Raw genomic sequence first — 230,686 nt, 5'->3', positions numbered from 1 at the left:
GTATTGTTTTGTTAAATCGTGTGTCTTCAGCATGGGCTCAAGCGGGGCTACTTACTTAGTACCGCAGGAAACCGAAAAAGGTTTTCGGTAATTAACCGCGCCGATTTTGGCAGACTGCCAGCACCGAAGATAGTGGAGCAGCTGGGCCCCCTTCCTCTGAGCGGGAAGAGGGTGGGCCTCGCCCGTTAACGATTGAACAGAAACGCTGGGCTATTGATCAAAGCCCAAGCCAGATCTTGCAGCCCAGAAAGTCGTCGATTTTCGTCGAGCGACTTGGCCTGAATTAGCTTGGTTTCGAGGTCCTTGAGTAAAGCATCGTCAGAGAGATACATGGAGACCAGCTTCTGAGTTTCTTCCTCGCTCCGCTGGTCGACCGGCTTGGCAAGAATCTGGCGGATGTCGGCCGGCAGGTTGTTTTCTAGTCGTACAGGCCGCTCGCTGGCTGTGGCCGATAGGCGAAAACGCCCTAAGAGATGGGTGCTGTCCTGGTACTGCTGGTTCATCGTCACGACCAATTGAGAACCTTCTGGGATCGTTACCTCTGCGTCGACTTCAAACAACGCCGTATGCTTTTCACCGGAACGTGGACTGACCGCCCAGCCGCTTCCCAAGTTGCCGTCGACTGCCCCACGAACGTCCCACCCGGTCTGCGAAAAAGTTGCTTCGGCGCGATGGAACGCGACTACAGGACCTTCGCTCCCATCGGCAAGCCGCAGTTGAGCTTTTAGTTCATTTAAGACGAAATTACCATTCTGAGATCGTCCCGGTCCCTTAGACGGCAGGGAATCGTCTGGTAGCGTTTCTAGACGCAATCCGGTCAGTGGGCCGGCAGCGATCTGGTAGACCACTTCGTACTCATCCTTGGCGAGTGGACCGGTTGCCAAGATCGACAGGTCTGCCTGCTTCTCGAAGTTTACGCCGGCCTTAGAGGTGCTTTCGATCACCGTCAGGGGTGTCCATTGGGCAATGCGTCCGAGCGAGGCTTCCCACTGAGGCATTTTGGCCATCAATTGCTGGCGATGTTGGTCCAAGGCCTTCTGGGCAACTTTCAGGTCTGGCGTAGGCTCGTTCATCAACTGCACGCCTAGCTGGACTTCTTTGTCGCTGGCATATCGACCGAGAAACCGCAAGAATATCTCATCGATTAATGCGCGATCATCGGTGACTTCTGTCGAAAGCGTTGCCAACGCGTTATTCTTGTCGGCGATAGCGTTGCTGATTACCGGGCCGTTGACCAGTTTCATCACTGGCCCTAGCATCACGCCGGTGGCTCGTTCGCATTCGCACGAACTCTCGCGAGCCGGCTTGCCGAAGTCATCTAGAAAAGGAATGTTGGCGTCGGTGCCCGGTAATTGAGCCGCTCGAAATCCACTGGGAAGTTGCGGTAAGTTGTAGTTGCTGCCGGTCGCTTGATGGATTGAATCGAATAGTACTTCCGCCGGCAAGCGACGCGGCATGGCGTGCGAGAAGTTAATCGTATCGTCCTCGTTCCACTTGTTGGTGGCAATCGCTTGCTGATAGGTTCGAGACTTGCAGATTTCGCGGACGATATGTCGCGTGTCGAAGCCGCTATCGATGAAACTGCGGGTCAACGCGTCGAGCAGCATGGGGTTGGTGGGTGGGTTACCGGCTCGAATGTCGTCGATTGGCTCGATGATTCCACGTCCCAGCAAGTAGCCCCACATGCGATTGACGTAGCTAGAAGCGAAGTATTGATTCGAAGGGTCGGTTAGCCACTCTGCCAATTCTTCGCGACGTGTTCCGTCATCTTCGACAAGTTCGCCCTGGTAAGGGAATTCCGGCGGAGTCACCTTGCCGGTCAATTGATGCTTCACTTCGCCGCTTCCGGTATCGTAGATCACCTCGACCAGAGGTGTTGCGCCTTCGACGGCAGAACCGCCAATCCGCTGACCGGCGAAACGCTTGTCTTCTTTACGCCCGATCTGTGCGAAAAACGCAGAAAGATTGTAATACTGGTTTTGCGTCCAACGCTCGAACGGGTGATCGTGGCACTTGTTGCAATTGAAACGCACTGCCAGGAACAACTGGGTGGTATTCTCCATTGTGTCTTCAGGAGTCCGAAGGATCTTATAGTACGCGCTGGCCGGGTGATCGATCGTCGAACCCGAAGCGGTCAAGATCTCATACACCATCTGGTTGTAAGGCTTGTTAGATGCGACCGAGTCTTTGATCCAGTTTCTCAGAGCATGCACGCCAGGATCGCCGAGGAACTTCTGGTTGACTTGAAGCAGGTCGCACCATTTGTTGGTCCAATATTCGACGTACGGCCCACTGCCGATAAGTTGATCGATTAGGTCATTTCGTTTGTCCTGCGAAGAGCGTTTGTCTTCCAGGAATGCCCGCACTTGATCGGCCGTGGGTGGTAGCCCTGTGAGGTCGAGATAAATTCGGCGAACAAACTGGTCGTCGGTGCACAAGCCAGAAGATTGCACATTCACACGTTGCAGCTTTTCATCGACCAGTTTATCGATGTAATTGTGCTGCGGTTGGTCGACCCATTCAAAGCCTGAGCGATCGCCCATCACGGTTACCGTGGTGGCATCGTACGCACCATCGTAGCGAGCCAGCACCGGTGCTTCACCGCGGCGTAGAAGTTTCAACACGCCATGTTGGTCGGCCGCAGCGATTTCGATATCTCCACTTTCAATAAATGCGTCCGCCGTAACATCCATCACCTGGCCGTTGGTCAGCGTGGCATAGATAGCAAATTGCTGCGACATGCCTGGCAGCGGCACGGTGGGGTTACTGGGGTAAATGGCAATCTTCTCGACCTTGGGAGAGTCAAGATTCAGCTTGACTCCTCCGGCAATCCAGTTCTTGAGGATCTCGTATCGTCGGTCGCCAGGCTTGGTCAATTGGCCACCTACATGAGGAACGACGCCTGAGGTCTTTAGCAGCATTAGGCTTTGGTCGGGAACGGCACGGTTGAAACGGCGGCCGGCGATGTCATCGACTAACGCTCGATGGTCGTAGGTGGGGTCGTAGCCACGTAGCGACAGTTTGAAGCCGTTCTTGCCATCTTTTGCGCCGTGACAAGTTCCCTGATTGCAACCCATCTTGCTCATCGCTGGCGTGACGTCGCGGATGAAATCGGCCTCGTAAGTCGCATGCGACCCTTGCACCTTAACAGGCACCGTCAGTTCTTGCCCTGCGACCAGAAAGACCATTTCTCCGACAGCGTCTTGGTTCGGCGTGACAAGACCACGAGACGTGATACTTACGGCGTCCCACTGGTCCGTTCGCTTGGCACTGCGCGTCAGGTCGATCTGCTCGCCCGATTCGAGTTCCGCAGTAATCAGGATCTGCGCGTAGGCAAATGGCCCTTCGAGCGAGACCTGCTCTGGGAAAACGGTAATTCGTTGGATGGTCTTGCCTGAGGGGATCTTGTTGTTCGCATCTTCCGCCAGACTCGCGGCCGAAATGCTGAACAAAATGAGAAAGGCAAGGAAAGGTTTAAGATTCATCGAACGAAATCCTATCGAAATAAATCGCGAAAGCGACGATTAGTTCGTGGCAGCTAGAGGGGTGATGGGAACCGCCGGGAATTGCTTCAACTTCTTACCTGTTTCCAGATCGTGCATAAGCACTTCTCCATCAAATCCAACCGAAGCAATTCGTTTGTTATCGGGAGAGATGCTGATCGAATAAACGGCATGCAACAGGCCTTCCAGTTCTAGCACCTTCTTGCCGTCGGCAACGGTAAACACGTGAACGTGCCCCGTCCCGTCAAGACTGCTGCAAGCGACCGCTTTGGTTGCGTCGGAAGTGAATGCCACGTCGTAGATCCGACCGGGCATTTCGGGGAAATCTTTGATCTTATTGAAGTCATCACCGATCTTGCGGGCTTTTTCTCGGAATAGCCGATAGATTTTGGGAACCCCGTCCGCTCCGCCGATGAGAACCTGGTCTTCACCAGGATGACGGACTACCGCGTTGATCCCCCCCTTCAAAGCACCAGGTGTGATACTGGTGACATTGTCGACAAAACGTTGCGTCTTAACTTCGTAGAGTTTCACGGCCATGTCGCGACTGACCGAAACGAGATGGCTTCCATCTTTCGAGAAGACCGTGTCCAAAGCCCAGTCTTCATGGGCGCCGTTAAAGAAGACTTGTTGGCCGCTACTTGCGTCGAAACCTCGGACGGAATTGTCTCCGCATCCGATCGCAATTAAATTACCGTCCGGTGACCAACTCACGCCGTAGACGTTGTCATACGAAACGGGGACCGAGTAATCCAGCTTATGATCGGCCACGTTCCACACTTGCAGTTCGCCCAAGCGACCGGGCGAGCCGCCGGCTACGGCCAGTCGTGTTCCATCTGGCGAAAATGCAAGCGACTCGATTCGTTCCGACATGCCAACCAACCGACCGGCGATACCACTACCGTCGGCCTTCTGCAGCAGCACTTCGTGATAGCCGGAAACCGCTAGAAGCTGGCCATCCGGCGAGAAGGCCACCCCGGTCAGGACCGGCGGGCGAACGTAGCTGGGCGGATGTTGGGCATCGTACTTCTCTTTAGCCGAGTCAGGCGTGTCGTCCTGGGCTCCTTGAATGATCCAGTCGAGGATGATTTTTTGGTCTGCTTCGGCAAGGGGCGGCTTTCCTTTGGGCATCTCGGCTTTGCCATCGACGGGCTTAATCAATTCAATCAGGTAACTCGCCGCTGGGTCGCCGGGGACGATAGCCTCCGAGCCTGATTCCCCACCGGTTAATAGCGACGCGTGATCGGTCATCAAGTAGTCCCCTCCCCGTTTCGCCGGTTGGTGACATCCTTGGCAGTTGCCTTGCAGGATGGGGCGCACGTCGCGGTAGTAACTAACCTGTTTGGCAGCACTAGGAGGAGCTTCTTCCGCCATGACAATCGTTGGAGATGCGATCAGAATGGCCAGCCAAATACGAAAAGCAGGCATGTGGCACCTGGAAGGTTGCTAGGTGAGGGGCTATTGGGAAAGGAAGGGTCGGCGACAAAGGACTTGTCGGGAAGGGAAAAGGCCAAAACACACAATTTAGTGACCTTATTGCTAAGTGTAACGAAACGTTTGCCCGATTTGCAAGTTTATTTGCTTAGCGGTAACGCCTGGTCATCGCTTTGCACCAACGGACCAGGGCGCTAGACTGAAGCACAGTATTTTGTGTCGTGACGTAGGCTCGAGGAAGTTGAAAATGGCGAAAGTTGTGGCAGTCGTTTCCGGTGGAATGGATTCGGCAACGCTCCTTTATCACATGTTGGACGCTGGGCATCAGTGCTGGGCCATTTCAGTCGACTACGGTCAGCGACACGTCAAAGAACTCGTCTATGCCCGGCAATTGTGTGATGGGGTGAACGTCCCACACCAGGTCGCGGATCTATCGGCTATCAACCCGATATTCGGAAACAATAGCCTTTCAGGGCGGCAGATAGACGTGCCAGAAGGACATTATGCAGAGGAAAGTATGAAGCAGACGGTCGTTCCGAATCGGAACATGATTCTGCTTTCGGTCGCAATTGCCTGGGCGGCAAGCAATCAGTGTGCGGCTGTGGCCTACGGGGCCCATAGCGGTGACCATGCCATCTACCCCGATTGTCGCCCTGAATTCGCAGACGCTATGGATACCGCCGCTCGTCTTTGTGACTGGAATCCGATCGAGTTATGGCGTCCTTTTGTCCAAATGGACAAGGGAGAGATCGCAAAACGCGGCGTGAAGCTAGGTGTTCCGTATGAAAAAACGTGGACCTGTTACAAAGGCCTCGAGAAGCACTGTGGTAAATGTGGTGCATGCGTCGAGCGAAAAGAGGCCTTCGCACTAAATGATCTGATCGATCCAACCGATTACTCTGATTAGAGATCCATTCAGATTCGGAAGTTCTTAAAAATCTCGTCAACGGTTGCTTGCTAGCGGCGATAATTCTTGCGATCCCTCGAATCGACAACCCCCCTCTGCGGGGCCGCTTGTGCCAAAATGGGGGATTGGCGCAAGACTTGCGTTTGACGAGTATTTAAACCAGTTTGCCTATTTGTCCCTGCCGGTGAAAGTTTCCAGCGGTACATTTTAGGTGAATTCCCACCACGAAAATGATCGCCATGTCGTTTCATTGGATCGATGCTGCGAAGGTTTTGGGGTTCTGATGATTAGTCCCTCTTGGCTGGAATCAATGGCCAAGTGACCCCAAATTGGTCGAAATCGTCCTATAGCGAACATTAGACCGGTCATTGCATCCCCCTTACGGGCCCACCACGAATGATTCAACTTTCCACAAAGCCGTTTCCACTGCCGCGTCCGATGCGACAACTGGAGATCGCTCAATCGGAACTGCACCTGTGGCGGGTTTCGCTTGAGGAAGGCCTGTCGGGCGTCGATCAATTGCACAAGCAGCTTTCCGAAGCCGAGCAGGTGCGTGCTTCCAAGTTCTTTCGTGAAAATCAGGCCCAACAGTACGTAGTATTTCACGCAGCCCTGCGTGATATCCTGGCCAGATACTTGGATGTCGAGCCGGCCCAAATTGCCTACGAGACAAGCGAATTTGGCAAACCGAATGTAATTCGCGGTCAGGCCGGTCAGCTACGTTTTAACCTCACGCACTCCGGCGAACTGGCCGTGGTGGCAGTTTCGCTAGGCAAGGACGTGGGAGTCGATATCGAGCGCATTCGTAAAGTCCGTAGTTTCGCTAGCATGCTCGAACGATGTCTTTCGGATGCCGAGCGTAAGGACATATGTGCCCATCAGGAAGCGGATCGCTTTCACCAGTTTCTCCGGTTTTGGACTCATAAAGAGGCCTATTTGAAGACGATCGGTGTTGGTCTTCGGGCACCTCTGGATCGCGTAACTCTCGATCTTCAGGCTCCTGAGTCACGCAAGGTCGTGAATCATTTCAACGTCTTCCCGCAATCGCCGGTCGTTCGCTTAATGGAACTTGCCCCCTGTGAAGGGTTTGTAGGAGCTGTCGGTTCGACTCATGGAGACTCTCCCGAGATCAAAACGTTCGGTTGGGTGAGTGGTCGATAGAACGGATAAGGGGTAAACTGATGTGTTACCCTAAGCCACGAGGTGCTCAATGACAGCCGAGCCATCCGGAACTTCTGGCGACGCGCCTAAGTCCGCGGAAGAAATCCAAGACTGGATTATCGATTATCTTGCCAAAGAGTTGGACGCCAATCCCAACTCCATTGACCCTAGCGCTACCTTCGATTCGTTTGCCCTCGATTCAGCTACGGCTATCGGGATGACCGGCGATATGGAAAACTGGCTCGGAAAACGGATTGATCCGACGATCGTTTACGATTACCCCACGATCGAAGAGTTCTCTAGCTATCTGGCGGGCGAGAAGTAATCCCCATCTCGCGTAGTGTGCCTGCTTTCATTCACCTGCGACGGAAGCCTTTTCGATGCAGCCAAAACATGAACCGATTGCCGTTATCGGAATCGGTTGTCGTTTGCCCGGGGCCGATAACCCGGAAGCTTTCTGGAATTTGCTGATTAATGGGCGGGACGCCATTGGCGAAGTTCCACCAGACCGCTGGGACGTCGACCGTCTCTACGATCCCGAGCCTGCAACGCCTGGCAAGATGTATACCCGTCGAGGTGGCTTTTTAAGCAATGTGGCCGACTTTGATCCAACCCTCTTTGGGATCAGTGGGCGCGAAGCGGAAAAGATGGACCCGCAGCAGCGATTGCTGCTGGAAGTGACCTGGGAAGCTTTCGAGAATGCGGGCATCCCCGTAAAAACGCTTGGTAACAGTGCGACCGGCATATATGTCGGCATCAGTAACAGTGACTACGCGCGGTTGATGTTCCGCGGGCTCGATTCGCTCAATGCGTATAGTGCCACCGGGACCAGCTTGTCGATCGCCGCGAATCGGCTGAGCTATCTCTTTAACTTCCGCGGGCCAAGCATTGCAGTCGATACGGCCTGTTCGTCTTCGCTTGTTTCGGCCCACCTGGCCTGCCAAGGTCTTCAGTCAGGCGAGACCGATTTAGCGGTTGCCGCTGGGGTGAACATGATCCTGACTCCGGAGGGAACAATCACCTTCTGTCAGGCTCGTATGATGGCCCCTGATGGACGCTGCAAAACCTTCGATGCCAGCGCCGATGGCTACGTCCGCGGCGAAGGCTGTGGTGCCGTCATCTTGAAACGATTGCGTGATGCCGAACGCGACGGCGATCGTATTTTAGCCGTCATCCACGGTACGGCCGTCAATCAAGATGGGCTCACCAATGGTCTGACTGCTCCTAACGGACCGTCGCAGCAGGAAGTGCTTACGGCGGCGCTTGAAAATGCTCAGCTCGCGCCGCAAGCGATTGAACTGATTGAGGCCCACGGGACCGGTACTTCCCTAGGAGACCCGATCGAAGTCCGTAGCTTAAAGAACGTCCTTGGTACGGGGCGAGACGCCCAGCATCCGCTTCGACTGGGGAGTGTCAAAACCAACATTGGCCATCTGGAATCGGCCGCCGGGATCGCAGGCCTTTTGAAGCTAGTGCTTTCGCTTAGCAAAGGTCAAATTCCGCCCCATTTGAACTTCGAAACGCTTAATCCGTACATCGATCTGAGCGGTGCCGAAGTCGAGATCGTCACCGAAGCCAAGTCTTGGAATAGCGATGCCGGCAATCGCCTGGCCGGTGTTAGCGCGTTTGGGTTTGGTGGAACGAATTGTCACGTCATCGTTGGCGATTACATTTCGAAAGAAACCGAAACTAAGACGCTTTCCAAGCAAGATCGCCCGCAGCATATCATCCCACTTTCGACGCAGAGTTTCGACGGCTTGCCTCTGTTGGCGGAGCGTTACTTGGAAGAGTTGCAAGACGAATCCATTTCACTGGCAGATTTTGCTCATAGCGTCGCCGTAGGTCGCTCGACGCTCGATGCCCGAGCTTTCGTCAATGCTGCGGACAAGCAAGAGGCGATCGCTTCGCTGCACAAACTGGTCGAGAAGGGATCGAAAGATCCTGCCAATGGCCAACCGCTGCGTCGCCGCAATAAGGTGGTATTCCTGTTCACCGGCCAAGGGTCGCAGTATCCAGGGATGGGACAAGACCTCTACGAGACTCACCCTGTTTACCGCGAGGCAATCGACCAGTGCGCCGCCGAATTGAAAAAACACGGTGTGCCGCTATTGGACGTGCTATTTGCCGAAACTGGCAGCGACACGATCCATCAAACGGCCATGTCACAGCCGACCTTGTTTGCCACCGAGTATGCCCTGTACCAATTGTGGAAGTCTTGGGGCGTCACGCCAAGTATGGCCATCGGGCATAGTGTCGGTGAATATGTTGCAGCGTGCGTCGCGGGTGTCTTCACGCTGGAAGATGCGTTGAAGCTGATCGCTCTGCGCGGCAAGCTGATGCAAAGCTTGCCTGCCGGTGGAGCCATGTTGGCCGTTTCGGCCGGAGCAGATCGTATCGAAACGCTTCTCAACGGACACGCCGGTCAAGTTGGCATCGCTGCGGTGAATAGTCCGCAGCAGACGGTCCTTAGTGGTGCTACGGAAGCAATCGATCAGGTCGCTGAGTTGTGCCAGTCGGAAGGGATTCGTGCGATTCGCCTGACGGTCTCGCATGCGTTTCATTCGAAGTTGATGGAGCCTATTCTCGACGAATTTGAACAAGCTGTTTCTGCGATCGAGATGAAGCCGGCCGCATTTCCCATCGCTGCGAACTTGACCGGCGAGTTAAGCAAAGATGCGTTCACCAAGCCACAGTATTGGCGCCAACATCTGCGCGAAGCCGTCCGCTTTGCCGATGGCATCCAGGCAATCGCGGCGAAAGGGGGCAACGTCTTCGTTGAGATCGGACCGCAGCCAGTTCTTTCCGGGCTGGGGCGTGTGAGCCTACCGGGCAAAGAAAACGCTTGGTTGCCGAGCCTGCGGAATGGTCGAAACGCTTGGCAGATGATGCTCAACTCACTGGGCGAACTGTACGAAATCGGCATTGCGATCGACTGGAAAGCGTTTGACGCGCCATACGCTCGAAAGCGGATTGAATTGCCGACATATCCCTTTATGCGTAGTCGATTCTGGGCACCGGATTCGATGCCGGTTGCTAGTGAGCAAGGCGTCGGTTCGGGTACCGGGCTCATGCCTGCCCGCACGTCGCATCCGTTACTGGGCGTGACGATTCCTACGGCAACGGACGAGGTGCTTTTTCAAACGAACCTGGCCCCTGGTTTTCCGGCATATCTGAACGATCATCAGTTGTTCGGTACCCCTGTCTTTCCTGCGACAGGTTACATCGAATTGGCCATCGGTGCCGTCAATGCACACTTCGAGGAGGGGCTGTACACCGTCGAGCAGTTGCAAGTTCAGCAGCCGCTCGTCTTCGAAGAACAACGCTCAAAGACGATTCAGGTCGTCTTGGCGCCCGAAGAGTTCGGCTACGCTTCCTTCCGGATTCTCAGCGCCGAGACTTCCGAAAGCGACGATACGATTTGGAAACTACATGCAGCCGGAAAGATTGTCCCTGCTGCAGCCCGTCCTGAGAAGGCCGACCTGCAGGAAGCTTTCTTTCGCATGGAGAAGCAGGTCGAAGTCGGCGATTTTTACGCTGCAGCAAAACAAAGCGGCTTGCAGTATGGCCACGCTTTCCAAGGGATCAAGCAGCTAGGAACCGGCGAGGACGAAGCCTTGGCCGAAGTCGCTTTACCCACCGAACTTCAGGGCGACGCGCGGAATTATCACCTTCATCCGGCGTTGCTTGATGCCTGCTTCCAGACGGTGGGTAGTTTGCTGGCCGACGAGCTGACACCGGGTACAACCTTCATTCCGATTGGTGTCGGCAGCGTGACTTGCTTCGAGGGGCACTCGCCGCAGCGAGTCGCTTGTTGGTCGAAGATTGTCGGCCGCAAGCCTGGGCGCATGCCGCAAGTCGAGGCCGATTTTTTATTGGCCAATGAAGAAGGCGAAGTTCTAGCCGAGGTGCGCGGCTTGAAACTGGCCCGGCTCGCCAAGATCGATCTGCAGAAGCGTTTGGTCGCCGATGTCGATCGCTGGTACCACGAAGTGAAGTGGCTTGAGACACCACGAATTGGCAATCCATTGACGGTGGATGAAAAAGAAGAGTCGGTTTGGCTCATCTTCGGCGATGGCCGCCCGATGACAGAGTATCTCGTCGAGCAGTTAGAGCAACGCAAGCAACAAGTGATGCAAGTCTTCCCTGGCACGGAACTAGAGTTTGGCGAAGTCGATGCCACGCTCGATCCAGTCGAGCCAACGGAATTCGTGGAGCTACTCGACTCGCTCGAGCTTTCTGAGACGCGGAAGCTTCGCGGAGTGATCTATCTTTGGGCACAGCAAGACCTCTCCGGCAAAGCCAACGAGTCGATGGTCGATCATGCGCTGGGTTGCCAAGGGCTATTGCATGTCGCTCAGGCGTTGGGACAGCTGGAAGATCAATCCCCCCGACTCTATGTGGTCACCCTGGGCGGTCAACGGATCTACTCAGGCGACAAGATCGGCCACCCATTGGAAGCCGCGACATGGGGACTGGCCGGCGTGATTGCCAACGAACTACCTAAACTCAACTGCACCCGCGTGGATGTCGATGCTGCCGATCGCGATACGGCCGGCCGACTGTTTGGCGAAGTTTGGGTACCTGACTCGGAAACAGAAATCGCGCTGCGTGGCGAAAAGCGTTTCTCGTCGCGGCTGATGCCCATGCGTTTGGCTGCTGACGGCGAGTTGACTATTCCTGAACAGCCGTATCAGTTGGGGCTGAAGAAGTTCGGCATGCTGACCAATCTGGAATTGGTTCCCAAGCTTCGCACCGAGCCGGCAGAGTCTGAAGTCGAGATCGCAGTCAAAGCATCGGGGCTCAACTTCCGCGATGTGCTGCGGGCCCTAGGCATGCTGCAGGAATATGAAAAAGAAATCGGTATCCTTACCGAAGCGGATGTGACCTTCGGTTTCGAGTGTAGCGGCGTTGTTACGGCGGTTGGCAAAAAGGTGAAGAGCCTGAGCGTCGGCGACGAGGTCATCGCGCTTTCCACGGCTAGTATGACGAGCCACTTGCTGGTCGATCAAAACTACGTTGCGAAGAAGCCGAGCAACCAGACATTTGACGAAGCAGCGACCATTCCGCTGGCGTTCTTGACCGCGCACTATGGACTGGTGCGGCTTGCCAAACTACGCAAAGGAGAGCGTGTACTGATTCATGCCGCTGCCGGTGGCGTGGGACAAGCTGCCGTCGCGATCGCCCAGGCCGTTGGTGCCGAGATCTACGCGACTGCCAGTAAGGGGAAGTGGGACTTCCTGCATTCGCTGGGGATCAAGCATGTATACGATTCTCGGACAACACTCTTCAGCGATCAGATTCTGAAAGATACCGGCGGCGAAGGAGTCGACGTCGTTCTCAACAGTTTGAATCAGGAATTCATTACCAAAAGCGTCGAGTGTCTAGCCAAGGGAGGGCGTTTCGTCGAGATCGGCAAGATCGGTATCTGGACGCTTGAGCAGTTTGCTAAGTCCCGACCCGACGCCGCTTACTTCCCCTTTGATCTGGGGGATGAAGAACGCAAGTCGCCAGGCCTCATCGCGGCGATGTTGAAAGAGCTGCTACCGCAGTTTGAATCGCATCAGCTGACTCCCCTGCCCTTGCAGGCCTACCGCATGGAGGACGCGGTCGACGCGTTTCGCTTTATGCAGCAGGCCAAACATTTGGGTAAGGTCATTTTGCAAATGACGCCACCCACCAGCGAGAGGCCGTTGATTCGAGGCGACGCGACCTACCTAATCACCGGCGGCACCGGTGCGATCGGGTTGGAGGTCGCCCAGTGGTTGGTCCAGCAAGGCGCCAAGAACGTCGTTCTCACCAGTCGCAGTGGTAAAGCAAACGAAGCCACGTCCGAGCGGATCGCGGACTGGGAAAGCGAAGGCGCTAAGGTGACCGTCGCGACTATGGATGCCGCAAAGGCCGATCAGGTCGCCGCGGTGCTGGGCTTCATTCAGACAGAACTTTCACCACTGGCAGGCGTGTTTCATGCCGCCGGTGTGTTGGACGATGCGACGATTGGGCAACAGTCGTGGGATCGCTTCGCCAAGGTATTGCCGGCCAAAGTAGATGGCTCTTGGTATTTGCACCAACAGACACGCGAACTTCCGCTCGACTACTTTGTTTGCTTCTCATCGATCGCCGCGTTGATCGGTTCGCCGGGGCAAGCCAACTACGCCGCTGCCAACGCGTTCATGGATGCTTTGTGTGCCGGTCGCCGTGCTGAAGGCCTAACCGGTTTGAGCATCAACTGGGGACCATGGAGTGGCGGAGGCATGGCCAAGTCGGCCGACGCCAGACGGCTCGCCGGGATTGGCTTGGGCATGATCGCTCCGCAGCAAGGACTGCTCGCCCTGGAAGAGCTTCTGCCTACGCGTTACGCCGACGTAGGCGTGTTTCCGGTCGACTGGTCGAAGTTCCTTAAACAGTTCGGTCGAAACAAGCATCCGCGACTTCTAGACGAACTCGCGAAGCTGCATCGCCAGGAACGCGTCGTCGGTGCATCGTCAGGTGGGGCGCTTCGGGATCGTCTAGGCTCTGCGGACGAGGACAAACGAGCCTCCATGATTGGCGATTACGTTGCCGATCAGGCCGCTAAAACGCTGGGTATCAGTGCTTCGCAACTAGATCACGCGAAGCCGTTGGCGGAAATGGGGCTCGATTCGCTAATGGGAATCGAGCTAAAGAACTCGATCGAAGCGGAGCTAGAGGTCGACATTCCGGTCGAAGAGTTCTCGCAGGATACCACCATAACTAGTCTCGCGACGGCCGTTGCAAACCTAGTGGGTGTGGAAGGGGACTTCACGTCGAGCGGTAGTGAGGCTTCGGCACCCGCAGCCAAAGAGAAGCCGGCCCGTGCTCTGGAAGACATTCCTGCGTCCGACTTCCAGACGGATCAATTCCCTGAAGTGATTGAGCTTCAGGAGCGGCTCGCGCGATTTGCCCGGATGGGAATGGAGAGTCCTTACTTCGATGTCCACGAAGGGACGACGCGTGACACGGCCATCATCGAAGGTCGCGAGTTCATCTGCTTTAGCAGTTACAACTATGTCGGTAGCAGTGGCGATCCGGAAGTAACCGCTGCCGCCCAGGCCGCCGTCGAAAAATTTGGCACCAGCGTTTCGGCCAGTCGCGTTGTCTCTGGCGAAAAGACCATCCATGGCGAGTTAGAACGCAAGATCGCCCAGTTCGTGGGTACCGAGTCTTCCGTTTGTTTTGTGGGTGGGCATTCGACCAACGAGACAACGATCGGCCACCTGATGAACCCTGGCGACCTAATCCTGCACGACGAGCTAGCCCACAATAGCTTGGTGCAAGGGTGTATTCTCTCTGGAGCCCAGCGTCGAGCGTTTCCGCACAACGATACGGCGGCGTGCGAACGAATGCTGTCGGAAATGCGCGGCAAGTATCGTCGAGCCGTGATTGTCGTCGAAGGCGTCTACAGTATGGACGGCGACTACTGCGACTTGCCTAAGCTGGTCGAGATCAAGGAAAAGTACAAAGCGATGCTCTTCGTCGACGAGGCACACTCGATCGGCACCATGGGCAAGACGGGCCGAGGGATCTGCGAACATTACGGCATCCCCGGTTCGCGAATCGATTTTCTGATGGCGACTCTTAGTAAGTCATTCGGTAGCTGCGGTGGCTACATTGCCGGCAAAAAGACGATGATCGAATACCTGAAGTACACCGCACCCGGCTTTGTGTTCAGCGTGGGAATGCCTCCGTCGAACGCCGCCGCCGCATTGGCATCGATCGAACGGATAGAAAAGCACCCGGAAGTCGTTGCCAAGTGCATGAGCAATTCACGATTGTTCCTCAAGCTGGCTAAGGAAAAAGGGCTTGATACGGGGCTGAGCGACAACACGCCGGTGGTTCCCGTGATCGCCGGAAATTCTCTGCTGGCTCTGCGGCTTTCGCGAGCCCTGTACGCTCGGGGGTACAACGTTCAGCCGATTATGTACCCAGCCGTGGAAGAGAAAGCAGCTCGGCTGCGGTTCTTTATTACCAGTTGTCACAGCGAAGAACAAATCCGCCAAACGGTTGACGCGACCGCCGAAGAATTGGAAAAATTGAAGGCCGAATCCAGCGACGCGGCGAAATAGTTGCCCCGCGCGACTCGCTTGCCACACAAGAGGGGAACGATCACGTGTCGGAAACTGTCTGTACTCAAGCATTAGCGCTGCTCGCCAAGCGAGTCTTCACCCTCGAAGAGATTCAAAAGCAGTTGGAAGCCGGCAAGTTGCCTTGCTCGCTTGTAGAGGCTGACGATCAAGGCGGTAGTCGCAAGCTTCAGGGGAAATTGCCTCACGGCGGACCGGACATCATTATCGAGACGGTCGAATCTCCTTGGCCTGCTAAGATCGAGCCTGAGCAAGACTTGGGCCCCTTTAGTTACAGTGGAGCACTGGAGCGTGCTTGTAAGTTTAATGTGAATTGGGCTCAAGCCACCGAAGAGGCCGCCCAGCATCAAGCCATTGTCCTTGTGCGGATGCTGCAAGAGACCAATGAGCCTTCGTCGGCAGCGGATGTGCTTGCTCGCTTGATGGCCTTGGCCAAGGTGAGCTTGTCCATTGGTTCGCTTCCAGACGTGGCTGGCTATTTCTGCCCAGGCGGAGAGATCTTCTTGCCGATCGAAGTGCTCGACGAAATCCTCCAGGCCAGCAAAGTCGCCGGATTTCCTCCGCTCGATCTATTTGCCAACCTGCGGCTATCTTGGCTGGACGATCGCTGGATTATCTTTGAAACGATCGGGAACGCGCAGCTTGGTTTGCCTGACTTCGAGGTTTATGCGGACAGCAAGCAGCACGACTTGAATGAGGTCGCCGCTTGGCTGAGACGTTGGAGTTGGCAGCATTTTCAAAAGGAAAACGCGCTTAAAGACAGGAACGTTACCGTTGGACCGAAAGAAGCTCGGTTCGACGTGGTCTATGCCGATGATGCCCTCTTGGCACCCAAGCGTGCGGTAGTTCGTCTAATCGCCCAGGACGAAGCCAAGATGCCGGATGGTTTGCCGGCTCGATTACGAATCGATCGAACGTAATCAATTCAGGTTAATTAGTGGTTCTTACGCCGCGATTGCTTTTCCCAGTAGCGCAAGACTTCTCTGCCAATGCTCAGAATGGTGAGCAGCAGCATTGGCGCGGCCAGGGTAACAAATAGAAAGCTGAAACGATTGGAAAGGACCCCTTGCTGGGAATCGTTCAGCATGTAGTGCCCCATCACGAAGAGTACGCTTAGCAGGAAGGTTGCCAGCATGATTGAACCGATGCCAAAGCGTGGTCGCCACGGCCGCTTGGGTTGGGGCTGGTGGACTTCTGGGATGTCGTCGTCAAAAAGGGGATCGTTGCCCATTTTTAGGACATAGCTGCCAAGATAGGATCGTGAAGAGAATGGATTCGGTTCAGAAGGTCTTCCTGAGTCAGGTCATCGGACATGGGGATCATAAGGTACTTGCCCAGTCGGCTGCAACAGTCGAGCACAATCTGGCGTGAATTCGGAGATGCAAATCCATACTGACAAGGTTCATGTCCGGTGATGAAAAGCTCGACTCCGAGCTGCTCTGCCAAGCGGTCGACATTCTCTTGACGGAAATCACGTCCCCAGACCAAGCGATGCAGCGAACCGCCGCAAGCGCGATCGTGTGAGGTCAGTTCCCGATCGAAGATACTGGCGTCAAACGGTTCGTCGTCGCACTGCTTGGGCAGGCTATGCGAGACCATAATCTGATCCCCAATTCGGATCGCGATGGGGAGGCTCGACAAAAATTCCAACTGGGCGGCACGCACAACCGGGACGGCATCGCCGTACATCTGCCCCATTCCGCAGCGGAACATCAGGTTGAGCATCTTGCCCGCTTTCATGATCGGAAAGTCAGTCAGTTCGGCCAGCTCGTGGTTAGAAATCAAGAAGTGAACCTGATCCGGGAAGCGAATAACCAACTTAGCGATGTCTTCCAGCATCAAGTGAGACATGCACCCGCCGGCTTTGGGGTAGGTCGGGCCTCCGTGGCACACTTCCTGAAATACCAAGTGCCGATGTGGATTGCTCTCTAAAGCGGCAAGGTTGAGGATTTGCCGAAAGTTGGTGCGATTGCCGTGCAGGTCAGCTGTCACCATCACATCATCGGTATTCGATGCATCCAGGTGAACGACATTGCCTCGCCGTAGCGAAGACTCTCGCAAGATTCGCCCAGCTTTCTGGTAGGACTCAACCGTATTTTGGGCCACGCTGGCGGCAACACTCATAGGCTTCGATGCAAGCGATAGATAGGAACGCGATAACACTAGCGATGCTTTATTGTTGTCAGTCGGGACCTGCGAGGCAAACCTTATTCGGCAGGTAGTCGGTTGTACGGGTAATCCCTAAGTTACGGGCAAGTCGAACGCTTGGTTAGGAATTTTCTCTTACTATTTCCTAAGTTCGTTGCCAGGTTGTAGGGGAATTGGGACCTATACTTCGAGTAAACTTTTCGCCTTTTCTCATTCGTTCTGAAATCCGATGAACTCTGATCGTCGAAATTCGATGCGATTTTCCGTCGTTCCTTCACGGGTAAAAGCCCAGTTGAGGGTTGGTAAAGATACCTACAAGGCGGAATTGTTGGATGAATCGATGGCAGGTTTTGCCGTGGCCATCGAGATTCCGCGACGCAGACTGGGTGAGCAAGGCTTTGTTTGCGAGTCGGATTGCCCCTTATTCGGAGAAATCGCCCGCTTGAACCTGATGGGACACAGTGCCTATGAAGTCCAAATCATCAGTATTGTCCCTCGCGAGGACGAATCTGCCTCGGCGACTAAATCACGCATTTGCTTGCGTTTGGGGACACGGGTTGTCCGCGAGATTTACGGAGAAGACCGAAACTCGGTTGGACGTAATCTTCGCTTGATGGCCGCCATGGTTCTGGCTGTGCTCTTTTCGATGTATTGCACCGCTCAATCGTTTTCCGGCCAATTGGCAGCGATGGTGCCGACGGTCGAACTGGCCTGGGACGATATGCTCCAGCAGTGGCAGACACTTCGCTCGGGCGAACGCAATTGGCGGAAGGAGATCGCCCATGCCACCAGTCACGGCTACGTCGCGCCCAACACGGATGAGATGACCAAGCTTATCGACTTCTCAAGGTCATTGCCGACCCTGCATCGGGTGGAAAAAGTAATGCTCTTCCAACGGGACAGTAAGTTCCTGCAGCAGCTCAATCTAACGGCGGATCAGATGTTATCCGTTCGAAAAATCTCTATGGAGGCCGAGGCAGCCATGGAGCAGTTATGGCTGCAACTGAAACACGAGAAGCAAGTGTTTGAAGAGCAGCTGGCGATACTTCTGGTGGAATTAGAAACCCGCATTCTAGCTAACTTGAGTCCTAGCCAAGCTAAGATGTGGATGCATGCCCAGTTCGGCTAGGCATCGCTAGCACACGAGCATTTCTGCCTGCCATCGCTCGAAATCTCTGGCCACTGATAGGGATTGACACGAATTGTTCAATTTTCCCGGATCTTAGGCCGATCAATCCTACTGGACTTGCCTTGTAGAGACACTTGGCGAGTGCCAAGTTTCAGCACGAGGCCCCTGCACCTTGCCGCTGAAATAAATGACCCCCAAAACGACCCAACGCCGTGCCCGCAAACGCGCGAGGAAATTCTCTATGAATCGCTTGTTCTTCATTCTGGCAGCCGTTTGCCTTCTGGCGGGCAGTGGCTGTTGCCATCGTATCGGGGCAAGTCCCTGTAACAATCCGTCGAGCGTGAGCGCTCCGCCACCGGCCGTCCAAGGCGGATCCGGTTCGGCTCAAGTGACTTACCCGTACTATACAACTCGCGGGCCGCGAGACTTTCTGGATCCGGCTCCGTTTGATATCGGATATTAATTGCTAATTGCAATTGCGTACACGAAGACGCGAGTGCCGCTCATCAGATTTCTGGGGGCGGCACTTTTTTTATACGAATATGGCTCGAATACGCTATAAAACCAGTAGTCTGCGTATTCCCTCAGATTCCCCTGAATTGTGACGAAGGGACACCACAACGAGGTGTAGAAAAAAGATTCGTGCAAAACGTCCGTTAAATATGGGGTCGCATCCCTCCGCTAATCCTTGACAACCGTCACCGCTGCCCCTATGTTGCCGTGCTGGTATCATCGATACTAGGTATCGCTTTAGTCAACCAGCATCTGCGCTTACGTCAAATCTATGGCGCGCAAGTTTGCGAAAGCTCCTCAGGCATCCACATGGATACGACGATCGTCACGGACCTTCAAATTGTCGCCCGTGAAGTTGGTATTCCTCTCGAAAAAGTTCAGCGAACCGTCGAACTGCTTGATGATGGAAACACCGTTCCGTTTATTACGCGCTATCGCAAAGACGAGACGGGCGGCTTAGACGAAGAGCAAATCCGCGCCATTCAAAGCAGCAACACCAAGCTGCGTCAATTGAATGAACGCAAGCGGACGATTCTCAAGTCGATCCAGTCGCAAGACAAGCTAACCGAAGAACTCGCCGAGCAGATCAAGAGAGCTCAAACTCAGAAGCTTCTGGAAGATCTCTATCTACCCTTCAAGCCCAAGAAGCAAACCCTGGCAACCCAGGCACGTGAACGCGGTTTAGAACCGTTGGCCTTGGAAGTTCTTAGCGATGCCGAAGAAGCCAAAGACTTAAAAGCCCGCTCCGAAGCATTCGTCGATGCAGAAAAGTCCTTGGCCGATACCGATGCGGTCATACAAGGGGTTGGCTGTATCGTCGCTGAAGTCTTCTCCGAGAACGCATTATTGCGAGGACGACTTCGCAAGTTGTTCTGGAAGACTGGACAGTTGACCAGCTCGCGGATCGAAAACTCAGATCAACCAGATGAGCCTGATTCAGACGAAGATAATAGTGACACGGCGGACGAGGTGTCGGCCAGCCAGACTGAAGAAGGCTCGACGGCAAGCAGCGAATCTACTAATTCGGACGCGAATGATTCTGGTGAAGCGAAGCCGGGAGCAAAGCCCGAAGGGGAAAAAGAGAGCGGGAAGAAACCCACGATTCAAGAGATTCGTCGCGAGAAACGCAAGCGTCAGAAAGAGAAAGAACGCGCCAAGAAGGACAAGGCATTCCGCGACTACTACGACTACCACGAGCCGGTCTCGAAGATCCCACCACACCGAGTTCTGGCCATCAATCGCGGCGATCGTACCCGATTCCTGAAAGTACGTATCGAGGTCGATTTCGATAAGATCACCAAGACAGCCGAAGAAGTCGTTGTCCCCGAAGGGCATTCGCACGCGGATTATCTGAAGCAGTGCTTGCGTGATAGTCTCAATCGTTTGATCATCCCAAGTATCGAACGTGAAATCCGACGCGAACTGACCGAAAAAGCGGAAATGCATGCGATCGAGGTTTTTGCCTGCAACCTCCGCAAACTGCTGCTTCAGCCTCCTGTGCGCGGAAAACGCGTTCTCGCCGTCGACCCAGGATTCCGCAGTGGGTGCAAGCTGGTAACGATCGATCCTTTCGGCAACGTGCTGGGGACTGGGGTGATTCACCTCATCGGCCCTCAGGATCGCGTCGAAAAGAGCCGCAGCCGAATTGTCGAAATGATTAAGCAGTTCGACGCGCAAATTGTCGCGATCGGAAACGGCACGGCTTGTCGTGAAACAGAGCAGATCGTTGCCAGTGCAATTGCCGACGAACTGAAAGACCGTGACATCTGCTACCTGATCGTCAACGAAGCTGGGGCAAGCGTTTACTCGACCAGCGAATTGGGACGCGAAGAATTCCCTAAGTTCGATGCGACCATCCGCGGCACAATCAGTATCGGTCGTCGGCTCTTGGACCCGCTCTCGGAACTGGTAAAGATCAACCCATCGAATATTGGCGTGGGGCTCTATCAGCACGACGTCAAAGCTAAGCACCTGCGGGACTCGCTGGACGATGTAGTTGAATCGTGCGTCAACTATGTGGGCGTAGACGTGAACACGGCCAGCCCGGCCTTGTTGAGCTATGTGTCGGGCCTCAATCAATTAACGGCCCGTCGAATCTACGAACACCGCCAAATGAAAGGACCATTCCGTTCCCGCGAAGAGATTCGCGAGGTTGCCGGTATTGGCGAGGCGACGTTCGTTCAAGCGGCTGGTTTTTTGAAGGTGGTTCCCGCTGAGAATCCTCTGGACGCTACCTGGATTCACCCGGAAAGTTACGAGGTCACCACGAAGCTTCTAGAAAAGCTTGGCTGCTCATTGACCGAAGTTCTGTCGACCGTGCCTTCGCCACCTCCGATTGTGGAGAAGCCAAAGTCGTTCCAGTTGGAAGAAGAGAAAACGGTTTCCGAGCCGGCGGCCGAAACGCAGCCAGCAGAAACGCAGCCAGCAGAAACGCAGCCAGCAGAAGCCGAAGCTGTTGAAGCTGTTGAAGCTGTTGAAGCTGTTGAAGCTGTTGAAGCTGTTGAAGCTGTTGCGTCGGCAACGACCACGACCGAAGCAGGAAGCGAGACTGGCGTCGAGGCACCTTCAGCGGAAGCGGTCGTGGTTTCGGAAGAGGTGCCAACCGCCCCAGTTGAGCCTGGAAGCGAAGCTGCGAAAGAAGCAGACACCCCGACGGAAGAGGCCGAAGTGCCCGCCCCGCAGCCGGCACCGGCAGAAATAGGAGCGTCGGATGAAAACCACAAGCAGCTTCTGGCGAAGATTGCGTCCGCTGAAATCGACAAGCTGGCCGAAGAATTGAACATCGGTGTCCACCTGGCTCGCGATATTACTGGGGCACTATCACGTCCTGGTCGTGACCCGCGTGCCGACTTCCCCCCTCCCCTCTTCCGCCGCGGCGTGCTCAAGCTGGAAGACCTGGAGCCGGGCATGGAAATGATGGGCACGGTTTTAAACGTGGTCGACTTTGGTGCATTCGTCGACATTGGTCTGCATGACAGCGGGATGGTTCACATCAGCCGTTTAGCCGATCGTTACGTGGCAGACCCGCACGAAGTGGTCAGTGTTGGCGACGTAATCCGTGTGTGGGTGATCGAAATCGATCGCGAACGCCGTCGTGTCTCGTTGACTGCAATCGACCCTTCTATTCAGACCGAGAAGAAGGAAAAGCCGCAGGGTCGTGCCAATCGGCCACCCCGCGCCGAACGTCCTCAGCGGGGCAAGGGAAAAGCCGGTCATAAACCTCAGGCCGGTGGTGGACATGGCAAAGCCAAGCAGGGGGGCAGGCCGCGAAACGCGGATCGCCGAGCCAAGCCGAAGCCTTCCAAACCTATTTCCGATGCGATGAAGGAAGGCAAAGAACCACTTCGTTCCTTTGGTGACCTTCAGCAGTTTTTCGAAAATCAGCGAGACGATAAGAAAAAGCCGAAGAAGTAGCCTACAGGATGACCTATTTCGTCCAGCAAGAAGCGGTGTGCGTTCTGGCTTTCCCTCGCTGAAAACTAAAAACGTCCTACGGAAACCCCCAACACATAGCGGTGGTTTTTCCTATCACGGTCAGGCGTAATAATGGAACGTACGCAATTCTAAGTTCTGCCTAGGGGAAAGACTGTCGTATGTCCGACTTTGAAGATCGATTGAAACGCGCTATCGAGCGCGGTGAGAAACGGAGCGAATCAAAGCAGCGTGCTGCCCACGAGGCGGCTATGTCCGATGAGGAGTGCCGCGAACTACACAGTCGATTACGTCTCAAGATCTCGGATTACATCGAAAAGTGTCTCAAAAAGCTGCCCAATCACTTTCCTGGTTTCCAGTATGAAACGCTCTTTGGCGATCAAGGCTGGGGCGGAGCCTGTGTTCGCGATGATTTAGATCTGACCGGCGGAAAACGACGCAATCTCTACAGCCGGATTGAATTGGCGGTCAAGCCTTTTTCATCGGTGCGAGTGCTTGAACTCGCCGGCAAAGGAATGATCCGTAACAAAGAGCTATTCCATCGAAACCACTTCGAAAAGCTAAGCGAGGTCGAAGAAGCCGACTTTCGTGACCTAATCGATTTGTGGGTCGTCGAATATGCCGAGCAGTACTCGGCATCCTAAGAGAAGGTACTTCGTCGCACCCGTTTTGCGGTCTGGTCACCGTTGGGTTAATCTTAAGAAGGCGTTCTGCCGGTTTCTTAGGGAGTTAGTCGATGTATTGGCTTGTAATATTTACGGTGGTCTTGGGGGCTGAAACCAGTGACAACGAGACGGCGAAGCCTGATCCTGTCAGCGCCTATCATCAGAAAAATATCCGCGGGTGGGATGTCTTTGTGCATAAGACCTTACTACGCGAGGAGAGGGAAACGGGGGAAGCCGCTTTAGAGCTGATCGACTATCAGCTCTACGAGATTCAGCGACGCGTTCCAGAGCAAGCGATTACCGCGATCCAGAAAATTCCAATTTGGCTGGAAAGTGACAATACGCATGCTAATCCGTGTGCGTGTTACCATGTGTCGGCCGATTGGCTGAGCGATAATGGTTTCCTTCGTGAAAAAGCCAAGGCTGTTGAAATCTCTAACGCAAAGACGTTTCTGAAGTGGACAAAAGAGCAGCCGTTCATGCTGCTGCACGAACTCTCGCACGGCTATCACGACCGAGTTCTCGGTTATGATGAGCCGCGAATTATCGAGGCATTTCAGCGAGCAAGAAAGTCAGGTGGGTACGACAAGGTCCGGCACATCAATGGCGATGAGAAAAAGCACTACGCCATTGAGAACGAAAGAGAATACTTTGCCGAATCGTCGGAGGCTTATTTCGGGACCAACGACTTTTATCCGTTTGTGAAGCCAGAACTGTTGCAACACGATCCCGAAGGCTTTCGGATAATCGAGATGCTGTGGAATAAGAAGCCGATGGCGGATGACGATCAAGAATCGGACGCCGATGACAGTTCCAAAACTTAGTCCTCTAAGCTCAGTCAGACGTCTCTGATTTTCGACGGTTTAGGTACCAGCGGACCATGCGTTGGCCAGCTTGAAGCAATGGCGTTCTAAATACAACAAGAACGCAGCCTAGCACGCCCCCGGTTAGTAACAGCCCTAGTTGCCGGTGAAAGAATACCAGCATCAACGTCCACACGGCCAGCGCAATAGACCACCACCAGGGATAGTTTTTGACGTATAACGCCGCAAGAAACGTGGAAGCACCGAGCATGCAGCCAACGATCACCGGGAAGAGAAGCGAGCCCAGCGCGGACGCTTGATCGATGGCCACCCCAAGAATCGGTATGACCAACATAAGCACCAACAAGGTCAGCCAGCCCCACGCGGCCCAAGAGACCTTCTTATCGGCCATTCGCTCTCCCCGCGCATAAAATGAGAGTGTTCGATCTCCCCTGGTAGCGTCAGCAAGGAAGGTCCATTCCGAGGCGGCACGGGCTTGTTCGTGTTTAGCCGAACTTCATCGTACGTGCTTCGCGGACGGCACGAGCGGCGTTGTCAGCGAAGTTGTCGATCTGGTTCAAACCGCGTAAGAGCATCGCATGTCCATCGATGACGACTTCATCGATATCCGCGTCATCCAGTGTTCGCGCCAGCTGCGAAATACGCCCTGCTTGCTCACGCAGACGTTCCACGACATTGCTCATGCGGTCACTGTCGTATGGCTCTTTTCGCGGAACTCGTACGTTAGCGTCGGCAACTGGCGGTTTCGCCTTCTTTTTAGCCATGGCTCTTCTTTATGAATGCGTCAAAGGGTGAACATGCGGAGAGTATCAGAGATTTAGCAAGTTGTGAAGTATTTAGTACCAATTAATCAAAGCAAAGTCAACTTTCTGGGGTGAAATTGCCTGATATCGCGGAATTTCAAACATGAAAAAATCCGCCTGAATCGCGAACTCAGCCTGGGGGGTACTTGAGTTGAGCAAGTGCTTCGATAGGAATAATCGTTTTCTTTGGTCGCCCAGGCTGCCCCCACCGGAAGGGAAACAGCGAGAAATCTTCATCCTTTGCTGCTCACAGAGGACCGTATGCTAGATTTAGTCGCACCCCAAAACCGTGTGGGGTGCCTTGCCGAATCGACAGGGAAAAAGCGAAATGGCTATCGGAAACCTCAGCAAGACTTCGATCCGCGTGCCCATGGCCGGGATCGTCGCCTCTTCAGCACCAAATGTGCTGGAGACTTTGCTAGGTAGTTGCGTCGGTATCGCATTCTGGTGTCAGGAAACACGTCAGGGTGCCCTAGCTCATACGATGCTGAGTGACAGCCAAGGTTGCAATAAACAGCCTGGTCGTTTCGTGGATACGGCCATCCCCGAGATGTTGGACCAGTTGGCTAAGAGTGGAGCTCGACGTCGAGCCATCGTTGCCAAGCTGAGTGGCGGCTCAAATATGTTTAAGTCATCGAGTACCGCACATGAGGTGGGCCGCAAGAACCTCGACAAGGCCCGAGAGCTTCTTAGGCTCAATAAGATTCCCATTTTGTCGCAGCACGTCGGCGGCACGAGTGGCCGAGTCATCTATTTCAATCTCGAGAGTGGCGAAATTCGGGTCAAAATCGGCCTTGAATTTGTCGCCCAGATCTAGCCATATAGCCCCCCATATCGGGTGTGCATAGCCAGTTCGTCCTTGCTTGATATCTAGGACAGAACGTTTTGATTAGCCAAAGTTTATTGTTTGGTGATTGACAATGCTGGGGCTTCGCGACTATGTTTTGAGTAATCAAAATTTATGATGCTGTTACTGGAAACTATGGCTTTGGTACCTGGTGGTTGCTGGGCGGAGATTTGCGGAAATGAATCATTTACGTCGTGGATTTACTCTGGTGGAGTTATTGGTGGTAATTGCCATCATTGGTGTGTTAATTGCTCTGCTGTTGCCAGCGGTGCAGCAAGCCAGAGAAGCGGCTCGGCGTATGCAGTGCACCAACAATCTGAAGCAAATCGGTCTCGCAATTCACAATTACGCGTCGACCCATCAGGTGTTTCCATCGGGATATGTCAGCTACGCGACACGCGATGGCAATGGGCCTGCTTGGGCTTCGATCGACTCGGATACTTGGGACGCCGCACCTGGCTGGGGGTGGGGGGCGTTGCTCCTGCCGTTTATGGAGCAACGCAACATTACCGATTCGTTAAATATGAGGCAGCCCATCTGGGATTCTGCGAATCGGCCTTTTATCAGCACGAAGCTGGAAGCCTATCTTTGCCCGTCGTCCAGCGGAGAACACGATCCCTTTACCGTCCGTGATAGTTCTGGGAACGCTCTCACACGATATGGCAGTTCCATAGACGTAGGTCGTTCACACTACATCGCCAGTCACGGGCAAGAGTCGTGCTGGGGAGAATGCGGATCGTCGGCCAGTGGCCCTGTGTTCACCAACATCTATACCGGGACCACCACCACAGTTCAGATTCATGGCGATGCCTCGAAGGTTGCCGATGGACCTTTCTACCGTAACTCGAAGGTCAGCTTCCGTGACGTGACCGACGGCACGACCAATACGCTATTCATCAGCGAGCACTCCTCGAAACTCAGCGACAAGACATGGGTCGGTGCCATCCCCGGAGCGTTTACTCATCCAAGGTTTTCCACGCCTGAGAACGGGCCGGACGCGGCGGCAACGCTCGTCATGATGCATGTCGGTCCATCCGGAGGCGAGCTCGATATCACCGGCGATCCGATCATTCATCCAATGAACTATCCGACACTACACGTGGGGCAGATGTACTCCGAACACCCAGGCGGCGGGAACGTCCTGTTCGGCGATGGTTCGGTCAGTCTCCAGCCGGAAACGATCGACCTGATTCTAGCCGCCGAGATGGCCAGTATGAACGAAGGTGAAGTCATTCAGTCGAGGGGATTCTAACTATGGAGTTGTCCAAAGGAACTTTGATCGTCGCCTTGCTCGGCATTGTCCTTGTTGCCGCTGCAATCGCTTATTGGCTCACGCGTCCGACTTTTGGCGAGATCAGCCGCAAAGGGTACGACTATGCGATGGCCTTGGGCTCGGCCTGTAATGGAAAGAATGAGGCTAAGATCGCCAAGATCACGCAAATGATCGACCAGTCTACGCAAGACGGTGAGTTAGAACCCGAGGAAGCGGCCTGGCTTCAAGGGATAGCTCAGAAGGCCAGCGACGGGAAATGGGAGTCCGCGTATGCTTCGGTACGGACGTTGATGCAGGCGCAGACCCAGCAAGCAAGTCCGTTGCCGTCGCTCGACTAGCCGCCAGGCTTGAGAGCGCGAGTTGCCATGAAGGTGTCGACGTAACGCGAGATCAAATCGCTTTCGTCGAATCGATCTTCAAACAGCTCTACCAGCACAAACCCTGCTTTCAGCTGACCACCAAGCTGGTCTTCGAGCGTGTGCCCAAATGCGAGAGGTTGCGACCGCATCACTTTTTCGAGTTCTTCCGGCGTCAGATGGGATATGTCCGAGTACGGAATCTTGTGCCGCACAACCAGCTCTCCGCGTTCATCCTGAGCAGCCTCATCAAAGATAAATCGCACCGGGTTGGATATACCAGCGAGAAGTGTCCCGCCTGGCTTTAGTACGCGAAAGGCCTCTCGCCAGACCGGCAGAATGTTCTTGGCAAAGCAGTTCGAGCATGGATGAAAGATCAGGTCGAACGCCTCATCGGCAAAGGCTCCCAACTCGGCCATGTCGCCTTGCACTGTTTGCAGCGAAAGCCCATCACGCTCGGCCACAAAGCGGTCTTGGCTTAACTGCTTGGGCGAATTGTCATACACCGTCACATCGGCCCCAGTCGCCGCGAGGATGGGCCCTTGCTGACCGCCGCCGGAAGCCAGACACAAGATATTCGTTCCGGATAAATCCGCCGGAAACCAATGCCGCGGAACGGGCTTGGTAGGCGTAAGGATTAACGACCACTCCCCTGCTCTGGCCTGAGTGATTGCTTCCGAGCTGACGGGCACGGTCCAGCGGTCATTGGCTTCGACCAGACGATTCCAGGCTTCTTGATTGTGGTGTAGTACGTCCATTGAATTATCTCCGGGAATCGTTAACAGTTAATTCTCTTTACAGCGTTTAGAAATGCGGAGACATCGGAAAACCGACGAGCAGGATCAGGATCAAGGCACCGAAGTATGAGGGCCTCTAATTCCGGAGAGATAGACAGTTCCGGTTTCGCGACGGAAGGTCTTAATGGTGGCTGTTTGTTTTCTAGCTGGTTCAAGATCTCGGATGGGGAACCCACCCGTGGAGGCTGCCCAGTGAGCAAAGCGTATAGCAGCCCGCCCAGGCCATAGATATCTAGGGTGTTATCAATTGCCGAGTCTTGAAGTTGTTCCGGGGCAAGATACGCTACGGTGCCACCGCGTGGCAAGCGTTTCGAGGGTGGATCAGACCGCAGGGCCGCGAATCCAAAATCGGTCACATGAACGGCTCCGCATCGCGAAACGAGAACGTTGCCTGGTTTTAAATCGCCGTGAACAATATTTGCCTCGTGAACGGCTTCAATGCCAACAGCCACTTGCCGGATAACTCGCAATGCCTCGGCAACGTTCAAGGGCTGCCTATCGATTAACTTTTGCAAATCTTCACCCTCGACCCAGTCGAGCACTAGAAAGTAGCCTCCGCCTGGGTATTGTCCTAGGCCGTGCACACCGACGACACAAGGGTGGTGGATTTTGGCTAATAGGGTCGATTCCTGGATGAAGTACTCGACCGCGAACGGATCTTTCTGGTGACGTTTATGGAGTGCCTTGATAGCCACGGTGCGGTTTCGACGCTTTTCGATGGCACGATACACCTTCCCGAACCCGCCACTACCGACGTGCTGTTTCAGCAGATAGTCTTCCCATGAGAGCGTTGCCCGGGCTTCTGCTTTGGGAAGATGCCGCATGTCCACCTGATGTTCAAACGCGTCCCGTACGGCTTGCAGCCAGCGGCGGACGGTACGCGGAGATTTGCTCATCTCGCGGGCAATTTCCTCGGGAGTATCGCCTGACAATGTGAGCCGAAGCACCGTTTGTTCGTCAGCCGATAATTCTCGAAAGATCCCTTCGGCGATCTCCAATGCGGCGATGGCATCCTCGTGGGATGGGATAGCTTCGTTGCTTGCAGGCAGCGTAGGTTCTTCACGTTTGATCGAGCGTTTAGCAGCCGAGTGCCAAGCAACTCTTCGGCGAAGCTTGTTGAGAGAGATCGCGGCGAGCAATCTCCACAGGTCACCGGAACGCTCCAGCACAAATTGATCGTTCGATGCACGGTGAAAGAAGCTGCCCATCGCCGATTGGGTGATGTCCTCGGCATCGATCCGCCCTTGTAACTTCAGTGAAATCTGTTTCCTGATTAGTGGCAAAAGACGTGCAGCGTAACGCGTAAAGATCCGATCGGCGGCTTCCGGTCGACCGGCGATCAACTCCGCGAGCAATTCCCGGGAGTTCCGATCTGCCTGCGTCTTTGTTTCCTGCATTGAAAAGCTTTCCGGAAAAGAACTTCGTCGCGTGACCAAACCCGAAAGGAAAACGCATGTAACTATTAGACGAGGAAGACTTCCTCCTAAGACTCATGACACCAAAGCGTAAGGAAAGTTCTCATGGCTTTTGTTGTTACATCGCCGTGCGACGGCTGTAAGTATACCGATTGCGTTACGGTTTGCCCGTGCGACTGTTTTCGTGAAGGGGATACGATGCTTTATATCGATCCTGAGTTATGCATTGATTGCGGTGCCTGCGAGCCGGAATGCCCGGTCGACGCCATCTATTATGAAGACTCTGTGCCTAAAGAGTGGCACGAATACATCCAGATCAACGAAGAGATGGCCGCGAAATTGCCCGTGATTGTCGAAAGAAAGTCACCACTTGCCGAATAGATTTCGGTTGAAAACCAGGGGCTTTTCATTCGCCCCTGGATTTTTTCGGCTGACATTACGTGGTTGAAGCTGACGTCTAGGCGACCCTAAGCCTTACGTCGTTTGCTGCAGTCGTACTTGCTTGAAGCGATCCTGCAGCGATTCGACTTCCATCTCTTCTACCCGCAAGGCTTCCATTGCCTTGGTCGCGGCTTCGGCGGCTTGGATGGTGGTGATGCAAGGGATGCCGTGCTGCACGGCGGCCGCGCGGATGCGCCCTTCGTCGGTTCGGGCACCCTTGCCGTTGGGCGTGTTCATCACCAAAGAAACGGCTCCGTCGATCATCAGGTCCAGCAGGTTCGGGTGACCCTCAGCCAGCTTCTTGATTCGCTGAGCAGGGACGCCTGCTTCTTCCAGTCGGCGGGCTGTACCGTCGGTGGCTAGAAGCTCGTAACCCATATCTCTCAGACGGGCAGAGATGTCAGCGATCTGGTCTTTATGGCGCTCGGAGACACTCACAAAGATCTTGCCATCTTCCGGTTGAGGGAGCACCACGCCCGCGGCCAATTGGCACTTGGCAAATGCCAGGCTGAAGCGTTCGCTGATCCCCATCACTTCACCGGTCGATCGCATTTCCGGGCCGAGCACGATGTCGACACCAGCGAACTTGCGGAACGGGAAGACCGACTCTTTGATCGAAACGTGCGCCGGAATAGGTTCGCCGGTGATGCCCAGTTCTGGGAGCGTGCACCCGGTCATCACCTTGGCAGCGATCTTGGCGACCGGCATTCCAGTCGCCTTGGCGACAAACGGCACCGTGCGGCTGGCACGCGGATTCACTTCCAGAACGTAAACATTGTTGACGCCCTCTTCCTGCTTCACAGCAAACTGGACGTTCATCAGGCCGACGACCTTCAAGTATTTCGCCATGGCGATGGTCGCCTCGCGAATCTCTTGCACGATAGGGCCCGGCAAGCTGTACGGAGGAATCACGCAGGCCGAGTCACCACTGTGCACACCTGCTTCTTCAATGTGTTCCATTACGCCAGCGACGATGACGTTTTCGCCATCGCTGATGCAGTCGACATCGACCTCTGTGGCATCTTCCAGGAAACGGTCGATCAGCACTGGTTGTCCTTGCGCAACTAGAAACGCTTCGGCTACGAATCGCTCGAACTGCTTGTCGTCGTAGCAGATCTCCATCGCGCGACCACCGAGCACAAAGCTGGGGCGAACCAACGCCGGATAGCCAACCTTGACGGCTTCGGCTCGGGCCTGACTCATGTTGCGAGCGATCGCGTTGGCGGGCTGCTTCAGGTTCAAACGATTGAGCAGTTGCTGGAACTGTTCGCGATCCTCTGCGGCATCGATCGTGTCGACGCTTGTACCGATGATCGGAACACCGGCGTTGGACAGGCCACGGGCCAGGTTCAGTGGCGTCTGACCACCAAACTGAACAATGACACCGTCCGGTTGAATCACGTCGCAAATGTTCAATACGTCTTCGGTTGTCAGCGGCTCGAAGAATAGCAGGTCGGATGTATCGTAATCGGTACTGACCGTTTCTGGGTTGCTGTTGACCATTACCGATTCGATGCCCAGTTCCTTCAGCGCGAACGAGGCATGGCAGCAACAATAGTCGAACTCGATCCCCTGGCCGATTCGGTTGGGACCACCACCCAGAATCATGATCCGCTTCTTTTCCGGATTCTTAGCAGGGACCTCATTTTCGATTTCGTAGGTCGAATAATAGTATGGCGTGTAGGCTTCAAATTCCGCGGCACACGTATCGACCGATTTGTAGACTGCGGCAATGCCACGTTTCTTGCGCTCGCCGCGGACTTCCATCTCGCTGCTTTTCAGCAGGGTTGCCAGTTGGCGGTCTGAGAAGCCCCAGCGTTTGGCTTGCAGGAGCTTCTCGTCGGTGATTTCGCTAATGGAACCGATCTCGAGCAGTTCGTCTTCGTGTTCGACAAGTTGCTTGAGCTGATCGCCGAACCAAGGATCGATGCCGGTAACTTCGTATAACTGGGCGACCGTCATGCCAGACTTCAACGCATAGCGGATATACCAGGGACGATCGGCGTTGGGCTTAGAGAGCTTCGCACGAATTTCGTCCTCGGCCGGTTGTTCGTCGGTGCCCCAGAGGTCCTTGCCGTCGCAGCCGAAACCAAAGCGACCCACTTCCAGGCCACGCAGCGCCTTTTGGAACGATTCCTTGAACGTCCGGCCGATGGCCATCGTTTCGCCGACACTCTTCATCTGCGTGGTCAGCGTGCTGTCGGCCTCAGGGAATTTCTCGAATGCGAAGCGGGGAATCTTGGTAACGACGTAATCGATCGACGGCTCGAAGCAGGCCAACGTCTCGCGGGTAATGTCGTTGGGCAGTTCGTGCAGGCGATAGCCCACAGCCAGCTTGGCGGCGATCTTGGCGATGGGGAAGCCGGTAGCTTTCGAGGCCAATGCCGAGCTACGGCTCACGCGAGGGTTCATCTCGATGACGATCATGCGGTCCGATACCGGGTCGCACGCGAATTGAATGTTCGATCCGCCGGTCTCTACGCCAATCTCGCGAATAACGGCCAGTGAAGCGTCACGCATTCGCTGGTATTCTTTGTCGGTTAGCGTTTGGGCAGGGGCGACGGTGATACTGTCGCCGGTATGAACGCCCATCGGATCGAAGTTTTCGATGGAGCAGATGATCACGACGTTGTCGTCGCGGTCGCGCATCACCTCCATCTCATATTCTTTCCAGCCGATAATCGATTCTTCGATCAACACTTCCGTCACGGGTGATTGGTCGAGCCCGTTGCGAACTAGCTGGTCAAATTCTTCGCGGTTGTAAGCGATGCTGGAACCGGAGCCACCCATCGTGAAGCTAGGCCGTACGACCGCCGGCAGGCCAACGTCTTCAAGCACAGCCCGAGCATCGGCCACCGTGCGAACCGTTGCGCCTCGGCAAACCTCCAGGCCGATTTTGCCCATCGCCTGTTTGAATTGTTCGCGTTCTTCGGCCTTGGCAATGACGTCCGCCCTGGCACCGATCATTTCTACGCCGTACTTTTCCAGGATTCCCTGCTTGTCGAGATCCATGGCCAAGTTCAGTCCCGTTTGTCCACCCAAGGTGGGCAGCAACGCACAGGGCTTTTCTTTGGCGATGATCTTTTCCAAGATGCCGACGGTCAGCGGTTCGATGTAAGTCGAGTCGGCCGTGTCCGGGTCGGTCATGATGGTGGCTGGGTTGGAGTTAACCAACACCACCTCATATCCTTCTTCTCGAAGCGCTTTGCAGGCCTGGGTGCCGGAATAGTCGAACTCGCAGGCCTGGCCGATCACGATAGGACCGGAACCAATAATCAAGATCTTTTTGATATCGTCGCGTCGCGGCACTGGGGGCTCTCGTACTGGGCTGAAGTGAGGGCGGTGACAGGCACACGGTGGCCCCTGTCTTCATGAACTTGAAGTGCAAAATCCCACCAATTTAACCGCACGATCGACGCGATAACAAGGGGCGCGGGCAGGGCTTCAAGAAATGATCGCTCGATCGATTCGCTTACGCTTTGGCAAAGCGAACAAGATGGGCGGCTATTTCCCCGAAACAACTGATGTCGTGCTGAGGGGTTAGGCCGGTTCCGCTATTCGGCGAACCGCCCCTTATCACATCGTGGCAGAGAGTGCGTTAAGCGTGGGCATCCGCGTGGCCTGGTAGTTTGCGGGAAATAGCAGGATGTCCTAGAAACATCCAAATCTACTAAGATTGCGGGCGACTTTCCGGCTATATCGGTCCAAGAGGGCTATTTTGCCTCTTTCGTTGCTTAATAACTGCGCAGCTCCTAGTCTGGCGCGTTGACAGTGGTTACCGATCCACTTAGCATTTAAGTGGTTTACGATTCTTAATACACGCCAATCCTTGCATAATTCTGAGGCAACCTTGTCCCGGAACAGCCCCTCTCAAAGCGGAGTGTTTCACTCCGGAGTCGACGCTCGGGTCGAAAAATTCACCGAAAGCATCAGCTTCGACCACCGTCTGTACGCCCAAGACATCCGTGGTTCGATCGCCCATGCCGAAATGCTGGCTGACGTCGGTGTACTGACTGCCGACGAGGCAGCGCAAATCACTACGGCGCTTGCACTTATCAAAGGCGAGATCGAAAACGGAACCTTTCAGTTTGACGAGAAGCTAGAAGATGTTCACATGAACATCGAAAGCTCACTTGTCGATCGCCTGGGGGATGTTGGGCGAAAATTACACACCGGGCGGAGCCGAAATGACCAGGTTTCGACCGACGCACGGCTTTGGATCCGGGACTCGATCGATGAGACCGATCGACTGCTGAAGCAGTTGCAAAGCGCGTTTGTCGGTCGCTGCGATGCAGACATGGACGTGATTTTGCCAGCCTACACCCACATGCAGCGGGCTCAGCCGGTACTTGCTCCGCATTACTGGTTGGCTTACAGCGAAAAGTTTCAACGCGATCGCGAGCGTCTGGCCGACTGTCGTCGTCGCGTCAATGTCTGTAGCTTGGGGACCGCCGCTCTGGCGGGAACGACGATTCCGATCGATCGTGAAAACGTTGCGAAGCGTTTGGGATTCGAGGGAGTGGCGGCCAACAGCATTGATGTTTCCAGCGATCGTGACTTCCTGGTGGAATACGCGTTCTGCCTAACCATGATCGCCGAGCATCTTAGTGTTTGGGCAGACGAATGGGTTTTATGGTCGAGCGTGGAATTCAAATTCATTCAGGTTCCCCAGCAGTTCTGTACCGGCAGTTCGATCATGCCGCAGAAGATCAACCCGGATGTCTGCGAACTGATCCGCGGTAAAACGGCTCGAGTTATCGGCAATCTGCAATCGCTGCTGGTCCTCATTAAGGGCTTGCCTCTGGCCTATAACCGAGATCTGCAAGAGGACAAAGAGCGACTGTTCGATTCGGTCGACACGGTGCACCGCTCGCTCGACCTTACGGCTTCGATTGTCGAAGGAGCGACATTGAATACAGAGTCGATCAACTCGCGACTGGAAGATGGCTTCCTCGATGCGACTACGCTTATGGAGTACCTGATAGGCAAAGGAACTCCCCAGCGAACGGCCCATCATCAAATTGGCAGCTTAGTCGGCAAGGCGATGGAGAAGAGGTGTCGCTTGTCAGAATTGCCGCTTGAGGATTTTACGGCAGTTAACGATTTGTTGGATAAGTCTGTTTATGAGGTCTTGGGAGTAGAGCGAGCCGTTGCTGCATTCCAAAGTTATGGCTCAACCTCGCCTGAGATGGTGAAAAAGCAAGTCGTTCGCTGGAAGGAGCAATTAGAATTGAGCTGATCGCTCCGGAGCGTGTCCTTACCAAGGAATGGGCATTTTTGTCCAAAATGCCACCCCACTAACCTTGCGAAAATCAGATGCAACGATTCCTGGAAATTGCTTTTACCGCCTATGTCCTTGTTGGTTTGATCATCGTACAAGATGCTTCAGCCCAGCAACGGGAGCAGCTCGCGCCCGAAACGCCTGTCGATACGGCGGCCATTCAAACCATCAAGGAATCCAACCCAACAACGCCTGAGCAGTTGATTGATGCGGCGTTACTCTCGGCTGATCTTGGTCGGAGCGATTTGTCCAAAGTCTATCTGCAAAAGTTAATCGAGAACGACCCGAACGAAGACGAAGTGCTGGCCGCTCAGCAAAAGCTCGGTACCGGCCGCATCTTCCGTCTGCAATCGATAGAGTCTTTGCAGCCGGAAGGAGCCACGGCCGCCACCATGCTGCTGACGAAGCTCGATCGTTACTTCAAGGATATTAAGCGGCTCAACAAGCTTGTCGACCAACTAATCGATAAGGACGAGTTCACTCGCAATCAAGCCGTTAAGCAATTGAAGAATGCGGGAACGGACGCCGCCAACCCGCTTTTTAACGCACTCGCTGACCCAGGCCGCGAAGCCGTCCGTCCTGCCGCGAAAAGAATGCTCGTTAGCCTGGGGCGGACCATCTACGAACCGCTTCTCGCGGCTCTCGACAGTTCCGACCCATTGTTCGTGGCCGAATTGGTGGACGTTGCCAAAGAACTCGACTTAGATCAGGCCACCCAATTTCTGGTGGGGCCCTATGTCTTAACCGATGACGATCAACTTCGCTCGCAGATCGGTCAGTACCTGGACGCAACCGTGCGGACACGACCGACCGAAGAAGATGTGAAAGTCTACTTGGCAAAACGGGTAAAGAGATATCTTGGCGATGGTCCCATGTTCCCGGTCAACGAAGATGGCTTGGTCGAACTATGGACGTGGGATGCTGAAAAGAAGCAAGTCGTGATGACGCCTGTTCCGCCGGCGGATGCCGAGGTGGCAACGGCGGGTCAGTTGCTACGTGATCTCTACGCGTTAGACGAGACAAATGCGGAAGTTCAAGTTCAAGCGGCGTTGGCTGCAATGCAGCGAATGGGCGTCTTAGATGAGTCCGATACAGAGCTGAAGAAACTGGTCGACCAGCATGGTGTCGAGCTTTTGCAATTGGCGCTGGTTCAAGCCTTGGAAGACCGCAAGTTCGCCCAGGCAGCCGTGGTTGCCTGCGAGCAGATCGGCGAGACCAAAAACGCGGATCTATTGATCGCGATCGAAGGGAAACTTAGCCCGTTGGCTTTGGCGCTCCAGTCGCCCGTTTATCGTATCCGCCGAGCAGCGGCCAAAGCGATTTTGACCATCGATCCGAAATCCCCTTATGCCGGTTCTGCCGAGCTGTTAGACACGTTGGGGTTCATGGCCTCAGCGCAAGGTAAGCGAAATATCTTGCTAGGGGAATTGCATCAACAAAGAGCCCAGAACATGGCAGGCCTGCTGGCTGAACTTCAGCTCGAGCCATTGGTCACGCCTGGGGGCCGAGAGCTATTCAAGCAGGCTTATTCCTCTCCTGATATCGAAGCGATCTTCATTAGTAAGCCACTCGCGTTACCGGCCATGATGGAGTCGGTTCAGATTCTGCGGAAAGATCGCCGTACGGCCGACTTGCCGATCGGCATTATCGCTCCGATTGGGGAAGTCGTTCATTATCAACTGCGAACCAAGGACGATCCTCTCACGCATGTCATGATTCGTCCTAACGATGTTGAAGGTTTCGTCTTCCAATTGAAGCAGCTTTACCTTTCTCAGGGGCGTTTGCTGGTTCCTGCCGATCAGCGCGAAGCCGATGCTGAATTCGCCATCAAGGAAATGAGCCGAATGCTCGACGTTTCTGACGAGTATGACTTTTACAATTTTCTGAAAATCGAAGAGATTGCCGTTCGCCGATTGGTTGATGAGAACGTCACCGGCGATATTGCGAACCTGCTTGGCAAGCTGGCTACGCCTGCCGCTCAGACGGCATTAGTGGACTACGCGAGCGACCCTTTCAACCCGCTTGCCCAGCGTCAGGCTTGTGCCGACGCCATGCAGGCAGCCATTGAGCGTCGCGGTATTCTCCTTACCAAAGATCAGATTATCGCCCAGTTCGACCGCTATAACGCCTCGGAGGAATTGGACCCCGAGACTCAGGCCGTGCTGGGTAAAATTCTGGACATCCTCGAGGCGCCGACCCAAAGCGTTCGTTTCGACCAACCGGCCAAGATTGGCCCGTAGGTTTGCAATGGGACTGTACTCCGAAACGACTTCCAACTACACGCAAGATTACGCACCCTTAGGGTACGAACCGCCCATCCCCGGCCTGATCGGATCGAGTAAGGCGATGGGGGACGTCTACCGTCTCACGCGTAAAGTTGCCCAGACCAATGCTTCAGTACTTTTGTTGGGCGAAACAGGTACCGGTAAGGAGATGATCGCTTCGGCGGTTCACCGACTCAGTCAGCGTGTTTCGGGACCATTTGTGAAGGTGAACTGTGGTGCGCTAAGCGAGAGCCTGCTGGAAAGTGAACTGTTCGGACACGTTCGCGGGGCGTTTACCGGGGCGATCGGCAACCGCACCGGTCGATTCGAAGCAGCCCACGGCGGCAGTATCTTCCTCGACGAAATTAACTCCACCACGCTTCATCTGCAGGTGAAGCTACTTCGCGTGCTACAAGAGCGAGAGTTTGAGCGGGTGGGTGATACGGCCACGATTCGCGTCGATACGCGTGTGATAGCCGCGAGTAACCGTCACCTGCTCGAAGAAGTCGGTGAAGGCAAGTTCCGCGAAGACTTGTACTGGCGACTTAATGTCGTTCCGATTCGTATTCCCCCGCTGCGTGAACGTCGCGAGGACATACCTGAGCTGGTCGCTCACTTCCTGAACGTTTACAGCGAAGTCAACGATCGGCATGTGGTTCACATTCAACGCGAAGCAATGGAAGCTTTGCAAGACCATACCTGGCCCGGAAACGTTCGTGAGCTGCAAAACTACGTCGAACGAGCCGTCGTTTTAGCGGAAGGGGACGAGTTGGCCTTGGAACTTCTCCCGCCCGAGATTCGCAGCGGTGACAATCGCTCGGCGATGAGTCTCGGCCGCGGGGTAGCTGATTTCGATACCCTGGCATTTGAAGTCGTTCAGCAAGGCCTGCAAGATGCCGACCCCGAAGCGGAAGATCTGCATTTGCGAGTAGTCAATCGCGTCGAGAAAGAACTGATCGTACAGGTCATGTCTTCCTGTGCGAATGTCCAAACCAAAGCGGCTACGCGTCTCGGTATTAATCGCAATACCCTGCATAAGAAGCTGAAAGAGTACGAGATCGAGTCGTGATCGCCGGTAAGTCAGTCACAACGCTGACCGGCATTGGCAGCGGCGAGCAACCGGAAGTAGATTAGATCCACGCATGCCGCTCGTGCGGCCAGCTTTCATCGAGATTATAAGTAATAGGCGGTGCAGCCAAGGTGTTCTTTTCCTGGTAGCTTTCCGGCTTGTCTTTCCAGTGATTGCCGATGTAACTTGCGCTGGGACTTTCAGGCGATCGATAACATCCTCTTTCCGTTGCTGCAACTGAATATCCGCTTGCTCGTCTGATTGCCCACTGTCAACGGCCTTTCGTTTGGCGAAGTGGGTGGTTTGGATTCTTTTCTAAAGCGACTCCGCCTGTCACAGCCAAGTTGCCACTAAGCAGGGCCTGTAGGAATAAGCGACGTGGGACCTCTCTGCGAAGGAAATCGGTTGCGGCTAGATAAGTTCAAATGGAACGCTCCGCCACCTATGTCGCGAGATTCTCGTCTCGATTCTTTCCTGTTCGTAACAAGCAAGAGATCGTTTGAACACATCCAATGGTGCTCCTGCTCAATGCGAGTTAATTTCGAAAAACTTCTTACAGGAAACATGTCTCAGCGAGCCTTCTATACGGGTGCCCGCCTTCCCTGTGTATGCACCGCTTCTGCTCTCCCCTGACTGTCAGACCGGAGATAGAATACGACGCTTCAATTTCCGGTTCTCACCCCTTCGGTAGTCGTCAGATGGAATGGCTTTCGGAATTATCGCCCTGGGTTTTGGCGCTGTTGATCTTCCTGGTCCGTATGGTGGACGTCTCAATCGGGACGCTGCGCACCATCTGCGTCGTTCAAGGACGAATGGGCTTGTCGGTCGTGTTAGGCTTCTTTGAAGTTCTGATTTGGATCGCGGCCCTGTCGCAGGTCATCATGGGGGTTTCAGATAGTCCGATGTTGATGGTTGCTTACGCAGGCGGTTTCGCGCTGGGCAACGCCGTAGGCATCGGGCTTGAGCGAAAATTGGCTCTAGGCTCGGTGGTCGTGCGAATCATTGCCCAAGAGGACGATTCAGAGATCGTGCGGACATTGCGGACAAGTGGCTTTCGTGCCACCACCTTCGAGGGAGAAGGTGTGGAGGGGCCAGTCGACCTGATTTATGTGCGTTGCTCGAGACGTGAAGTTACCAAGCTTTTGAAAATCGTCAAGTTTCTTAAACCGAACGTGTTCTATACGGTCGAGCCGGTACAAGAGCAAAGCGAGCGATTTGCCGAAGCCTTACCGCATGCGACTGGTTGGCGTGCGGTCTTCAAGATGAAGTGAATTCCTGGGTGTTACGGGCGTAAACTGGCTTACCGCTGCTTGACCCCTGGGCAGCCGTACTAAAGAATCGGGAGATTGAATTTGCCCCCCAAGATGCGCCCTTAATGGGCTCGCAGTGAAATAGGAGTTCGTTGAATGCCTGCCCGAACGTTATGGTTAGTCCTGCTGTTGGCCTGTTTTGTTCCTGCGACTGTCCTGGCTCAAGCTCCTGACGAGGCTGCCGTTGAGCCCGAAGCGGCTGCATCTGCCGGTGCAAATGATGATTTCGACAAAATGATGGGCGAGTGGAAGGTGATCATTACCGAGCTTCGCCGGATTCAGCAGGCCTATCGGTTGGCGCCCGAGAAAGACTTACCCAAGCTACGCAAGGAATATAATGAAGTCTTGAAGAGCGGGATGGATTTATTACCTAAGATCGAGGACGCGGCGGTTAACCGCCTGGCAGCCTCGCCGGACGACCAGGACGCCAAGCTTTTTCTGGCCAAAGTCTTGTCCGACTCCCTGGAGAAGGATGATTATCCGCGGGCATATCGCTTGGTTCACATGCTGCTGGATAACGGATTCGACGAAAACGAACTGCTGGCCGATCAGGTCGTCGCCGCGTTTGGGGCAGACCACTTTGAAGAAGCTGAAACGGCCTTCAAGAAGCTACGAGAAAAGATGCTGCCGATCGATGAACGCGTCGGTCAGAATGGAATGATGGCGACAGAGCTCAAGGAAAAGTGGGCTCGCGAAGCAGAGCTGCGGGCAAAGGAAGCCGAAGCAAACGATCTTCCCCGGGTTAAGCTGTCGACCACCCAGGGAGACTTGGTGATCGAGCTTTACGAAAACGAAGCCCCGGATACCGTGGGAAACTTCGTCAATTTGGTCGAGAAGAAGTTTTACGATGGTCTCCCGTTTCACCGGGTATTGCCTCATTTCATGGCTCAGGGTGGTGATCCCAAGGGAGATGGTAGTGGCGGACCTGGATACAACATCTTTTGCGAATGCTACGAGGATGATGCCCGACATCACTTTGCCGGCACGCTTAGCATGGCACATGCTGGCAAGAATACGGGCGGCTCTCAGTTCTTCCTGACGTTCCAGGCAACGCCCCATCTCGATGGAAAGCACACTGTTTTCGGGCGTGTTGTCGAAGGAAAGGAGAACCTTTCCAAGCTCACGCGTCGCGAGCCTGGAGGTCTTTCAACACCCACGGCTGATCGCATCTTGAAGGCCGAAGTGATTCGCAAACGCGATCATGCCTATGAGCCGAACAAAGCGCCGTAGAAACACAATCTGCGCGAAGTTATATGTGCTTTGTTGTGACGCAATTTGCTGTAATTGCTGACGGGTTTTCCTGACAAAAAGGGAGTGTCCGTCTTAGCTCAACAGCAGCGATGGGTTCCTAAGTTCAGTCTCGGTAATGCTAGGCACGTCGTAAGGCGTGCCTCTTTGATGCGCCCGTAATTGCTAGCACTTTTCAAAGCGGCAAACCTTAACGGAAAATAACGCACAGCTATTTCCCGGAGAGGGCGTTTAATGGAATGCATGTCGAGAGGCTAATTTGTGACCACATCACAACTTAGGTAATTTACGACTTTTCTCGCTCGGCAAACTTAGGGAAATTAAACCTCAACATGCTTGACGATGGGGGCTGGGGTCAATAACCTTACATTTCGGATTTTAATCTTGGATTTCACCAGTATGTAAATTCCGCATAGTTCCCCCTTCACTTTCCAAGGACGTTCATGCACGTAAAGTCCCTCAAGGTGTTTTGCGATGTCGTCGGTCAGCGGAGCTTCTCAAGAGCCGCGGACGAGAACGGCATTTCGCAATCTGGCGCTAGCCAGGTTGTACACCAGCTAGAGGAACGTCTTGGTGTGAAGCTTATCGATCGCTCAAAACGGCCCTTGGTTCCCACTGCTGAAGGTGAGTTGTATTACCAAGGCTGCCGCCAACTCGTCCAGCGATATTATGCCTTGGAAGAGGACGTCCGCACGTTTCATAAGGAACTCGCAGGGCAGGTAACCATTGCTTCGATCTACTCGGTAGGTCTCAGCCATATGAATGCCTGCGTTCAGGAATTCTTAGCCAAGCACCCGAAAGCGAATGTTCGGCTCCAATATCATCATCCCGACACGGTGGTGCAGTTGGTCGAAACCGATCAAGTCGACTTTGGGCTGGTTAGCTACCCGAAGGCGTCCAAAAGTATCAAAGTCGATATGTGGCGAGAGGAACCGATGTTCCTCGTCTGCGCACCTGGCTGCGAACTCGCCGATCGAGAAACGGTCTGGCTCGACGAACTCGATAGTCGCCGCATGGTCGGTTTCGACACTCGATTGCAGATTCGTCGCGAAATCGATTTTGTGCTTTCCTCTGCCGGGGCCGACGTTCAAGTTGTCATGGAATTTGACAACATCGAGACTATCAAGCGGGCCATCGAGATCGAGGCCGGTTTTGGCCTGTTACCCATTGATACGGTAACACGCGAATTGGAAACCGGATCCCTCGTGGCAGTGCCTATCGAAGGAGCTCCCCTGTCCCGTCCGTTGGGTATCGTGACCCGGCAAGGGAAAGAGTTGGGGAAGACGGCTCGCCGTTTCATTCAACTGCTGCACGAAAAAGCAGAAAACTCGGAAGCCGATGGCTCTGAGACGGAAGTCAAACCGGTGGCGGCCGGCTTTACGAATGACGAAGCTGCCGACGCCAAAAGTGATCTTGAAAACGGAGTTTCGGCACGCACTTAGAACGTTCCCCGCTCGAAGACAAAGTCTCCACGGGGAATAAGCCTGCGGAGATCTTGTCTAACGACTTGATCCAACACCCCCATTGAAGACACCGGGCGCGCGTGCCCGACGTATTAGCTAGAAGAAGGTAGAACCATGATCCAGCCAAACCAGCCTACTTCGCGTACTTATCGGACCGAGCGTCCCGGTAAGGAAGGTTTGTATGATCCGGCAATGGAAAGGGAGAACTGCGGCGTTGGTTTCGTGGCCCATATCAAGGGCAAACGAACCCACCAGATGATCCTCGATGCCGAGGCGATGAATGTTAACATGGACCACCGTGGCGGTTGCGGCTGTGAAGCCAACACCGGTGACGGTGCCGGTATGTTGACGGCCCTGCCGTTGGAATTCCTGGCTCGAGTTGCCAAGGAAGATCTTGGCAAAGAGTTGCCGGAACCTGGCAAGTTTGCCGCCGGGATCGTCTTTCTCCCACGTGATTCCAAGTCGCGTGAGCATTGCAAGAAGACGGTCGAAGTCTTGATCCAAGAGCACGGTCAGGTCTTGGTCGGCTGGCGAAAAGTGCCTACCAACCCGGAAGGCGCCGACATCGGTCCTACCGCTTTAGCATGTATGCCAGAAATCGAGATGCTGATCGTCTCGGCCAGCGAAGGCTTGGAAGGCGATGCCTTCGAACGCCAGTTGTACATGATCCGCAAACGTGCCAGCCACATGCTTCGCGGCGATCATGATCTCGTCCAACGCACGCTGTTTTATATCGGCAGCCTGTCGACGAAGGTCATCATCTACAAAGGGATGCTGACGCCGGCTCAGTTGGTGCCGTTCTACCGGGATCTGCAGTGTGAAGACTACACCACGCATCTGGCGATGGTTCACTCGCGGTTCAGCACCAATACGTTCCCCTCGTGGGACCGTGCTCAACCAAATCGCTTCATGTCGCACAATGGCGAAATCAACACGGTTCGTGGGAACGCCAACTGGATGAAGGCCCGTGAAGGCCAAGCCAAGAGCGAACTGTTTGGCGACGACCTGACCAAGCTCTTCCCAATTGTCGAGCCTGAATGCTCGGACTCCGGCACGTTCGACAACGTCCTCGAGTTTTTGCTGATGGGCGGTCGTTCGCTGCAGGAAGCCGTCATGATGATGGTTCCCGAAGCCTGGCAGAAGCACGAAACGATGCCTGAAGACAAGCGTGCGTTCTACGAATACCATTCGAGCTTAATGGAGCCGTGGGACGGGCCGGCATCGATCGCGTTTACCGACGGTCATTACATCGGTGCGGTTCTCGACCGAAATGGTCTGCGTCCGAGCCGATATTACGTGACTTCCGACGATCGCGTGATCATGGCCAGCGAAGTGGGCGTCATCCCGGTCGATCCGAGCATCGTGATTGAAAAGGGACGTTTGCAGCCAGGACGTATGTTCCTCATCGACTTTGAAGAAGGTCGCATGATTCCGGACCAAGAGTTGAAGAGCCACTTCGCTCGCGAACGTCCGTACGCCAAATGGCTTCTGGAACAGCGGATCGAACTAGCCGAACTGAGCCCCAATAAAGAGCCGCACGGATTCGATCCCGAAACGCTGCTCGAGCGGATGCAGGCCTTCGGATTCACGTCCGAGACACTCAACTTCATGCTGTTGCCGCTGATCGAGCAAAAGCGAGACCCTATTGGCTCGATGGGGAACGACTCGGCCTTGGCATGTCTCAGCGACAAGCCACGCATGCTGTACGACTACTTCAAGCAGTTGTTCGCCCAGGTTACCAATCCGGCAATCGACTCGATTCGCGAAGAAGTCGTGATGTCGCTGGAATGTTACATCGGACCAGAAAGCAACTTGCTGGAAACCACGCCAGAGCATGCCCATCGCCTGCTGGTTCCCCATCCGATTCTCACCAACGAAGAGTTGGCGGCCTTCAAGCACATGGATCACCGTGGCTGGAAGACCAAGGTTATCGATATCACCTTCGCTCGCAGCGAAGGTACCGACGGCCTGGTCAAGGCCCTGGATCGCATCTGTGCCGAAGCCGAATCGGCCATCGACGAAGGCTTCAGCAACATCGTCCTAACCGATCGCAAGATCAGTGCCGAACGCGTCCCGGTCAGCATGCTGTTGGCGACCGGTGCCGTGCATCATCACTTGGTGCGAGCCGCCAAGCGAACGCAAATTGGCATCATCCTGGAAACAGGCGAAGCCCGCGAAGTACATCACCACTGCTTGCTTGTGGGTTACGGTGCCGACGCGATCAATCCTTACCTCGCCTTCGAGGCCCTCTGGCAAGCCCGAGCTGAAGGCATGGTCAAGTCGGAAGAATATCCGGATGACGACTCGATTGTCGCCTCGTATCGCAAAGGGGTCGCCAAGGGCATCTTAAAAGTGATGGGTAAGATGGGCATCAGTACGCTTCAGTCGTACAAGGGTGCTCAGATCTTTGAAGCCCTGGGCCTTCAAGAAGAAGTGATCAATCGGTGCTTCAAGGGAACCTCCAGCCGCGTTCAGGGCGTGAACTTCAAGGTTCTCGCCGAAGAACTGCTACGTCGTCACGAACTGGGCTATCCGGCTCGCGAAGATGGTCGTTTGCCTGTGTTGCCCAACCATGGCGAATACCATTGGCGAGCCGAAGGGGAACGTCACGCGTGGAGCCCCGATGCGATTGCGAACATCCAGGTCGCCGCGCGAAACAACAGCCGCGAGTCTTACAACCAGTTCGCCAAGCTGATTAACGAAGATTCCCGCAACCGCTGCATGCTGCGTGGTTTGCTTTCCTTCAAGCAGGAAACCACGTCGATCCCAATCGAAGAAGTGATGCCGGCAAGCGAGATCGTCAAACGCTTCTGCACCGGTGCGATGAGCTTTGGCTCGATCTCCGGTGAAGCGCACGAATCGTTAGCCATCGCCATGAATCGTGTAGGCGGTAAGAGCAACACCGGCGAAGGGGGCGAAGATGCCCTTCGCTTCCAGCCCATGGCTAACGGCGACTCGAAGCGTTCTGCGATCAAACAGGTAGCGTCGGGACGCTTTGGCGTGACGATCAACTATCTGACCAATGCGGACGAAATTCAAATCAAGATTTCGCAGGGGGCCAAGCCCGGCGAAGGTGGCGAACTTCCTGGTAAGAAGGTCGACGAGTACATCGCTCGCCTGCGTTATTCGACTCCTGGTGTTGGTCTGATCAGTCCTCCGCCACACCACGATATTTACTCGATCGAAGATCTTTCGCAGCTGATTCACGATCTGAAAAACGCGAATCCGGAAGCTCGCATTAGTGTGAAGCTGGTCTCTGAGATCGGTGTTGGTACCATCGCTGCCGGGGTGGCTAAGGCCAAGGCTGATCATATCCTGATCGCCGGTGATAACGGCGGAACAGGTGCCTCGCCGCTGACCAGTATCAAGCATGCTGGCCTGCCGTGGGAACTGGGTATCGTCGAAGCCCACCAGACGCTGGTCATGAACGACCTGCGTAGCCGCGTGGTGCTGCAAACCGACGGCGGTTTGAAGACCGGTCGCGACGTCGTGATCGCGGCGATTTTGGGAGCCGAAGAAATGGGCTTCTCGACCGCACCGCTAATCACGCTCGGCTGCATCATGATGCGGAAGTGTCACCTCAACACGTGTCCTGTCGGTATCGCTACGCAAGATCCTGAACTTCGTAAGAAGTTCAAAGGCGAACCAGAACACGTCGTGAACTATCTGTTCATGGTCGCTGAGGAAGCTCGCGAACTGATGGCCAAGCTGGGCGTCAAAACGATGGACGAGTTGATCGGCCGCGTCGATCTGCTCGAGACCAACAAGGCTATCCAGCACTGGAAAGCCGACGGCCTGGATCTGACGCCGCTGCTCAAGCCAGCCGATAACAAGAATCCAGCTTCGCCACAATACAACGTGATGAAGCAAGATCACCGATTGGAATTGGCCCTGGACAACATGCTGATCGAGAAGTCGCAACCGGCTCTTGAGAAGAAAGAAAAAGTCCAGATCAAGACGCCGATCATTAATATTAACCGTACCGTGGGGACCACGCTCAGCCATGAGATTGCCAAACGATACGGTGAAAACGGCCTGCCGGATGAAACGATTCATGTGAATCTGCATGGTTCGGCCGGTCAAAGTTTTGGTGCCTTCCTGGCTGCTGGGGTCACTCTCGAGCTGGAAGGGGATGCGAACGACTACGTCGGCAAAGGCCTCTCAGGCGGTCGCGTTATCATCTATCCTTACAAGCAAAGTTCCTTCAAGGCGGAAGAAAACATGCTGGTGGGGAATGTTTGCCTGTACGGGGCGACACGGGGTCAGGCCTTCTTCCGAGGTCGGGCTGCCGAAAGATTCTGTGTCCGGAACAGCGGTGCGCACACTGTTGTCGAAGGAGTTGGAGACCACGGATGTGAATACATGACCGGGGGCCGCGTGGTCGTCCTGGGCTCGACTGGCCGCAACTTCGCAGCCGGTATGAGTGGCGGTGTCGCCTACATTTGGGATTACGAAGGCAACTTCCTGCAGAATTGCAATCTGGGAATGGTGGAGCTAGAGCGGTTGGACAACCCCAGCGACATCGTGGAGGTAAAAGGCCTGATCCAAATGCATGCCAAGTACACGCAGTCGACTGTCGCTGAGAAAATTCTCGCCGACTGGGACAATGCGATGGCTCAGTTCGTTAAGGTCATGCCAATCGACTACAAGCGAGTCCTCAACGAACGCATGCAGCACGATGAAGAAGAAGATGTTCAACTAAGCGGAGCCGAAAGCAATGGGTAAGCCTACTGGGTTTATGGAATTTCAGCGGAACACCATTCCCTACCGTGATCCGCTGGTTCGCATCAACGACTACAACGAATTTCAAATCGAGGTCACCGACAGTCATCTGCAAACGCAGGGCGCTCGGTGCATGGACTGTGGCGTTCCGTTCTGCCAAAGTACGACCGGATGCCCTGTCGATAACCTAATTCCCGAGTGGAACGACCTGATCTACAAAGGCCGTTGGCGGGAAGCTTTGGATCGTCTGCACAAGACGAACAATTTCCCCGAGTTCACCGGTCGTGTGTGTCCGGCTCCTTGCGAAAACGCTTGTGTGCTGGGTATTACCAACCCACCGGTCGCAATCAAGAACATCGAATGTTCGATCATCGATCGCGGCTTTGAAGAGGGTTGGGTCACCACGATGGTGCCTGAGCACCGCACCGGTAAGAAGGTTGCTGTAATCGGTTCCGGTCCGGCTGGATTGGCTGCGGCCGAACAGCTGAACAAGGTCGGTCACAACGTTACCGTGTACGAACGCGACGACCGCATCGGTGGTCTGCTGATGTATGGCATTCCGAACATGAAGCTCGACAAGGACACCGTCCAGCGTCGAGTCGATTTGATGGAAGCCGCCGGTATCAAATTCGTCACCAATGCTCACGTCGGTCAGAACATCGACATGGCCGAGCTGAATGAGCAGAACGACGCCATCATCTTGGCCGTCGGTGCAACCAAGCCCCGCGATCTGCCGATCCCGGGTCGTGAGCTCAACGGCGTTCATTTCGCCATGGACTTCCTGAGAGCCAACACCAAGAGCCTGTTGGACTCAGAGCTTAAAGACGGTAACTACATTTCCGCCGCAGGCAAGGATGTTATTGTCATCGGTGGTGGTGACACGGGTACCGACTGCATCGGCACCTCGATCCGCCACGGCTGCAGCAGCATGGTCAACTTTGAACTGCTGCCCAAGCCGCCTGAGGATCGCGCCCCAGACAACCCTTGGCCGCAATGGGCTCGCGTTTACCGCGTTGACTATGGTCACCAGGAAGCAGAAGCGAAGTTCGGCAACGATCCGCGTGAGTTCTGCGTACTGTCCAAGGAATTCGTCGACGATGGCAACGGCAACCTGGCTGGCATCAAGACCGTGACCGTGCAGTGGACCAAAGACGACAGCGGTCGCTGGAATATGGCCGAAGTCCCTGGCAGCGAGAAGGTCTTCAAGGCCGACATCGTCCTGCTGGCAATGGGCTTCCTTGGTCCCGAAGCGACCTTGGTTGAAAAGCTTGGCATGGAAACGGACCAACGTTCCAATTTCAAAGCCGAGTACGGTCGCTTTGCTACCTCGATCGACGGTGTGTTCGCCGCCGGCGACTGTCGCCGTGGTCAGAGCCTGGTCGTCTGGGCCATCAACGAAGGCCGTGCCGCCGCTCGCGAGTGCGATAAGTACCTGATGGGCGTTAGCTCGCTGCCGTAAATAGAAAACGCGTTTCTCGAAAGAAAAGCGAGGATTCGCTCTCTCGCCCCTTGGGGGAGAGGGCTAGGGTGACGAGCTTCCCCACCGAACCAACAAAACAAGGTGTTTCATTTCACCTGAAATTCCCTAAGCTAGGGTGAGTCGCCGAAATCGACTCACCCTTTTTTTATTGCCAGAGTGTGCCCCCATGAACGATCTTGCCCAGAAGATTCTTAGCGATCCGATCGAGAACTACCCGGCCGCGACGGTTGCCTGCTTCGACCCGACCTGTGGCGATCTTCCGCGGCGCAAGCTGGACGAGCAGCGGTTGATTAGCTATCTCGAAAAGCTGTCTGCTGCCGGCGCCGAAGCTGTGTTGCTGGCCGCTTCCACCGGGCATGGACATTTGCGGACGGTCGAAGAGCTTGAGCGTTGGTTCGAGGTGGCGGCGCAAGCTAATGCACCTTCGCTGGTACGCATGGCCCTGCTCCGCCCTGAAGACGGTGAGGAAGCGAACCGTAAGTTGATCGCTTTGTTGCGAGAGCATGCCTACCCGGTGATTTTTATCCGTCCTGGCACCAACTTGCCGGCCCATGCCACCGATGCCCAGATCGTAGAGAACATGCGTCCCCTGGTCGAGATGATCGCCGAAGCGGGCATGGCCGTGGGCGTTTATTCCATTCCTGACGTCAGCGGTGTTTCCCTGCCGGCGACCGCCACCGAAAAGCTGCTCGATCTGCCGGGCGGCGACAAGATTGTTGCCGCCAAGATCACCGAAGCCGACTATTTGAAGAGTACCCGCGAGTACCTTCTCAGTCCGCGTTTGGCCAAGTTGAAGATCGTCCAAGGCTGGGACCCGCATCTCGCTCAGGCCCTCAGCGAAGGGCCTCGCTCGAACATCGAGAACAAGCAGCGCGTCGGGGTCACATCGGGTCCGATGTCATTCGCCGTTTATCAATACTTGTACATGCTGGATGCGGCCAAGCAGCACGACTGGGACGAACTGTCTCTATCGCAAAAGGCCGTTACCGCCCTCTTTGAAGCAATGCAAGACGACCCGGCCAAGTTCGCCGACCTGCAGCGAGCCAAGTTCATCATGGGCCTGGGCTTGCCGCTGACGTCCAGTTTGGAAACCGAGAAGATCGAAAAGGTCCTCGACGCGCTGGAAGACCTGCCCCGCAAGTCCGATCAAAAACGCCTGGCGAAAAGCCTGGACCTGATGGGCGATGGTCCCTACCACGACCGTTTGGCGAAGTTGTACCAATAGTTCTCCTGCTCACATTCCACTTCGAGCTCTTAGATCTCGTACACCGTCTCGCGGCAGGCAACTTCCACGTTCGACAAACCTAGTGCTTTCAGTTCTTCGCACACCTGATCGTGGAAGCCTGGCTTTAGGTGCACTGCGACGATGCGCACATCGGGTGCTATATGTTCGATCTGTCGTTGGAACTGCCCCGGCGTTGTGTGAAGACTCTTCTCGGCCAGCCACTGCATTTGGTTGGGGAAGCTGGCGTCCAAGAAAATGATCTTCAAGTTGGGGATCGACTGAACGATCTTTTCAAATTCCAGAAATGGAGCCGTATCCCAGGCAAACAGGGCGCCGCCTGTCTCCGTTTCAAAGACATACCCCAGCGTGGGTACGATGTGCTCGAGCGGAATTGGGGTGACCCGGTAGTCGGCAATGGTAATCGGTCGATGCGGGTCGAGGATTTGCTTGCGATAGAAAGGAAATTCGTCTCCGGCAATTCGCTCGAGATCAGGCCAGACCTTGTCGTTGAAGAGGTGACTTTCCAGACAGTTCCAAGTCGCTTCCCCCGTGTAGACGGTGGGACACTCAGGAGTCGGCGCGTAGATATTGTCAAGAAAAAGGGGCAGTCCGCCGATGTGGTCGATGTGCGAATGAGTGAGCAGCACGTGATCGACCGCACGTTGAGAGTCGATATCGCCCAAGTAAGGGAGCCCTCCGGTGTCGATAGCGATATGCTCGTCTATCAAGACCGAGACCGTGAACTGTAGTCGGCTTTTGGGCTCGACGGACGGCATAAGCAGACGAATCTTCATGCAATGCTTACCAGCACCAACGGCGGCGCAAGGTACTTTCTCAAATAAATGATGGTTGTGGCGAAAGCCTGGGCGCGGAACTCAATTGTTGAATGAACACCAATGATGCCACGCCGGTCGCTCGTTTTTACTGTAAAAAGGGCATTAATCTGGTGCAAGCGTCATGAATCGATTGTAGCGAATAAACTGGTTACAATAGGCGACCGAAGGCGGATTGTAGACTCAGCAGTTCTTCACAGGCAGCGGAAGACTTGATGGAAAAGAAACGGATTGTCATTCTCGGTGGTGGCTTCGGCGGCGTTTATACGGCGAGCGAACTCCTGCGGCGACTGAAACGCTTTCATAAAGCGAACCTGGATGTTGAAGTGATTCTCGTCAGCGAAGAGAACTACATCACCTTCCAGCCGCTGCTTCCCGAAGTGGTCTCAGGAGCGATAGAGCAGTTGCACGTCATCAGCCCCATTCGCCGCACGGCGCCAGGGGTTGTGCTGTACACGCGCCAGGTCGAGAAGATCGACGTCGTCAACAAAACCGTCCAGCTTGCGCCAGGGCGTGTGCCTCGTTCTGAAACGCTTCACTACGACCACTTGGTTGTTGCGCTAGGAAATCAGCTGGCCCACAATATGGTGCCTGGCATGTACGAGCACGCGATCCCGTTTAAGTACCTGGGAGATGCGCTGCGTCTGCGAAATCATATCGTACAGATGCTGGAAGAAGCGAGCGTTTGCGACGACCCCGAAGAACGCGAGCGGCTGTTAACTTTCGTGGTCGCTGGCGGCGGCTTTTCTGGCGTCGAGTGCATCGCTGAAATGGACGACTTTCTCAAAAAGGCAGTTCGTTCGTTTCCTCGAATCGCGAAGAACGACTTACGCATGGTTTTGGTCCAAAGTGCCGATCGTATCTTGCCAGAGATGAAGGAAAACCTGGCGACCTACGCAGACAAGCTGCTACGTAAACGAGGCATCAATATCGTGCTCGAGCATCGGCTGCACGAAGTCTCGGCCGATCGCGCCATCATGATGTGTAAGGCGACCAAGGAAGAGGTCATCATTCCCGCGCGAACCGTCGTGGCCACCGTACCCACCGAGCCGCATCAGGTGATTCTCGATACGCCGCTACAGCGCGAGCGAGGGCGTATTGTCGTAAGCGACGAAATGGAGTCGCCCAGTCACCCCAACGTCTGGAGTTTGGGGGACTGCGCAGCCGTTCCCAGCGGCGAAGGTTACAACAGTCCGCCAACGGCGCAGTATGCCGTGCGTCAGGCAGTGATCTGTGCCGAGAACATCCTGGCTACCATGCAGGATAAACCACGCAAACGATTCAAGTTCGCCGGGCTCGGCAAATTGGCTTCGCTCGGTGCACGCTGTGCGGTAGCGGAAGTACTTGGCTTCACGTTCTCTGGCTTCATTGCCTGGGTCATGTGGCGTGCAATTTACGTTGGCAAGATGCCCGGTTTGGATCGCAAAATCCGCGTGTTTATGGACTGGCTGAAAGACTTCTTCCTTCCCCGCGACATCACTCAGCTGAACGTCCATAACGAACAACGGGTTCGCCGCGAGCACTTGGCCGCCGGGCAAACGCTCTTTCACCAAGGTGACTTTGGCGACCGGCTATACTTCGTCGCCAAAGGCAAGCTCGAGATCGAAGTCGACGGCCGCGTGATTAACACAACTGGCGAAGGAGACGTCATCGGCGAGATGGCGCTGCTTTCCCATAGTGCTCGCAGCGCGACCGTTCGGGCCGTCGAGCCGACCGACCTGGTCAGCCTGCCGCGTGATGCATTCGACTCCATCATCCAGTTCGTCCCTGGTGCTGCCGAAGCGATGGCCGGCATCCATAAGAAACGCATGCAGCAAAATGCGGAGGAAGAAGCCTCGGCGGATAACCCTGTGCAGGGTTAGAGGGTTATAACATTTCGGTCGCCGCGGATAATGCGTGCGATTTCAACGCCTCGTTCTGTCCTCAGGAAGTAGATGCCATAGTTTTTGTAAGAGGATAGGCGAATACCAGCGCCCAGATCATCGCGGCTTTCACCCATTTCAGGATACTTGGCCAAGAGCTTGCATTTATTCTTGATTGCCAGTACCCATCTCTTGGAAGCCGGCACATTGTCGCGAGCAATATATAGAGCGATATCGCGGATATCCGCGAAAAGAATAGACGCGGCATCCTATTGCTGATTTCTCTTTCTACGAGTTCTCAGACTGTGAACGCTCGAGATCGTTCAACTCTGCAAGAATATCAAGGAATACTTCGTCTTCTTCAAGAACTTCTCCAGGCTTAAGCTGTTCGATTCCTTTATTGACTTCAGCACGCAACTTCTCGCGTGCTTCCAGGAGACGAATTGCTTCTGTCATTGCGTCGGCGTTCGATTCAAATCGTCCGCTGGTGACCAGACTTTGAATGAAGGCCTTCTTGTTGCTCGGTATTTCTACGTTCATCTCAAACTAACTCGTTGATCCAAAATCGTTTTCAATCAAATGCAGTTAGTGCAATTATTTGAACTTACAACAAGAAGGCCAAGCAGTTTTTTTGATGTGAAAATTGGTGTCAAGTTAATCGACTTGTGTCTCTGCTCGTTTCTTAATTCGCAGAACTAAACCTCAATCCGCGTCCATGCCCCATGCCAGTAACGCAGCAGGATGAGAACCATTCGGGTAACGTTATCCAACAGCATGGCGGCCCAGGCACCGGTCAGGCCCCAGCCGATGCCGCTCAGGGCGATGCCGGTGAAAGGGATCTCGATGGCTTCCCATGCCAACCAATAGGTAAACGGCATGCGGATCAGCAGGAATCCGATGAACGTAATCAGCAGCGGCCAAGTCGTATCGCCTGCCCCGCGCAGCGAGCCACTGATCACCGTGAACACGGCATAAAACGGCAAGCATGCGGCCATGATCCACAGAATTCTCAGCACGGATTCGCTGGTCGCATAAGCCGTGGTCCCTTCTTTCGGGAAGCCTAGAAAAAGGGCGGTAACCCACTCGCCGCCGCCGATAATCATCAGCGAGTACGCTGAGAGCAACACAACACAAATGATCAGCGATACGAGCGTCGCTCGGGTTGCTCGGCCTGGGTTGCTGGCCCCTAAATGCTGTCCTGTTAACGACGACGCGGCCACGGCAAATGCCCAGGCTGCCAGGAAGCCAGGAGACTCTAAACGAATGGCCAGCCCATGGGCGGCCGCTTGCGTTGTGCCCAGACTATTGATGATGCCCAGGTACCAAAGATGCGAGCTAAGCACGATGGCATCGTTCAAGCCGCCAGGCAATCCGACCCGCAGCAGTCGCCGCATTCTTTCTATATTCGGCCACATACCGCGCCACTGAACTTTCAGATGAGCCCTTCCTTGAAACAGGATCGCCAGAAGAAGCAGCCCGCCAATGGCATGACTGACGGCCGTTCCGATCGCGATACCACTCCAGCCAAGTGTGGGTATCGGGCCCCAGCCGATCGCCAAAGCGGCGCTGATCACGAGATTTAAAACGTTGACGATCGCCATCACGATCAGGCCGGTCACCGTATCGCCGGCACCGTGAAGACAGGCAGTCGTGATCGCGATCATCATGAAGCCTGGTATCGCGGGAATCAGAATACGAAGGTACAAGAGGGCCATGTCGTAGGCCTGACCTTCGAGCTGCATCGCGGCAATATAGTTGTCGGCCAGAAACCAAAGCACCACCGTCGTGATCAAGCTTAGGATCATGCCCAGGGAAATGGCCTGTTCGGTGGCAAGCTCGGCGTCCTGCCAGTTACCAGCCCCGATGTTGCGGGCCACCACCGCCGTCGCTCCGATGCCGATCGACGCGCAGATGACGAATATCATCCAGCAGGTGTAGGCCATCAAACCGACGGCAGCCACGGCCGGTACCGAGTTCTCAGCCGACAAACAGTTACCGGCCAGATAGGTATCCGCCGTGCCGACGCAGAACTCCAGGAACTGCTCGGCAAGCGCCGGTGTGGCAATCGTCATCACGGCGCGCAGGTCCCCTTTCGACGTCATGGACGTTCGCGGGGCCGTCTCTTCGAGCTGCGTCATCGACATGCCGGATGTATCGTACGAAAGGGCGCAAGAGGGGAAACGTGCATTATAGGCACTAGATGTCGAAAGATGGCCGTGGGTTCACCTTGCGCGGGTTAAGCATCCGCGATAGGCGAGAGGGTGTCGGCGGCGACTAAGATTTCGTCGACATTCGGAAACTCGGCCGATGAAGATGGTCGGTAGTTCCAGACTATCTGGCCATTGGTGTCGATGAGGTATGTGCCGGAAAGCTGCATCAAGTCGCCGCGTGGGCGACCGATACCACTACGCTTGAGGGCTTGGAGACCTTCCCACCAAAGATGCGGTCCGGCGACTTGCCACACATTGCCTCGAGGCACTTCAAACGCCTGATAGACGCTTTGGTCGGGGTCGGCATATACCGGAAAAGTTAGTTTTAGTGCTTCACGAAACTTCTTGGCTTCGTCCGCTTTGCCCATGATGACCAGGGCCACGCCCAGATTATGCTTGGCGAATGTCTCGTAATGCTTGAGCAATTGTTTAGCGTGATCGACACAAAAGACACACCCCAGGTGCCGCGAGAATTGCAGAAGCAGCGGACGCTGTGCGTATAGGTGGGCCAAAGGGACTTGCTGGCCATCTTCAGCGATCAAATTGACTTGGGGAGCCGGAATGGACGAGGCGTAGTGAGTCATCGTTCTTTACGCGGGGACGCTTTCTTAGGCTGTTCGGCCTCTCGACGAAAGGCCTCGTATTCGGTTTGCATCATCGTCCCTAATTTTAACCGATTCACGCCGAACCACGTGGCATTGGGGTTCTGTGCGTCCAATTGTTTTCGTTTGTCGTAAATCTCGACGAGTTGACCCAGCTTCTCTTGTTTGACTACTTTGTCTCCACTTGCGCGGAGCTGAGCTTCAGTGTAAATCGCTTGCACGTTCAGCAGCACGCCTTCGGGGACCGCTTTCTCTTTGACCCGCTCTTCCAGATAGGTCGTAAACAGCTGCAGCGACTCGAGCTGTTCCTCTTGCAGGTACTGCATATAGGTGACCAGCCCCTCAGGCAGTCGCACGTTGCCTGGGCCGTTGATGTTAACTCGTTGAGCAGTCGCTACTTGAGCAGAAGCCAATAGCAATAGGAAAGCGAGAACGACATTTCGCATGATAGCAGCACCCTTACCAGATCAAAGTCTCAATCGCCTTATCGTAACGCCAGGCTCCCCATTCGACCTAGGCCAATGTTACTGACGAAACCACGCAATGCGCTAGAAATAAAATTGCCAAGATTCGAAAATTACTTTACCTTGAGTGTGGCTAATCCCTTTGCAGGTGGGGTAAAGCGCTTGATGTCGCCTTCCCCTCTGGTTTGCCGGTTCCTCATTATCTTTTCTCAGGAACTTTGCTATGAACTTGTCCAACTCTCGGACGGTGCGTGGGTTCACGCTCGTCGAGCTTCTCGTCGTAATCGCGATCATAGGTGTGCTGATCGCGCTGCTGCTTCCAGCGGTGCAGCAAGCTCGCGAAGCCGCTCGTCGGATGCAGTGCAGCAACCAGCTCAAGCAGATCGGCTTGGCGGTGCACAACTATCACGACACTTACAAAGTATTTCCCGCCGGCAGTGTCAACTTAAATACGACAACGGCTGCCGATAAAAGCCTGAGCAACTGGGCCATTGGTATTCTGCCGTTTTTGGAACAGCCGGCTTTATACGAGCAATACAATCAGAGCGTCCATAACTCGCACGTCGACAATCAAGATGTTCTGACGACCATTCTGCCGGCCATGTTGTGTCCGTCAGATGTGAATTCTGAGGTCCTCACCCAGCCTAGCCAGCTCTTAAGCATCGACATCGCCCCTGGCTCGTACAAAGGAAACGTCGGGCGGCGGTTTGGTGGTGCGAACGGGTACTTCGACTATCCTCCTTATGCCGGCAGCTACAACGCTTCGCAAAAAACATCGATCGGCCCGCTGCATGTCTCGGGTGTAAACGGTTTGGGCTGGGAGCGTTTCGCCACAATTACCGACGGTTCGACCAATACCTTGCTCGTTGGCGAATATCACACCAAGACGCGACCAGACACCAAGACTTTCTGGGCCAGCTCGCACAGCTTCCATAACCTGGGTGCCGCGCAGCCCGAGTCTTACACGCGTATCCCCGACTGGGAGGCATGTTACGCGGCAACCGGCAACAGTCAGCACTGGAAGTGTTATCGGGCATTCGGCGCCCTGCATGCCGCCGGAACGATCAACTTTGCAATGTGCGATGGTTCGGTTACGAGCATTCCGCAGACGATCGACAATGTGGTCTTCGAGGCGCTCTCTACGATCAGCCGAGACGAAGTCGTTACGTTGCCGTAGTCTTTATTCGCAGGAAAGAACTTCGCATGACGCTCACGCGAATCGTGGTGCTCGTATCGCTCTGCCTGTTGGTTGGCTGTTTCGGATCGGACAAGATCGCCCCAGTCTCTGGCCTAGTGACTTTGGATGGCGAACCGTTAGCCGGCGCAATCGTCGGCTTCGAGCCGATCGCTCAGGAAGGCGACCTTGAGGCCGGCTACGGCAGCTACGCCAAAACCGACGACGACGGTCACTACACGCTGCGTTCGCTGAAAAATGAGGAAGGCGCGTTGATTGGCCAGCACCGAGTATCGGTCAGTACGGTCGTCGGCAAGGAAGGCCCCAATGGCGAGATCATGGGGTTAACCAAGGAACGCGTCCCGCCCCGCTACAACAACGATACGCAGCTGCTCATCGAGGTTCCCCGAGGCGGTACCGACGTAGCAAACCTGGCGTTGGAGTCCTCGTAACCTCCAAACTCAGCGGGGAAGGGTTCCAAGCTCCTGGATTTATTGCCCCAGGCTTCCATCTTCTTCCTATCTTCACGCGTTGTCCCTAGCTTACCCGTACCGTAGTGGGGGAAACTGGGGTGTCTTGCGTTGACACGGGGATTTGAACGACCGTAAAATGTTGGGTTTTCCCGGACGTAGGGTGCTTAGACAGGGGAAACCGGACTTCTCAGCGGTTTATCTCTCGTACCGTTCGTTCGAAGCATGACCAACCTCGGAGCTTGCTCCACTTTTCAGAGAATCATCCTTGAAAGAAGCCATCGAGAAAGCGGACGTCCTGATTGAAGCCTTGGGATGGATCCGCCGCTTCCGCAACAAAGTCACCGTGATTAAATTGGGCGGAAGCGTCATGGAAAACCCCGACGCGCTGCGGCACTGTTTGATTGACATCGTCTTTATGGAAACGGTCGGCATGCGTCCGGTCGTCATCCACGGAGGCGGGGCCGCCATCAGCCGGGCCATGGCCGACGCCAAGATCGAGCCTCACTTCATTCAAGGACGCCGTTACACCGACGACGCCACGCTGAAGATTGTCGAGGAAGTTCTCGCCGGTAAAGTCTGTAGCAACATCACGCAAGAGATCGAAGACATCGGCGGCCGGGCGATGAGCCTGAACTTGGATCCGCAGTGTGTGTTGTTTGGCGAGCGGATGACCTTGCCCGGCGAAAACGGCGAAGAGATCGACCTGGGGCACGTCGGCACCGTGACCGAAGTGGACCGAGCCACGATCGAAAACCTGTGTTACGCCGGTCAGGTGCCCATCATCCCGAGCATGTGCATCGACAAGAAGACCGAGCAAAAGCTGAACGTCAACGCCGACACGGCCGCCAACGCCGTGGCCGAAGCGCTCGGGGCCGAGAAGCTGGTCTTCCTGTCCGATGTCAACGGAGTGCGTACCGACAAAGATGACCCCGACACGCTGGTCCATTCGCTGAACCGAGAGAAGGCCGAATCGATGATCAAGTCAGGCCAAATCGCTTCCGGCATGATTCCTAAGGTGGAAGCGTGCCTGGAAACCCTGGCCCGTGGAGTCAGCAAGATCCACATCATCGACGGCCGCACACGGCATTCGTTGCTGCTGGAAATTTACACGAACACCGGGGTGGGAACGGAAATCGTTTTATAGAACGTCTTCCTCCCCTCATCATGTCCCCTCGCCCATTGCGGAAAGGGGACAAGAATACCAGATACACCGAACATATTAGGTCTGACCGCTGTCCATTAGCTTTCCCATTATTGGACCCCTGGTCTTGGAGAACCTGCCATGACGACGACCGAAGCTTCCGCCGGTACCGAGCCGATGAGCTCGACGGACACTGTAGAGTTGTTCCAGAAGTACGTTGTACCCAATTACGTACGCTACCCGGTGAACCTGGTCCGCGGCGAAGGCTCGAAAATCTGGGATGCCGAAGGGAAAGAGTATCTCGACCTGTTTCCCGGCTGGGGCTGCAACTTGCTGGGCCACTGCCCTGAAATGGTCGTCGCCGCCGTGCAAGATCAGGTGGCTAAGCTGATTCATGTCCCCAACACCTGGCACATGGACGTGCAAGGCGAATGGGCCAAGCTGCTGGCCGATCGCAGCTTCGGCGGCAAAGCGTTCTTCTGCAACAGCGGAGCGGAAGCCAACGAAGCGGCCATTAAGCTGGCCCGTTTGCATACGCCAGACGAAAAATACAAGATCATCACCTTCCTTGGCGGCTTTCATGGTCGCACCTATGGAGCGGTCACTGCCACTGCCCAGCCGAAGTATCATCAGAATATCGGCCCAATGATGGCCGGGTTCAGCTATGCTCCGCACGGTGATCTAGAAGCGGTACGCGATCTGGTCGACGAGCATACGTGTGCGATCATGATCGAGCCGATCCAAGGGGAAGGCGGCGTCAAGTTGCCCCCCGAAGGCTTCCTGGAAGGTTTGCGAAAAATTGCCGACGAGAACAACCTGCTGCTGATCTTCGACGAAGTTCAAACAGGTTGCGGGCGAACCGGCGAGTGGTTCGCTTACCAGCACTTTGGCGTTCAGCCAGACATCATGACACTGGCCAAGAGCTTGTGCGGTGGTGTCGCCGGCGGTGCCCTGGTGACAACGTCGGAGATTGCCGACAGCTTGAAGCCCGGCATGCACGCGGCCACGTTTGGTGGCAACCCGCTGGCCGCCCGGGCTGGCATTGCGGCGATTCAGCAGATCGAACGGGATGGCCTGTTAGAGAAGTCCAAGCAGGTCAGCGAGATCTTCCGTCAGCGGCTAACGGCCCTGAAAGACGAGTGCGATCTGATTCAGGAAGTTCGCATTGTCGGCATGATGATCGGCCTGGAACTTTCGGTAGACGGGGCCCCAGCCGTGAAGGCCTGTCTCGAGAAGCAGCTTTTGATCAATTGCACGCAAGGACGGGTTATCCGTTTGTTGCCGGCGATGAACATCACCGAGGAAGAAGTCCATCGCGGATGCGATATCCTTTCCGAGGTGTTGAAAAACCTGCCAACTACGGCTGAGTAATTTCTTTTCTACTTGGGTGCCAAAGAGCCCCTAAATATTCCATCGCGAGATCGTTTCCATGCGACATTTCTTGAGCCTCTTTGACGTTTCCGACGACGAACTAAAGCGAATCTTCGAGCTGGGGCATCAGCTGAAATCACGTTTGAAGTCAGGCGTCCGCGAGCCCATTCTGCAGGGCAAAGTGGTAGGGCTCTTGTTCGAGAAGCCTTCACTACGAACCCGTGTCAGCTTTGAAGCCGGCATGGCTCAGCTGGGCGGCAGCAGCTTGTTCCTTGGCGAAGATGTTGGCTGGGGCAAGCGAGAAGCTCCTCAAGATTTCAGCCGCGTGATCGGCCAATACCTGGACGTGATCGTCTGTCGAGCCAAGTCGCACGACAAGGTCGAAACGCTGGCCAAGTATGCCGATACGATTATCATCAACGGCCTGACCGACCTGTGCCATCCGTGTCAGGCGTTGGCTGACCTGATGACCATTGAAGAAGAGTTCGGCAAGCTGGAAGGCCAGAAGTTGGTCTTCGTCGGCGATGGCAATAACGTTTCGCGCAGCCTGGCTCTAGCGTGTGCCAAGATGAACATGGACTTCACGCTGGCGGCCCCTAAAGGTTACGAGATCGAACAGGAGTTTATCGATCGTATCTTGAAGGTTTCCCCCAATGTGAAGATCGAACAGATGTCCGATCCGATTGCCGCAGTGGAAGGGGCCTGTGCCGTCTATACCGACGTGTGGGCCAGCATGGGGCAAGAGACCGAACAGGCCAAACGCGAGAAAGATTTCGCCGACTTTCAGGTCAACCAGAAGCTGATGGATGCCGCCGGAAAGGACGCGATCTTCCTGCACTGCTTGCCTGCCAAGCGGGGGCAGGAAGTCACCGACGAAGTGATGGACTGCCCGACCAGTCGCATCGTCCAGCAAGCCGGTAACCGCATGCACGCCCAAAAGGGGCTGCTGGTCTGGCTCCTTACCGAAGCCGTCGACAAGATCCACGTCGACTAACAAAACTCCCGTACTCCTGTACTTTCGTAGTCCCGTAGGGTGCGAGCAGCGAAATCGCATCGCACCACAAACAATGTTCACGCATTGCTTACCGACGGAGACCGCATCGGGTGCGATACGTTCCGCTTCGCTTTACGACTCGCACCCTACGAAGTGTTGCCTAACACCTTCGAAAACTCCTTGATTCTCACCGAAAGCTAGTTCCATGCCCCGTCACGATGGTCGTTCCGCGTCTCAGCTTCGTCCTTTGAAGGTAAAGCGAAAGTACACCAAGAACGCTCCAGGTAGCGTGCTCATTCAAGCCGGTACCACCACGGTCCTATGCACGGCCAGCGTCGAATCATCGGTCCCGCCGTGGCTCAAAGGGAGCGAAAAGGGGTGGGTTACTGCCGAGTACAACATGCTTCCCGGCAGCACGCCTACGCGTAAGTCGCGAAGGGTCGACGGACGTACGACGGAAATTCAGCGGCTGATCGGTCGAAGCCTACGGGCGGTCGTCGATTTGGAAGCTTTGGGCGAACAGATGATTACCGTCGACTGCGACGTCTTAGACGCCGACGGTGGTACGCGTACGGCCAGCATCACCGGAGCGTTCATCGCCCTGGTCGACGCCGTCAGCACGATTGATCTGCCAGATGCCAAGCGATCGGTCTTCAAAGACAGCCTGGCCGCGATTAGCGTGGGCATCGTGAATGGTGCGCCGGTACTCGACCTGGATTACGTCGAAGACTTCGCCGCGACGGTCGACATGAACGTTGTCATGACCGGCAGTGGGAAGTTCATCGAAATCCAAGGCACTGGTGAGGAAGCCACCTTCAGCGATGACGAACTGGCAAAGCTATTAAAGCTGGCCAAAGGAGGCATCAAGGATCTGACCGAGATGCAACAAAAAGCCCTCGGTCGAAAATGGCCTATTGGTAAATAGGACTCTTGTCGGTTGCGAGCAGCAAAACGCATCGCACCCACATCAGAGAAGAAGACCCACCACGGATTACACGGATAAACAGCGATTAGAAATGTCGTTGGCAAAGCCGACTTGGAAATTCACCAGTGGCTATCCGTGTAATCCGTGGTTAAAAGTCTGACTCTTCGGTCCCTTGAAGGAGGCGTCGAAACCCAACGTGAGCTACTTCTTGACTAACTCGACGGTAAGCGTATTGCTGCCGTCGTTGACCGTGATCGAAGGTTCTTCAGGGGCTAGGTCTGCCAGTTTGTGTTTGGGCAGCGAGTCGCCAGGTTTGAGATTCTCCGGAATTGGGATCGGAGGAGGCGTAAAGGTTAGCTTGCCGGGGCCTTTGGTAAGGCCGTCACCTTCGGTGTAGGTTGTCCAAGTGACGGTCCCATCCGAGTTAATCTTGCCTGAGCCGGGCTTTCCACCCTTTTCCGGCATGAAGGTAATCACACCTTCGGTAACAGACGTACCGCTATGCGTAACGGTGGCTGTGACAGGAGCGATACTTGAATTCTGCGAATTGCATCCCAGGATGCCCAGCGCCAGAACGGCAGCGATTTTTATTGGTGCGTACTTCATCGTAATTTGCTTGGATTCCAAATGGGGAGACTTGGTACAGAACGAGCGTGGTTGAAAAGCGTGCTACCCACTTGAACGGCACGCTTGCTGGGTGATCGAGAGGCAATCCACTAGGGAAGCTCGAACGCAACGCCGTCGTTGCGGGATCCTATCGCACGGTAAACGCTCATCTGGACGGTTTCCGGAATGAAATGGACCGAGCCATCGGTGAACAGGAACTGCGCACCGCCTGGGTGTTGGCTCCCAAAGCTCATGTCCGATTCATCTGTGGCATCGCGTCGATTGATATAGAAGTCGGTATCCATCAAACGCAGGTTGGCAGCAATATCGCGTCCGTTACATCCACCTCCGTTGCCGCCGGAGTAAATTGGATATCGTCCGCTGTCGGTTTTCGAGAGCGTGACGTTATTCGTGATCGAGACTTCACCGATACAGACGGTGTTACTCAAGCCGTCCGTGATTTCTGCGAATTTCGTCATGAACGTGGTATTATTTTGGTTGTCAAATCGTAGGATGCCGTTCTGATTGCTGGCACTGTAGCGAGCACATCCGTAATCCGAGAATGCCCAGCCCATGTTCCCGATGTAGTTGGTCTTCGGGTTTCCTTCATCATCCTGAACTTGTAATACATCCGAAGGGCACAGGTATGCATCTACAATGGCACTTTTCTGGCGCAAGATTGTCGCGACATCAGCATTAGGGTCACCGCTTCCTGGGCGATTGCGAGACCAGGCGCCGCAGCCATCGATGTTCTCGCCACTGGTGCACGGTGGATTTGGCAGGGTGTGTCTTCCACTTTGCAAAACGATCACAGGGCGACTGCTGCCGGACGTTACGGCCAGGACTTGCTCATATAGATTGTTTTGTTCCAACTGCGGAAGAATCAGGAACCCCCAGCCGAAACTGTCGTTGTCGTCGTCGACCTGACCACACGGCAGTGCACCATAGGTATCGTGAAAAGTATGCAACGCCAGGCCGAGCTGCTTGAGATTGTTGCTGCACTGCATACGGCGTGCGGCTTCACGTGCTTGCTGAACCGCGGGTAACAAAAGGGCAATCAAAACACCAATAATTGCGATGACCACCAGCAGTTCGACAAGCGTAAAGGCTTTCGGTCGACGCAGATTCATGAGTGGAGACGTGTGCATGTTCGAGGCTCCTTCGAAAGAGACAATCAGGGGGAATAGCTATAATAGAAATAGGAGAAAGGCAGGATGACTTGCGGAAACCAAAGTGCAGTGGGTCACTTAGCTGCGCAATTACCTGTTTAGAGGGGGGCCCTCTTGCATCGTTATCGTTAAGATATTAGCAGGGTGCAATGGTAAATAAAATTAAAATAGTTAAATATGCGCCTAACCGAAGGCATGCCCCTTCGGAATAAGGGGCAAAGAGAAATATATCTCAATCAAAATATGTTTATTGATCGCGCGAGCGTGTGGCTACACGTAAGATCTGCGTGCCCACTGCGGCTCTGCTCGAGTGAACAAGACGGCAAATGATCGCAGCTGCCCGCTAAGTGAAATTGATGATTATTGCGTGTTCGGCGCAAACGTCACACTATCAAGATTCATTAGGCCGCCTTGCTGATCTTCGTTGAGAAACACGATGTAGATATCGTGTCGGCCAGATTGGGGTTCGATCGGGGATGAAACATCATGAAACCCATCCCAGCTGCCATTCACTTCCACCGGGGCCGATGCAATGACTGGGCCATCGAGGGCATCCAAGCGTGCTTCGATGCGGCCGCCGGAGCCTGCGGAAGTAACGCGAAACGTCAGACTGCCGACGCGATCGAGAGGGATCTGATCGAAACGGGCAAAGTGGTTGTGATTGATCGCCCCGAGAAACTTGCCGCCGGAAGCCGTGTGGCCACCGAGAGGGCGTGGTCCGGCGATCTCGTCCGCTGCTTCGGCTTCGATTTTACGCTGGCGAAGAAAGACTTTCGCTGTGCCGACTAGTGGTGGGATCTCTCCGGCACCCAGGTCTTGATAACTGGCCTCGAGCTGGACGTAGCCTGCTTTCTCGACTTCCGCGTCGGTGAGTTCGATGTTGCCTACAAAGCCATCGAAGACACGCACCGCGTTGTCTTTTTCCAGTGAGAACACCCATGCGACCATGTCCCGAATTTCTTCGGTGGAATGTTGCGAGTGCGGTAGCATGGGGACTTTGCCCCACACGCCGGCCGAGCCTTCGCGGACGCGTTTGACCGAGGCTTCCAAGGCCTGGTCGTTGCCACGGTACTTTTCAGCGATCTTCACCAGCGGCGGCCCCACCCGCAGCCCATCGACTGCGTGACAGTTGAAGCAGTCGCTTTTCTTCATCAGCCGTAAACCAATCGGATCGTTGTCGGTAACTTCGCCTCCGGGGCCACGAGGAATGCTGCCGGTACCTAAGGTCATGTTGACCGCAGTTCGGCGTGGTGCTTCCAGGTCGATTTCCAAGGCGCCGGTCTGGTCGGCTTCTTCGAAGTCAGAGGTGCCGTCTTCGATGTCGTTGACTTTCAACCGATAGCCAATCGCGGCCAGCGAGTCGAAGAAGTCTCCATCTTGCGGGGCCAGAAAAGTGACGCTCGGTCGTGCATTGCCCACGATCACCGGGACCGAGGCCACGGCTTCTGCTCCGGAAGGATCGGTTACGGTCAGTTCGACGTTGTAAACGCCAGATTCATCGAAAGTGATTTCGGGGTTCGCTTCGGTCGAAAGGAGCCTTGGCGTTGGCTTTTCTGCGCCGGCACGGTAGGCATTCCAGGCGTAGCTAAGCTCCTGGCCATCCTTATCAAGCGTGCCGCTGCTGGAAAGCTTAACCGCCAGCGGCTGTTTGCCGGTATTGTTTTCGGCGGAAGCGATCGCCGTGGGAGGCCGATTGCCGCGCACGTAGTCGATGCGGACCAGCTTGGCGTCATCGTTGACGCCCCACGTCTCGCCATACTCCAGCATGTACAGTGCCCCGTCCGGGCCAAATTGCATATCGACCGGACGGGTGAACTTGTGATTGGGCATGAAGGGTTCGATCGACGCGATCTCGGATTCTGCCGTCAGATGAACGGCCAGGATCCAGTGACGAGACCATTCGTAAACAAACAGGCAGCGGCTGAAATGTGGTGGGAACTTGGTCGTGCTGGGGTTGGCCGCATCGAAGTCGTACGTGGGGCCGGCACAAGCGGTTCGCCCGCCTGAGCCAACCTCTGGGAACTTCTCGAATGCCGCGGCAGGGTAATAGATAAATGCTTCGGTGGCCGGGGGTAGCTCGCGAATGCCGGTATTGTTAGGAGAATCGTTCACAGGCTGGGCCGGGTCGAATTTCGCACCAATTTTTTCGTTGGTAAAGTCGACATCATGGTAGGCCTGATTGTCGGCGATGAAGTAAGGCCAACCGAAGTTACCGGCTTGCTTGGCCTGGTTGATTTCGTCGTAACCGCGCGGACCACGCGGGCCATCGTTCCCGGCATCGGGACCCACTTCACCCCAGTACAGATAGCCGGTCTTTTGGTCGACGCTGATACGCCACGGATTGCGGCAACCCATCACGTAGATTTCGGGATGCCCCTGCGAGCCATCTTTAGAAAACAGATTGCCATCAGGGACTTCATACGTACCGTCGGCCAAGGGGCGAATTCGCAGCACTTTGCCGTTGTAGCTTTTGGTGTTCGCCGAAGACTTCTGGGCATCCCAGGGGAACTTATCGTCACGCTCGTCGATCGGTGCGTAGCCGTGCGAATCGCCGTGCGGATGGGTGTTGTCGCCGGTGCCGATAAATAGGCATCCATCTGGGCCGAACTCAAGCGAGCCAGCGTGGTGGCAACATTGCAGGCGCTGCTCTTCGTATTGAAGCAGGATCTTTTCGCTGCCCATGTCGAGCTTGCCATCAACCAACGTGAAACGACTCACATGTTGCCCTGGGAACTCTGGTGGAGAGTACTGCAAATAAACCCAGTGGTTCTCTGCGAAGCTAGGATCGAGCGCCAGGCCGATTAAACCGTTCTCTTGAGCGGTGGTGACTTCGACTTCGCCGACAAGTTCCGTTTGACGCGTGGTGGGATCGTAGACCTTCAGTTGCCCTTTGATCTCGATATAGAAGACTCGTCCATCCGGGGCCACGGCCAGTTCCATTGGCTGCTTGAGTTGAGTGACAAGCGTGGTGACTTCCAATCGCGAGGGATCATAGGGCGGCTCTTCCGCAGAAAGCACCCTGGTGGAAGTGAACGCGGCGCCTAGACACAACAGCAAACAAATCAACTTGAAAGAAGGCATCGCGGCATTCCTAAAGCAGGCAATCACGAAGGGGATGGCGGCAGATTGAGTGAGGTGGACGGGAGACATGCCGCGAGAAAAGTTCGCTGGCGAATCTTTTTTTGACAACGAGCAGTCTTCGCTACACGATAGTTGGGAGGGGAAACGTCGTCTACCTCAGGTCCCTTTGTCGGTCGAGCCGTGTATCCTCTATCTTCCCGCAGGGGAAAGATGAGATAATACCTTCACGAACCGAGTGCTTCCCTTCTCGTCGCGACTTCCTTCCCCTTGATACTTGCCCCTGCTCGCTGAAAGGTTACGTATGATTCGCCCTGCCCTGTTCGTCGCCGTTGCGTTTGCATCGCTTTCAATGTCTTTATCAGCGATCGCGGCCGCCCCTAAGCCGAATGTTGTCATCTTGTTAGCCGACGACCTGGGGTATCAAGATATCGGGTGCTACGACGGTCCGGTAAAGACACCGGCGATCGATGCCCTAGCAGCCGGTGGCGTACGGTTCGAAGCGTTTTACTCTGGCTGCGCGGTTTGCTCGCCATCGCGAGCCACCCTTTTAACAGGCCGTCATCATATTCGGGCCGGCGTTTATAGCTGGATCCACGACGAGTCGCAGAGATCGCATTTGCTGCTTCGCGAGAACACCTTGGCCGAGGTGCTCAAGCAAGAGGGCTACGCCACGGCGCACATTGGTAAGTGGCATCTTGGTTTGCCGACCGAGAAATACGACAAGCCCACGCCAGATCAGCACGGTTTCGATTATTGGTTTGCCACATGGAATAACGCCCAGCCTAGCCATAAGAATCCGAACAACTTCATTCGCAACGGGAAGCCGGTCGGCAAGTTGGAAGGTTACTCGTGTCAGTTGGTCGCCGACGAAGCAATCGACTGGCTCGACCACCACCGCGACGCAAAGAAGCCATTCTTTCTCAACGTATGGTTCCACGAGCCCCACGCACCGATCGCCGCACCGGAAGAGATCGTTACCACGTATGGCAAAAAGAACGACAAAGCAGCGATCTACTCCGGCACCATCGACAACACAAATCTCGCCATCGAACGTCTGGTGGCCAAGCTGCATGAAATTGATAAGCCGGAGAATACGCTGATCATCTACGCCTCAGACAACGGCAGCTATCGTGACGATCGCACCGGAGGGCTGCGAGGCAAGAAGGGAGTGAACTGGGAAGGTGGAATTCGCGTGCCGGGGATTTTCTACTGGCCAGGGACCATTGAAGCAGGCCAGGTAGTCGGCAACGAAACACCTGCCGGGATTGTCGATATCTTGCCCACTGTCTGCGGTTTGCTGGGCATAGAACCTCCTGAGGGACGCCACCTGGACGGGAGCAATCTAACACCGCTGCTAACGCCAGGTGCGGCGAAGTTTGTCCGACACCAACCTCTTTACTGGCATCTGCAAAGGTCGAGCCCGATCGTTGCCATCCGAGATGGTCGATATAGCCTGGTTGCCGAGCGTGATTACGAGATGAGCACCAATAATATGTTTCAAGAAAAGTGGATTCCTCTTATTAAGAACGGAGCTTATACCAACTATCAGTTGTTTGACCTTCTAGCAGATCCGCAGCAGAAGCACAATTTGGCGAAGGAAAAGCCTGAATTGCTAACAAAGCTCAAGGGCAAGCTCCTGGGGATTAACGATAGCATCATGGCCGATGGTGCCGATTGGCATCTGGCCGCTGAAGGAAAGTAACGAGCTGGCGAACCCTCCTCGGGGGTGCCCTGCTGGATGTGGGTATTTACGAGGAATTATTCCCGAATTGCTTGAGAATAGTAAATTTCTTCTTTGAGACTCCTATGTCCATTGTGTAATGACGCGCAAGATCGTATTTTGAAGGGAAAGGTCAGAACACAAGTGGAGATTCAGGGTTCATGGGTGCTTGGGGGCACGAGATATTCGACAACGATGCCGCGTGCGATTGGCTGGACCGCTTGTTGCTGTGCGACGATCTGGCATGGATCGAAACAACGCTTGAGCAGGTCAATCAGGCCGATGGTTTCTTCTATGCGAACGAAGCCAGTGCTGCTTTAGCGGCTTGTGAAACGCTTGCCCATCTACGAGGAAGGCCCGGCTTACACGAGGCCTCTCTCGACGAATTAAAGACGTGGGTTGACCGGCATAGGCATCTTGCGACGGATTCTTTAGTCCCCCTCGCCGGACAGACGCTTACGAGGATCAGTTCCGACGACTGCGAGTTGAAACTACTTTGGCAGCAAGGCGATCAGTACCAGCTATGGGTCGCAACGGTCGAAGACGTGGGGCGGCGTATCGTTTAACAGCGAGCCAGCTTTTGTATCGCGCTGGCAACTCCTTGTGTTACCTGCGTCATGGCGTCGTAGTCGAGCGTGTCTGGCGTATCGCTCGGCTGGTGATAGTGTGGGTTTCGCAGAAAGCTGGTATCGGTCAGCATCAGGGCCGGGTACCCTTGATCCCAAAACGAACTGTTGTCGCTCCGGCGAATCTCGTGGATCTTTTCCGGCAAGCAGATTGAAAAGAGCCCCAGCCGCGAAGCCTTCTTAAAGCCTCGGCGAAACGCCCAAGAGAGCTGCCACGAATTCAAATTTCCGACGGCCGCCAGGAAGTTGCCTCGTTTGGGAAAGAGCCAGTGCAGAAACTTGGGAATCGTTTCCGGCACCTTCTGCGAGCCAGGCTCATTACGGAAGTATCCCACCATTTCCAAGCAAAGCATCACGATCTGCTCGTCGCGCAGCTTGGCCTGGGAAGCATGATACTGACTTCCCATCGAGCCTAAGCTCATGTAGGGAGCCTCTTCACAGGCAAACGAGACAAAGCGAAGCGTTTTTCCGGGCGAGACGTCCTTCAGTAATCGGCTCGTTTCCAGCAAAACGGCCACGGCCGAAGCGTTGTCGTCGGCGCCTGGCGTGGTGGCGACCGTGTCGTAGTGGGCCCCCAAGACGACCACGTCGTCGGCAGATGTGCCGGGGATTTCGACCACCAGATTGGTAGCCGAGCCATCGGAAGACTTATAAGTTTCTTCGCGAACCTCGTAGCCCATCGCCTGCCACATCGAACTGATATAGCCAATCGATGCGCTGATGGACTCAGGCTTGGCGAGTATCCGCGGGCCAATCAAGCCTGCCAGCCGATCGACGTGTTGAACTAGGTTTTCTCGAATCGGTGTGGGATCGAAAGCCATGGATGCTCGCTGGTCTTAGGGGTTAGTCTCGACCGATTATAAGAAAAAGAGGGCACGTTTCATGAAAGTTGGAGTAAAATCGACAGAACCAATATCAATCTGCTCCCTCGATTCCCTTGAATTCGTGTCATGAAAGCCATCGTCCTGCAGACTCTCGACGGCACACAGCATATCGGCTTTATTCTCTGTGCGATTCCGCCTGGCGATATCGAAGGAGACTGCATGTTCTCGATCGTGCCAGATAACGCAGAACTGCTGGAAGATCCGGAGATCGTGCAACTGCTCGACCGTCGCGACCAGGGAGAAAGCCAGATCGAACTATCTGAAGACAGCCTGTCGATATTGATACGCTCGCGCAAGCTAGACAATATGTTCGTCCAGTTTGAAATCGACGGCATCGGCGAGTGGGGCTATATCCGCTCAGGCGAACGAGTCGCCATCGGCCAAGCCACGACGATCACTTCGCGGCACTAGTTGCCGGCTCTTCCAGCGGTGTGAACCGGGTAGTAGGCATCCTCGACTTTTAACTAGCAGTGGCACCCACCAACGACGTTTTTCGTGTAGCCGAGAAACATCACTCTACTTGCCCGATTGAAGATCAATCTGAACCGGCTTCATCCCATCGGTTACATCAACTCGCAGGTCAGTGGTAGCAGGCGACGAGTACTTCATGGGCGTAAGGAACTTGACCGCTTGCTCGATGTTGCCCATCAATTGTTCACCCTCTTCCGAACCTTCTTCCGCTGGGGCCGCTTGTGCTTGTCGTCGGGCATCCAGTTTGACGACGGTCACTTTGTATTCGCCAGGCGGCACGCCATCGTTGGCGGTGAACGAAGCCAACGTGAAGTGACCTTGATCGTCCGTATGCCCCGAGGAAGGACGACCTCCTTCTGCTGGAACGAAACTGATTGCGGCACCGCTTAGAGGCTCGCCATCGAGCATTACGGTTCCTTCCACCGGCAACATGGCACTGCCGGAGCAGCCCAGCAGTACCGTGCCCAGGCAGAAGATGATCGACAACATCAGCGCAGGATTTCGCTTGAGCATGACTTATTTACCGGCAGGAAAGAGACGTGGGGTTAGTTCAAGTTGACCGGCTGGCCGTCGTCGCGTTGGCCGAGTCGTTGGTAGGCGTCGTGGTCGATCGTTTCGGCGCGAAAAGCGACCGAGCCATCACCATGGACAAACTGAGCGCCGCCGGGATGCATCGAGCGAAACCCGAACTCTAGATTCCAGTTGCACTTCGCGTAGCACGTATCACCGCCGGGGGCATCCGCCGAGTCGTAACAAGTATCGGTATTGATCGGAATCAACGTCGACACGAGCCCGCTGCCGTTGTTAGAGTTCGCCCAACCGTTGCGAGCATGAGTCGAGCAATCGGAACGAACTTCGCCGAAGTAAATAGTGTTCGATAGTCCGTCAGTCGTTTCGCTGAACTTGCCACAATATCGGTTGCCGCCACGGGTGAACGGGCCGGCAGGGTTGTCTTGGTTATGCTGGTTGTCGACCTTGAAGCCGTTGAACGCTGCACCTTGAGCGCACGAACAATTTGGATTCCCGGCACTACTCACACCGGACGGGCCGTAATTCGCAGAGTAGTTATGGGCAGCATTCGTCGTACCGGGGATGAGCCCTCCGTGGGTATCGCTGGGGCACTGGTAAGCATCGATGATGACCTCACGCACGCGAACCGTATTCGCAGGTCCATCAGCCCACTGATCGTGAACACTGGCGCTGCTTGCGAAGTCAATTTGGTTGTGAAGCGTAGCCTGTTCGATAAACGGCAGCAGGCAGGTAAACGCACCTCCGCGGGCAGGATTCGGGGAGGCAGGCGCTGACGTCGCCCACGGCATATCGTGCGCCCACAGTCCACCAGGAGGTAGCGACTGAAACGTGTCGTGATAATTGTGCATCGCCAAACCAATCTGCTTCAAATGATTGCTGCACGTCATCCGCCGAGCCGCCTCACGGGCTTGCTGAACGGCAGGTAGAAGAAGAGCAATCAGCACGCCAATGATCGCAATGACGACCAGAAGCTCCACAAGCGTGAAACCGCGATTCACATTCTTCATGATGGGGCCACAGTAAGAGAGAAAGAAAAACAAAAGAGGGATTAAAGTCTAGCGTGGCCATGCTCCATTTTAAAGAGGCCTTTGCGGCAGGAAGCTCGCCATTGCCTCTGCCGTGGCCCTGGTCTGCGAAACTTCACAAGATTTGAACTATCGTTGAAAAACTGCTTGTGGTAAACTTAGTGCCATACAAGTGATTATTTTGCTCAATAAAGGCAGGTTAACCGGTGTAGTCAATTCTCTCTCAGCGTGAAGTTCGCCCACCATGGCACGGCCCGAACGTGGATTATTCCCGCCATCGAGCCTGCGAACCATCTCTCCGCCGCTGAATGACACCGAGTTCTTAGCCCTTATTTCTACGGATCTGACGGAAGCGTCTTCCCTCGGTCCCCCTACCCAAGATTTCTACCTGGAAGAGAACGAGATGCATAAGCCAGATACCCTCCGTCAACAATGGTTTGGCAACATACCCAAGGACCTGCTCGCCGGTTTGGTCGTGGCGTTGGCCCTTATTCCCGAAGCGATCGCTTTTTCGATCATCGCCGGGGTCGACCCCAAGGTCGGCCTTTACGCTTCGTTTTGTATTGCCGCCGTCAGTGCGTTTGTCGGCGGTCGGCCCGGCATGATCTCGGCAGCGACCGGGGCGATGGCCCTGGTCATGGTCACGCTGGTAAAAGAGCACGGCCTGCAGTATCTGCTCGCCGCAACCATTTTGACGGGCATCCTGCAGATGGCCGCTGGCTACTTTAAGTTGGGCGTCTTGATGCGGTTCGTTTCCAAGTCGGTGATTACCGGGTTTGTGAATGCGTTGGCTATCCTGATCTTCATGGCTCAGCTTCCAGAACTGATCGGCGTGCCGTGGTTGGTTTACCCGATGGTCTTGGGTGGACTGGCGATCATCTACTTGCTTCCTTACGTGACCAAGACCGTTCCTTCGCCGCTGATTGCCATCTGCGTTCTGACGGTCGTCTCGGTCATGTTCGGCTTCCAGATTCGCACGGTTGGCGACATGGGGCAGCTGCCAGACAGTCTTCCTTTCTTCCTGTTGCCAGAGATTCCGTGGACGCTGGAAACGCTGCAAATCATCTTCCCGGTTTCGGTCACGCTGGCCGTGGTGGGCTTACTTGAATCGCTGATGACGGCGTCGATCGTCGATGAAATGACCGATACGCACAGCGATAAGAACCAGGAATGCGTCGGTCAAGGTTGTGCCAATATCCTCTCGGGCTTCCTCGGAGGGATGGCCGGCTGTGCGATGATCGGGCAATCGGTCATCAACGTGAAGTCAGGCGGTCGAGGTCGTCTCTCGACGCTATGTGCCGGTGTCTTCCTCTTGATCTTGATCGTGTTCCTGGGCGAATACGTTTCGATGATTCCGATGGCCGCGCTGGTCTCGGTGATGATCATGGTTTCGATCGGCACGTTTAAATGGGAATCGCTGAAGAACCTTATTCTGCATCCCAAGAGCTCGAGCGCAGTGATGGTCAGCACGGTGGTTGTTGTGGTCGCAACGCACGACCTGGCCCAAGGGGTGCTGGTTGGCGTGCTGATGTCCGGCTTCTTCTTCGCCCACAAAGTTGGTCAGATTATGGTGGTCGAAGGGGAGATGCACGAGTGCAACACCGGCAAGACCTACGCCGTCACCGGTCAGGTTTTCTTTGCCTCGGCAGACCGCTTCATCAATTCGTTTGACTATCAAGAGAAGCTCGACCGAGTCCATATCGACGTCAGTGGTGCCCACTTCTGGGATATCACCGCCATCGGGGCGCTCGACAAAGTGATCGTGAAGTACCGCCAAAAGGAAATCCACGTCGAGCTAATCGGGCTCAACGAAGCCAGCGCCCACCTGGTGGACCGCTTCGCCATTCACGACAAGCCAGACGCCGCCAAGCAGCTGGCCGGACACTAAAAAACCGCAGAAAACCAGTCGAAAAACTCCCTGCTTTCGGCACATCAAATCATAACGCATCGTAAGCTATAGTTCATAAGGCACGATGTGTTACGGTTTGTCTGTTATCGGGGATTGGTATAGTGCGAAATTTAGCTTCGGTGGTTTGTTTACTTGCGCTCTTTAGCGCATCGTTTGTGTCGACTTGCTACGCGAAATGGCCAGCCAATCAGGATGCGTTGGTCGAAAAGGTCGAGCAGATTCGTCGCGATAACGCCATCCCTGGTGTCGTTGTCCTGCTGCGTAACGGCGACCACCAGTGGCTACAGGCGTTTGGTGTGGCCGACTTGAAGACCAAGCAGCCGATGCAGACCGACATGGCGTTTCGTGCTGGGTCGAATACCAAGACGATGACCGCGACTGTCATTCTTCAACTCGTCCAAGAAGGCAAGCTGAAGCTCGAAGATAAGGTCTCGAAGTTCTTCGACAATGTCCCCCAAGGGGATGAAGTCACGATCGCCGACCTGCTTGATATGCGTAGCGGCATTGCGAACTACAGCGAGATAAAATCGTTCAATCAAACCCTGGACGAGCAACCCGATAAGACGTACTCGCCGCAGCAGTTGATTCAGCTTGGCATCGAGCAAAAAGCCATGTTCAAGCCAGGCTCGAAGTACTTCTACTCCAACACCAATTACGTCATGCTCGGCGTGTTGATCGAGCGGATGACCGAGATGCCGTTGGAAGAAGTATTCCAACAGCGGATCTTCACCCCGTTGAAGCTGACGCGGACATCGATGCCAGCCAAGGATGACAACCAGCTTCCCCCTCCGTTCGCCCATGGCTATATGTTCGGCACGAACGTGAACTCTGAATTGACCGAGCAAGAGCAGAAGCAAGCCGTGGCCGGTAAGCTGCTACCCAGCGACATGACCCTGGCGAATCCTTCGTGGGCCTGGGCGGCCGGCGCGGCGATCTCCACAGCCGACGACTTGGCCGACTATGTCGAGGTGCTCATCGGTGGCGGACTGTTGGATGAATCGATGCAAGCCAAGCGATTGGCAAGCATCCGTCCGGCAAATCCTGACGACCCGCAAAGCGCCGGCTATGGCCTCGGCATCGCGCAGATGGGACCGATGATCGGACACGACGGCTCACTGCCAGGTTATCAATCCTTCATGGGCCACGATCCGAAAACGGGACTCACGATGATTGTGCTGACCAACCTGCAAGACACCCCAGGGGGTGAGATGGCCGCGAACGTCATCGCTAAAGATTTAATTCAAATGATGGCACCGGCCAAGTAAACGGTCGTTGGCAATTTGATCGACTCGCACGGCAACTTCGGTTATCCTCCAGAGTGGGCCAGGCCTACCACTTGCGTGGCCCCACTCGTCTTGAATCTATTCGGATAACCTTGTCGGAGGCGGCCCTCGCCGCAGGATCGTGAAGGCGCATGGCTCGTCATCGCGTGCTCGAACCCTAAAAGCACTTGCCGCAGGTGCCCTCGTGCTGCTACTGGGCAAGGTGCTTTTCTCGATCGTGGCAGAGTACGTCAACTACTTTCCGCTCAACTTTGATGCCGTCTTCCTGCTGGGACGCGAAGAGTCGTTTCGCGGAATCTATTCACCGGCGTTCTTTGTACATATCATCGCGTCGCCGATTGCCCTGCTGCTGGCCGCCTATTTAATGCTTAGCGGCAAACGCAAATCGCACGGCACGTGGCACCGTCGTCTGGGCAAGGCTCAGTTGTTTCTGGTTTTGGGCCTGGTTGCTCCGAGTGGCTTGGTCATGGCGTTCTGGGCTTTCACCGGGCCGATCGCCGGAGTTGGTTTTGGCCTGCAGGCGATTGCCACTGCCGCGACCGTAGTGATGGCGGCGAGGTACGCGATGCAGCGAAACTTCCCTGTTCACCAGCGTTGGGCTACGCACTGCTTTTTGCTGCTGGTCGCTCCCCTGCTCTTTCGGATTGTTGCTGGCACTTTGATCGTCACCGAGTCCGAAAGCTTCATGGCCTATCAAGTCAATGCCTGGCTGAGCTGGATCGTGCCGATGGCTACTTACGAAGCCGTCCGCTGGCGGAAAAAGCGGAAATCAGCGACGAAGAAAACAACCCCCGACATGCAACTGCAGGAGGCCTAGTTATGACAACCAACGACGAAACGCGAAACGGCTTCACACTAAAGGAACTGTTCGCCGTGACGTTCATCATCGCGGCGATCCTCTTCTTTTGTGTGCTTCCATTCGGTCGCCGGGGAGGTGTCCGGGAAGCAGCACGGCGGATGCAATGCACGAATAACATGAAGCAAATCCTTCTTGCCTTACATAACTATCACGATACTTTTAATCAATTTCCCATGGCGATGGGTGGAACCGGTGCTGGTGGAAACGAAAACCGGCTCAATGCATTGATTGCACTGGTTCCGTTCATGGAAAGTAGCTCTGTCTATGACCAGATCATTTCAGGCTCGTACGGAGCACCTCCCGGCGGACCGGCGCCTTGGGACAAGACGTTCCCGCCGTGGCAGTTTGAAATGGACTCCTATAATTGCCCTGCCGCCTACAGCGAAGGTAAGGACTATCAGCCGACCAACTACGCGTTTTGTATTGGGGATGTGACGAGCGACATTCATCAACTGCCCAAGCCTCGGGGAGCATTTGCACCTGGATTGTTTACCCGTTTTGATGACATCACGGACGGCACCTCGAATACGATCGCCATGGCTGAAATGGGCACGGAGTATAGGCTTCAGGTTCAAGGGCAGTACGCAGTGAATCTCCCGAAAACAATACTCACCGACCCCGGCATCTGCTGGCGAACGGTCGACAGCGGACGGAAGTACTACCAAAGGAAAGTTGGCCTGCACGATCGAGGCCGCGGTTATAACTGGGTTGACGGAGCTGCCGGACCGGGGCTGGTCAACACGATCTTGCCGCCCAATAGCCCCAGCTGCGCGGTTGGTGGACTGGAAGCGGTGGACGGGGTTTATTCCGCCGGCAGTCAGCACCCTGGTGGCTGCTTGGTAGCTTTCGTCGATGGCAGCGTGCAGTTCGTTTCCGAGGAAGTCGACGCCGGTGATTCGGCCTTGGCACCTCCAACAGTCGAAGACTTCGCCGACCAGAGTCATGCCAGCCCATTTGGTGCGTGGGGAGCGATGGGAACGATCTCTGGAAGCGAGGCAGTCGGCCGTGATGATCTATAGCAGGTACTTCGTAAAACGCCCCACTCGCAGCGGCTTCTCACTGAAGGAACTGCTGGTGGTGATCGTTATCATTTCGGCTGGCCTCTTTCTCTTGCTGCCCAGCTTGCATCAGGGACGCGGCCAAGCCAGGCGAGCCATCTGCCAGGGGCACCTCAAACAAATGGTTTTAGCGCTGCACAACTTTCACGATACCTACGGACATCTCCCTTCGGCCATGGGCGGTACCGGCGTCGGAGGGAACGAGGGGCGTCTTAGCGGGATGGTCGAACTGCTGCCTATGATTGAACAATCAGCACTGTACGAAGTAATCCAGCGGGGAGATCCGGCAGCTGGCATTCCGCCGGGTGGGCCGGTTCCTTGGGATCGAAGCTATCCGCCTTGGCAAACTCGTCAGCAGTACCTGCAATGTCCATCCGCGGAAGACGGTGCGCAGGATTTTCAGTCGACCAACTACGCATTTTGTATTGGGGATGTCGCGGCGGATATCCATCAACTGCCCAAATTACGTGGCGCGTTCGCCCCCGGCTTGAAGGCGACCTTCGACGATATCTTGGACGGCATGTCCAACACAATCGCCCTTGCCGAGATCGGTACCGTTCAGCAGCGCGACGTCCAGGGACAATACGCGATCGACCTTCCGGCCAGCATCTTAAGCGATCCGGCAATCGGCCTGCAGACCCTGAGCGTCAACCAGCAAACGTATCGAAATGATGTTTCACTCCATAAGTATGGCCGTGGCTACAACTGGGTCGACGGTGCGGCCGGGCCTGGTTTGGTTAATACAATTCTGCCACCCAACGGCCCCAGCTGCGCGGTCGGTGGAAAAGGTCCTGTCGACGGAATTTACTCTGCCGGTAGTTATCATCCCGGCGGCGTGAACGTCGCGTTCTGTGACGGAAGTGTTCATTTCATCACCGATGATATTGATTGTGGCAACGTATCTGCCGCACCACCCACGGCCCAGGCCTACGACCAGCAATCGATCGCCAGTCCGTTCGGCTTGTGGGGAGCGATGGGCACCATTGACGGTGAAAAACAGTTCACGGCAAACGATCACTAAACTGAAAGGCAGACTCATGAAAAGCACGTCTTTGAAACCCACTCGTCGCGGTTTCACGATTGTTGAGTTGTTTGTCGTGATAGGCATTATCGGATTGCTTTTGGCCTTGCTGTTGCCAGCGACACGAGGTTCTCGCGAGGGAGTTCGTCGTATACAGTGCCAGAATCAACTGAGGCAAATTGGCTTAGGCGTGCATAACTATCACGATATCTTCAACTCGTTGCCCAGTTGTTCCAGCGGCAATCGCCGGAGCGGTTTGATTGCCCTGTTACCGATGATTGAGCAAGCCGAGCTGTACGAAACGATCATGGCCCCCTTAACGATCGACGGTCAGACTTATCCCGCGATGGGGCCTGACCCGTGGGTCGAAACGTACGAGCCGTGGGCGACGCAATTGCATGAGTTGGTTTGTCCCTCGGATCCGGCCGATTATTCGCGTCCGTGGGGAGCAACCAGCTATGTCTTTTGCATTGGGGACACGACCAACATTTACCATCAACAGGAACATCATCGTGGGCCATTTTCGCCTGGCCAGTGGACGCACCTGCACGATGTAAAGGATGGCACTTCCAATACCGTGATGCTGGGCGAGATCCTCATCGACTCTCAGGTGATTGCTCAAACATCAGCCGAGTTGGCCAACGCTCAGCTTTGCTTTGACACGAAAATGGAGTCGGCCTCGCTCGACATCGCCGCTCGTAAACGCGGCTACAGTTGGGCCGACGGCGCGGCAGGACCGGCGATGTTCAATACGATCTTGCCGCCCAATCGCCCCAGTTGCGGCTTGAGCGGAACCGAAGCGGTCGACGGAATCTATAGCCTGGGCAGTTATCATCCGGGTGGCGCTCAGGTTGTAATGGCCGATGGCGCGGTCCGCTTTATTGCCGAGGACATCGATACGGGCAATCTTAGTCAGTCTTCGCGGCCGGCAAGTTCCTCTGATTCCAGTCCCTACGGTGTTTGGGGTTCGCTCGGAAGCATTGCCGGGCAGGAATCACTTGAATACTGAAGCCCTAGTGCAGCTTGAAAAGCCCTTTGGATCGTTCGTCTTTTAGGAGACTGGGTGACTATAAAGGCAATGTCTGTAGCCACTTGTGTCAAATTCAGGAAATCAGTTGCCAGCCGCGGAAACAAGCGATAGAATTAGTGCAACTGAGACTCAGTATCTAAAGCGAGCCCCCGGGCGGATTCTTCCGCTAGCTAGCCATGGGTGATGTTGCGGGTCGAGCGTTTTGCTCATCCGTCGCATCGCGGTCTCTGGGCTGTGGTGATGGTTGGGTATGTCGTCGCCGGCATGCGAAATCATCACATGGTTTCTCCTTACTTTCTATCGTGCGAGAGTGAAATGGCTTGTGCTGAAAGCGCCTATCACCGGGCATTGTGTTATTACTACCACGGCAGCTACGTCGAAGCGGTTGATGTGCTGCAGCTTCATTTAGAACACCACCCCGACGATCCTTCCGCCTGGGAGTTGAAAGGGGTGCTCTGTCATGCGTTGTGCGACTTCGAGCCTGGCAAGGTGGCCTTAGAGCATGCCCGAACATTGCAGGGGCTTTCGGTGTCTGGGCAATTGGCTCTTGCGGATTGCTATGCCAACGTCCAGCAACCCCAGATGGCGGTGGCTATCTATTGCCGGTTGGCTCAACTGCCGATCGAAGACGCGGAAGTCCTTTCACGCCTGGCCCGGGGCCTGGGGATGGTCCAGCAGTATGCATTGGCCGCTGACGTGTGCCAAAGGGCGTGCCACGTTGATCTTGATTCCCACAATGCCCGATATGGGGTGGCGTACTACATGTCGAAAGCGGACTACCCGGCGGAGCTGATTCAACCGATTTTAGTAGCCGCGATCGCCATGGCACCGCAGGTCTTCTTTTACCGGGTCGCGCTGGTGACGGTCCTGTCGCGGCTGCATCAAAACGAAAAGGCCTATCTGGCCATCGCGGATGCCACGACACAAGAGATTCAATCGTTGAAGTGTACGTGTTGTTTGCAGCGTCTTGCGCAACTCTATCGCGAAGCAGGCGACCAGCACCGGGCAGGCCTTTGCTGTCGTCGCTTGGGTATTTCTTTGTAATTGCGCGAAACTTCGTATCGATCATTGAAAACATTCTTTTTGAAGTGTGAGGAAACAATGGATATGTCGATGGCCATTTTTTACGGATCGACTACCGGAAACACCGAAGGCGCGGCCCAACGCATGAAGGAGCTGCTCGGAGATTGCGTTGCCGATGTTGTCGACGTTTACAAAGCCAAGCCGGAAGATCTACTGAAGTACGATATCTTGCTGTTGGGTATCTCGACGTGGAATGTGGGAGAGCTGCAAGCCGACTGGGACGGTTTTTTGCCGAAGTTAGCCGGTCTCGATCTGACCGGTAAAAAGGTCGCTTTCTTCGGAATGGGGGATGCCGTCGGGTACCCCGATAACTATCTCGATGCGATGGGCGAGTTGTGGGAAACCATTCAAAAGTTAGGCTCGCCTGAACTGATTGGCATCTGGCCGACCGATGGCTACGAGTTCGATGATTCTCGCGGGCTGCTAGACGATACGCACTTCGTTGGTCTGGGCCTGGACGATGACAATCAGTGGGAGCTAACCGAAGAACGCATTCAAGCTTGGCTCGCCCAGGTCGTTCAGGAGGCGGGCATCGTCGAGTCAGCCTAAGGGGATGTAGGTAATCGACGATGCCGTGAGACCCACCTGACGCAAGAACTGTCAGGTGGGTCTTCGCGGTTTGGGGGACCACCGCTGGCGATTGATTCTTGAGGGCTGTGTCTGGCCGATCGGCAGAGCCTCTACTTCATTGCTTCCAATTGCGTCAGCAGCGCCTCGGCGCGCATCGCATGACGAGGTTTCCTTGTTTCCGAGGAATAGAAGAGGCGTTTTCCGTCAGCTTATGGCAATGCCGTTGCTTAGGCAAAGGATTTGTTGACGAGCAGAAATCTAGGAAACGCTTGAACCGATTCACGGCGAATCGCATACTACGAGGCGAACGATTTCGCTGACAAGGATATGTAACGATGAATTGGTTTCACTGGGCGTTACTGGCCGCCGTGTTCGCTGGCATCACGGCCGTGCTTGCCAAAGCAGGTACCAGCCAGGTTGAGCCCAATCTGGCGACGGCCATTCGCACGTGCGTCGTCCTGGTGTTGGCCTGGGGAATTGTCTTGGCCACCGGCATGCCAGCGTGGCGCTCGCTTTCGGGCAACGCCATTCTTTTTCTCGCTCTGTCAGGCTTGGCAACGGGCGCGTCGTGGCTGTGCTATTTTCAAGCACTGAGCCTCGGTCCGGCGTCTTCGGTTGCTCCGGTCGACAAGCTGAGTGTTGTCTTCGCGATCGCTTTGGCGGCGATCTTTCTCGGAGAGAAACTGGCCTGGCAGCACTGGGTCGGTGGGCTATTGATCGTCGGCGGAGCGGCGATCATTGCTTGGAAGTAGCCACCGTAGATGAATCAGATTATCGGCTCTCGCCACTTGGCCTGTGGGCGTTCCGCAATAGACGGCACAGGCACTGGAAACACGATGAAGCAACGGCTTACTTGCCGGAGCTTTTCATCTTTTCAAGCAACTCGCTGGCGGCCTTTTGAAGGACCGGGTTGTCTGATTTGGCAGCGGCAGCGACCACGGGCGAAACTTCCTTTTGGGTTGCTTCCGAATCGCCGTCGATGTGGACCAGAGCCCAAGCACACAGCAGTCGCATCGATGCGTCTTTGGTGTTCTGCATTGTTTTCACAAGTGCAGGCTGGGCGGCTTTCGCTGCCGGACCGATGCGTCCTAAGGTCAATGCCGAGTTATGGGCGATTGTCCCTTGTCCATTTTCCAACGCTTTGGCCAATTGAGGTACGGCCGCATTGGCGTCAGGACCAATTTTGCCAAGGGTAACGACTGCTTCGTTGGCTACGCGGACATTGTCGCCGTCGATGAGCTTGGCCAAGGCCGCCGTGGCCGAAGCGCCTTTGGGACCCATGTCGCCGATGATCAGAACCGCGTCGTATTGAACGCTGGGGTGCTGGAGGGCTTCGGTCAGAAGCTCGATCGCATCAGGCCCCATCGTTGCTAACACGTTCAACGCGTTACGCACAACGGGAACTTCAGCCATGCTCAAGTCACTTTTGATTGCTTGCTTCAATAGCTCGGGCGGGGCTTTCAGCGATACGAGTCCTTGCGAAGCCATCGCTCGAACCAGTGGGTATGGGGAACTCAATTCAGCGGCCAGACGCTGGATTGCTTCCTGGTTCATCTGTTTGTCTGCTGGATTCGAGCGAGCGAGAGCCCAGACACTAACCAGTGACAACATGCCTTTTTTGCGGGTATTGGCGCGAAGTTGCTGGGTGGCATCCTCCGGCATTTTGCCGATGCGGCCTAATGTGTAAACGGCGGCAATTTGAAGTTGTTCGTCGTCGAGCTGCTTGGCGATCAGGTCGGTGTATTGCTCGGCTGCTTTGGGCATCGCGGCCAGCGAAAGCAGTGCCTCGCGGCGAATCTCGCCTTTGCCGTTCTCTAGTACGTTGGCCAAAGCCGGAGCAGCATCGGCTGCTTTGGGGCCCAGTTCACGCAAGATCAAGCATGCCCAGAATGCGGCTTTGTCGTTCTTCAAAGCTTCGGTCAAACCGGGCACCGCAGGCGAACCTGCATCGGCGATGGCATTCATCACACGCAGACGCACGGCCGGATCCGAGTCTTCCAAAAGCTTGGTAAACAGCGGGATGGTGACCTTCGGTCCAGGATTGCTAGCGATCAAGGCCGCGATCGCTTTTCGCCGAACGGTGGGGTCTGCATTAGCAGTTGCCTGGACGAGGGCGTCGACCGATGGTTTGGCAGCTTCATCCGCAGCAGCGAAAGGTAGCCAGGTAGCCGAAGTCAGGACAGTTAATGCGAATAGGGTTGCAAGTCGAATCACGACGATAATCTCCAAAGCTAAAACGCAAACTACTGACTACGGCAATTGAGTTTGACAGGTCGAGTAAAGCAGTTGTTTCAAAAAGTCGTAGGCCGTCATGTACTGTTGTGGGGGAACCTTGGTGATGCCACGTTTCAGCGTCACGGCCATTTGTTCGATGGCCTCGGTGAACTGTTGGGCGTCTTGGGCACCGAGCATGCCGTTGGCCGACTTTTTCTTGAGCAACGATTCCACGACTTGCTCTTGCTTTGCGAAGTCGGGGTATTGCAGCAGGCGAGGCCAATTGAGCTTGCCAGATTCCTTGTCGACACTTCCCGCAGGAAGGCCTTTAGGGGCTTCGGAGTGGGCCAGGTGTACCAGCTGCTCTTCGGTTGGGCGGGGGTGCTTCTTCGCCTCGTAGGCGTCGCGTTGAGCCCGCATTTGGAAATACGTGTCGGCGTATTGCTGGTGATTAGCAATCTCTTGGCTCTGGGCCTGGGTCATATTGATTGCCGCTTCCGAGCTCTGCAAATTGTACGAGCCCTGGGCACTGACCACGTTGGCCATCCCATCTAGCGCGCCTTCGGCCGCCGTCGATGCATGCCCATAGTCGCCATAAAGCGGCACCATCGGGGCAACATAGTCTTGTGCAAAAACAGGAGAAGTTGCCAAAAAGCAACATACCGTTAGTAGGAGTGGTCTCATTGAAACGCCCTTCGTGTCGATCGCGTCGTATTTCTACAAAGCATACGACGTAACTTGGAAAGAGGTATTCAGTTAAGTCGGCAAAGTTCAGGTTAACAAGCATTTTCTAGGCAAGGGCCTGTAAATTCGTACAACAATCACGAAATACTCACGAGAAAAGGCCAGGAATGCCCCCCTAATACGTGATATTACCTGCTCGATCGAGCGGCAAACGCGCTGCGTTCCCCTTGCCCCCTACTCGCACAGAGAGGGTTAGGCTGAGAGGGCACCCAGCCCGATGGCAGCGCATGCGTCGACGATGTTCACGAACATTTTGGAACGTGTTTCTGCGATCTTCGTCAACTGTTGTTCAGGAATCCTTCGCCCTAGCCCTCTCCCTTCAAGGGAGAGGGGGACCAGATTGTCGTTAGGGTGGGCCGCGTTCTTGGGTGTTATGCTGCCCAGGTTCCTTGCCGTCGCCTGCGTGGGTTGTGCCTGGTTGGGCCGAGCCTATTTTGGCTCGACGGTTGGTCTGTCTTGTCCGCTGGCGCACCGGTGCCTTCTGGGCCTGCAAACGAGATCGCCGACGCAATGTAGGTGCGCGTGGGTTTGTGTTTGGCTTCGCAGGCGGCAGACTCTCTTCGTCGGGATCATCTTCTGCTTCTCGCGCGTCGAGCTCCCGCTGTAGTCGGTCGATCTCTAACTGCTTCAAGCGAAGCTCTTCCTGAAGTTGTCGGTAAAGCGCCTTCATGCGATCGGCGATTGAGGTGGCTGAACTTGTATTCGCACAGGCAGGGTTCGTTTGAATAGGCGTTTTGATGGAGTTGGACATAGCGATATTGCTTTCGAATGGGAGTGTCATGCCGACATCTGTGTGGGCATGTCTTGGAAAGTGAAGAAGTTCGATAGGCAGCCCGTGTTAGCAGGGCTGCCGAATGCGTCTGCCCAAGAAGATTTGGGCAAGGCAGTTAGGTCCTTACAAGCGAGATGGAATTCACGCAGGACCGAGTAGAAAATCATGGTTTCGGGGAAGCATCCCCATTGATGTATGTATGTATGTATACCATCCCGGTGGGTCGTATGGCTAGTGCGCGCGCCGATTTTTTTTCACATTCAGAAGTCTTTGCGCAATAGGCGCGATCCATCCTGCTTTGTTGAACCAACCGATTGCGACGGGCAGGGAAAATTGAATACCGCCTATTTTGCATAGCAAATCTATTGCTTTTTAGTACTACCAAGAGAAGAATATGGCTACCTTCTTCGTGGGGGTTCTTTTCTCTTTTTTAAACGTCTTTTTTTTCAAGGTTTGTTACGTGACTCTAGTCATCAACAAAGGTCGATGCGTCTCGCGACGAGCATTTACGTTAGTCGAGCTGTTAGTTGTTATTGCCATTATCGGCGTTTTGATTGCGCTGTTGCTCCCGGCCGTTCAACAGGCTCGTGAAGCTGCCCGGCGATCCGAGTGTTCTAACAATCTCAAGCAGATGGGGCTGGCCGTTCATAATTTTCATGACACGTTCAACGGGATTCCCTGGCTTACGCGCGGAGGCGGCCGGGGTAGTTTCTTCGTCGAGCTCTACCGGTTTGCCGAACAGGCGAACGCCTACGAGTTACTCAATGGGGGGAACTCCGCTGGAACCAAAACCGGCATGGCGAAGTCCTTTCATACGAACTGGGATCTTCTGACTGCCGACGAAAGATCGGCGCTCGCATCCATTGATTTCATGACCTGCCCCTCGCGACGAAGCGGCGACGGCAATGCAATGAAAGATACCGGTAACGGTCGTGGCCCCTTGAGCGATTACGCAGTGGTTTTGTTGGTCGATGCCAGCAACAAAGTGCCACAAGGTGATTTCAGCACCAATGAAGGGCAAATCTACTTCATCTGGGATGCGTGCGAAACGAACCACGTAGAAAATCAAAAGGGGGGCGTTCGCCTGGCAAAGACACCTTCCGGTTGTGGAACGATCACCGGCGATGACCTTTATCGCAGCCCCAGCCCGCGTGACTCGTTCGCTTATATCACCGACGGGTTGAGTAACACTTTTATTGTCGGTGAAAAGCATGTTCGTCAGGAATACGATGCGTTTGGCAAGTGCTGCGATGGAATGATGCAGGATGGCAGCTACGCCTATGCCCAAGGCAATTGGCAGGAATACAACGTCGCACGAACAATTGCTTATGGTTTAGCACGTGGACCGAAGGATGTTCGAGACACCGACGGAGACGGCGACCTAGGGGGGCCTGATCGTGACATCGCGATGGGAAGTTGGCACCCAGGCGTATCTCAGTTTCTGAGGGCCGATGGCTCGGTTTCCGCGGTCTCTGTGAGTGCCTCGCGGACAACGCTCAATCAAATGGGGCATGCGACTGACGGACAAGTCTCCTCGTTCTAAACGTAACTTAACAGATGCCTGGCAAAGACTAGATCAGCTGTGATCTGGTCTTTCTTTCAGGTCAAGATAGATGGAATCTCAGAATGAATGCTCAAGCCTTGTTGACCCTTGGCATATGCTTCGCAATTGTCGGCTGCTTTGGTTGCGGTGCTTCAAATACAACGGCCGTTACCGGCTCGGTGACGTTCGAGGATGGTAGTCCTTTAACTTCGGGTACGATCATTTTCGAGAATTCGGCATCCTCTAGTTCCGCCGATATCCAGTCGGATGGTTCGTTCACGATGGGTACGTTTTCGACCGGCGACGGTGTCGTGCCCGGTACCTATGGGGTAGCAATTGCTTCGTACGGTGGCGGAGACGAGGTTTGGGACGAGGCGAGCCAGTCGTACAAGCGGACTTCTCGGCGGGTCTCTCAGGTTGAGGAATCGTTCACCAGCCCGCGAACCTCGGGACTGACCGCGGAAGTGAAGCCTGGAAACTCGTCCACGCTCGACTTCGTGGTCCGCAAGCCACGCTAGACGCTTCTTTTCCTAGCGAAAAAACGGATAGGGGCGTGCTCAACTCCCCTTCTGAGGTTCGCCCTTGCCCCGAAATCCCAGCCTCTGCTAACATCCCTCGCGCGATCGGGCTCGCCGGCGTTTCGCCTTCCCGACTAGAGCCTGGGTGCCACGCCCAAGTCCGCTTGGGCGTGTGGGTTAGAGCGTTGGCTTGAACCTACTACGGATTCAGGGCAAACTAAAGTGCATGCCCACTTCTCACAGAAAAAGACGCCGAATCTACGATACGCCGGGCGACCCTCACTTCGTCACATTCTCTTGCTATCAACGTCAAAGATTTCTGAGTAAGGATAGAACTTGTCAGTACTTCGTTGAAGCAATTGCTAAGGTGAACGGTTCCCTGGCCAGTGTCTTGGAAGCTGAATAACGGTTGGCACGCGAGTACCCCTTTTCGCACTGGCGAGACGCAATCGGCACAATTTGAGATGGGGAATAAGGAGGGAATGTTGACCGTGCCCTCCAGTCAACGATGACTCGTAATTGAAATTAGTTTCTCTTCTGTTATACAGAGTGGATGAATCAATGATTATGTTGCTGCAGTTGAATGGAAGATGCTATGAGAATTGAAGGCGTAGAGTTGGATCGTATTTCATTCTATGATTCGACACTCTTTGCGATCCGCTGTACTAGACGTGTGCAGCCACTGTTTAATCTTAACGACAATCTCAGAGTATGTGGCAAATACATTGTCCTGCAGGAAGAGGCTTTATCCCTCGCTGAGGAAGTAATTCAGCTGCAGCCCGACCTCAGCCATTATTTGTTTCGTGGGCTTAAGAATTATTTGGGGCCACTTAATGAGGCGTGTGCTCTCTCAGCTGGTAGCGAAACTTCCAATGCAACAGCCACGTCAATTGTGCGGTCAGTTCAATCAGTAATTGATTGGATGTATGACAATCCTACGAACAATCCAGCGTATGCGATCGATGCTTCAATTGTTGCCGGAACAGCGGTGGATAAGTCGTTCTTCAAAACAGTGCAAGGTGATTTTTTTCAGTATAGAACGTACTTGGACGAAGTTCTTTTGCCCGGGGCATTACCGAAATTGGATTGGGCTTCGCTATGGTCGGATGTTTCGCCATTTTGGTTCAAGATGAGCCAGCAACTTCAGCAGGATGTCTTACAAAATGAAACCCGTGAGAAAGTTAATGGCGAGTTGCTTAGTCCCCCAATGATCGAGATCATCTGGGATCCAGAGATTATTTCTCATGAGGAATACTCTGATATCGTCAAAGCTTTGGGGGATCTTGCTCGTAGCCAGGGGGCACTTGGGGTTGAACGAATTCGATCAACGTCGTGTGACGTTCCGACCTCTGAAGGAGCTCTACTTTGAGTATAGGAGATGAGAATAACAGTGATGAATCGTCAACTTTGCAAGTTGACGCCTATGGAATTAAGACCAGCATCAAAGCGAGGCCGAGCCCAAGTTCTGAAGAGCCTCCCCAGACTTGGCTGGAAGTATGGGGGAGAATCAATCGATCAATTATGCGAATTACGTGTGAGCCATTTATGTTGGTTGCTGATACTCTATCTGCGACTCGCAGCTTTGTGAGAGGCTTCGGCAATCTTCCGGATTACTGGCAGCGCAAAGTACAGTTGTCTCACTACATCGCTGAGGAACGCGAGGCAGAAGCCCAACAGATCGCACTTAGCTCAAAATCTAATTCTAATGTGGATGAAGAGGCGAATAGAGTGGCTGTAGCACACGTTCGTGAACTCATCGAGAACTTAAGATCACGAGGCGTGCCATGTCAAATCATTAAAAAGCCTGATGGGACACTTGTGCTGGCCATTGTGCATGCAGATCAGGTGGACACAGTGCTTTCGTCAGAGGTTATTAGTTCAGAAACTTCATCCAGTAGTCGTGCTGGAGTAACTGGGACGGCAATTGCAGGTGCCCATCGAGCAGAAGATTCGATTGATAATTCGTCAACAAATCGAGAGGACCCAGACTTGGATTTAGAAATCGACTAGAGAAATTGTTTTTCCTCAAAGGTGCGCAGAGGCTAGGACTTTGCAACAATCAAATGAGGTATCGCATTCCCCTTGCCCCGAAATCCCAGCCTCTGCTAACATCCCTCGCGCGATCGGGCTCGCCGGCGTTTCGCCTTCCTGACTAGAGCCCCCTATTTCCTTCGAGTTTCACGCGGGTTTTGCCATTATGAGCGTTTCCGTTGTTGTTCCGATTTACAACGAAATCGAGACCATTCCCCTGCTCTACAGTAGCTTGCACGAAGTGCTAGCAAACTTGGGGCGGGATTATGAGATTTTGTTTGTAGACGACGGTTCGAGTGATGGGTCGAGCGCTAAGTTGAAACAACTGGCCGCTGCGGATCCGCATGCGAAGGTGGTCGAGTTTCGCCGTAATTACGGCCAAACGGCGGCCATGCACGCAGGCATTCAGCATGCGTCGATGGACGTGGTGATCACGCTTGATGGCGACATGCAGAACGACCCGGAAGACATTCCGATGATGCTCGAGAAGATCGACGAGGGTTACGACCTGGTGCACGGCTGGCGGAAGAATCGCCAAGATGCGTTCGTCAATCGTAAGCTGCCTTCCAAGATTGCGAACTGGTTGATCTCGAAGGTTACCAAGTTCCCCATTCATGACCTTGGCTGCACCCTCAAGGCGATTCGCCGAGAGATTGCCGTCGAGCTAGAACTATACGGCGAGATGCACCGCTTCATTCCGATTCTAGCGCATCAGCGCGGGGCGAAGTGCGTGGAAGTCGTCACGCGGCATCATGCCAGACGTTTCGGCCAAACCAAGTATGGCATCGGCCGCACGACACGGGTGGTGCTCGACCTGCTGACGGTCGCCTACATGCAGCAGTTCTTTACCAGCCCGATGAAGCTGTTCGGCCGGATGGGCTTCGCCTGTCTGGGCATCGCCGGACTGAGCGTCTTGACCACCCTCGGCATGAAGTTGATTGGCGGGGTCGATATGACCGGCAATCCGCTTTTGCTATTTGCCGTGCTGAGCACGATCCTTGGTTCGCAGATGTTTGGCATGGGACTTCTCGGTGAAGTGAATGCCCGGATCTACTATGCTTCCAACGGCAACGACTCGTACGCAGTCCGTAGCTTGACGAACTTCGACGACGATAGTCCACAGTCGATCAAGATGCGTCGCCAAGCGGCTTAGCTTGCTACCAGTTTGGGCACAGGCGCGCCCTTGGCAATAAGCCCCTCGCGCTTCAGATCAGACCAGAAGCCGTCGGGGATGTCGATCTTCATCGACTGGACATCGGCTTCAGTCTGAGAAGCATTACGTGCCCCTGGGATCACTGCTGAGACGACTTTGGGCCCCAAGCAGAACTGTAGCGCCGCAGTACGCAAATCGACGCCATGCTGGTGGGCAATCTTTTGAATGCGAGAACGCTTTTGTGGCGCCCAGTCGGGGATCTTGCCGTCATAATGATAGCGATCTCGGCCAGCCAAATACCCGGCATTCAGCGGCGCGCCGACCACCACCGAAATCCCTTTTTCTTCCAGTTTCGGGAAAGTGGTGTGCAGTGCTTTTTCGTGATCCATCAGGGAATACTGCGTAGCCAACAGGTGAATGTCAGGGTCGCTTTCTCGACTCGCCCGCAGTGCTGGTTCTGGCTGGTTGACACCTAATCCCCAGGCTTTGATGATCCCTTCATCACGCATCTTACACAGTTCTGGCATGGCGCCTTTTACGGCCTGATCGAAGTATTTCGTCCAGTCTTTTCCAAGATCGCCGTTACCTTCATTCAGGTCGTGAATGAAGACGATATCGATCTGGGAAACGCCCAGTCGCTGCAGGCTATCTTCGATCGATCGGCGGACGCCTGCGGCGGAGTAGTCGTATTGATACTTAAAGGAGGAAGGATCTTTCCAGATGCCAGCTTGGGGAGGCTCGGAGGTAGCGGTGAAGACGCGTCCGACCTTGGTGGAAAGCACATAATCGTCCGGGGAATGATCATCCAGGAAGTGTCCGAAACGTCGTTCGCTGAGGCCAAACCCATAGAACGGCGACGTATCAAAGTAGCGGACGCCTGCGTTCCAAGCCGATTCGAGGGTTCGGTTGGCGTCTTGATCGGTTGTCGGCGCGAAGCCATTCCCAATGGCGACTCCCCCCAGCCCAAAGCGGGAAGAAGGTCGGTAGCGTCTGCTCTTGGTTTCAAGGTTCTCGGGGAGGGGGCGCTGCGAGACGGGACCTTCGGTTTTCATTACTTTGCCTGGGTTCGGTTCGTCGGCCAGCAATGAGCCTGAGACCACGGCGGCGGTTCCGACACTGGAAAGAAAATGACGTCTTGAGAATTCGCTCATCGCTAGCTCGCAGGGAAGATGACTCTTGGACCAGTAATTGAGTGTAAGAGCGCCGCAAAATGCGTACCAGCTACTTCACGTGCGTGACGACTGGTTTCTTACGCATCGTTTTGCTGAATAACGATCCCTTGGCTTTCGCAATGACAGTTCAGAGATCATCTCGCAAAGCCGCCGGGCAAAACGCAATAGGCAGCGGTCGACCACTTTTTCTGAGGGGACGAAAACTATCGTTAGTCCAATCGCACAACGGAATTGAGCCAACAAAGTCGCCTGGAGCTGCCAGGGTTTCGACATGCTTGCGGTCTGATCGGCGCTTCATTTGCGAGCAGGAAAGTCTCCCCCCGTGGAGCAAAAATCTTTAGTACTGTCCAACCAATTCAGGGAGGCTGATATGACACATTCACCGGATACGCATCCGCAACGCATCGACTTGGCCGACGATGACCAAAGTCCATCTGCGGAAACGGCCCAAGAGGCTAAGGAAACAGCACGTGAACTTCGAACGGATGCCAAACAGAAATCGCGTCGCGCTCGAGACAAGACATTAGAACGCGGTCAACAGTTTGCGGAAGAGCGTAAAACGATGATCGCTAAGGAAGTGGGCGTTTTCGGTTCCGCCGTTCGTTCGGCATCCGAATCGCTTGAGGCCGATGGCGAAGAATCGGTTGCTCAGTACGCAGAGATGTGTGCTGAAGAACTGGAACAAGCTTCCGACTATTTGGGTCAGCGAAGCGTTCAAGATCTCTATCACGACGCCAATCGTTTCGCGCGGAAGCATCCTCAGGTCTTTCTAGGCGGGATGTTCATTGCTGGAATCGTTGCTGCTCGTTTTCTTAAAGCATCCGAGCCGGAACCCGAGACGCGCGACCCCATGCCACCGCCATCGAGCGGCGGGCCGCAGAACCTTTCGTAACGGGCCGGTTCATTTAAATCATCAAGCGATTGCTCAGGAGAATATGGAGTCATGGCTAACGCAGAAACGTATGAACAACGCCAATCTACATATGGCGAAGAACAAGAGATGGACCAGCACCGAAGTTTAGGTTCGCTGGTCAAAGAAATCCGCGACGAGTCGATCGAATTGTTCCAGCAGGAAGTCGAATTGGCTCGGACAGAAATGATGGAAAAGTTTGCGGTGGTCAAAGACCGCACGGTATCCATCGGCATCGGGGCAGTCATTGCATTCGCCGGTGCCATTGTATTGCTAATGGGAATCGCTCAGGCGATTTCGGTCGTTCTGGTGTATGCCGGTATGGCTGCCGTGGTGGCAACCTGGCTGGGACCTGTGCTGACAGGACTGGTCGTGCTGCTAGTCGGCGGTGCCATGGTAATGAGTAACAAAAACAAGTTGGAAGAAGAAACGGTCGTCCCCGAGAAGACCGTCCAATCCATGAAGGAGAATAAACAATGGTTGAAAGAAAAGACTACGTAGGCAATCGATTCGGCAATGGACATCATTCGTCGGAAGAGATTAAGCGACAAGTCGATCATACGCGTGCCGAGATGGATTCGACGATCGACGCACTGATCGATCGGCTCGATCCGGCAGCCGTCCTGTCGAAGACCATTCATGGTTTCCTCGGCGGAGGTTCCAAGGCCGCCGGCAAATCGGCCAGAGTGGCTGGCAAAGCTGGTAACTCGCTGGCAGATATGGGAGAGAACTTGCTTGAGAAGGCAAAGGATAACCCTGTTCCGACCGCCATGATCGCGTTAGGGGCCGCCTGGCTGATGATGGGTAACGACGACGATGATGATGATAACCCATTGGACGATCTCGAAAGCGATCCGACGATGGCGGAACACGCGACGTCCTCAGGCAGATCGACTTCGGCTGAAATCGGCCATGGTGTGAAGTCCGCTGCATCATCGGTAAAGCATGGTGCCCAAGATGCCTACTCGGCGACCGGTCAAAAAGCGGAAGATCTCGCTCACGCCGCCCAGCGTGCCGGAAAAACTTCGTACCGGAAAGCTCGAAAGGGCGTTCGGAAATCGAAGCAAGGTTACGACATCGCCATGCTAAAAGCACCTTTGGCTGTCGGTGGCATCGCGTTGGGGCTAGGCCTTCTGTGTGGTGTTCTGATTCCCGAGACGGAAGCAGAAGACGAGTGGATGGGCAGCACACGCGACGACTTGCTGGAAACAGGCAAGGAAACTGCCCGAGAGGTTCGCGACCGTGGCATGGAGGCCGTTGCAGCGGCAGCCGATGCGGCGAGCGAAAGTCTCGACGAGGAAGGACTTGGTCCGCAGGACCTCAAGGACAAGCTGAGCCAAACGGCCGAAAGTGCCAAGGATGCCGCCAAGGAAGACTGGAAAAGCTCTCAAGAAGGCTAACCAGCCGACGAGACCATTCAAGGGACGCCACCGGACTATCGATGGCGTCCCTTTTTCTTTGGCGTGTCTACGCCTACCGGTCCTGTTTGGGCATGCACCAGGCCATCCGCTGTGCAAAGTCGCGTTGAAATTTGGGACGCCATTTCGAGACAGTCTCGCGCGGGTCGCCGCTTCCGCTTGATTGATCACGGTACCAGCCATCTTCGGCTAAGAAGTATTGGCCGCCCCAGCCAGGCTGAGAAGGATCGCCGGGTTGGTTGCCTCCGGCCGGCAGAAAGAAAAACCAAGAGGGTGTATCCCCTTCTTTCAAGCAGCCGTGGGGATTAGGGCTGGTCCACGTCTTGGTGGGATAGAGCTTGCCGAGCGGTCCCTGCGAGCGGATATTCTCCTCGATCCACTTACGGCTGGTTAAGGACTGGTCTCCGGTCAGATACATCCCACGAAAGACGGCCTGACGTTTGTCTTGGCCTGGGGGCGCCTTGCTAAGGATATAGAACATGCCAGGGAATTCGTCGTGCATCCACTGGGCGATTCCATCTTGATCGGCGATATCGTAGACGCGAAACTTTTGGACAAAGGCCTGGAATTCTCGTTCACTGCGATCGTGTTTGACGCGCCAGAGGGCCTGGGCCAGGTCGGTTTGACCACCCCAGATAGCGATGTTCAGTCGATCGTCCTGGGTGCCGGAGTCGATCTTCTCGATCAAAAAACGCGAGCCTTCCGTGTCGTGCTTCTCGCCGATATGCTTCCGCCCTCGCTGGGGATTGCCTGATTTGATGCACGCGAGCAGTTCGGCCGCTTCCGGCCAGTTGGATTCGTGTCGGGCTAAGTTCGGTCGGACTTGGCCGTAGGCGTTGACGATCTCGCGAATTAACTGAGGCTGCACGATCGCTTTCTTCAGTTCGCCAGGCGTACCGGAAGCCGACGCAACGAGACCTTCCAAGCGAAACTGATTGGCATAAACCATCAGGCGAACCAGCGACTGTTGATCGTCTGGGTCACCACCAACGTCGGTAAGCACCAGCAGGCGTGGTCGCGGCGTTTGCGTTTCGGCTGCCAGAAGCGGGCAGGCACTCAGCGATAGAAATACACTTACGAAAAGCCAGACACCGTTTCGCATGGGAAGTTCTCTTACAGAAAAGTATGTTTGCAGGAGGGACACGGCAATTCTACTTCAGCTACGAACTTGATGCTTCCCCGCAAGCCAAAGGAAAGACGGCCCAAGAATCGCAAAAGCGATCAGGCGCCATGGGCGGCCTGATCGCTAAAGGGAATGCATGCTTGCGCGAACGTTGGGCGGGCAAACTAATCGGCCGAGAAGGCCTCGCCGCCGGACTTGGAACCCATGGCTCCCCAGATTCCGTAAGGGCTTTGACCGCCGTTGGACTCGGCCAGGGTTAGGTCACCGGTGTCGATCGTTTCGGTTACGAACTTGACCGATCCATCGCAGAACAAGCCCATCGCACCGCCAGGGTGATTGCTGGTCGGAGGCAAAATGGTGGTCGTGCCGTCGCCGTTAGGGTCGGATCCATCAATGCAGGAAGGCGCGTTGGGTGGCAGAACTGTAGTGAAGCCAACCTTCTCGATGGGGCCATCAGTCCAGCGCCAACCGGTGCGTCCTTTGACGTTGGAAGAGTTGGTGTAGAAACCGCCGCTTGACGTGGCCAGGCACTGCGAGGGATTGCTTGAGATCCCAGAGATTCCGGTGATGGTTCCCTGTGTGACGCGGACGCTTCCACCACCACTGCCAAGAGGAAAGTTAGTGATCAAGCGTTCGCTCATGGCAATCGTGTTGCTCGTTCCGTCGGTGATGTCACGCATGTTGACGCCGCGAACTGTTTGGAAGACACCACGTAAATCTTGGCCGTCGCGATTTCGATAGATCGAGTCGCCTGCGCTAAACATGTAGTTTACCGCATATTCAGGGCTGGTCGCCGACGTGGCCGAAGGGCAACGCAGCATTTGGGGAGCAGTGTCCCAAACGTCCCAGTTACGCCAGGCATAAGGTCCCCCAGGGGCGGTGGCGGCATCACCGGCGGCGATTTGGTCGTACATGGCGCTCTGTTCGATGAACGGCAGTATGCCAATGAAACCGCTTGCTCGTCCGGCGTTGGACAGGAGATCGTTGCCGCTACCGTAGCCAGGATCATTCGTCCCTTGCTTACGCGGAACGAAGTCGCCAAAGGTGTCGTGATAGTTATGCAGAGCAAGTCCCAATTGCTTCAATTGGTTCGAGCACTGCATTCTTCGCGCAGCTTCGCGGGCCTGTTGGACGGCCGGCAATAGCAAGGCAATCAAAACGCCAATGATGGCGATCACAACTAGAAGCTCGACTAAGGTAAAACCATTTCGTGGTAAGGGTCGGAAGCGCATGACGAAGTCTCGTGAGGTGGGTGAAAGACAAACAAACATCAGGAGGGCGTTTCTCGCACTCAATGAAAATAACATGTGCGAGATGGATGATTAACGGGAAATTAGCATAAAAGCCATAGGAGATATACCCCTATACCGGAGTTGAGGTGAGGAAGACGCCCGCGACGGGGCGTAGCGTGTGAAAAACTGCCATTGCACTCGCTGCCTTGGGGCTCTTGCGAGGGGGGTGCTGGCTAGTCGATAGCTAATCGGCTAGTTCGATCGGCAGGTTGTTGGGCCCTTGATTCACGGTGAATTCCAGGCCAGAAGTTTTCGCAGCGGCATACTTCTTAGGAAGCACGTTCTTCGCTGCTGGCGCGCGGCCGCTCGCGTTGGGGTTGTAGTTGGGATCATCCTCAGAAGCGACATTCGACTGGGCCGCTTCGGTTTTGGTAACCGTTACGACGTAGTCGCCGGGCTGCACGCCGGTCGTTCCAGCGACTGATGTGGACAGCTTGTACTTTCCTTCTTCGTCGGTCTGAGCAAACGCTCCATGACCACCTTCGCCGGTTGGACGAAACGTGACCATTGCCCCATCAACTGGGCTACCTTTATAGAGGATGGTTCCGGTGACCGTCGCACCTAAAGACTCGCCTGTTTCTTGGCTAGTACAACCAGCGATTAAAAACAGACTGACACACAAAACCAACGGGGCACATCGGCACCAAGAGATACTCAAGGCAACACTCCAACGAAGCAAAGCAGGCGGGATGGGGGGAGGGCTCGAAAAAGAAAGTCTTTTTCAAGAGATGTTACATAATACTGAGACGATGATTATGGACAACCCTCATTCAGGGGCGTGACGAGCAAACCACTTTAGCGACTGGCGCCGTCGAAAGAATCGAAGACGGAGCAGGTGCCAGCCTTTTGGGGAGTAGAGAATGGCATCGTACGATGCCGATGCTGGCCGACTAATCCATCAGCACCAATGCATCGGGAAGTTCGTTGGTGTCGTCGTCGGTTCGCGGTAAGACTCCGGCCAGTTGTTGGCCGGCAGATTCGATAACGCCGCACATCGCTTCGGTTGGATGGCCTTGATGCAGTCCTTCGGTCAGCTGTTGGCAAAGCTCGTCGAGGGCCGGTTGGCCGAGCTTTTCGAGAACTTCTTGATCGGCCAGGACCGCGGCGGTGTGCTCGAATAGGGAAACGTAAATCAACAGTCCCGTTGCTCCGCTGGTGTGATGCACGCGTCGGTCGAAGAAAACCTGGCGTGCCTGGGAAGCGACTTCGTCTTTCATTTGATTGCTGGGTGTGAACAGCCGCCGGAGCCAACCGATTTGACTTCCGAGCATAGCGCCCACGAGAAACGCCACCACAATACTAACCACCAGGGCCAGCAGTCCCCAGTCCAGCGACGTGCCGGCCCAGTCTCCTGGGTCTTCCGCCGAGCGGGGATAGAGCGTCCAAACCAGGACAGCCGCGATCGTGGCCAGCCAGAGGCCGAGGATATCTTCGGCCCGATCGTAACGGCCGGAAGCAGTCGCGACGACCGGGACGATCTCGCACGAAGTGTTTGCTTCGGCCTGGGCAACGGTTTCCTGGATCTTTTGCCTTTGGTCGGCACTGAAGAGAGTCGATGCTCGTTGCATAGCTACTGTTTCCTTACCAAGAGCCTGTGGCACCACCGCCACCGGAAGAACCACCACCGAACGAACCGCCGCTAAAGCCGCCACCACCACCGCTGCCTCGGCTGGTCGCCAACTGATAGAGAATGACCCCCAGCACGGTGAACACGAGTGCCCAAAGGGCCCAGGCCCATCCGCTTGATCCGCGTCGATAGAGCGACACGCCGGTGAAGATCGCCAGCGCTACGAAACCCACACCGATTGCATAGTGCCACCAGGGGCGCGGCTGGGTAGGAAGTTCAAGCTTCCGAGCCATCTTGTCGAGCGACTCGACGCCAGCGACGATCCCTTCCGAGAATTGCCCTTGCTTGAAGCGTGGGATGATTTGCTCGTCCATGATCTGCCGGCAAAGGGCATCTTCACGACGCCCCCAGCCACCGCCCAGTTCAATGCGTGCCTTGCGATCGTTCTTAGAGACCAGCAGCAAGATGCCGGTGTTCCACTCTTGCCCATTGATTTCGGCTTGGCCGATTCCCCACTGGTCGAACAACAGCGTCGCGAAGGTCTCGATCCGCAGTCCTTCACCGCCATGGTTGGCCATCGAATCGATTGTGATAACGATGATCGGCGTGGCTTTTTCAGAGAGTAGCTTGTCGCAGATATCGAGAATCTGTTCCTTGCCCTCCGGCGAAATCATATCGGCCGTGTCGCGAATGAACTCGCGATCGCCAGGCTTCTCGATATCAATTTGAATGGCCGCGACAGTCGAGGCAAAGGACAACGCCAGCACGCCGATCAGCAGGCACAATGCGAAGGTTCGGCAACTTCTAATGATGGGCATCAGATGCAACGTTCTCCGTGAATACGCACTCGGAAGTTCAAGATTGGCCCCATCGGGACGGACGCCATAAAACGGCGTGAGCTAAGATTGTAGCGTAATGGCAATGCGGATGCTGCATGCGGTAATCAAAAGAAGTGAATGGAGCTATTCCACTAACTTCAGCACAATGCCCACGGTCGTTTGGCTGTTGAAGTGATCGAGTAAGATCTTCGAGGCGATCACGCCCTCGTTGTCGTTGCTGTAATGCTTGGCGTTATCGTCCGCGTAGAAGGACTTCAGCTCAGGCAATTCGTCGGTGATGCTGGTGGCTTTATTCGCTTCGACGACGCCTGACTGTGGTGTGTCGCGAACCCAAACTTTGCCTTGGCGATCGGTCACCTGAATAGCCGCCGTCCCTTGGTCGAGTCGTGTGAGGAACTCGACGACCTGATGACGTAGATCAATGGCAATCACGGCGGCACCAAACAGGACGCCGGAGCTGTCGTCGTAGATAGGCGTAATCGCAACCAGGCGAACCCCCTCTTCAATGTGATCGTCCGCTTTTTCATCCGCACCGCGGACGGCAAGTAGGACGTCTCCGCGACTGAGTTTCGAAACCATTGCCAGGAGTTCTGGCTCGTTGTGGGTCGTCAGACGAGAAGCCGGGACACGACGCAAATAGGCCGGATCGCGAACATTTCGTTCAACGCACACAATGTCCTCGGCCGCTCCTTCGGAGATTTTCGTAAAACTGATCTTCAGGTATTCGACATTGGCGCGAAGAAATTCCTCGTAAATCATCTCGAGCCGATCTCGCCAAACTTCTTCTGATTCGGTATCCGTAGCGTCGTTGCGAACGTTTATGATGCCGTTGATCGGTGGCAGACTCGACATGAAACGGACGTCTTTGGTGATACTCTCGGCAGTCGCTTCCAGCTGAACTTCTAGTTCGCTTTTGTAGGCCTGCATTTGGTCGAAACTGCTTTGGCGTTCCGCGTTTTGTGCTGTGTGCGAATCGACCACGAAAACCGTTAACGCCACCAGGCAGGCCACCAAGGTTAAGCCTACCAACTGCGAGGCAATCCGATGCTGTTGAATCCAGCGAGCGATTCGCTGCTCGGGCCGCTCGCGATAGGCTTTTACGTTTTCACCGGCCATCCATCGCTGCACTTCTTCGGCGAGTTCCGACGCCGATTGATACCGCGCGTATTGACGCCGCGCCATTGCTTTGGCGCAGATGGCCGATAGCGAGGGATCGACGTCCGGGTTCACATCCGACGCTTTCGGAGAAGGTCGTCCGGCGATCGCCGTTAGCAGTTCTCGTCCATTGACCGATTTCGTCGAGTCGCGTGTGTGTTCGTGAGGGCCGCAGCCGGCCAGGATCGAAAAGAGGATCGCGCCTAAGCCGTAAATGTCGGTCCGTTCGTCTAGTTCATCGATGCGACCGGCGGCTTGTTCCGGGGCCATATACAGCGGCGTCCCCAAAACCTGGCCATCCATTGTGCTTTGATTGCTGAGGTGCGAATCGCGCGAAGACGACTGCCCGTCGCTGGTTTGCAACTCGTTGATGACTTTGGCAATGCCCCAGTCAATCACGATCACCTGGCCGAAGCTATCGATCGCGACGTTCTCAGGCTTCAGGTCGCGATGGATGACCTTGCGCGAGTGAGCATGGCCTATCGCCTGGCAGATGCTGACGAAGTCGGTGAGCAGCCGCCGCAGTAGCATGGGATCGTGGTCTCCTTCGGTGCGGCGTTCGTGATACTCGCCAATGGTATCGTGCAGCGTTTGCTTTCCCAGGAAACGCATTGCATAAAATGCCTGGCCTGTTTCGATATCTTCGCCCAGATGATAAATGGGCACGATGCCGGGGTGTTCGAGTCGACCGGTGATCTCCGCTTCGCGGCGGAAACGCTCGTGAGCGGACGATTGATCGGGGGCCGTGACTTCTTTAACGGCCACGGGGCGTTTGAGATGTTCGTCGTAGGCTAACCAAACCCGGCCCAGCCCGCCTTGGCCCAGTTTGCGGATGAGTCGATAGCGGGCAACGGAAGATCGCACGCCGGTGGCATCGTTGGCACCCGAGCCAGAGACGCTACGGATTCCCATCAACCGGGCAATCGCTCCGGAAGGATCGACTGAATCGAGCGTTCGCGCGACGACCGTTTCTGCCGAAGTAAAGCCGGTGTCACCGGTGGCCAGCGTGACTTCTTCAAGCAAGGCCGGACTTCGTTCGATCAGCTGATTGCAGGTCTCGACATCGAGCTGCCCCAACGCGACCAGGTGTTCGTGCAGCGGCAGGTCGCCATGTAAGGCCCATGTGGAAAGAGCCTGAGACAGTTGACGCTCTGAGATCACCCCCATGCGGAGAATCAACGCGGCAACGGCGATATCTTGCTGCTCTTTGCTGAAATCACCACTGGCACCGGCCATCGTTTCCGCGAAACGAGCATCAGGAACGGGGGCTTGGTTAGAAGACATGCGTACAGAGATCCGATGGGAGAGCCGGGCGAGAATTCTACTCAAGTCTAGTTGCTAAAACGGTCACGGGGGAGAAGTTTCACCGGCAAATCAGCCATTCGGGTGGTGGGGGTGTTCGCATTAAACGAATGGTTTTAGATCGGACACCTAGCATATTGAGCGGATGAATGGGGATCCCTTGAGATGACGGTACCATCAAATGATAAACCATCCACTTCAAGGTTCCCCATTATCAAAAAAGTAAAATAACTGATTGACGACTAAAATCGCTATCACTGCAGATGTTTCATTTAATTGATCAACACTTGAAACGCCGTGCCCAACGCTATTGCATCACAACAGACCGCCACTTTTAAGAACTCAGCAACCACCGCGAGATCTTCAACAGCGTTCTCCGCGGTACCCAGGGGGTGATCCAGTTCAGCATGAACCATAGTCGCCACTCGTTGATCACCACCAGTCGGCCTTTCTTCATTGTGCGGTAGCCCAGTTCGGCGACGCCTCGGGCAGTTGCGGCCGATCCCTTCTTGAACATGCCGACATGCTTGGCGTGGGCGCGATGAAAGAACTCGGTCTCGACGGGGCCGGGACAAAGGGCCGTGACGGTGACGCCGAGTTCTGAAACCTCTTCGGCGATTGCTTGGGAGAAGCTAAGGACGTACGCTTTGGACGCGTAATAGACCGCCATCATAGGGCCCGGTAGGAAGCCGGCCGTGCTGCCGACGTTGAGGATGCGTCCGTGCTGGCGTTCGAGCATCCCTTGCAGAAAGCGGTGAGTCATTTCGCTGAGGACGCTGACGTTCAGGTGAATCATCGCGCCGTCCGTTTTCCAGTCGTGCTGGTGAAAAGGGCCATGGTTGCCGAAGCCTGCGTTGTTGATCAGGATATCGACCTCGATTCCGGCCGCTTCGACCTGGTCGTACACTTGGCGAACGGCCCCCGGCTCGTTCAGGTCGATGGCGATGCACAGCACGTCGGTTTGGTGCTTCTCGACCAACTGCTGCTTGAGTTCTTCGAGCACTTCACCGCGACGAGCGATCAACACAAGGTCGCCGCCGTGCTCGGCATGGACCCAGGCCAACTCGCGGCCGATGCCGCTCGATGCTCCGGTAATCAGGGCTGTGTTCTTCATGGTGCAGGGTTCCTCAGAGAAGTGATTGGCTGTACTTATTCTGACGCACTAGCGGTAAGTGGAACAGATGGAAGAGTTCGGCGGGTAGCCAGGCCTGAGAAAGTGAGCTTTGGGGGCCGCATGTCGGCGTTGCCGACTCAGAGATGAAACTTTGGGCAACCCGGCAATTCATTTCGTACGAGCAGCTAACTTGTCTGTCCTTGCGAGAGCGATAGGATGGAGGAGTCATTGACCTGCGAACACCCCGAACGAAAGATTCTGATGAAAGCAGCCTACATCGAAGAAACAGGGCCGCCTGAGGTTATTCAATATGGTGACATACCCACACCGGAACCGGGCGAGGGTCAGGTATTGGTAAAGATAGGTACGGCGGCGCTCAATCCAATCGATACGTATGTCCGAAACGGGGCCAACTATTGGGAGCTTCCTAAACCGTTTGTCACCGGAAGCGACCTGGCCGGCACGATCGAAAAGATGGGCCCTGGCACCAGTCGTTACCAGGTCGGTCAGCGCGTGTGGGGAACCAACCAAGGGTTGGTAGGGCGTCAGGGAACGTTCGCCGAGTATGCGGTGGTGGACGAGCACTGGTTGTACGCGACACCAGACGATGTCAAAGACGATGCGGTTGCGGCGTGCGCGTTAACCGGCATCACAGCCCATCTGGGCTTGGGGGCCGATAACGCGGCACTCAAGTCGGGCGAGACGATCTTCGTGCACGGCGGCTCTGGAGGTGTCGGCTCGATGGTCGTGCAGATGGCGAAAGCGATGGGAGCGACCGTGCTGACAACGGCAGGCTCGCGCGAGAAATCGGAGATCTGCCTAGAACTGGGAGCCGACCACGTTTTCAATTACAAGACGCAAGACGTTGACGAGGAAGTCCTGAAGGTTTGTCCCAACGGTGTGAATGTAATTTGGGAAACGATCCGCGAGCCAGACTTTGATTTCCTGGTTAGCATCGCGGCCGAGCGCTGCCGAATGGTGTTGATGGCTGGACGAGATGCGCGTCCGGAGTTTCCGGTCGGCCCGTTTTACGTCAAAGGTTGTAGCCTGCACGGTTTTGTGATGTTCAAAGCGAGCCCCGAGGAAATGGCCGTGAGTGGAAACGAGATCAGCCGTTGGCTCTCAGAGGGGAAGTTAAAGCCCCAGATCGGCAAGATCTTTCCCCTTTCTGAAGCGGCAGCCGCCCATAAGTTGCAGGAAGACAACACGTTGCGTCAGGCAGGCACCCTGGTAGGGAAAATTCTAATCAAACCGTGAATCGGGGATGCAGAGGAACTATAATGCGGCTCGACTCGAAAACATTGTCAGACGAATTGAATCCCTTTCGCGAGTGAGCCGCATGATGTCCCGCCTTTGCTTACTAGTTGCCTTCGTCACGTTCTTGCCTGCCGTGGAGGTCTGTGCGACCGAATTCGGCGAGATCGTTACCGTTGCTGGCACCGGCCAAAAAGCCCTGGGCCCGATGGAAGGCCCGGTCGACGAGGTCAACATTGGTCAAACGTTCGGTGTGCTGATTGGCCCGGATGGTGCCATGTACGTGACGGAAGTCGAAAACCATCGCGTGCTTCGCGTCGACTTGCAGAGCAAGCAGGTCACGACGGTCGCTGGTAATGGAACGAAAGGGTATTCCGGCGACGGCGGCCCGGCGACCGAGGCGCAGCTGAACGAACCATACGAAGTCCGTTTCGCCAACAATGGTGATATGTACTTTGTCGAGATGCAGAACCATCTTGTTCGTAAGGTCGATGCAAAGACCGGCAACATCTCGACGGTCGCAGGCACCGGCAAGGCTGGCTACTCCGGCGATGCCGGCCCGGCGCTGAACGCTCAGTTCAATCGCCCGCATAGCATCGCGTTGAGTGAAGACGATTCCACGCTGTACGTGGCCGATATTCAGAATCATCGGATCCGCGCGATTGATTTGAAGACCGGAGTCATTCATTCGATCGCTGGTAATGGCGACAAAAAAATGCCCATCGACGGAGAGACGACCGCTGGTAAGTCGATGGTTGGCCCGCGGGCGCTTGATCTCGATGGTAACGATCTTTGGATCGCGTTACGAGAAGGGCACAGCGTCTGGCGTTTAGACTTGAAAACCGGCGTTGTGCATCACGTGGCATGCTCTGGTAAGAAGGGATACAGCGGCGATGGAGGGAGTGCCAAAGAAGCGACGATGAACGGTCCAAAGGGAATCGTGAAAGCGCCTAACGGCAACGTGTACGTTGTCGATACGGAGAACCAAGCCATTCGGGAGATCGACGTGACGAACGACCGCATTCGCACGGTGGCTGGGATTGGTCCCCAGGGACGTGGTTTCTCCGGCGACAACGGCCCGGCGACCAAGGCCAAGATGGATCGTCCGCATGGGATCGGTGTGGGGGCGGATAATGCCCTATACATCGGCGATACAAACAATCACCGGGTTCGCAAAGTTGTGCCCGTTACCGAATAAGGAGTACGAACGATGCATGCAATGAACCGACGACAGATGCTTCAAGCTTCGCTAGGAACGGCCGCGGCGGTGGGCCTGGGAAGTTCGCTGGTGGCACAAGATGCTTCCCCTAGCCGCTGGAAGCTGATCACGTTCACCAAGTTTCTGCAGCCATTGAGCTTCGACGAGATGGCCCAGAGCGTGGCCGAGGTCGGCTTCGACGGCATCGAGGCGCCCATCCGCAACGGTGGGCATATCGAACCGAAGAACGTTGGCGAGGAACTGCCGAAGTTCGTCGAAGCGTTCAAGAAGCAGGGACTGACGATCGACATTCTGACCTCGAGCATCAACAGTATCGATTCGCCCAACGCGGAAGAAACGTTGAAGGTAGCCAAGGAGTTGGGTATTCCTCGGTACCGCATGTCGTACTATCGCTACGACTTGAAGAAGCCGGTTGCGCCTCAACTGCGTGAAGCCGGAGCCAAGCTGAAAGACCTGGCAGCGATGAACGAGGAGATCGGCATTCAGGCCGTCTACCAGAACCACTCCGGCAGCCACTACGTGGGCTCTCCGGTGTGGGACATCATGCATCTTGTTCGGCAGTACGACCCCAAGTTTGTTTCGATGGCCTTCGACATCGGCCATGCCAGGGTGGAAGGAAACACGTCGTGGCCCATTCAATGGAATCTGGTTCAGTCGCATCTCGGTGCGGTCTACATTAAGGACTTCCAAGGCAATGATGGCCGCCCCGCGTGGTGCTCGGTGAGCGAAGGCCAACTGCCAGGCGAGTTCTGGAAGTTGCTCAAAGCAAGCGAGTACAACGGGCCGATCTCGCTGCATGTCGAGTATCTGCGAGGTGACGAGGCCAAGCAGGTATCTAATCATCTGGCAGCCATGAAGCGAGACTTGGACTGGCTCAAGCAAAAGCTGGCTTCGTAGCTCTTCGATGATTGCCTGAAGTCCCCTCCTGTCTGAGAACATCCCACCATTTCATGGAGAGCAGCGTGAGAATCTTATCTGCGATTGTCTTATCGTGTGTTGCTTTCGTCGGTTCGGTTTTGGGCGTCGATCAACGCCCGAACATCGTCTGGCTTTCGTGTGAAGACATTAGCCCACACATTGGCAGTTTTGGTGATCCACACGCGATTACGCCCAATAGCGATCAGCTGGCTAGCGAAGGTGTGCGTTACACCAACACGTTCACGACCGCAGGCGTATGTGCTCCGTGCCGTAGTGGCATTATCACCGGCATGTACCAAACATCGCTAGGCACACAGCATATGCGCTGCACGGCGACGCTGCCGAAGGAGATCAAGCCGTTTCCGGTTTACTTGCGTGACGCAGGTTACTACTGCACAAACAACTCGAAGCAGGATTATCAATTTCGCACGCCCAAGGGAACGTGGGACGAGTCTTCCGGCAAAGCCCATTGGCGCAATCGGCCAGATAAATCGCAGCCGTTCTTTTCAGTGTTTAACTTCACCGGTTGCCACGAGTCGGGCATTGCTTCGACTGGTAAGTACAAGCAGGTCACCAAGGGTCTGACAGAAGACGAACGCCAAGACCCCGAAAAGTTGGAGTTGCCCCCCTACTACCCCGACACTTCGGTTGTGCGGGAGGACTGGAAACGCAACTACGAACTGATCACGGCCATGGACCACTGGGCCGGCAATTTGATTCAGCAACTCAAAGACGATGGTTTGTACGAAGACACGATCATCATGGCTTGGTCTGATCACGGCATCGGTCTGCCCCGAGCGAAACGTTGGCTGTACGATTCAGGGACGCACATTCATATGGTGGTTCGTACTCCTGAAAAGTTTCGCGATGCTGGTCAGGCATCGCCCGGAGAAAAGAACGATCAATTGGTGAGTTCCATCGATTTCGGTCCGACCGTGCTGAAGCTGGCCGGCGTCAAGATTCCTGACTACGTGCAAGGGCAGCCATTTCTAGGTGGGGAGGTCTCGCCACGTGAGTACGTTTATGGTGCGCGTGATCGGATGGACGAGCGGTACGACATCATTCGTATGGTGCGTGACAAGCGTTTCAAATACATCCGCAATTACGAGCCCCTCAAGACGTACTATCAGTACATGAATACGCCGGAGAAAGGGGCAACGATGAGTGAGCTTCGGCGTCTGCATGAACAGGGCCAGCTTTCGGCGGAAGCAGAGTACTACTTCTCGGCCACGAAGCCAGTGGAAGAGCTGTACGATTGCCAGGCCGATCCTCACGAAGTGAACAATCTTGCTGCGGACCCGAAATTTGCCGATACCCTTAAGCAAATGCGAGCAGCTCATCGGCAATGGGTGCTAGAGACACGCGATACGGGGTTGATCCCCGAGCCGATCCTCGTGAATCGGGCTAAGCAAGTGGGAAGTGAGTATGCCGTCCTGCGGCAGGCTGACGGCGACCAGTACAACCAACGCTTGAGCACCGCTGCGACTCAGGCTTCCGAAGGTGCGTCGGCGCTGCCAGACTTGATTCAGGCCATGAAAGACGAAGACGATGCCGTGCGATATTGGGCGGCAACCGGGATCGGGAATATTGGCGAGCCGGCTCGCGACGATGCGGCAGGTATTGTTCAGGCAGCGCTGACCGACGAAGCTTCGGCCGTCCGAACGGCGGCTGCTAGGGCCATGTGCCGCATGGGACTGCCGGAGGATGCGTTGCCGGTGCTTGTGAAGGAATTGACCACTGGCCAACAGTGGGAACGCTTGCAGGCCGCGATCGTCCTGGACGAGATCGACGACCAGGCTCGTCCTGTGATTCAGGAGATGAAGCAGGGATTGGAGTATCAAAAGGGATTCAATTCCGACGGCAAATACCGCGTTCGCGTGACGAACCGGGCCCTGAACGAACTGCAAGGGACCGACAACAAGATTCCTTAGTCGTTGCGATGGGACTGCCTATCCCGAAGAGATCTTCACGAAGCGAATGATGACATTGTTTAAACGATTTCTAAGTAGCTCTTTGGCCACGTGGATCGCCCTGACGTTCTTGAGCATGCAAGGTGAGCTTTATGCGAAAGATGGGCGGCCACCCAATGTGATCGTCATTTTGTGCGACAACTTGGGTTATGGTGACGTTGGTTGTTTTGGGTCGAAGTTGCATCGCACGCCGCATCTTGATCGGATGGCCGCCGAGGGAATGAAATTCACAGACCTCTACGCCGCAAGTGGTGTCTGTACGCCATCTCGAGCGGCGCTTTTAACCGGCTGTTATCCAGCGCGGGTCAACATGCACAAAAGCGAGACAGGCGGGGCCGTTTTGCAGCCTGTTTCGTCCAAGGGGTTGGCTGCCAGCGAAATCACGATTGCCGAACTGCTAAAGCCAAAAGGCTACGCGACCACGATTATTGGCAAGTGGCATCTGGGAGATCAGCTGCCTTTTTTGCCGACGAGGCAAGGCTTCGATTCTTATTATGGAATTCCCTACAGCGATGACATGACGCCACGCCCAGGCAAGCCGTGGCCCGATCTTCCACTCATGCGAGACGAAGAGGTCATCGAAGCCCCGGTCGATTTGAACGCGGCTACGCGGTTGTATACCCAGGAAGCCATTCGCTTTATTACGGAGAACCGCGACCGGCCTTTCTTTGTTTACCTACCCCAGGCCATGCCTGGCAGTACCCGGGCCCCGTATGCGAGCGAGGCCTTTCAGGGGAAGAGTAAGAACGGACCGTGGGGAGATTCGGTTGAGGAGTTGGATTGGTCTACGGGACAGATATTGAAGACGCTCGATCTACTTGAGCTTGACGAGCAGACGCTGGTTATCTGGACGAGTGACAATGGTGCTCCGCGGCGCAATCCTGTTCAAGGATCGAACGAGCCGCTGAAGGGATGGGGATACACAACTGCGGAAGGAGGCATGCGGGTTCCTACGATCGTGTGGTGGCCAGGGACCGTGCCAGGCGGAACGCATTGCGCGGAGGTTGCCTCGCTCATGGATCTTTATCCCACGATCGCCCGTCTAGCCGGAGCCGAATTGCCGCCGGACCGTGTGATCGATGGGAAAGACATTCTGCCGCTGCTTCAAGGGGAATCAGGAGCGAAGTCGCCCCACCAGGCGTTCTACTACTACATGTTCGATCAGCTTCAGGCCGTACGCAGTGGCCAATGGAAACTGTATCTCCCGCTTCGAAATCCAAAGGGTGGCTGGCAACAGCAGAAGGAAGCGTTTGCCCAACCGAGGCTCTTTAATCTGAAAGAGGATTTGCAGGAGGCCAGTAACGTGGCCGAGGAGAATCCCGAGGTTGTTCAGCGAATGATGCGTCTAGCCGCGAAGATCCAAGAGGATCTAGGCGACGACGAGAACCCGGGGCCAGGCCGCCGCCACGCCGGCCATTTCCCGCAGCCAACGGCCCGTAATTTGCCGCAGTAGGTTCATCCCTCGGACGATTTATTTCCCCCCGAACCGCACGCTAGGGGTGGTTGTCCGTCTCTCTGTACCGCACTCCGCGCAATCGCCTTGGTGCGGTACAATGCCCCATTCTTGACGTTGAAACCCCCTAGCGATAGGACCTCACCTGCGAGGAATCCCCCATGGCACGACGCATTTTGGTCACCTCTGCCCTGCCGTACGCGAATGGGCCGATCCATATCGGGCATCTGGTGGAATACATCCAGACCGATATCTGGGTCCGCTTTCAGAAGCTGCTGGGCAACGATTGCCGTTATTTTTGCGCCGATGATACGCACGGCACGGCAATTATGATCAGCGCCCAAAAGAACGGAGTGACCGAAGAAGAATTCATCGCCAAGATTAGCGCAGAACACCAGCAGGATTTCGCTGAATTCGGAATTCGTTTCGATAACTATGGATCTACCAATAGCGAAGAAAATCGGATCCTTTGCCATGAGTTTTGGCAGTCGCTACACGACGCTGGTTTGATTAAGCAGAAGGATGTCGAACAGCTCTACGATCCGGAAGTAAAGATCTTTCTTTCTGACCGTTTTGTTCGCGGAACGTGTCCCAACTGTAAGGCCCCGAATCAGCCTGGCGACAACTGTTCCAAGTGCGGCGCGGCATACACTCCAGCCGAACTCATCGATCCGAAGAGCACTCTTTCGGATGCGACCCCGATCATGAAGATGGCGAAGCATCAGTTCGTCGAATTAAGCAAGTTGCACGGCTTTCTCGACGATTGGTCGCAGAGCGGTAAGCATTTGCAGGACGAGGTGGCTAATTACTTGAAGGGGCAGTTCCTGAAAGATCCGGAGAAGGAACCGCTCAAGGATTGGGACGTTTCTCGTCCAGGTCCATATTTCGGATTCGAAATTCCCGGTAGCCCCGGCGATTATTGGTACGTGTGGTTTGACGCCCCGATAGGTTACATCGCATCGGCCTGGCAATGGTGTAAGGCCAACGGCGAAGAGTTGGCCAAGTGGTGGAAGAATCCCGAAACGGAAGTGCATCACTTCATCGGCAAGGACATCACCTACTTCCATACACTTTTCTGGCCAGGCATGCTCAAGACTGCTGGCTATACTCTGCCGACCAAGGTCCACATCCATGGCTTTCTGACCGTAGACGGCAAGAAGATGTCTAAGAGTGAAGGGACGTTCGTCAAAGCGGCGACGTACTTGAAGCACTTAGATCCAGCTTACCTGCGTTACTTCTACGCCTCGAAGCTGGGCCCCAGACTGGACGACCTCGATATGAACCTCGAGGAGTTCGCCGACAAAATCAATTCGGATTTAATCGGCAAGGTCGTGAACCTGGCGTCTCGGTCGGCTAAGTTTGTCGAGAAGATTGGTCTGTCGACCGAGTACCCAGACGATGGTGGCCTGTTCGAGAAGGGCGCTGCCGCGGGCGATGACATTGCCAAGGCCTATGAAGACTGCGACTTGAACAAGGCGATGCGGTTGATCTTGGAACTTGCCGACGCGGCCAATCCATTCATCGAAGCGAACAAGCCGTGGGAGCTTCGGAAGGATCCGGCCAACGCTCAGAAGTTGCAGGACGTCTGCACGGTCGGTCTCAACTTGTTCCGGCAGATTGTCGTGTACTTGTCGCCTGTTTTGCCGAAGCTGGCGGAACAGACGGGCGAGCTGTTGAACGATCCAATCACAAGCTGGGATCAGGCCAAGACGCCGCTCACCGGCACCGCCGTCAACAAATTCAATCACTTGATGAAACGTGTAGAAGCAGACAAGGTGAAAGCCATGATCGACGATAGCAAAGAAGAAGTCGCAGCGGATGCTCCGGCCGAAAACAATCAGGCCGACGAAACGACGGCAAAGTTCGACGACAGTGCCCAACCCATGGTCGACGAGCCCATGACCGAAGAGTGCACGATCGACGACTTCGTAAAAGTGGACCTTCGCGTGGCCCGCATCCTCTCGGCCGAACACGTGCCGGAAGCCCGGAAGCTGTTGAAGCTGACCCTCGGTCTGGGTGGCGATCATCGCAAACAGGTCTTCGCCGGCATCAAGGCCGCCTACAATCCAGAAGACCTGGTGGGCCGCCTGGTGGTGATGGTCGCCAACTTGAAGCCACGCCAAATGAAGTTTGGCCTCAGCGAAGGCATGGTCTGTGCGAGTGGCCCAGGCGGTGAAGAAGTCTTCCTGCTAAGCCCTGACGAAGGTGCCAAGCCAGGACAGCGGATTCACTAAGTAATTTTCCGTGTGAGGTGTTCAGTAGGATGGCTTCCGGGGTTTTTGCCGGTTGCCATCTTGATGCCTATGAGTCTCGCAGGTTGAGTATCATCTCGACGGCGTAAGGATCGAGGTTCATTTGCTTCGCGATTTCTTCCTGCGAATGGCCTTGGTCGACAAGTGTGTAGATCTCGGTGCGTTTGGCATCGTCGCAGAGCAGTTCCGACACGGCGCTAAAGTTAGGGCTTCCCTTGTCTGACAACTGGCGGCTGTCTCTGAGGGTGTCTTCGATTGCGCGGCGTTCTTCTGGCGGAAGAACTGCGGCGTCGACCTTGGTCAGTGCCCGCTGCAAGATTAGCAGCTTGGTGTCGACTTCGGCTTGAAACTCTCGGGTCCGCTCGAGCATTTCGACTTGCCACTTGTTGATCTCGGCCGGACCGCCGGACATGGTCCACTCTTTGGTTTCCGGTCGGGGGTTCGAGACAAGGTAATTGTCGTCTTTGCCGCGGGCCTTCTTGGCTTTGACCTGGCCGCGCCAGTTGCGGCGCATCAGAATCCAGATGAGAAGGACGATTCCTCCGCAGAACATCAAGTAAGGAAGATAGCTGTCCTCGCCCATGCATTGCCTCCCTGCTTGAAGTGCCTGGTCGTGCTACTGATCGAGAACCAGGTATTTATCCAGCAACGCTTCGAGACCGATGCAGTACTGCGAACTGCTTTCGTTTTCCTCGTAGACCGGGTCCATCGCCACGGCGGAAACCGAATCGCGGAGTCCCAGCAATATCTCGCGAACGTGTTCCATGTTGTGCAGTGTGATGACTTCGCCGGCACCATCATCGGTGGCTGCGTACTTATTCGCTTTTGTTTCGTCAGTGAACAGATTGAGCAGCGTGATCGGCTCCCCTTCTTCGCCATTGCCGACGGTACTGGAATAGCCGTCTTGTTGTTTGATGACGAAGACCGGGTAGTTCCAAGGGGAATTGTCGACGATCAGGTATTCTTCGAGCAGCGTTGTGATCTTGGCGATCCACGCGGCGTTGATGTCGAACTCGACCGGCTCGGGATCGTAGGCAACCTGAGTTACCGGCAGCTTAAGGGTCTTAAGAAACCAGCGAAATTCGCGGTCGTTATTAAGCTGACGAGGTTCGCCGATGATGGCGAATTGCTGCATGAAGTTGAGTGCGACCTGCTCGGTTGAGTGAGTCGTCAGGATATGCTGGGGCTGATCGTCGGTATCTTTGGGGTCGACAATCGACGCGTATCCGCCCCCATGCGCGATGAGGTAAAGGGGATACTCCCACTGAATCGGTGCGGACATTTCCGTGGCTCCTCCTGTTGTCGGGTCCGTGTTGTCAGGTGGTGGCTGGATTGGATCGCATTTGTTTGGCGATTTCTCGGTTCTCGCGCTGAATCAGTTGACCGCAAGCGGCAGCAATATCGGCACCCAGCGAGTAGCGTATGGTGACGGGAAAACCGGCCTGTCGGACAATGTTTGCGAAGTGATCACGCGCGGCCTGACTGCTACCCCGCAGGTGGTCGGCGCCGTCGATCGAATTGTACGGGATCAAGTTGACGTGTGCGTTGATGTTTTCCAGGAAACGGATCAGTTTTTCCGCATCGCCTGGGCGATCGGTTTGGTCCTCAAGCATCAGGTACTCAATCATGACCTGCCGTTTGTCTGACAATTGAAGCTGCGAAAGTGTCGCCTGCAATCGATCTAACGAGACACTTTTTGCCAGAGGTATCAAGTCTTGGCGAACGGCTTGATCTGCGCTGTGCAGGCTCAACGCCAAGTTGACTTTCGGGAAATGCTCGTCGAACCGCAACATTTCGTCGGGAATGCCGACCGTGGAGACGAGCAGCCGCTGCTGCGAATAGTCGAACAATAGGGGGGAAGTGAGCGCTGCCACGGCCTGATGAACGTTGGTTGGGTTATGGAAAGGCTCGCCCATGCCCATGAAGACGATATTGCGAACCCGGCGATCTTCCTCGCGCAGAATTTGATTGGCTTGAACCACCTGGTCGAGAATTTGGGCAGCCGAGAGATTCCGGGCAATTCCCATTTGCCCTGTCGCGCAAAAGCGACATGCGGCCGCACAGCCGATTTGAGAAGAGATACACAGCGAAACCCGGCCGGTACCGGTGCGCAGAATGACCGTCTCGATCATCAGCCCGTCGGCGGTACGAAAGAGCAGCTTCGTGGCACCGTCCAGCTCTGAGTCGAGGCGTTCGGCCAGCGTCAAAGGATGGGGGGTGATCTCGGCTCGTAAGATGTCCGCCACGTTGGGGGCGAGTTCCGAGAGAGCGTCTTCGAAAGCCCTTCCCTGCTTCAGCCACCGCGTACGAAATTTGCGGAGGGAATGGACGGTCTGCGAGTCATTTCTGAATCGCTCGTTCCAGGCTGTGATGTCGTACCAATACGGCATAGGGGGTTCTCTACAGGGTTCAGCCAAGTATAGCAGATTCCCCTTTGACTCGACGACGCTTGCCCGCGGCTAGTCACCTGAATTCAGAGTTTTTGGCAGGCCGCGACGGATTTAGTAGGGTAAAATGGAAGCAGTTTACGACCCTCGACCGAGTTATTCACTGCAAAGAGTGAGGTCCACCATGAACGTCAACACCTATCACCACTGGAAGTTCACTCTGGTTGGCGGCGGGATTGCAGCCTTGGGGCTCTTCTTGCTGTCGACGACCTACCTGAACCCGGAGTCGGCGTCGGTGATGTCGTCTGCCGGAATTATCACGTTGGTTCTCGGCATGGCCGTGTTTGCGTATGGCCTTTGGACCTATCTGCGACACCAGCCAGGAAAGCAATAGCTGGCCGCTAGACCGCCGCGACCGACTTAAGCCGTGCCGCTTTCGCCTCTTGCCGCTCGGCTTGTCGTTGGGCGATGTGTGCTAGATCATCGCGTGGCGTGGCGTTGATCAGCTTGCGGGTATATTCCTCTTGCGGATCAGCGTAGATCGCTTCTGCCGGGCCGAACTCGACGATCTTTCCTTCGTTCATCACGGCCATCATGTCAGCCATGAACTTGACCACGCTCAGATCGTGGCTGATAAAGATGTATGTCAGGCCCCGTTTCTCTTGCAGGTCTTTCAATAGATTGAGCACCTGGGCTTGAACCGACACATCGAGTGCCGAGACCGACTCGTCACAGACGAGGAACTCTGGCTCGACCGCGATCGCGCGTGCGATGCAAATACGCTGTCGCTGGCCGCCTGAGAATTCGTGTGGGTAGCGTCGCAGGTGGTCTGGGTTCATGCCCACCTCTTGCATGAGCTGAGCAGCGCGTTCACGCTGCTCTTTCTGCGTCTTACCGATTTTCTGGATGACCATCGGTTCGCAGATGGCCGCCTCAACGGTCATGCGAGGATTCAAGCTGCCATAGGGATCTTGGAAGATGATCTGGATCCTCTTCCGCATCTCGCGAAGGGCACTGCCGTTCAGGCCACGGACATTCATCCCTTCAAACTCGACCAAGCCGTCGGTCGGTTCAATCAGGCGAAGAATGGCCCTGCCGGTGGTTGTCTTCCCGCAGCCTGACTCGCCGACCAGACCGAGGGTCTGCCCGCGATAGACATCGAAGTCGATCCCGTCGACCGCTTTCACGTGGCCACTGACGCGCGAGAAAATGCCTTTTCGGATCGGAAAGTGAACCCTTAGATCACGGACTGAAAGCAGCGGTTGCTCGTCGTCGGCGACGCACTGGGTGTCGGGCGTGTAAACACCGTCTTCCCAAGGGTGACCCATTTCTTTTAAAGACTGCTTGGGGTGCAGAAGTCGCCCACGGCCTTCGACTATCAGTTGGTCGAATTTAGCCTGCGGCATCTCTTTCTCGACGATCTCGATCCCGGAATCGGTCGTCTTCGATTCCATGAAGTCGCTGACGGTCGGTAGGCGACGAAACTTCGTATCGAGTCGCGGACGACAGGCCAGCAGACCCTTGGTGTAGGGGTGCTGGGGGTTCTCGAAGATCTGGTGGATGTTACCGTTCTCGACAATGTTTCCGCGGTACATGACCAGCACGTGGTCGGCAATTTCCGCAATCACGCCCAGGTCGTGCGTGATGAACAGGATAGACATCCCACGGCTATCTCGCAGCTGGCGCAGGATGTCGAGGATTTGGGCCTGGATGGTCACGTCGAGAGCGGTCGTTGGCTCGTCGGCGATGAGCAACTTAGGATTGCAGCTAAGGGCCATCGCAATCATGACACGCTGCTTCTGGCCGCCAGACATCTGATGCGGGTAATAGTCGACTCGCTTGTGGGGATCGGGGATACCCACTTCTTCAAACAGTTGAATCGTTCTCTCGCGGGCTTCTTTTTTGCTGAGATCTTGGTGCAGGCGAATTGCTTCCATGACCTGCGAGCCGACGGTGAACACAGGGTTCAGCGACGTCATTGGTTCCTGGAAGATCATGCTGATATCTTTGCCGCGAATCTTCCGCATCGCCGGATCAGGTAGGCGAACCAAATCGGTTCCCAGGAACGAGATCGTACCGTCCTCGATCTTGGCACTACGTGCGAGCAGCTGCATGATCGACAGCGACGTGACCGACTTGCCGGAACCTGATTCGCCGACGATACCCAGCGTTTCCCCCTCGTCGAGCTGGAAGGAGATTCCATCGACGGCCTTGACGATTTCCTCGCCATGGAAGTAGGTCCGCAGATTGTCGACTTTGAGCAGGGTTTTAGTCATAGTATGCGCGGATTGGACAAGGGAGTTAAGCGTCGCGGGTTCGGGGATCGGTGGCTTCCTGGATGCCTTCACCGATCAAATTGTAGGCCAGCACGGTGGTGAAAATGGCCAGTCCAGGAAAGAAGATCAGCCACCACATCGAGCGGATGTTGTTTTGTCCTTCGTGCAGCACTCGGCCCCAAGTAGGAGTCAGCGTGTCGGCACCAATGCCCAGGAAGCTCAGCGCGCTCTCGGTGAAAATGGCGGCGGCGATACCAAAGCTGATCGGTACGAGAATCGGTGCCAAGGCGTTTCGAAGGATATGAATGAACATGATTCGCATGGGCCCGGCTCCCATCGCTTTCGCCGCAGCGACGTACTCGATCTGTTTGATCTTGAGGAACTCGGCCCGAGTTAATCGTGCGATGCCCGTCCACCCGGTGAGGCCAATCACGGCGACCACCTGCCAAATGCTGGGGTGTTCGGCGATTGCTAACAGGGCGATCACCAGGATTAACGTGGGAACGCACAGGATGATCTCGATGAACCGAGAAAGGACAAAGTCGATCCACCCGCCAAAGTAGCCAGCGCACGCCCCGACCGTAATTCCAATGGCTCCGGCGATACCCATCGAGACGAACCCAACCAGCAGAGCCACTCGGGTTCCATGCACAAGCTGAGCGAACACATCGACGCCGTTCGAGTCGGTCCCCATCAGGTTTTGCCAACTCGGTTTGCCATCGGCTTTATCTGGGTTGCCGGGCTGCCCTTCGAACCAGTCGTCGCGGACACGTTCGATGGGGTCTTGGCGAACAAGCGGCCAGATGGCCCAGCTATCGGGGTCCTTGGCTTTGAGGTTAGGTTCGTACCGTTTCTCGAAGTGATCGCCGGTTGTGAAGATGGCGTTTTCCCAGGGGGCGTAAAAGTAACCCATGCATGGGAAGTAAATGTGTCCTTTGTAGGAACACATGATTGGCCTGGTGCCGGCAATCGCGGGAGAGAAGATGGCAACCACGGCCAGAATTCCAACGAAGTAGAGCCCCAGCATAGCCATTGGCCGACAACGATAATATCGCCAGGCAGTGGCCCAGAACCCTTGCGAGGTCGCGGGCTTAATTGGCTTGACGGGTTGTTCAGCGAGTTCAGGTACGGCACTCATGAGTTACGAATAAGTAATCCGGGGGTCAACGAATGCGTACAGAACGTCGGCCAACAACTGACCTAACAGCGTCATAACCGAAAACATCAAGACCAGCCCCATGATCACCGGATACTCACGCATGGTGATCGACTGGTAAAAGAGATAGCCAATGCCATTCCACTGGTAAATGGTTTCCAGAATCACTGAGCCTGCCAGCAAAGCCGGAAGGGTCAGACCGATAATGGTGACCAGTGGAATCAGAGAGTTGCGAAACGCATGCGTCACCAGAATGCTCGTCGGACTGGCCCCTTTAGCCTTGGCGGTGCGAATGTAATCTTGCTGAATTGTCTCCATCATGTTGGCTTTGATGAAGCGGGTATAGTAGGCCAGCGAGGTGTACGTCAAGCAAAGTACCGGTAAAATGGCGTGCGAGACGACATCCGCAAACTTGCCTAGCGTGCTCATCTCGGCATAGCCTTCGCCGGTCGAACCATACAACGGTAGCCATTCTAAGCGGACAGCAATGATCAAATTCAAATAGACCGCTGCCACAAAGTTTGGCAACGCATACAAGATATACAGAATCGTACTGACCAGTCGTTCGCGAAAGGTCAGTGCACTCGCGGTTGACCAGAGCCCCAAGGGGATGCAAAGCAGGTAGGTCAAAAGCAGCGAAGTACCGGTCAGCATAAGCGTCTTGGGAAGTCGCTCGCTGATGATGATGGTGACCTTGCGGCGGTCGTTGATGCCGCGTCCCAATTCGCCTTGCAGGACATCGCCCAGCCAGTACCAATACCCGACGTACCAGTCCTTGTCTAAGCGATATTGCTTTTCCAGCTTGTCCATCTGAGACTGCGACATCATGGCGTCCATGCGGACAGTTTCTTGCATGATGGTCAGCGGTGTGCCCGGCATGTTCCGGATGAGCCCATACACAATGAAGGTCACCGCCAGCAATGTGAAGATGCCAATCAGGATGCGACGGACGATATAGGTCAGCATACTTTAGAACGACTTGGGAAGGTTGGTGGAAGGAACACTTCAAACGCGATCGAGCGGGTGGCTAAGCTAAAGCGGTTTAACCTTCCAGACCGATTCCATACCCGGCGAGTAGTGGAACGGGCCGCGCGCACTGAATTCGTAACCACGCATGTCCTTGTTGAATCCATGCAGCGACGACAGGTAGAAGAGCCAGGTATAGGGTTGCTCCTCGTGGAAGATCTTGGCCATTTCCTGGTAGATCTTCGCTCGCTTAGAGCGATCGAGTTCGACCAACCCTTCTTCGTACAACTCATCGATCCTCTTGTTCGAGAACTGGCCGTAGTTGCGGGTCTGATTGGTTCCGAAAATGTTCTTGGTGTAGAACGGATCGGTGCCGGAGCCCCAGCCACCGAGCATGGCGTCGAACGTGTGATCCTGGGCTTTTTGCTGCAAGACGGTGAATTCGGTAGCACGTTCTTCGACTTTGATACCGAGCTTATTCAAGCTGGTAACGATCACACGGGCCACCTTTTCCGACGTCGGTGTTTGACCCCGCATCAAAGTGAAGTGGAATGGAACCTTCTTGTCACCGATCATCTTGTCGCGGATACCGTCGGCATCGCTGTCGACCCAGCCAGCTTCGTCCAACAGCTTACGGGCTTTGTCGAGATCGTACGTGAACATCGGCAGTGGCGGCTTAGGTGACATCCACGATGTGGGATGAAACGGGCCGTTGGCTTGCTCGAATAAACCATCCAAGACACGGTCTAAGAGTTCCTTGTAGTCGATACCGTAGCTCATAGCCCGGCGGACTTTAGGGTCTTTGAAGAACTCCGACTCGCAGTTCCACGTTATGTGATACTCGGTCCATTCGGTAGCTTTCACTCTAACGTTCTTAGCAAAGAACTCCGGCGTGTTGGCATCCGTGTTCCATTTGGGAGCAGGAATCTGCATTTCGTCGATCTTACCCGACGAAAGTGCAAGTAGCGCCGTGTTGGTGTCGGTGATGACTTCCATGCGGACGTTTTTGAAGTAGGGCTTATCGCGAACCTGCTTGCCATCGTGCATGTAGAAGCCTTCGCGGCGCTGCAGCACGACATTCTTGCCGCGAGTTCGAGAGATAACCTCGTAGGGGCCACCGACGACCGGGGTTTCTTCCAGCTTTAAGTGAATGTCGCTATCGACCATGCTGGGGTCCATTGCGATCGATTCGTAATAGATGTGCTTTGGTACGACGGGGAATTCGTCTTTCCACTCATTCACGGCGGTTGACTTCTCGTGGAAGATGCAGAAGGTGTGCTCGTCGTAGGCCTTCAAGTAGAGGACCGTTTCCATACCACTGGAAATGGCCGGCATATACGCGACCATCTCAGGGTGCTTTACCAACTTGAAGGTAAACTCCCAGTCGTAAGCCGTGATCGGTTCGCCATCAGACCAGGTCAGGTCGTCGCGAATGACGAACTTGTGAACCGTGTTGTCCTCGTTGACCTGCCAGGACTTGATGTAGGTTCCATTACCTACTGGGTTCAAGTCGATGTCGGAAGAAATTGCGCCCACACCGGTTAGCCCTGCGACGTCGAAGTCGGAGGTCGAACTCATCGTGAGTGGGTTCAAGCTATTGATATCGCCGGCTACGTGGTGCACCCAAGTTGCATCCCAGTCGACTTCGTCATCGCTTTTGGGAAGGACTTTGACCGATTCGAGGATCTCTTGAATCTGCTCGTCGTTCTCAGACTTCAAGTTGACTGCTTCTGCAGGCGGCATCGGAGGTTGATAGTCGGCCAATTGCTGCTTCAACTTATCGAGCAGATCGATGACCGGTTTGTCCGTCCACTTATTGTTCTTGTCCAGCTCTTCCAGCGATGGGGGCTCGAAGCCGCTGACTCCCTTCTCATAGTCGAACTCTTCGATTTTCGTTTGGATCTCGTCTTCCGAGTATTCCGAGGAACCTCCGGTGCAACCGGCGAGTGGAGCCAGAATAGTGAGAAACAAGAAAAGATGGATGCCCAGGGCGCCGCGGACGTTTGTCATTACGCAACCTCTTAACAAGACAGCATCAAGGGAAATCCGCTGCTAGCAATGCTATGTGCTGACCCAATTGATGCAATTTTCCTAATCAATCCCTTGGAATCGTAAACGTATCAAAAAAGTGGGTCAATAACGGCTCACCGCAGGGGAGCCACTGACCATGGCTGCTGTCATGGCTGTCCTGATGCACTTTTTGGGGGGTGGAATGGACGGCTAGCGTATCTAGTCGGGGCAAATTTTGCCGTTTGGAGTGGTTTTGCTGATTTTGTGGGTCACCTTACCCGATCTTTCGAAGGATGGATGAGACTTGATTGCGCTCGCGCTGGGTTCTCATCGACTGCCTAATGCGAGCAAACATTATGTCATTGGTATGAGATTGAATATGTCGACTACCCCCAAAACTCCTTGGCTATTGTTGATCGCCGCCACCCTATTGGTGACCGGAGTGCCTAGCTTCGCGCACGCTCAGGCCGCCAGTCCGCAATGGATCTGGGCAACGCAGCACCGGAAAGATCAGGTTCCACCCAGTAGTTGCTTTTTCCGAAAGAGCATCAACATTTCGCAGATGACCGGTGGTCAAATCATGATCACCGCTGACGACGAATATGAGCTCTGGATAAACGGCAAAAAAATCGCAGAAGATAATAACTGGCGAAATCGGCGAAATTTCGATATCTCGAACCACCTCAAGGTCGGCGACAATGTTTTCGCCATCCAAGTCCGTAACACCCAGGGCAATAGCGCCGGGCTATTGGCCGAGATTACGATTTTCGGCAGCAACAATCAAAAGGTGAGCTTCCCCTCGAATTCGTCGTGGAAGACAGACCTTCGCCCCTTCCCGCTCTGGCAGTCGACCTTCTATAGCGACTCACGTTGGGAACGTGCTCAGGAATTTGGCCCTGGCAACGCAACCACCCCGTGGAACGTAGGGCAGCCGCAATTGGCGGCGAGTAACACCAACAGCGGTGCGCCAGTTCCTCCGGAACCATCCTTTGCCGAGACGCCACGTCCTTCGCAGCGCCCAATTGAAGCAAAGCCGATCTCGACTGCGAAAAGCCCCCAGGCAACGCAGCCTGAGGTGATATCCGCTCCGCTAGAGAACGAACCGACCGAAGAGTCGCGGTTTCGAATATTACCTGGTTTTGCGATTCAGGAAGTCATTTCCGCCGAGAAGACCGGCGCGCTAATCTCGATGACCTTCAACGAATTCGGCAACATCATCGCCTCTAAGGAAGGGGGCGATTTGATGCTCGTCTACGATTCCAACGATGATGGCGTCGTCGATACGCAGCGAGTTTACAACGATACGATCAAAAACGTGCAAGGCATCTTGCCGCTCAATGGTGACGTGTTCGTGGTAGGGGAAGGGTCTGAAGGGACCGGACTCTATAAGCTGAACGATACCGATGGAGACGGAGACGTCGAAGAGGTCGCAACACTGGTTACGTTCAACGGTGCGATTGGCGAGCACGGCCCCCACGGGCTGGCCTTGGGGCCAGACGGACTGATTTACATGGTGGCCGGCAACGACACCAAGCTTGAGTCGGATGTGGACGAGAAGAGCCCGCACCGCCATTTCTATGAAGGTGACCTGGTTCCGCGGTTTGAAGACCCAGGTGGCCATGCCGTGGGTGTGAAAGCTCCTGGCGGGATGGTTTTGCGTACCGATATTGAAGGACGCAACATCGAGATCGTGGCTGGCGGTATTCGCAATGCCTACGACTTGGCTTTCAATCGCAATGGCGACCTCTTCCTTCACGATAGTGATATGGAGTGGGACGAAGGGATGGTATGGCATCGCTCGACCCGGATCTATCAGGTATCGCCTGGTTCTGATTTCGGTTGGCGAAGCGGCTGGGCGAAGTGGCCGAATTACTATCCCGATTGTGTTCCTCCGATTCTGGAAACCGGGGCCGGTTCTCCTACCGGGTTGGTCGTTTACGATCACTTTAAGTATCCGGCTAAGTATCAAAACCGCCTGTTTGTCACCGACTGGTCCAATGGCCGAATCAGCACCGTGTCGCTGACACCAGATGGTGCAGGTTACGCTGCCAAGAGCGAAGCGTTGCTCGAGGGTCAGCCCATGAACGTGACCGATATGGAAGTTGGGCCCGATGGTTGGATCTACTTCACGACCGGCGGCCGCGGTACCGAAGGTGGGCTTTATCGAATTGTCTATAAGGGGGACATCCCTGATGGGGTCGACGACCTCGGTAAGGGAATCGCTCAGGCAATCCGACATCCTCAGCCGCAAAGTGCTTGGGGCCGACAAAGAATCGCTGAGATTCAGTCGGACTTGGGTGACTTGTGGAATCCGCAAATTCAAGGTGTTGCGATCGCGAAAGAGAACCCTTCGTACTATCGCACACGAGCGCTGGATTTAATGCAGCTTTATGGACCGACCCCTACGCTCAGCATGTTGTTTGAATTGACGGAAGACGAGAATGCCGAAGTTGCCCAGAAAGCGATTTCGCTACTGATTAACTACCCAGGCAGTGAAGCAACCGAGCATTTGCGGAAATTGCTAAAGCATGAAAGCCCTGCCGTTCGACGGGAAGTTTGCGAAACGCTGTGCGAGATCCGCGGTACGGTAACCTACGAGGAACTACGACCTCTGCTGTCTGCCGACGATCGACGCGAAGCGTATGCGGCTCGTCGCTTGCTTGAGAATCAGCCGGTCGAGAACTGGATCGAAGATGCATTGATTGCCGATTCGGCAACGCTGTTCAACTCGGCCAGTATTGCCGCGCTCGTGTCGCAACCTTCGCACGATGTTGCGTTGAAGATCGCCTTGAAAGCTCAAAAAAGACTCGATGACTACTTGAGCGATCAAGAATTCCTTTCGCTGCTACGTGTCATTCAGTTGGCCATTGATCGTGGGAGTCTTAATGAGAGTGATTTGCCTGGTTTGGCAGAGCGTTTAGCCGGAGAGTTTCCTGCCGGCGAACATAAGATGAATCGCGAACTGATCCGAACCCTGGCACACTTCCGTGTTTCCAGCATCACAGACCGTTACATCGCCCACCTCGATAGCAAACTGCCGGCATCCGAGCGTCTGAACCTGGCCATGCATATGTCCTTCATCGAAGATGGCTGGACGAGCGAACAGAAGCTCAAATTGCTCGGCCATTTGGAAAAAGGCTTGGAAATCGACGGTGGCGAAGGCCTGCGGGGTTACATCGAGACAAGCACGAAGCAGTTTGTAAAATGCTTGACGCTTGAAGAGCAATACGTTGCTCTGACCTTAGGACACATGTGGCCCAATGCAGCCTTAGCAATCCTGTTTGAATTGCCGGAGCATCCCAATGAGCAAGTCCTTGCAACGCTTCGTATGATCGATGAAGAGCTTGTCGGCGACGAGACAACCGTCGCGTCTCGCATGCGAAAAGGGATTGTCGCAATCCTGGCCGGCAACGGCACGCCAGAGAACATGGCTTATCTACGAAAAGCGTTTGATCGTGAGCCCGAACGCCGAGCATCGATTGCTTTCGGCTTGGCCCAGCAGCCTGAAGGCAAGAACTTCTCGTATCTGGTCAAGGCAATCCCAGTTCTCGAAGGTGACTTCGCGACCAATGTGATTCAGAAGCTGACCCAAGGTACGCAAACCGAGAACGATCCGGAAACGATTCGTCAGCTGATCATGTTGGGGCTACGCTCAGACGACACCTGCAAACAGGCCGTCAATCAAATCTTGGTCAAATGGACCGGCGAGTCAGCCGCATCGCCAGCGGACCCATTCGAGAAGCAGATGGAGTCGTGGCAGAGCTGGTTTGCCGAGAGCCACCCCGACCTTCCAGAAGCAAAGTTGGTAGACAACAAGTCCAGCAATTGGGACTTGGAAGAACTGCTCGAGTTCCTAGGCTCTGAGGAAAACCATGGAGGGGATGCGACTTCCGGTGCATTGATCTTCAAGAAGGCTCAATGTGCAGCGTGTCATCGCATGGGAGGAGCGGGCGAGGCAATCGGTCCGGATCTAACAGACATTGCCCGACGTTTCCAGAAGAAGCAAATCTTGGAATCGATCCTGTTTCCATCGCACGTGATTTCCGATCAATACGCGACAAAGCAGATTTTGACCATCGACGGCAAGATTCTATCCGGTTTGATTTCGACGAGCCCGAACGGGAATTACGTCGTCATCGACAGCCAAGGCAACAAGACGGAAGTTTCCGAGGAAGACGTGGAAGAATTGTCGCCATCGAAAACCAGCATCATGCCCAGTGGTCTTTTGGATCAGCTGACTGCCGAAGAGATCGGCGACTTGATGACCTACCTCAAGGCGAACAAGACTTCCTCGAAAACCCAAGTTGCCACCCAGCCGACAGGAACCTCGGTTCGCTAAAGGATGCTAAACGAATTCTCGTTTCGCCGGTTCGATCGAGCCGGCGTTGAGGCAGTCGAGCAGGATTCGCAAGCGTCCCAAATTACGGCGGTTAAAGCTAAACACGAGACGAGACATGCCTTCCAGTTCAGGCTCGTCTTCTTCGGGTAATGCACTACGAACTTCAAATGTTCCTTCGCTGAGTATATCGCGAAATTCCGTTTGAATAGCGCTCAATAGAGACTCGGCTATCGGTGTATGGGTACGGATTACCAACTGCTTCCGGACATACCGCATGCTGTGGTAAACCTTGTAGAACTGTTCGATCTCGCCGACGGCCTCTTCGATGCGATCGGTGACCTTGTACAAGGCGAAATCTTCCGGCGAGATCATATGCCCTTCGTGGAGTGCTGCACGAATAAAGTCGTCGAGCGCTTTCCAGTAGGTTCCACCCGGGGCATCCAGGAGAACGATTGGGAACAGGTCGCGTTTGCCCGTTTGCACCAGAGTTAAGACTTCGAAGGCTTCGTCGAGCGTGCCGAAGCCGCCTGGTAGACATACCACGGCATCGCACTCCTTCACAAACATCAGTTTGCGAGTGAAGAAGTACTTCATGTTCACGAGCTTTTCGTCACCGTGAATCACAGGATTGGCTTGCTGCTCGAAAGGGAGCATGATATTCAAGCCCATCGAACTTGCACGCCCGGCACCACGATGCCCGGCCTCCATGATTCCACTTCCGGCGCCGGTAATGACCAGCCAGTCGTCTTCGGCCATCCGTTGAGCGAAATTGGCGGCCGTTTGATAGGTGGGATCTTCGGGCCGGGTTCGGGCAGAACCAAAGATCGTGACTTTGCGTTTTCCCCGAAACGGGGTGAAAACTTTGAACGCGTAACGCAGTTCTTTCAGCGAACGTGAGAGTAGCTTGAGATCACCACGTGTCGCCGCATCGCGTTGCAGTTTGTCCGCAGTCTCACGAATCTGATCGAGAAGGTTATTAATCTCAAACTTGCGGCGTTCGTCTTTGTCGGACGAAAGATCTTCGGCGTCCGTTTCTTCAAATCGGCTCAACGATCCATCTCCTTCGCGAGAAAATCACCCCACGGTTTCCCGAAAGTCTGTGGTAAACCGTACTGCCTAACCCACTGCGGGAAGGGCACCCGTGCGAATAATAGCATATCCCTCTGAAGGCACGGATAGTTAAGAGTGGTAGCCAAGTATACAATTGTTTGGGAATGAGTGCGGAAATATTTAAAAAGTTCAGGGGTTGTTGTTACGGAGATAGACCGATAAACTACCCGACTGAGCGGTTTTTGTTAATTCTCCGGTTTTGCGTTTGACAATCGCGCCTGCGGAATTCTGCCACATTTCCGACTGACGAGTTCTCACGTTTCAAGTCGAAAAAAACCAATAACCTGTAGCTCCGGTTTCCGCCGCTAAACGATTGAATTTAATGGTTAACATACTGCGCCAGAAAGACATCACAATACTCGACTTCGGGCCAGAGTATGTCAATCTTGACGAAGCAAGTCTAGGCAACGTGGTTCAGCAAATCGTCGAAGTTGCCAAGCATACTTCGCCACCATTGGTTGTCATCGATCTTTCTCATACCGAATCGATCGATTCGTTCTTCATCCAATTCCTAATCCGAATTTGGAAGCTGATCAAGAAACGCGACGGACGATTAGTTCTCGCTGGTCTTAGCGAAGAATGCTTGAACGTATTGAAGCGGTCGAAAATCGAATCGCTTTGGTTGCGATATCCGACACGTGAAGCAGCTACCGAGGCGTTAAAAGACGCCGATCAGGCTTAGTTGCGGCGTTTTAAGAATCGCCTTCTTTACGGCTCTTTTTATCGCGAATGTAGACCGTTCTACTAGCTTGATATTCTTCGGCGCTGGGAAGTTCTTCGGCTTCGGACCTCTGCTGGTTCTCGAAGATCCTTTGAAGAAAAGGGCGGCACCAACCACAGCCGGTTCCGGCTCCTCCGCATTCGGAAAGCTGAGACGCCCGGCGTGGTTTTTCAATGCGGCAGAAGTTCTGCACTTTTCGCATCGTGACATGAAAGCAAAGACATAATTCGTCGTCGGGACTCATTTGGGGGAATCCTTTCCTGACGCGATTTGCAACGCGACTTCGCAGGCCGTGTAGAATTGGTCAACGTCCAGCATCTCGCTGGTCATATGTTGATTGTGTTGGCCACACCCGAGAGATACCACGGGTATCCCATGCCGATACAGCCAGTTTGCGTCGAGACCGCCGTTGGCAATTGCATGAATGGGGTGCATTCCTAACCTGTTCAGGACGTCGCTTGCGGCTTGGACACTTGGTGTTTCGGCCGGTATGACAAAAGGTTCGTAATTTAAATCGCCATCAAACTCGACCGTAGCAGTATGGTTTGAATGATTAGGCACCTCCTTTGCGGCTTGGCGAAACGCTTGCTGAAAACGCTGAACAAGAATTTCGATTGTCTCCTTTTGGTGACTGCGAACCTCGGCTCGAAGTTGCACATGATCCGCAACGACATTGGTGGCGTTTCCACCTTGAATGACGCCGATATTGCTTGTCCCGATTAGGTCGCCTTGTGATATCTTTCCGAGTAATCCTTGCGTATGCAAGCGATTGATCGCTATTCCCGCAACGGTGATCGCGCTGACCCCTTTTTCAGGAGCGACTCCGGCATGACTGGCCAGGCCATGAATATCGATTGTCATCCGGTATCCGCCGATGGCACCGACGGTAAGCTTGGCAGGATTTCCTCCATCCCAGTTGAATGCGAACTCGGGATTTTCAAGCTTGTCGACTTCCAGGTATCTCGCCCCTTGCAGGCCGATCTCTTCCTGAACGGTGAACAGCAAGGTCAGCGGACCGTGGGGAATCTGTTGCGAGATGATTTCCGTTGCGGCAAATAGCACCGTGGCTACGCCTGCTCGGTCATCGGCGCCCAGACCGGTGTGCTGGTCTTGAGAGACAAGCATTCCGTCTTGAAGTTCAGGACGTGCACCCACGCAAATGGGAACCGTATCCATGTGAGCCATCAGTAAGCGACGTGGTCCCCGGTGACTGCCCGGCAGCGAAACAATCAGATTACCTGTCGTGCTATGAGCAACGGGGCAACGCTCGTGGGCGGTGTCGTGCGCGATGGCTTGTTCGGGTACGCCTGCGGATTGAAGCTCGTGACGGACCCTCGCGGCGATCTCGGCCTCTTCCCCGCTGGTGCCAGGTATTGCCATGAGATCTTGCACAAGTCTAAGGGCGCGATCTTTCTGTGAGGCGGATAGCATGGTGTTCTAACTGGGGGAAGATGGTTACCGGGGCAATGAAAACCATCATACCACAACGAACAAATTAAGCGTCCGAGTTGATGTCGCGACGCTGAAGGAACTGCAACTCTGGATGCACGAGCCCTTCGTTCACAGCGAATATGAGCATCTCGTTGATCGTCTGCACTTCTAACTTAGATTTTAGATCCCCCACCGTTTTATTAACGGTGCGTTCGCTTATGTCCAAGGCATCTGCAATTTCGGATTGCGTTCGACCGAGCGACAATTCACGGAGCACACTCACTTCTCGATCGCTTAACGTGGCCAGTCTTGAAGTTGCCACGCCATCTTTACGCTGCACCAGTCGCTTATCAAGTTCAGGAGAAAAGTAGGTATTACCAGCGGCCACATGACGAATTGCAAATGCGAGATTGCGAAGGGATTCCGAGTGTTTTGAAACGATTCCTGCAGCGCCTACTTCCAGGCATCGGTCCAGATAATTATCCTTCGGAAACCCAGTGTAGAAGAGAACCTTTGCCTGACCGACACTTACTTTTGTGATTTGTTTGCAGGCCAGGAACGGATCTAGTCCGTGCATGTGAATGTCCATAAGAACAACATCTGGTTTGGTTGACTCGACCATCGCCAATGCTGCTTGCGCGTGCGTCGTCTGTCCGATTATCTGAATCGATTCGTCGGAATCCAATACGCGTGCTACAGCGCGCATGATTGCGTCGTCATCGTCGACGACCAATACGCGAGGGTACGAAGGTTTGGAGTTGCTCTTTGCAAGCATCATCAGACTGCCCCTGAATCTACAAGCCGAAAATTCATTAATCGTCGCCTACCGTCAAGCGAATCCGTTGCATTGGTGCGCAGCATAAGTGCCGCTGGGGGATTTCCCGTTGTAAGTATAGGCCCCTTTTAAGAAACTTGCGGTGATTCCGCAAAACGTTTTAAAAAGCGCAAAAAGAAGAAGAGTCGCTTTTCGAAGTCTATCTTGGCAGTTTCGTTTGACCGGAGTCTTGCATGACATAAGAAACATGTAGAGGTTGCTGCCCCTAAGTGCGACTGCCGCACTTGAAGACCTCTACGGTCGAACCGGTTTGCCATCTGCAATCCATACGATCGTTACATCTGTCTCAGTAGTCGTGTCGTCAAAGATGTCAGAGTTCACATTGATCCATCTTCTTCTTTGCGTGATGTTTTTCGGAATTGGGTTTGTCGCGGCCCAATGGTTGCGATTTCCTTCGAAGAGAGCAGATCGCAACGAAAAGTCTCCGTCGAATAACGCTTCAGTACTTGTCGAAGACAATCCGCAAGCAAGTCTGCTAAATCTAGAAGAGTGCTCGCAAAAAACAGACGTAGCGGCTGCCGAGACGATCAATGAAGTTGTTGAACGTGTTCGTAGTCTAGCCGATGGTGTACGAATTGAAGTGCATGAGCATTCGCAATCCGTCGAGCAAATCAATCACGATTTGATTGCCACGTCGCAAGTTTCGGATCCGGCTGGCGCATCGAGAGTCATTTCGCGATTGATCGATGCCAATCGACATCTCGACTCTCGTCTAAACTTGGCCGAGGCCCGCTTGCAGGAACAATCTCAATTGCTGCGGTCGCATCGTGTTGAGGCGCGGACCGACGCATTGACCGGGCTACCCAATCGGCGTGTCTTCGATGAAGAGATCGAGCGACTATTTGAGGCGAAGCGAGACCTACGGCGTCCTTCGTCTCTTGTTATGGTCGATATCGATCATTTTAAAGCCTTTAACGACCTTCACGGACATCAAGCAGGTGATCTCTGCTTAAAGAAGGTGGGCGAAGTGATTCGTCAGACCGTTCGAGGCATTGGGGGAAACGTGATGCGATACGGCGGCGAAGAGTTCGCCGTGCTTATACCGGGAACGGAAATGTTTGACGCCAAGGTGGCCACCCAGCGTCTTAATCGGAACATCGAACGACTGGTCATCGATTTCGAGCAGAAAGAACTGAATGTCACGGCCAGTTTAGGGGTCGCCGAAATCGGAAGAGACAGCGATGCGAGCGAGTGGCTCGGACGTGCCGACCGAGCCTTGTATGCGGCAAAGCGAGATGGTCGTAATCGTGGTTGCTGGCACGATGGTCAGACTTGCCATGAGATCGCTCGCCGAAACGAGGATCCCGTGATCGAGGTGGATGAAGAGAGTAGCACGATCGCTCGTCGTGAAGCGTTCATCCTTGATGTGAATCGACGCTTGGCTCTCTTTCATCGTAAGCGGCAACCGCTCGCATTGATCATTGCCTGTATCGATTTGATTGATGACAAGCCTGTGGAAGAGCATCCCGACTTTGTGGCGATTCAGCACGCGGTGATGCAAGTCTTTGGGGCTGCCCTGCGGGATATGGATCACATCTGTCAATTGGCCGATAACCAGTTCGGGGCCTTGCTTCCGGCAGCAGATGGTCAAGATGCCGCTGCCGTCGCCGAACGTGCACGGGATGCGATCTCACGCATGGAGCTTAAAACGCCAACCGATGTGATTCGAATCACGATTTCGTGCGGAGTCTCGCATGCATTGGAAGGGGACGAAGCCGAGCACATGCTGTCGCGAAGTGAGTCGGCGCATGGACATGCTCTCGGCACAGGAGGAAATGCCGTTTACCTGCTGCGTCACGAAATGGATTGGGAGTCTCCCCTGCGTGTCACTCCTGAGGCAGTGATAGCAAACGGATAATTCTTTCTTTCTGTCAAATTCTTTTCAAGAAAGCGGGGTTGATCCGTTTTCTGAAAACCAATAATTTACCGCCTCACACGGACGACATGTCCTCGTTGCGGAGCATCGAGACGGTTGTCTGGACTTGCGTATCCAAGAGATGTTTCCTGCATAAGAAGAGCCAGTTCGCTGGTTTTTCGCGGATCGTGAGCCGGATGTTTGACACGGATGTCGATCAGGCTGGCTTGATAACTCTTGAATATTGCAACCGAAAGAATCGGCTCGATTCGACAGGATGTCGATTCCTAGAACCGACCAATCGCTCCCGGAGAAGAACGGAATCCTTTGCCCCCCTGGGATCCGAACTTTCCGGGGGCCTTTTTTATTTCGAACCAAACGAATAGCATCGTTGGTCTCTGAATGTCTTCCCGCAATGATTCGCGGTGAGTGAACGTTAGCAATGGATCGCGCTCTTGCTCTAACGTCAACGGTTTGATTCCCTTCAATCATGGCTAGCAATTTGTTTCGCTTCGCGCTTTGCGGCATTCTGTTATGTCAGCTTGCATTGACAGTATCGGTTCATGCGCAGGCCATCCCTGGCATTATCCCAGAAGCCGGGAAAAGCGAAAAACCGGTCGATCCCCCGGCGGCTGATCCTAAGTTGCTCGTGAAGCAAGGAAATCCGCGCGCTGCCGTCACAACTTTTCTTGAGTCAATGCAGAATGGCGACTATGACACGGCCCTCGCATGCATGGATTTCAGCGAACGGTCCGGAACGCCCAAGCAATCTAAGCTCGATCTGGCTTACGAACTCTATCAATTGCTTTCGACCTTATGGGGGGTCGATCCGTCGCTGATTCCGGAACAGACCGAAGCTGAGCAATTCGAGGTGCCCATTTTTGGTGAAGGGGACGGACGGGTTCCTGTTGATCAAGAAGAAGATGCTGCCGATATGACGCTGACGAAGGGGCCACAAGGGCTCTGGAGTTTTAGCGCGAAAGCGGTCGCTGCGATTGGAGGCCTGGCCAAGAAATACGCACCGGACATTGAAGCCGTAGAGAAACGCGAAGCAGTGGACGGAAGCAGTGCTCCGAAGCCGAAGCCAACCTTTGCGCTATGGCTGGAATCGAAGGTGCCGCCATTCTATCGCCAAGAGCACTTCGTTCTTCCCACCTATCAGTGGATCTGCTTGCTGGCCCTTGTCATTGCGGGCTACTTCGTGGACGTCATCGTGCAATGGCTCTTGCAGTTCATTCGTCGTGTTCGCTTTGCCAGAACGGCCAAGGATGAAGACCTTCGAGAAGTTTTTGAAAATGCCTGGACGCCGATTGGTTTGACGGCCATGGCGCTGACCTGGTACTTCGGTCTTTGGCTGTTTCGGTTGCCGGACTTATTCCGAGCAATCCTTATCTACGGCGTTCAACTGTTTGGGATTGTTGCCGGCACCTGGTTCATTTTCCGCATCATCGATTTGGTGATTGTTCTGCTGATCCATTCGGCGTCAAAGCGAGGGAGAAAGTACGATGATCTCCTGCTTCCCGCGGTCAGTAAAACGCTCAAGACGTTTACCGTCTGTATTGGGATTCTGATCTTTGCGGAGTCGTTTTCTCTGCCGATTGTTGGGCTATTGGGCTCGTTGGGGATCGGCGGTATTGCGATCGCTTTGGCGGCCAAGGAAACGCTGAGCAATGTTTTTGGATCGCTAACGGTCATGGTTGATCGCCCATTTGAAATTGGCGACTGGATCATCACCGAAGGGGTGGAAGGCACCGTCGAGACAATGGGGATGCGAAGTACTAAGATTCGCACATTCGACAACAGCTTAGTGACCCTGCCCAATAGCTTACTGATTACGGCCAAGGTCGATAATATGGGCCGCCGCACGTTTCGTCGCGTCAAGACGATGATCGCGGTTCAGTACGATACGACGCCAGAGCAAATCGATGCGTTTTGTGAGGGGATCCGAGAGTTAATCCGTCGACAGCCTTACACGCGGAAAGACTATTATCAGGTCTATCTAAACCAGTTTGCTGCCAGTTCGCTTGATATCCTTGTAAATCTTTACTTAGATTGCAACGACTGGAGTGTCGAACTGCGCGAGCGACACCGGTTGTTTGTCGACATCGTTCGCTTAGCGAAACAACTTGGGGTGCAGTTTGCGTTTCCTACGCAGACGATTCATCTCTACCAGGAAGAGCCCCAGGCCTTTGCTGAAGCCAACGAACTACCAGAAGAAGCAGGACGTCGAGCGGCCGCGGAAATCGCCGGCCCATTGCCGATGCCTAACGAACGTCGCGGTCTTGTCGACTTCCCGGGCCCGCATCAATATGAAGATATCGATTCCCGTCGTCGAAAGAAGTGATACTTCCTACCTCGGTGGTTTCTCGCATAAGGCGATCCAGCCGCTGGCCCGCACGCTGCCCAATAACCATGGATGCGAAAGCTCGGCTTGGCGATCCATGCATAGCGGAACCAGGCGAGTCACCTGAAAGTCGCTAGTTTTCAGTGACTTGGCAAATTCACTGCGGCTGAAGACATGTAAGAAGAAGTTGGGGATTCCCCGATAGCGATAGTACTTGTCCCCGCGTTCTAGCTCGCTGGTCAACTTCGATTTGACTAAATGCGAAGCGATCCAAAGCAAGCCGTCTGGCTCAAATAAATTGAACCAGAAGTTATGGACGTGCACGACAAACTTTCCGCCGGGCTTGAGGATGCGATGGACATGGTCAAGGAACTGCTTGCGGTAGACGGCTCCTTTAATCATTCCCAGCGTGCTGAACATGCAAATCGCATGATCAATCGACTGGTCTGCAATCGCCTCGAGTTCCACCAGGTTAGCCTGTTGGCATTTGATGTCGAGGTTTTCGCGTTGAGCCTTTTCAGCGACGATACGCAGCATTTCGTCCGACAGGTCGACGGCAAGCCCTCGATTGCCGCGACGGACCAGCGGGATTAGCGCTCGAGCTGTTCCGCATCCTAGATCCGCGACAAGGCCGGTTGCTGGAATAAAGTCGGCCACGACTTGTTCGTCAAATTGAAATTCGCTGCCAAAGGTCAGATCTTCATCGTAACCGTCGGCGATCGCTGGCGACTCGATATAGTCGAGTGACCCTCTCGTTACACCAGTTGGAAGTTGCCATGATGGCTTGGAAGAAGGTGAACTCATATAACTCAATTGGCCATCCAGATGCGAACAAAACGAATCACGCGACTAGCTGGGGGTTCGGCGTACTAGAGAGATTTACCGGTCGAATTCACTGCCGGGATGTGGGCGATGTCGTCGATCGTGAGGAGGGTGGTGACGTGGAGGTGGTGGTGGCCGACGATCATGATGATCCTTCAGTTCTCTCACTTGGTCTCGCAACTGGCGAACCTCTTCTCGAAGCTCGTGAAGGACTTCGACGACCGATTGATTGCTCAACTCTTCCCCTCGATCTTGATGCGCCGCGTCGTTAGCAGGAAGGGCTTGATGCTGATGGGCGCGACGAGAATGCAGAGATGGGAGAACTTCTTCAACAACATCGCTGGTGGCAACTGCCGTACCTTCCGCACTGGCTTGGGAGACCGTCTCTGGCCAGAGGATGGCTGAGGTAACCCATAGCATCAGCGGTATGAACACCAGTATCAAACCGGCCGGCCACGACCGTTCGCCTGCTTGTGGGGTAGAAATTCCCAATATCTGGCGAACACGCCCGATCAGTTGTCCTTGATGCTCTCCGAGAAAGTGGGCTGCGAGCATCCCGTTGGAATGGTCGTGTTGCCAAGATGCGACTTGTTCCAGCGATTTGGCGTAGCCGAGACGTTGTCCCAAAGCCTCGATTGCCAAGTCGTCGCAGCAGACTTCACGTTCTCGCCGGATTTCCGTCGAAATCCACCATACCACCGGATGATAAAAAAAGATCGTCTCCGCCACGCGTTGCAGGAAGTTTATCCATAAGTCTTGGCGGCGAATATGTGCAAGTTCATGCGAAAGGACGGCTTCCAGGACCTCAGGTGAAATCTCTGTCATCCATGCTGCCGGCAAAAGTACCATCGGACGCAGCAGTCCGACGGTCAATGCTTGACTGATGCGATGCGAAAAGGCAACCGGCGGAAGATGCAGCAAATTCAAACGGGTAGCCAAATTGGCATAGCGCACCAGAAGGTCGGAGTCAATCGAACCCAAGCCAACTCGACGAAGCCAGACCGTGCCCAGATAGCTAATGCAAATTCGCAATCCCAACACAATGACGCCTGTTGTCCAAAACAGCATCAAATAGGGCTGAATCAGCACCACGAGATAAGCAACGTTGGCAAGGGAATACGAAGAGTTGTTGTGTGCTGTGTTTAGCAGATCTTGTGCGGAGGTTGTATCCTTAGATGCGAATGCCCCGTTGCTTGTGGTTTCAGTCTCTAAAGAGATCTGTGGCGTAGAAGCTTCGACTAAGAGTTCAGGGCGTGATCCAGTCGGTAAGTCGCGTGTGTCGAGCAGGCCGAAGGTAATTGCCGGACACATAAGGATTAGCAGCAAAGTTGCCAAAGCGCCACAGTACCGCGATTGCGGCAACCGGAATTGGGGGAGCGTGCTTATCAGACGCCAAGCACAGTAAAGTACCGTTGCTTGCCACACAAAGTGTAGCAAGACAAAGGTCAGTTCCATTCCCAATGGGCTTTGCAGCACACTCCACATCAAGCGTGATTCTCCTCCTCGTATTGTTCCAAAGCCTTACGGATCTGCTCCAATTCTAACGCATTGGGCTTCGATTCTTCCAGCAAATGGGCAACTAAAGATGGTGCGGAGCCCTCGAAGACGCGACCGAGAATGTCGTTCACAATGCCCCCGAGGGTTTTTTCCTGAGGTCGTCTGGCCGTGTATTGAAATGCTCGGCCAAGAGGTTCACGATCCAACAGACCTTTATCAGCCATCACGTTCATCAGACTCATCACAGACGTATAAGCGCGCGTCCGTTCTTGTGTGTTTAGTTCTTCCAGAACTTCACGGACGGTGCTGGGGCCTCGCTTCCAGAGGACTTTGAGGACTTCCAGTTCACCGGTTGTAGGGGTTTCCTGCTTGGGCCTTGCCATTTTATTTAAATATCAACTTTGAATCAGAGTCACATAAATTCAATCGAAATGCTTTCATGACTAATTGGCAGGAGTACGGATGAATCCGTAGCTAGTAGTAGAAAGTTTCGCCCCCGAAACGATTTCATAAAACATACCAGAATTTCTGACAGTCTTGCACGGCATATAGTTCCAACGAACTAGCCGCAGGAGAAAGAAATCGTTGGTACAGCTTGGGTTAACCCTTGTTGATTCCGATCGGTTTGCCTTGAAATTGCTCGCGAATACCTGATCGCGAGAGGTTCCACAGAGCCCAAGCCGAGGGGAAGAACGAAAGAATGACCAGCGGAAGTGGCAGACATCCAATGACAGAGCCTATCACACTAACCCAATAGTTTTTTCGACTGCGTATCGACCATCCGGCAAAGATCAGTAAGCTGCCAATGACCGCAAATGCCAACTCGTAAATCAGCGCTTTAAGCGCACTATCCAGGTAAAACGACGGCTGTGCGTACGCTTCACTCTCTGCCGTGACATCACGATACATCAGGATAGATATCGGAATGGTTGCTAGTGCGACGACAAGATAAATCGCTCCGCACGTGATGATTACCATCGAGGAAATACCTAACCCATGAGCGGCCTGCGACCTGGGTAGCGGTCGAGGAGACGGATCAGAGGCCGGGCTGCTGTAAGGATTTGGGCTGCTTGGGGACGCAGGCATTTCATACCTACTGAGAGGTCAGATGCACGGCCATGCGGAATGAAGCTCAGTAGCGACCGCAGAAGTTGATGATATCGGGCACTCGGCAAGCAATCAATCGAAAGTGGGCTAAGTAGCTTGGTTCCGGGTTACCTTGTCGACGAGTTTACGTCGATTCCCCTCGGATAACGAAATGGTCCATTCGCAAAGGTTACGTTTCAGTTTCTGCCGTGCGCGTCCAAGTCGCTCATACCAATTCGTGTGCCAGTTTTGTTTTGCCTGACATTGAAGAAGTTGCAAGGTGTTCTCGAAGTTGTCGGCTACGAGTGCCTGCCAAGTTGCTTTTGTCGGTAAAAATGGCTTGGTCAGCGTTGCTCCCACGACGTTTCTGCGCTGGCAGGTATGCACGGAAAGCGTTTCTAGGCCACATACGGTAGCCAATGCCGAGAGGGTAGAGCAGTTGAAGTGGAACAAATGCCCTGGATGCCATTTCTGGTGGAACTGGGCATCGAGTGAATCGACGTTGGGGACCTCGATCAGGACATAGCCACCAGGTTTCAGTATCGCCGAGACCTTAGCGAGTGCTGCTTGAGGATCCGACAAGTGCTCTAGGACGTGAAAAATGGTGACGATATCGAAGTGCTGCTCAGGTAAGACGGCATTCCGCAAAGACTCGTTGATGATCTTTACACCATAACTTCGGCGGCCGAATTGAGCATATGCCTGGTCGACTTCGATCCCCTGCATATCGAGGCCATTTCGACGACCGACATACAATAATTCCCCTGATCCGGTTCCAATATCAAGCACGGCCGCTCCCTTGGCTGCCAGTGTCTTGATCATTTCGACTCTTTGTCCGGCAATATAAGCGTTGCGAGCCGTATGCTTCCATTTAGGCTTCGAGGCCGACTTGTAGAAGCGACGGTAAGTCGTTCGATAGAAATCGTCGATCGAGTCGTCATCGGCACGAGGATCGGTATAGACGAGCCCCGTAGCTTGGGAAATAACGGTCCGCAAAGGGTAGCCGTATCGGTCTCGATCGCAGAGCACAATCGACGCGTGTTCACCAGAGATGGGACAGGGAGCTTGGGCGTCGATCTGCTTTCCGATCTCGCCATTCAATCCATCCCAAGCGTTAAACACGCGGTGTACCATGGGAAGTTCCTGATTAACGGTAGCGACTAAGCAGCCGCATCCATGTCTCCTCGTTCGCCAAAATTATTACGCGACAAGTTGCCGAAGTAATACTTCACAGCTTCTGGGTGTCTTACCACCTCGTCAGGCGTCCCGTGGCAAAGAATGTTGCCGCGGTGAACCACATAGCATCGGTCGACGATTTCCAAGGTCTTTTCAGCTTGGTGGTCGGTAATCAGGATTGAGATACCGCTTTCGCGAAGTTCGCGAATCACTAACTGAATGCTGTCGACGGTCACCGGATCGATGCCGGTAAAGGGTTCGTCAAGCATGATGATCTCAGGGTCGGAAACCAGACAACGCGCGATTTCCAGTCGACGGCGTTCACCACCGGATAAGCTCTTGGCTTTCGACTTGCGAATGTGCGTGATATCGAATCTTTCCAGCAGTTCCTCGCAACGCATCTTGCGGTGGTACGAGTCGATTCGCAGCAGTTCCATCACGCCTAGAAGGTTCTGCTCGACGGTCAGTTTCTGGAAGACACTGCTATCCTGCGCCAGATAGCCCATGCCACCATCGCGACAGCGTTTGAACATCGGCCAAAGTGTGACATCTTTGCCGCTGAGCTCCACTCGTCCTTCGTTGGGGGTAACCATGCCGCATGTCATACGGAAACTGGTCGTCTTCCCGGCACCGTTGGAACCCAATAGGCCAACGATTTCGCCACGCTTCACGTCGTAGCTGACGCCATCGACGACGCGTCGTCGGCCATAGGTTTTGACAAGGTTTTGAGCGGAGAGAATCGTTGATTCATCCATGAATCGCTAGGTCCTACCGTTATTGAATGAACTTCATCCTGCTGAAGTTGGGGAAAAACGGAACTGGCTTATTCTTAGAATGAGGCCAATAGACAAAGAGCGCTTTGCCGATGAGCATGTGCTCTGGCACAAATTGGTGTCCTACCGGAAAGAGGCGACCATCCTGACTTTCGGCACTGTTATCACCCAAGGGAAAGAATTGCCCTTGCTCTAGGGTGAAGATCGCCTCGCGACGCATATCGAAGGTCTTGGTTGTGTCCCAGGTCTCCGGCTTGGTCAGCGCCTCCATGATTTGGTCATCCGGCGGAGCGTTCCAGCCTGGGTGGCCGTCCGCTTCGTAATCGAGCAGCGTACTGGTTTCACGCCCGTGACGGTATTGTCGTCCGTCGGCAATATAGTAAACGTCTCGTAGTACTCGCACACGGTCTAACGTCATTTGAACCGAATCGGTTCCGATACCGACCGGCAGCAAGTCTCCGGGATCTTCTGGACTCCATTTAGGAGAAACAGGTTGCTTGGGCGTGTAGGTTGCCGGTGCATTGAAGCTTACTAGACTTCCGTTGACCCACAATCGAAGTTCGTCATCCGTGTTGGCAAAACGAAGTGAATAGGTGCCTGGACCTCGAATAGAAGTCTGTGCTTCAATCGACCCTTCATGATCAAAAGTAACGGACGACTGGTCGGTGGCGATGGTGGCCTTGCCGGTAGCTACATCGATGTCGCAGCGGAAGTGCGTTCCCCCTTCGACCAGGTCAAGCGAGAAAACGCCTTGTTCTGACTTGATCGTGGCTGTGCACTCCAGCATCAAGTCTCCTACCCAATGTAGGCCAGACGAGGTCCGATGATTGCGATAACGGGTAACGGTGTCCGTGTTATAAGCGCTGAAGTCAGTGATTAATTGGCTGCATTCTTCTCGGGCTTTTTGGGTATCGATAGGATCATTATGTTCCGCGAGTGCCCAATAGCTAAAGGTTCTTCCGTTGTCGGCCAGCACGTGCCGATAACGCAGCCAAGTAGGCTTACCGCTGGGCTGGCAAGTCCAGGCTCCATTCTCTTCCTTCACCCAATCGGCCTGGGTTTCCGTTGGATGGGCTTCCAGGCGGTCGGGGAATCCGGCCTTCTCCAGGATGGGGCAGGGATAATTAGTGTCGTATACCAAACGATGCAAAGTTAATTGCTTGGCGGGGGGCTTTCGTGCGATGCTGAATTCTGTTTCGCCCGGCTTCTTAATGTAGATGTCGCCGTGAAAGATCCGCACGGTTTCGCCAGGAAGACCGATCAGACGTTTAATGTAATTCGTCTGTGGCTCGATTGGATATTTGAAAACAATCACATCCCAGCGGGCAGGATCGGCAAAGTCATAAGCGAACTTGCTGACCAGAATTCGGTCGCCGCTGTACGAAGGGTTGTCGCCGATTTCGGTCAAACGATGGTAGAGCGGATCGATCGCTTCGACGACGTTCTGAAATTGTCGGTTGGTGGTGCGATCCATCTCGCCACTGGCACCAACGGTGTATTCGTATCCGGAATATTCATCCGTCACATCTTTATGACGGCCGAGAAGTGTGGTGGCCATCGAGCCCGTCGGAATGACAAACGCCTCGGCTTCAAACGCACGAAACAGCAAAGCCAGAATCACGGCAACCACAAGCGATTCGATGAATTCGCGCGTGACGGCAAAATGATCTGTATCGCCAGGTTGCTGGGAAGACTTCGAATCGTTCGTCTTCAGAGAGCCTGAATTCGTTTGAGTGCGTTTTTTCTTGGCCATAAATCCGCTACATCTCGCTGAAAATCGGCAGGCGATCTGAGGAAAGGAAATGGACATCAAGCCGCAAACGGATGACCATCAGGGACGCCTGAACTATCCACTATACCCAATCCTGAGATTCAACGCAGCGCTGGTCGTGGGTCTGCTTTTAGGACGGATATCTACTCCGCTAGCACTTGTAAGACCTTGCCACGTAGCTTCTTACGGATGTCGACCGGTCCAAGTTCATATCGCGAATCGTCGGAGACGGGAACGTTATCTCCTAGAACGAAAATTTCGTTGGGGGATAATTCCCGATCAAACGTCCATTCGGTCGGACGTCGTTGGCGACCCAGCCAGACGATGTCGCGGTAGACATTCACCTGGCGAAGGATAGCTTGTCCTCCACTAATCTTCAACGCGAACGGTTGGCTACCAAACTGCATGGTGGCGCTGCCTAAGGGAAAGTACTGTTGCTGCCGATCGCTTGCAAGCTCCAGGAAAAGCTCTCCGTCGTACTCCCCTGCCCTGACAGTTATTCCGGATAAGGTTTCTATCGAAAGAGGCAATTCGACCGATTGTGCTGGGCTGCTTCCTCGAACGATTCCATGCTCGAGATCAACTTCGATACTGGCCGTAAGGTCATCGCCTTGCAAGCGAATCGTGAGTCCCCGAGCTTGCCAATGTTCGCACTTGAACTCGAGCCATAGATCGGACATCGGAAATAGTTCTCGTGAGACACTATGGTTGTAGCCGTAGCTATCCAGTGGCGAGGTATCATTACCTGCAGGGCTTGGCGGTGGCAGGCAGCGATGATGATGGTAGACCAGCCAGTCGTTGTCGTTAGCATGGGTATCCCCGATCGGTGCGAACCCAATAGATCCTCGTCGGACATTCCATCCACTGCCGGACGAGCGATCGCTGAGAAATCGGGGGCTATCCAGCGGTGAGTGGGATTGATCGAAGGCAAGCTGCTTCAATGCCTCTCGTTCTCGCGGAGATTTCCGAATGAGCTGAGTACCTCGGTATAACTCGCCTCGGTGAATCTTGGGGGTTTCTCCCGGCAGGAAAGCGACTCGTTTCACGTGCCATTGCTTGGTATCGGGATTTTCCAGCAAGACGATATCCCAGCGTTCAAGTTGGTCGGGCTCGATTGCTTCCCAGACCAACCCGTCCCCAGGTTGCACAGCCGACGAGTCGATGAGGTTCTCTTGATAGCCGCAATTAGGACATGTCGCACTCTCTGGAAGCTGCATTGCATCGAGTGCTGTTGAATACTTGCAGTTTTCGCACGTCAGTCGATGGTGAGGTCCAAGCAATGCTGGAGCCATCGATCCACTGGCGACCCGATAGATTGGATCAGGCGATGCCGTTGCCCCCGCGAAGCCAGTCACGCATGCCGTGAAGATCAATAGGATCAATAGAGGGCCAAATCGCATTGGCGACTCCAGAGTCAGGGTAAAACTAAACGGACGCAAACGCTTGGCGGGTGGGGCATGCCAAGCGGTATCTCTATATTAGTTGCGTCTGAGGGGTGGGAAGAGTAATTATGTGCGATCTTCGCCGGTTTCCAGCACCGCCATGAACGCTTTTTGCGGAATATCGACTGATCCAATCGACTTCATCCGCTTCTTGCCTTCCTTCTGTTTAGCCCACAACTTTCGCTTTCGAGAAATATCACCACCGTAACACTTGGCGGTCACGTTCTTGCGAAGGGCTTTAACCGTTTCGCGCGCGATGACCCGGTTGCCGATTGCGGCTTGAATAGCCACCTCGAACATATGGCGATCGATTTCGGCCTTCAGCTTTTTGACGACGGCCCGCCCACGACGATCGGCATCAACGCGATCGCAAATGATACTGAGAGCATCGACGCGTTTGCCGTTGACCAGGATGTCCATACGCACCAAGTCCGCTTCTTCATAGCCGCGGATTTCGTAATCCATCGTGCCGTAGCCGCGGGTCGAACTCTTCAGCTTGTCATGCAAGTCGTAGATCACAGCGTCCAGTGGAATATCGTAGACGAGCATTGATCGGGTCGGGGAAAGAAACTCGGTGCGAACGTGAATCCCTCGACGTTCATTACAGAGTTGCATCACGGGTCCGATATAATCAGACGGTTGAATCAGGCTTACGCGAACAATCGGTTGCAGAAACGTTTCGATCTCGCCAGCGTCCGGCACATCCTGAGGTTTGTGAATATCCACCGTGACCCCGTTGCGATCAATGATTTGATAGGTCACGTTGGGCGCGGTCTGCACCAAGTCGATGTCGGCCTCTTGTTCTAAACGTTGCTGTACAATTTCCATGTGCAACAGCCCGAGAAAGCCGCAGCGGAAACCGAAGCCCAGTGCGTCGCTCGTTTCCGGTTCAAAGGTAAAGCTCGGATCGTTGATGCGGAGGCTTTTCAGGGCGTCTCGAAGTTGTTCAAAGTCTTGGCCGTCGGAAGGATACAGCCCGCAGAAGACCATTCGCTTCGGTTCCTGGTAGCCAGGCAGCGGCTTGGCACCCTTGTCACCTTGAACGGTGATCGTATCACCGATATTGACCAGTTCCAGCGATTTGATGTTACAGATGACGTAGCCAACCTGACCAGCGGCCAGTTCATCACGAGCGACCGGACGCGGCGTAAACTGGCCGACCTCTAGCACATCGTGATTCGTTTCCCCTCGAATGAAACGAATTCGGTCTCCTTTTTTTATCGTACCGTTCATCACGCGAACGTACGTAATCGCCCCGCGGAACTTGTCGTAGTGCGAGTCGAAGACCATCGCTTGCAAGGTCGCTTGACGATCCCCGCTGGGAGCCGGAACATGCTCGATGATGCGAGCTAGAAGCGCATCGACGCCTTGTCCTGTTTTACCGCTGATACCGCAAATGTCCGTCGCATCGAGGGCCAAGGAATGTTCGATTTCCTCGGCGACTTCCAACGGCCGGGCATGATTGAGGTCAATCTTGCTCAGGCACGGAACCACTTCCAGGTCGTGCTCCATAGCCATGAAAGCATTGGCGACGGTCTGAGCCTCGACCCCTTGGAAAGCATCCACTAGCAGGACGGCACCTTCGCAGCAGGTTAGCGAACGTCCCACTTCGTACTGAAAGTCAACGTGGCCGGGAGTGTCGATCAGGTTGATCTCGTATTCTTTTCCCTCGTGCTTGTACTTCATCACCACGGCACGGGCTTTAATTGTGATGCCACGTTCACGCTCGACTTCCATGTCATCCAGCAACTGCTCTTTCATTTCTCGCACGCTGACAGTTGCTGTTTTCTCTAACAGGCGATCGGCCAACGTGCTTTTGCCGTGGTCGATGTGTGCGATGATGCAGAAATTCCGAATGTACTTCTGGTCGATGATTGCCATCGTGATGAAGATGCCCTGGGATGGTAGGAGGTTCGAGTGGGAACCCGGCGAATATCCGAATGCTTCGGGTAAACGCCCCATTATACATCAGGACTAGGTTGTCAGGGAATCGCGGTGGGCGACGACGCGGGCCTTGCCGGCAGCCCCCAGATAGCCAGCATCCCCACCCAATCGGGCGAAATCGACCACCGTGTGCTCTGCCGGAACGGGAAATGCCCGGGACTTGACCTCTTGGCGAACCCGATCGAGAAATTGGCATCCCAATTCAGTTTCATGCCCCCCAAAATTAATGGCCCCGCCCAAAATAACAGCCCCTGGGTCGATCGTGTGCATCAGCGAAACGATCCCGATTCCTAGGTAGCGTGCCGTTTCCATCACAATATGTAAGGAAAGACTGTCGCTTTTCTCTGATTCTTGGGCAACCATCAGGGGAGTAAGCTTTTCGCCCCCTTCAATCCGAGCGTGAAGCGAACTCTCCTTTTTTAGGTCCATCGTCAGCGCTTCTTGGGTTCGCTTGATAATAGCCGTTCCGCTGGCATAGGCCTCGAGATGGCCGCGTTGCCCGGTGGGAATCGTGCGGGCATTTTCACTGAAATCGATGATGATATGTCCTAATTCCCCGCCATGGCTGTGTTCCCCATCGATGAGCAAGTCGTCGACAATAATCCCACCACCAACGCCTGTGCCGAGAGTCAGCATGATGATGCTGCGAAATTCTTTGCCGGAACCAAGCCAATATTCACCGAATGCAGCCGCGTTAGCATCGTTGGCATAAACGACCGGGCGGCCCGTTAGTTTCGAGAGGCAATCGCGGATCGGAAAGTTGTAGGAGTTCGGAAGATTGTGGGGCTCGAGAAGCATCCCCCCTTCGATGTCCATCGTGCCAGGTGTGGCCAGGCCGATTGCTGCGATGTTATCCATCGGCCGGCCCACGACATTCATCATCTCCTTGATGACTTCGGTGCAGCGTTCCATGTACCGCTGGGGCCCTTCGGTCTCGTTGGTCGGAATTTTTTGGTATTCGACGGTGTTTCCATGGTCGTCTACCAGACCAATTTTGATATTTGTGCCGCCAACATCCACGCCGCAGAAAAGTGGCAGAGTCTCTTTGCCAGGGGCAATGTGTGGTACGGACGTCATGGAATTGACTCTTTTGAAACAGTGGACGAACGGAAGACCGTGTGGGGAGCGACCTTAATCATATGAAAGGGAGCTTACAGTGGCAATCCGCTCCATTGTTTCACTTTATTCACACCTAAGGTGATCATGCTCTTTTAGTGCGGAGATTGACCGACAGGAGCTTATCGGCAAGATGACAGTACCTATCCATGGAGGATGGAAGGGGTCCCGGTGTACTATCGCGAAGCTACAGTGGATTGAGAAATATTTCGCTAAAAAACGCCCGTGCGGATATCTGTGGAAGAGATATCCATTCGAAATTGAGAGGAGGTAACCGGTTCACAAAGCTTCGCCAGGCTCGATGGCAGGTTCAGCTGTTCGAAAGTCAAGAAGTCGTCTCCAACCACCCGGGGGAAAACGAGAAACTTGCAATTCTGCTGTGCGAACTCACTGATGGCCGCATCTCGAAGCTGCGACGAATTCTGATAGTATCGAGGTTCGGCGATCCGAACGATGGTGTCGGCACCTACCACGAAGGTTGCTTCCGGGAAAATCTTTGACTTGTCTAAGAAGGTTGGGGCCTTGGTCAACCAGCATCGATGCGGTGCCTCGAATTGTTCGGCACGAGACTTAATGTGGAAGAAGTCCAACGGAGGCTTGTCAACGTTTTCGATCGAGATCTCGTAATCAACCGAATGGCCGGTGATCTCTTCGGCCACTTCTGCCATCGTTTGGTGGCCTTCGTGGAGTGGATTGAACGCACCAGGGAATAGGACCCCGCTAAACGACTCTAGGGGGGCGTTCTGTTCCATTTTAGGAACGCACACGGCTGTTCGCTTGTTCAGCAAGAGTTCGGTCCACGAGGGCCAAGCGTTGGCTGTTGTTTCGTCGACGTGTTCCCCTGGCAAGAGATCTAACGGGATTCGATCAGAAATTCCCGTTGCATCGGCCAGTCGGTTGAGCAGTAAAGCGGCAACTACGTTTTCTTCTCGGCCTCGATCTCGCGAGTCCTTGGTGAGAACGAGGGAGGCGATACTGCTACTGACGGCTGTTTGCACCGCAATATGAACTCGATGCTGCCCCTTCTTGGGGCGAAGACTCCGCAAACTGGCGCTGCACCCAATCCCCACAAGGTGCATGTCATCGAGATCTGCTGGAGAAATTCGAGATTGTAATTCGCGAACGCGGAAAAAGGCTCGCATCGCCATGGCTTGAGCCGTCGCCCGGCTGCAATAATGGCTGGGCTTGTAGCGCAGAAAATCTTCGAGGGAAGCGCTAGAGTAGGGAACGACGGCTTCGAGAACGGTGTCCGACGCACCGGGGACGCTCAATAGATTGCTGAGCGCTTCGCTTCCACCGCCAGTGACGACAGCTGCCATTCGCCATGGCGAGCGATGAAGTTGCCGAATAAGTTGACGGGTAATTGTGTCTTTCATTGGCCATTCCCTATCCCATGCCCTCGAAAGAATAGACCGCAAACGTATGACTGTCGACCACACGAGTGTGGTACCTGACCGATTGCATCCTTGAGTATATGACGCAACGAACCTCTCCGAATCCATGGTTAGGATTAATTTGTGGTGTTCTTGCCGCGGTGGGCTACTCGCTGGCGAATATTTGCCTGCGCTGGCTCACCACTTTGGATCCGGTTTGGGTTTCGTTTCTAAAAGCAATTCCCACCGTAGTGTTATTCGCTCCGATTGCCCTCTGGCAGATTCGTACAGGGCGATCACCGATGCCCAAGTTGTCGTCTATCTTTATTCTTATCTTGGCCGCAATTTCCAGCCAGCTTTTGGGCAACGCCATGCTGCAGTGGAGCTTTGGAGTCGTGGGTGTCGCCATGAGCGTCCCACTGTGCCTGGGCACGATGATCGTGGTCGGAGTGATGATTAGCAAATGGTTGTTGTACGAATCCCTAACTCGGTGGCAACGCTGGGGAACGGCTTCCCTGGTGCTGGCTCTGATGACACTAAGTCTGGCCGGAAGAGGTGCCGTTCAGTCGGTCGTGAACGATCCTTCAGGGTGGTTGTTGATTGGGGCCGGTATTGTCGCGCCGATGTTGGCCGGTATTTCCTATGCCTTCTTGAGTGTAGCCATCCGGCGGGGTGTCTCCGGTGAAGTGAGTATGTTCATGACCACCTCACTGATCTGCGCTGTCGGAATGGGGATACTCGGGCCGCTAAGCCTATACACAACAGGGCTGGAAGAAATGGCTCTCACAACTTGGCCCCAGTATGGAGTCTTGTTGATTGCCGGCCTGCTGAACGCGGCTGCTTTCGTCGCACTTACGTTGTCATTTCGATACGCACCCGTCATTATTGGGAATGCCGCGAACTCACTTCAAAATCCCCTCTCAGCACTAGCCGGGGTCATTTTGTTTCATGAGGCATACAGTATCAATCTGATCTTTGGCGTGGTGCTGACAGTGCTTGGTGTGGTGATGATGGGGCTTAGAGAGAAGCCACTGTCGACGCATCCAGAAGAGTTAGAAATAGCATCGGCCGTCGTAGAGGACGGCCGATAGCGACTTATCCGGTTGGGATCGAGATGTCCTAACGACTACTAACCAAATGTTTTCGGCTTGAGTTGGGCGAGACAAAGTGAGCATTCTCGTCTTCTAAGATCTCCAGAGCATGATCCATCCAGTCCGAGAACTGTGCCAGCGAGTCTACAGAGGGTGCCTGGAAGACCACAAAGTTCCCGGTCGGGGTCTTGGGTGGTTCATGAACCAGCTTAAATGGCGTCGAGTGATCCATTGAGTTTTCTCCTATCCGATCGAGCCGCAATTCACAGGAAGAGGTGCTCGTTTAGGTGGACGGCTTCTGGTCTCGACATGACACCGCAACCTTGGTGCCAAGTTCGCACAAATTCTTAATGGGGCGTCGAAATTCTTTCCTAAGGTGAACATTATCAATCAGTTGGGGCTTTTCCCGCTGATATCGTTTTGCGGGCAGCCGAAGTGCACGTTGTGTGGTCTTCAGGCAACGTCTGCCATTTTCATCAACATGTTTCGCACGTGCCTGCCATCCTAACTGTCTGCTCAGCGATCGCAAATTGCAGTAGAGAAGTGCAACTTACTGATCGTGTTAAGGGATACGATTCTAACCAGAGCGGATTTGCTCGCCCCTCGACCGTGTTGGTCGGGGAACATGCAACTTCGCCTATTTCTGCTCTCGTCACTGGAGCCTCTGACAGCATGTCAAAAAACGTGAAAAAAATCCAAAGATCGGCAAATTTGCAGCGAAGTCCTATCTATGCCTGCAAGTTAACCGCTCGGTAACGGCCGTTATTCACGATCCGGAAAGCCGCGCCGGGCAGGAAAAGTACAAGGGTCATTCCGTTTATTTCAGAGAGGGTTGAGTGATGATCAAGAAACTCGCATGCACCGGAGTTGGTGCCGCACTGTTGGCTGGGCTCGTGTTTGGGACGGACACTTACAGCTACATCTCCACGACGGCAAGTCGTGTGAGCGACAACGTCAAAAACAGCGTGCCGGTTGAGTTTGAACTCGATCGGGCTCGTAAAATGATTCAGGACCTGACTCCTGAAATTCGTCGCAACATGCATTTGATTGCGAAAGAAGAAGTTGAAGTGGAAAAGCTTCAATCGCGCACAGGTGATCTGGAAGAGAAGCTGACTACTACCAAGGCGGATATCATTCGCCTGAAGAACGATCTCGATTCCGGTAGCACTTATTTCACTTATGCCGGTCACGAGTACTCGCGTAATGCCGTGCAGACCGACCTAGCCGGGCGATTCGAGCGTTTCAAGACGCAGGATGCTACCCGTGTCAAGTTGGAAAGCATTCTTCGTGCTCGCCAACAGGGCCTAGACGCCGCACGCGCTAAACTGGACGGTATGCTGACCGCTCGCCGACAGTTGGAAGTCGACGTCGAGAACCTGGAAGCACGCCAGAAGATGGTGGAAGTGGCCCAAACATCCAGCAAATTCGCTTTTGATGATAGCCACCTTTCCAAGACTAAGCGTTTGATTGATGACATTAGGACCCGCATCGATGTGGCCGAGCGTATGGTCGATGTCGACGGCGAACTGGCTGGCGAAATCCAGTTGGACGAGCAAGTCGATACCGACATCAGCAATGAAGTTGCGTCGTATTTCGGTCTGGAGATCGAACTGGATGACGAAGAACTAGCCGAAGTTGACACCAAGGCTGCCGAGAAGCTGAGTAAGCGTATCGAGCTTTCTCAGCTGAACTAGGGCATGGATTGACCCTTGGAAATTCTCCAGCGAGGTTGAGATGGCTTCGGCTTAGTAAAGCTGTAAGCCATCTCGGCACGCGCGGAGTACCCGATGTTCTTTTCTCCCGATCTGCGTGGGAGAGGAGCAAGATCGAAGTCGTTCGATCGAATAGGTAAGGGACGGGGGCTTGTGTGATAGACTTAGTATTAGACAACACGAGCAAAAGCGAATGTCCATAGTTGAGCCAAATTTCGCGTATCGAAGAGGGAATGTGAGCGATCGCCTGCAAATGTGGATCGATGGGGTCGGCGGCTACATGCTGCTGCTGGCCGATCGAATTAACGTTGGCCAGGCAATGGCTTCCGCCCAGGTTGATATCCCTGTTATGGGAGATATCAGCCGTCGTCATGCTGCCATCAAACGGAGCGGTGACGAATACATCGTCGAGCCATTGTCGGAAGTAAGGCTTAACGATCAATGGATCGAGGGGCCTTCGCTGCTAAAGCACCGCGATGTGATAACCTTGGGGCGTGGTGTGAAGATGCAATTCACACAGACGCATCCTTTAAGCACATCGGCAGTGTTGAAGATAGTCAGTCGGCACCGAACGGAGCCGGCCTGTGATGGTGTGGTTCTACTGGCAGATTCGCTGCTGATGGGACCGAAGTCAAACAATCATATTGTGTGCTCGAAGTGGCAGCAGGATGTGGTCGTTTATCGGCAGGGAAGTAAGCTGCTTTTGAAATCGAAGACACCACTATTTCAAAGCGATTCGACCCAGCCGGCCACATCGATCAAAATAGGTGAAGCGGTTCAGGGAGAAGAGGTTTCGTTTTGCCTGGAGCCACTTGGCCGGGCATGAAAACAACATTCTGTCACCTTTCCACCGTCTGCGAGGGAAGAGGGACATGAGGTTGCAAACTTATCACATAACCGTTGGCCAGGGACTAGACCATGAACCAGTCGGTAGCCGCCCTTACTCCTGAAAATCAACCGGGGGACGATGAAGTCGGCCCTGCGAATTTAGCCAAACCGAAAGAAAGCCCCATGCGGTTTACTTACAAAAGCGGTTCCTCTCCGTTGGATGGGTACACCATCAAGCGGGGCGTGGGCGCTGGCGGTTTCGGTGAAGTTTATTACGCCACCACTGAGTCGGGCAAAGAAGTCGCGCTGAAGCACGTTCAGCGTAATCTTGAAATCGAAATGCGAGGTGCCAAGCACTGCTTGAATCTCAAGCACCCGCACCTCGTCTCATTGTTCGACATCCGCTACGACCAAGAAGGCGAAGGCTGGATTGTCATGGAGTTTGTCCATGGCGATAGCCTGCAAGACATCGTCGAGCGTCATCCCAATGGCATGCCCCAGGCAGAAGCTCTTTCATGGTTCAAGGCCATCGCATCTGCTGTTAACTATCTGCATGACCATGGCATCGTGCACCGCGACCTCAAACCGGGGAACATCTTCAACGACCAAGGCACCGTCAAAATCGGTGACTACGGGCTGTCGAAATTCATCTCGGTTAGCCGACGAAGCGGTCAGACGGAAAGCGTCGGCACGTTTCACTACATGGCCCCCGAGATTGGCAAAGGGCGTTACGGGCGCGAGATCGATGTCTACGCGCTTGGGATTATCCTCTTCGAGATGCTCACCGGCCGGGTTCCCTTTGAAGGGGAAAGTAGCCAAGAGATCATCATGAAGCATCTCACGGCAAGCCCTGATCTGGGTAACCTGGGAGAGCCATTTCGTACTGTCGTATCCAAGGCGCTTGAAAAGGATCCCGATAAACGAACGAGCACTGCCGAGGATATGCTGGAACAGTTGGGACTGAAAGAGAGCGTCGGATACGTTTCGACAGTCGATACGTCACGCCCTGTAGAGGCCAAGAGTCAGGCTCCGCAAATTACTCCCCAGTCGGAGGTCAAAGCGAAGATTGGCTACGTTGAAGCGCCTTCTGTCAAAGGGGCACTAGACGAGGAGCCGATTGCCCGGGCCGTCACAGGGTTGGCCGATCGTTTCCGCAGTTGGTGGAGCCACAATAACACCAGCATGCCAGTGAAGGTAATCGTCCTGGCCGCGATTGCTTTCGGTATTGTCACGAACTTGCACTTTATTGTGCCGCTCGCATTTGTAGGTGGTGCCGTTTACATGGCTTATCTGTTGATTCGCCTATTGGTGAATACGGCGCAGGATGAGAATCCCGGCGGGACCAGTACGCTTGATAAGAAAGGCTCCAGTGGCCGCTATCATCCCGAAGCGATGCGCCGTAAGCATCGCGCTGCCGAGGACGCCGTTTGGCATCCCAAACGCAAAGATCGCGAGAGAGCAGCCATTTCGGTACGACCGACACGAGAAAAAGTTCGTGAGTTGCTTGGCTCGTTAATCGCCAGTGGTATTTCGGCCGTCTTGATTGCTTTCGTTCTGTTGGCTATTTCTGTTGGTGAGGCAGCTTTTACCAAGACCGCCATATTGACGATCGGGCCGGCCTATGTGTTCTTCACCGGGTTAACCATCCTGGCGTCATGGGCAGTGCTGATTGCTGCCAAAATGTGGGAAGACCGCAGTGGCGATCAAGCGCGACGCCGGATCGTCATGATGATGATTGGCGTGGGGCTAGGGATCGTGGCCTGGTTCGGATCGATGCTTGTATTCACAGGCAGTCCTGGTGCGACGGATATGCAGATGCCGTGGTTTGCGATGGGCGAGCAGTCGTCGGTCGGAGCGTTGATGATCTTTTTCGGCTTGGTCTTTTTGGTACCGCGTTGGTGGAAGTTGGCAGATCCGCTGCGAAGCAATTGGCTCAGTATCTGGAACACCGGCGTATTTGTTATTTGGGCGGGTATCCTCACGGCCTTTTGGCCATTCCTGCAGCCATGGGCCATCATGCTCGTGGGCTCGGTCGCCGCAGCCGTGCAGCTTTCCGCTCCATGGCTTAGCCAAGATCGCCGAGATGCAAAACGCCGACAATACGAACAGGAATTGAAGGAGACCACTGCAAGCGGGGCCCGTTAGAATTCGCTTATTTCCTCGAGTCTGAGATGAAAGATGATGGACGTATCAATGAGTTGGATCGTATTGCTGGCAGGTGCCGGCGTGTTGTTAGTTGGGATACTCGCTTTGGTGATTGTGTTCGCCGCAATTTTTTCTCGGGGACGCCAATAATCGACGGGGGTTGGCGAATAACGCTTAGCCTCTTGATAAAGTGAGTCCCATGGCAACATCCGCATTTACTATTGGTTTTCTCGTTCTCGTCGGTTTAGGACTGCTTTTTGCCGGTCTAATCGTCGTGCTCTTACTTGCGTTGGCTTTCTCAGGGAAGCCTGGTGGTAAGCTCGCCGCCGGAGTGGGTACCGCGTTTCTATTAACGATTGTGGTCTTGTGTGGCGGATTCTTTACCGTGGGAGTTAGCAGGACGACTGTGCAGTCGCCTACCGGGATTCACTCGTATGGTGAAGTCGAATATGGCGAAACAGTTCAACGGGCACGCGTTAGTACCCAGTCGATTCCATCAGAAATTACCAGCCGCAGTCATGTCCACGAGATTGCCGAGTCTAGCCACAGTGCGTTCCCGATGAATGTTTCGACCGATACGTCGATTGTAAATGAGCCTTCGACCAAAGACGTAACCGCTTCCACCGGGAAAACGATCGGTCAGTTCGCCGGATCCATTTATCAAGAGTTTCGTAATCAACTGAAGTCAGGCAAGCTTGATTTGGATCCCTCGAAGATCATACCTCCTGGCCGTCCGAGTTGGGTCGAACAAGAGCCTCATTGGGGGCACGATCAAACGTACTATGTGTCGGTCAGTTCTGGTCCCTACGACCGTGGAATGGATTGCCGTCATGCGTTGAATCTTGAGATCCGCAAGTCAGTCGACCAATTCGCCGTTGAGCTAACTGGAAGTAATGATGCGCCGAAACTGATTGGAGATGGCCTCGATACGATACAAGAAGCCGTTGCCACGGAGACGTATCAGGAAGAATTAACGCCATCCTTTGGGGTTATGCATCAGTGGCACTCGTTGCTTAAGTTCGATCCGGCCATTCAAGAGCAGATTCGTCAGTTCTGGTATGCCCAGCAACGTATCAGTCGTGTGGTCTATATCGGAACAGGGTTTCTGTTCCTGCTAGGTGTTATGTTTATCTTTTATGCAGGCATGTCGCTAACCAGCGACGGTTCGCGGGTCTCGCCCGGGCTGGTCTCAGCCGGCAGTGTGGCCGCCTTGTGTGGTTTGCTTGCTGCTGGTGTGATTTTCGTCCGATCATTTCCCATGCTATAACTTGGGATAGCGGCATTCGACGTACCTGAAACTTGCCATTGGCTTTGCCCGTGTGACTCAACGTACTGGTTCGTTACAGTGGCCCCGATATGGTCTGGCATGCATTTCGCCGACCACGATGACTTATCACGACTTCGTAAGGAACTGCATCCTCTTGTCACCTACACGCGTATCAGAAACCGATGCCCTGCTCATCGGCCGCATCCGTGAGGGTGAGGAAGATGCCTGGCAGGATTTGATCGACCGTTACGAGGGACGCTTGCTCGCATTTGTGGAAAGTCGCCTTCGTCGTCGAGCTCATAGCGAAGATGTCGTTCAAGAGACATTCATCGGTTTTCTGAATAGTCTGCCTAACTACGACGGTCGCCGAAGCTTAGAAAGCTATCTTTTCGCGATCTGCGCGTATAAACTCACCGATCATTTGCGTCGTGAAGGACGCCGGCCAACGCTTCCACTGAGTTCGGCCGGGGGCGGAAAATCAAGCTCCGATACCTGGGAACTCGAGGGCCCGGCCCGACCGGCGTCGAGCTTGGTGCGAAGCGGCGAACGGCGACGGATGGAGGAAGATGCCCTAGTGGAAGCAATTCAAGAGCAAATCGCACGTTGGAGGGAACGCGGCGATTGGGTCAAGATTCAGTGTATGGAACTGCTTTTTGTGAGAGGCTGGGCGAACAAAGACGTCGCCGCCAAACTGGACATCAGTGAGCAACACGTCGCGAATTATAAACATGACTTCACGAACAAACTTCGTGGAAGTGTCAAAAACCAACAGCTGAGTGAGGAAGTCTTTCCCGAGCTATACTCACCATAGCAATACATTCGGAACCGAGTCGCGAGGCAAACAGTGACTCTAATCTTCTCATCAAAACCTGATCTGGGGGAAATAGTAACGATGTCCGCAGTCGATAACCGGTACACGCTTCATGAATTTGTCGAGCAGACCCAGCAGCGGGATCGTGGTGAGGGCTTTTTTGAAATGGAAAGCCCACGCATCCTGGAAGTGAACCTGAATAATAACTTTGCCTGGACCAAGATGGGATCGATGATCTCGTACCTAGGTAATATGAAGTTTGAACGTGAAGGGATGTTCGATAAAGGCCTGGGCGGGTTTTTCAAGAAAGCCGTTACAGGGGAAGGGGCGCGATTGACTAGGGTCACCGGAGCCGGCAAGCTTTACTTGGCTGACTACGGTAAGAAGATCCAAATCCTTCGCTTGGAAAACCAAGAGATTGTCGTAAACGCTAACGACATTCTGGCCTTCGAGAACAGCGTCAATTGGGACATCAAGATGATGAAGCGAATCTCATCGATGATGGCCGGCGGTTTGTTTCAGATGACTCTCACCGGTACCGGCATGGTCGCCATTACGACTCACTACGAGCCTCTTACGCTGGTGGTCACGCCAGATCAACCTGTTTACACCGACCCGAATGCGACGGTCGCGTGGAGTGGTACCCTGCAACCGAACTTCAAGACGGACATCTCGTTCCGTACGCTGATCGGTCGTTCGAGTGGCGAGTCGTTTCAAATGGAATTCGTCGGTAACGGGTTTGTTGTAGTACAACCATTTGAAGAAGTGTATCACGCCGAAGGGTAGTCTCCGATCGCCCGGCAGGAGAACGTACGATGGCTGCCGGTTAAACTAACCGGTGGCCCAAACCGTGTTTGAAACAGGTACCGTAAATGGGTGCGATTCCCCTTTCGTACGCCTCAACGGTTCAATGTGCAAAGAAAGCAGACGAATGAGAGCCTTGACCAATGCCGATTTGGAAGCCTACTTGAACGAAGAGTTGGCCGTCGAAGAAGCTTCCGTGGTCGAAGAGCAGATTCGTGACCAACCGGAACTCAAAGAGCGGTTGCTAGAAATCCTTTCGCGTCGTGATGCCGGGGTGCACAGCCTGGGCGAAATCTGGCGGCGTCACCGCATTACTTGTCCCACTCGGCCACAGCTTCAGCAGTATCTCCTGGGTGTCGTTGCTTCTGAAGAAGTGGCTAGTTACGTAACATTTCATCTAGAGCAAATTGGTTGTCGGATCTGTGCGGCAAACCTGGCCGATCTCATCAAAGCATCGGAAGAATCGGATCAGGATGCTGAGCAAGCGCACCATTCTACCCGTCGCCGGAAGTATTTTCAGTCAAGTGTGGGGCGTCTTCGCAAAGAAGGCTCCTAGTTAATCTTGAACGTCGAACGCTCAACGTGAGCGACTGAAAACCGCTAAGCGTCTCTTGCTTTAGCCGGTGCATCTCTTTTTTGTACCGTGTGGGTGCACTTTACTCCAAACGTAAATTTGCTGCGATATCGCAGCGGTTTGGCACAGTGCTTGCAATTCGTTGAATTCTTAAATTTGTAAGAAGCACTCTCAGCCACAAAGGTGGAACGATGAAGTGGCAACATGCTGCCGGAATGATGTCGGTGTTTGGTCTCACGATGGTGGGCTTGGTGGTCGGAAGCGGTTGTCAGCCTCCTCCGCAGGAAGTCCCTGACCAACCGGCATCAACGACCCCTGATGACAATGAGCTTGAGAATCCTTCCAGTGCGATCGACACCGATCCCAATATGGATCCCCGTAACACTCAGGGTTCATAAGACATTCAACGGTTTTACCTGCTGATCGCGAGTCACTCGCAGTTCAGTAGGGAAATGGAACACAGGAAAGCGCTAGAGCCCGTCATCATGAATAACCTCGATATGCATCGCACGTCCAAGTCCGCTTGCTTAAGAGCGAGTCAAATTCAACCGCCTTTGCCGGACGGATCTTTCATGGTTTCTGTGAATGACCCAGTCGATGCGATCCATTCGGAACGACATCCCGAAGAGGCCGTCGACCGTCATCGCGAAGCGGTGGCGTTAGACCGCTTATTCTGGTTTTCGATTGGGTTACTTATGGTGACCGGCATCGCGCTTCGGATTTGGGTCATTTTGTAATGCGATGATATTACGGAAAACCTAGACAACTTAACTCTCGCTGGATACTTGAAAATGACAACAACTGCGACTCAATACACAGTAGCGGAAAACACGGATACAGGTCACGCTTCGATGGCGACGTCGGAAAAACGTTTGGAAGAACATACCGTTAAAGAGCTTCGCGAACTCGCGAGTCAATTGGGTATTCGTGGCCGCAGTAAATTGATGCATAAAGAAGAGCTCATCTGCGTCATACGCCGTCGTAGTTAATAAGCTTCAACAGAACACACGAAACGGCAGAAGCCTGGTTGTTCAGCAACCAGGCTTTTGTCGTTCGAACCAACGGCAACCATTCAAGTGGAATGGCATACCTACTCAAGCGAATAGATTTAAACTGCGATATGCGGAATTGGCAACGAGTTTCGCACTAAATTGAAAGTTTTGCACCAAGTTGGAACGGGACGTGCAGAGCTATAGTTTCAGTTGGAATGCTTCGACGAGGAGGCGGTAACGCTTGAAACAGTCAGGCCCTCGGCGAGCGGCTTTTCCTAGTAAGCGTCGCTTTAATCGTGGCAGAAGCAAGCAACGCCCATTCAAACATCTGCCAATACAGTTCAAGGAGAGGTTCTATGTTACGCACCATTCCCGCAGTCGTTGCTACTGCCCTGATGGCCGCTGGAAGCGTCACCTCATTTGCGAATGCTGATGAGAATCCAGTTGCTAACCCGTTCGCGGAACCGAAGGCCGAAGTCGACGCGTCAGCGTCCGATGTGGAAGCCAAGAAGCCCGTTGTTTCCGCCGAAGTCAATACGGATAACAAAAACGCTGAAAAAGCATCCAGAATGGCTGTCGCGCAGCGGGCCAGTCAACTTCAGAGCATAACAATTCAAAACGAAGCCGGTAAAGACCTAGGCAGTGTCCGCGACATCGTGATTGATACCGACCGTGGTCGGGTGAAATATGTTGCAGTCGCTTACGGTGGTTTTCTCGGTCTCGGATCCAAATTGTTTGCGGTACCGTTTGAAGCCTTCGAGCATCGTCCTGAAACTCAAGACAAAGAAGCCGTGCTTCTATTGAATTTGAACGAAGAGACGCTTCGCAAAGCACCAGGATTTGACGCTGATAACTGGCCAAATATGGCTTCACAAGAGTTTGCTCAAGCGATCGATAAGCACTATGCGGACCGTGACCGTGGCGTAAACGTCAAAGCAGGTCCCGTGAATGTTCAAGTCGACTTAAATCGTAATAAGCCTCGCGAGAGTAATCGTCAGGGTAACTCAATGGTTGTCCATCGTGCTGAAGATCTGATCGGATTGGCCGTAGTAAATAATGCCAACGAGAAGTTGGGTTCGATCAGCGATCTGATGGTGGATATGTCTAACGGCGATGTTCGCTATGCCGCTCTTTCCGTGGGTGGTCTCGCGGGTATTGGTGACAACTTGCATGCCGTGGCCTGGAAGAACTTCCGTCTGAAGCACAACGCTCAGAACGACTCCAATCAATTGGTTCTAAATGCCAATCCAGAAACGTTGGAAAAGGCCAAGGGATTTGATCAGGATAATTGGCCACAGCAGTCAAGCTCGAACTTCGATGGCCAGGCGAACCAAGTCGATGACCGCCGCCCGGTCGATGACAGTCGTCCGGCCATCGAGGCTGACATTGAGGCACCCGGCGTGAACGTCGAAGTGAATGACGATGTTCCTGGGAGCGTCAACGACGCCGAGTAATCAGGAAGACTAACGTTCAGCGGAGGAACGAATCGCATGGACGTAATTGACCACACCTGAGATGGATTTGCGAAGTGGTTGTTGGGCCAACGCCTTGGGGGAGACGTTCTTAGAACGCTTTCCCTCAAGGCTTGGCTTATTTTTTTGGACCTACGTTTTTGAAAAAGGAACCCAGTCATGAATTGGGATACCATTGAAGGAAATTGGAAGCAATTCACTGGCAAGATTCGTGAGCAGTGGGGCAAGCTGACCGATGACGATCTGGAAGTTATTGCCGGAAAGCGAGATCGATTGAGCGGTAAGATTCAAGAGCGATATGGTGTCGCGAAAGATGAAGCTGAGCGTCAGATCGACGAATACCAACGCGCTACGTAATCGACGTTCTCGCAGTTGAGTTTTGGGGGCAATCCCCGACGGAAGCCCGGAGTCATGGGCCATGGCTCTGGGCTTTTGTCGTTCAAGGCATCGCAGTTTGCCCTGAATTACAAAAGGAAAGCGAATAAAGGGCTATCCTGCTCCCTTATGAGTCAAACTAAAGATTCTCCATCACTTTTAGATTGACGTTACTTTTGTTTTTTTCTTACACTCAACGGTTCCTGCCTGTCTCCCTCCTTCGGAGACGCATACCTTCTCACCTCCTGTTGATGGGAAAGCGAAACAATGCGGCTGCCACCTTACGGTTTCCGGATGCGCATCGCGAGTGTAGTCCTGTTGCTTCTCTTGCCGAGCATGCTTTGTGCGGCGGACTCGCTTGACACCAACCCTCTGCCTGGCATCTTGTTGGACAATACAGCCGCTCAACTGATGGGGCCCTGGCAGCCATCGGTGCACAGTAAGCCGTATATCGGAGAAGGCTATGTCCATAGTGGCGTGCCTGGTCGCGAAGAAGCCACGGTGAGCAAAACGATTACCTTTCGCCAGAAGCTGCCTGCCTCTGGAAAGTACGCTGTATATCTTGCTTACAACGCCAATAGCAATCGAGCAGCCTCGGCCCCAGTCGAAATTCAACACGCAGACGGCGATGCGAAGTTGAAAGTCAATCAGCGGCAAGCTCCCAAGGGCCCTGCCCTTTTTCACTCGTTGGGAAAATTTAATTTCAGCACGGATAAAGACGCGGTCGTTGCAATCTCAGACAAAGATGCTCAGGGAATTGTAATTGTCGATGCAGTCCTCTTTGTCCCTGCAGGCGAGATCGCCAAGCTCGATGCGGTAGGCAAAAAGCTAACAGCAAAGAAGCCGAAAACCACCCAAGAGAAAAAGGATGAACCGAAGCAGCAAGTGGCGCCAGCATTTGTGCGTGTAGAGCATCCCGACTCCCACTTATTAACTTCGGATGCACTCGATCAGTTGATCGATCGTGAAGCTCACCTATCGAAAACCACCGACACGGTCGACGATGAGACATTTCTGCGGCGCGTCACTATCGACGTGATCGGCCGTATTCCGACAGAACAGGAACGCACTGACTTCCTTGCCGACACAAACCCAGCTAAGCGTTCCCTAATGATCGATCGGCTCCTCGACAGTTCCGAGTTTGGCACGAACTGGGGAACCTACTGGAGCGACGTCTTCAGTTATCGTATCCCGCAGCCAGAACTTACTTTCCTGGACTATCAAGTCTTCCAGGATTGGATGGCCCAGCAGATGAATGAAGGGACTGGTTGGGACGAGATCGCCTATCGCATCTTGACTGCAACGGGACAAGTCGGAGACAACCCACCGGCGTTCTTTGTGGGCTTCCATCAGGCAAATACATCTCGCCTGGCTGGTGAGACGACTCGTATTTTCCTCGGCACACAGATTCAGTGTGCCGAATGTCACGATCACCCGTTTGTCGACATGCCTCAGGAACGCTTTCACCAGATGGCCGCGTTCTTTGTTCGCACCAGTTCCAAACTGCCTTGGAACGATAGTACCAAGATTGAAGTTGGCAGCAAGAAAGCTGGTGAGCACAAGATGCCCGACACTAGCAAAACGATGATGCCAGCTGTCTTCGCCGGCGATCCGTTGGAACAAGGGAGCAGTGATATCGACCGCCGCGTCACGTTGGCCAACTGGGTTGTCACCCCCGACAACGCACTGTTTGCTAAGGCCTATGTGAACCGTACCTGGGAGCGATTGATGGACCAACCCTTCTGTGATCCGGTCGACGAGATCTCGGAAGAAGCTGGCTTTCCGAGTTTACCGTCGGTACATGACGCTGTCGCTGATCACTTTATCGCCAACGATTACGATGCCAAGCCTTTGTTTCGCTTGATTCTCAATACCAAAGCGTACCAACGCGAACTGGATGCCAAGGACGAGGTCGTCGGACAACTTGCCTCGGCTGAGCTACGGAAGATGCGCGCGGACGTGGTATTCAAAAATTTAGAATTGGCAATCGAGCTACCCAATGTAAAGGGGGAGCAAATGAAGCCAACCTCCGAGATGCGTTTTCCGCCCCCGCCAAAGAGCACCAAAGACATCGTGAACGATGTGTTCGGCTACGATCCATCCCTGGGCAAACAGTTCCGTCCGCAAACGATGCAACAAGCCATGTTCCTGATGAATAATAGTCAGCTTCAAGCTCAATTAAACGCTGGCAAAGACCAAAAGACGAAGTTGGCTAAGCTTCTCAAGGAAACGCCAGACGATCGCCAGGCGATTCAGCGGCTCTATATCAACGTGCTGGGCCGCGCCCCGGCGGACAAAGAATTGGACATTGCCTACGACTACGTTCAGGCAGGGGACTCTCGAGACGAGACTTTCGAGGACCTGCTCTGGGCGCTCTTGAACACGGCGGAATTTACCACGCGGAAATAAGATCGGCGGAAGTGTAGTTCGCACAGGTTCATCCTTCGAGCCACGACGGAAAACGATATTGAGGAACACGAAATGATTCGCCCTTTTTGGAATCTGGTAGCCGGACGAGATCATGTTTCGCATCGCCGAGGATTCCTCAAGCAGCTAATGACAGGGGCTGCGGCCGGGACGTTGACGTTGTCATGGCGCGATATGATGATCGCCAGGGCCAGCGAATTACAAAAGACCGGCAAATCAATGATCCTTCTCTGGATGGACGGTGGGCCGAGCCAGTTTGAGACATTCAACCCGAAGATCGGATCGAAGTACCAGGGGCCTGCGACGTCTATACCGACCTCACTTCCTGGCGTGCACATTGCAGAGTACATGCCGGAAACGGCCAAGATGATGCACAAGATCGCGTTGATCCGCAGTATGAAAAGCAGCGAACGCGATCACTTCCGTGCTATTAAACTGGTTCGTAGTGGCTACCCGATCAATCCATCCATTCAATATCCAACCTGGGGAAGCGTCGTAGCACGGGAACGCTTTGATTCGACGTACGACTTGCCGGCGTTCGTGCGTATTGGCAAGCCGCGTATTACAACACGCGACATCAATAGTGGTGTGTTGGGGCCCCGGTATGAATCGTTCAAAATCGGACAGGCTGGCACGCTCCCGGAAGATGTTTTGACCACGGTATCTGAACAACGTTTGCGTCGACGTTTAGATTTGTCGGCTCGCCTGGACGAGCAGTTTGCGATGAGCGGCGGAGCCCAGCGTGTTGCTGAGAAGCAAGAGATCTATCAGCAAACGCAGCGTTTTGTGCTCAGTCCAAAAATGGAAGCGTTTCGCCTAGATAACGAACCGGAAAGTATCCGAGAGGGTTATGGTCGCAACGAGTTCGGGCAGGCCTGTTTGCTGGCCCGGCGACTGGTCGAGACAGGCGTCAGCTTTATTGAAGTGTTTAGTACGGGTAACGTCAGCGATCAAGGCTGGGACACCCATAAAAAAGGCTGGGACGAGAACCCCAAATTAGCCAACGGCGTCGATCGAGGTTACGCGATGCTTCTGCGCGACCTCGAACAACGCGGCATGCTAGAAAACACCCTCGTCGTTTGGATGGGCGAGTTCGGGCGAACTCCGAAGTTCAAACCAGACGGCGGTCGCGAGCATTATTCAGACGGTTGGATAACCTGCCTGTCCGGCGGAGGCGTGCAAATGGGCCAAGTGATAGGCGAGACCGATAAGGAAGGTGTCCACGTCACCGATCGGCCCGTCGAAGTTCAGGACCTTTTTCAAACCTTCTGTCATGTGCTAGGAATGAATCCGCACGACGAATACGTCACCGACCAGGACCAGCCGTTGGCATTGGTAAAAGGTGGTGAAGTCATTCATGAACTATTCTGATCAATGTTTTGCTCCTTTGATTTCAATCCCACCTTATGTTTTGCATCGGTGAACTATGCGGCGTGAATTTACGCTCTCGGTATTGCTTCTTTCTTTATGTGTTCCGTGTGTCCTGTCTGGGGAAGAGCTTACCGAACTTGGGAAAGCTTCGCCCGAGCAAGCACGTGAGCGTGAACTGGCCACCCTGCGCGAGGTGGCAGATCTCGCGTTGCTTCCTCCTCGCTTAATTACGAGCCCGCCTGAAAAGTATCACGTAAAAAATCTAAAATACGGGATGACCATCGGCATCGAGCGGACCAATAAGGGCCGTTTGTTTGCGGCTTGGATTGGTGGCGAAGATGGTCCGAAGTCATATATGTTGGTCGCCAAAAGCGATGACGATGGCGATACGTGGAGTGAGCCGGTGCTGGTGGTCGATAGCCGCAATGAGCATTTGCCGATTCCTCGTAGCGTGATCGTTGGGAATTTATGGACCGACCCAATGGGAAGGCTATGGCTCTTCTTCGATCAGACGATGAACCACTTCGACGGACGGGGTGGGCTGTGGTGTACCCGCTGCGATAATCCCGATGCTGATCAATTAACCTGGACCGAACCGCGTCGGATTTGGCATGGCTCGATGCTCAATAAGCCGATGGTAAACTCGAAGGGAGAATGGATCTTGTTTGCCCAATTGTTGCAAAGAAAGGGAATTGGCCCTTTTGCGGCAGGCGTCTTTGGAGAACTCGATCCGATCCGCGGGGCCAACATTCTGGTATCAACCGATCAAGGAGAAACTTGGACACGTCGAGGTAGCGTCAAATTTCCCGAACCTGACTGGCTTGAACATCGTGCGATTGAGCGGAAAGATGGTTCGCTTTGGATGCTGGCCCGGACGCGTCGTGGAGCGATGCTCACGATTTCCAACGACATGGGCGCTACTTGGTCCGAGCCCGAATTTCCTCCTCAAATCAAGCATCCCCCTGCTCGGTTTCATCTGCGAGAACTCGCCTCTGGGAGTTGGCTTCTGGTGAAGCATGGTAAAACCATCGACGCGCACACCGGACGTAGTCACTTAACGGCGTGGTTATCCGACGACCAAGGTCTAACTTGGAGCGGCGGTTTGATGTTGGACGAGCGATCTGGCGTTTCTTACCCCGATGGATTTCAAGCACCGGACGGCTCGATTTACATTTCTTACGATTGGCAACGCGGTAGCAAGGGGCATGTACTTTTTGCCAAGTTCACCGAGGCTGATATTCGGGCCGGAAAATTGGTCAGCGACGGATCACGTTTGCAGCAGCCAATTCTTAAGCCAGGGAAATTGAATCCCAAGGATTAAAGCGAGAAGTCCGTGAACCCGTGCAGGCAGATCGTTTCCTGGTACGACTGTAAATCCGTCCGCACCAGGTTGGTGGCCTGCTCCATGTTCAATACGCCTCGGCCTCCAATGGGACTGATAGCGTCGGTACCACCAGCGATTTTCGGCGCAATGAACGTGTAAACTTCGTCGATTTGCCGCGTGTCCCAAAGAAGGCCAAGCAGTTGGCTGCCTCCTTCAACAAGAACATTGGTCATGCCTTGGGCACCCAGCTGGCAAAGAAAGTTTTCCATTCGCTCGGCGTGGTCATTCCCTTCGCAAAGGATCAATTTGCAGCCTGCATGGGCCAAGCGTTCGAGTCGTTCCGAACGCGCGGTACTCGATACGGCCACGACGACCGGAGCGTCTGCAATGGTCTCGATCAATCGGCTCGACGGGGAGAGCGTGGCTTGGCTGTCGAAAATAATTCGCGCCGCTGTGCGTGGCCCTGGCGGGCGGGTTGTCAGTAAGGGGTCGTCTAGCTTTACCGTTCCGCTGCCGACCATGACTCCGTCGCAAAACCCTCGGATGCGATGTACTTCGGCTCGTGCAGCTTCACCACTGATCCACTTACTGCTACCGCTGGAGGTGGCTAGTTTGCCGTCGAGGGTCATCGCCCACTTAGCGATCACCCAGGGTTTACTTCTTTGTTGAACTTTGGCGAAAGGAGCATTCAATCGCGCCGCCTCGTCTCCGCAGGCACCAACGCTTACTTGAATACCGCTTTGAACGAGGAGCTGAATACCACTTCCCTGCACTTTCGGGAAAGGGTCTTGCATGGCGATCACGACCCTGGACGGTTTGATTTTTAGCAGGGCGTCGGTGCAAGGTGGCGTTTTACCATGATGGCAGCATGGCTCTAAAGAAACATAGACGGTGCTACCTTCGAGGGAAGCACCGCCTGCATTGGCAATCGCATTGATTTCAGCGTGGGGTCCGCCGAACTTTTCATGAAAGCCTTCGCCGATGATTTGATCGTCTTTGACAATCACGCAGCCCACCATGGGGTTGGGTTCAACGAAGCCCCGCCCCTGCTCGGCGAGTGCTAAAGCTCGCCGCATGAATCGCTGATCTTCGTCGGCGATTGCCATTGTTTAGTCCATTCCTGGTAACCAGAGACCAGACTTTTTCTCTTCGCCCTCACCTGCAGCGGGTGGTGCACCTTGAGGAGGGGCTGCTTGCGATGGAGGTCCAGCGGGGGCACCGGGAGTCCATAGGCCGCCGCCTGGTTCCGGCCCACTTTGTGCCGGTGGTGGGCCTCCTGGCATGCCGCCCGCCATTTGTCCATCCGGGGTAATCAGGCCGAAGCGTTGCAGAACGCCGAACAGCGCTTGTGCCGTTTGTGGTTCCTGAGCGTACTTGGACATCAACGTTTGCATCAGCAATTGAGCTTCCTGCATTTCGCGGCGTTCGAACCGCATCGAAAGCTCGGCCACCATCCACATACCAGGCGATCGGCCCTGCTGAACGGCTTCTTCCTGAGCTTTTTTCAAGTATGCGAGAGCCTGATCGCCGTCACTGGCCGTACGGGCCAATTCGCCGTAAAGCTGCGAGCGATCGATCTGGTCCATAAGCGATTGACGAACCAAGAGCTCATTTGCCAGGTTTTCGACGGCCTTGTTCAGCCCACGGATGACACTGCGACCGTAGCCTTGAATTAAATCCTCATCGGAAAGCTCGGCAGCCGGCAAGCGATGCAGACGTGTAATGGGCACGTTGAGCACATCGAGGTTTTCCGTCGAGAGCGTCCCAGCGGTCGGCAAACTCAGCTTCTCACGCAGTTCGGCGAAATCAAACTTCCATTTTTCTTGCTGGCCGACCATCTCCAGTGTTAGTACTTCGGCCGCAAGGGGTAAACGCAGTTCCGTATCCTTCGAGGCTTCCAGCGGCGTTTTACCGCTCAGTGTAAGCAGAGGGAAGTTGACCCATTTTTCGAGGATGACTTCACGACGCTTTTCTGTCATGAGCCGGTTGCGAACTTCGTTGGGCGTGTCATCTGGTAGACGCCACTGCCAGTTCATCAGGTCTTGCAGTGCGAATATGCGACCTTGCACATCCTCGCTGACCGTAGGATCGATCGCGTCCCCGCAGATCTCTTTAAGCGTGCTGATCGCTTCGTCAAAGAGCGGACCCTTGGCCGAAGTGAATTCGATCCGTGCCGAGCGGTCGGTTTCCTTGCCGAACACGAGCAACTCGCCGAGAACACTTGAAACGTTTTCCGCGGTCAGCTCGGCACCGGACTCGGTTCGCGGTTTGTCCAAAAGCAGGTAAGCGGCTCTCGGCGGTGGGGAACCTTCTGTGCCAAGCTGCGAAAGATCGATAGGCAAGTGTTCGCAGCGTTGGTCAACTCGCAGTTTCTCTAGCAGCGGTTCCATTTCATGAATGGGCATCGACGCGTTGACGACGTCGATCTGCTCTTCGTCCTGGTCCGAGAGTGCCTTGGCAAGGGCTTCCGCTTCGGTCGCCGCCTCGAAGTCGTTTCTTTGCTCGGCGACGGCATAGGTGTGCAGCGTCTTTGCGGCGATATCATCCTGCCCAAGACTGAACTGCAAGGCCGCGATATTTTCCAGGATCGCTGGGTTGCGTGGTGCACCTGAGCGAAGTTCCTCGAATTGTTTTAACCCTTTGCGCCACAAGCCTTGGGCAGAATCTTGTAGGGCTGTGTTGAACTCTTCTTTGCGGGGAAAGTCCGCAGGGCATTCGGCCAGCGAAAGATCTTGTTTCAGGAAGATTGGAATCTCGGGCGAATTGTTAAGCCGCATCAACATCTGCATCGGCATGTTGTCGTCGTCGGGGGCCAAGTTCGACTGCAGCGTGAAGTGGCTGCGAGCGCCCAGGACCTTGCCGGTCATCAGCAGCATCTGGCCGACCGCTCCGAACGCGTCGTACAGCGATGGATGCAGGCGTTCTTCGGTTTGCTCCAGAGCCGTTTGAAGCTCGTCGATCGCTTCGTCTCCTTTGCCCAGCGAGGCTTCCAGCGTAGCCTTTAAAGCGTGGGCGGCCGGATTATCGGGATGTTTTTCCCGGAAAAGATTGACCGCTTCTTCGGCCTTATGCTCGTCGGAAAGCTGGAGATTCAATATAGCGTTATAGAACAACGGGACCGAGTGGTCAGGGTGCTTTTCCAGCATCTTGCGAACGAAATCGAGGCACGCAACCCGCTGCTCTCCTTGCAGCATGCGTTCGATCTTTTCGATATCGGCGACCATGTCCGGGCAATAGAACTTGATCTTCTTGTTAGTCCCGCACGGGGGATAGGCGTAAGCGTCGATAGTCATGCCGACTTCCGTTGGTGAGTATTCGTAATGGATCGCAATTGCGTATTTGTCATCCGCCCAGTAAGGCAGAGGTGTTTCCAAGGAAACTCGGATGGTAACAAATATATGTTCTTCTGACGAGAAGCTTTATGGCTTTCGGGAAATCTCAGAAGCGGGAATTTGCCCTAAGTTTGCAGCCCCTAAGTTCCTTCGAGTAAAGTAGAATTTCTCTTGACGAATCCCCCGGATTGATTCCTGGTTGTTCTCCCTCGTGTCTCCCTACCCCCCGGCGTTCTCCATGCGAAGCCTATTCATCCTGCTGCTATTCGCTGCTCCTGTTCTGGCCGATTTTCCAGAGATTCATAACTCGGAACGGGACAAGGAAGCCCAGCCGATGCCGCCGAAAGAGGCCGCGGACAGTTTTGAGGTGCCTGAAGGGTTTAACGTTGAGGTCGTATTCGCCGAGCCTGATGTGCAAAATCCGATTGCCATGACCTGGGATGCCCAGGGGCGTTTGTGGGTGGCCGAGAACTACACCTACGATCAGCCCAGCATGAGATTCGACCGCAGCTTGCGTGACCGAGTTCTCTTCTTCGAGGATACCGACCACGATGGCAAGTTGGATAAGCGAAACGTTTTTGTCGATGACGTGCAACTTCTAACCAGTGTCGAGGTGGGCCTCGGCGGTGTATGGCTCATGTGCCCACCCCAAGTTTTGTTCATTCCAGACGCCAATCACGATGGCACGCCGGATGGGCCGGCAGAAGTGGTGCTCGATGGTTTTACGGTTGCGAAGGACAATTATCACAACTTCGCCAATGGTCTGCGTTTCGGTCCCGATGGCTGGCTGTACGGTCGCTGTGGCCATTCGTGTCCGGGGCTAATCGGTGTGCCTGGCACGCCGGACGATCGTCGGCAGCCAATCGACGGTGGCATCTGGCGGTATCATCCTCAAACAAAGCATGTGGAAGTACTGACATGCGGTACAACCAATCCTTGGGGACACGACTGGGATGAGCACGGCGAACTGTTCTTCATTAACACGGTCAATGGCCACTTGTGGCATGCCATCCCAGGGGCCCACTTCAAACAGGCCTTCACACTGGATAAGAATCCGCACGTCTACGAGTTGATCGATCACCACGCGGATCATTGGCACTTCGATACGACCGGTCGCTGGCAAGACTCACGAGCCGGAGCCGCGAACGAATTCGGTGGTGGCCATGCTCATGTCGGAATGATGATCTACCAGGGAACGAATTGGCCGGAGTCGTATCGAGGTAATTTGTTTACCGTCAACATGCACGGCATGCGCGTCAATCAGGAAATCTTGGAGCGCGAAGGAAGCGGCTATGTCGGCAAGCATGGCAAGGACATCCTGATCAGCAGCGATCCATTCTTTCGTGGCATGGAACTGAGCACGGCCCCTGATGGCAGCGTCTATATAATTGACTGGAGCGACACCGGCGAATGCCACGATCACACCGGTGTGCATCGCACCAGCGGGCGGATCTATCGTGTTTCTTACGACGCCGCCAACAAGGTCCCCAGACCACCAGCCGGCGAGTCATACTTTATGAATCCAATGGTCCAGCAGATCGATAACAACTGGGCACCACGCATGGCTCGCATTGTGCTGCAAGAGAAGTACCTTGCTGGCGAAGACATGGGGCCTTTGGCAGTACTATTAAAGCAGATGGTGCTGGAGGAAACGCCTGAGCAGGGACTCACATCGCAGGAAAAGCACGATCGAAACCGTTTGCGGTACCTTTGGACGTTACACGTGATAGGTGGTACGGATGAAGATCTGCTTGTGAAACTTCTGGATGACAAGAACGAACATATCCGTTCGTGGGCGATTCGCTTGTTGACTGAACAATGGCCGCTCGATGGAATCCTGGGGTCGGTGCCGTACGACGATGAAGCTCAGCGGGTTGTTGCTGACAGAGCACAGCAATTACTTCCGAAGTTGACAATGATGGCAAAGACCGACAAGTCAGGTCTCGTGTTATTGACCTTAGCCTCAACACTTCATCGCCTGCCGGTCTACTTTCGTTCTCAACTGGCGACGGAATTAGTAAAGCATGCACAATACGCGGACGATCATAATCTCCCCTTGATGACCTGGTACGGACTGATTCCAGTGGCCAGTCAGCCTTCGACCCCCTTCAAGTCCAGGGCAGGGACCGTGCAGGCAACCGTTGCACGGGAGCCGGGTATGAAACCAGATGGCCTTGTGAACGTGGCCATCGCATCCACATGGCCCATCACGACGAAACTGATCGCACGTCGACTGTCGGAAGAGATGGACAAAAATCCAATTCCGATAAACAAACTAATAGTCGCCACTAAGAGCTTTGATGCTACCAAGGTTAATGATGTCCTTTCGGGAATGAGTGAAGCACTTCGCGGTTGGTCGAAGGCACCCAAGCCAAAAGACTGGGATGCTCTGGTTGCCAGTTTGGATGAAACCGAAAGTCAACCGATTCAGCAAAAGCTGCGTGAACTAGGGGCGCTCTTCGGCGACGGTAGGGCCCTCGATGAACTCCGCAAGCTGGCGATGAGCGGCGATGTAGACATGCAGATTCGCCAGTCGGCGCTCGCTTCTTTGATTGAAGCAAAGCCAGACGATCTGCGTGAGATCTGCGAGAAGTTGGTCACCACGTCCAATCTAAATATCGTTGCTGCACGGGGGCTGACGCTATTCGACGACCCTGCGTCTGCCAAGCTTCTGGTCGACAATTACCGCCGTTTTCGTGAGCCGCAACGACCAGAAGTGATTGCTATGTTGTTGTCGCGTCCTACGTCATCGAACGTGCTACTCGATGCGCTAGAGAAGAATCGCATTCGCAAGTCGGATGTGACCGCGTTTCATGTTCGTCAGATGCGAAACTTGGGAGACGAAGCCCTTTCCAAGCGAGTCAATGAGGTGTGGGGAGAGGTCCGCGAGTCAAGCGAAGAGAAGCAGAAAGCCATGGCTTATTGGAAAGATCGACTCACCGAAGAAACCCTTGAGAAGGCCAGCATGGGCAAGGGACGCGTTGTATTTGAAGGTTTGTGTGCTAAGTGCCACCGCCTATATGGTGAGGGAAGCAATATTGGGCCGGACCTGACCGGCAGTAACCGCAGCAACCTCGATTACCTGCTGCAAAATATCATTGATCCGAGCGCGATTGTTAGTGCCGACTACCGCATGACAGTCCTGCAGTTGGAAGATGGGAGAGTGCTCAGCGGGATCATCGCTGAGCAGACCGATCGCACGCTGACACTTCAAACGCCAACCGATCGGGTTACGGTCGAGAAAGAGGGCATCGAAGCCCAGAAGAAAACGGCCTTCTCGCCCATGCCAGATCTGCAATTGGGGGCGGAACCGAATCAGCCTGGTGGGTTGCTCACCGATGAGCAGTTTGTTGATTTGATATCGTATCTGAAGAATCCGGCCCAGGTACCATTGCCTGAGAAGGCAGGAGAGTAACAGCAGATTTCTCGGCTCAACACGGATCAGTAGCAGCAAATTGGTGCAATCGTCATCCTCAGAAAAGGCGACCCTTAATCGCCAGTGATGGACGCCGCTGGTAGAGAAATCCGTGTGTACTTCCCTGCCCTGCTAGCTCGCCACAAACATCCATTGCCGCCGGTTGACGGTTTCTCTAGTATCTGGGGGCCCGGCGAACTGCGCTCGGGGCCTCGTATTTTTTCATTGATGAAGAAAACACTTCTGGCATGGATGCTCGAAGGCTTGCCGCTGTTCTATTGATTGCGACAATGTTCGCAGGCGGCTGTCGTGCGCTATGGCAACCTGAAAAAGACGTTCCGCCTAGCGAATTACCCAAGGCCTCGATGGCGTTGGACACCGTGTCATTGGAGATAGCCCGGTTGTCACTAGATAGCGTCGACCAGCAAGAACTGGGCGACATCTGGAAGGAGATCGACGAACAAGCTATCCCGCTGGATAAACGCCGCGAATTAGTTGCCAATGGTTTCCGTGTTGGGATCGTAGACTTCCACTTGCCGGCTCCTCTGCGAAAGATCCTTGGGCAGCATGAAGGGGCGAAAGGATCAAGCGGCGGAGATATGGTGCGTGTCACCGGGGACGAAAAGGTCGCGATTAACTATCGCCGATTCCCGCGTGGTAAACGGAGCGAGTACATCATGGTGCCTGCTCAGGAAGAGATTTCGCTTCTAGAAACCGCTAATGGCTCGTTGCGGGGTGAGACGTATTACAATGCCGAATGCAAGTTCATCCTGAAAACGTTCCCCCAGAATGATGGTCGCGTACAGATTGCCGTTTCGCCTGAGATCCACCACGGCCAACCACGCCAGCGCGTGGAAGCAGGACAAGGAATGTTCCGCTTTGAGACGCGGAAGGAAACCAAGGTGTTCGAGCAAGTCGAATTCATCGCCATGCTTGAGGCAGGGCAAACATTGATCCTGAGCGGAACGGCCGACGTGAAGGGGGTGGGTAAGTCCTTCTTCGAGCGAGAAAATGGCGGCTCGCCACGCCAACAAGTGCTTCTGATTCGCCTGGCAGGCACGCAATTCGACGATCTTTTTCAACCGCAATCGTCGGTCAAGGAAAATTTGCCCCTTAATGACGACTCTACGGAAGGTCTGCTTCCCTCCCAATTTGACAGCGCGGGCCAGCCATCGACAGGGGATTGACCCCACGCCGCAAACTCTCTGATAATAACGACTTTGAATCGAATAGTTGGGCTGCCCTAGGGGGCTTTTGGAATCCTCACGCAGCCGTGTTAATGCTTTAACTCGGGAGAGACCTCATGGCTTTGATTCCCCTACGGGTGCTGCTGGATCACGCAGCCGAAAATTCTTACGGCGTGGCTGCTTTCAATGTCAACAACATGGAACAGATCCAGTCGATCATGGAAGCCGCGAAGGAAACGGATTCTCCAGTGATCGTTCAGGCTTCACGCGGTGCTCGTGGTTACTCGCAAGACAACTATCTCCGCCACCTAATGCTGGCCGCTTCGGAACTCTATCCAGAGATTCCAATCGTCATGCACCAGGATCACGGCAACAGCCCTGAAACCTGCATGAGCGCGATCGAAAACGGCTTCACTTCGGTGATGATGGACGGTTCGCTGAAAGAGGACGGCAAGACCCCGGCCGACTACGACTACAACGTTGCAGTCACTAAGAAGGTCGTTGAAATGGCTCACGCCAAAAACGTGAGCGTCGAAGGCGAACTGGGGTGTTTGGGTTCGCTCGAAACGGGAACCGGTGAAGCGGAAGATGGCCATGGTGCTGAAGGCGAGCTGAGCCACGACCAGTTGCTGACCGATCCGGAAGAAGCCGAACGCTTCGTTGCCGAGACGGGCGTCGACGCGTTGGCAGTTGCCATTGGTACTAGCCACGGTGCGTACAAGTTCACCAAAGCTCCAACCGGTGACGTGTTGGCCATGGACCGTATCGAAGCGATTCACAAGCGTCTGCCTAACTGCCACTTGGTGATGCACGGTAGCTCCAGCGTTCCGCAGGAACTGCAAGACATCATCAACAAGTATGGCGGCCAAATGAAGCAGACCTACGGTGTGCCGGTTGCAGAAATCCAAAAGGGTATCAAGCACGGCGTTCGCAAGATCAACGTCGACACCGACAACCGTATGGCCATCACCGGTGCCATTCGTAAGGTCCTCGCCGAGAACCCAGCCGAATTCGATCCTCGTAAGTACCTGACCCCGGCTCGCGATGCCATGAAGCAAGTCTGCGTCGATCGCATGGTTGCTTTCGGTCAGGCTGGACAGGCCTCGAAAATGCGTGAAGCCAGCTTGGTTTAAGACCAAGATGAGCAACAAACCGTAGGGTGCGAGTAGTACAGCGAATCGCACTAATAACGGCCATCAGCTAAATTAAAACGGCACGACAAATCAGAAGATGAGTCGTGCCGTTTTTTCGTCCTAAGTCCAGTAGCAGGGCTTGGGGGTTACCCTGGCAGTACTCTATGTGTTCCTGGCATGTTGGCCTATGACCTTTCCGCCAAGAGTCTTTTACGACCCTGCGTCCTTTCGTGACGAAATCCGCCAGGCTCAAGCCGATGGCAAACGTGTCGGGCTGGTTCCTACCATGGGGGCTCTGCATCAGGGACACTTAAGCCTCGTCGCCGAGTCTCAGAAGTCGTGCGATCTAACGGTTGTCACGATCTTCGTGAATCCCACCCAGTTTGCTCCCGGCGAAGACTTTGCCAAGTATCCGCGAACGTTGGAAGCCGATTTGAAATTGCTATCGGCATTTGATCCGGTGTGGGTGTTGGTCCCGGAAGTCGATGCGATGTATCCGCCGGGAAACACCACGGTAGTACAAGCTCCTGAGATCGCACAGTCGCTCGAAGGGGCGTTTCGCCCGAGCCATTTCGACGGCGTGGCGACGATCGTGCTGAAACTCTTTCAGGCGGCACCTGCGGACATGGCCTTTTTCGGACAGAAGGATTTTCAACAGGTTCGTGTTATTGAAGAGATGGTGCGTGACCTGATCGTGCCGATCGAGATTGTCCGCTGCCCAATCATTCGCGAGGCGAATGGATTGGCGATGAGCTCTCGCAATCGGTATCTGTCGCCTGAGGAACGCGAAATTGCGCTGAGTATTTCACGAAGTTTGGAAGAGGCCTCTCAACAAATTAAAGAAGGCGAGACCAACGCCCAGTCGTTACGCGATAAGATAGAGCAGACACTCCGTGATGCAGGATTTCGTGAGATTGATTACGTTTCGATTGCCTGCCCGCGTACACTGAAATCAGTGGAGACAATCGAGGGGGATGTCGTTATCCTGGTGGCTGCCAAAGTCGGAAGCACTCGGTTGATCGATAATATTCTCGTATCGTCCCCCGTCTCAAGCTAATTTCTCAAACCCCCAGAATCTATCGTGCAGCGTACCCTGTTCCTCATTCCCGTTCCGGACGACCTCTTCGGCCTGCCGGTGGTTGGCGTGGGATGGTTGTTGATTTTGTGGGGACTGATCGTCGCCGTATGGATTTTCCTGCTTTCCAGGAAGCCGACCTTCATGCAGGAACTGCTAGGGCACCTGCCGCTGTTTGCGGTCGTCGCAGCGGCCATTGTTTTCGTGCTGCCGATGCTGCGCGTCACTGAAGGAGATCAAATTGGATTTCCGATTCGTGGTTACGGTGTCCTGCTTGTGTTCGCGATTGTCTCTGCGGTCGGCTTAGCAGCCTATCGCGCGCAGCAGATGGGGCTGAATCCTGAAGTGATTTTCTCGCTGGCGATGGTGTTGATCATTTGTGGCGTAGTTGGAGCGCGTCTCTTTTTCGTGATCCAATACTGGGAGAACTTTTACCGTCCCGGCGATTGGCAGGCAACGGCGCAAGAGATCTTCAAGGTGACCGAGGGGGGAATCGTGGTGTACGGTTCACTTATCGGTGGGGCAGTTGCCTTTGCTGTGTTCTGTTATCGCAAGCAAATCAATGCGTTAGCCTTGGCGGACTTGATCGCACCGAGTTTGATGATCGGAATGTTTTTCGGTCGACTAGGCTGCTTCATGAATGGCTGTTGTTATGGTGGACTTTGTACGCTTCCCTTGGCGGTACAGTTTCCTCAGGGCATTGCTCCGCAGTACACACCTCCTTACGTGCGGCATTTGGAGAGTGGAGCGTTTTATGGGCTGCTGTTTGTCGAGAACGAAGAAGACCAGGTCATTGTCGCGAATGTGCTGCCGGACTCGGCGGCAAGCAAGACGGGCAAGTTTGAACCAGGGGACGTCGTCGAGAGTATTGATGGCTATCCCCTCCAGGGGGAGTCTTACGAACCGCTCGATCTCTTAAAGAATCGTTTCCTGGCTTCGTGGATGAAAGAGGGACCGCGTAAAGGGACACTTGAAATAAAATTGGCCGACAAGGGGGACGTGGCGCTACATGTCGACGAGATGCCCTCGGCCTCGTTGCCGATTCATCCCACGCAAATTTACAGCAGTTTGAACGGTTTTATTCTGTGCCTATTGGTCCTGGCCTACTATCCCTTCCGCAAAACAGACGGGGAGGTGATCGCATTGACCCTTGGACTCTATTCGATAGCTCGCTTTTTATTGGAAGTGATTCGAACCGACGAGTACGCGATCGGTGGAACAGGGCTGACGATTTCTCAGAATGTAAGCGTGGTCATCTCGGTGCTGGCAGTCTGCCTGTTTATTTTCGCACGTATTCGCAAACAGCCACTTGCCTGGCCGCGGGAAGTGGCGTTGAATGCAGATTCTTAAGCTTCGGCGGATCTTCTAGGGGTTGCTGAAGGTCGATATCTAACGAAAACGATGAAAGGGTACCCCAGTCATGCCCATCCATATTCCTGCCCCAACGGTCATTGAAGCCGTCGGGAACAAGCCCAAGGTTATCGAAGAGTTTATCGGCCGAATCAATTCTAAGACCAATGAGGTGAGCATCGCCCGGATGGTTAGCCCGAGCGGTTGGGTCGAGCCGGGGCAGACGCCGCAATTTGATGAGTATACGGTCGTGCTTCGAGGAGAGCTGACCGTCGATTCTCGAGAAGGTGTCCAAGTGGTTTTGGCGGGTCAGGCAATAATTACAAAAAAAGGAGAATGGGTTCGCTACAGTAGCCCCCATCCCGATGGAGCAGAATATATTGCCGTTTGTCTGCCGGCTTTCTCTCCCGAAACCGTCCATCGAGATGCCGAGTAAGATTACCGACTAGCGTATCCTCGAAATGAGGGGATGTTTCAGCTACGATAGAACTGTTCTTTCCCATTCTCCGGCGAGCGCAGACGCGCGGTAAAGAGTTGCTCCTCGGGGAATCTTCTGACTTCCATTGCTTCTCGACTCACACCACCCCGGCAACCTCGTTCGTGTCTGACGACTCGCACCTGATTCAGCGCATTCTCCAAGGCGATACTTCCGCCTACGAGGAGATTGTGCGCTGTTACCAGCAGCGGCTATTCAACACAATGGTGCACATTCTTGGCTCGAAGGAAGATGCCGAAGATGTCGTGCAGGAGTCGTTTGTTCAGGCCTATCTCAAGCTAGGGACGTTTCAGGGGAACAGTGCTTTCTACACTTGGCTTTATCGCATTTCTTTCAACATTGCGATCAGCCATCGTCGTCGTCGAAAGAAGGTGCACTCGATCGATCAGGTGCGAGAAGAAGTTGGCAACGAACCGGTCGATCGGAGCGAGGGCCCCGGCCATCGCATGGAGCAGCAGGAGAGCATTCGCCAGGTCCACACCGCACTTGAGAAGCTCTCTGAAGAGCATCGTGATGTCCTCGTCCTGCGCGAGTTGGAAGGCATGGACTACGATCGTATTGCCGATGTTCTCGAACTGCCTGTGGGTACGGTGCGAAGCCGCTTACACCGCGCACGATCTCACTTGAAAGAGTGTCTTGAGGTCATGATTGCGCAGTCGGAGCGTGGTCAACCGTAGACGCTCCACAAACGACAGAACCGTTGGGGGAGGCGATGTGGACGTATCTAGATCGACAAAATAAGAAGGCTCATGCCGCGACATCCTGCTAGGCCTTCTGGCTTAAGCACTCTCAGGTGGATGGTCTCTGCAGCAGTTAGTCAACTTGAGCTGCGCGGGCCTCAGCGGATTCAGCCGAGGTGACCGGGAAGATGGTGTTGATGCAGGCAAAGAAACCGTAGATGCCAAACACCACGACGATCAAACTGATTCCCAGTGGTTTCGCCAAGGGCCAACTGGTCATGTCGACCGCCCCTGCATCCTTTTGCTCGTACGGTGTTTCCCGAGGTGAGACTCGGGCCATCAAGAGTTGGAAGCCTACCAGCAAGGCGAACATAAGCCCCAGAAAGTGGAAGTCGTAGAACGGCTGGTTTAGGTCGATCGCTGCGTCCGCTGTCCTCGGTTGAATAACAAAATAGAATATGGCAATGGCGGTAAACCCGACGGTCAAAGCGATATCGGCTGCAATTTTTGGGGCCCGCTTGGATAGCATGCCGACGAGAACCACGGAGAAGATCGGGATGAAGTATAGTCCGTTCATCTTCTGAAGGTAGCCGAAAATACTCTCCTGCCCGGCAAGCAGCGGTGCGATCGACATGGAAAAAACTGCCAAGATCGTGGCAAATATTTTTCCGGCGAAAATAACGCGTTTATCCGTCGCGTCGGGATGCAGCATCTGTTTGTACACGCCCAGACTAAACAATGTGGCCGTGCTATTAAGTGCCGAATTGAACGAACTGAGAATGGCCCCAACCATAACCGCAGCAAAGAATCCAGCGAGCCAGGTAGGCAGCACATCACTGACCAACGTGCCGTAGGCTTTATCATTGGCAATCGTTGAGCCATAGAGGTGAAATGCAATCAAACCAGGAATAACGAGAATCAGTGGGGCAAGGATTTTCAAAACACCTGCCAATAGGACACCCTTCTGCCCTTCTTTTAAGCTGCTGGCCCCAAAGGTTCGCTGAATGATCTGTTGGTTCGTGCACCAATAAAAGAGATTCAACAATAAAACGCCGGTGAAGAGCGTTGAGAACGGTACAGATGATTCGGGACCGCCGAGGGAATTGAATTTTTCCGGATTGGCCACGTACAGTTCTTCGACTGCTTGGAAGATGCTTTCGCTGTTGATTGCATTGAGCCCGAAGAACAAGATCAGAAAACCACCGATGAGCAAGCCGAAGCCGTTGAGTGTGTCGGAAACTGCAACGGTTCTTAGACCGCCAAAAATCGCGTAAAGCGAACCAATGATACCGATCATCCACACGGCACCCCAAAGGATCGCGTAGTCTGCCGTCCCCATCGCTTCGGCCGGAGCGCTGGCCGCAACATCCGGCCTTTCGATTCCAAGAATTCCTTTCACGTCGAGAATTCCCGTCAGGCCCGTCGCTCCCGTATACAGGATAATGGGCAGCAAAATTCCTGCGTAGGCGACTATGAAGATGAGCGAAGTTATGGCTCGCGTGGAGTCACCAAAACGCTCTTCGAGGAACTCTGGGACGGTCGCAATTCCACTTTTTAGGTAACGCGGTAGAAAGTAGAGCGCCATCACTACCAGGGACGCGCCGGCCAGGACTTCCCACGCCATCACGCAGATGCCGTCTTTGAATGCGGCACCGTTCAGGCCGACTAACTGTTCAGTCGACAGGTTGGTCAGCATAAGTGAACCTGCGATATAGCCCCCCGTCAGAGTTCGGCCGGCAAGAAAGTAGCCTGCCGACGATCCGTGGTCGTCCTTGCGCGTAATCAACCAAGTGATAAAACCCACCAGGGCCGTGAAGAAGATGAACGAACCGAGGATGATAGCCGTTTCAAGCATGGGGCTGCCTGTGAATAGTTGCGGGGGCACGAGGAGTGAGGAAACGGTTGAGGTTAACCTTTAGGGGGCTCAACGCAATGAGAAAAGTGCAATGAAGGTTGAGAAATTTTGCGCTATTCAAATGAGTGACGCAATCCCGACAAGCCCATAGCCGTGCCTAGTGAAACTACGGGTCCCATCGGTCCCGTCTGATTGGACGACGCATTGTGAGATGGTCGAGAGCAGAATTCTTCCTGTTTTATCCAATCAACCACATCTGAATTAGCCGATGGATTAACTAGAGACCTACTTTCGTCGATATTCGGCAAACCACAGAGAACGTGGATGCGTTCAGCCTACAATAACGTAGGCACAGAACTTTTTTTGCGAGAGGCGAATCATGTTTTTTATCGTTTCAATTCTGCAGCAGCAGCGGAAACAAAAATAGCGATCCACTCTGTTCAGCTAGTTACCTTCGTTGAAGCCATCTTCCGTTTGAAATTTTGGAAGCGACGAGGGGTTTTCTTCGAGCGGAACGAGGCGAACTTCGCTGATAGAGAACTTTCCGATCAAGGGAAGTCCAACCATCTCAATCTCGATGCGATATTCCTTAGGCGCATCCAGTGTTATCTCTCCGAGACGCGTTGTCGTGAGCGTTTGATCGTTATCGCTCAGTTGAATCAGGTCCTCTAAAAAGCGTGTATCTCCTATATAAACACGCATTCTGGCCTCTTGCGTGGGACTTGTGCAAATGGCATCGACTTCAATTTGATAGGTACCTGGCGTGGAAATGTGGATTTGCCAGAGGACCCGTTGGTCTCGATTTTTGAAGCCGACGATTTGGTCCCATTCATTGAGATCGATGCCTTCCCCAATCAACTTGGCTGTAAGCGGGGACAGATCGACAGATCCGTCGGAGTCCTGGTAGACCGTTGGCGGCAAAGGTTGAGGATCTGAATCGGCCGATTTGAGAACCCGTTGAGGATCAATCGATTTGGATTTAATTGCGTCTGGTTCCGGCTTAGGTGGTGCTTGCCGGGGGCGACTGCAGCCGATGCAAATGCCTAACAAAAGCACTGTTAGGAGAAAATTGAAAATGGACAAGATGTCAGTTTTCTTCCGTCGAGGGGGAAACGTGGTTAGAATAAAGCTGCGGTGCTATTCTCTATTTGTCCCTGGAAAGACTGTGTGTGGCTTCGACACGTCCATCATACCGTTTAGAAGATATTCTCGCCCTCAATGCCGAGATTATTTCGTTATCACGTGTCGAATTACCACTCGATCCTCATTTGGGGAGAATGAGTAAGGATCTTACGGGACGTCTTCGCCGTTTGGGCGAGGATCTCTCCGAGCGTCTTTCTGCAGGGCAGTCGCTGGAGGACGCGATCGAAGAACTGGGGACTGGGTTTCCGCCCATGTATCGTGCCGTGGTGACGGCCGGAATTCGCAGCGGTAGGTTGACATCTGCGTTGGAGGATATCGCGGCAACCGCCCGGCGCGTCCAAAAGATGCGGATCTCTTACCTCACAGCTTCAGTCTATCCGGCCATATTGTTGATCCTTGCAGGCATCTTCGGAGCGACTGTGGGGATGGAACAACTGCGGATGATGCGTGAAATCTGCATCAATTCGTTCCTTCCGGAAACGTCCTTCATCATTCGCTCGATCGATTTTTTCTCCGCATTGAAGCCACTTTTCATCGCGTTGATCCCCTTTGGCGGCTTGCTGCTGTTCTGTATCGCACTGTTGCAAGTCTGGCCCTCATTTCTGTTTTTGGGAGATGGCTTTGTAACCTGGCTGTTGCCGGGGGCGAAGAAAGTAGCTCGGAATTGTCAATGGGCGATGGTCTTCGATTTGATGGGGTTGTTGATTCGCCATCGATGTCCTCTTCCTGAAGCAGTCAGATTGGCGACCGAAGCGACCTGCAATCGTCGTATGACAGTGAGCGGTCGTTTATGGGCCAACCGCATAGAAATGGGAGACTTGAAAACGTCTCCTGCCGAGTTGAATCCTTTGAGCCGATGGCTCTTGGCGTCGCATTTAGAGCCTGATGCTCTGGCGGATAGCCTGACACTTACCGGCGAGCGATACTATTCCCAAGCCCGGCGACAGGGGCTATGGATTCAGAATCAGCTTCCTATTTATGCCACACTGGTGATCGGCGGCTTTGTCGTTGTCCTTTATGCGTTGATGCTTTTTGTTCCCTGGATTGGAATTCTGCGTCACGTGCTGGTCCTTCCTATTTAGCCAAGTTGTTCCCGCGTTTCGTTCATGCAGCCACCTATCGGTTCTTCGAATCATGATTCCGAGTTGAATCGCCCGCTGGTAAGCAGTGCGGAGACCGCTGATGATTTGAAGATAGAGCACGAAGTCAATCCTTCTCTCATTTCACTTAATCAGGCCGAGTCGGCCGAGCTTCTACGCTGCATCGGCGAGTTGTCCAATACCGGAATGCCATTGGATGAAGGCCTGGAAGCATTTGCTGAGGAGGTCTCGCAGCGGAAACTCAAACAAGCCTTCCGGCAGTTAGCTAAAGAGGTTCGCGCCGGAGGGAACCCGTTGGTCGATCACGATCTCAGTTTCGTGCGACTCCCCAAGTATCACCAAAGTATTTTGGTTGCCGGCATTCAATCGCATCGACTCGGAGAGACGCTTTACGAGTTGCTGGAAGAAGAAAATTGGCGGAACGAGTATTGGCGTGATTTGTGGGCCGCACTTTCGTATCCTCTGCTTTTGGCCACGGTGACGCTGCTGGTCGTCGACTTTTTGAACGTGTTCATCATGCCGATGATTCAGACGCAGTTTCTTTCCATCTATGAAGACTTTGATCTTGATTTGTCGTTTGATCCGGAAATCTTTCGGGCTCCCACCATTTCGTGGGTCAGTTTTTTTCTGTTAGGGATCGTGGGGTTGCTCTTAATTCCTGCATTCCTGACACCTGCACAGACCGCCTTGTTGAGACGAAGTGTACCGCTGGTCGGAAAAATCTTCTGGTGGTATGAATCGCTCGATTTGATCATCAAGCTTCGGCTCTTAGTCGCTCAGAATATTCCGACCCCTACCGCTTTACGTCTTCTAGAGGACGCGGTTTCCAGTCGCCGCTACGCGGAATTGGTGCCGATTTGGGCCGAGAAAATGGAGCAGGGTAAGCACTTAGGGGAAGTCTGGCAGGTTTCGCCGGACATACCTTCATCGATTCTCCCCTTGGTGCGTTGGGGGGAATCGAACAATTCTCTTTCAGAAGCATTAGAGAGCGCCGAACGGCTTTTAAAGGAACGTTTGGCTCTTCGGCGAGAATTAATTCGCAAGATTGGGCCGCCAGTGATCACTATTCTAGTGTTGGCGGCCCTGTTTTGGGCGGCTATTCGTCTTGTCGTTTTAGTTTCACCTTTAATTGACTTGATTCAAGCGTTGACCTGAGATCATGGATCTTCTTTACCACTTACAGAATCTCTGGATGGCCGTCCTCTTGGGCGTTGTTCTGCTCGTTCTGTCGAATCAGTGGGACAGCACGACTCATGAAGAATCATCCTTGCTGCGTCGTTCGCTTCGTCTCACGGCCTGGATGATCATTTGTATTGGTGGCGTGGGTTGGTGGACAGGTATTTCGGGGTTTGTCGCCGCCCTCTTAATCCCGGTCGTCTGTTTTGTTCTCTTTGGCATTGGTATGCAGCGTTACCGTGTGATGGAGAACCGTAGCCTGGTTTCGATCGTGATCGCGGGGATGGAGAAAGGTATCTCGCCGGTTGCCAGTGCAGTCGCGTACCGGCAAGAGGCAACGGGTCTTCAGGAGCGAAAAGCAGATCGATTCGCCAAGGCGCTGGGGGCAGGCATGAGCCTCGTCGATGCGTCGCGCGTCGCGCGTGTGTTTTTGCCGGCGGAAACGGTCATGATGCTCGAGCTGGGCCGGACGATGGGCAACGTCGACGTAATCAACAAGCATTCCAAGCAATTTATTCGTGACGACACGACCAACTATGGCAATCTCGACCTGTTCTTGGGTGGCCTGATTACGGTTGTTATGGTCGGATTATTTCAATTGGCGTTGCTGACGTTCACCGAAATTAAAATCAAGCCTGTCATAGCGATGATCATGGATGAATTTGATTTGAGTGCGAGTGGCTTCCCAGCGTTGTGGGTTTGGAGTCAATGGTCGACGGATATCATTTTGTGGTGTTTGTATTTCATCATTCCCATCGCCTTATTGCTGTTTGTGTTGATGATAATGGTGCAATGTGGAGTCTTCAGTGAACTGCCTTGGGGGCTTCGTTGGGTTCATGGGCCACTGAACGAGTGTCGATTTTTGAACGTTCTCTCGGTGGTGGTTGCTGCCAATCTGCCGGTACAAAGTGCGTTGGAAGTTGTTCAAGCCAAGTTTCCGGCCGGAAGAATTCGGCGAGCCGCTCGGCAGGTCGGTAGACAACAAAAAGCCGGCGCAGACTGGATTGAATCGCTCCGCACCGAGGGGATTCTGAATCGCGGTGAAGCGGCTTTGGCCAGCTCGGCACAGGACGCAGGCAACCTGTCTTGGGCGCTCAAAGAGATATCGATTGGCAAGCGTCGTCGTCATTTGCAACGGATGGCTCCGGCCATGAAGATCGCCTTGCCAATTCTTGTCATGCTGGCCGCGCTGCCGGTACTGTTTGCTGCCATTGGGATCTTCCTGCCAATTATCAACTTGGTGACTAACTTGTCCCTTTATTCGCCGGTCAACTAATCATGTCCCGAAACGTCAGTCAGCTTGGATTATCTGTGATCGAATGCGTTGTCGCGCTTTCAATCTTGGGGGCTATGTTGTCAGTGGTGCTCTCCATCCAGGTTGTCCAGTCGGCTCGGATTGGGCTTTCCAAGCAGAAATTAGTGGCAGAGCAAACATTGAGCAATCTTGCCCAACGCGTCGTCGCGGCCGATGAGACAGAAATTGCCAAAGAGACAATCGAAAGTTGGACTCAACAGCTAGAGCAGCAGCAAGAATTGCCTCCAGATACGATTCAAGTCGAGCTGAATGCAGTTTCCGAGCCAGCCGACGGACAACGGATTGTCCTGACGTGGAAGCCAAAGTCTCCGCATTTGCCGGAATACTCGTTGGTCGCTTGGCGATTCGAGCAGACACCACGGGAAGTCGCGGAGGAGCAGCCATGAGATCGCGACGTAACAAAGGAACCAGCTTGATCGAAACGTTAGTGATCATGGTGATCGGTGGAGTGATCGCCACGCTTGCTATCAAGCTGTTGCATCAGAGTCAGCTCAATTCCCGTCAGGCACAGGACTGGCTTGAATTGCAAAGTGGAGTCACGCGGTTGGAATCACAACTTCGTCAGGACTTACGAGATGCGACGGAAGTCGCGTTGCCTGATAATCAAACGCTAACCATTGAGAAGCTTGACTCGTCGGTCTCGTACAAAAATAAGGGTGGGCTCTTCGAACGCACGCTAACGTTCCAGGAATCGAATAAAGTCCAATTGGAAGGTTATCGATTGCCCAGGTGCCGCGTCACCATTTCTCAGAACGATGCAGAGCAAGTGCGTGTGCTGATTGAAGCAAACCAAGGGTTACCATCTTCGGAAGAGTACGTCATTGAACAAACCATCGGGAGGCGGCCATGAAACCGAGATCATGCAAGCCAAGCGGCTTTGTCAGTGTGTTTGTTCTGGTAGCCATGGTGGCGGCTGTGCTGATCGCCACCGCTTCGTTAATGCGGGTTGCGTCGCATTCGCGGCATTCGGCTACGGATTTGAGTCGGCCGCAAATGGACTTGTTATTCGAGGCCGCAATTGAGTTAGCGAAGTCGCGCTTAGCAGCTCAGCCAGAATACGACGGAGAATCGTGGCAGCTTGTTAAGGCGGACAGTGGCCTCAGGCAGGCAGCCAAGGCAATCATCAAGGTCGAGCCAGATGGCGACCCGAAACTTCGCAAATTAGAGATCATCGTCGAGCTTGGTGATGACTCCGTAGCGATGCTTCGTGACCAAAGAACATGGACCATTTCACTCCCAGCGTCGGAGATAAACTAATGAACGCGAGAACTTTCCGCGGATTTACGTTGGTCGAATTACTGGTAGTCATTGCCATTATTGGCGTATTGATTGCCTTGCTGCTTCCCGCCGTGCAACAGGCTCGCGAAGCGGCCCGCCGGATGCAGTGCATGAACCATCTCGCCCAGTTGGTACTGGCTCTGCACAACTACGAGTCCGCGAATCAGCATTTCCCTGCAGGTTCAATCAACGATACGAGCCCCATTCGGAATATTCCTAAGGGGTATCATCACAATTGGATTTCGGCCACCCTCCCCTACCTAGGAGACGCAACCACCTACAACCATATCGACTTCAAAAAAGGAGTCTACGATAAGGTGCAAAATGGTCCCAGGGCTTTAAGTCTGGAGATGCTGGAGTGTCCTTCAAGTCCCGTCAATCGAGTGAATAATCGAGTCGGTGCTTCTCACTATGTGGGGATTCACAACCATTGTGAATTGCCGATCAGTGAATCGAATACGGGGGCGTTTATATTGAACAAATCTCTCTCGACTGCGGATTTCAGCGACGGTGTGGCCTTCACGCTATTTCTCGGGGAAGCCAATATAATACCCACCAGTAATCTTGGTTGGTTAAGCGGTACGAGAGCAACTCTTCGTAACACAGGGGCATCTCCAAAAAGTGGCCCCGCGATGGCGTTGCCCAATGTCTATACCGACCCAGAATGGTTAAACACGCTTGAGATGCAGCCAGGGGAAGCGTTTGATAATATTAGCGCGATGATTCCAGGTAACGATGTCAGTGACGAAGAAGCGGAAAAGGAAGAAGGCGAGCAAGGCGAAGAGGCCAAGAACCTGACCGAAGCCGATTTTATGGACTTCAAGGGGAAGAATGTGCCGCTATTGCAAGCGAAAGTGCTTGGCGTGATTCCGAACGACCCAACACTATATGTGGGCGGCATAGGAAGTTACCATCCCGGAGGTGTCAACACGGCTCTAGGCGATGGTAGCGTACGCTTCATCTCGGAAACGATTGGATCGGTCCCGTTCCATCAGATGGGACATCGCTCTGACGGCCAATTGAGAGTCAGTGAGTACTAGACGGAAATATTCATGTTAAAAGGTCAATCCTTCCCACTGATCTTTCTGATGCTGCTGGTTGCGTTCTCGGCGATTCTGGCACGCATCGCCATGCCAATCGTGCAATCATTTCAAACGCATGACGTCTACGGCTCGGCGGTAGCAACAGAGCAATGGGTCTCTTGGAGCGTGGCCATGGTAGTGACCGGTGCCGTAGTAGGATTCATCATAGGATGGATCCGCGAGTCTTTTTGGCCTGGGGCAATCGTTGGTTTAATTCTTGGTAGTGTGATTGGCGCGGCCTGCACGCCATTTCTGGCGGTTCCTACGGCGCTAACGGCCTTATGTGACTTGGCTTGGATCTTCATCTCGTTGATTTTGCTGGCATTCGGGACAATACTGATTGAACGCCGCAGCAGGAGTCCTCAAGATAGTGATCAATACGTCAAGTCACTCAAAGAAACACCTGAGCAATCGTGATCGAAGCTTGCTAGGGATATTGATCGCGAATTTTTAACGAGGGCATAGGATGGTCAGCAATATCAGTCGCGTTCTCTTGGTCGAAGACAATCCGGCCCATGCGAAACTGATGATGAGGACACTCAGCGAGTTTGGTGAATCGCTGGATATCGATCACGTTAGCGATGGCGAGGCTGCCCTCGCATATCTTTTTCAGACCGGTAGATTCGAGCACATGAACAAGCTGCCACACTTGGTATTGCTTGATCTGCGAATTCCTAAGTTTGATGGCCTGACAGTGCTGGGACGAATTAAACAAGACTCGGTGCTTCGACAAATTCCGGTCGTCATTCTCACAACTTCGGATGCCGACTCGGATGTTCGCGGAGCGACCGATAGGTTTGCAAACAGCTATTTGGTAAAACCAATTGAATACTTGCAATTTGTCAAGGTAATGCGGTCTGTCGGGGCCTATTGGACCGAGTTGAATCATACACCTTCAACTTGAAGGGAAAGTTCAACTTCCATTGCCTGCGACGAAGCCACCAGGCAGTGCTCATCCCCGAATTTTCTGCGGAATAACTATGGTAGGTAAGTTGCGTTTGTTGATTGTTGAAGACGATCCCGCGCATGCGCGACTTATCATGCGTGGTTTTCGTTCAGAAATCGAAGACTTCGAACTGACGACTCATTTCTCGCTCAAAGATGCACGCGATACCATCGAACAAGCGGTACCTGATCTGGTAATCGTCGATCTTTCGCTTCCCGATGGTTTGGGGACCGACTTGATCGAGCCGCAAGGGAAAGCGGGCCGGTATCCGGTAATGATCATCACGAGCCAGGGCGATGAGCAGACGGCCGTTGACGTTTTAAAACGCGGTGCGATCGATTATGTCGTCAAGTCGGAAAGCGGCTTCACAGAATTACCTCGATTAGCCAAGAGGTCCGTTCGAGAGTGGCGTCTACAACGCGAGAAGATGGAGGCAGAAGAAGCGCTTCGCAACAGCGAACAGCGGTACCGCGCTCTGATCGATCATTCTCCGACGTCGATCGTCGTCGCATGTGAAGGAAAGATTGTCCTCGCCAATGGAATGGCTCAAAAATGTTTGCGGGCTAGTTCCACGGCCGAAGTGGTCGGAAAGTTTATCGAAGCATTTGACATCCCAGATAACGGAGTCTTGGGCAGAGGCGATGAAGGGAATGCTGATAGACGTTCACCAAGCCAACTAAATGAGTACGTTTTGCGTCGGGTTGACGGGACGCTTTTAGACGTTGAATTGATGACCACCTCGGTGGATTATTACGGTCAAAATGCGACGCAATATGTGTTTCAAGACATTACCCTACGCAAAGCAGCCGAAACAGAAATGCGTATTCGCGACCGAGCGATTGCTTCGGCGGGGGATGGAATCTTTATCGTTCAACTCTCTCTCGGCGAGATCAAGGTTGTCGACTGCAACCAGGCATTTCTTGAGATTGTCGGTTGCGATCGCGAATTAGTCGGCCAAATCGGACTGAAAGTCATTCGCTGTGATTCGCGTTACGATGCCCGATTGCGTTTGATAGTCGCAGGGATTCATTCCAGACAACCGGCACGCGACACAATAAGGATCCAGGCTGAAAACGAGGAATTTCGCTGGGTTGAGATCTCTATTTCTCCTGTCCACGTGTCCGATAGCCAGAACTCACATGTGGTTGGAGTTGTTCACGACATCACCGAGAAGGTCAATGCCGAGGAAGAAATCCGGCGGCATAACGCAGAGCTCGCCCACTTTCTGCGATTGACGGCCATGGGAGAATTGGTCGCGGGGCTTGCTCACGAGGTAAATCAACCGCTTTACGCAATCTCGAACTACGCTGGGACTTGTGAAAACCTCCTCAAGTTGCCTGAGGGGATTGATAAGCCGAGTTTGCAGCAGTGCGTTTCAAGAATTGGCCAGCAAGCCCGGCGTGCCGCCGAGATTATTCGCCGACTTCGGAATTTCGTTAGTCGTACTGCTCCCAAAGCGGAATCCGCTGAGATCAAAGATTTGCTGGGCGACTCGATTGCTCTCCTGACACCGCTTTTGGAAGAGCAGGCGATCGAGATTTCTCTTGAGATAGATTCTTCGACGCCCCGTGTATTTGTGGATAGAATTCAAATAGAACAGGTCTTGATCAATTTGATCACCAATGCGATTGATGCGATTGATGACAACAATGCCGAACGTATCATCGAAATTAAGTCGAAACTTGTGGAAACCAAGCAAGACCCGATGGTTCAGATTTCGGTGCGTGACTACGGTGTAGGGCTTCCTCCGGCCTTCGACGTGTTCGAGGCGTTTCAGTCCACCAAGGAAAAAGGAATGGGGATGGGCCTATCTATCAGTCGCACGATTATCGAGTCGCATGGGGGCAAGATTTGGGTTGAATCTGGCACTTCACGCGGTACAAGCTTTTTCTTTACGCTTCCAACTTCCCTCCAACAGGTAACTGGCTATGCCGACGAATCCGACCGTGTTTGTCATTGACGACGACCCTGCGGCACGTGAATCGATTGGGATGCTCATTCGTTCCCTCGGCCTTCAAGTCGAAACGTTTGCATCCGCTGAACAATATTTGCAATCATTCGATGCCAACCGTCCCGGTTGCGTCGTAACCGATATGCGAATGTTGGGGCTTAGTGGTTTAGAACTGCAAGAGCAATTGGTTGAAATGGGGGAACGCATTCCAGTCATCCTTATCTCGGCGCATGCGAATATGCAGATCGCGGTGAAAGCGATGCGTAACGGTGCGATCACCTTTCTGGAAAAGCCTTGCCAGCAGCAGGAAATCGTCGATTCGGTTAATGAAGCGATCGCCTTGGATGCCCGTTGGAGGCAGGAATCCAAAGAGTCGGCCGAAGCCAAAGAAAACTACGAGAAGCTGAACGCCGGCGAACGCGAAGTTATGAAACTCATGATGGTCGGCAAGGCGAACAAAGTAATCGCCAATCGGCTGGATGTAAGCCTAAGAACTGTCGAGGCACGTCGCCATAACGTCTTCAAGAAGATGAACGTCGACAATATTCCGGATTTGACCCGGCTAGCGATGAAGATCGACGAGCTTCGTGCTGAGATCGAATCGAATGCGGATTCCGGCGAAGGGATGGAAGAAGAAGAGTGATCGTTCAAGAGCAACGCGTCAATCTCTTGGCTGCCCTAGCACGAGGGCCCCGATACTCAGCGTGACGATAATCGGGAGGAGCGTCATCGGATAAAGTGGGGGCTTCGGTTCCTGATAGAGATAATCTTTCGTTACGAGCCAACTCTCGGCTCGTAGCCATCCTTGGTCGGTTCGCCGCCAGATGACCGTGACTTCCGGCTGAGCAGCCGGGCCACGCGTTGGCAGCACCATGGAGGTCGCTGTCCACAACGCTCCGAGTACGAGAAAAACACAAAGAAGCAAGCGAATCACGGAAAGTTCGTTTCTGCAAATACTTGAAAAGCAAGAAGTCGTTCCTCCTCCTGTTTTGCAGAGAATGTGCCATGACGGCCTGAATTGTCACTGGGTTTCCCTAACCTCTGTAGTGAAAGTCGGTTGCAGAACGTGGATGCTGACTGGTTGCTACTTTCCTGTGGCGTTCTTGCCTCACAATATGGGTGTGCGATGTTGCTTTTTGGAAACGCGATGCGTGAGCGACACCGCTGGATTTCCGTGAAAGCTCAATCTTCGAAAATCGAAAGTTGCCTCAAGGTGTGCCGTGACCTATTTATTTCACGTGCGGTCTGCGTTTCGAACCGAGCGACCGGGGGAACTTTTCGCTTCCAAAATTGACGGGATGAGAATCACGATGACTCAAAATACTTCTCTTAAAGATCTGCTGGCCGGAGCCCAACTGCCTGCTTTACCGCAAAGCGCTATTCGATTGTTAGAACTCGCTCAAGACCCCGAAAATGGACCCGCAGAATTTGCGGTACCCATCGAAGCTGATCCAGGGCTGACCGGACAGGTATTGCGATTCGTAAACTCGTCGTACTTCGGTTTCTCGCGAGAGATTTCCAACGTAAAGCTTGCTATTACGCTTGTGGGGATTCGCACGATCAAGAATTTCGCACTTTGGAGTGCTGTCTTCAGCTTGATGCCCAACCCAAAGAGTGGCCCATTTGATCTCAAAAGCCTGTGGCAAGATTCTCTGCGCCGCGGTCTGTTTGCCCGATCTGTTGGAAAGCATCTGGGCTTGAAGGATGCCGAAGATTTGTTTGCCGCTGCTCTGCTGCAAGACATGGCTGTGCCGTTGCTGGCGAAAGAGCTTGGCGACAAGTACCGCACGCTGATCGAGGGTCGTAGCGAAGGCCAAGCTCGTATGTCAGATCTGGAACGCGAAACGTTTGGGTGGACCCACGCAGAAGCAGGCGGTGTGATTGCTCGCGGCTGGAGTTTGCCAGAAGCATTCGCTGAACTGATTGAATCACACCTGGATCTCGAAGATTACCTGGCCTCTCCGGAACAAGAGCCGGGACGTGTTGCTGTTGCACTCTCTGCACTATTGCCGGCAACCGCCGACGAATCGTGGAAAGAGTTGGAGCGTTTCCAGTCGGGCTACGAAAAAGTGATGAAGGGTGGTCCAACGGTCGCTGAGACTTTGGAAAAAGTCGACGCCGACTACGAAGAGTTTGCTCCGGTTCTCAAGTTGGCCAACCCATCGGTCACGCTTGTCGAGCTGTACAATCAAAGCCTGCAAAAGGCGGCTACGTAGTCTCTGCACAAAGTCTTCGCTGCTTCTTTGGTCGCCCCCAATCGAAGAAGCCATGAGACAAAAAGCAAGAATTAAAAAAAGCCGCTCCCAAGGGAACGGCTTTTTTCTGTTTGGCATAACAGATCGTAAATGCAATGTCTTACCAGACGAACTCGCCGCCGAAGTAAGCACCATGAAGGATTATGTCGCTTGATGCTTGTACATGATTAACAACAGCGAAGTCTTCAAAGTTTTGCGGGATCTGGTCGGCTGCCAGGCCAACGCCGCTCGCGGCAAGGGCTCGGTAACCACCCTTGAAAGTCAGGCAGTTGAACACTTGGTAATCGACGCCCAGATCGAGTTCACCCAGGAAGGTAACTCGGCTTCGTGAGCTGTTCAGGTCAAATGCTCCACCATTGTTTGGGCTGGCGACATTGTCGACTACTGCGTATCCGTTGGCACCATACAGTTCGGAATCCTGCGTAACGATGTTACCGTAGATACCGAACTTGGTACCCAGGTGAACGTTCCAGCAGCCGTGTGTCCAGTTGCCGATGAGGCCGATCTGCGGACCAATCAGGTTATTCGATACGTCGATATCGTAGTTGACTTCGTCGACTTGACCGGTGTAGCTATAGTCGACCGTGTCGGCAGAGTAAGACAGCGATTCAGCGAATCGGAAGTAGCGAACACCACCCAGGACACCCACCGAGAAGTTGTTGCAACCCGTGTTGCAAGTGAACATGGTCGGATCTTGGAACATGTTCAGTTCAAGATTGTAGAAATCCGATGTGCGACGAAGTCGGTGATTTAAGGCGTTGTTGTAGTAGTCGTCGATATTGGAAAGACCGCCACCACCGTTGTACGAAAGACCTTGGAAGTTGTCTTCCAGAACGGTGTTCAAGTTGCCGGTGACTTGCGTGTTGTTCACTTGGAATTCGGTGGTGTCCCGAATCGCCCAGAACACGCCTTCCCAAGCCCAGGTACCGCAGCCGGTGTGTTTGCCAAGGCGAACTTCGTAGCCACCTGACCAATCCATCCCGGCATCGTGCGAGCCCATGACTTGTCGGCCGATGTCACCCGTGTCGTAGCTCAACCAAACCTCTTTCTCGAGGTCACGGTTCATGATCAGTGCACCACCATAGGCAAACCAGCGGTTGCACGGCATGCAGATATTGGCGTACGCTTCGCTACCGTATCCGCCGTAGCAGTCGCCTGAGTCGCAGTCACCGGACGAAAGAACCGATTGTTCTAAGCCGGGCATCACAGGCGGAGCCACTTCTTCGTGCTTGCCTTCAAGGGCATCCATGTAAGCTTTGTCTCCTTGTATAGGTTCGAGACTGGCTTCGGGTTTGTAGCTCACATTCGAGGTTGGCTGCGACCACAACTTGGCGGGCGCACTTGGCTCGGCATAGTAGGTCGCCCCAGGGCGATATGCCGACGATGGGTAGATGTCGCCAGGGGACTGGGCAAACAACGCGCTGGCACTTAGCAATCCGGCCAAGGCACCAGGTACAGATAGAAACGTCTTCATGACTAAAATGCTCCACGACTTTGCTTCGGACCCGTCGAGGTGACGAACCTCAAAGCTGCCAAACAATGCGGAGTTATTGGATTCCGTTCCACACTCTGGCTTCCTGCTTCGCACGGCCACCATGCCGCACGTGGCCACAACCGTGTGGCCGTTAGCATTCATCGACAGCTGCTAGCGGTGTTGATAGCAGATTTTCTAGAGCAAAAGAGCTTTTCGGTAGACAGGGCCTTATAAAACCCGACTAATCGCTAGCACTAGACCGCTAGCCTTATTCATCCGCGGCGATAGAGCCGTAGAACTGCCCGTAGAAACGGGAATAAGAAACTGGATGTTAAGAAATACGCTTCGAAACAAGGTTTGTCAAAAAAATCGGGATGAAAAAGTTTTGCTGATTTCGTAGAGCTTGCTGTCGAGCTTCCGCTGTAAAACGCTATTGGGTAAATGGTTGTCGGCTCGTTACTATCCGTCAGGTTGGTTATCGATCGCATAAGTTAGCGACACAACGAACACGCCCAGCCAAGTCCAGGGGAACGGATGCGCCTGACATTGCGAACGCTACTGGCTCATGAACATGGATTGTTGAATGAGCAGCAAGCGGAACTTATCGCCCTGAAGATCGAACAAAGCCCGTTCGTAGCTCAACTGCTGCGCCACTTGAAAGATCGAGCGGCAAGGCGTGAGATTGTTCCACTGGCGATCGAAGCACGTGGAACGCTTTGTCTTGAACGAGTATCTCAATATCTCGATTACGTACTACCCGCCGAAGAAGTCGTTAAACTCGAGAACGAGTGTTTTGCGTCGGATCGTCTCTTGGCTGAAGTTGCGTCTTGCCATGAAATCATTGCCCAATGGCTCTCGACCCCAACACCCACAGAGCCAGCTCTGCGTCAGCGTCTGTATGCGATCATGCCTGGGCCAATTGAGTCTATTCCAGCAGCGAATGATGAAATCGCAATCGACCTCACTGCGTTAACCTATCAATCCGCGCCACCAAGCACGCCGCTGGCTGAGAAGCAGGTGGTTGCCGATCGGCCAGTGCCTGCGAAGGGAGGCTGGGTTGGCGGGACTTTTCGCTTATTTGCTTTAGCTGCCAGTGTTTTAGTCTTGGTTACATTTGTCACGATGAATCGAGACAAAGTCGAGGCGATGATCGCCCAGCATTGGCAAAGCAAATCACTATCCGCTTCCGAGCCTAAAAATATTCCAGAGGTTCCAACGGATAACATCGCACCGGACGTCCTGGTTTCTCAGGTCGAGTCGATGGCGTCAATTGAAACGACATCGCCGAAAGCAGCAGTCCCGGCCCTGCTGCCGGAAGTTGCCACGACGGCGTTTCACATGCCCGTTTCTATCGATCAAGATCCGCTAGTTTCAAACACGTGGAATGTCGACACGGCCCTAGGGACCTTACTTCAAGACTCCCTTAGCGGATCTTGGCAAGCAGCAAAGATCCAGCAACTCACCACAAACGACGTTGTCGTAAGTCCCGGAGGACATTGCCGAATCATTCGTGAAGGGATTCAGCTTGAATTACGACCGCTATCGGAATTGTCGTTGAGTGAAGGTGAGGTCGCCAAACTTCGGTATGGCTCGCTCATCGTCGATATGCAGCCTGGCAAGGAGTTTACGTTGGACGTTGCCGGGCAACAAGTGAAAATATTGGCCTCTCATGGACCGGTTCGACTGGGGCTATCCACGCGGGCGGTTGTTGCTCGTGGACTTGATTTTGCAACTCAGACTGCGAATCAGGAAGTTCATTTCGAGGGAATCTCGGGTGAAGCAGAACTAGTCATACCTAGCTGTCGCGGTCCAATTCCTGTTCAGTACGGACAGAAGGTCATCGCCCATATGAATCATGGAGTTCGTGGAGGTGATGTGAGCGAGCCGAATGAATCATGGATTAAAACTCCGGGATCAGTTCTCGCTAAGGCCATTCAAAACTCGGGGGAACCGATTCGCTATCTACAAGATTCACGATCTGCGGAAATGCCCGGACATCGCCTCGATGCGACCATAACCCTTGTCCAGTTGGGGCAAGTAGATGTCTGGGGCGAAGCTTCGAGCTCTATTCAAGATCCGCAATTACTCGAGTCCCATTTGATGGATGTCCAGAATTTACTGGCACAGGATTCAGCTTTAGCCCAAGCCACGAAGAGCGCGCTTTTGCGGCAAAGTCCCGAGCATGGACCTCTGATTTATCGCCTGATCTGTGGATTTTCAGACGATCAGCTAACCGACGAAACTCGCTTGCAGCTGGAAACCTTGCTAAGGCATCCCGAGCCGACTGTGCGGGCTTGGACCCAATTTCAGCTCTCGAAGCGACAAAATCGGTAGCAGAATCTAGAAAAGTCAGCTGGCTAGCGGCCCCTGGTGCCGGTGAATCCGGAGGAGATATGCCGCCTAGTGGAACCTGGCTTCAGGTATCCACAAGCCACCGTTGTCATGATATTAACGGCGAACTCTCTTTAATTGCGACGATCTGCCGCCTTCTCGGGGGGATCGCACCTGACGAACGGATGGTCGGAGATTGCCATTTGACACTTCTCGGTTTTTAAAAAACGTCTAGAAATTGGTGAGAAACGGGTGGTGGCTCCATTTGTCAGCCTGATCGCTTGCTTGTAGACTGGGTGGTTTCCGCTATAGCATCCATGATGAAACGGGGGCTACCTCTCCGTCGTCATGTCTGGTTAGCTAACCGATATGTCGAGCTTTAGCCCCACTTAGCCGGATCGTCCCGTCAGGAGATTTCATACGTGCAAGTCAACATATCAACGCGCCATGGTCAATTGAGTCCCGCCTCACAAGAAACGATCACTGAGAAAGTTTCTAAGCTAAACCGATTGTTTGAGCGCATCACTGCGGTGGAAGTTACGATCGACCTGGAGCATACCGAAAAGCCAGAGGTTGAATTGCGCGTCACGGCCGAGAAGACGGATGACTTTGTGGCGACAGACAAAGCGGAAAGCCTCCTTGCAGCTTTGGACAGCACCATCCATAAAATGGAACAGCAGCTCCGTAAGCACAAAGAAAAGCTGAAGGCGCATCGCGGTAAAGGGCAACCTGCCAGCGATGCGGAAACGAACTTCGAGGGATAGAACAGAGACCACACTGGCGAAACTACGCTGGACATCTGGCACCGAGTCTTTGCACTGACTTGTTACCGGCCCGGTCCACCATGAAAAGGAACCTAGCTAATGAAGTTTGCCGATTTTATCAGTGTGAAGGCAATCAAGCCGGAATTAGAGTCGAAGGATAAGGAAGCCGTCATCCGCGAATTGGCGGCCAGCCTCGTGGCGTCGGGCGACCTCATGGAAGATAGTGCCGAGAGCATCATCAAAGCCATTCTGAAGCGTGAAGAACTGGGAAGCACCGGCATTGGCCGAGGCATCGCCGTTCCTCATACAAAGCACCCCAGCGTCGAAAAGCTGGTAGGGACCGTTGGCGTTAGCGCGGACGGTGTCGACTTCAACAGCTTGGATGGCGAATCGGTCCACTTGTTCTTTTTATTGGTTTCGCCTCCGGATCGTCCTGGAGATCACCTCCGAGCTCTGGAGAACATCTCGCGTCAACTACGCGACGACATGTTCTGTAAGTTTTTGAAGCAGTCAAAGTCTGTCGATGACATCAAGACTCTGCTAGACGAAGCGGACAACAACCAGTTCGGCAGCTAACATTCGCATCAATCCTTGGCGGAGATGCCGAATCGGCTTGAGGCGGGGTCATCGAGTCGAATTCCTAGCGGCATCCCTTCATACGGGGCAACGTTCGGATGGGCGATGAATCCATCATTCGAAAAGTAATTGTGCCAAATCGGCAGGGACTTCATGCGCGCCCAGCGAACTTGTTCGTAAAGGTTGCGATGCAATATCAGTCTCAGGTCGAGATCACGCGCGATGGCTTAAAAGTGAGTGGCAAGAGCATTCTCGATGTGATGACTTTAGCAGCCGAACACGGAACCGAACTGACCATTATTGTCACCGGTCCCGACGCCGAGGTCGCCGCGAATGCCCTGGTAGATGTTGTGAAACGCTTCATCGAAGAGGACGATGAAGAGAACGAATTGTGATTCGATAAGTCGTCTCACGCGTTCTCGTACTAAATAAAGTGAGCCAATTTTAATGCGAGTTTTCCAAGGGATTGCTGTCTCTCCTGGCGTGGCTATTGCCAAGGCCATGGTGGTCGACGATAAGCAGCCGAAGGTATCTCGCCGCTTTATTTCTCGAGCCAATGTCGAAGCGGAACTCAAACGTCTGGCTGACGCAATGGATCTGGTCGCCGAGCAAATTCAGACCAGCCAGGACGAAGTTGCCACGGAACTGGGAGATCAGTACGGAGCAATCTTCTCGGCTCATTTGCAGATGGTTCGTGACGAGAAGTTAAACGAGTCGCTCATCGACTCGATTCGTTATCGCCATTACACGGCCGAATACGCCGTCTCGCAGTCATTTGCTCGCTATATCCAGTTCTTCGAGCGTGTGCCGAATCCTTTCTTAAGGGAAAGGGCAGGTGATTTTCGCGACATCGAACAGCGTTTGCTCAATGTGTTGTTCGGCGCGGATGCCAAGCGAAAGCTCGCCGCCAAGCAGCCATCGATCGTGATCGCACACGATCTGACGCCCAGTGAAATGGCCAACCTGGATCGCGTGAATATCCGTGGGATCGTCACCGAGGTGGGGGGCCCTGGTAGCCACTCGGCGATCGTGGCCGAGGCCTTAGAGCTACCGGCCGTGGTTGGTGTCGGATCTCATCTTCGCGAGATTCAAACCGATACGACGCTGATCATCGACGGGCATCAAGGCAGGGTGATTGTCCAGCCTGACGAAGAGACGATCTTACGGTACGAGAATGAAGTCGAGCAGCAGCGTCAGACGAAGATCAAGCTTCGCGGTTTGCGTGACCTTCCTGCGGTTACGGCCGATGGCGAGACGATTACGTTGATGGCCAACATCGAGTTCCCGCACGAGGCCGACGCGTGTATCGAGCGCGGTGCCAGTGGCGTGGGGCTGTATCGGACAGAATTTCTTTACCTGGGCCAAGAAAGCGAGCCGACCGAAGAAGACCACTACCAGGTTTATTCCAAAGTCATTCGCGACATGCAGGGAAGCCCTATCGTTATTCGTACCTTGGATTTAGGTGCAGATAAGATTTTCGGTGATGGGCATCCGCCAGAGCAAAATCCGTTTCTAGGTCTGCGGAGTATCCGGCTTTCGTTGCGAAACACGGATCAGTTTCGCCGTCAGTTGAGGGCCATTCTAAGGGCCAGCGTGCTGGGTGACGTATCGGTGATGTTCCCTTTGGTGAGCACGCTTCACGAACTTCGTCAGGCCAAGATGCTGCTTTCCGACTTGATGGAAGATCTCGAAGAGCAGTCGATTGCCTTCAACCGAGACCTTAAAGTCGGCATTATGGTTGAGGTCCCGTCAAGCGTCATCATGCTGGACAGATTCGCTCAGGAAATCGATTTCATTAGTATTGGAACTAATGATTTGGTCCAGTATACATTAGCAGTAGACCGCAATAACCCAGACGTGGCGCCCCTTTACAATAGTTGTGACCCGGCCGTCCTGAGACTCATCCAGATGGCGGTCGATTCGGCTCGTAAGGGAGATATTGATGTCACCTTGTGCGGCCAAATGGGGGGGAATCCTGTTTACACCATGTTGCTAATTGGCATGGGTTTGCGTAGCTTGAGTGTTACGCCGAGCGCGATTCCAGAAATCAAACAAATATGCCGCACCGTCTCCGCTCAGAAATGTCGAGAGTTGGCGACCCGTGTGCGAGACATGGACAACGCATGGGAAATTAAACGATTGCTACGAGAGAACTTACGGCAATTGTTTCCCGATGATGCCTAATGCGGTATGGCGGATGTACGTCCACCAGCCGAAAAAAGAAAGCCTTGTTAATCAGGGCCAGATAGACAAATCACAGAAGAATATTTTTCCGGTGAATCGTAATTCGCCGGATTCCTTGACACAGGTCCAAGGCAAGAACGCTTTTATCGAATCCAGGGCAACCGACCCCGTCGCAGGGACTTTTAAAAAGCCTGTTACGGGAGCGAGCCGATTCCAAGAGACCAGCGACAGACAAGTGACCCAAGCCCAAGATGGCAAAAGTCAGCGATAAGAGGACACGCCAAATTAACCGCTAACCGCTAGAGCCAGCCATCGCCATCACAGGGCGAAGAACGACAGCAGCTCCTCAGCGAAGATGCGGAATATAGATTGTGCGAGATCCCTTTACCTGCGGCCACTTTGCGATAGATCGCTATTTTAGAATCGTTGCCTCAACAAGGAATACACTGTTGGACAACCCGACAAGCCGCGTGAAAACACTTCAGGTTGCTCTCAAGCCACCGCAGTAGAAGATCCGGACCGGGCTCGGCGTAGGTCGAAAGATATCGTCGAGACAGCCTCAGTCAACACCATCGCATTCGAGAAAAAGCTTTCGCGGTCATGGTCCCATGCACCAAAGCGAGCTTTTCATGAAAAAAGAGATGCTGATCAACGTATCGCAGCCGGAAGAATGCCGGATTGCGATCGTGGAAGATGGAATTCTGGAAGAGTTCTATCTTGAGCGGAGCAGCCAGGAGAACTTTGTCGGCAACATCTATAAGGGTGTTGTCGTTAATCTTGAGCCGAGTATTCAAGCAGCGTTTGTCGACTTTGGTGTCGGCAAGAATGGCTTTCTCCACATTAGCGACGTCGAGCCGCAGTATTTTCGCCAGGGTGGATATGACCCGGCCGCTCAGTACGATCGTCCCGAAGATTTAGCCGCATCGCGGTTTGGCAGTGACTTCGGCGAGGACGATGATAGCGACGACAATGGCGACTCGGACGACGACGGTCCCTCAGACGGAGGTGGAACCAAAACTCAGCAGCGTCGCGGTCGTCGGCAACGTCCCGGGGCACGTCCACGTGTTAAGCCACCTATTCAAGAGATCTTCAAGCGAGGCGACGAAGTCCTCGTGCAGGTCATCAAGGAAGGGATCGGTAACAAGGGGCCAACCTTATCGACCTATATCAGCATTCCAGGGCGCTACCTGGTCTTGATGCCGGCACTTGGTCGAGTCGGTGTTTCTCGCAAGATTGAAGACGACCAGGTTCGTCGTCGCTTACGCGGCACGCTTTTGGATCTTGAGCCGCCCAAGGGGTTGGGGTTCATTGTCCGCACAGCCGGACAAGATCGAACGAAGAAAGACCTGTCCCGCGACATGGCGTACCTGCTTCGCCTGTGGCGTTTGATTGTTCGCCGAATTCGCAAGACGACTGGACCCTGCGAGATATACGAAGAGAGCGATATGATCATTCGCACTATTCGCGATATCTTTGCGGCCGATGTCGACGCGATTTATATCGATCGAAAAGAGCAGTACGAGGCTGCCAAGGAATTCCTGCAACTCGTAATGCCACGATTTGTCGATCGTTTGCATCGGCATGATGCGAAAGATGCCTTGTTCCGCAAATATAACCTGGACGAGGAAATCGCGAAGATTCACCAACGCGAAGTTCCCCTGTCCCGCGGTGGTTCGATCGTGATCGATCAGACCGAAGCCCTAGTGGCAATTGATGTGAACAGTGGAAACTTCCGTTACGACGGAAGCTCGGAAGAAGCGGCCTATCATCTAAACCTGTTGGCTGCCAAGGAAATCGCTCGCCAGCTTCGCCTGCGTGACCTTGGTGGAGTGATCGTCAATGACTTTATCGACATGCGACGCGAGAAGCATCGAGCCAACGTCGAGCGTGCCCTCAAGGATGCAGTCAAACGTGATCGAGCCCGTACGAAGATTCTGCGGACAAGTCCCTTCGGTTTGATCGAGATGACGCGTCAGCGTGTCCGGCCAAGTCTCAAGCGAAGCATCTTCCGAGATTGCCCCTGCTGCAGCGGCCGTGGCGTTGTGAAGTCGTCCGAGAGCATGGCGATTGAGGTAACGCGTGTCTTGATTGCTGCAGCCCAGCAGCCCAAGGCAAGCCAGATCAATTGCCGAGTTAACGAAGAAGTAGCTGCCTACCTGAATAACAAGAAACGTCGGGAAATTGCGGTTATCGAAGACGACAACCGGGTAGTTGTCCATATCATCGGCAGCGAATCGGTCTTTCCTGAGCATGTTGAGGTGGAATGTAAAGATGCGGAAGGCCGCCGTATTTACATGACCGATCCGCACGATGCTTCGCGCAATGGTCGACGCTAAGTCTTATTGTATCAATGGTTTATGGGTGGGGCATGTTTAATGTGCCTCGCTCTGGTGTGGCCTCTAACGTTGCCAAGGTCTAGCACGCCAGGCAAGTGCAGGGGCCAATTTGAAGAAAACAGTTTGGGTGCCCTCGACAGTTTGCCGTTTGCCCGGTAAATTGTGTGGTTTCCCCTGAAGTCATTCGCCCCACTAGGGGCTGTTCAAAAATATAAAACTCGGTTGGGCTCAATCGGATGTACGCGATTATTCAAGAAGACGGCAAGCAAATTAAAGTCGAACAAGGCCAAGAGTTACGGATCGATTTCCGCTTCGAGGCGACCGCCGGCGATGCTTTGTCGTTCGATAACGTTTTGTTGGTGTCTGGTGAAGACGGCGTCAAGATCGGCAAGCCTACGGTTGATGGCGCTTCGGTCAAAGCGGAAGTGGTTGGCGTCGTCCAAGGCGAAAAGCTGGTCATTCAAAAGTTCCGTCGTCGTAAGAACAGCAAACGCAAGACAGGCCATCGTCAGCTCTACACCAAAGTGAAGATCAGCGAGATCGTTGCTTAGGTTAGCTGAGTAAAACTGCACAATTTAGAAAGCCGCAAGTAAGTGTACTTGTGGCTTTCTTTATGCGCTCTTTACGTAAGTTCTGACGCTTCGAAATGGCTTAGTGTAGTTAGCGTTAAGGAATTCGCAAAAAAGGCTAGTCAAATCAAAGCAATGCCGATAAGTTGGTCCCCATGCGAGAGAGGAACCTCTCTGGGTTAGCACTCGAAAACGCGATGGAGTTAGTTTTTCGATAGGTCATTGGCGGACCGCTTCGTAATAGCCCTTACGCAATAATGCGATACTTAACAGGATGTTGAATACCAGTCAGGCAACTATTTGGGGATGGATTCGGCTTAGCCAAATATCGATCACTTGACTGATACTTGGACAGTACCCTGCAGTATTCACCATACTGCAGGGTACTGTTTTTTTGAGCGAGGTTGCGGACGTGGGTTTACTAGTTAGCCAAAGTTGGGCTCCACCAAAGCCAGAGTGGCTGCCAGAACAAAAAGAAGCCCACGACGACAGCAAATAGGCTACTGGTTAGGATAGCCGCGCTGCCGATGTCTAACGCAACCCGAATGTGCTCGTTCGGTTGATCGTCGACCGCTTTGGCAAGGCATTCTATTGCCGTGTTCAATAGCTCAGCAACGATGACAGAGCCAACGGCAAGAACGAGGATCGACCATCTAACGTAGTTGAATTGGAGAAGTGCCGCTCCAGAGAAAGCCAGCGCTGCCGCTGGCAGGTGAACCGCAAAACTCCCTTCGGTACGAATGGCCCACGACAGTCCTGAGAAAGCCAGGCCGAATTTGCGGATCCAACCGCGAGGTGTCATTTCGTTTTTCATCGCGATCTGATCCTCTTGGCCAACTTGCTATTCGAGTCCGTAGGCGCCCAGCGGAGGAAGGGGTTCGCCGTTGATCTTGCTATATTCTCCGGTCGCGAAGAACCTAGGCTCGAAGTTAATGCCGAAGCCTACGTTGTTTCGACTGGTGTCGACATTGACGTTGAAGGTAAATAGGCTCGACTCGCCGATACGCGTCAGGAAGACATTCTGTCCCAGGTTCGTGCTTCCTTTTAGGTCGTACGCTGCTCCCAGTCCTCCGAACCACTTCTCGCTCAGTCGATATTGCAGCGATGCGATGATCAACTGCGATTCAAACGGCTGAAGGGTCTCGGTGTAACTCAGGTAAAGATTGCCGATCTGAGTGCGGTTGATGTAGCTACCGATGGTTATCGTTTGCAAGCCGTCGTCAAACACGTCCCAGAAACCGTTAGAGAAGACACTCAGGCGGTTGCCGATCTGCCAGTCAAATTGATAATTCAACAGGCCTACGGTCTCGCCGAAGTTGTCTCGATCGGCATCAGGGAAGACAGTACCCCCAACATCAAACCGAATCCAATCGATGATCTTCTCGTTGCCAGGGCCGCCTCGTTTGGTCTGCCAGGTTTGTCGCAACTGAAGGTTGGCCGCCGAGACATCGTCGGCGATTTCTCCTACTGGCGAAGTCACCCATCCTTGCTGGTTTGTCCGGAATGCGTAATAGCGAGGATCGACGGAATCTGGGACCGGTGTTCCGGCTGGAAGCCCATAGGTGTTGAATTTAAAGCGGCGCTGAAATGCCTCTTGCGAGTCATCGTTGATATCGTTGTAGATCGCCATGCGAGAAAGGTCCTGGCTCGAATCGGCGTAGTAGAGGTCGCCGTAGAGAGTGACCTTATGAGCGATGCCATTGATGTTGAGCAACTGGCTCTGAGCGGCTCGATTGACGCTCCAGGCCATGATACTCCCCCGTACGCCTCCTTGGGCATAGCCTCGCAGTAGATCATCGCCGTTGATATCCTGCCCTTGATAGGTGACATCGCCTAATGCATAGGGAGTCACTTTCGAGCCAAACAGCTCTAACGGCATATCGATTTCGTGCCGCGTGGTGCCCACCAAGCCCTCGACATCGACTTCATAGGCGAGCGGGGCATACGTGGCAGCGTCTTCTGGATCTTCAGGTGCGGTCGAAGGCCTCAGGCGAGCGTAGCCGACTGATGAGTGCGAGAAGTAAGTTAAACGGTCGAACAACAGCGGTTGCCCTAGCATGTAATGATCGAGCTTGGGCATCCACTCGGTCTGCATGAAGAAGTCGTTCACGCGCGACGAGCCATAAATATTGAAGCTCTGGTTATCGACAAGTTTCTTCAGCTCGAACGATGTATCAAAATCCTTTTGGGTGTCCCAGTCCTTCTCGTAGTAGGACTCAAGGAAGTTCCGGTCTGAGATCAAGCCGAGTTCGCCGGTGAATTGCCAGTCGCCAAAGGTCATCTGGCGGTGACGCCCCCACACGCGACCGCGAAGGTCCGTCTCCGGAGTGAGTTCACGACGATCGGCCCCCAGGTTATCGGTGCCGGTGTCATAGATGCCCCAGGCATCCAGGAACCCGGTTGCCGGATTATTGAAGTACGGGAAATAGGTCTGATCGAAGTTGAATCGGGTTCCTACGCCAACACCGCGTTCCGATAGAAAGTCGAGGTCAGTAACCCACTCGGTACCTTCCCAGGGCTCGTCGATCCCGAGAATTTCGTAGTTGTCGAACTCGGTGCGGACCTGAAACCCGAAGACATCATCGTTCTTGAAGCTGATTTTGTTCAGATAAAAGACCGGATCATTGATATCGGCGGAAAGGACAGGCCAGTAAAAGACGGGATACTCACCGAAGTAGAGGGTGTTGTTGCGTGAAGTCGCCAGGCGTTTGTGGTTGATTTTCGGTTGCCCAGTGATCGGGTCGATCTGGGCCTCACCGGTAATCGGATTCATCACCGTCGATTGCTTGTCGGTGTATTCGATCTGGTTCGACTGAAACCAATAGGTTGGTACGCCCATTCGGCTGGTAGTGATCGCAGCACCAAATGCCTGATAGCGATCTCGATTCACGCGCTGCAGAACATCGGCCTTCAGGCGAACCAGTCCCTGGTACTCTGGCACCGGCGTCAGAAGTTCTGCATTTAAAATCGTGCCGTATTCTTCGGCGACGTTGTAGTACATGCGTTCGGCATAGACGACCTGCTCTCCTTGGCGAAAAACAACGTTCCCTTCCAGGTACAGTTCATAATCGCCGTCGCCGGTATCCCCATCGGGCCCAGTGATTCCTTCAACCCCACTCTTCGACCAGATAATCGCACGGTCTGCCAGAAGGCTAATCGTATCGAGTTCACCGAGTCCCTCGACAATCAGGTTCATACCGGCATCAAACTTGGCGATTGTTTCGCCGGTGTTGGGGTCGGTATCGACTTCCAGTTGGTAGCCATTGGAGTATCTCTGCAAGAGGCGAACACGTATTTGGGGCTGAGCGATCGAAATCGCAGGAGGCATCGGCTGTCCCCCTTCGAACTGGATTTGTTGAATGGGTGCCTGGGTCGGCTCTTTCGGTGCAAAGTGTTCGTCCAGTGGTTGCGCATTGCGGCCGCGATGATAAATAGCCGGGGCAACCGCCGGCGGAGCCTTGGTCGGATCGACGGGCAATTGAATACGTGAGGTCGTAAAGAGTTGTCCTAGCCAAGTGGTATCTTCAAGTTGGACTCGTCCGGCTTCGGAATCACGGTAGGTAACGCTGACCTTGTTTTCGAGGTAAACAGTGACTTTGTGAGGGATCAAGCGAAATGGTTGTGCGTATTCGATCCAAAGTACGGCGTCTTTCCCTTTCAGCACCGTATTGTCTTGGACGATCTCGCAATCGCCGCGAAGGATCCAGACCTCTTGCTCTCCATCTTGCCAGTGACGCGCGTCATCGGCTCGTACGTAGATCGGTCGTGTAGCGTCCGATTGAGGAAGGTGGATTTCAGCGACCGAAGTTGCCGATAAGAACCCAATCAGTACCCACGAAGCGCACATCGTCAGCGCACGCGTTAAGAACGCGGAATCGCACCAGCGATTAGGCTGGTGCGTCTTCGGACTTGTCCTGTGAGGGGGAAACAGGGTCCTGGCTTCCTTGCCGATTGACTCTGGCTAATTGGAATTCTCAGGTCGCGTACGAGCGAATCTTTGACGCCCCGAGTGGTTAAAGCGGGGCGGATTATAGGGATGCGCCCAGACCAGAGCAAGCCAGCTTCCGGCTGATTAACGCTTGGCCAGCCGATTCCAGATTAACTCGATTCCAGCGGACGCTAGCACAGCGAGAATCGGAATCAGCGGCGAGCGCATTCGCATGTTGCTCCAAAAGAAAAGATGTACCAGCGTAAAGCTCGCTAGCAACATCATCGCCGCAATCCAGCCAGGCTTCGCTAAGTCTTTGCCGAGGGCATAAAAGCCAGCAATTACCAAGGAAAATTGCACAAGGTACCACGCCCCGATAGCATAGCGAACCAACGTACGCTTACTGCTTTCTTCTTCTGAAAGGGCATTGGGAAGTAGTCGCCAGAACATGGTGAATCGAACCAAAGCACTATAAGCGGCCATGTCTGGGTTCTGTTGCATGGTATCGAAAGCTTCGCCGTAGGCGGCTCTATCGCGCGCTAATTCGCTAGCAGAGGTTCCCAGATAAGGGTTCCTATGGGCAAATCGTTGATGGAATTCTGTATTATCCCATACCGGTGTGCCGCCACTTCTTAGGTACTCGTAGTAAGACTCGTTATTGCCCCAAAGTAAGGTATGACCACCATGTGTGGTCCCTAGCACAGGGGCCTCAAAAACAAGCAAATTACGAACGACCCAGGGCGCCAGCAAGAATAAAAGGATTAAGCCGTAGGCCAGTATGGATGAAAGTCGCAATTTCCAGCCCCGGCAACAAAACCAAATGGCGATCGGAAGCAGAACCGCCCAAACCAAGAATGTTGGCCGGCAGAAAATTGCCAAACCGACGGCACCTGCGATGTTCACACTGCTAATGGTGGCATCCCGGCTACCACGAGCAGCATCGCTCGATAAATTTTTGTACACCAGCGAAGAAACTGCGACCAGCGTTAGAATTGCCAGGCAGGTCGCCAGCGTTTCGGTCATCACCAAAGTCGACTGATTGAGCAGAATTGGGTCGATAGCCACCAACAGTCCGGCTGCGCTACGCCATCGTCCCAAGTCCATCTGAATGGCCCAAAAGAAGGTCAATCCCACCATAACGACACCCAGCACAACATGCAGGAGCATCACTTCACGGGGTAAAACATTTCGCGAAATGCTGGTGACCGCCAAAAGAAGTGGATAAAGCGGAGGGCGAAATGCGGTTGGTTCCGCAGGGTCGTCGAGCGTAAGGGAGTGAATACGCACGATATTGTCGGCCAGCAGTCGATAGCTGTCGGGGTCTTGCGAGAAGTTTTCGTACTGAACGTAGCCAATGCCACCACGAACTAGTAACGCCACGACCAGGACGGCATACCATTGCCAATCAAGCCAGACGCTTTCGCGACGAGGCGAAGTGGGAGAGGCATCGCTCGTAGAATCCATCTTGGTGACCGATCAAAAGAAGCCGACTCGTACGACCAGGGGGACTTCGTAGAATATAACAGACGCGGCACGCGAATGACGATGAGGGCACCCAACTAGGAATCGTAGTGAAGAAACTATTTGAAAGATGGATCGCCCTGCGATGGCTTCTCTTGGCTATCGGAATTGCGCTAACGGTGGGGGCCGTCTATCTCGGACAGGGGCTGTCATTCGATCGTTCGATTGAAAACATGTTCGCTGCGGAAGATCCTCTCATCCAATCACACGAACAATTCAATCGCATTTTCGGCGGCAACGAGGTTATTCTCGGCGTCTATCAGGACGATCAACTCTTTGCCGAGGACGGCAGTGGGCTAGATCGGGTTCGGGAAGTACGAACCAAGATCGAAGATTTGGACGGCATCAAAGAAGTTCTCTCACTCGATCGCGATCTGACACGAGGCTTCGTGCTCGATCCCCAGTCAGAGGCCGGCGCGAAACTGAAAGAACTTTTCTCCGGCTACACGCACAATCACGAAGGCAACATCGTTGCTTTGCCAATTCAACTCACGCCCAAGAGTGCGACGACAGTAAGCCGTGTCGAACTGATTGGCAAGATTCGAGCTATCTTCGACGAACTTCCCGGGGGGATGATCACTGGTGAACCGGTCATGGTTGTCGACGGTTTCAAGTACGTCGAAGAAGACGGAGATCGCCTGGGATGGGCGACCTCCCTTCTACTGGCGGCGGTGATTCTTCTTGTGTTTCGCAACATTCGCTGGATGGTCATTGCCATTGTTGTCGTGCAGGTCACCTTGTGTTGGACGCATGCGGCATTGGCGATCAGTGGTTTGCAACTGAGCATGGTTAGCTCAATGCTTACGGCGATTGTGACGGTCATTGGTGTCGCCACAGTCGTGCACTACATCCTTCGATTTCGTCAGTATCGTGATGAAGGGCAAGAGCCAAGGGAGGCCTTGGCGTCCGCGTCTGGGTACTTGTTGGCTCCCGTATTTTGGGCATGTGCGACCGATGCCGTAGGGTTTTCGGCGCTTCTGATTACTAGTGTTGGACCTGTGCACGACTTCGGCATCATGATGGCCGTGGGGGCCATGCTCGTGTTGCCGGCGGTTTTGGTGTTTCTACCAGGCCTGGTTCTTGCAGGAAGTCCGTGGATGGTTGATCCCGCCAGTCCCTGGGGTGATGCCAAGTTAAGCTCCGCTTTGTCGCGAACCGTGAACTCTATTGTGAAGCGGCCAGTGATCCTCACCGTGTTGATTTTGATGGCGTTTGTCATTTCGTTGTGGGGAGCAGCCCGACTTCGTGTGGAAAGCGATTTTACTAAGAACTTCCGTGAGACCACGCCGATCGTTCAGGCTTATGCGTTTGTCGAGGATGAACTGGGCGGGGCCGGAGTATGGGACGTCGCCATTCCGGCACCCGAACACTTGACGTGGGATTACATTCAGGAAGTGCAGGCCTTAGAAGACCGCCTGAGGGAGGAAGTCCCAGAACTCTCGAAAGTGTTGAGCTTGGCCGATGTGGTATCGGCGATGATGGAAGCCGCCGAGAAAAAGAGTTTCATCCGGCTGCCCAAGTTCGCGTTGATGCGAGTTGGCATGAAATCGCTTCGAGCCCAACTGCCAGAGACGCTCAATTCGCTTTACTCGAGTGACCCACAAAACCCAGACGAATATTGGTTCCGAATCATGCTGCTCTCGAAAGAGCGGCAAGATGCCCAGATCAAACAGGAGACCATCGAGGCCGTTCGACGCGTCGTGGCCGACTACTATGCCCAGAAGCAGGCCGAAGAACAGGCCGCCGAAAAGGATTCCGAAATGGAAGTCCACGACGGAGAGCCAATCGTCAGTGGTTTTTTCGTATTGCTGACGCATCTGATCGACAGCCTGATCCGCGACCAGTGGCAATCGTTTGCGTTGGCGATCGCGGGCATCGGCGTAACGATGACGCTTGCGTTTCGTAGTCTGAAGATGGCCTTGTTGGCCCTGATTCCCAACGTGCTGCCTATTTTGATGGTAACGGGGGCATTCGGCCTGTTGGGATACCGGATCAATATGGGGGCAGCGATGATCGCAGCCGTTTCCATGGGGCTAGGGGTCGATGCGTCGATCCATTACATCTATGGTTTTCAGAGAAGCGTCGCCAGCGGGCTCGCCCCCAGTCAGGCCCTGGTCGAGGTCCAGCAAAGCGTCGGCAAAGCGGTCATTTTCGCCACGTTTGCCCTAATCGCTGGCTTTAGTGTGCTATGCGTAAGTGATTTTGTACCCACGATTTACTTCGGCGTGCTGGTAGGGCTGACCATGTTGGGTGCGCTTGTCGGAAATTTGATCATCTTGCCCCTTTCCATCAAGCTTCTGGTGATCGGGCGGGCCGAGTCCTAGATTTATTTTGCAAGCAGCGGTGTCTGTCGCGGTCGATTCGGCGAGGCTTGCTTGCCAATGTGCCTGACTCTCTGGTAGAATACGCTGTTTCCACCTAAATAGATTTCCCCAACTGGGGATTTTTGACTTAGTTTAATAGCGGATACGCAACGGAGAGATTTGTGGGAACGAAGAAAACTGGTAAGGGTCGAAGGAAGATTGGACGCAAAAAGCGACGTATGCGTGCAAAGATCCGTCACCGCAAGAAGTAATTGCGGCGAGCCGTCTTAGGACGTGTCTCCCCTTGAATCTCCTATGCCGTCGAATCCGCCGTTGTCTATCTTGTTTAGGCAACGGTGTTTCTTTCTGCGCGCCCCGGCATGCATGGGTCGCGGGTCGAATTGCCAAATTCGATCTCATCGACTTTTCGCTTTTCACGTCCATCCGTTGTTAAGAATCTTCTATCGTAAGTCAATCCTTCAGCCCGGTCGTGGCAATTCCTTTCAGAAACGTTTTCTGAGCGAAGAAGAAGAGGATTACGATCGGCAGCGTGAACAGCGTAGCCGCAGCGAGTAGCAGGTGCGTTTGGTCAGCGTAACTGCTGACGAACTGCTCGAGGCCATACGCCAGCGGAAACTTATCCTTGTTGCTCAGGAATAAGAGTGGACCGCTGAAGTCGTTCCAGGCGGCCACAAATTGAAAAAGGCCAACCGTTGCCAAGGCCGGCACCGACATGGGCAAGATGATCCGCCAGTAGATGCCCCACTCGGATAGCCCATCGATCCGGGCAGCCTCGCTGATGTCTTCTGGAATCGTGCGAAAGAACTGCCGCAGCAAGAAAATCGAAAACGCATCGCCCAGGAACGTTGGTACGATCAACGCCCCGAGCGTGTTGTATAGGCCCACTTCGCGCAAGAGCAAAAATCGCGGAATCATCGTGACGTGCCAGGGTAGCAGCATCGTTCCGATCAGTACGGCGAACAGCTTGTCGCGACCCCTCCACCTCAGCTTGGCAAACGCGTAGGCCGCCATCGAGCATGAAAGCAAGGTTCCCACGACCGATCCCAGGCAAAGCACTAGCGTGTTGGAGAGGTACTGCCAAAACGGCATCGACCTGACCGCCGTCACATAGTTCTCCCACTGCCAAGACTGGGGTATCAATTGATTAGGGTTGGCCTGGATTTCCGTCGGCGACTTGAGCGATCCGGATAGCATCACCAGCAGCGGCACACTGTAAATCGTCGCGAGGAAGATCAGCAGCACGTAGATCGTCGATTTCTGGAGCCAAGTCATTGGTCGTTCCTCGCGCGGTCGATGTGCGATTGAATCCTGGACTCAGCTTCTTTCAGCAACTTGGGAAGATCAGGCTCGGTCGAACTGGCCATCGCCGACTCGGCCCAATTCTTAACCTCGTTATTGAAGTACGGGGCTCCAGGTATGACGGGAACCGGATATTGGTTCTCGCTTCCGGCGAGTTTGATAAAAGTGCGAAACAGTGGTTCCTCATTCAGGAACCGCTGAAAAGCAGGCTCATCGACGACATTTTGCGAAACGGGGATCCAACCGCCAGCGACGCAGGTTTCTGCTGCGGCGGCCTCTTTTCCATCAAAACCGCACCAAAACTTAATGAACTCCCACGCCCCGTGCGATGCGTTAGCTCCACGCGGAATAACAAAGTTATTGCCGTTCACCCAGCCGGCGTTTGCTTTGCCGCCAGGCGGCGGTGGCAGGGGAATAGCGTCGAACTGGGTTACCTCTTCGCGCTTCTCGGCCTGTGATTTTTGAAACGCGCGGATGTCCCGTACACGCCACTGCCCATCCATGACCACCGCATAACGCTCGGCGAACAAGGGAAACGTTTTTCCCGGAAGCGATTGATCGCCGTGACGAAACCGAGCGATCTCGGATGGGCCATAACGATCGCGGTAGCTAGCCATCCAGGCCAGAGCAGACTCAATTTCGGGATTGGTAAGGGTGACTTGGCCGTTGCCGGTATCGTAAAACTGACCACCAAAGACAGGACCCCAGGCCCAAATACGTCGCGAATCTGGCAGGTATCCGTGATGCAGGTACGCGCCAGACTGGTTCGGAGGAGCAATCGTTTCGGCGATGTGGTCTAAGTCGGCAATTGTCCTAGGTGGCGAAAGTCCGTAGCGTTCAAGCATCGTTCGGTTGACATATAGGGCTCGGATATCAAGACCATTGGGTACGCCGTACAGACGATCTTCATAGGTGACTAGCCGCCGCGCGGCCGGGAAGAGCCACTCTTGAAGTCGTTCGACTTCCGTTGGCGTCGCGACTTCGTCCAGTGCCAAAATTGCCCCGCGATGCCCCCAATCGGCGATCACAGGATCGTCGATGTTCAATAGGTCTGGTGGATCGCCGCCAGTGACACTGAGGAAGAACTTTAAATCGAGATTGTTGCCTGGCATGGCAATGGGACGTACAAAGTAGTCGTTTTGCGACTGGTTAAACCGCTTCGCGACATCCTCGACAATCGCCCGATCGGCCCCGCCCCAGAAGTGCCAGAAGACAACCTCTTCGCGGTCTTTGGGGACCTGAGCATCACTCGCGGTTAGCAATTGCTGCGAGATTATCAGCCCAATCCCTATCGCAGCGATAACAACAATGGCAAGCATTCCGCGGAGTGAGGGGGAAGTGTTCATTAGCGTACCCCCTCGAAGACCCATCGCCGCGAAGTGGTGAACAAGAACCACGTGGCTAGGCCTAGCAGTGCAAACAGCAGCCAGGCGACGGCCGATGCGTATCCCATGTTCAAATGTTGAAACGCGCTGAGAAACAGGTGCAAGCTGATGACGAGGGTCGATTCAGCCGGTGCGCCGCGTCCTTCGCTGACAATGTAGATTTGCGTGAAGGCCTGAACGGATTGAATCAGCCCCATAACCAGATTGAAGAAAATGATCGGCGTTAACAGTGGCAGAGTGACGTTGACGAATCTTCGGATGGGGCCAGCGCCATCAATACGTGCGGCTTCGTAAAGCGATTTAGGAATGTCCCCAATCGCTGCCAGGTAGATCACCATGAAATTGCCCATACCCCACAGGCTCATCAGGACGAGGGCATCCTTCGACCCGATCGGTGCCGAGTTATTTTCCCACGCCGCTTGCGTCAGGGAATCGGGCGAAACAAGCTCTGCCGGAGATGCGAACCATTGCGGCTGCCAGAGGCCGAGCGAGCCGAGGACGGAATTCACCAGTCCATCGGCTGGGTTCAATAGCCACATCCACAAGATACTAGCAGCGACCACCGGGATCACCGATGGCAGATAAAACAGGGTGCGAAATACCGACTGCCCGCGGATATCGCACGAGAGAAGCGTCGCTAATCCTACCCCCAAAACGATGGATAGAGGTACGGAGAGCAGCGCGTAATAGCCGGTATTCCACAGGGCATGGGCAATGCCCGTTCCGGTGGTGAATTCCGTGGCCAGTTGCTGATAATTATCCATCCCTACAAACCGGGGTGGGTTGATCAAGTCGTACTGGCAAAAGCTCCAATACAAGGAAACAACAAACGGATAGACGAACAAAGCTAAAAGCCCGACGAGCCAGGGCCCCGCGAAGCCGGTTGCGGTAAACCATGACCGCCAGCGGCGACGCGATTCTAGCGATGCTGCGTTGTCGAGACCTGAACTGTCCGCGTGATGTTGCAAAATTTATTTCGTGCTGGTTATCAGAGGGGATGAACTTCTAGATTCTCAGTCATCCTGCTGGTAATCTGTTTCGGATTATACCGATCTTGTCTTGTGTCATTCCCCTTACGATGCCACATTTCGGCCACGTCGACAAACGGGGTGCGGAACCATGCTACGATGACAATAGGCCTTTCAAGGTTTCATGAACTTCCCGCGATGAACAGCCTGGTCAGCTAAAACGGATCGAGAACGAATGGAATTTCCCCGTTTAACGAGAGATATTTCGATCGAGCGCGACGATTCTGGCGTGCCCCATATTACCGCCAAGTCCCTTGATGATGCGCTGTACGGTTTGGGGTACATGCATGCGACCGATCGTCTCACGCAGATTCTTTTTGCTCGAGCCATAGCTTCAGGGCAGGCCGCAGAAACGATTGCAGCACGCGACGAGCTACTGGAAACCGATCGATTTTTCCGGCGTATCGGGCTACATCGAAATCAACCCCGCGAGAGGGATTACTGGCCGGAAGAAACACAGCAGCAAGTTCAGCAATATTGTGCCGGCGTGAATGATGGGATGAAAGCCGTCGGTCACACACTGCCCATGTGGGCAATTGGTTTTGAAGCAGCCCCCTGGGAGCCGGTATCCGTTCTGTACATCGGCAATCTGTTAAGTTTTGGCGGTCTCGCAGTTAGCCAATTAGAAAACGAGCGGATTGTCATCGAACTCATTCAGGCAGGCGGTGACGAAGCGGCCTTGCGCGAGCTATTACCGGGTCGGCTAGAGCACGTCGACTTCGACCTGGTGCAGAAAGTGCATCATGTGCGGCGAATGTCCGACGAAGCGTTGGAAGTATTGATGGACCTGCCGCGTCTGGCTGGCAGCAATGCTTGGGTTGTTGGTCCCTCTAAGACGAAAAGTGGCGCTCCCCTGCTCTGCTCTGATCCGCACCTGGAGACCAATCGGTTGCCAGCGATCTGGTACGAAGCGGTGTTGAAGTGGAATGGCGACTACGCGATCGGGGCCACACTGCCTGGGTGTCCTTTGTTTGCCGTGGGCCGCACAAGGAAGGTCAGTTGGGGTGTCACCTACATGAAGGGAGACACGACGGATTTTTTCATCGAAGAGGTCCGTCAGTCTGATGAGGGAAACTGGCAGTATCGCCGTGAAGATGATTGGGTCGACTACCAGGTTCGCGAAGAGGCGATCGGCTGTAAGGGTAAACCACCGGAGGCCATGCGCGTGTTTGAGAACCCGCAAGGCGTCTTGGAAGTTGATCCAGAACAGTTTGGCGATGGCTACTACTTCTCGTTGGCGTGGACCGGAATGTTACCTCACTCTGGCATGGCGATCGCATCGTGGCTCGACATGTTGAAAGTTGAGAGTACCGCCGAAGCATTAGATGTGACGAAGGAGTGTCCACAACCGACGCTGTGCTGGGTGGTGGGAGACGTCTACGGCAATATTGGTCTACAAGGAAACGGGCGATTCCCGCGGCGTCGGCACGATGTGTCAGGCCTCGGTCCGGTGGCGGCGTGGGACGCGCGAAATCACTGGCAAGGCATGATCGGAACGGATCGTTTGCCGCGAATCTACAATCCTGAGTGCGGATACATCGCCACTGCGAATGAAGACATTAACGAGCCTGGCAAGCCGAAGTTCGTTAGCCAAACATTGCCGGATTATCGGAAGCGGCGAATTGTCGAGCAGTTGGCAGGGCTTAACGAAGTCACGCCGGAAGAAATGCAGCAGCTTCAATACGATCTTTTGAGCATTCAGGCACGCGAGATTGTTCCCATTCTGCTGCTGCACGCCCCGGACGAACTCAAGGAAAAGCTAAAAGACTGGGACTTCCGATATACGACGGACAGTACCGAGGCGGTCGCGTTTCAGCGGTTTTATCGAAACACGCTGCTAGAGATCTTTGGACACGAACGAGGGATGGGACCGCGACGCACGTTGTATCTCGTTTCGCGCGCTGGTTTCTCGAGCATGATCATCGCTGCGTGTGATGAGATACTGAAGAAAGAAACCTCGCTCTGGTGGCAGACCCGTGACAAAGGAGAGATGATCCGAACGGCCGGGGAGAAAGCACTCTTAGAGCCTGAAACAACCTGGGGAGAGTTCAATAACTTTCACTTCACCGATCGCTTCTTTGGTGGTGGTCAGGTGGGCAGACTGCTTGGATTTGATAGCCCTAGATATCCCATGCCAGGTTGCCATGCGACGGTGTTTCAAGGTCACGTACTACAAACGGCGACACGTGAGTCGACCTTTGCCCCGAGCTATCACTTTGTCACCGATATGAGTACCGACGAAGCCTGGACGAACCTGCCCGGCGGGCCTTGTGAGAGTCGTTTCTCGTGGTACTACAAGAGCGATGTACCGCTTTGGTTAGAAGGTGAATACAAGAAGCTTGCCCCCAAGTGGGAAGCTACAGAGACCAGCCAGCCAGAAGAATCACCACAAATACCACCCCCATAAAGCCCAGGATCCACACCGCCGTATCCCAGGCATGCTTTAAGATGGCTGGCCACAACTCGTGACGCGTAGCACCGTAGACGAGGCTTACTACCACAATCAAAGGGAATGCGTAAAGCAACATCCGAGCGCCAGGGAACATGGCAAATAGGATGAGATCGTACATGGGCGAGACTCTCTTGCGGAATGTGTTCTAGACTGACGCGGAGCTTTCGTCCGACCGGGAAGTCTTCGCATCGGACTCGGGCGTATCGTTGTCTCCCGAGTCTTCTTTTTTGGCTCGTCTCTTCTTTTCAGAGTCAGGTATCATCCACACAGGTCCTGCTCCGGCATCGTAAATCACCAGTACGTTCAATAGCCCAGCGATCATGGTGTACAGGGTGCCCATCTCAAACAGATAGCCGTAGGTGCGATGAAGCTCGGCCATTTCGCCATCGATAGGGGGGGCCATGATGCGGACTCCGGCGATCTCGATGGGCTCCATTTTTTGACGCATCAGAAATGATTGGGCCAGGGCCGGAAGCGTGGGAAGGCCAACGCCTAGCTGGCATAGCAAAGGAAGCCGCTTTTCCTCGTTGTCCCATTTTGCGTAAACGACCCGACCACCGCCCATCGACAGGCCCAGGAAATAGATCGAAAGGATGCAAACTAGGAACAAAATCCCCTTACCACGGCGACCCTGATATAGGTGTCCTGCGCCTGGAATTAGCCATGCCAGGAAGATAGCTGTGGCGGGATTCTTCAAGTCCACAGGGACGGGAGCGAAAGGATCTTGGTCCGCCGTTGGGGAAGCAGACCCGGCATCATTCGACATAGGGGGTAAACCGGTAAGAATTTTCTACGTAGGTAATCTCCCAATCTTAGCTGAATACGCCCTGGGTTCCAGGCCAGTTGCGGGGGACATTTTCGGTGTGATGTTTCCGTAAAGTGAACAAAGACAGTGCCTTAGAGATGTCGAGCCCTAACTGATTGCCCCTCCGATTCGCGGAAAATCGAACATGAATAGAGCGTTCGCGCGATCAGACGCATTGCAGAGAGGACTCGCGGTTGAGCGATCCCCCTATCGTGCTTCTGGGCAAATTAGAGAAGTTCTTCGCGAATTGCTTCTACCGTTTCGGGGGTTACCGATTGGGAATCACTGGCTTCAACGGCCAGTCGCGAGAGGTCGAGAATCTGTGAAATCACCCGAGGCAGTCCTTCCGAGTGCTGTGAGACCGCTTGGATCGCAGCGTCGTCCAGCGTGAGACGAGAGTCGGGGAAAGCGTCCTGGTAGGTTTGGGTGAAGCGAGCGACATCTTCACACGACCACGCCTCAAGTTCGATCTTCAGGTCAGCCATCTTCAGCAGTCGCACGTCGAACGAGCGAAGATTCACGCTATCAACCGAAAGAATTAGCGATCCTCCGGTGGTTGCTCCACAATGCAAACGGGCCAAGGTCAGCAAGAGATCAGCCGTTTCCGGGGCCATTTCTTCGACATGGTCGACAACGATTACGACTGGACGTTCTTCCAGGGCATAAGTGGTCAACCGTTCGCGAATCTGGAACCACAATTCCGGTGGCGTCGTGGCCAGCCCAACGTCTGCTTTCAGTTGGATGGCAAGTTCCCATAGAAAGTCTTGTTCGAACGTCCCTGGAGTCTGCAAATAGGGAACGATCGATCCTTCGCGACGAAGCTTGGAGGTCCACTTATCGAGCAGAGTCGATTTACCACTTCCCAGAGGCCCCGTCAAAACCGCGACGCGATCTCGGCGCACAAGGGCGTACTCCAGTCGGGCGACGGCTTCCAGGTAAGCAGGGCTCTCGAAAAATGGGCTCATACGGGCGACAATCACTTGTGGGCTGCTAGCTGTCAGCAGCGGTGCTAGCACCGCCGCGCAGGGCATTCCTGCCATGGGATTGTTTCGGTAGAATCCGCCCGCTGTCTTCATGCATTCCTGCTCCTCTATTCCGCAAACCCGCAATGTCAGAACGTTTTTTTATCGAGCATCCGTCGGCGACGGAAGAAGTAACCTTCGATGAAGCCGAATCTCAGCACCTGGCCAAGGTCATGCGGGCGAACGTGGGTGATATGGTGGTTGGTTTTGACGGCAAAGGAACGGAGTTCCAGATTGAACTTACGTCGGTCGGGAAGAAGAAGGTCGTAGGAACTGTCCGAAGCCAAGAGGAAGTTTCTCGAGAAGCATCTCGCCGGCTGACCCTGGCAGTAGCGCTTCCGAAGGGAGATCGCCAACGCTGGCTGGTCGAGAAATGTGTCGAACTGGGCGTAGCACGGCTAGTTCCGCTGCTTACCAAGCGAGGCGTCGCCCAACCGGTAGAGAAGGCTATCGATCGGCTTCGCCGCGCGGTGATCGAAGCCAGTAAACAGTGCGAACGAAATCACCTGATGCAGGTCGGTCAGGGGCAATCGCTGGAAGAGGTTCTGGCCTCGCGACCTGCCGCTTCGTTCTTACTGCATCCCAGCGGGGAAGCGATCCACCATGATGCGATTGTCCCGGCCAGTGAGGTCTTGGCAATAATTGGTCCAGAAGGAGGCTTCACCGACGAAGAAGTGGCAGAAGCCGCCCAGCATGGTTGTCAGGTTGTAAGTCTTGGCCCGCGAATTCTTCGTGTTGAGACGGCAGCGCTTGCGATGGCTACTCTGGCAACGGCTGTGCCTGGTCCTTAGGGGCGTCGGCTTCGTCGCCCAGCTTTTCGATTCGACCAAATAAGGCCCCGCCGACGTCACCGTGGGTCCAAGTGCCGGCGTACATGCCTTCGTCAATCACCACGTGCGAACTGAATGTGCCCATGCCGGGAATGGTCGTCTTGTCGAGCGTAATCACTGGCGTCATGCCGGCCCATTTCACTTCCAGAGGCAACGGGAGTTGGATATCCTTATCGCCATATTTGATCCGGGCATTGATTAGCCAGAGATCGCCTTGTTCCAGCTTGCGCACGTTTTTGATCTCGTAGCGTTCTGGTTTGGGGGCCTGATCCTCTTTGCCAGAGATCGTGAACGACCCAATGAGTGCGACATTGTTGAGTCGTTTTTCGAACAGGGCGTTACGTTTTGCTTGGATGTCGCTATCCTGCGTCGCCTTTTCTTCCTGGGCGGAAATCGGGGAACTTAGGATCAGGGCAAGCAGCAACGACAGGCAAGCAAGACGCGACATGGGACTACTCCGAATCGGGACGAACGAGAATTCGATGCTGTTTATCGTAGCGTGATACGAAACGTCCTACAATTAAGATCATGGGATCTGAACATTTCGTAGATACTCAAGCCCATCCGAAACTTCCTGCACAGGATTCTCGGGGTGCTCGCGTTCGACACAAAGAAACCCACGATAGCGAGCTTCTTCGAGCGAAGCGATCAGCAGCGGAAAATCGACCGTGCCTCGGCCGAGCGGGACTTCGATGCCTCGTCCGCGCGCTAGATCTTTTACGCCATCTTTGCCGCGAACATTGACCACGTATTTGGCAAGCGCCTGATATGATTCTTCAGCCGAGAAGCCGTTGATGATAAGTGCCCCGGGATCGAAGTCGACACCAATTGCACCTTCGGGAAGTTGATCGAGGAATTGTCGCATGACAGGGCCATCGACCTGGCCGGTCTTAGCGGCAAAGGTCACGCCGCAAGTATCGGCGTGGCGCGCCAGGTCATGCAGGACTTCCAGCAGGCGGGTGTTGGTCTCGGCTGAGAGTTCTTGATCGATACCCCCAATATGATTAACCAACACCTTGGCACCGAGAGCGTACGCGGACGTCATGGCAGCTTTCGTGGCGGCAACGCGACGATCGAGATCGTCTAGTACGTTGTAACCACGCCGGGTCGGAAAGCTGACCGAGGCAATTTTCAGATTGTAGTCGGCCATCACCTTTTTGAGATGCCGGATCCCGGTTTTGGTGAGTTCTTCCGGGCGAACTTCATTCCGGAGGTCGATTTCGACGGCATCGGCTTTCAATTCACCGGCCGTTTGCAGGGCCTTGCGGAACGGTTGGCGAAGACTGCGAAGTTGGACACTCAGTGGAATCATGGAAGGCTATTGGTTAGGACGAAGGGAGAACGGAACGATTCAACCTGACAATTATAACGGTTGTGTCGCTTTTGACGTGGTGGTGCACTGCGGTTTTCACAAGGTGTGCCTGCGGTCGCGTTTTGGTGAGCAAGAGTTTAGCGGACTGCGCACCGGTTCTGCGTAGGGTAAGACTCACCGAAACAATTTGCCTGCACTGCGCTAATGATGTCGTTCGCTTTATTACCTCTGATGGTCTTGGCCGCAGGCTGGAACGATGCGCCGATCGAGGAACGCCATCCCGAAGCGATCAAGTTGTTTCAATGTGATTTTGAAGAAGACACCGATCTCAACTACGATCTGTGGCCCGATCAATGGACTCGGCGGTCAGGGCCTGGCTATCCACGGTACGTGGATGTGGAAATTACCGATCAGGAAGCGGCCAGTGGCGATCGTTCGCTGAATATTCGCCTCGACGGTGGATCTGCCACGGCTTATAGCCCGCCAATCGCAGTGCGGGATATCTTCAGTTACGTGCTCGAAGGGCGGATTAAAACAGAGGGGCTCGAGTTTGATAAGGCCTACATCTCGCTCACCTTTTTTAATGACAAACAGCAACCGGTCGAGACGTACTATTCCGAAAAATTCAAAGAGACCGGCGGATGGATCAAAGTTCGTATCGGTCCCATTGCCCCCAAAAATACCAACCTCGACATGGCCGTGATCGGGCTGCATATCGGTCCCGAAGAAGATGTCGACGAAGACTTGACCGGCAATGTTTGGTTCGACGACCTGTGGTTTGCCCGTCTGCCGAAGATGACTCTCGAGACGGCCGATGGTGGAAGCGTCTACTACGATGACCAACCCATCAAGGTGAACTGTAACGTTTCTGGAATTTTGGAACGCGATCCGACGGTGATCTTTGAATTGGTCGACGTCGGGCGTCAGGCCCTTGCACGGCATGAGAGTAAGCTGGAGGGAAAAGTCGTCGCGCGCAAAACCGAGAAGATTTCAGAGTTGTTCGGTAAGAAGGCGTTCCAGGACAAGAATTGGGATGTCGGCTATGCCGGTGACATTCAATGGGTACCCCCCATCGAACAGAACGGCTACTACGAAATACGTGCCACGATGATGGGAAGCTCAGGCTTGATGCATCGTCGTGTGATGACCGTCGCGGTTGTTTCTCGCGATACGGTTCCTGAGCAAGGTGAATTTGGGTGGTCACTGCCCAGCGGAGAAGAGCCGCTCGACTTCCAGCGAATGTTTGACCTTCTAGTCACCGCAGGTGTGAACTGGGTTAAATTTCCCGTGTGGTACAACGACGATGACTTGGAACGCGCCAATAACATTGCCCGCTTTGCCGAACGTTTGAATAAACACAACATCAATGTCGTGGCAGTGATTGATAAACCGCCCGCTGATATTCGAAACTTGTTTGGCGAACAAGAAACGATGTTAGTGGCGAACGTCTTCGCCGAACCGCTGCTGTGGCGACCCTATGTCGAGCCTATTCTCACACGACTTTCGCTGACGGTTCATTACTGGCAACTGGGGGCCGACGGTGATGTTAGCTTTGTTGGCTACACCAACTTGATGGAAAAGCTTCGGCAAATCCGTCAGGAATTACGTACCAGCGGACAAGACATTGAACTGGGGATCCCGTGGCGATGGATGGCAGAAACACCGGTGGGAAGAGATCTTCCGTACGACTTTCTGGCGTACTCGATCTTGCCACCCAGCGGAAGCTTGGACGGCTTGCTGCCAATGACCAAGGACGAATTGGGCGTCTATCTCGATAAGTCTCAAGGCAAGACAACTCGTTTTGCAACGATCTACCCTTTGCCCCGTTCCAAGTACACGACAGAAGAACGCGCACGCGATTTGGTTGAAAAGATGGTGTCCGCCAAAATACATCAAGCAGACGCGGCGTTCATTTCTAAGCCATTCGATAGCGAATATGGCTTGATGAATGAGGACGGCTCGCCATCGGAGTTGCTCTTGCCATGGCGCACGACGGCAAGGCTGATTTCCGGGACAGAATACCTGGGATCTATCCAGTTGCCCAACAATAGCCATAACCACGTGTTTGCCCGCGGCAATCGAACCGTGATGCTGTTATGGAACTCACGAGAGATTTACGAAACACTGTATCTCGGTGAAGACGTCAAAATCATCGACCTATGGGGACGCGAGGTTTCGCCTTTGCAGGAAGGCAACAAGCAGGTTATCCCTGTCGGACCGATTCCGCAATTTTTGATCGGACTGAACGACAGCGTCGCCAAGATGCGACTGGCCTTTCAATTTTCGCCATCCGAGTTAGAGAGCGACTTCGGACGCACGCAGCGTATTGATGCAACGGTATTGAATACCTTCCCCACGGCGATTAGTGGGGTAGCACGTCTGATCGCTCCGGATGTCTGGAATGTGAATCCTAATATTTTGCGATTCAAACTGACGCGTGGGGGCGAACTGAAGTCACCCTATAAGGTCTTGCTACGAGCGGATGCAGACAGTGGTTTGCAGCCAGTGCGTATTGACTTCCAGGTCAGTGGAGATCAAGAGTACGAGTTCAGCGTTTATCGTGAAATATTGGTCGGCAGTGGAATGATGCAGGTCGAATCGACGGCCACCTTCGACAATGAAACGGGCGAACTGGTCATCGAAGCGACCATCCACAATTTACAAGAGCAACTCATTTCGTTTGACTGCTTATTGTATGCCTCTGATCGCCGGCAAATGCGGCAACGTGTCATGAACTTCGGATTGGGGCGTACGTCGATCGTTTATCGGATTTCTGATGCAGACGATCTGAAAGGAAGCACAATCTTGCTCCGACTACGAGAAATCGGCGGTACCCGGGTTTTCAATCACCGCGTAGAAGTCAAGGATTAAGGTGCGATCGGTTCGTTCCCTCAATCAACCAGACGAGAGTGTCCCGTGGCAGAACCCCTGATTCTGAACAGCGTTTGCGAGTTTCTAGAACGATTCGCCCCCCGGCAATTGGCCGAATCATGGGACAATGTGGGGTTGCTCGTGGGGGACTCTACGCAGTCGATCGACGGTATTGTGACCTGCCTGACAGTTACGTCGGAGGTTGTCGACGAAGCCATCGAAGCGGACGCTGATTTAATCGTTACGCACCATCCCTTCCCTTTCCGATCCCTCAAGCAGATTACCACCGACGACACCGTCGGAAAGATGCTCTTGAAGCTGATTCAGAACAAGATTGCTGTCTATAGCCCGCATACAGCGTTCGATTCATGTGCGGAAGGAATTAACCATCAACTGGCAACGGGTATCGGATTGACCGATGTACGACCATTGGTGCCGGTCGAACTGCTGGGCGTCACTGAGGCAACTCCTCCGGTTGGTACAGGACGTTGGGGAGGATTTGCCGAAGGGAGTATGTCGTTGGCCCGAATAGCCGAGATGGCCAAACAAGTTACCCGGGCCCCGATGGTCAAAGTTGTGGGTCGGGGAACGGCAGAGATTCAAACGGTGGCCGTTGGTTGTGGATCGTCTGGTGAACTTCTTACCGCCGCGATTGAGAAGAAGGTCGGCTGTCTGATTCTGGGAGAAACCAGTTTCCACACATGTCTCGAAGCCAAAGCTCAAAATGTCGCGTTAATACTCGTGGGTCATTATGCCAGCGAGAGATTTGCGGTAGAGAAACTGGCGACCATTCTGTCCGAGGCATTTCCTACGGCCAATGTGTGGAGCAGTCGACAAGAAACGGACCCCATTCACTTTGCATGAAGATTTTTGGCCCGGGCTTTGCAACGCAGGCTGGTACTCGGCATCCAAGCTAATGTTGCCACAACCATTGTGTCCTCAACTGTATTTTATGGTTTAGGACGCGTCGATAATAGATGGCGGGTTTGTCGATCTAACGCCTTTAGATAACAATGGTTAGGTCACGGTATTGGCCGGTGCTGATGGTCATGAGGTAAGGGGACAGGCCGTCGGGGCAGTCGACTTGGGCTGACTACCTCGCACAATGGTTGTCAAAACCCCTCGTTAAATTAATTTTTGCGCACGATTGGCGAACTTTATGAAACAACGCGATAAGTCACTCATCGCCCTGCCGGTCTACAATGAAGCGAGCACCATCCATGCGGTTTTGGATCAGGTTGTCGGCTATGGGCATCCCGTGCTTGTGGTCAACGATGGTTCGACGGATGACACGTTGGAACTTCTTCGGCAACGCGATGACATCATTGTCGTAACGCATGAGAAGAACTCCGGCTACGGAGCCGCCCTGCTCACCGCGTTTCGATATGCGGACGATCACCAGTTCGATATCGTCGTTACGATGGACTGTGACGGTCAGCACGAGCCGCAGTTGATTCCGAAGTTCATCAAGGCATGTCGCTCGGTCGATATCGTGTCTGGTAGCCGATATCTCAAGCAATTCGAGGGACAGAGCGAGCCGCCGGCCCAGCGGCTATTCATCAATCGCCGAGTCACTTCCGAGCTAAATCGTTTGCTCGGTTTTCAGCTCACAGATTCGTTCTGTGGGTTCAAGGCCTATCGAGTAGAGGCCGTTAAAAAGTTGGATGTGACCGAGACCGGCTACGCGATGCCGCTCGAGCTTTGGGTGGAAGCTGCTAAGGCCGGATTGAATATCGTCGAACTGCCGGTGCCCCTGATCTATTTGGACGAGAATCGATCTTTTGGCGGTGCGTTGGATGACGGTAGCACACGGCTGAACTATTATCATTTCGTCTTAGATCGCAGCCTTGCCCGTAGCGGCATGACCAGCACCGGTGCCCAGACCATGGCTTCGTGCTGAGCCTATTCGCCTAAGAAACTCTTATGACTGCCGAGCAATCTGGAATCCGGTACCAAGCCGTTCGTGCGCCCCGCAGTCACGGCGAAGTACTTGTCCAGCCAAGTCCGCTCAATGCCCAGCGACTTATCGCCGAAAATCGATCGAGGTTGGCCTCGGCAGGTGATCGCCCGTTCGGCTACGGTGGCGTTGAGCTAGATGTGCTTCGTCGAGAGGCGCGGTTGGATATCTTGCGTATCGCGCGCGAACATACGTCGGCTTATCGCGATGTTCCCGAGCATCCCACGGACGACGGTCCGCTGATCATGACCGGGCATCAACCGGCACTCTACCATCCGGGAGTCTGGTTCAAGAACTTTCTGGCAGACCGAATCGCTTCTCAGGTTCAAGGCATTGCGATTAATGTCATCATCGATAACGACGTCGCGCCAGCGCCATCTATCTCGGCGCTAAGTGGTACGCCAGGCGAACCTCGTCCGACGCGAATTGCCTACGACCAACCGGGGCCACGGGTTGCCTGGGAAATGACGTATCCGCAGTCAATGGAAACGCTACGCTCGTTTGCGAAACGTGCCGAAGCAACGATTGAGCCCTTTGTTGCCAATTCTTTGGTCTCACAGTTCTGGCCGCGAGTCGTTCAAGAGGTAGAAGCCGGCAAACCGTTAGGCCTGGCCTTTTCAGTGGCTCGAAACTGCTTGGAAGAATCCCTTGGCCTTCAAGTGCTGGATGTTCCGCTGAGTAGGTTATGTCAGACCCAATGGTTTTGCCGCATTCTGGGCTTCATTTTGGTGAATGCGACCTCCTACAGAGGAATTTACAACCAATGTGTGCAAGATTATCGCGACGTCCATAAAATTCGCAGCACATCCCATCCAGTGCCTGATTTGGGCGTCGACGAAGCTTGGGTGGAAGTCCCCTTCTGGGTATGGACGAAAAAGAACGCAAGTCGGCGCGGGCTATGGGTTTCGAGTTCGGCCGGACAACTCATGCTCACCGATCAAGCAGGCTGGCAAATCGAACTGTCCAACGACGAAGACTTGCCGGCTCGCCTTGAGGAGCTCGCTTCCCAGGGTGTCTACATTCGTCCGCGGGCCTTGATGACGACTACCATCTTGCGGTTGGTGGCGTCCGATCTGTTCATCCATGGCATTGGCGGCGCGAAATACGATCAGGTAACCGATGAAATCAACCGTCACCTGATCGGTTTGGATCCGCCTGAGTATGTGACGGCCACCGCGACGGCCCAGTTGCCGATCGATTCGATTGGGGTGAGCAAGAGCGATCTTCAAGAGATCGAAAGTCGTCTGCGTGATGCCGAGTTCAATCCGGATCGCGCGATCGCGGGTGACATAGAAAACAACGCCCAGTGGCAGTCACTGTTGAAACAAAAGTCGAGTTTGCTTGCCAATGTTCCAAATTTTCCTGAAAAACGTTTGTGGCATCGACAACTCGCAGAAGTGAATTCCAAGTTGCGAAATCAAATCGCGGAACCTGTTGCGCGCCTTCGAATTGAGCGCGCGAAGACGGTTCATATGTTGCATCAGAAACAGTTGTCGGCGTCGCGAGAATACTCGTTTTTACTCTTTCCCCAAGAGGGATTACGAAATTTGCTACTGGACCTTGCTGAGAAAGAGATTTAATCTAAAGAGAGAGTTCACTTCGCAAAGGGATTTGTCTTTATTGAACGGAGTCGGATTGAATGCGTCGCGTCGTCTCATCGACCTATTCGCCCCTGATTCAGCCGCCCGAATCTTCCTCTCATGCGAGTCTCTCTCGCAGAGATGCGGCTCAGTTTGGCCTTACAACCAGTCAGGAAGGCGAACAGTTCGCCATCTTGCAATTGATGAAACATTGCCTTTTCGCCTACGACGAAAACGAGTTTCATTCTCAGCAGGAACGCCCCGATTACGATACGCGTGAACGACTCACGTTCCGACTCGGCAATCAGATTATTGGCCATATTCGCTGTGTTCCGCAGCAGGTGTGGCTGCAAGGTACCTTGGTGCCGTACCTTCGTGCGAGTGAATTCGTTTTGGCGCCAGAGCACGTTGATCTGAAGAATGTCGCTGCTTTCTTTGGATGCCTCGATGCAACGTTTGATCGCTACCCCGGCGCGTTCATGACGCATCGAACCAGCGCAGCGATGGCGCAGCGATTGGCTCGATTTGGTTGGGTGCCGATGTCGAGCAACTTCCGTAGCAAGGCGGCCACCGAGCCCTATTTAGCATCGGTTCGCGGTGCATCGATCGAGAAACCACCGTTGTTACCATCTCGAAGTGAATCGGGCCTCTGGATTCGATTGATGCGTCAGGTCGAAGCGGAAGCGTTGGTCTCGCTCTACGAAAATTCATTTAAAGCAAATCAAATCGGTTCGCCTCGCTCGTCTGCGATGTGGGATTGGCTGCTACGTCGCAAGGCCTTTGATGCACTTTATGTGGCCATACGCGGAGGAAACAAGCTGGCGTTGGATGATGCCATCGATCGAATTGCAGGCTACGCCGTCGTAAAAGACAACAAAATCTTGGAGGTGGTTACCCAGCCCAACGAGAAAGAGGTGGAGCATCCTTTGATCAATCGAATTTGCAGCGACCTATACGAAGCTGACCATCTTGAGTTTTACCTCGAATCGCCGGCATCCGATCCGGTGCATGACCTGCTGAAAGACATTCCGGCTGCGAATCGTACGCCGCCTGGGGAAGAGATTCTTGTTCGAATGCCCAATCCCATTCAGCAATTGGCCGAGTTGGCCGCCACGCTTCACCAGCGTGCCAAGTTGCGAGGTCTTGAGCTTCCGCTGGACTTGGGGCTGCTGATCGATGGGGATAAGTTCTGCATTCACTTAGGCAAGCGAAAAGGAACCCTCAGCGATGGAAAACTAGGGCGCAGCTATCTGGAATTAACCCATGCCCAACTCGTGCGGATGGTGCTTGGTGACTTGCCGATCGAACAGGTGCTTCAGCAAGGTCAAATGATCGCGTCGACCCAAATAGCCGCTAATGCGGCAGTGCAGCTGTTTGACTACGATCCGCCCTGGTTCCCAGCGATCGATGTCTTGCCGATGCGCTAAGCGGCGTGATACTGACAGGGGGCTCGATAAATTCCTCCGTCAGCGGGGACATGGCAAACGCACAAGGATTGAGTATCATAAACCGCTCGGTTTTTTGGTCGGTCCACCTTCCCTGTGCGGACCTCCTAAGTTTTCCACTACAACTCGTAGATCATTAGTCTGCGTCTGCTGTTTCCATGAAGATCGCCATCGCTTCGGACCACGCTGGGTATCACTACAAGACCATCATCATCGAGCATCTCCAATCGCTCGGGCACGAGGTGGTCGATTTTGGGACGGACTCGGCCGAGTCATGTGACTACCCCGACTTTATCATTCCCGCGGCGAAAGCCGTTTCGGCGGGGCAGTGCGAGCGTGGAATCGTACTGGGTGGCTCCGGAAATGGAGAAGCAATCGCCGCAAATCGAATCCACGGCATTCGTTGCGCTCTGACATGGAATGTCGAAACGGCAAAGCTTGGTCGTCAACATAACCAAGCGAACATGATTTCCATCGGCGAAAGAATGACCGCCGAAGGAGATGTGCTGAAGATCGTCGACGCCTGGCTGGCAACCGAATTCGAGGGTGGTCGTCACCAGCGTCGTATCGAGAAGATCGATACGCTTTCGCAGAACTAGTTTTCTGCCAACGACTTTGGGCGATTACGCACCCACGCGAATATGCCCCAATATTTGACCTTCACTGACGATATCGTCTTCTTCGGTGTGTTGCTCACAAAGAACACCTGAGGCAGGAGAAACGACATCGAAGGTCACCTCTCCGGCAAGCACTTCAACCACGCGATCTCCTTCGCGTACGAACGAACCGCGAGGCACGAGCCACAAACTGGTACGAACCAGGATATCGGTTAATCCAAGTTCCGGCAAAATCAGCGGTTGTAAGTCTTCGCGTAGCATTGATTTCCGATTTCTACAGTCTGTCAGGTTCAGAAACTTAAGAACCTTCGGGCACTCTCAATCGTCCTTGTTGATGCCCACTCCTTAGCTCAGGCGAGGGTGGGAGAGTAATAACGGGGAAGCGGTATCGATTCAAGATCGAATCAATTGCTGGCAAAGCGGAAACCAAGCAATTGCCTGGCTATCTTTTGGCCTGTTTCCAGCGACCACTGGCGAAAGATGGCATAAAAAAATAGTTTCTGATAAATAAATGGTGGCAATCGCAGAATTAGATTACGTTACCAAAACACCATGGGATCCTAGGACAGGGGATTTGGCTGATAGGGGGCGCTATGGCCAATAGTATCAAGTCAACGGCACTCGTTTGTGCTGTTCTGATCGCATTTGGGGTGATCTACGAATCGTCGCTACGTAAAATCGCCGACGGCGGAAAAGAATGGCTCAGGCGTCATTCAAGCGTTTTCTGCGAGCCCGGTTACCGGCTCCATTCCGAGCACTGCTGGCATTGCGACAACGGCGAAACCTATTTTGTCTATATCTTTGAGACACCCCCAGTGCATCGCGGCCTGAGTCCTGGCGTCCAGATCCTACTCGAAGACTCTCATCACGAGCAGTTGGATCGCTTCAACGTCAATTCCGAGCACAAATTGCTAAACACGGCGCTTCTGCAATCGGTGACGCCCAACCGGTTAGAACTGGTGTTTCGTGTCGATAAGCCTACACCGGATCTCTACTGCTACTACTGGAAAGTAGAAGGCCGGCGACTGATCCGGGCAGACTTCATCGGATTTGGGCGCAATTCTTAGCTTCTTAGCAAGCTTCAAAACGCTGCATTGCCTGACGAAATTCGGCAGATTCTCGACCGATAAATTCTTCGTGCGCAAATTGCTTGTCGTCTCTGAAACTCAGCCCTACGTCTTAAGCAGTACGTCAGCGCATGTAGACGGTGTTTTTGGGCCCGTGTTTGCTTTGTCGACCAAGTGCCAGCCACTTTTCTGCAGGAACCCAACGCAAGATAGCAGGGGCAATCACGAACAGAGAGCGCACGATGAGAAACTTCAAAAACCTAAAGCGAGTTACACGACAAAAGCGAATCAGCGGCGAGCAGTTTGAGCAGCGTCAACTATTGGCGAGCGATCTTTCGGTTGTTATCGACTCGGCATTGGACGAAGTAAGGACGAAGTAAGGACGAAGTAAGGACGAAGTAAGGACGAAGTAAGGACGAAGTAAGGACGAAGTAAGGACGAAGTAAGGACGATCGACGGTACTGGAAATAATCTAATCGATCCTACGCTCGGAAGTGCCGAGACAGAGTTCATACGTATAGTTGAGGCTGACTACGCCGATGGAATTTCCGAGGCGTCCGGAGAAGATCGCCCAAGTGCCCGGGAGGTAAGCAACAACATTGTTGCCCAGTCGACTTCAGAGACGAACGATCGTTTTCTGACCGACTTTGTTTGGCAATGGGGGCAATTTCTGGATCATGATCTCACCTTGACCGGTGAAGTCGAGCCCGAAGAATCGTTGTCAATCGACGTGCCCACCGGAGATATTTATTTTGATCCGACCGGTACCGGAACGGCGAGTATTGCTTTCAGCCGCAGCGATTATGACCCAACCACCGGCACCTCAGTAGATAATCCTCGCGAACAGATCAACTCGATCACGGCATTCATCGACGGTTCGATGATTTACGGTTCCGACGATTCTTTAGCGGCTGCGCTGCGAACGTTTGAAGGAGGGCAGCTCAAGACAAGCGAAGGAGACTTGCTGCCAACCGAAGGAGATGTCTATGAGGGGGCGGAAGACTCCATCTTCTTCGTAGCCGGGGATGTCCGAGCTAACGAACAAGTCGGTTTGACTGCAATGCACACGCTCTTTCTGCGCGAGCATAATCGCTTGGCTGACGAAATCGCAGCTGCAAACCCTGGTCTGACGGATGAAGAAATTTATCAACAGGCCCGGGCGATTGTCATCGCGGAGATTCAAGCGATCACCTTCAATGAATTTCTGCCGGCGCTGCTTGGTTCTAATACGATTCCTGCTTACGAAGGCTATGATCCGACGATCGACCCCAGTATTGCCAATGAATTTGCCACCGCAGCCTATCGGTTTGGGCATACCATGTTGTCTGGCGAGATACTACGACTTAATGACGATGGAACCGTAGCCGACGAAGGATCGCTTTCACTCCGAGAGATGTTCTTCAATCCGCAAGAGATTGTCGACAACGGAATCGATTCGCTACTGCTGGGACTCGCATCTCAGCAAGCCCAGGAAATCGATAACATGTTGGTCGACGACGTCCGTAACTTTCTGTTCGGCTCTCCAGGGGCAGGCGGATTCGATTTGGCTTCGCTCAATATTCAGCGAGGCCGTGATCACGGTTTGGCAGACTATAACACCACCCGCGTTGCATACGGATTAGATCTGGTTAGCTCATTCGACGAAATTTCGTCCGACTCGGAAGTGGTTGCTGCCCTAGCGGCAACCTATGACTCCGTCGACGATATCGACTTATGGGTCGGTGGGCTGGCAGAAGATCATGCGACGGGCGCCAGCATGGGGGAACTCTTCCAGACCGTCTTGGTCGACCAGTTCACACGCTTGCGCGACGGAGACCGATTCTGGTATCAGAACGTATTCACGGGACGCCAGTTGGAGGCAATTGAGCAGACTTCGCTTAGCGATATCATTGCTCGAAACACCGACATCACGACGCTCCAGGAGAACGTCTTTTTTGATGCCTCGGTGTGGATTCATGATGCTGCAGAGAACCCATCGGAAGTGACCTGGATCACCGGCACCGGGGACGAAGTCACGATTCAAGAGACCAATCGAAAAGAGACTGCCAGCGAGACCAAACTTGGCACCGACGTCGGCCAGGTTCAAGTCCTTGGCGAGGATCTGCAGCGTGACGTATTCGTCCTCGACTTGAGTCAGCTTGAGTCGACGATGGAGGGAGGTTTCGTTGTTCAAGGACAAGAAGGTAGTGGAGATGTCTTGGTCTTGGCCATGGGGGCAGGTACCGACTCGATTGTAATCGGCGAAGATTCAATCCAGTGGAACGATCAATTGATTGCCTATAGCGGCATCGAACGTATCGTGATCTTTTCTGATGATCCCAATGACTCGGTGGAAGTAGAGGCTGGTGTCGATGTCCGTGTCGATACATTGACCGAAGAAGCTCCGACAACGAGTCGAGAACTGCTTGAAGAACTCGATCGTCGTGATCAGGGACGCGACCGAAACGATGGACCGCGACGTGGTGAAGAGCCTGGACGCCGCGATGAGGATCGTCGTCGACGCGAGGAAGACTCGCGGCGGAGAGAAGACAACTTCCGCCGTGCCGTCGATCGTATCGTGGCCGATTTCAGGTAGACAAGTGGCCATCCATTATGTTGCGACACGGCAACATGTTGCCGTGCCGCAACATCTTCTACGAGCTGCCAAGGGTCGATTAGAAACAATTGAAGCGTTGTAAGTTGTTGCTGTATAGTGGTTTGTGGATGCCTTCGTGTGCGGGGTAGCGAAGGCTGGCACTCGCTTTGCAAATTCATGTTTCGTTCGACTTATCGGATCAGGCTCGCACATTGGCGAGCTTGTGAAAACAGCCATCCATAGTCTCGCCGAGAACGTCTCCTCTATGCACGCCCGCGAACATGTCCAACTTGCCGCCTATCTCGCTGTCCATGCTCCTGCGTACCTGCGAGGCAACGTGACTTACAGCCCAACGGCATTGGAGCACTATTGGATTTCTTCTAAGTGTCGTCTCGATCGCTGGGGTATTCGTCTTAAGACGCATGCGCAGCTTCTGGAGTCTGGCACGGCGATGGATTTTCCGCGTTTTTGGAATGCGGCACGTCCGGTGATCGAAGAGATCTTGGTCAGCGACATTCTCACGCGAGTGTGGATCTCGGTATGCGTTGCCCATGACAGAATTCAGCGAGAAAGTATCGCCGAGCCTGTGGCGCGGAGTGTGTTTTTAGGGCACATGGAAGCCAGGAACCGGGCACTGAACCTGCTTTTGCATGGACGCGGACTGGAATCGACCATGATGGTTCCTTTGAATCGACTCCGGCGGCGCACCGAACGTTGGACGGATATGCTGCTGGGATACATTGCCGCCGATACGGACGTGAACAGTTTTGGTTACGATCAGGAACGTGTCCGCGAGTTTGGTAACGACATTCGTGGCGAACGTGGTACGACCAATAAGAACGCTTCTTGGACTATGTTGCTCGAAACCGCGCTGGAAGCTTTTGGTAGTCAATTGATGAGCGAACCGGCCAATGCAGATTTGAATCGTGATATCGCGAATTCGGTCATGGCTAGTTTTGGCGATGAACTACTCCAGCAAAACACGTTAGTCAATCCGATGTGGGAATCACGCATCATTCACTTAGCAGATGACGCTCAGCAGTTGGTCGAGCAATTACTTTCGCCGGAAACGCCGATCATCGAACGACAAAGAAGAGAGACGCTGCGTATATCGTTTCCCGCTTGATCGACTTAAGTTCTAGGCGATTGAAACGGATTGTCTGTGACTTCCGCTAAGACAATTTCTTCTTCGCGATCGTGCGCGATATCGGTGCACTGTTTCAAACGCTCGAACAGGGCCGATTGTTTCTCCGGGTCGGGTAACGCTGTTTTAGGAATTGCCAGATAGATATAAGGCATGGTGTCGTAGATCACGATGGCTTCCC

General features: G+C 54.0%; 191 protein-coding genes (2 of these 191 only partly in view). 116 read left to right on the top strand and 75 right to left on the bottom strand.

The window, feature by feature from the left end; all coding sequences use genetic code 11:
• The 3 genes from HOV93_RS09150 to HOV93_RS09140 form a co-directional block, all read right to left on the bottom strand.
• A protein-coding gene (locus tag HOV93_RS09150) for an ABC transporter ATP-binding protein (RefSeq protein ID WP_207396182.1) crosses the window boundary here: on the bottom strand, positions 1–33 show its 5' portion. Its footprint begins 855 nt before the window's first position; 33 of the gene's 888 nt are visible here — the first part of the coding sequence; it begins with the start codon at positions 31–33; the stop codon falls past the left edge of the window.
• 152 nt (positions 34–185) lie between these two features.
• Positions 186–3,485, bottom strand: coding sequence for a DUF1549 and DUF1553 domain-containing protein (locus HOV93_RS09145; RefSeq protein WP_207396181.1), 3,300 nt, complete (start codon positions 3,483–3,485; stop codon positions 186–188).
• Positions 3,486–3,524: 39 nt separating this feature from the next.
• Positions 3,525–4,931: a WD40 domain-containing protein gene (locus tag HOV93_RS09140; protein WP_207396180.1), complete on the bottom strand. Its 1,407-nt coding sequence runs from the start codon at positions 4,929–4,931 to the stop codon at positions 3,525–3,527.
• 253 nt (positions 4,932–5,184) lie between these two features.
• On the opposite strand from HOV93_RS09140, the gene queC reads away from it, so the two are divergent.
• The 5 genes from queC to HOV93_RS09115 all read left to right on the top strand — a co-directional run bounded on the left by queC (position 5,185) and on the right by HOV93_RS09115 (position 16,024).
• Complete coding sequence (queC, locus tag HOV93_RS09135; RefSeq protein ID WP_207396179.1) at positions 5,185–5,844, top strand: 7-cyano-7-deazaguanine synthase QueC; 660 nt, start codon at positions 5,185–5,187, stop codon at positions 5,842–5,844.
• 396 nt (positions 5,845–6,240) lie between these two features.
• On the top strand, positions 6,241–7,005 hold the full coding sequence (locus HOV93_RS09130; RefSeq protein ID WP_207396178.1) for a 4'-phosphopantetheinyl transferase family protein: 765 nt from the start codon (positions 6,241–6,243) through the stop codon (positions 7,003–7,005).
• A gap of 49 nt (positions 7,006–7,054) precedes the next feature.
• The gene (locus HOV93_RS09125) at positions 7,055–7,330 is read left to right on the top strand and encodes an acyl carrier protein (protein ID WP_207396177.1); all 276 of its coding nucleotides are present in this window, start codon (positions 7,055–7,057) and stop codon (positions 7,328–7,330) included.
• 55 nt (positions 7,331–7,385) lie between these two features.
• Positions 7,386–15,086, top strand: coding sequence for a type I polyketide synthase (locus tag HOV93_RS09120; protein WP_207396176.1), 7,701 nt, complete (start codon positions 7,386–7,388; stop codon positions 15,084–15,086).
• 44 nt (positions 15,087–15,130) lie between these two features.
• Complete coding sequence (locus tag HOV93_RS09115; RefSeq protein WP_207396175.1) at positions 15,131–16,024, top strand: hypothetical protein; 894 nt, start codon at positions 15,131–15,133, stop codon at positions 16,022–16,024.
• A gap of 14 nt (positions 16,025–16,038) precedes the next feature.
• Here HOV93_RS09115 and HOV93_RS09110 read toward each other — a convergent pair whose 3' ends face one another.
• Both HOV93_RS09110 and HOV93_RS09105 read right to left on the bottom strand, forming a co-directional pair.
• Complete coding sequence (locus HOV93_RS09110; protein ID WP_207396174.1) at positions 16,039–16,335, bottom strand: hypothetical protein; 297 nt, start codon at positions 16,333–16,335, stop codon at positions 16,039–16,041.
• A 2-nt stretch (positions 16,336–16,337) separates the two neighbouring features.
• Positions 16,338–17,228: a metallophosphoesterase gene (locus HOV93_RS09105; RefSeq protein WP_207396173.1), complete on the bottom strand. Its 891-nt coding sequence runs from the start codon at positions 17,226–17,228 to the stop codon at positions 16,338–16,340.
• Between the two features lie 277 nt (positions 17,229–17,505).
• On the opposite strand from HOV93_RS09105, the gene HOV93_RS09100 reads away from it, so the two are divergent.
• The 5 genes from HOV93_RS09100 to HOV93_RS09080 all read left to right on the top strand — a co-directional run bounded on the left by HOV93_RS09100 (position 17,506) and on the right by HOV93_RS09080 (position 23,815).
• Complete coding sequence (locus tag HOV93_RS09100) at positions 17,506–18,381, top strand: hypothetical protein (protein WP_207396172.1); 876 nt, start codon at positions 17,506–17,508, stop codon at positions 18,379–18,381.
• A gap of 241 nt (positions 18,382–18,622) precedes the next feature.
• Positions 18,623–18,844, top strand: a complete 222-nt coding sequence (locus tag HOV93_RS09095) for a hypothetical protein (protein ID WP_207396171.1) — start codon at positions 18,623–18,625, stop codon at positions 18,842–18,844.
• Positions 18,845–19,203: 359 nt separating this feature from the next.
• Positions 19,204–22,308 (top strand): Tex-like N-terminal domain-containing protein, encoded by a 3,105-nt coding sequence (locus HOV93_RS09090; protein WP_207396170.1) that lies wholly within the window; start codon positions 19,204–19,206, stop codon positions 22,306–22,308.
• 179 nt (positions 22,309–22,487) lie between these two features.
• The gene (locus HOV93_RS09085; RefSeq protein WP_207396169.1) at positions 22,488–22,970 is read left to right on the top strand and encodes a hypothetical protein; all 483 of its coding nucleotides are present in this window, start codon (positions 22,488–22,490) and stop codon (positions 22,968–22,970) included.
• A 92-nt stretch (positions 22,971–23,062) separates the two neighbouring features.
• Positions 23,063–23,815, top strand: a complete 753-nt coding sequence (locus HOV93_RS09080) for a hypothetical protein (protein ID WP_207396168.1) — start codon at positions 23,063–23,065, stop codon at positions 23,813–23,815.
• Between the two features lie 10 nt (positions 23,816–23,825).
• On the opposite strand, the gene HOV93_RS09075 is transcribed toward HOV93_RS09080, so the two are convergent.
• Together HOV93_RS09075 and HOV93_RS09070 are read right to left on the bottom strand one after the other, a co-directional pair.
• Positions 23,826–24,206, bottom strand: coding sequence for a hypothetical protein (locus tag HOV93_RS09075; RefSeq protein ID WP_207396167.1), 381 nt, complete (start codon positions 24,204–24,206; stop codon positions 23,826–23,828).
• A 94-nt stretch (positions 24,207–24,300) separates the two neighbouring features.
• Positions 24,301–24,579 (bottom strand): hypothetical protein, encoded by a 279-nt coding sequence (locus HOV93_RS09070; RefSeq protein ID WP_207396166.1) that lies wholly within the window; start codon positions 24,577–24,579, stop codon positions 24,301–24,303.
• A 367-nt stretch (positions 24,580–24,946) separates the two neighbouring features.
• Here HOV93_RS09070 and HOV93_RS09065 point away from each other — a divergent pair, with 367 nt between their 5' ends.
• From HOV93_RS09065 to HOV93_RS09055, 3 genes are all read left to right on the top strand, one after another.
• Entirely contained in the window at positions 24,947–25,435 is a 489-nt protein-coding gene (locus tag HOV93_RS09065; RefSeq protein WP_207396165.1) for a chemotaxis protein CheD, read from the top strand.
• Between the two features lie 208 nt (positions 25,436–25,643).
• The gene (locus HOV93_RS09060) at positions 25,644–26,717 is read left to right on the top strand and encodes a DUF1559 domain-containing protein (protein WP_207396164.1); all 1,074 of its coding nucleotides are present in this window, start codon (positions 25,644–25,646) and stop codon (positions 26,715–26,717) included.
• Between the two features lie 2 nt (positions 26,718–26,719).
• Positions 26,720–27,076 carry a hypothetical protein gene (locus tag HOV93_RS09055; RefSeq protein WP_207396163.1) on the top strand — a complete coding sequence of 119 codons (357 nt, stop codon included), beginning with the start codon at positions 26,720–26,722 and terminating at the stop codon, positions 27,074–27,076.
• Here the strand turns inward: HOV93_RS09055 and HOV93_RS09050 are convergent.
• Both HOV93_RS09050 and HOV93_RS09045 read right to left on the bottom strand, forming a co-directional pair.
• Complete coding sequence (locus tag HOV93_RS09050; RefSeq protein ID WP_207396162.1) at positions 27,073–27,852, bottom strand: class I SAM-dependent methyltransferase; 780 nt, start codon at positions 27,850–27,852, stop codon at positions 27,073–27,075. The genes HOV93_RS09055 and HOV93_RS09050 overlap by 4 nt on opposite strands.
• 20 nt (positions 27,853–27,872) lie before the next feature.
• A complete protein-coding gene (locus HOV93_RS09045) occupies positions 27,873–29,288 on the bottom strand; it encodes a protein kinase domain-containing protein (RefSeq protein ID WP_207396161.1) in 1,416 nt (471 codons plus the stop codon).
• Positions 29,289–29,411: 123 nt separating this feature from the next.
• Between HOV93_RS09045 and HOV93_RS09040 the strand changes: the two genes are divergently transcribed.
• Positions 29,412–29,687: an indolepyruvate ferredoxin oxidoreductase subunit alpha gene (locus HOV93_RS09040; RefSeq protein WP_207396160.1), complete on the top strand. Its 276-nt coding sequence runs from the start codon at positions 29,412–29,414 to the stop codon at positions 29,685–29,687.
• A gap of 93 nt (positions 29,688–29,780) precedes the next feature.
• Here HOV93_RS09040 and carB read toward each other — a convergent pair whose 3' ends face one another.
• Entirely contained in the window at positions 29,781–33,056 is a 3,276-nt protein-coding gene (gene carB, locus HOV93_RS09035) for a carbamoyl-phosphate synthase large subunit (RefSeq protein ID WP_207396159.1), read from the bottom strand.
• A gap of 541 nt (positions 33,057–33,597) precedes the next feature.
• Between carB and argH the strand changes: the two genes are divergently transcribed.
• The 9 genes from argH (at position 33,598) to HOV93_RS08990 (ending at position 49,809) form a co-directional block, all read left to right on the top strand.
• A complete protein-coding gene (argH, locus tag HOV93_RS09030; RefSeq protein ID WP_207396158.1) occupies positions 33,598–34,986 on the top strand; it encodes an argininosuccinate lyase in 1,389 nt (462 codons plus the stop codon).
• A 77-nt stretch (positions 34,987–35,063) separates the two neighbouring features.
• Positions 35,064–37,268 carry a hypothetical protein gene (locus tag HOV93_RS09025; RefSeq protein WP_207396157.1) on the top strand — a complete coding sequence of 735 codons (2,205 nt, stop codon included), beginning with the start codon at positions 35,064–35,066 and terminating at the stop codon, positions 37,266–37,268.
• A 106-nt stretch (positions 37,269–37,374) separates the two neighbouring features.
• Complete coding sequence (locus HOV93_RS09020; protein WP_235990097.1) at positions 37,375–38,361, top strand: sigma-54 interaction domain-containing protein; 987 nt, start codon at positions 37,375–37,377, stop codon at positions 38,359–38,361.
• Positions 38,362–39,059: 698 nt separating this feature from the next.
• Positions 39,060–39,632, top strand: a complete 573-nt coding sequence (locus tag HOV93_RS09015; protein ID WP_207396155.1) for a DUF2179 domain-containing protein — start codon at positions 39,060–39,062, stop codon at positions 39,630–39,632.
• Positions 39,633–39,767: 135 nt separating this feature from the next.
• Complete coding sequence (locus HOV93_RS25725) at positions 39,768–40,901, top strand: peptidylprolyl isomerase (RefSeq protein WP_235990026.1); 1,134 nt, start codon at positions 39,768–39,770, stop codon at positions 40,899–40,901.
• 461 nt (positions 40,902–41,362) lie between these two features.
• The gene (locus HOV93_RS09005; RefSeq protein WP_207396154.1) at positions 41,363–42,361 is read left to right on the top strand and encodes a LysR family transcriptional regulator; all 999 of its coding nucleotides are present in this window, start codon (positions 41,363–41,365) and stop codon (positions 42,359–42,361) included.
• A gap of 135 nt (positions 42,362–42,496) precedes the next feature.
• Entirely contained in the window at positions 42,497–47,107 is a 4,611-nt protein-coding gene (gene gltB / locus HOV93_RS09000) for a glutamate synthase large subunit (protein ID WP_207396153.1), read from the top strand.
• Complete coding sequence (locus tag HOV93_RS08995) at positions 47,100–48,563, top strand: glutamate synthase subunit beta (RefSeq protein WP_207396152.1); 1,464 nt, start codon at positions 47,100–47,102, stop codon at positions 48,561–48,563. Before gltB ends, HOV93_RS08995 begins: the two co-directional genes overlap by 8 nt.
• Before the next feature lie 187 nt (positions 48,564–48,750).
• Entirely contained in the window at positions 48,751–49,809 is a 1,059-nt protein-coding gene (locus HOV93_RS08990; protein WP_207396151.1) for a dihydrodipicolinate synthase family protein, read from the top strand.
• 29 nt (positions 49,810–49,838) lie between these two features.
• Here the strand turns inward: HOV93_RS08990 and HOV93_RS08985 are convergent, their stop codons facing one another.
• Positions 49,839–50,603: an MBL fold metallo-hydrolase gene (locus HOV93_RS08985; RefSeq protein ID WP_207396150.1), complete on the bottom strand. Its 765-nt coding sequence runs from the start codon at positions 50,601–50,603 to the stop codon at positions 49,839–49,841.
• A gap of 254 nt (positions 50,604–50,857) precedes the next feature.
• Between HOV93_RS08985 and HOV93_RS08980 the strand changes: the two genes are divergently transcribed.
• Positions 50,858–52,504 carry an FAD-dependent oxidoreductase gene (locus HOV93_RS08980; RefSeq protein ID WP_207396149.1) on the top strand — a complete coding sequence of 549 codons (1,647 nt, stop codon included), beginning with the start codon at positions 50,858–50,860 and terminating at the stop codon, positions 52,502–52,504.
• Here HOV93_RS08980 and HOV93_RS26585 read toward each other — a convergent pair.
• The 5 genes from HOV93_RS26585 to HOV93_RS08955 all read right to left on the bottom strand — a co-directional run bounded on the left by HOV93_RS26585 (position 52,501) and on the right by HOV93_RS08955 (position 55,762).
• The gene (locus HOV93_RS26585) at positions 52,501–52,746 is read right to left on the bottom strand and encodes a type II toxin-antitoxin system RelE/ParE family toxin (RefSeq protein WP_390814227.1); all 246 of its coding nucleotides are present in this window, start codon (positions 52,744–52,746) and stop codon (positions 52,501–52,503) included. The two genes, HOV93_RS08980 and HOV93_RS26585, sit on opposite strands and share 4 nt — an antisense overlap.
• Before the next feature lie 46 nt (positions 52,747–52,792).
• Complete coding sequence (locus tag HOV93_RS08970; RefSeq protein ID WP_207396148.1) at positions 52,793–53,044, bottom strand: ribbon-helix-helix domain-containing protein; 252 nt, start codon at positions 53,042–53,044, stop codon at positions 52,793–52,795.
• 155 nt (positions 53,045–53,199) lie between these two features.
• Positions 53,200–54,648 (bottom strand): MATE family efflux transporter, encoded by a 1,449-nt coding sequence (locus tag HOV93_RS08965; protein WP_207396147.1) that lies wholly within the window; start codon positions 54,646–54,648, stop codon positions 53,200–53,202.
• A gap of 92 nt (positions 54,649–54,740) precedes the next feature.
• Positions 54,741–55,298 carry a peroxiredoxin-like family protein gene (locus HOV93_RS08960; RefSeq protein WP_207396146.1) on the bottom strand — a complete coding sequence of 186 codons (558 nt, stop codon included), beginning with the start codon at positions 55,296–55,298 and terminating at the stop codon, positions 54,741–54,743.
• Entirely contained in the window at positions 55,295–55,762 is a 468-nt protein-coding gene (locus HOV93_RS08955; protein ID WP_207396145.1) for a hypothetical protein, read from the bottom strand. Before HOV93_RS08955 ends, HOV93_RS08960 begins: the two co-directional genes overlap by 4 nt.
• Positions 55,763–56,003: 241 nt before the next feature.
• On the opposite strand from HOV93_RS08955, the gene HOV93_RS08950 reads away from it, so the two are divergent.
• The 6 genes from HOV93_RS08950 (at position 56,004) to rph (ending at position 61,858) form a co-directional block, all read left to right on the top strand.
• Positions 56,004–56,957, top strand: coding sequence for a DUF1559 domain-containing protein (locus HOV93_RS08950; RefSeq protein ID WP_207396144.1), 954 nt, complete (start codon positions 56,004–56,006; stop codon positions 56,955–56,957).
• Positions 56,958–56,983: 26 nt separating this feature from the next.
• The gene (locus HOV93_RS08945) at positions 56,984–57,406 is read left to right on the top strand and encodes a carboxypeptidase regulatory-like domain-containing protein (RefSeq protein ID WP_207396143.1); all 423 of its coding nucleotides are present in this window, start codon (positions 56,984–56,986) and stop codon (positions 57,404–57,406) included.
• A gap of 286 nt (positions 57,407–57,692) precedes the next feature.
• Positions 57,693–58,571 carry an acetylglutamate kinase gene (gene argB / locus HOV93_RS08940; RefSeq protein ID WP_207396142.1) on the top strand — a complete coding sequence of 293 codons (879 nt, stop codon included), beginning with the start codon at positions 57,693–57,695 and terminating at the stop codon, positions 58,569–58,571.
• 138 nt (positions 58,572–58,709) lie between these two features.
• A complete protein-coding gene (locus HOV93_RS08935; RefSeq protein ID WP_207396141.1) occupies positions 58,710–59,939 on the top strand; it encodes an aspartate aminotransferase family protein in 1,230 nt (409 codons plus the stop codon).
• A 58-nt stretch (positions 59,940–59,997) separates the two neighbouring features.
• Entirely contained in the window at positions 59,998–60,933 is a 936-nt protein-coding gene (argF, locus tag HOV93_RS08930) for an ornithine carbamoyltransferase (RefSeq protein WP_207396140.1), read from the top strand.
• 205 nt (positions 60,934–61,138) lie between these two features.
• Positions 61,139–61,858: a ribonuclease PH gene (rph, locus tag HOV93_RS08925; protein ID WP_207396139.1), complete on the top strand. Its 720-nt coding sequence runs from the start codon at positions 61,139–61,141 to the stop codon at positions 61,856–61,858.
• A 201-nt stretch (positions 61,859–62,059) separates the two neighbouring features.
• Here rph and HOV93_RS08920 read toward each other — a convergent pair whose 3' ends face one another.
• The 3 genes from HOV93_RS08920 to HOV93_RS08910 form a co-directional block, all read right to left on the bottom strand.
• On the bottom strand, positions 62,060–62,464 hold the full coding sequence (locus HOV93_RS08920) for a hypothetical protein (protein WP_207396138.1): 405 nt from the start codon (positions 62,462–62,464) through the stop codon (positions 62,060–62,062).
• A 110-nt stretch (positions 62,465–62,574) separates the two neighbouring features.
• Positions 62,575–63,612: a DUF1559 family PulG-like putative transporter gene (locus tag HOV93_RS08915; RefSeq protein ID WP_207396137.1), complete on the bottom strand. Its 1,038-nt coding sequence runs from the start codon at positions 63,610–63,612 to the stop codon at positions 62,575–62,577.
• Between the two features lie 381 nt (positions 63,613–63,993).
• Positions 63,994–66,714: a PQQ-dependent sugar dehydrogenase gene (locus tag HOV93_RS08910; RefSeq protein WP_207396136.1), complete on the bottom strand. Its 2,721-nt coding sequence runs from the start codon at positions 66,712–66,714 to the stop codon at positions 63,994–63,996.
• Between the two features lie 301 nt (positions 66,715–67,015).
• On the opposite strand from HOV93_RS08910, the gene HOV93_RS08905 reads away from it, so the two are divergent.
• Complete coding sequence (locus HOV93_RS08905; RefSeq protein WP_235990023.1) at positions 67,016–68,416, top strand: sulfatase family protein; 1,401 nt, start codon at positions 67,016–67,018, stop codon at positions 68,414–68,416.
• 179 nt (positions 68,417–68,595) lie between these two features.
• Positions 68,596–69,000 (top strand): DUF4259 domain-containing protein, encoded by a 405-nt coding sequence (locus HOV93_RS08900; RefSeq protein ID WP_207396135.1) that lies wholly within the window; start codon positions 68,596–68,598, stop codon positions 68,998–69,000.
• On the opposite strand, the gene HOV93_RS08895 is transcribed toward HOV93_RS08900, so the two are convergent.
• Positions 68,997–69,881: a M28 family peptidase gene (locus HOV93_RS08895; RefSeq protein WP_207396134.1), complete on the bottom strand. Its 885-nt coding sequence runs from the start codon at positions 69,879–69,881 to the stop codon at positions 68,997–68,999. The genes HOV93_RS08900 and HOV93_RS08895 overlap by 4 nt on opposite strands.
• A 129-nt stretch (positions 69,882–70,010) precedes the next feature.
• Between HOV93_RS08895 and HOV93_RS08890 the strand changes: the two genes are divergently transcribed.
• Positions 70,011–70,355, top strand: a complete 345-nt coding sequence (locus HOV93_RS08890) for a hypothetical protein (protein WP_207396133.1) — start codon at positions 70,011–70,013, stop codon at positions 70,353–70,355.
• Between the two features lie 105 nt (positions 70,356–70,460).
• Here the strand turns inward: HOV93_RS08890 and HOV93_RS08885 are convergent, their stop codons facing one another.
• Positions 70,461–70,928, bottom strand: coding sequence for a carboxypeptidase-like regulatory domain-containing protein (locus HOV93_RS08885; RefSeq protein WP_207396132.1), 468 nt, complete (start codon positions 70,926–70,928; stop codon positions 70,461–70,463).
• Between the two features lie 32 nt (positions 70,929–70,960).
• Positions 70,961–71,953 carry a DUF1559 domain-containing protein gene (locus HOV93_RS08880; protein ID WP_207396131.1) on the bottom strand — a complete coding sequence of 331 codons (993 nt, stop codon included), beginning with the start codon at positions 71,951–71,953 and terminating at the stop codon, positions 70,961–70,963.
• Between the two features lie 262 nt (positions 71,954–72,215).
• On the opposite strand from HOV93_RS08880, the gene HOV93_RS08875 reads away from it, so the two are divergent.
• The 9 genes from HOV93_RS08875 (at position 72,216) to HOV93_RS08835 (ending at position 81,536) form a co-directional block, all read left to right on the top strand.
• Positions 72,216–73,859: a SulP family inorganic anion transporter gene (locus tag HOV93_RS08875; RefSeq protein WP_235990021.1), complete on the top strand. Its 1,644-nt coding sequence runs from the start codon at positions 72,216–72,218 to the stop codon at positions 73,857–73,859.
• 176 nt (positions 73,860–74,035) lie between these two features.
• The gene (locus tag HOV93_RS08870; protein WP_207396130.1) at positions 74,036–75,145 is read left to right on the top strand and encodes a serine hydrolase domain-containing protein; all 1,110 of its coding nucleotides are present in this window, start codon (positions 74,036–74,038) and stop codon (positions 75,143–75,145) included.
• Between the two features lie 202 nt (positions 75,146–75,347).
• Entirely contained in the window at positions 75,348–75,980 is a 633-nt protein-coding gene (locus tag HOV93_RS08865) for a DUF2306 domain-containing protein (RefSeq protein ID WP_207396129.1), read from the top strand.
• Positions 75,981–75,982: 2 nt separating this feature from the next.
• A complete protein-coding gene (locus HOV93_RS08860; RefSeq protein ID WP_207396128.1) occupies positions 75,983–77,041 on the top strand; it encodes a DUF1559 family PulG-like putative transporter in 1,059 nt (352 codons plus the stop codon).
• Positions 77,031–78,101: a DUF1559 domain-containing protein gene (locus HOV93_RS08855; RefSeq protein ID WP_207396127.1), complete on the top strand. Its 1,071-nt coding sequence runs from the start codon at positions 77,031–77,033 to the stop codon at positions 78,099–78,101. Before HOV93_RS08860 ends, HOV93_RS08855 begins: the two co-directional genes overlap by 11 nt.
• Positions 78,102–78,117: 16 nt before the next feature.
• A complete protein-coding gene (locus HOV93_RS08850) occupies positions 78,118–79,110 on the top strand; it encodes a DUF1559 domain-containing protein (RefSeq protein ID WP_207396126.1) in 993 nt (330 codons plus the stop codon).
• 204 nt (positions 79,111–79,314) lie between these two features.
• On the top strand, positions 79,315–80,175 hold the full coding sequence (locus tag HOV93_RS08845) for a tetratricopeptide repeat protein (RefSeq protein WP_207396125.1): 861 nt from the start codon (positions 79,315–79,317) through the stop codon (positions 80,173–80,175).
• 63 nt (positions 80,176–80,238) lie between these two features.
• Positions 80,239–80,763, top strand: a complete 525-nt coding sequence (locus HOV93_RS08840; protein WP_235990018.1) for a flavodoxin — start codon at positions 80,239–80,241, stop codon at positions 80,761–80,763.
• Positions 80,764–81,119: 356 nt separating this feature from the next.
• Positions 81,120–81,536 carry an EamA family transporter gene (locus HOV93_RS08835; protein WP_207396123.1) on the top strand — a complete coding sequence of 139 codons (417 nt, stop codon included), beginning with the start codon at positions 81,120–81,122 and terminating at the stop codon, positions 81,534–81,536.
• Positions 81,537–81,633: 97 nt separating this feature from the next.
• Here HOV93_RS08835 and HOV93_RS08830 read toward each other — a convergent pair whose 3' ends face one another.
• The 3 genes from HOV93_RS08830 to HOV93_RS08820 form a co-directional block, all read right to left on the bottom strand.
• Positions 81,634–82,998, bottom strand: coding sequence for a HEAT repeat domain-containing protein (locus tag HOV93_RS08830; RefSeq protein ID WP_207396122.1), 1,365 nt, complete (start codon positions 82,996–82,998; stop codon positions 81,634–81,636).
• Positions 82,999–83,034: 36 nt separating this feature from the next.
• Positions 83,035–83,682 (bottom strand): hypothetical protein, encoded by a 648-nt coding sequence (locus tag HOV93_RS08825; protein WP_207396121.1) that lies wholly within the window; start codon positions 83,680–83,682, stop codon positions 83,035–83,037.
• Between the two features lie 406 nt (positions 83,683–84,088).
• On the bottom strand, positions 84,089–84,493 hold the full coding sequence (locus HOV93_RS08820) for a hypothetical protein (protein WP_207396120.1): 405 nt from the start codon (positions 84,491–84,493) through the stop codon (positions 84,089–84,091).
• Positions 84,494–84,974: 481 nt separating this feature from the next.
• Here HOV93_RS08820 and HOV93_RS08815 point away from each other — a divergent pair, with 481 nt between their 5' ends.
• From HOV93_RS08815 to HOV93_RS08795, 5 genes are all read left to right on the top strand, one after another.
• A complete protein-coding gene (locus HOV93_RS08815; RefSeq protein ID WP_315853378.1) occupies positions 84,975–86,057 on the top strand; it encodes a DUF1559 family PulG-like putative transporter in 1,083 nt (360 codons plus the stop codon).
• Positions 86,058–86,140: 83 nt separating this feature from the next.
• Positions 86,141–86,575 (top strand): hypothetical protein, encoded by a 435-nt coding sequence (locus HOV93_RS08810; protein WP_207396118.1) that lies wholly within the window; start codon positions 86,141–86,143, stop codon positions 86,573–86,575.
• A gap of 595 nt (positions 86,576–87,170) precedes the next feature.
• Positions 87,171–87,944 (top strand): hypothetical protein, encoded by a 774-nt coding sequence (locus HOV93_RS08805; protein ID WP_207396117.1) that lies wholly within the window; start codon positions 87,171–87,173, stop codon positions 87,942–87,944.
• Positions 87,941–88,585, top strand: a complete 645-nt coding sequence (locus tag HOV93_RS08800; protein ID WP_207396116.1) for a hypothetical protein — start codon at positions 87,941–87,943, stop codon at positions 88,583–88,585. The genes HOV93_RS08805 and HOV93_RS08800 overlap by 4 nt, the downstream gene beginning before the upstream one ends.
• A 187-nt stretch (positions 88,586–88,772) precedes the next feature.
• Entirely contained in the window at positions 88,773–89,759 is a 987-nt protein-coding gene (locus HOV93_RS08795) for a glycosyltransferase family 2 protein (RefSeq protein ID WP_207396115.1), read from the top strand.
• Here HOV93_RS08795 and HOV93_RS08790 read toward each other — a convergent pair.
• Positions 89,756–90,910 carry an aldo/keto reductase gene (locus tag HOV93_RS08790; protein ID WP_207396114.1) on the bottom strand — a complete coding sequence of 385 codons (1,155 nt, stop codon included), beginning with the start codon at positions 90,908–90,910 and terminating at the stop codon, positions 89,756–89,758. The two genes, HOV93_RS08795 and HOV93_RS08790, sit on opposite strands and share 4 nt — an antisense overlap.
• Positions 90,911–91,301: 391 nt before the next feature.
• On the opposite strand from HOV93_RS08790, the gene HOV93_RS08785 reads away from it, so the two are divergent.
• From HOV93_RS08785 to HOV93_RS08775, 3 genes are read left to right on the top strand one after another with little or no spacing between them, the layout of a single operon-like run.
• Positions 91,302–91,823, top strand: coding sequence for a hypothetical protein (locus HOV93_RS08785; RefSeq protein WP_207396113.1), 522 nt, complete (start codon positions 91,302–91,304; stop codon positions 91,821–91,823).
• 51 nt (positions 91,824–91,874) lie between these two features.
• On the top strand, positions 91,875–92,342 hold the full coding sequence (locus HOV93_RS08780; RefSeq protein ID WP_207396112.1) for a phage holin family protein: 468 nt from the start codon (positions 91,875–91,877) through the stop codon (positions 92,340–92,342).
• The gene (locus HOV93_RS08775; protein WP_207396111.1) at positions 92,318–93,241 is read left to right on the top strand and encodes a DUF3618 domain-containing protein; all 924 of its coding nucleotides are present in this window, start codon (positions 92,318–92,320) and stop codon (positions 93,239–93,241) included. The genes HOV93_RS08780 and HOV93_RS08775 overlap by 25 nt, the downstream gene beginning before the upstream one ends.
• Before the next feature lie 73 nt (positions 93,242–93,314).
• On the opposite strand, the gene HOV93_RS08770 is transcribed toward HOV93_RS08775, so the two are convergent.
• The 7 genes from HOV93_RS08770 to HOV93_RS08740 form a co-directional block, all read right to left on the bottom strand.
• Positions 93,315–94,361, bottom strand: a complete 1,047-nt coding sequence (locus tag HOV93_RS08770) for a DUF1593 domain-containing protein (protein ID WP_207396110.1) — start codon at positions 94,359–94,361, stop codon at positions 93,315–93,317.
• Between the two features lie 185 nt (positions 94,362–94,546).
• Complete coding sequence (locus HOV93_RS08765) at positions 94,547–95,614, bottom strand: DUF1559 domain-containing protein (protein ID WP_207396109.1); 1,068 nt, start codon at positions 95,612–95,614, stop codon at positions 94,547–94,549.
• 244 nt (positions 95,615–95,858) lie between these two features.
• Positions 95,859–96,332: a carboxypeptidase-like regulatory domain-containing protein gene (locus tag HOV93_RS08760; protein ID WP_207396108.1), complete on the bottom strand. Its 474-nt coding sequence runs from the start codon at positions 96,330–96,332 to the stop codon at positions 95,859–95,861.
• Positions 96,333–96,564: 232 nt separating this feature from the next.
• A complete protein-coding gene (locus tag HOV93_RS08755; protein ID WP_207396107.1) occupies positions 96,565–97,242 on the bottom strand; it encodes a TPM domain-containing protein in 678 nt (225 codons plus the stop codon).
• 13 nt (positions 97,243–97,255) lie between these two features.
• The gene (locus HOV93_RS08750) at positions 97,256–98,059 is read right to left on the bottom strand and encodes a TPM domain-containing protein (protein ID WP_207396106.1); all 804 of its coding nucleotides are present in this window, start codon (positions 98,057–98,059) and stop codon (positions 97,256–97,258) included.
• Positions 98,060–98,203: 144 nt separating this feature from the next.
• On the bottom strand, positions 98,204–100,519 hold the full coding sequence (locus tag HOV93_RS08745) for a serine/threonine-protein kinase (RefSeq protein ID WP_207396105.1): 2,316 nt from the start codon (positions 100,517–100,519) through the stop codon (positions 98,204–98,206).
• A 352-nt stretch (positions 100,520–100,871) separates the two neighbouring features.
• A complete protein-coding gene (locus HOV93_RS08740) occupies positions 100,872–101,651 on the bottom strand; it encodes an SDR family NAD(P)-dependent oxidoreductase (RefSeq protein ID WP_207396104.1) in 780 nt (259 codons plus the stop codon).
• A 261-nt stretch (positions 101,652–101,912) separates the two neighbouring features.
• On the opposite strand from HOV93_RS08740, the gene HOV93_RS08735 reads away from it, so the two are divergent.
• From HOV93_RS08735 to metG, 6 genes are all read left to right on the top strand, one after another.
• A complete protein-coding gene (locus tag HOV93_RS08735) occupies positions 101,913–102,908 on the top strand; it encodes an NADPH:quinone reductase (RefSeq protein ID WP_207396103.1) in 996 nt (331 codons plus the stop codon).
• An 82-nt stretch (positions 102,909–102,990) separates the two neighbouring features.
• Positions 102,991–104,103, top strand: a complete 1,113-nt coding sequence (locus tag HOV93_RS08730; protein WP_235990014.1) for an SMP-30/gluconolactonase/LRE family protein — start codon at positions 102,991–102,993, stop codon at positions 104,101–104,103.
• Positions 104,104–104,115: 12 nt separating this feature from the next.
• Positions 104,116–105,021, top strand: coding sequence for a TIM barrel protein (locus tag HOV93_RS08725; RefSeq protein WP_207396102.1), 906 nt, complete (start codon positions 104,116–104,118; stop codon positions 105,019–105,021).
• Between the two features lie 65 nt (positions 105,022–105,086).
• Positions 105,087–106,973 carry a sulfatase-like hydrolase/transferase gene (locus HOV93_RS08720; protein WP_315853377.1) on the top strand — a complete coding sequence of 629 codons (1,887 nt, stop codon included), beginning with the start codon at positions 105,087–105,089 and terminating at the stop codon, positions 106,971–106,973.
• 46 nt (positions 106,974–107,019) lie between these two features.
• Complete coding sequence (locus HOV93_RS08715; RefSeq protein WP_207396100.1) at positions 107,020–108,465, top strand: sulfatase family protein; 1,446 nt, start codon at positions 107,020–107,022, stop codon at positions 108,463–108,465.
• Between the two features lie 161 nt (positions 108,466–108,626).
• Positions 108,627–110,699 carry a methionine--tRNA ligase gene (gene metG, locus HOV93_RS08710; protein ID WP_207396099.1) on the top strand — a complete coding sequence of 691 codons (2,073 nt, stop codon included), beginning with the start codon at positions 108,627–108,629 and terminating at the stop codon, positions 110,697–110,699.
• Positions 110,700–110,766: 67 nt separating this feature from the next.
• Here metG and HOV93_RS08705 read toward each other — a convergent pair whose 3' ends face one another.
• Genes HOV93_RS08705 through rlmN form a run of 3 tightly spaced genes read right to left on the bottom strand, consistent with a single transcriptional unit; the run spans position 110,767 to position 113,107 of the window.
• The gene (locus HOV93_RS08705) at positions 110,767–111,300 is read right to left on the bottom strand and encodes a hypothetical protein (protein ID WP_207396098.1); all 534 of its coding nucleotides are present in this window, start codon (positions 111,298–111,300) and stop codon (positions 110,767–110,769) included.
• Positions 111,301–111,333: 33 nt separating this feature from the next.
• The gene (locus HOV93_RS08700) at positions 111,334–111,999 is read right to left on the bottom strand and encodes a hypothetical protein (protein WP_207396097.1); all 666 of its coding nucleotides are present in this window, start codon (positions 111,997–111,999) and stop codon (positions 111,334–111,336) included.
• A 34-nt stretch (positions 112,000–112,033) separates the two neighbouring features.
• Entirely contained in the window at positions 112,034–113,107 is a 1,074-nt protein-coding gene (rlmN, locus tag HOV93_RS08695; protein ID WP_207396096.1) for a 23S rRNA (adenine(2503)-C(2))-methyltransferase RlmN, read from the bottom strand.
• A 181-nt stretch (positions 113,108–113,288) separates the two neighbouring features.
• Here rlmN and HOV93_RS08690 point away from each other — a divergent pair, with 181 nt between their 5' ends.
• Entirely contained in the window at positions 113,289–113,498 is a 210-nt protein-coding gene (locus HOV93_RS08690; protein ID WP_207396095.1) for a DUF202 domain-containing protein, read from the top strand.
• Between the two features lie 7 nt (positions 113,499–113,505).
• Here the strand turns inward: HOV93_RS08690 and HOV93_RS26365 are convergent, their stop codons facing one another.
• The 4 genes from HOV93_RS26365 to HOV93_RS08670 form a co-directional block, all read right to left on the bottom strand.
• Entirely contained in the window at positions 113,506–115,380 is a 1,875-nt protein-coding gene (locus tag HOV93_RS26365; protein ID WP_207396094.1) for an ABC transporter ATP-binding protein, read from the bottom strand.
• A gap of 25 nt (positions 115,381–115,405) precedes the next feature.
• Positions 115,406–116,518 carry an ABC transporter permease gene (locus tag HOV93_RS08680; RefSeq protein ID WP_207396093.1) on the bottom strand — a complete coding sequence of 371 codons (1,113 nt, stop codon included), beginning with the start codon at positions 116,516–116,518 and terminating at the stop codon, positions 115,406–115,408.
• A 3-nt stretch (positions 116,519–116,521) separates the two neighbouring features.
• Positions 116,522–117,502, bottom strand: a complete 981-nt coding sequence (locus tag HOV93_RS08675) for an ABC transporter permease (RefSeq protein ID WP_207396092.1) — start codon at positions 117,500–117,502, stop codon at positions 116,522–116,524.
• Between the two features lie 66 nt (positions 117,503–117,568).
• Positions 117,569–119,512 (bottom strand): ABC transporter substrate-binding protein, encoded by a 1,944-nt coding sequence (locus HOV93_RS08670; protein WP_207396091.1) that lies wholly within the window; start codon positions 119,510–119,512, stop codon positions 117,569–117,571.
• Positions 119,513–119,891: 379 nt separating this feature from the next.
• On the opposite strand from HOV93_RS08670, the gene HOV93_RS08665 reads away from it, so the two are divergent.
• Positions 119,892–123,851, top strand: coding sequence for a DUF7133 domain-containing protein (locus tag HOV93_RS08665; protein WP_207396090.1), 3,960 nt, complete (start codon positions 119,892–119,894; stop codon positions 123,849–123,851).
• A gap of 6 nt (positions 123,852–123,857) precedes the next feature.
• On the opposite strand, the gene HOV93_RS08660 is transcribed toward HOV93_RS08665, so the two are convergent.
• Positions 123,858–124,901, bottom strand: coding sequence for an LOG family protein (locus HOV93_RS08660; protein ID WP_207396089.1), 1,044 nt, complete (start codon positions 124,899–124,901; stop codon positions 123,858–123,860).
• Between the two features lie 382 nt (positions 124,902–125,283).
• Between HOV93_RS08660 and HOV93_RS08655 the strand changes: the two genes are divergently transcribed.
• On the top strand, positions 125,284–125,643 hold the full coding sequence (locus HOV93_RS08655) for an STAS domain-containing protein (RefSeq protein ID WP_207396088.1): 360 nt from the start codon (positions 125,284–125,286) through the stop codon (positions 125,641–125,643).
• 10 nt (positions 125,644–125,653) lie between these two features.
• Here HOV93_RS08655 and HOV93_RS08650 read toward each other — a convergent pair whose 3' ends face one another.
• The 3 genes from HOV93_RS08650 to HOV93_RS08640 form a co-directional block, all read right to left on the bottom strand.
• Positions 125,654–125,926 (bottom strand): (2Fe-2S)-binding protein, encoded by a 273-nt coding sequence (locus HOV93_RS08650; protein ID WP_207396087.1) that lies wholly within the window; start codon positions 125,924–125,926, stop codon positions 125,654–125,656.
• Complete coding sequence (locus HOV93_RS08645) at positions 125,923–127,062, bottom strand: M20/M25/M40 family metallo-hydrolase (protein WP_235990012.1); 1,140 nt, start codon at positions 127,060–127,062, stop codon at positions 125,923–125,925. The genes HOV93_RS08650 and HOV93_RS08645 overlap by 4 nt, the downstream gene beginning before the upstream one ends.
• Positions 127,063–127,177: 115 nt before the next feature.
• On the bottom strand, positions 127,178–127,891 hold the full coding sequence (locus HOV93_RS08640) for a response regulator transcription factor (protein ID WP_207396085.1): 714 nt from the start codon (positions 127,889–127,891) through the stop codon (positions 127,178–127,180).
• 379 nt (positions 127,892–128,270) lie between these two features.
• Here HOV93_RS08640 and HOV93_RS08635 point away from each other — a divergent pair, with 379 nt between their 5' ends.
• Positions 128,271–129,806, top strand: coding sequence for a diguanylate cyclase domain-containing protein (locus HOV93_RS08635; protein ID WP_207396084.1), 1,536 nt, complete (start codon positions 128,271–128,273; stop codon positions 129,804–129,806).
• Between the two features lie 487 nt (positions 129,807–130,293).
• Complete coding sequence (locus HOV93_RS08630) at positions 130,294–132,147, top strand: mechanosensitive ion channel family protein (protein ID WP_207396083.1); 1,854 nt, start codon at positions 130,294–130,296, stop codon at positions 132,145–132,147.
• Positions 132,148–132,153: 6 nt separating this feature from the next.
• Here the strand turns inward: HOV93_RS08630 and HOV93_RS08625 are convergent, their stop codons facing one another.
• From HOV93_RS08625 to HOV93_RS08575, 11 genes are all read right to left on the bottom strand, one after another.
• Positions 132,154–132,951, bottom strand: coding sequence for a class I SAM-dependent methyltransferase (locus tag HOV93_RS08625; RefSeq protein ID WP_207396082.1), 798 nt, complete (start codon positions 132,949–132,951; stop codon positions 132,154–132,156).
• Between the two features lie 75 nt (positions 132,952–133,026).
• Complete coding sequence (locus HOV93_RS08620) at positions 133,027–134,454, bottom strand: M56 family metallopeptidase (RefSeq protein WP_235990085.1); 1,428 nt, start codon at positions 134,452–134,454, stop codon at positions 133,027–133,029.
• Entirely contained in the window at positions 134,454–134,849 is a 396-nt protein-coding gene (locus tag HOV93_RS08615) for a BlaI/MecI/CopY family transcriptional regulator (protein WP_207396080.1), read from the bottom strand. Before HOV93_RS08615 ends, HOV93_RS08620 begins: the two co-directional genes overlap by 1 nt.
• Positions 134,850–135,066: 217 nt before the next feature.
• Positions 135,067–135,444 carry a hypothetical protein gene (locus tag HOV93_RS08610; RefSeq protein ID WP_207396079.1) on the bottom strand — a complete coding sequence of 126 codons (378 nt, stop codon included), beginning with the start codon at positions 135,442–135,444 and terminating at the stop codon, positions 135,067–135,069.
• A 216-nt stretch (positions 135,445–135,660) separates the two neighbouring features.
• Positions 135,661–136,686 (bottom strand): class I SAM-dependent methyltransferase, encoded by a 1,026-nt coding sequence (locus HOV93_RS08605; protein WP_207396078.1) that lies wholly within the window; start codon positions 136,684–136,686, stop codon positions 135,661–135,663.
• Between the two features lie 26 nt (positions 136,687–136,712).
• Complete coding sequence (gene lptB, locus HOV93_RS08600; protein WP_207396077.1) at positions 136,713–137,483, bottom strand: LPS export ABC transporter ATP-binding protein; 771 nt, start codon at positions 137,481–137,483, stop codon at positions 136,713–136,715.
• A gap of 19 nt (positions 137,484–137,502) precedes the next feature.
• Positions 137,503–139,254 (bottom strand): signal peptidase I, encoded by a 1,752-nt coding sequence (lepB, locus tag HOV93_RS08595; protein WP_207396076.1) that lies wholly within the window; start codon positions 139,252–139,254, stop codon positions 137,503–137,505.
• A 161-nt stretch (positions 139,255–139,415) separates the two neighbouring features.
• The gene (locus HOV93_RS08590) at positions 139,416–140,672 is read right to left on the bottom strand and encodes a S26 family signal peptidase (protein ID WP_207396075.1); all 1,257 of its coding nucleotides are present in this window, start codon (positions 140,670–140,672) and stop codon (positions 139,416–139,418) included.
• 108 nt (positions 140,673–140,780) lie between these two features.
• Positions 140,781–142,595 (bottom strand): translation elongation factor 4, encoded by a 1,815-nt coding sequence (gene lepA, locus HOV93_RS08585; RefSeq protein ID WP_207396074.1) that lies wholly within the window; start codon positions 142,593–142,595, stop codon positions 140,781–140,783.
• 93 nt (positions 142,596–142,688) lie between these two features.
• Complete coding sequence (locus tag HOV93_RS08580; protein ID WP_207396073.1) at positions 142,689–143,735, bottom strand: ROK family protein; 1,047 nt, start codon at positions 143,733–143,735, stop codon at positions 142,689–142,691.
• A 251-nt stretch (positions 143,736–143,986) separates the two neighbouring features.
• Positions 143,987–145,150 (bottom strand): hypothetical protein, encoded by a 1,164-nt coding sequence (locus HOV93_RS08575; protein ID WP_207396072.1) that lies wholly within the window; start codon positions 145,148–145,150, stop codon positions 143,987–143,989.
• 98 nt (positions 145,151–145,248) lie between these two features.
• Here HOV93_RS08575 and HOV93_RS08570 point away from each other — a divergent pair, with 98 nt between their 5' ends.
• Entirely contained in the window at positions 145,249–146,238 is a 990-nt protein-coding gene (locus tag HOV93_RS08570) for a DMT family transporter (protein WP_207396071.1), read from the top strand.
• Between the two features lie 28 nt (positions 146,239–146,266).
• On the opposite strand, the gene HOV93_RS08565 is transcribed toward HOV93_RS08570, so the two are convergent.
• Positions 146,267–146,470: a hypothetical protein gene (locus HOV93_RS08565; RefSeq protein WP_207396070.1), complete on the bottom strand. Its 204-nt coding sequence runs from the start codon at positions 146,468–146,470 to the stop codon at positions 146,267–146,269.
• A 607-nt stretch (positions 146,471–147,077) separates the two neighbouring features.
• Between HOV93_RS08565 and HOV93_RS08560 the strand changes: the two genes are divergently transcribed.
• The 15 genes from HOV93_RS08560 to HOV93_RS08490 all read left to right on the top strand — a co-directional run bounded on the left by HOV93_RS08560 (position 147,078) and on the right by HOV93_RS08490 (position 162,337).
• Positions 147,078–147,932, top strand: coding sequence for a hypothetical protein (locus HOV93_RS08560; RefSeq protein WP_207396069.1), 855 nt, complete (start codon positions 147,078–147,080; stop codon positions 147,930–147,932).
• 253 nt (positions 147,933–148,185) lie between these two features.
• Entirely contained in the window at positions 148,186–148,776 is a 591-nt protein-coding gene (locus HOV93_RS08555) for an FHA domain-containing protein (protein ID WP_207396068.1), read from the top strand.
• A gap of 92 nt (positions 148,777–148,868) precedes the next feature.
• On the top strand, positions 148,869–150,923 hold the full coding sequence (locus tag HOV93_RS08550) for a serine/threonine-protein kinase (RefSeq protein WP_207396067.1): 2,055 nt from the start codon (positions 148,869–148,871) through the stop codon (positions 150,921–150,923).
• A 199-nt stretch (positions 150,924–151,122) separates the two neighbouring features.
• Positions 151,123–152,190 carry a hypothetical protein gene (locus HOV93_RS08545; protein ID WP_207396066.1) on the top strand — a complete coding sequence of 356 codons (1,068 nt, stop codon included), beginning with the start codon at positions 151,123–151,125 and terminating at the stop codon, positions 152,188–152,190.
• A 154-nt stretch (positions 152,191–152,344) separates the two neighbouring features.
• Complete coding sequence (locus HOV93_RS08540; protein WP_235990010.1) at positions 152,345–153,001, top strand: RNA polymerase sigma factor; 657 nt, start codon at positions 152,345–152,347, stop codon at positions 152,999–153,001.
• Between the two features lie 81 nt (positions 153,002–153,082).
• Positions 153,083–153,787 carry an AIM24 family protein gene (locus tag HOV93_RS08535; RefSeq protein ID WP_207396065.1) on the top strand — a complete coding sequence of 235 codons (705 nt, stop codon included), beginning with the start codon at positions 153,083–153,085 and terminating at the stop codon, positions 153,785–153,787.
• Positions 153,788–153,932: 145 nt separating this feature from the next.
• Complete coding sequence (locus HOV93_RS08530) at positions 153,933–154,361, top strand: hypothetical protein (RefSeq protein WP_207396064.1); 429 nt, start codon at positions 153,933–153,935, stop codon at positions 154,359–154,361.
• Between the two features lie 209 nt (positions 154,362–154,570).
• Positions 154,571–154,777: a hypothetical protein gene (locus tag HOV93_RS08525; protein ID WP_207396063.1), complete on the top strand. Its 207-nt coding sequence runs from the start codon at positions 154,571–154,573 to the stop codon at positions 154,775–154,777.
• Between the two features lie 174 nt (positions 154,778–154,951).
• Positions 154,952–155,116 (top strand): hypothetical protein, encoded by a 165-nt coding sequence (locus HOV93_RS08520; RefSeq protein WP_207396062.1) that lies wholly within the window; start codon positions 154,952–154,954, stop codon positions 155,114–155,116.
• Between the two features lie 114 nt (positions 155,117–155,230).
• Entirely contained in the window at positions 155,231–155,368 is a 138-nt protein-coding gene (locus HOV93_RS08515; protein ID WP_207396061.1) for a Rho termination factor N-terminal domain-containing protein, read from the top strand.
• 359 nt (positions 155,369–155,727) lie between these two features.
• On the top strand, positions 155,728–156,825 hold the full coding sequence (locus HOV93_RS08510) for a PRC-barrel domain-containing protein (protein ID WP_207396060.1): 1,098 nt from the start codon (positions 155,728–155,730) through the stop codon (positions 156,823–156,825).
• Positions 156,826–157,002: 177 nt separating this feature from the next.
• Positions 157,003–157,200, top strand: a complete 198-nt coding sequence (locus HOV93_RS08505; RefSeq protein WP_207396059.1) for a CsbD family protein — start codon at positions 157,003–157,005, stop codon at positions 157,198–157,200.
• 285 nt (positions 157,201–157,485) lie between these two features.
• Positions 157,486–159,627: a DUF1549 domain-containing protein gene (locus HOV93_RS08500; protein WP_207396058.1), complete on the top strand. Its 2,142-nt coding sequence runs from the start codon at positions 157,486–157,488 to the stop codon at positions 159,625–159,627.
• 72 nt (positions 159,628–159,699) lie between these two features.
• The gene (locus HOV93_RS08495) at positions 159,700–161,016 is read left to right on the top strand and encodes a DUF1501 domain-containing protein (protein WP_207396057.1); all 1,317 of its coding nucleotides are present in this window, start codon (positions 159,700–159,702) and stop codon (positions 161,014–161,016) included.
• A 55-nt stretch (positions 161,017–161,071) separates the two neighbouring features.
• Positions 161,072–162,337 carry a sialidase family protein gene (locus tag HOV93_RS08490; protein ID WP_207396056.1) on the top strand — a complete coding sequence of 422 codons (1,266 nt, stop codon included), beginning with the start codon at positions 161,072–161,074 and terminating at the stop codon, positions 162,335–162,337.
• On the opposite strand, the gene ribD is transcribed toward HOV93_RS08490, so the two are convergent.
• A complete protein-coding gene (ribD, locus tag HOV93_RS08485; protein ID WP_207396055.1) occupies positions 162,334–163,446 on the bottom strand; it encodes a bifunctional diaminohydroxyphosphoribosylaminopyrimidine deaminase/5-amino-6-(5-phosphoribosylamino)uracil reductase RibD in 1,113 nt (370 codons plus the stop codon). The genes HOV93_RS08490 and ribD overlap by 4 nt on opposite strands.
• Positions 163,447–163,449: 3 nt before the next feature.
• The gene (locus HOV93_RS08480) at positions 163,450–165,633 is read right to left on the bottom strand and encodes a hypothetical protein (protein WP_207396054.1); all 2,184 of its coding nucleotides are present in this window, start codon (positions 165,631–165,633) and stop codon (positions 163,450–163,452) included.
• A gap of 277 nt (positions 165,634–165,910) precedes the next feature.
• On the opposite strand from HOV93_RS08480, the gene HOV93_RS08475 reads away from it, so the two are divergent.
• The 7 genes from HOV93_RS08475 (at position 165,911) to HOV93_RS08445 (ending at position 175,005) form a co-directional block, all read left to right on the top strand.
• Positions 165,911–169,087 (top strand): PVC-type heme-binding CxxCH protein, encoded by a 3,177-nt coding sequence (locus HOV93_RS08475; RefSeq protein ID WP_207396053.1) that lies wholly within the window; start codon positions 165,911–165,913, stop codon positions 169,085–169,087.
• Between the two features lie 248 nt (positions 169,088–169,335).
• Positions 169,336–170,274 (top strand): hypothetical protein, encoded by a 939-nt coding sequence (locus HOV93_RS08470; RefSeq protein WP_207396052.1) that lies wholly within the window; start codon positions 169,336–169,338, stop codon positions 170,272–170,274.
• A gap of 116 nt (positions 170,275–170,390) precedes the next feature.
• Positions 170,391–171,407: a class II fructose-bisphosphate aldolase gene (gene fba / locus HOV93_RS08465; protein ID WP_207396051.1), complete on the top strand. Its 1,017-nt coding sequence runs from the start codon at positions 170,391–170,393 to the stop codon at positions 171,405–171,407.
• A 187-nt stretch (positions 171,408–171,594) separates the two neighbouring features.
• On the top strand, positions 171,595–172,464 hold the full coding sequence (gene panC / locus HOV93_RS08460; RefSeq protein WP_207396050.1) for a pantoate--beta-alanine ligase: 870 nt from the start codon (positions 171,595–171,597) through the stop codon (positions 172,462–172,464).
• 24 nt (positions 172,465–172,488) lie between these two features.
• The gene (locus tag HOV93_RS08455; RefSeq protein ID WP_207396049.1) at positions 172,489–173,832 is read left to right on the top strand and encodes a prolipoprotein diacylglyceryl transferase; all 1,344 of its coding nucleotides are present in this window, start codon (positions 172,489–172,491) and stop codon (positions 173,830–173,832) included.
• Positions 173,833–173,902: 70 nt separating this feature from the next.
• Positions 173,903–174,268, top strand: coding sequence for a cupin domain-containing protein (locus tag HOV93_RS08450; protein WP_207396048.1), 366 nt, complete (start codon positions 173,903–173,905; stop codon positions 174,266–174,268).
• 164 nt (positions 174,269–174,432) lie between these two features.
• Entirely contained in the window at positions 174,433–175,005 is a 573-nt protein-coding gene (locus HOV93_RS08445) for an RNA polymerase sigma factor (RefSeq protein WP_207396047.1), read from the top strand.
• 136 nt (positions 175,006–175,141) lie between these two features.
• Here HOV93_RS08445 and HOV93_RS08440 read toward each other — a convergent pair whose 3' ends face one another.
• A complete protein-coding gene (locus HOV93_RS08440; RefSeq protein WP_207396046.1) occupies positions 175,142–176,863 on the bottom strand; it encodes a solute:sodium symporter family transporter in 1,722 nt (573 codons plus the stop codon).
• 444 nt (positions 176,864–177,307) lie between these two features.
• Positions 177,308–177,946: a hypothetical protein gene (locus tag HOV93_RS08435; RefSeq protein WP_207396045.1), complete on the bottom strand. Its 639-nt coding sequence runs from the start codon at positions 177,944–177,946 to the stop codon at positions 177,308–177,310.
• An 86-nt stretch (positions 177,947–178,032) separates the two neighbouring features.
• Between HOV93_RS08435 and HOV93_RS08430 the strand changes: the two genes are divergently transcribed.
• The 11 genes from HOV93_RS08430 to HOV93_RS08380 all read left to right on the top strand — a co-directional run bounded on the left by HOV93_RS08430 (position 178,033) and on the right by HOV93_RS08380 (position 187,497).
• Positions 178,033–179,088: a type II secretion system F family protein gene (locus HOV93_RS08430; protein WP_207396044.1), complete on the top strand. Its 1,056-nt coding sequence runs from the start codon at positions 178,033–178,035 to the stop codon at positions 179,086–179,088.
• Between the two features lie 24 nt (positions 179,089–179,112).
• On the top strand, positions 179,113–180,261 hold the full coding sequence (locus HOV93_RS08425) for a type II secretion system F family protein (protein WP_207396043.1): 1,149 nt from the start codon (positions 179,113–179,115) through the stop codon (positions 180,259–180,261).
• Positions 180,262–180,298: 37 nt separating this feature from the next.
• Positions 180,299–181,558 (top strand): type II secretion system F family protein, encoded by a 1,260-nt coding sequence (locus HOV93_RS08420; RefSeq protein WP_207396042.1) that lies wholly within the window; start codon positions 180,299–180,301, stop codon positions 181,556–181,558.
• Between the two features lie 2 nt (positions 181,559–181,560).
• Positions 181,561–181,983, top strand: a complete 423-nt coding sequence (locus HOV93_RS08415) for a hypothetical protein (protein ID WP_207396041.1) — start codon at positions 181,561–181,563, stop codon at positions 181,981–181,983.
• On the top strand, positions 181,980–182,447 hold the full coding sequence (locus HOV93_RS08410) for a PulJ/GspJ family protein (protein ID WP_207396040.1): 468 nt from the start codon (positions 181,980–181,982) through the stop codon (positions 182,445–182,447). The genes HOV93_RS08415 and HOV93_RS08410 overlap by 4 nt, the downstream gene beginning before the upstream one ends.
• The gene (locus HOV93_RS08405; RefSeq protein ID WP_207396039.1) at positions 182,444–182,854 is read left to right on the top strand and encodes a hypothetical protein; all 411 of its coding nucleotides are present in this window, start codon (positions 182,444–182,446) and stop codon (positions 182,852–182,854) included. The genes HOV93_RS08410 and HOV93_RS08405 overlap by 4 nt, the downstream gene beginning before the upstream one ends.
• Positions 182,854–183,915 (top strand): DUF1559 domain-containing protein, encoded by a 1,062-nt coding sequence (locus HOV93_RS08400; protein ID WP_207396038.1) that lies wholly within the window; start codon positions 182,854–182,856, stop codon positions 183,913–183,915. Before HOV93_RS08405 ends, HOV93_RS08400 begins: the two co-directional genes overlap by 1 nt.
• A 12-nt stretch (positions 183,916–183,927) precedes the next feature.
• Positions 183,928–184,374, top strand: coding sequence for a hypothetical protein (locus HOV93_RS08395; protein WP_207396037.1), 447 nt, complete (start codon positions 183,928–183,930; stop codon positions 184,372–184,374).
• Between the two features lie 49 nt (positions 184,375–184,423).
• Entirely contained in the window at positions 184,424–184,861 is a 438-nt protein-coding gene (locus HOV93_RS08390; RefSeq protein WP_207396036.1) for a response regulator, read from the top strand.
• Between the two features lie 76 nt (positions 184,862–184,937).
• Complete coding sequence (locus HOV93_RS08385; RefSeq protein WP_207396035.1) at positions 184,938–186,863, top strand: ATP-binding protein; 1,926 nt, start codon at positions 184,938–184,940, stop codon at positions 186,861–186,863.
• Positions 186,832–187,497, top strand: coding sequence for a response regulator transcription factor (locus HOV93_RS08380; RefSeq protein ID WP_207396034.1), 666 nt, complete (start codon positions 186,832–186,834; stop codon positions 187,495–187,497). Before HOV93_RS08385 ends, HOV93_RS08380 begins: the two co-directional genes overlap by 32 nt.
• An 18-nt stretch (positions 187,498–187,515) precedes the next feature.
• On the opposite strand, the gene HOV93_RS08375 is transcribed toward HOV93_RS08380, so the two are convergent.
• Positions 187,516–187,788, bottom strand: coding sequence for a hypothetical protein (locus HOV93_RS08375; RefSeq protein WP_207396033.1), 273 nt, complete (start codon positions 187,786–187,788; stop codon positions 187,516–187,518).
• Between the two features lie 376 nt (positions 187,789–188,164).
• Between HOV93_RS08375 and HOV93_RS08370 the strand changes: the two genes are divergently transcribed.
• On the top strand, positions 188,165–189,070 hold the full coding sequence (locus HOV93_RS08370; protein ID WP_207396032.1) for an HDOD domain-containing protein: 906 nt from the start codon (positions 188,165–188,167) through the stop codon (positions 189,068–189,070).
• Between the two features lie 139 nt (positions 189,071–189,209).
• Here HOV93_RS08370 and HOV93_RS08365 read toward each other — a convergent pair whose 3' ends face one another.
• Positions 189,210–190,745, bottom strand: coding sequence for a BBP7 family outer membrane beta-barrel protein (locus HOV93_RS08365; RefSeq protein ID WP_207396031.1), 1,536 nt, complete (start codon positions 190,743–190,745; stop codon positions 189,210–189,212).
• 372 nt (positions 190,746–191,117) lie between these two features.
• Between HOV93_RS08365 and HOV93_RS08355 the strand changes: the two genes are divergently transcribed.
• The 7 genes from HOV93_RS08355 (at position 191,118) to rplU (ending at position 199,325) form a co-directional block, all read left to right on the top strand.
• A complete protein-coding gene (locus HOV93_RS08355; RefSeq protein WP_235990005.1) occupies positions 191,118–192,917 on the top strand; it encodes a hypothetical protein in 1,800 nt (599 codons plus the stop codon).
• A gap of 419 nt (positions 192,918–193,336) precedes the next feature.
• Positions 193,337–193,678, top strand: a complete 342-nt coding sequence (hpf, locus tag HOV93_RS08350; RefSeq protein WP_207396028.1) for a ribosome hibernation-promoting factor, HPF/YfiA family — start codon at positions 193,337–193,339, stop codon at positions 193,676–193,678.
• 99 nt (positions 193,679–193,777) lie between these two features.
• The gene (locus HOV93_RS08345; RefSeq protein WP_207396027.1) at positions 193,778–194,254 is read left to right on the top strand and encodes a PTS sugar transporter subunit IIA; all 477 of its coding nucleotides are present in this window, start codon (positions 193,778–193,780) and stop codon (positions 194,252–194,254) included.
• Between the two features lie 98 nt (positions 194,255–194,352).
• Positions 194,353–194,649, top strand: a complete 297-nt coding sequence (locus HOV93_RS08340; RefSeq protein ID WP_207396026.1) for an HPr family phosphocarrier protein — start codon at positions 194,353–194,355, stop codon at positions 194,647–194,649.
• A 52-nt stretch (positions 194,650–194,701) separates the two neighbouring features.
• The gene (gene ptsP / locus HOV93_RS08335) at positions 194,702–196,438 is read left to right on the top strand and encodes a phosphoenolpyruvate--protein phosphotransferase (protein WP_207396025.1); all 1,737 of its coding nucleotides are present in this window, start codon (positions 194,702–194,704) and stop codon (positions 196,436–196,438) included.
• Between the two features lie 629 nt (positions 196,439–197,067).
• Positions 197,068–198,774, top strand: a complete 1,707-nt coding sequence (locus tag HOV93_RS08330; protein WP_207396024.1) for an Rne/Rng family ribonuclease — start codon at positions 197,068–197,070, stop codon at positions 198,772–198,774.
• A 236-nt stretch (positions 198,775–199,010) separates the two neighbouring features.
• Entirely contained in the window at positions 199,011–199,325 is a 315-nt protein-coding gene (rplU, locus tag HOV93_RS08325) for a 50S ribosomal protein L21 (RefSeq protein ID WP_207396023.1), read from the top strand.
• Between the two features lie 439 nt (positions 199,326–199,764).
• Here rplU and HOV93_RS08320 read toward each other — a convergent pair whose 3' ends face one another.
• The 3 genes from HOV93_RS08320 to HOV93_RS08310 all read right to left on the bottom strand — a co-directional run bounded on the left by HOV93_RS08320 (position 199,765) and on the right by HOV93_RS08310 (position 204,735).
• Entirely contained in the window at positions 199,765–200,157 is a 393-nt protein-coding gene (locus HOV93_RS08320; RefSeq protein WP_207396022.1) for a diacylglycerol kinase, read from the bottom strand.
• Between the two features lie 27 nt (positions 200,158–200,184).
• Positions 200,185–203,190, bottom strand: a complete 3,006-nt coding sequence (locus HOV93_RS08315) for a hypothetical protein (protein ID WP_207396021.1) — start codon at positions 203,188–203,190, stop codon at positions 200,185–200,187.
• Positions 203,191–203,415: 225 nt separating this feature from the next.
• The gene (locus HOV93_RS08310) at positions 203,416–204,735 is read right to left on the bottom strand and encodes a hypothetical protein (RefSeq protein ID WP_207396020.1); all 1,320 of its coding nucleotides are present in this window, start codon (positions 204,733–204,735) and stop codon (positions 203,416–203,418) included.
• Between the two features lie 107 nt (positions 204,736–204,842).
• Between HOV93_RS08310 and HOV93_RS08305 the strand changes: the two genes are divergently transcribed.
• On the top strand, positions 204,843–207,116 hold the full coding sequence (locus HOV93_RS08305) for an efflux RND transporter permease subunit (protein ID WP_207396019.1): 2,274 nt from the start codon (positions 204,843–204,845) through the stop codon (positions 207,114–207,116).
• A 450-nt stretch (positions 207,117–207,566) separates the two neighbouring features.
• Here HOV93_RS08305 and HOV93_RS08300 read toward each other — a convergent pair whose 3' ends face one another.
• From HOV93_RS08300 to HOV93_RS08290, 3 genes are read right to left on the bottom strand one after another with little or no spacing between them, the layout of a single operon-like run.
• Complete coding sequence (locus HOV93_RS08300) at positions 207,567–208,388, bottom strand: carbohydrate ABC transporter permease (protein WP_207396018.1); 822 nt, start codon at positions 208,386–208,388, stop codon at positions 207,567–207,569.
• Entirely contained in the window at positions 208,385–209,761 is a 1,377-nt protein-coding gene (locus HOV93_RS08295; RefSeq protein WP_207396017.1) for an extracellular solute-binding protein, read from the bottom strand. The genes HOV93_RS08300 and HOV93_RS08295 overlap by 4 nt, the downstream gene beginning before the upstream one ends.
• Positions 209,761–210,768 (bottom strand): carbohydrate ABC transporter permease, encoded by a 1,008-nt coding sequence (locus HOV93_RS08290; protein WP_207396016.1) that lies wholly within the window; start codon positions 210,766–210,768, stop codon positions 209,761–209,763. The genes HOV93_RS08295 and HOV93_RS08290 overlap by 1 nt, the downstream gene beginning before the upstream one ends.
• A gap of 235 nt (positions 210,769–211,003) precedes the next feature.
• Between HOV93_RS08290 and HOV93_RS08285 the strand changes: the two genes are divergently transcribed.
• Positions 211,004–213,235, top strand: coding sequence for a penicillin acylase family protein (locus HOV93_RS08285; protein WP_207396015.1), 2,232 nt, complete (start codon positions 211,004–211,006; stop codon positions 213,233–213,235).
• Here the strand turns inward: HOV93_RS08285 and HOV93_RS08280 are convergent.
• The 3 genes from HOV93_RS08280 to HOV93_RS08270 all read right to left on the bottom strand — a co-directional run bounded on the left by HOV93_RS08280 (position 213,186) and on the right by HOV93_RS08270 (position 215,161).
• Positions 213,186–213,398, bottom strand: a complete 213-nt coding sequence (locus HOV93_RS08280; RefSeq protein ID WP_235990003.1) for a hypothetical protein — start codon at positions 213,396–213,398, stop codon at positions 213,186–213,188. The two genes, HOV93_RS08285 and HOV93_RS08280, sit on opposite strands and share 50 nt — an antisense overlap.
• Before the next feature lie 27 nt (positions 213,399–213,425).
• Positions 213,426–214,046, bottom strand: a complete 621-nt coding sequence (locus HOV93_RS08275) for a DUF6677 family protein (protein WP_207396014.1) — start codon at positions 214,044–214,046, stop codon at positions 213,426–213,428.
• Positions 214,047–214,312: 266 nt separating this feature from the next.
• Positions 214,313–215,161 (bottom strand): AAA family ATPase, encoded by an 849-nt coding sequence (locus tag HOV93_RS08270; protein WP_207396013.1) that lies wholly within the window; start codon positions 215,159–215,161, stop codon positions 214,313–214,315.
• Positions 215,162–215,193: 32 nt separating this feature from the next.
• On the opposite strand from HOV93_RS08270, the gene HOV93_RS08265 reads away from it, so the two are divergent.
• Positions 215,194–215,898: a 16S rRNA (uracil(1498)-N(3))-methyltransferase gene (locus HOV93_RS08265; protein WP_207396012.1), complete on the top strand. Its 705-nt coding sequence runs from the start codon at positions 215,194–215,196 to the stop codon at positions 215,896–215,898.
• Here HOV93_RS08265 and HOV93_RS08260 read toward each other — a convergent pair.
• Both HOV93_RS08260 and HOV93_RS08255 read right to left on the bottom strand, forming a co-directional pair.
• Complete coding sequence (locus HOV93_RS08260) at positions 215,867–216,385, bottom strand: hypothetical protein (RefSeq protein WP_207396011.1); 519 nt, start codon at positions 216,383–216,385, stop codon at positions 215,867–215,869. The two genes, HOV93_RS08265 and HOV93_RS08260, sit on opposite strands and share 32 nt — an antisense overlap.
• 78 nt (positions 216,386–216,463) lie before the next feature.
• Positions 216,464–217,249: a sugar phosphate isomerase/epimerase family protein gene (locus HOV93_RS08255; protein WP_207396010.1), complete on the bottom strand. Its 786-nt coding sequence runs from the start codon at positions 217,247–217,249 to the stop codon at positions 216,464–216,466.
• A 204-nt stretch (positions 217,250–217,453) separates the two neighbouring features.
• Between HOV93_RS08255 and HOV93_RS08250 the strand changes: the two genes are divergently transcribed.
• The 6 genes from HOV93_RS08250 to rpiB all read left to right on the top strand — a co-directional run bounded on the left by HOV93_RS08250 (position 217,454) and on the right by rpiB (position 225,701).
• The gene (locus tag HOV93_RS08250) at positions 217,454–220,120 is read left to right on the top strand and encodes a hypothetical protein (protein WP_207396009.1); all 2,667 of its coding nucleotides are present in this window, start codon (positions 217,454–217,456) and stop codon (positions 220,118–220,120) included.
• Between the two features lie 45 nt (positions 220,121–220,165).
• On the top strand, positions 220,166–220,984 hold the full coding sequence (locus HOV93_RS08245; protein WP_207396008.1) for a Nif3-like dinuclear metal center hexameric protein: 819 nt from the start codon (positions 220,166–220,168) through the stop codon (positions 220,982–220,984).
• A 295-nt stretch (positions 220,985–221,279) separates the two neighbouring features.
• Positions 221,280–222,020 carry a glycosyltransferase family 2 protein gene (locus tag HOV93_RS08240; protein ID WP_207396007.1) on the top strand — a complete coding sequence of 247 codons (741 nt, stop codon included), beginning with the start codon at positions 221,280–221,282 and terminating at the stop codon, positions 222,018–222,020.
• 23 nt (positions 222,021–222,043) lie between these two features.
• Positions 222,044–223,657, top strand: coding sequence for a hypothetical protein (locus tag HOV93_RS08235; protein WP_207396006.1), 1,614 nt, complete (start codon positions 222,044–222,046; stop codon positions 223,655–223,657).
• Between the two features lie 59 nt (positions 223,658–223,716).
• Positions 223,717–225,084, top strand: coding sequence for a hypothetical protein (locus HOV93_RS08230; RefSeq protein ID WP_207396005.1), 1,368 nt, complete (start codon positions 223,717–223,719; stop codon positions 225,082–225,084).
• Positions 225,085–225,260: 176 nt separating this feature from the next.
• Positions 225,261–225,701 carry a ribose 5-phosphate isomerase B gene (gene rpiB / locus HOV93_RS08225; protein ID WP_207396004.1) on the top strand — a complete coding sequence of 147 codons (441 nt, stop codon included), beginning with the start codon at positions 225,261–225,263 and terminating at the stop codon, positions 225,699–225,701.
• A gap of 24 nt (positions 225,702–225,725) precedes the next feature.
• On the opposite strand, the gene HOV93_RS08220 is transcribed toward rpiB, so the two are convergent.
• On the bottom strand, positions 225,726–225,980 hold the full coding sequence (locus HOV93_RS08220) for a biotin/lipoyl-containing protein (protein WP_207396003.1): 255 nt from the start codon (positions 225,978–225,980) through the stop codon (positions 225,726–225,728).
• A 332-nt stretch (positions 225,981–226,312) separates the two neighbouring features.
• Here HOV93_RS08220 and HOV93_RS08215 point away from each other — a divergent pair, with 332 nt between their 5' ends.
• The 4 genes from HOV93_RS08215 (at position 226,313) to HOV93_RS08200 (ending at position 230,487) form a co-directional block, all read left to right on the top strand.
• Positions 226,313–226,786 (top strand): hypothetical protein, encoded by a 474-nt coding sequence (locus HOV93_RS08215; protein ID WP_207396002.1) that lies wholly within the window; start codon positions 226,313–226,315, stop codon positions 226,784–226,786.
• A gap of 242 nt (positions 226,787–227,028) precedes the next feature.
• Entirely contained in the window at positions 227,029–227,166 is a 138-nt protein-coding gene (locus tag HOV93_RS08210) for a hypothetical protein (protein WP_207396001.1), read from the top strand.
• Positions 227,167–227,237: 71 nt separating this feature from the next.
• Entirely contained in the window at positions 227,238–229,361 is a 2,124-nt protein-coding gene (locus tag HOV93_RS08205; protein ID WP_207396275.1) for a peroxidase family protein, read from the top strand.
• A gap of 265 nt (positions 229,362–229,626) precedes the next feature.
• Positions 229,627–230,487, top strand: coding sequence for a hypothetical protein (locus tag HOV93_RS08200; protein WP_207396000.1), 861 nt, complete (start codon positions 229,627–229,629; stop codon positions 230,485–230,487).
• Between the two features lie 5 nt (positions 230,488–230,492).
• Here the strand turns inward: HOV93_RS08200 and HOV93_RS08195 are convergent, their stop codons facing one another.
• A protein-coding gene (locus HOV93_RS08195) for a YcxB family protein (protein ID WP_207395999.1) crosses the window boundary here: on the bottom strand, positions 230,493–230,686 show its 3' portion. The gene runs 967 nt beyond the window's last position; only the last 194 of its 1,161 coding nucleotides appear in the window; its start codon lies off the right edge, out of view — the gene reads right to left on this strand; the stop codon is at positions 230,493–230,495.

This window comes from Bremerella alba (assembly GCF_013618625.1).
GTDB classification, from domain to species: Bacteria; Planctomycetota; Planctomycetia; order Pirellulales; family Pirellulaceae; genus Bremerella; species Bremerella alba.
The sequence above is the reverse complement of the archived record's forward strand: the minus strand, read 5'-3'. Positions and strand labels throughout refer to the sequence as shown.

What these genes read in the sequence shown, in the direction of transcription:
- HOV93_RS09145 (WP_207396181.1), bottom strand. Translation starts at nt 3,485, where the DNA reads ATGAATCTTAAACCTTTCCTTGCCTTTCTCATTTTGTTCAGCATTTCG.
- HOV93_RS09140 (WP_207396180.1), bottom strand. Translation starts at nt 4,931, where the DNA reads ATGCCTGCTTTTCGTATTTGGCTGGCCATTCTGATCGCATCTCCAACG.
- queC (WP_207396179.1), top strand. Translation starts at nt 5,185, where the DNA reads ATGGCGAAAGTTGTGGCAGTCGTTTCCGGTGGAATGGATTCGGCAACG.
- HOV93_RS09130 (WP_207396178.1), top strand. Translation starts at nt 6,241, where the DNA reads ATGATTCAACTTTCCACAAAGCCGTTTCCACTGCCGCGTCCGATGCGA.
- HOV93_RS09125 (WP_207396177.1), top strand. Translation starts at nt 7,055, where the DNA reads ATGACAGCCGAGCCATCCGGAACTTCTGGCGACGCGCCTAAGTCCGCG.
- HOV93_RS09120 (WP_207396176.1), top strand. Translation starts at nt 7,386, where the DNA reads ATGCAGCCAAAACATGAACCGATTGCCGTTATCGGAATCGGTTGTCGT.
- HOV93_RS09110 (WP_207396174.1), bottom strand. Translation starts at nt 16,335, where the DNA reads ATGGGCAACGATCCCCTTTTTGACGACGACATCCCAGAAGTCCACCAG.
- HOV93_RS09105 (WP_207396173.1), bottom strand. Translation starts at nt 17,228, where the DNA reads ATGAGTGTTGCCGCCAGCGTGGCCCAAAATACGGTTGAGTCCTACCAG.
- HOV93_RS09100 (WP_207396172.1), top strand. Translation starts at nt 17,506, where the DNA reads ATGCGATTTTCCGTCGTTCCTTCACGGGTAAAAGCCCAGTTGAGGGTT.
- HOV93_RS09095 (WP_207396171.1), top strand. Translation starts at nt 18,623, where the DNA reads ATGAATCGCTTGTTCTTCATTCTGGCAGCCGTTTGCCTTCTGGCGGGC.
- HOV93_RS09090 (WP_207396170.1), top strand. Translation starts at nt 19,204, where the DNA reads ATGGATACGACGATCGTCACGGACCTTCAAATTGTCGCCCGTGAAGTT.
- HOV93_RS09085 (WP_207396169.1), top strand. Translation starts at nt 22,488, where the DNA reads ATGTCCGACTTTGAAGATCGATTGAAACGCGCTATCGAGCGCGGTGAG.
- HOV93_RS09080 (WP_207396168.1), top strand. Translation starts at nt 23,063, where the DNA reads ATGTATTGGCTTGTAATATTTACGGTGGTCTTGGGGGCTGAAACCAGT.
- HOV93_RS09075 (WP_207396167.1), bottom strand. Translation starts at nt 24,206, where the DNA reads ATGGCCGATAAGAAGGTCTCTTGGGCCGCGTGGGGCTGGCTGACCTTG.
- HOV93_RS09070 (WP_207396166.1), bottom strand. Translation starts at nt 24,579, where the DNA reads ATGGCTAAAAAGAAGGCGAAACCGCCAGTTGCCGACGCTAACGTACGA.
- HOV93_RS09065 (WP_207396165.1), top strand. Translation starts at nt 24,947, where the DNA reads ATGGCTATCGGAAACCTCAGCAAGACTTCGATCCGCGTGCCCATGGCC.
- HOV93_RS09060 (WP_207396164.1), top strand. Translation starts at nt 25,644, where the DNA reads ATGAATCATTTACGTCGTGGATTTACTCTGGTGGAGTTATTGGTGGTA.
- HOV93_RS09055 (WP_207396163.1), top strand. Translation starts at nt 26,720, where the DNA reads ATGGAGTTGTCCAAAGGAACTTTGATCGTCGCCTTGCTCGGCATTGTC.
- HOV93_RS09050 (WP_207396162.1), bottom strand. Translation starts at nt 27,852, where the DNA reads ATGGACGTACTACACCACAATCAAGAAGCCTGGAATCGTCTGGTCGAA.
- HOV93_RS09045 (WP_207396161.1), bottom strand. Translation starts at nt 29,288, where the DNA reads ATGCAGGAAACAAAGACGCAGGCAGATCGGAACTCCCGGGAATTGCTC.
- HOV93_RS09040 (WP_207396160.1), top strand. Translation starts at nt 29,412, where the DNA reads ATGGCTTTTGTTGTTACATCGCCGTGCGACGGCTGTAAGTATACCGAT.
- HOV93_RS09025 (WP_207396157.1), top strand. Translation starts at nt 35,064, where the DNA reads ATGCAACGATTCCTGGAAATTGCTTTTACCGCCTATGTCCTTGTTGGT.
- HOV93_RS09020 (WP_235990097.1), top strand. Translation starts at nt 37,375, where the DNA reads ATGGGGGACGTCTACCGTCTCACGCGTAAAGTTGCCCAGACCAATGCT.
- HOV93_RS09015 (WP_207396155.1), top strand. Translation starts at nt 39,060, where the DNA reads ATGGAATGGCTTTCGGAATTATCGCCCTGGGTTTTGGCGCTGTTGATC.
- HOV93_RS25725 (WP_235990026.1), top strand. Translation starts at nt 39,768, where the DNA reads ATGCCTGCCCGAACGTTATGGTTAGTCCTGCTGTTGGCCTGTTTTGTT.
- HOV93_RS09005 (WP_207396154.1), top strand. Translation starts at nt 41,363, where the DNA reads ATGCACGTAAAGTCCCTCAAGGTGTTTTGCGATGTCGTCGGTCAGCGG.
- gltB (WP_207396153.1), top strand. Translation starts at nt 42,497, where the DNA reads ATGATCCAGCCAAACCAGCCTACTTCGCGTACTTATCGGACCGAGCGT.
- HOV93_RS08995 (WP_207396152.1), top strand. Translation starts at nt 47,100, where the DNA reads ATGGGTAAGCCTACTGGGTTTATGGAATTTCAGCGGAACACCATTCCC.
- HOV93_RS08990 (WP_207396151.1), top strand. Translation starts at nt 48,751, where the DNA reads ATGAACGATCTTGCCCAGAAGATTCTTAGCGATCCGATCGAGAACTAC.
- HOV93_RS08985 (WP_207396150.1), bottom strand. Translation starts at nt 50,603, where the DNA reads ATGAAGATTCGTCTGCTTATGCCGTCCGTCGAGCCCAAAAGCCGACTA.
- HOV93_RS08980 (WP_207396149.1), top strand. Translation starts at nt 50,858, where the DNA reads ATGGAAAAGAAACGGATTGTCATTCTCGGTGGTGGCTTCGGCGGCGTT.
- HOV93_RS08970 (WP_207396148.1), bottom strand. Translation starts at nt 53,044, where the DNA reads ATGAACGTAGAAATACCGAGCAACAAGAAGGCCTTCATTCAAAGTCTG.
- HOV93_RS08965 (WP_207396147.1), bottom strand. Translation starts at nt 54,648, where the DNA reads ATGTCGATGACGCAGCTCGAAGAGACGGCCCCGCGAACGTCCATGACG.
- HOV93_RS08960 (WP_207396146.1), bottom strand. Translation starts at nt 55,298, where the DNA reads ATGACTCACTACGCCTCGTCCATTCCGGCTCCCCAAGTCAATTTGATC.
- HOV93_RS08955 (WP_207396145.1), bottom strand. Translation starts at nt 55,762, where the DNA reads ATGCGAAATGTCGTTCTCGCTTTCCTATTGCTATTGGCTTCTGCTCAA.
- HOV93_RS08950 (WP_207396144.1), top strand. Translation starts at nt 56,004, where the DNA reads ATGAACTTGTCCAACTCTCGGACGGTGCGTGGGTTCACGCTCGTCGAG.
- HOV93_RS08945 (WP_207396143.1), top strand. Translation starts at nt 56,984, where the DNA reads ATGACGCTCACGCGAATCGTGGTGCTCGTATCGCTCTGCCTGTTGGTT.
- HOV93_RS08935 (WP_207396141.1), top strand. Translation starts at nt 58,710, where the DNA reads ATGACGACGACCGAAGCTTCCGCCGGTACCGAGCCGATGAGCTCGACG.
- argF (WP_207396140.1), top strand. Translation starts at nt 59,998, where the DNA reads ATGCGACATTTCTTGAGCCTCTTTGACGTTTCCGACGACGAACTAAAG.
- rph (WP_207396139.1), top strand. Translation starts at nt 61,139, where the DNA reads ATGCCCCGTCACGATGGTCGTTCCGCGTCTCAGCTTCGTCCTTTGAAG.
- HOV93_RS08920 (WP_207396138.1), bottom strand. Translation starts at nt 62,464, where the DNA reads ATGAAGTACGCACCAATAAAAATCGCTGCCGTTCTGGCGCTGGGCATC.
- HOV93_RS08915 (WP_207396137.1), bottom strand. Translation starts at nt 63,612, where the DNA reads ATGCACACGTCTCCACTCATGAATCTGCGTCGACCGAAAGCCTTTACG.
- HOV93_RS08910 (WP_207396136.1), bottom strand. Translation starts at nt 66,714, where the DNA reads ATGCCTTCTTTCAAGTTGATTTGTTTGCTGTTGTGTCTAGGCGCCGCG.
- HOV93_RS08905 (WP_235990023.1), top strand. Translation starts at nt 67,016, where the DNA reads ATGATTCGCCCTGCCCTGTTCGTCGCCGTTGCGTTTGCATCGCTTTCA.
- HOV93_RS08900 (WP_207396135.1), top strand. Translation starts at nt 68,596, where the DNA reads ATGGGTGCTTGGGGGCACGAGATATTCGACAACGATGCCGCGTGCGAT.
- HOV93_RS08895 (WP_207396134.1), bottom strand. Translation starts at nt 69,881, where the DNA reads ATGGCTTTCGATCCCACACCGATTCGAGAAAACCTAGTTCAACACGTC.
- HOV93_RS08890 (WP_207396133.1), top strand. Translation starts at nt 70,011, where the DNA reads ATGAAAGCCATCGTCCTGCAGACTCTCGACGGCACACAGCATATCGGC.
- HOV93_RS08885 (WP_207396132.1), bottom strand. Translation starts at nt 70,928, where the DNA reads ATGCTCAAGCGAAATCCTGCGCTGATGTTGTCGATCATCTTCTGCCTG.
- HOV93_RS08880 (WP_207396131.1), bottom strand. Translation starts at nt 71,953, where the DNA reads ATGAAGAATGTGAATCGCGGTTTCACGCTTGTGGAGCTTCTGGTCGTC.
- HOV93_RS08875 (WP_235990021.1), top strand. Translation starts at nt 72,216, where the DNA reads ATGGCACGGCCCGAACGTGGATTATTCCCGCCATCGAGCCTGCGAACC.
- HOV93_RS08860 (WP_207396128.1), top strand. Translation starts at nt 75,983, where the DNA reads ATGACAACCAACGACGAAACGCGAAACGGCTTCACACTAAAGGAACTG.
- HOV93_RS08855 (WP_207396127.1), top strand. Translation starts at nt 77,031, where the DNA reads ATGATCTATAGCAGGTACTTCGTAAAACGCCCCACTCGCAGCGGCTTC.
- HOV93_RS08850 (WP_207396126.1), top strand. Translation starts at nt 78,118, where the DNA reads ATGAAAAGCACGTCTTTGAAACCCACTCGTCGCGGTTTCACGATTGTT.
- HOV93_RS08845 (WP_207396125.1), top strand. Translation starts at nt 79,315, where the DNA reads ATGTTGCGGGTCGAGCGTTTTGCTCATCCGTCGCATCGCGGTCTCTGG.
- HOV93_RS08840 (WP_235990018.1), top strand. Translation starts at nt 80,239, where the DNA reads ATGTCGATGGCCATTTTTTACGGATCGACTACCGGAAACACCGAAGGC.
- HOV93_RS08835 (WP_207396123.1), top strand. Translation starts at nt 81,120, where the DNA reads ATGAATTGGTTTCACTGGGCGTTACTGGCCGCCGTGTTCGCTGGCATC.
- HOV93_RS08825 (WP_207396121.1), bottom strand. Translation starts at nt 83,682, where the DNA reads ATGAGACCACTCCTACTAACGGTATGTTGCTTTTTGGCAACTTCTCCT.
- HOV93_RS08820 (WP_207396120.1), bottom strand. Translation starts at nt 84,493, where the DNA reads ATGTCCAACTCCATCAAAACGCCTATTCAAACGAACCCTGCCTGTGCG.
- HOV93_RS08810 (WP_207396118.1), top strand. Translation starts at nt 86,141, where the DNA reads ATGAATGCTCAAGCCTTGTTGACCCTTGGCATATGCTTCGCAATTGTC.
- HOV93_RS08805 (WP_207396117.1), top strand. Translation starts at nt 87,171, where the DNA reads ATGAGAATTGAAGGCGTAGAGTTGGATCGTATTTCATTCTATGATTCG.
- HOV93_RS08795 (WP_207396115.1), top strand. Translation starts at nt 88,773, where the DNA reads ATGAGCGTTTCCGTTGTTGTTCCGATTTACAACGAAATCGAGACCATT.
- HOV93_RS08790 (WP_207396114.1), bottom strand. Translation starts at nt 90,910, where the DNA reads ATGAGCGAATTCTCAAGACGTCATTTTCTTTCCAGTGTCGGAACCGCC.
- HOV93_RS08785 (WP_207396113.1), top strand. Translation starts at nt 91,302, where the DNA reads ATGACACATTCACCGGATACGCATCCGCAACGCATCGACTTGGCCGAC.
- HOV93_RS08780 (WP_207396112.1), top strand. Translation starts at nt 91,875, where the DNA reads ATGGCTAACGCAGAAACGTATGAACAACGCCAATCTACATATGGCGAA.
- HOV93_RS08775 (WP_207396111.1), top strand. Translation starts at nt 92,318, where the DNA reads ATGGTTGAAAGAAAAGACTACGTAGGCAATCGATTCGGCAATGGACAT.
- HOV93_RS08770 (WP_207396110.1), bottom strand. Translation starts at nt 94,361, where the DNA reads ATGCGAAACGGTGTCTGGCTTTTCGTAAGTGTATTTCTATCGCTGAGT.
- HOV93_RS08765 (WP_207396109.1), bottom strand. Translation starts at nt 95,614, where the DNA reads ATGCGCTTCCGACCCTTACCACGAAATGGTTTTACCTTAGTCGAGCTT.
- HOV93_RS08755 (WP_207396107.1), bottom strand. Translation starts at nt 97,242, where the DNA reads ATGCAACGAGCATCGACTCTCTTCAGTGCCGACCAAAGGCAAAAGATC.
- HOV93_RS08750 (WP_207396106.1), bottom strand. Translation starts at nt 98,059, where the DNA reads ATGCCCATCATTAGAAGTTGCCGAACCTTCGCATTGTGCCTGCTGATC.
- HOV93_RS08745 (WP_207396105.1), bottom strand. Translation starts at nt 100,519, where the DNA reads ATGTCTTCTAACCAAGCCCCCGTTCCTGATGCTCGTTTCGCGGAAACG.
- HOV93_RS08740 (WP_207396104.1), bottom strand. Translation starts at nt 101,651, where the DNA reads ATGAAGAACACAGCCCTGATTACCGGAGCATCGAGCGGCATCGGCCGC.
- HOV93_RS08735 (WP_207396103.1), top strand. Translation starts at nt 101,913, where the DNA reads ATGAAAGCAGCCTACATCGAAGAAACAGGGCCGCCTGAGGTTATTCAA.
- HOV93_RS08730 (WP_235990014.1), top strand. Translation starts at nt 102,991, where the DNA reads ATGATGTCCCGCCTTTGCTTACTAGTTGCCTTCGTCACGTTCTTGCCT.
- HOV93_RS08725 (WP_207396102.1), top strand. Translation starts at nt 104,116, where the DNA reads ATGCATGCAATGAACCGACGACAGATGCTTCAAGCTTCGCTAGGAACG.
- HOV93_RS08715 (WP_207396100.1), top strand. Translation starts at nt 107,020, where the DNA reads ATGATGACATTGTTTAAACGATTTCTAAGTAGCTCTTTGGCCACGTGG.
- metG (WP_207396099.1), top strand. Translation starts at nt 108,627, where the DNA reads ATGGCACGACGCATTTTGGTCACCTCTGCCCTGCCGTACGCGAATGGG.
- HOV93_RS08705 (WP_207396098.1), bottom strand. Translation starts at nt 111,300, where the DNA reads ATGGGCGAGGACAGCTATCTTCCTTACTTGATGTTCTGCGGAGGAATC.
- HOV93_RS08700 (WP_207396097.1), bottom strand. Translation starts at nt 111,999, where the DNA reads ATGTCCGCACCGATTCAGTGGGAGTATCCCCTTTACCTCATCGCGCAT.
- rlmN (WP_207396096.1), bottom strand. Translation starts at nt 113,107, where the DNA reads ATGCCGTATTGGTACGACATCACAGCCTGGAACGAGCGATTCAGAAAT.
- HOV93_RS08690 (WP_207396095.1), top strand. Translation starts at nt 113,289, where the DNA reads ATGAACGTCAACACCTATCACCACTGGAAGTTCACTCTGGTTGGCGGC.
- HOV93_RS26365 (WP_207396094.1), bottom strand. Translation starts at nt 115,380, where the DNA reads ATGACTAAAACCCTGCTCAAAGTCGACAATCTGCGGACCTACTTCCAT.
- HOV93_RS08680 (WP_207396093.1), bottom strand. Translation starts at nt 116,518, where the DNA reads ATGAGTGCCGTACCTGAACTCGCTGAACAACCCGTCAAGCCAATTAAG.
- HOV93_RS08675 (WP_207396092.1), bottom strand. Translation starts at nt 117,502, where the DNA reads ATGCTGACCTATATCGTCCGTCGCATCCTGATTGGCATCTTCACATTG.
- HOV93_RS08670 (WP_207396091.1), bottom strand. Translation starts at nt 119,512, where the DNA reads ATGACAAACGTCCGCGGCGCCCTGGGCATCCATCTTTTCTTGTTTCTC.
- HOV93_RS08665 (WP_207396090.1), top strand. Translation starts at nt 119,892, where the DNA reads ATGTCGACTACCCCCAAAACTCCTTGGCTATTGTTGATCGCCGCCACC.
- HOV93_RS08655 (WP_207396088.1), top strand. Translation starts at nt 125,284, where the DNA reads ATGGTTAACATACTGCGCCAGAAAGACATCACAATACTCGACTTCGGG.
- HOV93_RS08650 (WP_207396087.1), bottom strand. Translation starts at nt 125,926, where the DNA reads ATGAGTCCCGACGACGAATTATGTCTTTGCTTTCATGTCACGATGCGA.
- HOV93_RS08645 (WP_235990012.1), bottom strand. Translation starts at nt 127,062, where the DNA reads ATGGCAATACCTGGCACCAGCGGGGAAGAGGCCGAGATCGCCGCGAGG.
- HOV93_RS08640 (WP_207396085.1), bottom strand. Translation starts at nt 127,891, where the DNA reads ATGATGCTTGCAAAGAGCAACTCCAAACCTTCGTACCCTCGCGTATTG.
- HOV93_RS08630 (WP_207396083.1), top strand. Translation starts at nt 130,294, where the DNA reads ATGGCTAGCAATTTGTTTCGCTTCGCGCTTTGCGGCATTCTGTTATGT.
- HOV93_RS08625 (WP_207396082.1), bottom strand. Translation starts at nt 132,951, where the DNA reads ATGAGTTCACCTTCTTCCAAGCCATCATGGCAACTTCCAACTGGTGTA.
- HOV93_RS08620 (WP_235990085.1), bottom strand. Translation starts at nt 134,454, where the DNA reads ATGTGGAGTGTGCTGCAAAGCCCATTGGGAATGGAACTGACCTTTGTC.
- HOV93_RS08615 (WP_207396080.1), bottom strand. Translation starts at nt 134,849, where the DNA reads ATGGCAAGGCCCAAGCAGGAAACCCCTACAACCGGTGAACTGGAAGTC.
- HOV93_RS08610 (WP_207396079.1), bottom strand. Translation starts at nt 135,444, where the DNA reads ATGGTAATCATCACGTGCGGAGCGATTTATCTTGTCGTCGCACTAGCA.
- HOV93_RS08605 (WP_207396078.1), bottom strand. Translation starts at nt 136,686, where the DNA reads ATGGTACACCGCGTGTTTAACGCTTGGGATGGATTGAATGGCGAGATC.
- lptB (WP_207396077.1), bottom strand. Translation starts at nt 137,483, where the DNA reads ATGGATGAATCAACGATTCTCTCCGCTCAAAACCTTGTCAAAACCTAT.
- lepB (WP_207396076.1), bottom strand. Translation starts at nt 139,254, where the DNA reads ATGGCCAAGAAAAAACGCACTCAAACGAATTCAGGCTCTCTGAAGACG.
- HOV93_RS08590 (WP_207396075.1), bottom strand. Translation starts at nt 140,672, where the DNA reads ATGCGATTTGGCCCTCTATTGATCCTATTGATCTTCACGGCATGCGTG.
- lepA (WP_207396074.1), bottom strand. Translation starts at nt 142,595, where the DNA reads ATGGCAATCATCGACCAGAAGTACATTCGGAATTTCTGCATCATCGCA.
- HOV93_RS08580 (WP_207396073.1), bottom strand. Translation starts at nt 143,735, where the DNA reads ATGACGTCCGTACCACACATTGCCCCTGGCAAAGAGACTCTGCCACTT.
- HOV93_RS08575 (WP_207396072.1), bottom strand. Translation starts at nt 145,150, where the DNA reads ATGAAAGACACAATTACCCGTCAACTTATTCGGCAACTTCATCGCTCG.
- HOV93_RS08570 (WP_207396071.1), top strand. Translation starts at nt 145,249, where the DNA reads ATGACGCAACGAACCTCTCCGAATCCATGGTTAGGATTAATTTGTGGT.
- HOV93_RS08565 (WP_207396070.1), bottom strand. Translation starts at nt 146,470, where the DNA reads ATGGATCACTCGACGCCATTTAAGCTGGTTCATGAACCACCCAAGACC.
- HOV93_RS08560 (WP_207396069.1), top strand. Translation starts at nt 147,078, where the DNA reads ATGATCAAGAAACTCGCATGCACCGGAGTTGGTGCCGCACTGTTGGCT.
- HOV93_RS08550 (WP_207396067.1), top strand. Translation starts at nt 148,869, where the DNA reads ATGAACCAGTCGGTAGCCGCCCTTACTCCTGAAAATCAACCGGGGGAC.
- HOV93_RS08545 (WP_207396066.1), top strand. Translation starts at nt 151,123, where the DNA reads ATGGCAACATCCGCATTTACTATTGGTTTTCTCGTTCTCGTCGGTTTA.
- HOV93_RS08535 (WP_207396065.1), top strand. Translation starts at nt 153,083, where the DNA reads ATGTCCGCAGTCGATAACCGGTACACGCTTCATGAATTTGTCGAGCAG.
- HOV93_RS08530 (WP_207396064.1), top strand. Translation starts at nt 153,933, where the DNA reads ATGAGAGCCTTGACCAATGCCGATTTGGAAGCCTACTTGAACGAAGAG.
- HOV93_RS08525 (WP_207396063.1), top strand. Translation starts at nt 154,571, where the DNA reads ATGAAGTGGCAACATGCTGCCGGAATGATGTCGGTGTTTGGTCTCACG.
- HOV93_RS08520 (WP_207396062.1), top strand. Translation starts at nt 154,952, where the DNA reads ATGGTTTCTGTGAATGACCCAGTCGATGCGATCCATTCGGAACGACAT.
- HOV93_RS08515 (WP_207396061.1), top strand. Translation starts at nt 155,231, where the DNA reads ATGGCGACGTCGGAAAAACGTTTGGAAGAACATACCGTTAAAGAGCTT.
- HOV93_RS08510 (WP_207396060.1), top strand. Translation starts at nt 155,728, where the DNA reads ATGTTACGCACCATTCCCGCAGTCGTTGCTACTGCCCTGATGGCCGCT.
- HOV93_RS08505 (WP_207396059.1), top strand. Translation starts at nt 157,003, where the DNA reads ATGAATTGGGATACCATTGAAGGAAATTGGAAGCAATTCACTGGCAAG.
- HOV93_RS08500 (WP_207396058.1), top strand. Translation starts at nt 157,486, where the DNA reads ATGCGGCTGCCACCTTACGGTTTCCGGATGCGCATCGCGAGTGTAGTC.
- HOV93_RS08495 (WP_207396057.1), top strand. Translation starts at nt 159,700, where the DNA reads ATGATTCGCCCTTTTTGGAATCTGGTAGCCGGACGAGATCATGTTTCG.
- HOV93_RS08490 (WP_207396056.1), top strand. Translation starts at nt 161,072, where the DNA reads ATGCGGCGTGAATTTACGCTCTCGGTATTGCTTCTTTCTTTATGTGTT.
- ribD (WP_207396055.1), bottom strand. Translation starts at nt 163,446, where the DNA reads ATGGCAATCGCCGACGAAGATCAGCGATTCATGCGGCGAGCTTTAGCA.
- HOV93_RS08480 (WP_207396054.1), bottom strand. Translation starts at nt 165,633, where the DNA reads ATGACTATCGACGCTTACGCCTATCCCCCGTGCGGGACTAACAAGAAG.
- HOV93_RS08475 (WP_207396053.1), top strand. Translation starts at nt 165,911, where the DNA reads ATGCGAAGCCTATTCATCCTGCTGCTATTCGCTGCTCCTGTTCTGGCC.
- HOV93_RS08470 (WP_207396052.1), top strand. Translation starts at nt 169,336, where the DNA reads ATGGATGCTCGAAGGCTTGCCGCTGTTCTATTGATTGCGACAATGTTC.
- fba (WP_207396051.1), top strand. Translation starts at nt 170,391, where the DNA reads ATGGCTTTGATTCCCCTACGGGTGCTGCTGGATCACGCAGCCGAAAAT.
- panC (WP_207396050.1), top strand. Translation starts at nt 171,595, where the DNA reads ATGACCTTTCCGCCAAGAGTCTTTTACGACCCTGCGTCCTTTCGTGAC.
- HOV93_RS08450 (WP_207396048.1), top strand. Translation starts at nt 173,903, where the DNA reads ATGCCCATCCATATTCCTGCCCCAACGGTCATTGAAGCCGTCGGGAAC.
- HOV93_RS08440 (WP_207396046.1), bottom strand. Translation starts at nt 176,863, where the DNA reads ATGCTTGAAACGGCTATCATCCTCGGTTCGTTCATCTTCTTCACGGCC.
- HOV93_RS08425 (WP_207396043.1), top strand. Translation starts at nt 179,113, where the DNA reads ATGCAGCCACCTATCGGTTCTTCGAATCATGATTCCGAGTTGAATCGC.
- HOV93_RS08420 (WP_207396042.1), top strand. Translation starts at nt 180,299, where the DNA reads ATGGCCGTCCTCTTGGGCGTTGTTCTGCTCGTTCTGTCGAATCAGTGG.
- HOV93_RS08415 (WP_207396041.1), top strand. Translation starts at nt 181,561, where the DNA reads ATGTCCCGAAACGTCAGTCAGCTTGGATTATCTGTGATCGAATGCGTT.
- HOV93_RS08410 (WP_207396040.1), top strand. Translation starts at nt 181,980, where the DNA reads ATGAGATCGCGACGTAACAAAGGAACCAGCTTGATCGAAACGTTAGTG.
- HOV93_RS08405 (WP_207396039.1), top strand. Translation starts at nt 182,444, where the DNA reads ATGAAACCGAGATCATGCAAGCCAAGCGGCTTTGTCAGTGTGTTTGTT.
- HOV93_RS08400 (WP_207396038.1), top strand. Translation starts at nt 182,854, where the DNA reads ATGAACGCGAGAACTTTCCGCGGATTTACGTTGGTCGAATTACTGGTA.
- HOV93_RS08395 (WP_207396037.1), top strand. Translation starts at nt 183,928, where the DNA reads ATGTTAAAAGGTCAATCCTTCCCACTGATCTTTCTGATGCTGCTGGTT.
- HOV93_RS08390 (WP_207396036.1), top strand. Translation starts at nt 184,424, where the DNA reads ATGGTCAGCAATATCAGTCGCGTTCTCTTGGTCGAAGACAATCCGGCC.
- HOV93_RS08385 (WP_207396035.1), top strand. Translation starts at nt 184,938, where the DNA reads ATGGTAGGTAAGTTGCGTTTGTTGATTGTTGAAGACGATCCCGCGCAT.
- HOV93_RS08380 (WP_207396034.1), top strand. Translation starts at nt 186,832, where the DNA reads ATGCCGACGAATCCGACCGTGTTTGTCATTGACGACGACCCTGCGGCA.
- HOV93_RS08370 (WP_207396032.1), top strand. Translation starts at nt 188,165, where the DNA reads ATGACTCAAAATACTTCTCTTAAAGATCTGCTGGCCGGAGCCCAACTG.
- HOV93_RS08365 (WP_207396031.1), bottom strand. Translation starts at nt 190,745, where the DNA reads ATGAATGCTAACGGCCACACGGTTGTGGCCACGTGCGGCATGGTGGCC.
- HOV93_RS08355 (WP_235990005.1), top strand. Translation starts at nt 191,118, where the DNA reads ATGCGCCTGACATTGCGAACGCTACTGGCTCATGAACATGGATTGTTG.
- HOV93_RS08345 (WP_207396027.1), top strand. Translation starts at nt 193,778, where the DNA reads ATGAAGTTTGCCGATTTTATCAGTGTGAAGGCAATCAAGCCGGAATTA.
- HOV93_RS08340 (WP_207396026.1), top strand. Translation starts at nt 194,353, where the DNA reads ATGGGCGATGAATCCATCATTCGAAAAGTAATTGTGCCAAATCGGCAG.
- ptsP (WP_207396025.1), top strand. Translation starts at nt 194,702, where the DNA reads ATGCGAGTTTTCCAAGGGATTGCTGTCTCTCCTGGCGTGGCTATTGCC.
- HOV93_RS08330 (WP_207396024.1), top strand. Translation starts at nt 197,068, where the DNA reads ATGAAAAAAGAGATGCTGATCAACGTATCGCAGCCGGAAGAATGCCGG.
- rplU (WP_207396023.1), top strand. Translation starts at nt 199,011, where the DNA reads ATGTACGCGATTATTCAAGAAGACGGCAAGCAAATTAAAGTCGAACAA.
- HOV93_RS08320 (WP_207396022.1), bottom strand. Translation starts at nt 200,157, where the DNA reads ATGAAAAACGAAATGACACCTCGCGGTTGGATCCGCAAATTCGGCCTG.
- HOV93_RS08315 (WP_207396021.1), bottom strand. Translation starts at nt 203,190, where the DNA reads ATGTGCGCTTCGTGGGTACTGATTGGGTTCTTATCGGCAACTTCGGTC.
- HOV93_RS08310 (WP_207396020.1), bottom strand. Translation starts at nt 204,735, where the DNA reads ATGGATTCTACGAGCGATGCCTCTCCCACTTCGCCTCGTCGCGAAAGC.
- HOV93_RS08300 (WP_207396018.1), bottom strand. Translation starts at nt 208,388, where the DNA reads ATGACTTGGCTCCAGAAATCGACGATCTACGTGCTGCTGATCTTCCTC.
- HOV93_RS08295 (WP_207396017.1), bottom strand. Translation starts at nt 209,761, where the DNA reads ATGAACACTTCCCCCTCACTCCGCGGAATGCTTGCCATTGTTGTTATC.
- HOV93_RS08285 (WP_207396015.1), top strand. Translation starts at nt 211,004, where the DNA reads ATGGAATTTCCCCGTTTAACGAGAGATATTTCGATCGAGCGCGACGAT.
- HOV93_RS08280 (WP_235990003.1), bottom strand. Translation starts at nt 213,398, where the DNA reads ATGTACGATCTCATCCTATTTGCCATGTTCCCTGGCGCTCGGATGTTG.
- HOV93_RS08275 (WP_207396014.1), bottom strand. Translation starts at nt 214,046, where the DNA reads ATGTCGAATGATGCCGGGTCTGCTTCCCCAACGGCGGACCAAGATCCT.
- HOV93_RS08270 (WP_207396013.1), bottom strand. Translation starts at nt 215,161, where the DNA reads ATGAAGACAGCGGGCGGATTCTACCGAAACAATCCCATGGCAGGAATG.
- HOV93_RS08265 (WP_207396012.1), top strand. Translation starts at nt 215,194, where the DNA reads ATGTCAGAACGTTTTTTTATCGAGCATCCGTCGGCGACGGAAGAAGTA.
- HOV93_RS08260 (WP_207396011.1), bottom strand. Translation starts at nt 216,385, where the DNA reads ATGTCGCGTCTTGCTTGCCTGTCGTTGCTGCTTGCCCTGATCCTAAGT.
- HOV93_RS08255 (WP_207396010.1), bottom strand. Translation starts at nt 217,249, where the DNA reads ATGATTCCACTGAGTGTCCAACTTCGCAGTCTTCGCCAACCGTTCCGC.
- HOV93_RS08250 (WP_207396009.1), top strand. Translation starts at nt 217,454, where the DNA reads ATGATGTCGTTCGCTTTATTACCTCTGATGGTCTTGGCCGCAGGCTGG.
- HOV93_RS08240 (WP_207396007.1), top strand. Translation starts at nt 221,280, where the DNA reads ATGAAACAACGCGATAAGTCACTCATCGCCCTGCCGGTCTACAATGAA.
- HOV93_RS08235 (WP_207396006.1), top strand. Translation starts at nt 222,044, where the DNA reads ATGACTGCCGAGCAATCTGGAATCCGGTACCAAGCCGTTCGTGCGCCC.
- HOV93_RS08230 (WP_207396005.1), top strand. Translation starts at nt 223,717, where the DNA reads ATGCGTCGCGTCGTCTCATCGACCTATTCGCCCCTGATTCAGCCGCCC.
- rpiB (WP_207396004.1), top strand. Translation starts at nt 225,261, where the DNA reads ATGAAGATCGCCATCGCTTCGGACCACGCTGGGTATCACTACAAGACC.
- HOV93_RS08220 (WP_207396003.1), bottom strand. Translation starts at nt 225,980, where the DNA reads ATGCTACGCGAAGACTTACAACCGCTGATTTTGCCGGAACTTGGATTA.
- HOV93_RS08215 (WP_207396002.1), top strand. Translation starts at nt 226,313, where the DNA reads ATGGCCAATAGTATCAAGTCAACGGCACTCGTTTGTGCTGTTCTGATC.
- HOV93_RS08210 (WP_207396001.1), top strand. Translation starts at nt 227,029, where the DNA reads ATGAGAAACTTCAAAAACCTAAAGCGAGTTACACGACAAAAGCGAATC.
- HOV93_RS08200 (WP_207396000.1), top strand. Translation starts at nt 229,627, where the DNA reads ATGCACGCCCGCGAACATGTCCAACTTGCCGCCTATCTCGCTGTCCAT.